The 230,686-nt window shown below is 57.9% G+C and carries 197 protein-coding genes, 3 pseudogenes and 1 other annotated feature (1 of these 201 running past the window's edge); of the genes and pseudogenes, 80 read left to right on the top strand and 120 right to left on the bottom strand.

All coding sequences use genetic code 11. From position 1 onward, the window contains the following. Positions 1–518: 518 nt before the first annotated feature. Positions 519–1,574: a PA0069 family radical SAM protein gene (locus ACY8FN_RS14665; RefSeq protein ID WP_463100413.1), complete on the bottom strand. Its 1,056-nt coding sequence runs from the start codon at positions 1,572–1,574 to the stop codon at positions 519–521. Positions 1,575–1,748: 174 nt separating this feature from the next. On the opposite strand from ACY8FN_RS14665, the gene ACY8FN_RS14660 reads away from it, so the two are divergent. Continuing rightward, positions 1,749–2,345, top strand: a complete 597-nt coding sequence (locus tag ACY8FN_RS14660) for a tetratricopeptide repeat protein (RefSeq protein WP_463100412.1) — start codon at positions 1,749–1,751, stop codon at positions 2,343–2,345. Between the two features lie 98 nt (positions 2,346–2,443). Here the strand turns inward: ACY8FN_RS14660 and ACY8FN_RS14655 are convergent, their stop codons facing one another. From ACY8FN_RS14655 to selD, 3 genes are read right to left on the bottom strand one after another with little or no spacing between them, the layout of a single operon-like run. Then, positions 2,444–3,088, bottom strand: a complete 645-nt coding sequence (locus ACY8FN_RS14655; RefSeq protein WP_463100411.1) for an MBL fold metallo-hydrolase — start codon at positions 3,086–3,088, stop codon at positions 2,444–2,446. 31 nt (positions 3,089–3,119) lie between these two features. Beyond that, complete coding sequence (gene mnmH, locus ACY8FN_RS14650) at positions 3,120–4,235, bottom strand: tRNA 2-selenouridine(34) synthase MnmH (protein ID WP_463100410.1); 1,116 nt, start codon at positions 4,233–4,235, stop codon at positions 3,120–3,122. A gap of 13 nt (positions 4,236–4,248) precedes the next feature. Then, positions 4,249–5,286 carry a selenide, water dikinase SelD gene (gene selD, locus ACY8FN_RS14645; protein ID WP_101347360.1) on the bottom strand — a complete coding sequence of 346 codons (1,038 nt, stop codon included), beginning with the start codon at positions 5,284–5,286 and terminating at the stop codon, positions 4,249–4,251. Positions 5,287–5,681: 395 nt separating this feature from the next. Here selD and ACY8FN_RS14640 point away from each other — a divergent pair, with 395 nt between their 5' ends. Further along, positions 5,682–6,110, top strand: coding sequence for a GNAT family N-acetyltransferase (locus ACY8FN_RS14640; protein WP_463100409.1), 429 nt, complete (start codon positions 5,682–5,684; stop codon positions 6,108–6,110). Between the two features lie 34 nt (positions 6,111–6,144). On the opposite strand, the gene ACY8FN_RS14635 is transcribed toward ACY8FN_RS14640, so the two are convergent. Continuing rightward, positions 6,145–7,329 carry an acyltransferase family protein gene (locus ACY8FN_RS14635; protein WP_463100408.1) on the bottom strand — a complete coding sequence of 395 codons (1,185 nt, stop codon included), beginning with the start codon at positions 7,327–7,329 and terminating at the stop codon, positions 6,145–6,147. Positions 7,330–7,708: 379 nt separating this feature from the next. Further along, a complete protein-coding gene (locus ACY8FN_RS14630) occupies positions 7,709–8,902 on the bottom strand; it encodes a class I SAM-dependent methyltransferase (protein ID WP_042023211.1) in 1,194 nt (397 codons plus the stop codon). Between the two features lie 293 nt (positions 8,903–9,195). On the opposite strand from ACY8FN_RS14630, the gene ACY8FN_RS14625 reads away from it, so the two are divergent. Together ACY8FN_RS14625 and ACY8FN_RS14620 are read left to right on the top strand one after the other, a co-directional pair. After that, positions 9,196–10,761: a flagellin N-terminal helical domain-containing protein gene (locus tag ACY8FN_RS14625; RefSeq protein WP_463100407.1), complete on the top strand. Its 1,566-nt coding sequence runs from the start codon at positions 9,196–9,198 to the stop codon at positions 10,759–10,761. Positions 10,762–11,114: 353 nt separating this feature from the next. Continuing rightward, positions 11,115–11,387, top strand: coding sequence for an acylphosphatase (locus tag ACY8FN_RS14620; RefSeq protein ID WP_303846303.1), 273 nt, complete (start codon positions 11,115–11,117; stop codon positions 11,385–11,387). 125 nt (positions 11,388–11,512) lie between these two features. Here the strand turns inward: ACY8FN_RS14620 and metG are convergent, their stop codons facing one another. After that, positions 11,513–13,543: a methionine--tRNA ligase gene (metG, locus tag ACY8FN_RS14615; RefSeq protein WP_463100406.1), complete on the bottom strand. Its 2,031-nt coding sequence runs from the start codon at positions 13,541–13,543 to the stop codon at positions 11,513–11,515. 187 nt (positions 13,544–13,730) lie between these two features. Here metG and apbC point away from each other — a divergent pair, with 187 nt between their 5' ends. From apbC to cobB, 18 genes are all read left to right on the top strand, one after another. Continuing rightward, positions 13,731–14,813 (top strand): iron-sulfur cluster carrier protein ApbC, encoded by a 1,083-nt coding sequence (gene apbC, locus ACY8FN_RS14610; RefSeq protein ID WP_463100405.1) that lies wholly within the window; start codon positions 13,731–13,733, stop codon positions 14,811–14,813. Between the two features lie 110 nt (positions 14,814–14,923). Then, entirely contained in the window at positions 14,924–15,568 is a 645-nt protein-coding gene (gene udk / locus ACY8FN_RS14605) for a uridine kinase (RefSeq protein WP_005352133.1), read from the top strand. A 63-nt stretch (positions 15,569–15,631) separates the two neighbouring features. Further along, entirely contained in the window at positions 15,632–16,213 is a 582-nt protein-coding gene (dcd, locus tag ACY8FN_RS14600; RefSeq protein WP_101324860.1) for a dCTP deaminase, read from the top strand. A gap of 375 nt (positions 16,214–16,588) precedes the next feature. Further along, the gene (locus tag ACY8FN_RS14595; protein ID WP_139691231.1) at positions 16,589–18,058 is read left to right on the top strand and encodes an inorganic phosphate transporter; all 1,470 of its coding nucleotides are present in this window, start codon (positions 16,589–16,591) and stop codon (positions 18,056–18,058) included. 112 nt (positions 18,059–18,170) lie between these two features. Further along, on the top strand, positions 18,171–19,133 hold the full coding sequence (locus tag ACY8FN_RS14590; RefSeq protein ID WP_463100404.1) for an IS1595 family transposase: 963 nt from the start codon (positions 18,171–18,173) through the stop codon (positions 19,131–19,133). Positions 19,134–19,196: 63 nt separating this feature from the next. After that, positions 19,197–20,252 (top strand): IS110 family RNA-guided transposase, encoded by a 1,056-nt coding sequence (locus ACY8FN_RS14585; protein WP_463100403.1) that lies wholly within the window; start codon positions 19,197–19,199, stop codon positions 20,250–20,252. A gap of 39 nt (positions 20,253–20,291) precedes the next feature. Continuing rightward, a protein-coding gene (locus tag ACY8FN_RS14580; RefSeq protein ID WP_463099321.1) for an IS3 family transposase occupies positions 20,292–21,379 on the top strand; the annotation gives its coding sequence in 2 pieces (ribosomal slippage) (positions 20,292–20,541 and positions 20,541–21,379; 1,089 coding nt in all). 854 nt (positions 21,380–22,233) lie between these two features. Then, the gene (gene thrS, locus ACY8FN_RS14575) at positions 22,234–24,162 is read left to right on the top strand and encodes a threonine--tRNA ligase (RefSeq protein WP_042023223.1); all 1,929 of its coding nucleotides are present in this window, start codon (positions 22,234–22,236) and stop codon (positions 24,160–24,162) included. Between the two features lie 3 nt (positions 24,163–24,165). Next, complete coding sequence (gene infC / locus ACY8FN_RS14570) at positions 24,166–24,714, top strand: translation initiation factor IF-3 (protein WP_042023226.1); 549 nt, start codon at positions 24,166–24,168, stop codon at positions 24,712–24,714. An 84-nt stretch (positions 24,715–24,798) separates the two neighbouring features. Then, positions 24,799–24,996 carry a 50S ribosomal protein L35 gene (gene rpmI, locus ACY8FN_RS14565; protein ID WP_005315535.1) on the top strand — a complete coding sequence of 66 codons (198 nt, stop codon included), beginning with the start codon at positions 24,799–24,801 and terminating at the stop codon, positions 24,994–24,996. A 15-nt stretch (positions 24,997–25,011) separates the two neighbouring features. Further along, the gene (rplT, locus tag ACY8FN_RS14560; protein ID WP_005300683.1) at positions 25,012–25,368 is read left to right on the top strand and encodes a 50S ribosomal protein L20; all 357 of its coding nucleotides are present in this window, start codon (positions 25,012–25,014) and stop codon (positions 25,366–25,368) included. A 321-nt stretch (positions 25,369–25,689) separates the two neighbouring features. Beyond that, a complete protein-coding gene (pheS, locus tag ACY8FN_RS14555; protein ID WP_042023323.1) occupies positions 25,690–26,673 on the top strand; it encodes a phenylalanine--tRNA ligase subunit alpha in 984 nt (327 codons plus the stop codon). Between the two features lie 12 nt (positions 26,674–26,685). Beyond that, positions 26,686–29,085 (top strand): phenylalanine--tRNA ligase subunit beta, encoded by a 2,400-nt coding sequence (pheT, locus tag ACY8FN_RS14550; RefSeq protein ID WP_463100402.1) that lies wholly within the window; start codon positions 26,686–26,688, stop codon positions 29,083–29,085. Between the two features lie 3 nt (positions 29,086–29,088). Continuing rightward, positions 29,089–29,385 (top strand): integration host factor subunit alpha, encoded by a 297-nt coding sequence (gene ihfA / locus ACY8FN_RS14545; protein WP_005300715.1) that lies wholly within the window; start codon positions 29,089–29,091, stop codon positions 29,383–29,385. A gap of 36 nt (positions 29,386–29,421) precedes the next feature. Further along, positions 29,422–33,372 carry an ATP-binding protein gene (locus ACY8FN_RS14540; RefSeq protein ID WP_463100401.1) on the top strand — a complete coding sequence of 1,317 codons (3,951 nt, stop codon included), beginning with the start codon at positions 29,422–29,424 and terminating at the stop codon, positions 33,370–33,372. Continuing rightward, positions 33,359–34,603: a response regulator gene (locus ACY8FN_RS14535; RefSeq protein ID WP_463100400.1), complete on the top strand. Its 1,245-nt coding sequence runs from the start codon at positions 33,359–33,361 to the stop codon at positions 34,601–34,603. The genes ACY8FN_RS14540 and ACY8FN_RS14535 overlap by 14 nt, the downstream gene beginning before the upstream one ends. A gap of 3 nt (positions 34,604–34,606) precedes the next feature. Further along, positions 34,607–35,248: a GNAT family N-acetyltransferase gene (locus ACY8FN_RS14530; RefSeq protein WP_463100399.1), complete on the top strand. Its 642-nt coding sequence runs from the start codon at positions 34,607–34,609 to the stop codon at positions 35,246–35,248. A gap of 60 nt (positions 35,249–35,308) precedes the next feature. Beyond that, the gene (cobB, locus tag ACY8FN_RS14525; RefSeq protein WP_463100398.1) at positions 35,309–36,082 is read left to right on the top strand and encodes a Sir2 family NAD+-dependent deacetylase; all 774 of its coding nucleotides are present in this window, start codon (positions 35,309–35,311) and stop codon (positions 36,080–36,082) included. Positions 36,083–36,154: 72 nt separating this feature from the next. Here cobB and ACY8FN_RS14520 read toward each other — a convergent pair whose 3' ends face one another. From ACY8FN_RS14520 to ACY8FN_RS14490, 7 genes are all read right to left on the bottom strand, one after another. Continuing rightward, positions 36,155–37,168 carry a substrate-binding domain-containing protein gene (locus ACY8FN_RS14520; protein ID WP_463100397.1) on the bottom strand — a complete coding sequence of 338 codons (1,014 nt, stop codon included), beginning with the start codon at positions 37,166–37,168 and terminating at the stop codon, positions 36,155–36,157. After that, positions 37,168–38,100 (bottom strand): ribokinase, encoded by a 933-nt coding sequence (rbsK, locus tag ACY8FN_RS14515; RefSeq protein WP_463100396.1) that lies wholly within the window; start codon positions 38,098–38,100, stop codon positions 37,168–37,170. Before rbsK ends, ACY8FN_RS14520 begins: the two co-directional genes overlap by 1 nt. Positions 38,101–38,208: 108 nt before the next feature. After that, positions 38,209–39,084 (bottom strand): ribose ABC transporter substrate-binding protein RbsB, encoded by an 876-nt coding sequence (gene rbsB, locus ACY8FN_RS14510; protein ID WP_042023335.1) that lies wholly within the window; start codon positions 39,082–39,084, stop codon positions 38,209–38,211. Positions 39,085–39,119: 35 nt separating this feature from the next. Next, positions 39,120–40,088 carry a ribose ABC transporter permease gene (gene rbsC, locus ACY8FN_RS14505; protein ID WP_101317159.1) on the bottom strand — a complete coding sequence of 323 codons (969 nt, stop codon included), beginning with the start codon at positions 40,086–40,088 and terminating at the stop codon, positions 39,120–39,122. Then, on the bottom strand, positions 40,085–41,620 hold the full coding sequence (gene rbsA / locus ACY8FN_RS14500; RefSeq protein ID WP_463100395.1) for a ribose ABC transporter ATP-binding protein RbsA: 1,536 nt from the start codon (positions 41,618–41,620) through the stop codon (positions 40,085–40,087). The genes rbsC and rbsA overlap by 4 nt, the downstream gene beginning before the upstream one ends. Positions 41,621–41,656: 36 nt before the next feature. Continuing rightward, entirely contained in the window at positions 41,657–42,076 is a 420-nt protein-coding gene (gene rbsD, locus ACY8FN_RS14495) for a D-ribose pyranase (RefSeq protein ID WP_463100394.1), read from the bottom strand. A 221-nt stretch (positions 42,077–42,297) separates the two neighbouring features. Next, positions 42,298–42,918, bottom strand: coding sequence for a glutathione S-transferase family protein (locus tag ACY8FN_RS14490; protein ID WP_463100393.1), 621 nt, complete (start codon positions 42,916–42,918; stop codon positions 42,298–42,300). Positions 42,919–43,069: 151 nt separating this feature from the next. On the opposite strand from ACY8FN_RS14490, the pseudogene ACY8FN_RS14485 reads away from it, so the two are divergent. After that, a pseudogene (locus tag ACY8FN_RS14485) lies at positions 43,070–43,207 on the top strand (transcriptional regulator); the annotation flags it as partial. An 80-nt stretch (positions 43,208–43,287) separates the two neighbouring features. Here the strand turns inward: ACY8FN_RS14485 and ACY8FN_RS14480 are convergent. Further along, positions 43,288–43,977: an RES family NAD+ phosphorylase gene (locus tag ACY8FN_RS14480; protein WP_463100392.1), complete on the bottom strand. Its 690-nt coding sequence runs from the start codon at positions 43,975–43,977 to the stop codon at positions 43,288–43,290. Then, complete coding sequence (locus tag ACY8FN_RS14475) at positions 43,977–44,381, bottom strand: MbcA/ParS/Xre antitoxin family protein (RefSeq protein ID WP_463100391.1); 405 nt, start codon at positions 44,379–44,381, stop codon at positions 43,977–43,979. The genes ACY8FN_RS14480 and ACY8FN_RS14475 overlap by 1 nt, the downstream gene beginning before the upstream one ends. A 348-nt stretch (positions 44,382–44,729) precedes the next feature. On the opposite strand from ACY8FN_RS14475, the gene ACY8FN_RS14470 reads away from it, so the two are divergent. Genes ACY8FN_RS14470 through ACY8FN_RS14460 form a run of 3 tightly spaced genes read left to right on the top strand, consistent with a single transcriptional unit; the run spans position 44,730 to position 46,519 of the window. Next, positions 44,730–45,062, top strand: coding sequence for a hypothetical protein (locus ACY8FN_RS14470; RefSeq protein ID WP_463100390.1), 333 nt, complete (start codon positions 44,730–44,732; stop codon positions 45,060–45,062). Positions 45,063–45,078: 16 nt separating this feature from the next. Further along, positions 45,079–45,819 carry a DUF2189 domain-containing protein gene (locus ACY8FN_RS14465; protein WP_463101184.1) on the top strand — a complete coding sequence of 247 codons (741 nt, stop codon included), beginning with the start codon at positions 45,079–45,081 and terminating at the stop codon, positions 45,817–45,819. A 16-nt stretch (positions 45,820–45,835) separates the two neighbouring features. Then, positions 45,836–46,519 (top strand): DUF2987 domain-containing protein, encoded by a 684-nt coding sequence (locus ACY8FN_RS14460; RefSeq protein ID WP_463100389.1) that lies wholly within the window; start codon positions 45,836–45,838, stop codon positions 46,517–46,519. Between the two features lie 97 nt (positions 46,520–46,616). On the opposite strand, the gene ttcA is transcribed toward ACY8FN_RS14460, so the two are convergent. From ttcA to ccoN, 11 genes are all read right to left on the bottom strand, one after another. Next, positions 46,617–47,525, bottom strand: coding sequence for a tRNA 2-thiocytidine(32) synthetase TtcA (gene ttcA, locus ACY8FN_RS14455; RefSeq protein ID WP_101324844.1), 909 nt, complete (start codon positions 47,523–47,525; stop codon positions 46,617–46,619). A gap of 82 nt (positions 47,526–47,607) precedes the next feature. Then, the gene (gene uspE, locus ACY8FN_RS14450; protein WP_101317143.1) at positions 47,608–48,555 is read right to left on the bottom strand and encodes a universal stress protein UspE; all 948 of its coding nucleotides are present in this window, start codon (positions 48,553–48,555) and stop codon (positions 47,608–47,610) included. A gap of 147 nt (positions 48,556–48,702) precedes the next feature. Continuing rightward, on the bottom strand, positions 48,703–49,458 hold the full coding sequence (locus ACY8FN_RS14445) for an FNR family transcription factor (protein WP_042023353.1): 756 nt from the start codon (positions 49,456–49,458) through the stop codon (positions 48,703–48,705). A gap of 68 nt (positions 49,459–49,526) precedes the next feature. Then, positions 49,527–50,213: a sulfite exporter TauE/SafE family protein gene (locus ACY8FN_RS14440; RefSeq protein WP_139691947.1), complete on the bottom strand. Its 687-nt coding sequence runs from the start codon at positions 50,211–50,213 to the stop codon at positions 49,527–49,529. After that, the gene (gene ccoS / locus ACY8FN_RS14435; RefSeq protein ID WP_101324841.1) at positions 50,197–50,385 is read right to left on the bottom strand and encodes a cbb3-type cytochrome oxidase assembly protein CcoS; all 189 of its coding nucleotides are present in this window, start codon (positions 50,383–50,385) and stop codon (positions 50,197–50,199) included. The genes ACY8FN_RS14440 and ccoS overlap by 17 nt, the downstream gene beginning before the upstream one ends. 139 nt (positions 50,386–50,524) lie before the next feature. Further along, on the bottom strand, positions 50,525–52,921 hold the full coding sequence (locus ACY8FN_RS14430; RefSeq protein WP_463100388.1) for a heavy metal translocating P-type ATPase: 2,397 nt from the start codon (positions 52,919–52,921) through the stop codon (positions 50,525–50,527). 86 nt (positions 52,922–53,007) lie between these two features. Next, a complete protein-coding gene (locus ACY8FN_RS14425) occupies positions 53,008–53,496 on the bottom strand; it encodes a FixH family protein (protein WP_101317242.1) in 489 nt (162 codons plus the stop codon). A gap of 152 nt (positions 53,497–53,648) precedes the next feature. After that, positions 53,649–54,632 (bottom strand): cytochrome-c oxidase, cbb3-type subunit III, encoded by a 984-nt coding sequence (gene ccoP, locus ACY8FN_RS14420; RefSeq protein WP_101317136.1) that lies wholly within the window; start codon positions 54,630–54,632, stop codon positions 53,649–53,651. Next, on the bottom strand, positions 54,632–54,811 hold the full coding sequence (locus ACY8FN_RS14415) for a CcoQ/FixQ family Cbb3-type cytochrome c oxidase assembly chaperone (protein WP_068978880.1): 180 nt from the start codon (positions 54,809–54,811) through the stop codon (positions 54,632–54,634). The genes ccoP and ACY8FN_RS14415 overlap by 1 nt, the downstream gene beginning before the upstream one ends. A gap of 10 nt (positions 54,812–54,821) precedes the next feature. Continuing rightward, positions 54,822–55,436, bottom strand: a complete 615-nt coding sequence (gene ccoO, locus ACY8FN_RS14410) for a cytochrome-c oxidase, cbb3-type subunit II (RefSeq protein WP_068978879.1) — start codon at positions 55,434–55,436, stop codon at positions 54,822–54,824. 16 nt (positions 55,437–55,452) lie between these two features. Continuing rightward, positions 55,453–56,877, bottom strand: a complete 1,425-nt coding sequence (gene ccoN, locus ACY8FN_RS14405; protein ID WP_101317134.1) for a cytochrome-c oxidase, cbb3-type subunit I — start codon at positions 56,875–56,877, stop codon at positions 55,453–55,455. Between the two features lie 281 nt (positions 56,878–57,158). Between ccoN and ACY8FN_RS14400 the strand changes: the two genes are divergently transcribed. The 9 genes from ACY8FN_RS14400 (at position 57,159) to ACY8FN_RS14360 (ending at position 70,840) form a co-directional block, all read left to right on the top strand. Then, positions 57,159–57,617 carry a hypothetical protein gene (locus ACY8FN_RS14400; protein WP_101317132.1) on the top strand — a complete coding sequence of 153 codons (459 nt, stop codon included), beginning with the start codon at positions 57,159–57,161 and terminating at the stop codon, positions 57,615–57,617. Positions 57,618–57,718: 101 nt separating this feature from the next. Next, entirely contained in the window at positions 57,719–58,177 is a 459-nt protein-coding gene (locus ACY8FN_RS14395) for a GAF domain-containing protein (protein ID WP_463101183.1), read from the top strand. Positions 58,178–58,279: 102 nt separating this feature from the next. Continuing rightward, positions 58,280–58,924, top strand: coding sequence for an RNA chaperone ProQ (gene proQ, locus ACY8FN_RS14390; RefSeq protein ID WP_068978875.1), 645 nt, complete (start codon positions 58,280–58,282; stop codon positions 58,922–58,924). 8 nt (positions 58,925–58,932) lie between these two features. Next, a complete protein-coding gene (prc, locus tag ACY8FN_RS14385) occupies positions 58,933–60,948 on the top strand; it encodes a carboxy terminal-processing peptidase (RefSeq protein ID WP_463100387.1) in 2,016 nt (671 codons plus the stop codon). A gap of 143 nt (positions 60,949–61,091) precedes the next feature. Next, complete coding sequence (pepN, locus tag ACY8FN_RS14380) at positions 61,092–63,716, top strand: aminopeptidase N (protein ID WP_463100386.1); 2,625 nt, start codon at positions 61,092–61,094, stop codon at positions 63,714–63,716. A gap of 71 nt (positions 63,717–63,787) precedes the next feature. Beyond that, positions 63,788–64,009, top strand: a complete 222-nt coding sequence (locus ACY8FN_RS14375) for a DUF2835 domain-containing protein (RefSeq protein ID WP_042023382.1) — start codon at positions 63,788–63,790, stop codon at positions 64,007–64,009. 278 nt (positions 64,010–64,287) lie between these two features. Next, positions 64,288–69,126 carry an NAD-glutamate dehydrogenase gene (locus ACY8FN_RS14370; protein WP_463100385.1) on the top strand — a complete coding sequence of 1,613 codons (4,839 nt, stop codon included), beginning with the start codon at positions 64,288–64,290 and terminating at the stop codon, positions 69,124–69,126. Positions 69,127–69,203: 77 nt separating this feature from the next. Next, positions 69,204–70,214: a quinone-dependent dihydroorotate dehydrogenase gene (pyrD, locus tag ACY8FN_RS14365; protein WP_042023386.1), complete on the top strand. Its 1,011-nt coding sequence runs from the start codon at positions 69,204–69,206 to the stop codon at positions 70,212–70,214. Positions 70,215–70,303: 89 nt separating this feature from the next. Continuing rightward, entirely contained in the window at positions 70,304–70,840 is a 537-nt protein-coding gene (locus tag ACY8FN_RS14360) for a cell division protein ZapC (RefSeq protein ID WP_463100384.1), read from the top strand. 413 nt (positions 70,841–71,253) lie between these two features. On the opposite strand, the gene ACY8FN_RS14355 is transcribed toward ACY8FN_RS14360, so the two are convergent. The 9 genes from ACY8FN_RS14355 to ACY8FN_RS14315 form a co-directional block, all read right to left on the bottom strand. Next, on the bottom strand, positions 71,254–72,885 hold the full coding sequence (locus ACY8FN_RS14355; protein ID WP_463100383.1) for a methyl-accepting chemotaxis protein: 1,632 nt from the start codon (positions 72,883–72,885) through the stop codon (positions 71,254–71,256). A gap of 85 nt (positions 72,886–72,970) precedes the next feature. Beyond that, positions 72,971–74,197, bottom strand: a complete 1,227-nt coding sequence (locus tag ACY8FN_RS14350; RefSeq protein ID WP_463100382.1) for an EAL domain-containing response regulator — start codon at positions 74,195–74,197, stop codon at positions 72,971–72,973. A gap of 13 nt (positions 74,198–74,210) precedes the next feature. Next, the gene (locus ACY8FN_RS14345; RefSeq protein ID WP_101324834.1) at positions 74,211–75,281 is read right to left on the bottom strand and encodes a protein-glutamate methylesterase/protein-glutamine glutaminase; all 1,071 of its coding nucleotides are present in this window, start codon (positions 75,279–75,281) and stop codon (positions 74,211–74,213) included. Continuing rightward, a complete protein-coding gene (locus tag ACY8FN_RS14340) occupies positions 75,278–76,138 on the bottom strand; it encodes a CheR family methyltransferase (protein WP_463100381.1) in 861 nt (286 codons plus the stop codon). Before ACY8FN_RS14340 ends, ACY8FN_RS14345 begins: the two co-directional genes overlap by 4 nt. Beyond that, on the bottom strand, positions 76,138–76,671 hold the full coding sequence (locus tag ACY8FN_RS14335) for a chemotaxis protein CheW (protein WP_463100380.1): 534 nt from the start codon (positions 76,669–76,671) through the stop codon (positions 76,138–76,140). Before ACY8FN_RS14335 ends, ACY8FN_RS14340 begins: the two co-directional genes overlap by 1 nt. A gap of 10 nt (positions 76,672–76,681) precedes the next feature. After that, positions 76,682–78,364 carry a methyl-accepting chemotaxis protein gene (locus tag ACY8FN_RS14330; RefSeq protein WP_463100379.1) on the bottom strand — a complete coding sequence of 561 codons (1,683 nt, stop codon included), beginning with the start codon at positions 78,362–78,364 and terminating at the stop codon, positions 76,682–76,684. A 43-nt stretch (positions 78,365–78,407) separates the two neighbouring features. Then, positions 78,408–80,570, bottom strand: a complete 2,163-nt coding sequence (locus ACY8FN_RS14325; RefSeq protein ID WP_463100378.1) for a chemotaxis protein CheA — start codon at positions 80,568–80,570, stop codon at positions 78,408–78,410. After that, positions 80,557–80,877 (bottom strand): STAS domain-containing protein, encoded by a 321-nt coding sequence (locus tag ACY8FN_RS14320; RefSeq protein ID WP_101317108.1) that lies wholly within the window; start codon positions 80,875–80,877, stop codon positions 80,557–80,559. The genes ACY8FN_RS14325 and ACY8FN_RS14320 overlap by 14 nt, the downstream gene beginning before the upstream one ends. Before the next feature lie 16 nt (positions 80,878–80,893). Next, positions 80,894–81,262, bottom strand: coding sequence for a response regulator (locus tag ACY8FN_RS14315; RefSeq protein ID WP_438579468.1), 369 nt, complete (start codon positions 81,260–81,262; stop codon positions 80,894–80,896). A gap of 235 nt (positions 81,263–81,497) precedes the next feature. On the opposite strand from ACY8FN_RS14315, the gene rlmKL reads away from it, so the two are divergent. From rlmKL to rmf, 4 genes are all read left to right on the top strand, one after another. After that, positions 81,498–83,675 carry a bifunctional 23S rRNA (guanine(2069)-N(7))-methyltransferase RlmK/23S rRNA (guanine(2445)-N(2))-methyltransferase RlmL gene (rlmKL, locus tag ACY8FN_RS14310; protein WP_101317104.1) on the top strand — a complete coding sequence of 726 codons (2,178 nt, stop codon included), beginning with the start codon at positions 81,498–81,500 and terminating at the stop codon, positions 83,673–83,675. Next, complete coding sequence (locus ACY8FN_RS14305) at positions 83,675–83,905, top strand: glutaredoxin family protein (RefSeq protein WP_463100377.1); 231 nt, start codon at positions 83,675–83,677, stop codon at positions 83,903–83,905. The genes rlmKL and ACY8FN_RS14305 overlap by 1 nt, the downstream gene beginning before the upstream one ends. 75 nt (positions 83,906–83,980) lie before the next feature. After that, positions 83,981–85,891, top strand: coding sequence for an ATP-binding cassette ATPase Uup (gene uup / locus ACY8FN_RS14300; RefSeq protein ID WP_101317100.1), 1,911 nt, complete (start codon positions 83,981–83,983; stop codon positions 85,889–85,891). A gap of 158 nt (positions 85,892–86,049) precedes the next feature. Beyond that, positions 86,050–86,229, top strand: a complete 180-nt coding sequence (gene rmf / locus ACY8FN_RS14295) for a ribosome modulation factor (protein WP_172953972.1) — start codon at positions 86,050–86,052, stop codon at positions 86,227–86,229. An 84-nt stretch (positions 86,230–86,313) separates the two neighbouring features. On the opposite strand, the gene fabA is transcribed toward rmf, so the two are convergent. The 7 genes from fabA to ACY8FN_RS14260 all read right to left on the bottom strand — a co-directional run bounded on the left by fabA (position 86,314) and on the right by ACY8FN_RS14260 (position 92,501). Continuing rightward, positions 86,314–86,874: a 3-hydroxyacyl-[acyl-carrier-protein] dehydratase FabA gene (gene fabA / locus ACY8FN_RS14290; RefSeq protein WP_101317098.1), complete on the bottom strand. Its 561-nt coding sequence runs from the start codon at positions 86,872–86,874 to the stop codon at positions 86,314–86,316. A 73-nt stretch (positions 86,875–86,947) separates the two neighbouring features. Then, entirely contained in the window at positions 86,948–88,927 is a 1,980-nt protein-coding gene (locus ACY8FN_RS14285; protein ID WP_463100376.1) for a Lon protease family protein, read from the bottom strand. A gap of 125 nt (positions 88,928–89,052) precedes the next feature. Beyond that, positions 89,053–89,454, bottom strand: a complete 402-nt coding sequence (locus tag ACY8FN_RS14280; RefSeq protein ID WP_463100375.1) for a DUF2158 domain-containing protein — start codon at positions 89,452–89,454, stop codon at positions 89,053–89,055. Between the two features lie 40 nt (positions 89,455–89,494). Next, on the bottom strand, positions 89,495–89,713 hold the full coding sequence (locus tag ACY8FN_RS14275) for a YodC family protein (RefSeq protein WP_463100374.1): 219 nt from the start codon (positions 89,711–89,713) through the stop codon (positions 89,495–89,497). A 263-nt stretch (positions 89,714–89,976) separates the two neighbouring features. Next, positions 89,977–90,312 carry a hypothetical protein gene (locus ACY8FN_RS14270; protein ID WP_139693233.1) on the bottom strand — a complete coding sequence of 112 codons (336 nt, stop codon included), beginning with the start codon at positions 90,310–90,312 and terminating at the stop codon, positions 89,977–89,979. A 261-nt stretch (positions 90,313–90,573) separates the two neighbouring features. Then, complete coding sequence (locus ACY8FN_RS14265) at positions 90,574–91,821, bottom strand: tyrosine-type recombinase/integrase (RefSeq protein ID WP_463101182.1); 1,248 nt, start codon at positions 91,819–91,821, stop codon at positions 90,574–90,576. Between the two features lie 374 nt (positions 91,822–92,195). Continuing rightward, positions 92,196–92,501, bottom strand: coding sequence for a YebG family protein (locus ACY8FN_RS14260; RefSeq protein WP_042023440.1), 306 nt, complete (start codon positions 92,499–92,501; stop codon positions 92,196–92,198). Positions 92,502–92,668: 167 nt separating this feature from the next. Between ACY8FN_RS14260 and ACY8FN_RS14255 the strand changes: the two genes are divergently transcribed. Continuing rightward, positions 92,669–93,544, top strand: a complete 876-nt coding sequence (locus tag ACY8FN_RS14255; RefSeq protein ID WP_463100373.1) for an esterase/lipase family protein — start codon at positions 92,669–92,671, stop codon at positions 93,542–93,544. Between the two features lie 66 nt (positions 93,545–93,610). Here ACY8FN_RS14255 and ACY8FN_RS14250 read toward each other — a convergent pair whose 3' ends face one another. Next, positions 93,611–95,584, bottom strand: a complete 1,974-nt coding sequence (locus tag ACY8FN_RS14250; protein WP_463100372.1) for an SDR family oxidoreductase — start codon at positions 95,582–95,584, stop codon at positions 93,611–93,613. 251 nt (positions 95,585–95,835) lie between these two features. Between ACY8FN_RS14250 and ACY8FN_RS14245 the strand changes: the two genes are divergently transcribed. The 4 genes from ACY8FN_RS14245 (at position 95,836) to ACY8FN_RS14230 (ending at position 99,144) form a co-directional block, all read left to right on the top strand. Continuing rightward, positions 95,836–96,414: a phasin family protein gene (locus tag ACY8FN_RS14245; protein ID WP_463100371.1), complete on the top strand. Its 579-nt coding sequence runs from the start codon at positions 95,836–95,838 to the stop codon at positions 96,412–96,414. Positions 96,415–96,496: 82 nt separating this feature from the next. Beyond that, positions 96,497–97,684: a patatin-like phospholipase family protein gene (locus tag ACY8FN_RS14240; RefSeq protein WP_463100370.1), complete on the top strand. Its 1,188-nt coding sequence runs from the start codon at positions 96,497–96,499 to the stop codon at positions 97,682–97,684. Position 97,685: 1 nt separating this feature from the next. Next, positions 97,686–98,327, top strand: coding sequence for a TetR/AcrR family transcriptional regulator (locus ACY8FN_RS14235; protein WP_068978597.1), 642 nt, complete (start codon positions 97,686–97,688; stop codon positions 98,325–98,327). A 25-nt stretch (positions 98,328–98,352) separates the two neighbouring features. Continuing rightward, positions 98,353–99,144, top strand: a complete 792-nt coding sequence (locus ACY8FN_RS14230) for a hypothetical protein (RefSeq protein ID WP_463100369.1) — start codon at positions 98,353–98,355, stop codon at positions 99,142–99,144. A gap of 81 nt (positions 99,145–99,225) precedes the next feature. On the opposite strand, the gene ACY8FN_RS14225 is transcribed toward ACY8FN_RS14230, so the two are convergent. Both ACY8FN_RS14225 and ACY8FN_RS14220 read right to left on the bottom strand, forming a co-directional pair. Beyond that, a complete protein-coding gene (locus ACY8FN_RS14225) occupies positions 99,226–100,656 on the bottom strand; it encodes a wax ester/triacylglycerol synthase family O-acyltransferase (protein ID WP_463100368.1) in 1,431 nt (476 codons plus the stop codon). A gap of 250 nt (positions 100,657–100,906) precedes the next feature. After that, the gene (locus ACY8FN_RS14220; protein WP_162515635.1) at positions 100,907–101,242 is read right to left on the bottom strand and encodes a polyhydroxyalkanoic acid system family protein; all 336 of its coding nucleotides are present in this window, start codon (positions 101,240–101,242) and stop codon (positions 100,907–100,909) included. A 263-nt stretch (positions 101,243–101,505) separates the two neighbouring features. Here ACY8FN_RS14220 and ACY8FN_RS14215 point away from each other — a divergent pair, with 263 nt between their 5' ends. Continuing rightward, positions 101,506–102,234: an FFLEELY motif protein gene (locus ACY8FN_RS14215; RefSeq protein WP_463100367.1), complete on the top strand. Its 729-nt coding sequence runs from the start codon at positions 101,506–101,508 to the stop codon at positions 102,232–102,234. Between the two features lie 100 nt (positions 102,235–102,334). Here ACY8FN_RS14215 and ACY8FN_RS14210 read toward each other — a convergent pair whose 3' ends face one another. From ACY8FN_RS14210 to prpB, 3 genes are read right to left on the bottom strand one after another with little or no spacing between them, the layout of a single operon-like run. Continuing rightward, entirely contained in the window at positions 102,335–103,780 is a 1,446-nt protein-coding gene (locus ACY8FN_RS14210; RefSeq protein ID WP_463100366.1) for a bifunctional 2-methylcitrate dehydratase/aconitate hydratase, read from the bottom strand. A 10-nt stretch (positions 103,781–103,790) separates the two neighbouring features. After that, positions 103,791–104,918 (bottom strand): bifunctional 2-methylcitrate synthase/citrate synthase, encoded by a 1,128-nt coding sequence (gene prpC, locus ACY8FN_RS14205; protein WP_463100365.1) that lies wholly within the window; start codon positions 104,916–104,918, stop codon positions 103,791–103,793. Between the two features lie 10 nt (positions 104,919–104,928). After that, positions 104,929–105,816: a methylisocitrate lyase gene (prpB, locus tag ACY8FN_RS14200; RefSeq protein ID WP_463101181.1), complete on the bottom strand. Its 888-nt coding sequence runs from the start codon at positions 105,814–105,816 to the stop codon at positions 104,929–104,931. Positions 105,817–105,963: 147 nt separating this feature from the next. On the opposite strand from prpB, the gene ACY8FN_RS14195 reads away from it, so the two are divergent. From ACY8FN_RS14195 to rsmF, 4 genes are all read left to right on the top strand, one after another. Continuing rightward, positions 105,964–106,590, top strand: coding sequence for a paraquat-inducible protein A (locus ACY8FN_RS14195; protein ID WP_139693257.1), 627 nt, complete (start codon positions 105,964–105,966; stop codon positions 106,588–106,590). Then, positions 106,574–107,176: a paraquat-inducible protein A gene (locus ACY8FN_RS14190; RefSeq protein WP_101317056.1), complete on the top strand. Its 603-nt coding sequence runs from the start codon at positions 106,574–106,576 to the stop codon at positions 107,174–107,176. Before ACY8FN_RS14195 ends, ACY8FN_RS14190 begins: the two co-directional genes overlap by 17 nt. Before the next feature lie 55 nt (positions 107,177–107,231). After that, positions 107,232–109,784 (top strand): PqiB family protein, encoded by a 2,553-nt coding sequence (locus ACY8FN_RS14185; RefSeq protein WP_463100364.1) that lies wholly within the window; start codon positions 107,232–107,234, stop codon positions 109,782–109,784. A gap of 155 nt (positions 109,785–109,939) precedes the next feature. Then, positions 109,940–111,370, top strand: coding sequence for a 16S rRNA (cytosine(1407)-C(5))-methyltransferase RsmF (gene rsmF / locus ACY8FN_RS14180; protein WP_463100363.1), 1,431 nt, complete (start codon positions 109,940–109,942; stop codon positions 111,368–111,370). A gap of 201 nt (positions 111,371–111,571) precedes the next feature. Here rsmF and ACY8FN_RS14175 read toward each other — a convergent pair whose 3' ends face one another. The 15 genes from ACY8FN_RS14175 to yceD all read right to left on the bottom strand — a co-directional run bounded on the left by ACY8FN_RS14175 (position 111,572) and on the right by yceD (position 123,759). Further along, positions 111,572–111,862 carry a RepB family protein gene (locus ACY8FN_RS14175; protein WP_139719833.1) on the bottom strand — a complete coding sequence of 97 codons (291 nt, stop codon included), beginning with the start codon at positions 111,860–111,862 and terminating at the stop codon, positions 111,572–111,574. Between the two features lie 161 nt (positions 111,863–112,023). After that, complete coding sequence (locus ACY8FN_RS14170; protein ID WP_463100362.1) at positions 112,024–112,965, bottom strand: site-specific integrase; 942 nt, start codon at positions 112,963–112,965, stop codon at positions 112,024–112,026. A gap of 372 nt (positions 112,966–113,337) precedes the next feature. Further along, positions 113,338–114,117, bottom strand: coding sequence for a TatD family hydrolase (locus tag ACY8FN_RS14165; protein ID WP_101319990.1), 780 nt, complete (start codon positions 114,115–114,117; stop codon positions 113,338–113,340). 24 nt (positions 114,118–114,141) lie between these two features. Continuing rightward, positions 114,142–115,089, bottom strand: a complete 948-nt coding sequence (holB, locus tag ACY8FN_RS14160; protein WP_463100361.1) for a DNA polymerase III subunit delta' — start codon at positions 115,087–115,089, stop codon at positions 114,142–114,144. Continuing rightward, on the bottom strand, positions 115,074–115,715 hold the full coding sequence (gene tmk, locus ACY8FN_RS14155) for a dTMP kinase (RefSeq protein WP_139727838.1): 642 nt from the start codon (positions 115,713–115,715) through the stop codon (positions 115,074–115,076). Before tmk ends, holB begins: the two co-directional genes overlap by 16 nt. Further along, positions 115,715–116,716 (bottom strand): endolytic transglycosylase MltG, encoded by a 1,002-nt coding sequence (mltG, locus tag ACY8FN_RS14150; protein WP_068978571.1) that lies wholly within the window; start codon positions 116,714–116,716, stop codon positions 115,715–115,717. The genes tmk and mltG overlap by 1 nt, the downstream gene beginning before the upstream one ends. Then, positions 116,706–117,512: an aminodeoxychorismate lyase gene (gene pabC / locus ACY8FN_RS14145; protein WP_463100360.1), complete on the bottom strand. Its 807-nt coding sequence runs from the start codon at positions 117,510–117,512 to the stop codon at positions 116,706–116,708. Before pabC ends, mltG begins: the two co-directional genes overlap by 11 nt. Before the next feature lie 68 nt (positions 117,513–117,580). Beyond that, a complete protein-coding gene (gene fabF / locus ACY8FN_RS14140) occupies positions 117,581–118,822 on the bottom strand; it encodes a beta-ketoacyl-ACP synthase II (protein WP_101347282.1) in 1,242 nt (413 codons plus the stop codon). An 81-nt stretch (positions 118,823–118,903) separates the two neighbouring features. Beyond that, a complete protein-coding gene (acpP, locus tag ACY8FN_RS14135; protein WP_042021919.1) occupies positions 118,904–119,140 on the bottom strand; it encodes an acyl carrier protein in 237 nt (78 codons plus the stop codon). A 157-nt stretch (positions 119,141–119,297) separates the two neighbouring features. After that, entirely contained in the window at positions 119,298–120,032 is a 735-nt protein-coding gene (gene fabG, locus ACY8FN_RS14130) for a 3-oxoacyl-ACP reductase FabG (RefSeq protein WP_042021916.1), read from the bottom strand. Between the two features lie 13 nt (positions 120,033–120,045). Further along, the gene (fabD, locus tag ACY8FN_RS14125) at positions 120,046–120,981 is read right to left on the bottom strand and encodes an ACP S-malonyltransferase (RefSeq protein WP_463101180.1); all 936 of its coding nucleotides are present in this window, start codon (positions 120,979–120,981) and stop codon (positions 120,046–120,048) included. A 73-nt stretch (positions 120,982–121,054) separates the two neighbouring features. After that, the gene (locus ACY8FN_RS14120) at positions 121,055–122,014 is read right to left on the bottom strand and encodes a beta-ketoacyl-ACP synthase III (protein ID WP_042021911.1); all 960 of its coding nucleotides are present in this window, start codon (positions 122,012–122,014) and stop codon (positions 121,055–121,057) included. 7 nt (positions 122,015–122,021) lie between these two features. Beyond that, positions 122,022–123,041 carry a phosphate acyltransferase PlsX gene (gene plsX / locus ACY8FN_RS14115; RefSeq protein ID WP_139727833.1) on the bottom strand — a complete coding sequence of 340 codons (1,020 nt, stop codon included), beginning with the start codon at positions 123,039–123,041 and terminating at the stop codon, positions 122,022–122,024. 9 nt (positions 123,042–123,050) lie between these two features. Next, complete coding sequence (gene rpmF, locus ACY8FN_RS14110) at positions 123,051–123,218, bottom strand: 50S ribosomal protein L32 (protein WP_042021907.1); 168 nt, start codon at positions 123,216–123,218, stop codon at positions 123,051–123,053. Between the two features lie 19 nt (positions 123,219–123,237). Next, positions 123,238–123,759, bottom strand: coding sequence for a 23S rRNA accumulation protein YceD (gene yceD, locus ACY8FN_RS14105; RefSeq protein WP_042021904.1), 522 nt, complete (start codon positions 123,757–123,759; stop codon positions 123,238–123,240). 120 nt (positions 123,760–123,879) lie between these two features. On the opposite strand from yceD, the gene ACY8FN_RS14100 reads away from it, so the two are divergent. The 5 genes from ACY8FN_RS14100 to ACY8FN_RS14080 all read left to right on the top strand — a co-directional run bounded on the left by ACY8FN_RS14100 (position 123,880) and on the right by ACY8FN_RS14080 (position 131,275). Next, on the top strand, positions 123,880–124,461 hold the full coding sequence (locus ACY8FN_RS14100; RefSeq protein ID WP_463100359.1) for a Maf family protein: 582 nt from the start codon (positions 123,880–123,882) through the stop codon (positions 124,459–124,461). Positions 124,462–124,573: 112 nt separating this feature from the next. Further along, positions 124,574–125,458, top strand: a complete 885-nt coding sequence (locus tag ACY8FN_RS14095) for a LysR family transcriptional regulator (protein ID WP_098969394.1) — start codon at positions 124,574–124,576, stop codon at positions 125,456–125,458. 108 nt (positions 125,459–125,566) lie between these two features. Next, the gene (locus tag ACY8FN_RS14090) at positions 125,567–126,718 is read left to right on the top strand and encodes an efflux RND transporter periplasmic adaptor subunit (RefSeq protein ID WP_463100358.1); all 1,152 of its coding nucleotides are present in this window, start codon (positions 125,567–125,569) and stop codon (positions 126,716–126,718) included. After that, positions 126,715–129,789 carry an efflux RND transporter permease subunit gene (locus ACY8FN_RS14085; RefSeq protein ID WP_463100357.1) on the top strand — a complete coding sequence of 1,025 codons (3,075 nt, stop codon included), beginning with the start codon at positions 126,715–126,717 and terminating at the stop codon, positions 129,787–129,789. Before ACY8FN_RS14090 ends, ACY8FN_RS14085 begins: the two co-directional genes overlap by 4 nt. Beyond that, positions 129,782–131,275 (top strand): efflux transporter outer membrane subunit, encoded by a 1,494-nt coding sequence (locus ACY8FN_RS14080; RefSeq protein WP_463100356.1) that lies wholly within the window; start codon positions 129,782–129,784, stop codon positions 131,273–131,275. Before ACY8FN_RS14085 ends, ACY8FN_RS14080 begins: the two co-directional genes overlap by 8 nt. A 62-nt stretch (positions 131,276–131,337) precedes the next feature. Here the strand turns inward: ACY8FN_RS14080 and ACY8FN_RS14075 are convergent, their stop codons facing one another. Beyond that, complete coding sequence (locus tag ACY8FN_RS14075; protein WP_101319971.1) at positions 131,338–131,982, bottom strand: HAD-IA family hydrolase; 645 nt, start codon at positions 131,980–131,982, stop codon at positions 131,338–131,340. Then, positions 131,982–132,926 (bottom strand): 23S rRNA pseudouridine(955/2504/2580) synthase RluC, encoded by a 945-nt coding sequence (gene rluC / locus ACY8FN_RS14070; protein ID WP_206665165.1) that lies wholly within the window; start codon positions 132,924–132,926, stop codon positions 131,982–131,984. Before rluC ends, ACY8FN_RS14075 begins: the two co-directional genes overlap by 1 nt. Positions 132,927–133,340: 414 nt before the next feature. Here rluC and rne point away from each other — a divergent pair, with 414 nt between their 5' ends. Continuing rightward, complete coding sequence (gene rne, locus ACY8FN_RS14065; RefSeq protein WP_463100355.1) at positions 133,341–136,517, top strand: ribonuclease E; 3,177 nt, start codon at positions 133,341–133,343, stop codon at positions 136,515–136,517. A gap of 231 nt (positions 136,518–136,748) precedes the next feature. Here rne and ACY8FN_RS14060 read toward each other — a convergent pair. From ACY8FN_RS14060 to ACY8FN_RS14010, 11 genes and pseudogenes are all read right to left on the bottom strand, one after another. Beyond that, a pseudogene (locus ACY8FN_RS14060) lies at positions 136,749–137,441 on the bottom strand (IS630-like element ISAhy2 family transposase); the annotation flags it as partial. Positions 137,442–137,509: 68 nt separating this feature from the next. Further along, a complete protein-coding gene (istB, locus tag ACY8FN_RS14055; protein WP_099994263.1) occupies positions 137,510–138,280 on the bottom strand; it encodes an IS21-like element ISAeme17 family helper ATPase IstB in 771 nt (256 codons plus the stop codon). Continuing rightward, positions 138,277–139,290, bottom strand: a complete 1,014-nt coding sequence (gene istA, locus ACY8FN_RS14050) for an IS21-like element ISAeme17 family transposase (protein WP_463099388.1) — start codon at positions 139,288–139,290, stop codon at positions 138,277–138,279. Before istA ends, istB begins: the two co-directional genes overlap by 4 nt. 86 nt (positions 139,291–139,376) lie before the next feature. After that, a pseudogene (locus ACY8FN_RS14045) lies at positions 139,377–139,727 on the bottom strand (helix-turn-helix domain-containing protein); the annotation flags it as partial. Positions 139,728–140,086: 359 nt separating this feature from the next. Next, entirely contained in the window at positions 140,087–141,199 is a 1,113-nt protein-coding gene (rnd, locus tag ACY8FN_RS14040; protein ID WP_101319966.1) for a ribonuclease D, read from the bottom strand. A 108-nt stretch (positions 141,200–141,307) separates the two neighbouring features. Further along, positions 141,308–142,984 carry a long-chain-fatty-acid--CoA ligase FadD gene (fadD, locus tag ACY8FN_RS14035; protein ID WP_139719917.1) on the bottom strand — a complete coding sequence of 559 codons (1,677 nt, stop codon included), beginning with the start codon at positions 142,982–142,984 and terminating at the stop codon, positions 141,308–141,310. A 197-nt stretch (positions 142,985–143,181) separates the two neighbouring features. Next, on the bottom strand, positions 143,182–144,045 hold the full coding sequence (locus ACY8FN_RS14030) for an alpha/beta fold hydrolase (protein WP_463101179.1): 864 nt from the start codon (positions 144,043–144,045) through the stop codon (positions 143,182–143,184). A 23-nt stretch (positions 144,046–144,068) separates the two neighbouring features. Further along, positions 144,069–144,584: a Slp family lipoprotein gene (locus ACY8FN_RS14025; RefSeq protein ID WP_463101178.1), complete on the bottom strand. Its 516-nt coding sequence runs from the start codon at positions 144,582–144,584 to the stop codon at positions 144,069–144,071. A gap of 110 nt (positions 144,585–144,694) precedes the next feature. Beyond that, complete coding sequence (gene tsaB / locus ACY8FN_RS14020; RefSeq protein ID WP_463100354.1) at positions 144,695–145,396, bottom strand: tRNA (adenosine(37)-N6)-threonylcarbamoyltransferase complex dimerization subunit type 1 TsaB; 702 nt, start codon at positions 145,394–145,396, stop codon at positions 144,695–144,697. Positions 145,397–145,486: 90 nt separating this feature from the next. Further along, complete coding sequence (locus ACY8FN_RS14015; RefSeq protein WP_463100353.1) at positions 145,487–147,397, bottom strand: ATP-dependent DNA helicase; 1,911 nt, start codon at positions 147,395–147,397, stop codon at positions 145,487–145,489. A 67-nt stretch (positions 147,398–147,464) separates the two neighbouring features. Next, entirely contained in the window at positions 147,465–147,710 is a 246-nt protein-coding gene (locus tag ACY8FN_RS14010; protein WP_463100352.1) for a hypothetical protein, read from the bottom strand. Positions 147,711–147,898: 188 nt separating this feature from the next. After that, positions 147,899–148,027: a sequence feature (His leader region), on the top strand. A gap of 25 nt (positions 148,028–148,052) precedes the next feature. Between ACY8FN_RS14010 and hisG the strand changes: the two genes are divergently transcribed. The 8 genes from hisG to hisIE all read left to right on the top strand — a co-directional run bounded on the left by hisG (position 148,053) and on the right by hisIE (position 155,428). Beyond that, the gene (gene hisG, locus ACY8FN_RS14005; protein WP_101319962.1) at positions 148,053–148,949 is read left to right on the top strand and encodes an ATP phosphoribosyltransferase; all 897 of its coding nucleotides are present in this window, start codon (positions 148,053–148,055) and stop codon (positions 148,947–148,949) included. A 12-nt stretch (positions 148,950–148,961) separates the two neighbouring features. Further along, entirely contained in the window at positions 148,962–150,287 is a 1,326-nt protein-coding gene (hisD, locus tag ACY8FN_RS14000; RefSeq protein ID WP_463100351.1) for a histidinol dehydrogenase, read from the top strand. After that, positions 150,284–151,354: a histidinol-phosphate transaminase gene (gene hisC / locus ACY8FN_RS13995; RefSeq protein ID WP_463100350.1), complete on the top strand. Its 1,071-nt coding sequence runs from the start codon at positions 150,284–150,286 to the stop codon at positions 151,352–151,354. Before hisD ends, hisC begins: the two co-directional genes overlap by 4 nt. Positions 151,355–151,369: 15 nt before the next feature. Continuing rightward, complete coding sequence (hisB, locus tag ACY8FN_RS13990) at positions 151,370–152,509, top strand: bifunctional histidinol-phosphatase/imidazoleglycerol-phosphate dehydratase HisB (protein WP_463100349.1); 1,140 nt, start codon at positions 151,370–151,372, stop codon at positions 152,507–152,509. Continuing rightward, the gene (hisH, locus tag ACY8FN_RS13985) at positions 152,509–153,138 is read left to right on the top strand and encodes an imidazole glycerol phosphate synthase subunit HisH (protein ID WP_463100348.1); all 630 of its coding nucleotides are present in this window, start codon (positions 152,509–152,511) and stop codon (positions 153,136–153,138) included. Before hisB ends, hisH begins: the two co-directional genes overlap by 1 nt. 112 nt (positions 153,139–153,250) lie before the next feature. Continuing rightward, the gene (hisA, locus tag ACY8FN_RS13980) at positions 153,251–154,012 is read left to right on the top strand and encodes a 1-(5-phosphoribosyl)-5-[(5-phosphoribosylamino)methylideneamino]imidazole-4-carboxamide isomerase (RefSeq protein WP_463100347.1); all 762 of its coding nucleotides are present in this window, start codon (positions 153,251–153,253) and stop codon (positions 154,010–154,012) included. Then, positions 154,012–154,785 carry an imidazole glycerol phosphate synthase subunit HisF gene (gene hisF / locus ACY8FN_RS13975; protein ID WP_019446757.1) on the top strand — a complete coding sequence of 258 codons (774 nt, stop codon included), beginning with the start codon at positions 154,012–154,014 and terminating at the stop codon, positions 154,783–154,785. The genes hisA and hisF overlap by 1 nt, the downstream gene beginning before the upstream one ends. Beyond that, positions 154,778–155,428, top strand: coding sequence for a bifunctional phosphoribosyl-AMP cyclohydrolase/phosphoribosyl-ATP diphosphatase HisIE (gene hisIE, locus ACY8FN_RS13970; protein ID WP_463100346.1), 651 nt, complete (start codon positions 154,778–154,780; stop codon positions 155,426–155,428). Before hisF ends, hisIE begins: the two co-directional genes overlap by 8 nt. 235 nt (positions 155,429–155,663) lie before the next feature. Here the strand turns inward: hisIE and ACY8FN_RS13965 are convergent, their stop codons facing one another. From ACY8FN_RS13965 to cmoM, 7 genes are all read right to left on the bottom strand, one after another. Next, on the bottom strand, positions 155,664–156,278 hold the full coding sequence (locus tag ACY8FN_RS13965; RefSeq protein ID WP_083221042.1) for a YagU family protein: 615 nt from the start codon (positions 156,276–156,278) through the stop codon (positions 155,664–155,666). Positions 156,279–156,487: 209 nt separating this feature from the next. Then, positions 156,488–156,631 carry a hypothetical protein gene (locus ACY8FN_RS13960; protein ID WP_463101209.1) on the bottom strand — a complete coding sequence of 48 codons (144 nt, stop codon included), beginning with the start codon at positions 156,629–156,631 and terminating at the stop codon, positions 156,488–156,490. A gap of 176 nt (positions 156,632–156,807) precedes the next feature. Next, a complete protein-coding gene (locus ACY8FN_RS13955) occupies positions 156,808–157,194 on the bottom strand; it encodes a septal ring lytic transglycosylase RlpA family protein (protein ID WP_463100345.1) in 387 nt (128 codons plus the stop codon). A gap of 259 nt (positions 157,195–157,453) precedes the next feature. Then, positions 157,454–161,881, bottom strand: coding sequence for a chromosome partition protein MukB (mukB, locus tag ACY8FN_RS13950; protein ID WP_463100344.1), 4,428 nt, complete (start codon positions 161,879–161,881; stop codon positions 157,454–157,456). A gap of 57 nt (positions 161,882–161,938) precedes the next feature. Beyond that, positions 161,939–162,676, bottom strand: a complete 738-nt coding sequence (gene mukE, locus ACY8FN_RS13945; RefSeq protein ID WP_101319947.1) for a chromosome partition protein MukE — start codon at positions 162,674–162,676, stop codon at positions 161,939–161,941. Beyond that, the gene (mukF, locus tag ACY8FN_RS13940) at positions 162,657–163,991 is read right to left on the bottom strand and encodes a chromosome partition protein MukF (RefSeq protein WP_098969376.1); all 1,335 of its coding nucleotides are present in this window, start codon (positions 163,989–163,991) and stop codon (positions 162,657–162,659) included. The genes mukE and mukF overlap by 20 nt, the downstream gene beginning before the upstream one ends. An 88-nt stretch (positions 163,992–164,079) precedes the next feature. Continuing rightward, positions 164,080–164,856: a tRNA uridine 5-oxyacetic acid(34) methyltransferase CmoM gene (gene cmoM, locus ACY8FN_RS13935; RefSeq protein ID WP_042021857.1), complete on the bottom strand. Its 777-nt coding sequence runs from the start codon at positions 164,854–164,856 to the stop codon at positions 164,080–164,082. 110 nt (positions 164,857–164,966) lie between these two features. On the opposite strand from cmoM, the gene elyC reads away from it, so the two are divergent. The 3 genes from elyC (at position 164,967) to pfkA (ending at position 167,747) form a co-directional block, all read left to right on the top strand. Then, complete coding sequence (elyC, locus tag ACY8FN_RS13930; RefSeq protein WP_463101177.1) at positions 164,967–165,737, top strand: envelope biogenesis factor ElyC; 771 nt, start codon at positions 164,967–164,969, stop codon at positions 165,735–165,737. A gap of 135 nt (positions 165,738–165,872) precedes the next feature. Then, on the top strand, positions 165,873–166,628 hold the full coding sequence (tpiA, locus tag ACY8FN_RS13925; protein WP_463100343.1) for a triose-phosphate isomerase: 756 nt from the start codon (positions 165,873–165,875) through the stop codon (positions 166,626–166,628). Between the two features lie 147 nt (positions 166,629–166,775). Further along, a complete protein-coding gene (pfkA, locus tag ACY8FN_RS13920) occupies positions 166,776–167,747 on the top strand; it encodes a 6-phosphofructokinase (protein ID WP_101319944.1) in 972 nt (323 codons plus the stop codon). Positions 167,748–169,164: 1,417 nt separating this feature from the next. Here pfkA and ACY8FN_RS13915 read toward each other — a convergent pair. Further along, the gene (locus ACY8FN_RS13915; protein WP_082186799.1) at positions 169,165–170,406 is read right to left on the bottom strand and encodes a dicarboxylate/amino acid:cation symporter; all 1,242 of its coding nucleotides are present in this window, start codon (positions 170,404–170,406) and stop codon (positions 169,165–169,167) included. A gap of 270 nt (positions 170,407–170,676) precedes the next feature. Here ACY8FN_RS13915 and ppnP point away from each other — a divergent pair, with 270 nt between their 5' ends. From ppnP to ACY8FN_RS13900, 3 genes are all read left to right on the top strand, one after another. Further along, positions 170,677–170,961 (top strand): pyrimidine/purine nucleoside phosphorylase, encoded by a 285-nt coding sequence (ppnP, locus tag ACY8FN_RS13910; protein ID WP_463100342.1) that lies wholly within the window; start codon positions 170,677–170,679, stop codon positions 170,959–170,961. 154 nt (positions 170,962–171,115) lie between these two features. After that, a complete protein-coding gene (locus ACY8FN_RS13905) occupies positions 171,116–172,501 on the top strand; it encodes an L-serine ammonia-lyase (RefSeq protein WP_101347261.1) in 1,386 nt (461 codons plus the stop codon). Positions 172,502–172,777: 276 nt separating this feature from the next. Next, complete coding sequence (locus ACY8FN_RS13900) at positions 172,778–174,148, top strand: L-serine ammonia-lyase (protein ID WP_101319941.1); 1,371 nt, start codon at positions 172,778–172,780, stop codon at positions 174,146–174,148. Between the two features lie 47 nt (positions 174,149–174,195). On the opposite strand, the gene ACY8FN_RS13895 is transcribed toward ACY8FN_RS13900, so the two are convergent. Further along, positions 174,196–174,372 carry a hypothetical protein gene (locus tag ACY8FN_RS13895; RefSeq protein WP_463100341.1) on the bottom strand — a complete coding sequence of 59 codons (177 nt, stop codon included), beginning with the start codon at positions 174,370–174,372 and terminating at the stop codon, positions 174,196–174,198. Between ACY8FN_RS13895 and ACY8FN_RS13890 the strand changes: the two genes are divergently transcribed. Both ACY8FN_RS13890 and ACY8FN_RS13885 read left to right on the top strand, forming a co-directional pair. Next, positions 174,371–174,874: a M48 family metallopeptidase gene (locus tag ACY8FN_RS13890; RefSeq protein WP_042021847.1), complete on the top strand. Its 504-nt coding sequence runs from the start codon at positions 174,371–174,373 to the stop codon at positions 174,872–174,874. The two genes, ACY8FN_RS13895 and ACY8FN_RS13890, sit on opposite strands and share 2 nt — an antisense overlap. A gap of 26 nt (positions 174,875–174,900) precedes the next feature. Next, the gene (locus ACY8FN_RS13885; RefSeq protein ID WP_463100340.1) at positions 174,901–175,764 is read left to right on the top strand and encodes a DUF2927 domain-containing protein; all 864 of its coding nucleotides are present in this window, start codon (positions 174,901–174,903) and stop codon (positions 175,762–175,764) included. A 21-nt stretch (positions 175,765–175,785) separates the two neighbouring features. Here the strand turns inward: ACY8FN_RS13885 and ACY8FN_RS13880 are convergent, their stop codons facing one another. The 12 genes from ACY8FN_RS13880 to ACY8FN_RS13825 all read right to left on the bottom strand — a co-directional run bounded on the left by ACY8FN_RS13880 (position 175,786) and on the right by ACY8FN_RS13825 (position 188,854). Continuing rightward, on the bottom strand, positions 175,786–176,430 hold the full coding sequence (locus ACY8FN_RS13880) for an ATP-binding cassette domain-containing protein (RefSeq protein ID WP_463100339.1): 645 nt from the start codon (positions 176,428–176,430) through the stop codon (positions 175,786–175,788). A 100-nt stretch (positions 176,431–176,530) separates the two neighbouring features. After that, positions 176,531–177,322 carry an ATP-binding cassette domain-containing protein gene (locus tag ACY8FN_RS13875; RefSeq protein ID WP_463100338.1) on the bottom strand — a complete coding sequence of 264 codons (792 nt, stop codon included), beginning with the start codon at positions 177,320–177,322 and terminating at the stop codon, positions 176,531–176,533. Further along, positions 177,316–178,131 (bottom strand): ABC transporter permease, encoded by an 816-nt coding sequence (locus ACY8FN_RS13870; protein ID WP_463100337.1) that lies wholly within the window; start codon positions 178,129–178,131, stop codon positions 177,316–177,318. The genes ACY8FN_RS13875 and ACY8FN_RS13870 overlap by 7 nt, the downstream gene beginning before the upstream one ends. Then, positions 178,121–179,131 (bottom strand): ABC transporter permease, encoded by a 1,011-nt coding sequence (locus ACY8FN_RS13865; protein ID WP_463100336.1) that lies wholly within the window; start codon positions 179,129–179,131, stop codon positions 178,121–178,123. Before ACY8FN_RS13865 ends, ACY8FN_RS13870 begins: the two co-directional genes overlap by 11 nt. After that, entirely contained in the window at positions 179,116–180,726 is a 1,611-nt protein-coding gene (locus ACY8FN_RS13860; protein WP_463100335.1) for an ABC transporter substrate-binding protein, read from the bottom strand. Before ACY8FN_RS13860 ends, ACY8FN_RS13865 begins: the two co-directional genes overlap by 16 nt. A 129-nt stretch (positions 180,727–180,855) precedes the next feature. After that, a complete protein-coding gene (gene hybE, locus ACY8FN_RS13855) occupies positions 180,856–181,371 on the bottom strand; it encodes a hydrogenase-2 assembly chaperone (RefSeq protein ID WP_463100334.1) in 516 nt (171 codons plus the stop codon). Then, entirely contained in the window at positions 181,353–181,883 is a 531-nt protein-coding gene (locus ACY8FN_RS13850) for a HyaD/HybD family hydrogenase maturation endopeptidase (RefSeq protein WP_463100333.1), read from the bottom strand. The genes hybE and ACY8FN_RS13850 overlap by 19 nt, the downstream gene beginning before the upstream one ends. Further along, positions 181,883–183,586 (bottom strand): hydrogenase 2 large subunit, encoded by a 1,704-nt coding sequence (hybC, locus tag ACY8FN_RS13845; RefSeq protein WP_463100332.1) that lies wholly within the window; start codon positions 183,584–183,586, stop codon positions 181,883–181,885. Before hybC ends, ACY8FN_RS13850 begins: the two co-directional genes overlap by 1 nt. Next, on the bottom strand, positions 183,583–184,770 hold the full coding sequence (gene hybB, locus ACY8FN_RS13840; RefSeq protein ID WP_098969364.1) for a Ni/Fe-hydrogenase cytochrome b subunit: 1,188 nt from the start codon (positions 184,768–184,770) through the stop codon (positions 183,583–183,585). Before hybB ends, hybC begins: the two co-directional genes overlap by 4 nt. After that, positions 184,763–185,812 carry a hydrogenase 2 operon protein HybA gene (gene hybA / locus ACY8FN_RS13835; protein ID WP_463100331.1) on the bottom strand — a complete coding sequence of 350 codons (1,050 nt, stop codon included), beginning with the start codon at positions 185,810–185,812 and terminating at the stop codon, positions 184,763–184,765. The genes hybB and hybA overlap by 8 nt, the downstream gene beginning before the upstream one ends. Before the next feature lie 2 nt (positions 185,813–185,814). Continuing rightward, a complete protein-coding gene (gene hybO, locus ACY8FN_RS13830) occupies positions 185,815–186,948 on the bottom strand; it encodes a hydrogenase 2 small subunit (RefSeq protein ID WP_068978527.1) in 1,134 nt (377 codons plus the stop codon). 919 nt (positions 186,949–187,867) lie between these two features. Continuing rightward, the gene (locus tag ACY8FN_RS13825; RefSeq protein ID WP_463100330.1) at positions 187,868–188,854 is read right to left on the bottom strand and encodes a Wadjet anti-phage system protein JetD domain-containing protein; all 987 of its coding nucleotides are present in this window, start codon (positions 188,852–188,854) and stop codon (positions 187,868–187,870) included. Between the two features lie 222 nt (positions 188,855–189,076). Between ACY8FN_RS13825 and ACY8FN_RS13820 the strand changes: the two genes are divergently transcribed. From ACY8FN_RS13820 to ACY8FN_RS13810, 3 genes are all read left to right on the top strand, one after another. After that, complete coding sequence (locus ACY8FN_RS13820) at positions 189,077–190,318, top strand: lipase family alpha/beta hydrolase (protein ID WP_463100329.1); 1,242 nt, start codon at positions 189,077–189,079, stop codon at positions 190,316–190,318. Between the two features lie 667 nt (positions 190,319–190,985). Next, positions 190,986–191,189, top strand: coding sequence for a hypothetical protein (locus tag ACY8FN_RS13815; protein ID WP_463100328.1), 204 nt, complete (start codon positions 190,986–190,988; stop codon positions 191,187–191,189). Positions 191,190–191,434: 245 nt separating this feature from the next. Then, positions 191,435–192,724 carry a sensor domain-containing diguanylate cyclase gene (locus tag ACY8FN_RS13810; protein ID WP_463100327.1) on the top strand — a complete coding sequence of 430 codons (1,290 nt, stop codon included), beginning with the start codon at positions 191,435–191,437 and terminating at the stop codon, positions 192,722–192,724. A gap of 180 nt (positions 192,725–192,904) precedes the next feature. On the opposite strand, the gene ACY8FN_RS13805 is transcribed toward ACY8FN_RS13810, so the two are convergent. Further along, positions 192,905–193,093 carry a hypothetical protein gene (locus ACY8FN_RS13805; protein ID WP_042021814.1) on the bottom strand — a complete coding sequence of 63 codons (189 nt, stop codon included), beginning with the start codon at positions 193,091–193,093 and terminating at the stop codon, positions 192,905–192,907. A gap of 510 nt (positions 193,094–193,603) precedes the next feature. On the opposite strand from ACY8FN_RS13805, the gene ACY8FN_RS13800 reads away from it, so the two are divergent. Beyond that, entirely contained in the window at positions 193,604–194,143 is a 540-nt protein-coding gene (locus ACY8FN_RS13800) for a glycine zipper 2TM domain-containing protein (protein WP_463100326.1), read from the top strand. A 95-nt stretch (positions 194,144–194,238) separates the two neighbouring features. Here the strand turns inward: ACY8FN_RS13800 and xdhC are convergent, their stop codons facing one another. The 11 genes from xdhC to mocA all read right to left on the bottom strand — a co-directional run bounded on the left by xdhC (position 194,239) and on the right by mocA (position 212,180). Beyond that, positions 194,239–194,724, bottom strand: coding sequence for a xanthine dehydrogenase iron sulfur-binding subunit XdhC (xdhC, locus tag ACY8FN_RS13795; RefSeq protein ID WP_463100325.1), 486 nt, complete (start codon positions 194,722–194,724; stop codon positions 194,239–194,241). Continuing rightward, complete coding sequence (gene xdhB / locus ACY8FN_RS13790) at positions 194,721–195,599, bottom strand: xanthine dehydrogenase FAD-binding subunit XdhB (protein WP_463100324.1); 879 nt, start codon at positions 195,597–195,599, stop codon at positions 194,721–194,723. The genes xdhC and xdhB overlap by 4 nt, the downstream gene beginning before the upstream one ends. Then, positions 195,592–197,910: a xanthine dehydrogenase molybdenum-binding subunit XdhA gene (xdhA, locus tag ACY8FN_RS13785; RefSeq protein ID WP_463100323.1), complete on the bottom strand. Its 2,319-nt coding sequence runs from the start codon at positions 197,908–197,910 to the stop codon at positions 195,592–195,594. The genes xdhB and xdhA overlap by 8 nt, the downstream gene beginning before the upstream one ends. Positions 197,911–198,277: 367 nt before the next feature. Then, on the bottom strand, positions 198,278–199,579 hold the full coding sequence (locus ACY8FN_RS13780; protein ID WP_463101176.1) for an NCS2 family permease: 1,302 nt from the start codon (positions 199,577–199,579) through the stop codon (positions 198,278–198,280). A gap of 395 nt (positions 199,580–199,974) precedes the next feature. Beyond that, positions 199,975–201,291 (bottom strand): guanine deaminase, encoded by a 1,317-nt coding sequence (gene guaD / locus ACY8FN_RS13775; RefSeq protein WP_463100322.1) that lies wholly within the window; start codon positions 201,289–201,291, stop codon positions 199,975–199,977. 52 nt (positions 201,292–201,343) lie between these two features. Continuing rightward, the gene (locus ACY8FN_RS13770) at positions 201,344–202,873 is read right to left on the bottom strand and encodes a nucleobase:cation symporter-2 family protein (RefSeq protein WP_463100321.1); all 1,530 of its coding nucleotides are present in this window, start codon (positions 202,871–202,873) and stop codon (positions 201,344–201,346) included. A 123-nt stretch (positions 202,874–202,996) separates the two neighbouring features. Beyond that, on the bottom strand, positions 202,997–205,876 hold the full coding sequence (locus ACY8FN_RS13765; RefSeq protein ID WP_463100320.1) for a molybdopterin-dependent oxidoreductase Mo/Fe-S-binding subunit: 2,880 nt from the start codon (positions 205,874–205,876) through the stop codon (positions 202,997–202,999). Beyond that, entirely contained in the window at positions 205,873–206,649 is a 777-nt protein-coding gene (ygfM, locus tag ACY8FN_RS13760) for a molybdopterin-dependent oxidoreductase FAD-binding subunit (protein ID WP_463100319.1), read from the bottom strand. Before ygfM ends, ACY8FN_RS13765 begins: the two co-directional genes overlap by 4 nt. 82 nt (positions 206,650–206,731) lie before the next feature. After that, on the bottom strand, positions 206,732–208,060 hold the full coding sequence (gene ssnA, locus ACY8FN_RS13755; RefSeq protein ID WP_463100318.1) for a putative aminohydrolase SsnA: 1,329 nt from the start codon (positions 208,058–208,060) through the stop codon (positions 206,732–206,734). 30 nt (positions 208,061–208,090) lie between these two features. Continuing rightward, positions 208,091–211,213 (bottom strand): putative selenate reductase subunit YgfK, encoded by a 3,123-nt coding sequence (gene ygfK / locus ACY8FN_RS13750; RefSeq protein ID WP_463100317.1) that lies wholly within the window; start codon positions 211,211–211,213, stop codon positions 208,091–208,093. A 319-nt stretch (positions 211,214–211,532) separates the two neighbouring features. Next, on the bottom strand, positions 211,533–212,180 hold the full coding sequence (mocA, locus tag ACY8FN_RS13745; protein ID WP_463101175.1) for a molybdenum cofactor cytidylyltransferase: 648 nt from the start codon (positions 212,178–212,180) through the stop codon (positions 211,533–211,535). 1 nt (position 212,181) lies between these two features. Between mocA and yqeC the strand changes: the two genes are divergently transcribed. Both yqeC and yqeB read left to right on the top strand, forming a co-directional pair. Beyond that, positions 212,182–213,030 carry a selenium cofactor biosynthesis protein YqeC gene (yqeC, locus tag ACY8FN_RS13740; RefSeq protein ID WP_463100316.1) on the top strand — a complete coding sequence of 283 codons (849 nt, stop codon included), beginning with the start codon at positions 212,182–212,184 and terminating at the stop codon, positions 213,028–213,030. A gap of 27 nt (positions 213,031–213,057) precedes the next feature. Continuing rightward, positions 213,058–214,650, top strand: coding sequence for a selenium-dependent molybdenum cofactor biosynthesis protein YqeB (yqeB, locus tag ACY8FN_RS13735; RefSeq protein WP_463100315.1), 1,593 nt, complete (start codon positions 213,058–213,060; stop codon positions 214,648–214,650). A gap of 195 nt (positions 214,651–214,845) precedes the next feature. Here the strand turns inward: yqeB and ACY8FN_RS13730 are convergent, their stop codons facing one another. The 7 genes from ACY8FN_RS13730 to ygeW all read right to left on the bottom strand — a co-directional run bounded on the left by ACY8FN_RS13730 (position 214,846) and on the right by ygeW (position 223,724). After that, on the bottom strand, positions 214,846–215,931 hold the full coding sequence (locus ACY8FN_RS13730; RefSeq protein ID WP_101319888.1) for a calcium/sodium antiporter: 1,086 nt from the start codon (positions 215,929–215,931) through the stop codon (positions 214,846–214,848). Between the two features lie 173 nt (positions 215,932–216,104). Further along, entirely contained in the window at positions 216,105–217,028 is a 924-nt protein-coding gene (locus ACY8FN_RS13725; protein WP_463100314.1) for a DMT family transporter, read from the bottom strand. Positions 217,029–217,240: 212 nt separating this feature from the next. After that, the gene (gene arcC / locus ACY8FN_RS13720) at positions 217,241–218,173 is read right to left on the bottom strand and encodes a carbamate kinase (protein WP_463100313.1); all 933 of its coding nucleotides are present in this window, start codon (positions 218,171–218,173) and stop codon (positions 217,241–217,243) included. A 102-nt stretch (positions 218,174–218,275) separates the two neighbouring features. Further along, the gene (hydA, locus tag ACY8FN_RS13715) at positions 218,276–219,727 is read right to left on the bottom strand and encodes a dihydropyrimidinase (protein ID WP_463100312.1); all 1,452 of its coding nucleotides are present in this window, start codon (positions 219,725–219,727) and stop codon (positions 218,276–218,278) included. 114 nt (positions 219,728–219,841) lie between these two features. Beyond that, positions 219,842–221,059, bottom strand: coding sequence for a YgeY family selenium metabolism-linked hydrolase (locus ACY8FN_RS13710; protein ID WP_139718162.1), 1,218 nt, complete (start codon positions 221,057–221,059; stop codon positions 219,842–219,844). 140 nt (positions 221,060–221,199) lie between these two features. Beyond that, on the bottom strand, positions 221,200–222,399 hold the full coding sequence (dpaL, locus tag ACY8FN_RS13705; RefSeq protein ID WP_463100311.1) for a diaminopropionate ammonia-lyase: 1,200 nt from the start codon (positions 222,397–222,399) through the stop codon (positions 221,200–221,202). A 137-nt stretch (positions 222,400–222,536) separates the two neighbouring features. Further along, on the bottom strand, positions 222,537–223,724 hold the full coding sequence (gene ygeW / locus ACY8FN_RS13700) for a knotted carbamoyltransferase YgeW (RefSeq protein ID WP_058051514.1): 1,188 nt from the start codon (positions 223,722–223,724) through the stop codon (positions 222,537–222,539). A 764-nt stretch (positions 223,725–224,488) separates the two neighbouring features. Here ygeW and fabB point away from each other — a divergent pair. Further along, positions 224,489–225,700, top strand: a complete 1,212-nt coding sequence (fabB, locus tag ACY8FN_RS13695; protein WP_463100310.1) for a beta-ketoacyl-ACP synthase I — start codon at positions 224,489–224,491, stop codon at positions 225,698–225,700. Between the two features lie 750 nt (positions 225,701–226,450). Continuing rightward, positions 226,451–227,107, top strand: a complete 657-nt coding sequence (locus ACY8FN_RS13690) for a hypothetical protein (RefSeq protein ID WP_463100309.1) — start codon at positions 226,451–226,453, stop codon at positions 227,105–227,107. 39 nt (positions 227,108–227,146) lie between these two features. Here ACY8FN_RS13690 and ACY8FN_RS13685 read toward each other — a convergent pair whose 3' ends face one another. After that, a complete protein-coding gene (locus ACY8FN_RS13685) occupies positions 227,147–227,785 on the bottom strand; it encodes an ADP-ribosylglycohydrolase (RefSeq protein ID WP_463100308.1) in 639 nt (212 codons plus the stop codon). Between the two features lie 6 nt (positions 227,786–227,791). Beyond that, positions 227,792–228,082 carry a DUF4258 domain-containing protein gene (locus ACY8FN_RS13680; protein WP_463100307.1) on the bottom strand — a complete coding sequence of 97 codons (291 nt, stop codon included), beginning with the start codon at positions 228,080–228,082 and terminating at the stop codon, positions 227,792–227,794. Positions 228,083–228,182: 100 nt separating this feature from the next. Here ACY8FN_RS13680 and ACY8FN_RS13675 point away from each other — a divergent pair, with 100 nt between their 5' ends. After that, on the top strand, positions 228,183–229,103 hold the full coding sequence (locus ACY8FN_RS13675; RefSeq protein WP_463100306.1) for a WYL domain-containing protein: 921 nt from the start codon (positions 228,183–228,185) through the stop codon (positions 229,101–229,103). Between the two features lie 93 nt (positions 229,104–229,196). Here the strand turns inward: ACY8FN_RS13675 and ACY8FN_RS13670 are convergent, their stop codons facing one another. Further along, positions 229,197–230,686: the 3' portion of a dynamin family protein gene (locus ACY8FN_RS13670; protein WP_463100305.1), read on the bottom strand. It continues 646 nt past the right edge of the window; only the last 1,490 of its 2,136 coding nucleotides appear in the window; the start codon falls outside the window, past its right edge; it ends in the stop codon at positions 229,197–229,199.

Below are 230,686 nucleotides of genomic sequence, written 5' to 3'. Positions count from 1 at the left end.
AGCTTTGGCGGGAACAGGGCGTGCTGCAATTCACAACCTGCGGATTTGTGACCGCTTTCAGGATGATTTAGCCGGATTTGTGAGCTGTTGCTGCTTTTCCCTGCCATGGCCAGTCATCGCTTCACCAGTGATCCTTTGTCATTTCCCTGTCATCCCCAGCCGCTATCCTGCTGGCCGAGTGGTGCGCTGTTGCCATCACCGTCACCGTCAGGAGCTGCATATGACCAGTTGGATCACGTGGGAAATTTGGTGGAGCCGGGTCTGGGGCGAGTCAGAGGTTCCGCAGTATGGGGAAGATGAGCACCAAGTGGCCCATGAACCCTCGCGGCTGCCGGTTGAAATGGTGCAACAGGGGCGGGAGGATCGACGCGGTTAAGCTCTGGCGTTGCTGTTCTCAGGAAACACCATCGTCTCGCGAATGCCTGTCTACTCGGGAAACGCGGCTTCCCGAATGCTATTGCGCGATATGGCAAGGCTGTTGACCGACAAGGGATACCGCTTGCCTCAAGCCGGCGGGGTTAGAAGAGCGACAGCTGCTCCCCGGGGCGGATAAAACCATCCTGCCTGAGCTGAATATGGCGTTTGCCAAGGCCAAGGCGCTTGCTGATAAGGCGAAAGCGCTGGGCCAGCAGATCGGCAAAGTGCCCCTCACCACGCATCCGCGAACCAAAGGCCACACTGTTGAGCCCGCCACCGCGGCTGGCTCGCAACTGATTCAAAATAGTCTCCTTCTGACCGGGATAGTGGGTATCGAGCCAGTCACCAAATAGCGGCGCCAGCTCGTGAGGGAGCCGCAGCAGGATGTAATCGGCGCAGCTGGCACCTGCCTCTGCCGCCGATTTGATGATCTGCTCCAGCTCCGGCTCATTGAGCCGCGGGACCATGGGGGCGGCCAGTACTCCCACCTGTACGCCAGCGCTGGCCAGCTTCTCGATCACTTTCAAGCGGCCTGCGCCCGTGCTGGCGCGGGGTTCCAGCTGTCGCCGCAGGGTTTCGTTCAAGGTCGTCACCGACACCATCACCTGACACAGTCCCTCGCTGGCCAGCTCGCTCAACAGATCGAGGTCGCGCAAGATCATGGCGCTCTTGGTAATGAGGCCGACCGGATGGCGGTGGGCCAGCATTACCTCCAATAGCTGGCGAGTGAGGCGATAGCGCTGCTCTATGGGTTGGTAGGGATCGGTATTGGCGCCAATGACGATGGTCTGTGGCTGATAGGCCGGTTTGGCAAACTCCCTGCGCAGCAGATCGGCAGCATTGCGTTTGGCAAACAGCTTGCTCTCGAAATCGAGGCCGGGGGAGAGCTCCAGATAGGCGTGACTGGGTCTGGCATAGCAGTAGATACAGCCATGTTCGCACCCCTGATAGGGGTTGATGGAGCGACCAAACGGCACATCCGGCGAGCTGTTGTAGCTGATGATGCTGCGCGCGTCGATCTCCCGCACCTCGGTCTGGGGCGCCAAGGTATTGAAGGCTGACTCCCACTCCTCGGATGCCCAACCATCATCGACCGCCTCGACAAGGGGGCCGCTAAAACGGTGATCGATATTGTGGGGGCTGCCTCGTCCTGCCATGGTGCGCACCTGTACTGGTTATACATACAGTTATTTTGCAAGTGCGACGGAGAAATGACAACGATTGACTATCGGTGTGGCGTAAAAAGGGTATGTCACCGGGATCTGTTGCTTGATCGCAGAGCTACATTTCGTTTACATAGACGAAATGAGAACTGGATCACGGAAATCATCATGAGACCCACCACTTCCCGTTGGCTGTTTATCGGTCTGCTTGCCCTGGTTATCTGGCGCTTGATGCCGATCTCCACCGAGCAGGAGCTGGCGTCTGCCAACCGTGCCTGGCGCACCGGTCACTTTGAGGAGGCGACCCGGATCTGGTCACCACTGGCGGCGCAGGGGCAACCACGGGCGCAAGCCTTGATGGGCTGGAGCCATGAAGTGGGGCAGGGGAGCGATCAGGATATTCATCAGGCCATCACTCTCTACCGCCAGTCGGCGCAGGCGGGGGATGCTGTTGGTCAATATCGGCTGGCAGAGCTCTATCTGCGCGGCGTCGGGGTAAAGCGGGATCTGCGAGAAGCCTTTCACTGGATGGAGCAGGCCGCCCGCAACGGTGATGTACCTGCCATGTTGAAAGTCGGTGTGCTTCATCTGATGGGGGCGAGCGGCAGAGTCGATTTGCCTCAGGCGAAACAGTGGCTCTATCAGGCGGCGCAAAAGGGCAACAAGCTGGCGCTGCAGGTGCTGCAAGAGCTGGCGCTGGCCGAGGAGGGGAGCAGTACCTTCGACTTCAACTGGCAGCCACTGCTCGGTGACATGACTTCTTAGCCACCTTTACCGCAGACGCGTGCAATGCGGCATTGAAATGCTGAGAATAAAGGTGTGGAAAATTAAAGGCAGCGGCTGGTGACCGCTGCCTTTTTTGATCACCAGATAGGCTGGGTCAGGTAGGGGTTGCTTGCCTTCTCGCGGCCGAAAGTGGAGCTGGGGCCGTGGCCCGGGATAAAGACGATCTCGTCACCCAGCGGCAGCAGGGTCTCGGTGATCGACTTGATCAGCGTCCCGTGATCGCCACGGGGGAAGTCGGTGCGGCCGATACTGCCGGCAAACAGCACATCGCCAACCCAGGCGAGTTTTTCAGCCTGGGAGAGCAGCACGATATGGCCCGGGGTGTGGCCGGGGCAGAAGTAGACCTCCAGCTCGCACTGGCCAACGTGTACCTTGTCACCCTGTACCAGCCACTGGTCGGGGCTAAAGGCAGGGGTATGGGCGAAGCCGAACATCTGGCTCTGCTGGGGTAGCATGTCGAGCCAGAAGGCATCTTCCTTGTGGGGGCCGGTGATGGTGACGCCGGTTTTCTCCCTAAGCTCAGCCGCCGCACCCACATGATCCAGATGACCGTGGGTCAGCAGGATGTGGGTCAGGGTCAGCCCGCGCTTGGCGATGGCGGCCAGCAGTTTGTCCGCTTCGCCACCCGGGTCGATCAGCGCCGCCTGGTGGGTCTCGTCACACCAGATGAGGGAGCAGTTCTGGGCGAACTGGGTGACCGGGATCACCTCGAATTTCAACATGTGGGGTCCTCTTGTTGGAAAGGCGACGGGGTCAGCCCTGTTGCGCGTTGGCGTGCTGCTCGGCGAAGTAGTCGAGACAGGCTTGCTTGTCACCCCGGAACACGATGCGCTCCTGCTTGTTGCCAAGCTGGTAGAGATACATGGGGTCGTAGTAGCGGGTCAGCAGCAGGGTGATCCAGGCCAGATGCAGCTCGGTGGAGCCGCTGTTGGCCTGCTCGGTGAGGGCGGTCTGCATCAGGGCATCCAGCTCGCGGTGGGCCTGATCGCCGAGGCGACGCTTGAGGCGGGCCAGCGCATCGGTGAGATAGGCGGCAAACAGCGGCCAACCGGCTTCCTGGCCATACATCTCTTGATAGCGCAGCCAGAGATCGTGCACGTAATCCTCGCGGATCTGCTCGGCACGATCACACTGCGGCACATCCACCACCACCAGCGGTGCCTGACTCATTGCCTCATGGAGGGAGATAGGCAGGCAGCAGCGGCCGATCAGCCGGCTCTCGTCTTCCACCACGAAGGCGTGTTCGCCCTGATGGTGGCGCTTGAGCAGCTCGATGGCCATGTTGTTTTCAAAGTTGATGTTGCTGGGCTGGCCACCGGGCAGCTGACCAAACGACGAGCCCCGGTGGTGGGCGTGCCCTTCCAGATCGAGCGCTTGAGCCACATGGTCCAGCATATGGGTCTTGCCGGAGCCGGTCATACCGGTCAACACTGTCCAGTGGCACTCGGCGGAGGCCTTATCCTGGGTCTCGATCAAAAAGCGACGCAGCTCTTTGTAGCCACCGGCGACGCGGGGGCGGGTGATCCCCGCTTCAGCCAGCCACTGTTGTACGGTTTGCGAGCGCAGGCCGCCGCGAAAGCAGTAGAGCAGGGCATCAGGCTGCTGGCGCAACTGCTCCAGCCAGCCTTCGACTCGCTCGGCGCGTACCGCTCCCCCCACCAGCTTGTGACCCAGCGCAATGGCGGCATCCTGCCCTTGCTTCTTGAAGCATGTCCCCACCTGGGCGCGTTCATCGTCGGTCATCAGCGGCAGGCTGGTCGAGCAGGGGAAGGCCCCCTCCTTGAACTCGATGGGGGCGCGCACATCAATTAGGGGCACATCGCCTAAAAAAATCTGGGCGTAGTCAGTGGCCAGCGGCAATTCACTCATTGGGCTATCTCACTCATTGAACAATCTCGATAAAGCGGGTGCCCTCAAGGGGCTTGATCTGGCCGATGGGCGAGAGCGCAAGGCCCGCTTCCCGCGCGATGGCGAGCAGCTCGGCTTCGCTCTCCTTGCCCACGGCGACCAGCAGACCACCGCTGGTTTGCGGATCGCACATGATGTTGCGGGTGCGATCATCCATGGCATCCAGCTTGTGGCCGTAGGAGTCGTGGTTACGCAGGGTACCGCCCGGTACGCAGCCCTCGGAGAGGTAGTAATCTACCTCATCCAGCAGCGGCAGCGCTTTGAAGTCGAGGCGGGCGCTGACTTTGGAGCCTTCACACATCTCCAGCAGGTGACCGGCCAGACCAAAACCGGTGACGTCGGTCATGGCGTGAACCCCCGGTAGCTCGGCAAAACGCTGGCCGATCTTGTTGAGGGTGCACATGGCGTTGGGGGCCAGCTGCTCGTGCTCGGGCTTGAGTTTGCTCTTTTTCTGGGCGGTGGTGAGGATGCCGATGCCGATGGGCTTGGTCAGATAGAGGGTGTCACCCACCTTGGCGGTGTCGTTCTGCTTGATGGCATCCAGAGGCACGATACCGGTGACCGCGAGGCCGAAGATGGGCTCGGGAGCGTCGATGCTGTGGCCACCAGCCAGCGAGATGCCCGCTTCGTGGCACACCTGACGGCCACCGTCGATCACCTGCTGGGCCACTTCGGCGGGCAGGGTATTGATGGGCCAACCGAGAATGGCGATGGCGACGATGGGCTTGCCGCCCATGGCGTAGATGTCGCTGATGGCGTTGGTGGCGGCAATGCGGCCAAAGGTAAAGGGATCGTCGACGATGGGCATGAAGAAGTCGGTGGTGGAAACAATGCCCTGACCGTTGCCGATATCGACCACGGCTGCGTCATCCTTGCTGCTGTTGCCAACCACCAGAGTCGGGTCGTTGAAACCCGGGATCTGGCTCTTGAGAATGGTGTCGAGTACCTTGGGAGAAATTTTGCAGCCGCAGCCAGCGCCGTGGCTGTATTGGGTCAGACGAATGGAAGACATACTTACCCCTTATGCAGAGGCTCTGTGGAGCCGTCTTGGTCAATGGGCGGCCTTGTAGATTGGAAGACAAGAAGCCGCAAATATGGGTGGCCTCGGTGCCAACAGCGGCAGCGATGACTGGCAGTTATGGAAGGCCGCCAGGCCGGACGGGGAACAAGAGGGCGACAAGGTGCGCCAGCGCAGCCCCGCCAAGGACCACAGGACGGCGCATTATGCCACATTTGCCCCTTGGGGTTCGAACAGGAATTCACATAAACAGCAGGGAATTGCCCGCACTTGCGCGTCATCGGTCTGGATCCGCCGCGCACTGATTGATTGCAGTACAGATGCAGCAAAGAGAACGTCAATTGAGAGCAATAGTGCCTGCAACCACTGCGCAATAGGAGGAGATCTTCGTGACCACCACATTTTTGGTTAACCACCCCATTACCACGGCGCAGTTTGCGGCGCTATTGGCGCAGACCTCGCTGGGGGCGAGACGGCCGCTGGACCATCCGGCTACCCTGCAGGGCATGCTGGATAACGCCAATCTGCTGATCACCGCCTGGCAGGGCGAGACCCTGGTCGGGGTGGCTCGCTCGGTGACCGATTTTCATTTTTGTTGCTACTTCTCGGATCTGGCGGTGGCCGAGTCAGTGCAGGGGCAGGGGATTGGCAAAGCACTTATTCGAGAGACATTTTTGCAATTGCAGCCGGGCTGCAAGCTGATCCTGCTGGCTGCGCCGCAGGCGGTGGAGTATTACCCCAAGCTCGGATTTAGCCAGCACCCGAGCGCCTGGGTGATGAGCAGTCAGGATGAACTGGTGCTGGATGAGTTGGCATAAGACCGTCAACTCATCCAGACAGGGTGGGTTTAACTTATCCGGCTTGCTCCAGCGCCGGTTGCCGTGACTTGCCCCAGCGGCGCAGGCGCCGTTGCAGGGGGCGCTCCAGCTGGTTGTAACTTAAAGAAGAGAGTCCGATCAGCACTGCCAGCATCAGCAAGGTGGCCACCACCCCCAACAGCGGGTTGGTCTGGGCATACCACCACTCGGTGAGCCCAGGCGCCAGATAGTGGATCAGTTCGCATCCGGTAAGCAGTACCAGCGCATGCAGCAGGTAGATGGAGTAGGAGAGATCTCCCAGCCAGTTGGTAAAGCGGTTATCCAGCAGGCGCAGCAGCGGGCTCTGGCGCTCTCCTTGCGCGGCTGAAATCCAGATCAACAGCACGTAGGAACCGATCAGCAGCAGGGTCAGTTGTGGCGTCATGGTGAACTGCATCAGCGCGAAGGGCAGCACAAAGGCGATCAGCAGCGGCAGATCATGCTTCATCATGGGCAAGGGTTGCGCGGCCTTGACCCTCGGCAGTAGCCAGAGCCCGAGCACAAATTCACTCACCCCGCGCCCCACCGCCAGCGCCCCGCTGGTGACATCCAGCGTGCCGCGACTGTGCACGATAAAGGCCAGTAACGTCAGCGCCAACAGCGGCGCGAGATGGCTCCAGCGACTGCGGGTCACCGCCAGCGGGATAAGCAGCGGGAACAGCAGGTAGCTTATCCACTCTACGCTCAGGGACCAGGCGGCGAAGTTCCAGGTCAACCCGTGATCGGTCACCACCTGCAGCAGCAGGAAGGCGCTTGGCAGCGCGTCAGCCGGGGTGAAGGGGGAACCAAAGGGGGGCATCCCTTCCCACTCCCACATTTTGAACAAGGGGCCAGCATAGAAGCCCACTCCGTGCTGCACCTTGTAAAGCTCCCAGCCGACCAGCAGCAGCAGGGTCACCAGGTAGAGGGGGTAGACGCGGGTCAGCCGCAGCCAGAGGAAGCGGCCATAGCCGATGGTGCGGGGCCTGTGGCTGAAGGCCTCCCCGTAGACATGGGCCAGCACCACGCCGCTCAAAATAAAGAAGAGATCGACCCAGAGGTAGCCATTCTCGATGAGTTGGGTGTGGCTTGCGATCGGCTCCATCCACTGGGGAAAGAGCAATAATCGGGCATGGAACAGCACCACCATCAGGGCAGCAATGCCCCGCAGCGGCGTTAACAGCGGCAATGATTGATTCATATCGGGATCCCTTGTGATGTTCAGCTTGGCCTGACATCGATTTTTGTTGTTATGCCGCCCATCAATCCTGATGGACGGCGCCCCCGGCTTGGCTGCCGCAGGCGGGATCACACTACAAAAAAGAGAGTCATACGGGTGTGATTTAAATCATAAATGTGCAGGAATTGTGCAAAAAAATTTAAACAGGGCAAAAAGTGGAGAACAGGCAGGGAAAGGGGACGACAAGGAAAGAGGAGGACAGGGAAAGCGGAAAGAGAAGAGTGCAGAGAGGGGTAATAGGGATGGGGGTGAGAGTCAGGCTCAGGCCTATACGTCATTACGCCAAAAAAATCAGGCCCGCAAGGGGCCTGATTGATCACAAGGGGAGGGTGGTTGCCGATCAGCGGGCGCGTACCACCAGACCCTTGAGGTAGAAGCCTTCCGGATAGGCGGTACCTATGGGGTGATCGGACGCCTGGGAGAGCAGCTCCAGGATCTGGGCATCGCGACCGGCATCGAGCGCCGCATCGGCAACGATCTTCTGGAACAGGCTCTGCTCCATCAGGCCGGAGCAGGAGTAGGTCAGCAGCACGCCACCCGGCGCCAACAGCTGGAACGCCAGCATGTTGATGTCCTTGTAACCACGGCAGGCACCCAGCAGTTGGGCCTTGCTCTCGGCAAACTTGGGCGGATCCAGCACGATGACATCGAACTTCTCGCCCTTCTCGCGGTATTCACGCAGCAGCTTGAACACGTCGTGACGGACGAACTGGGTGTTGCTGATATCGAGCCCGTTCAGCTCGGCGTTCTGGCGAGCGATATCCAGCGCATTCTGGGAGAGATCAACGTTGACCACCTCTTTGGCACCACCCTTGAGGGCATAAATGCCAAAACCACCGGTGTAGCTGAAGCAGTTAAGGACACGTTTGCCTTCGGTGTATTTGGAGACCGCCTGACGGTTGTCGCGCTGATCCAGATAGAAGCCGGTTTTGTGGCCGTTGCGAATATCCACCAGGATCTTCACGCCGTCGTTCTCTTCGATCACCACCGGTTCGGTCGGGGCTTCGCCATAGATGACACCAGTGCGCTCTTTCAGCCCCTCTTTTTTACGTACTGCTACGTCGGAGCGCTCATAGATGTTGCACTCGGGGTAGAGGGTACGCAGCGCCTGGGTGATCAGCTCACGCTGGAACTCGGCACCGGCGGAGAGGATCTGGCACACCAGAAAATCGGCATAACGGTCGATGGTCAGACCCGGCAGGCCATCGGACTCGGCGGCGCACAGGCGATAGCCAGTGAGACCCTGACGCTTGATCAGCGGATCGCGAGACTCCTGGGCATATTTGAGGCGACGGATAAAGAAGTCGAGATCAACGGTCTCATTCTTGTCGAAGGTCCAGACTCGGGCACGGATCTGGGAGCTGCTTGACCAGGCACCACGGGCAAGCCACTTGCCATCGTTGGCGTAAATCTCGACGGTATCGCCGTCAACAGGATTACCTTCCACCCGCTCAATCCCCTTGGAGAAGATCCAGGGGTGACGGCGCAGCAGGGATTTTTCGCGACCTTTGACGAGATAGATGAATACGCTCATGGATGTTTGCCGATGGTAGAAAGAAAAGGGGCCACATTCTATGTGCAATAGGGCGGCTAAGCCAGTCTTTGCTGGTATATGACGGCGTGACTCACAGCGCGCCTGGACAACAACCAGGCGTTGGAGCGACAGGGTTTGCTGAATCTTGATGTTGGCGTTTCACGCTGCTTATTTTATATGCATTAGTTGGTTGTGCTTGTTTTGTGGCCAATGTGTGTTTTTGTGTGTGTAAAATATAATCAAATTAGCGTTTTTATCTTTTTTGTGGGGGATTTTCTCTAAAGAGTCATTTGATGATGTCGATAGTGGGGAAGACCATTTTGAATCTTTCCTGTATCGAGCAGCCCATGTCCCTCTCCATCGCCACCAATATTTCTGCCCTCAACGCTTCTCGCCATCTGGGTCAATCATCCAACACGCTGGACTCGGTATATCGGCGACTCTCATCCGGCTTGCGCATCAACAGTGCCGCCGATGATGCGGCCGGTTTGCAGATCAGCAATCGTCTCACCAGTGAAGTGAACGGGACCAACACGGCTATCCGCAATGCCAACGATGGGATCTCGGTGATCAACGTGGCGGATGGTGCGCTCGATGAGTCGGTGAACCTGATGCAGCGGATGCGCACCTTGGCTCTGCAGTCAGGAAGTGGTGCCAACACGGCAGAGGATCGCGTGGCCCTGAATGCTGAATTCAAGCAACTGCAGTTGGAGATGGATCGGATTGCCACAGACACCCGGTTTGCCGGACAGGACCTGCTGGCGGGAAGTTATAAAGGCATCTTTTCGGTCGGCGCCTATGCAGGACAGAATACCGTCATTACCGATCTCAATGCCCAGACCAAAAATCTGGGGGAGATGGAGTGGCGAGCGCGCAGTCCGGCAGGCCGCAAGCCTGGGGCGTATGACATTGCTGATCTCAAACTTTCATCTCAGCCAATCACCCTTAATGGCGTCACCTTTGACAAGGATTATTCCACCCTGGAAGCGTTCGTTGCAGATATTAATGGTACGACTTTTCCCAATAATCAGGGGCCGGTAAAAGCGCAACAACTGCCATTTTCAGTCGCCTCCGCAGTCGATTTAGCCGCATTACCCTCCTATATCGATGTGGCGGGCCACTCTGTGGATTTGACCACGGGCATTGATATGACCGGATGGGATCCGGTCAATCCTACGCCCGAAAACAGCGATTTGATGAGGGAGGTGGTTCGGCGTATCAACAGTACTGCGCAATCGGCAGGTCTGGGTTTTTATGTGAGTGCCTCCAACAACAGCAATCCCGCCAGCAATGAACTGACCATACATAGTGCTCAGGGCAACAGCCTTGCGCTGGCCAATGGCACAACGCACCCTCCGCAGCCTGCACCACCGGCGCCTCCGGTGGTCAGCAATTCTTCTCTGAGCGCTCTGCTGCCCGATGTTACCCCTACGACTTATATCGGTCAGATGGAACTGCGCTCATCCGGTGACAAGTACTCCAATATTGATATGCAGGGAGCGAGCTTGAATGCACTGGGTTTTTATCAAGCAGACAAGAAGAAATATACCGTTGATAACATTGATGTTCTGAGTGACGACAACGCCAGCAGAGCGATCCAAACCCTGGATGCGGGCATGAAACAGCTGGGTGTTCAGCGTTCACAACTTGGTGCTCAGGCTAATGCGCTAGATTCACGGGTGCGCAATCTGGCCAATGCCAATGAGAACCTCAGTGCTGCCCGCTCGCGGATCCGGGATGCCGATATGGCGGTCGAATCGGCCCGCCTGGTCAGTACCCAAATATTGCAGCAAGCGAGTTCATCGATTTTGAGTCAGGCAAACAGTCGACCCAGTGCGGTACTGAGTTTGCTGCAATGAAGTGGGGGCAGTCAGTTGGGGGCTTATTTCCAGTCCTGCATCGCTCAGAGCTGCTATACCCGGGCTCCATTCCCGTAGGCGTTGCTGGCCTGCCACGCCAGGTGTTCTCGACCCGTTGCAACAGCCTGACGCATCTCTCCTGTCTATGATTGGAACCCGCTGAGAAAGGCGATGATACAGAGGGGTCACCAGATCGCAACATGGCATTTTTCACTGAGGGTGAGGTGAATGAGATAGCGGTCAACCTACCGGAATGTAACTTCTTTCATAATGAAGCCGCATCCTGCAGAAGAGAGAGCGTTGCGTTCATTATTATTGCGGGGATTTTTTCTTAAGTGAGAGGTGATTGAGCAATGGGAGAGCAATCGTTTGTCATTCGGGTGTGGGGGCAGGTGCAGGGGGTCGGATTTCGCTATTTCACCCGGGAGCGGGCACTGCAACTGGGTTTGCGGGGTCACGCCTACAACCTGGAGGATGGCTCGGTGGAGATCCTCATCAGCGGCCCCGCGCAAGGGGTACAGATGATGCTGGGTTGGTTGGAGCATGGCCCGCGCACCGCCAGAGTGACCCGTATGGAGTATCAAAAGGCGCTGCCACCCACTGGCCAGGGCTTTCACACCAACTGAGCTGGCGCGATGAGGTGTCGCTAGGCTTGCGGGGGGCGGGAGTGTGGTTCGTGACGAGGGGACTATGCAAAGAGAGGCCAACGGGCCTCTCTTTGCATGTATCGCGGTGAGCGTCGCAGGTGGCGTTACTTAACGCGCATCCCCGGTTGGGCGCCTTCTTGTGGCTCCAGGATCCAGAGATCCTTGCCACCCGGGCCTGCGGCCAGCACCATCCCTTCGGACATGCCAAAACGCATCTTGCGCGGGGCCAGGTTGGCCACCATCACGGTCAGCTTGCCTTCCAGATCTTCCGGGTTGTAGGCGGACTTGATGCCGGCAAACACCTGACGGGTCTCGCCACCGATATCCAGTTGCAGCTTGAGCAGCTTCTCCGCTTCCGGCACTGCTTCTGCCTTGACGATCAGCGCGACGCGCAGGTCAATTTTGGCGAAGTCGTCATAGGCGATGGTTTCGCTGATGGGATCGTCTGCCAGCGGGCCAGTCACTTTCGGTGCCTGCTCTTTGGCCAGATCTTCCTTGGAGGCTTCTACCATGGCTTCTACCTTGGTCGGCTCGATGCGGGAGAACAGCGCCTTGAACGGGGCCAGCTGGTGGTTGGTTAGCGGCTGGGCCACGCCATCCCAGGAGAGGGTTTCACCCAGGAAGGCTTCGGCACGTTCGGCCAACAGCGGCATCACCGGCTTGAGGTAGGCCATCAGCACGCGGAACAGGTTGATACCAACCGAGCAGACTTCCTGCAGCTGGGCATCTGCCCCTTCCTGCTTGGCCAGCACCCAGGGGGCCTTGTCATCCACATAGCGGTTGGCCTTGTCGGCCAGCGCCATGATTTCGCGGATGGCACGGCTGAATTCACGGCTCTCGTACGCCTCGGCAATGGTGGCACGGGCATTGGCGAACTCGGCGTAGAGCTCTGGCTCGGCGCAGGTGGCAGCCAGTTTGCCGTCGAAACGCTTGGCGATAAAGCCGGCGTTGCGGGAGGCGAGGTTGACCAGCTTGTTGACCACGTCGGCGTTGACGCGAGCCACAAAGTCATCGAGGTTCAGGTCCAGATCATCGATGCGGCTGTTGAGCTTGGCGGCGTAGTAGTAACGCAGGCACTCCGGATCCAGGTGGTTCAGATAGGTGGATGCCTTGATAAAGGTGCCCTTGGATTTGGACATCTTGGCACCGTTGACGGTGACATAACCGTGCACGCACACCTTGGTCGGCTTGCGGAAACCCGCACCTTCCAGCATGGCTGGCCAGAACAGGGAGTGGAAGTAGACGATGTCTTTACCGATGAAGTGGTAGAGCTCGGCACTGGAGTCCGCTTTCCAGTAGCTATCAAAATCCAGATCGTCACGCTTGTTGCACAGATTCTTGAATGAACCCATGTAACCGATGGGGGCATCGAGCCAGACATAGAAGTATTTGCCCGGCGCATCCGGGATCTCGAAGCCGAAGTAGGGGGCGTCACGGGTGATGTCCCACTGTTGCAAACCGGTCTCGAACCACTCGCCCAGCTTGTTGGCCATCTCTTCTTGCAGGGCGCCGGAGTTGGTCCAGGCCTTGAGCATGTCTGCAAACTGCGGCAGGTCGAAGAAGAAGTGCTCGGAGTCTTTCATCACCGGAGTCGCGCCGGAGACGGCGGATTTCGGATCGATCAGCTCGGTCGGGCTGTAGGTGGCACCGCAGCTGTCACAGTTGTCGCCATACTGTTCTGGGGACTTGCACTTGGGGCAGGTGCCCTTGACGAAACGGTCCGGCAGGAACATGGATTTTTCCGGATCGAACAGCTGGGTGATGGTGCGGTTTTTGATGAAACCACCGGCTTTCAGACGACCGTAGATCAGCTCCGCCAGCTCGCGGTTCTCATCGCTGTGGGTGGAGTGGTAGTTGTCAAAGCTGATATTGAAACCGGCGAAATCGGTCTGGTGCTCTTTGGATACGGCCGCAATCATCTCTTCCGGGGTGATCCCCAGCTGTTGTGCTTTGAGCATGATCGGGGTGCCGTGGGCATCATCGGCACAGATGAAGTGCACCTGATGACCGCGCATTCGCTGATAACGAACCCAGATATCGGCCTGGATGTGTTCCAGCATGTGGCCAAGGTGGATGGAGCCATTGGCATAGGGAAGGGCGCAGGTTACCAGCATTGTACGAGGATCAGTTGCCATATAGTCGTTCTTGATGTGCTTGTTGGGATGATACAGTGCCGTGCATGTTACCCGAATTGGGGGTAGCCTGCCTAGGGTTGTGGCTGTGCCAACCTTGGCAGAACCTGCCGTTACGATGACAGGCAAGCCACTGATTTGTGTGCGGTAACCGTTCACCTCAAGATAAAGACAAGATAATGAGGAGTTAATGGTGATTGATTCAGTAAAACAGATCCTCGCCGAATTTAAGCCTGCTGGCTGGCACAAGGATCTGGTCGATGCCGGATTCGTTCGTGAGATCCTCCGTCAGGATCAGGGGCTGATCATCCGGCTGGTATTGCCGTTCGCCGCGTTGTCGCTGCTCGATCAGCTCAAAGAGAACTTCGATGCCAGGCTGCGTAGCGCCACCGGGGTTTCCCGTATTGACTGGCAGCTTTCTATCGATGTCGCCAGCATGCCCAGAGCGCAGGGGCTGGCGGCGGTGCAGGGTATTCGCAACATCATCGTGGTCGCTTCCGGCAAGGGGGGGGTGGGCAAATCCACAACGGCGGTCAATCTGGCGTTGGCGCTACAAAAAGAGGGGGCCCGTGTCGCCATCCTCGATGCCGATATTTACGGCCCCTCCATCCCCACCATGATGGGCACCCTCAAGGAGCAGCCGGTCAGTCGGGATGGCAAGTTGATGGAACCTGTGATGGCCTGCGGTCTCAAGAGCAACAGTATCGGTTATCTGGTTTCCGAGCAGGATGCCACAATCTGGCGTGGCCCGATGGCGAGCAAGGCGCTGGCGCAGATCCTCGGCGAAACCCGTTGGGGTGAAGTGGATTATCTGGTGGTGGACATGCCGCCGGGCACTGGCGATATTCAACTCACCATGGCCCAGCAGGTGCCCACCTCGGCGGCCGTCATTGTCACCACCCCGCAAGATGTGGCACTGGCCGATGCCCGCAAGGGGATCGCCATGTTCAACAAGGTCAATGTGCCGGTGCTCGGCATCATCGAGAATATGAGTTACCACGTCTGCAGCGCCTGTGGTCACCATGAGCCGCTGTTCGGTACCGGTGGTGGTCAAAAGATGGCAGAGCAGTACCAAGTGGCGCTGCTTGGCCAGTTGCCGCTGCACATCGATATCCGCCAACACATGGATGATGGCTGCCCAACCGTGTTCGGCGCACCGGAAGGGAGCCTGGCTCAGGCCTATTTGAAGCTGGCGCACAGGGTAGGGGCTGAACTCTTTTTCAGCGCAAAACCGATTGCGACCCCCCTCTATGCCATGGCGCTGGATGAATAATCGGCTATCGGTCACTTGAAAGGGAATTGAGGGTGGGCATTGCCCACCCTTTTTTATATAATGGATCGGTTTAAACCACCCCCACTGCTCTTCTCTTTTAGGTATTCGTCATGTCTGATACTCAACATTCGTGTGTGATCATCGGTATTGCGGGCGCATCTGCGTCAGGCAAAAGTCTTATCGCCCAGACCATTTATGAAGAGCTGGTGGCCGAACTGGGCGCAGGTCAGATTGGTGTGATCACCGAAGATTGCTACTACCGTGATCAGACCCACCTGACCATGGAAGAACGGGTCAAAACCAACTACGACCACCCCAATGCGCTTGATCACGATCTGCTGGTGCAGCACTTGAGCCAGCTGGTCAAAGGTGATGCGGTCGCCATTCCCCAGTACTCCTACACCGAACACACCCGCATGAACGAAGTCACTCCGTTTGCACCGCGTCGGGTGATCATTCTGGAAGGGATCTTGTTGCTGACCGACAGTCGTCTGCGGGATCTGATGGATGCCTCCATCTTTATGGATACCCCGCTCGACATCTGCCTGCTGCGCCGTCTGGTGCGTGACGTGCAAGAGCGTGGCCGTACCATGGACTCCGTGCTCAAGCAGTATCAGAAGACGGTGCGTCCGATGTTCCTGCAGTTTATCGAGCCGTCCAAGCAGTATGCTGATGTGATTGTGCCCCGTGGTGGCAAGAATCGCATCGCCATCGACATGCTCAAGGCGCGCATTCGCCACATGTTGATTGGTTAACACGAAACAAGCCGGGTGATGCCCGGCTTTTTTAAATGAACATTTTGTCAGGAGAGTCGCCCAATGCGTCTGTGTGATACCGATATCGAACGTCATCTTGATGAAGGCAAGATCGTTATTGAGCCAAGACCCGGCGTTGAGCGGATCAGTGGCGTCAGTGTCGATGTGCTGCTGGGTAACGAATTTCGGGTGTTTCGCGATCATACCGCTCCTTATATCGATCTGAGCGGCCCGAGCGGCGAAATGGCCGATGCCATCGAGCGGGTGATGAGTGACGAGATCCACATTCCCGACGGCGAAGCCTTCTATCTTCATCCGGGGCAGTTGGCGCTAGCCGTCACCTATGAGTCGGTTACCCTGCCTGCCGATATCGTCGGCTGGCTCGATGGTCGCTCTTCATTGGCCCGTCTTGGTCTGATGGTGCATGTGACCGCGCACCGGATCGATCCGGGCTGGTCTGGCCGCATCGTGCTGGAGTTCTACAATGGCGGCAGATTGCCGCTGGCGCTGCGCCCCAAGATGAAGATCGGTGCCCTGAACTTTGAAATGCTCTCTGGTGCGGCTGCTCGCCCTTATAACAAGCGGGAAAATGCCAAGTACAAGAGTCAACAGGGCGCGGTTGCCAGTCGTATGAGCGAGGATTGAGCGGGATTATCATTTCTGCATCGTGGAAAAGGAGCACATTGATGCTCCTTTTTTTATTGGGCGTGGTCGTCTCAGACCCGTGCGGGCGATAGTCTGAGTGAATCGTGCGACTTATGATGTGCTGTTTTTCGTATTTTAAGGGAGAGTTTGTCATAAAAACCGAGGAGTTTGTGGCGTAAAAATCGACAAAATAGCTATTTTACCGCACGGTTTATTGGCTTTAATTAATCTCTGGCAAGCCTTGTGGCGACTGGCTGTAGAGTATTTTTAACCTGAGTGCTCTTTTTTTTTATGACTGAAATATTTCAATGATGGCTATGGTGTGGGCCGCCATCTGGCATAATCCGCCGCAACTCATAAACAGGCTTTTTTTATATGTTTGAAATGTTCAGTGATTTGGGTTTGTGGTGGTCAATTGGTTTGGTATTGGCCGTTTTTTTTGTGCTTGCCTATGAATTTATCAATGGCTTTCACGATACCGCCAATGCGGTAGCGACGGTTATCTATACCAAGGCAATGCCAGCACACCTGGCGGTTGTTTCATCGGGGATCTTTAACTTTTTTGGCGTCATGTTAGGTGGGTTGGGCGTTGCTTATGCGATTGTCCATTTGCTGCCTATCGACCTGTTGCTTGGGATGGATTCCACCCAAGGGTTGATCATGGTGTTCTCCCTGCTGTTTTCCGCCATCGTGTGGAATTTGGGTACTTGGTTCTTCGGGATCCCGGCATCCAGTTCACATACCTTGATCGGTTCCATCCTGGGGGTGGGCGGTGCCTATGCCTGGATCACCCATCAACCTGTGACGGAAGGGATCAACGTTGGCAAAGCCATCGATATCATGCTGTCCCTGATCATCTCTCCGACCATAGGTTTTATCGTGGCAGCACTGCTGTTGCTGGCGATGAAGCGGATCTGGACCAGCAACAAGATCCACAAAACACCGGAAGAGCGTCAATTGGTTGATGGCAAAAAGCATCCACCATTCTGGGCGCGACTGACCCTGGTAGCGTCTGCCATGGGCGTTAGCTTTGTGCATGGTTCTAACGATGGCCAGAAAGGCATTGGTCTGGTGATGCTGGTGCTTATCTGTATGGCGCCTTCTTACTTTGCCCTGGACATGAACAGTCGCTCTTATGACCTGGACCGAACCCAGGATGCCAACCAACGGATCATGGAGATCTATCAGCGCAACCAGGCCTCTTTAGGGGAGGTGATCAACTTCTCTGCGCCAGCAACGGCCCAGGAAGAGCTGATGACCCACTGCTCTGCGGATGGTGTATTGCAGGCAATGGCGACACTGGATGCTCGCCTGGGTGCCGTTCGGACTTATCAGGAGCTCAATCTTACCGATCGTCGTGAAGTGCGCCGTTTGCTGCTGTGTATCGATGATACAGCGCGTAAGGTTGCCAAGTTGCCACTGCCAGCCAAAGAGTTGACCGACCTGGCCAAGTGGCGCAAAGACCTGACCGCAACAGCGGAATATGCACCAACCTGGGTTATCGTTTCCATCGCACTGGCGCTGGGTTGCGGCACCATGGTGGGCTGGCGTCGTATCGTTCACACCGTAGGTGAAAAGATCGGTTCAACCGGTATGACCTATAGCCAGGGCATTGCCGCCCAGATCACGGCAGCCGCCTCTATCGGGGTCGCCAGTTTGACCGGTATGCCGGTATCCACTACCCATATTCTCTCCTCAGCGGTAGCGGGTACCATGGTGGCCAATAAATCAGGGCTGCAGAGCCAGACCATCAAAACCATCTTGATGGCCTGGGTGCTGACCTTGCCGTTGACCATGCTGCTCTCTGGTGGCTTGTTTATCATCAGCCACCATCTGTTTAGCTGAGCGTGACCACTGATTTTGCTAAAGGGCCTACGGGCCCTTTTTTTAGGCGCTGTCCCAATTATGTGTTGAAAGGCTAAGCTTGAAGTAGGCCATCACCTTGAGGTCTACCATCATGGATACCCCAGCCTTTCAACACCTGTTGTCTCTCTTTCCACAACTTACCCTGCGCCAACGCCGTGTTGCTCAGCAGGAACTCTCTGCGCCCCACGCCATTACCTCCCTGAACTCCCAGTTACCTGCATGCAGTGGTTGCCCACATTGCCAGGCCGATGCCAATCAGTTGGCTCCCTGGGGATGGAGTCGGGGTTTACGTCGCTACCGTTGCAAACAGTGTCTGCGCACCAGCACCGTGTTGACCAAGACCCCCTTGGCCAGATTACGTAAAGCCCAATGCTGGGAAGACTACGCGCAAGCCCTCATTGAAGGACTCACTGTCCGCCGGGCCGCTCTGCGTTGCGGGGTCAGCAAAAACACTGCCTTCCTCTGGCGCCACCGCTTCTTGCGTGCGATGGCCGCCCATCAAGCCACACGGGAAGAGGGTATCGTTGAGGTCGATGAAACCTTCTTCCTCGAGTCGTTCAAGGGGCAACGTGGATTACCTCGTCTGGCTCGGCGTCGTGGAGGTAAAGGGCGAACCCGGGGAACCGGGCCGGATTACATCCCGGTGATGGTGGTGCAGGACCGTGCTGGCCATCATGCAGATTTTCAGTTGGAAAAGATGAACGCCGAAACAGTCATCGCGGTCTTGAAGCCGCTTGTCTCGCCGGATGCCGTGCTGTGTAGCGATGGCGCGGGCGTGTATGCCAGTTTCAGTAAAGTGCAGGGAGTGACTCATCAAGTAGTGCGCAATCGTCAGGGTGAGCGAGTGGTCGGAGCATTCCACATTCAACATGTAAACGGCTATCACCATCGATTGAAAGAATGGATGGTGCGCTTTCATGGCGTCGCAACTCATTATCTGAGGAATTATCTGGGTTGGCGCAGGATGCTGGAGCGTTACGGGAAGGGAGTGAATATCAAAGCGTGTTTGCATGAGGCGCTGGGGCACCCCATACAACACGTAATTGGGACATAGCCTAATGGGATGGTCTGCTCCATCCACCCCGCTATGCTGTAGCCAGCATCAAGGAGGCTCATCATGACTCAAGCGCAGATTTACATTTACGGGATCGATTTAGGCAAAAATTGGTTTCACCTGGTGGCGATGGATCGCATGGGGCATGTATTGACCAAGCAAAAGCTCACTCGTTCACAACTGAAACAGTTCATCAGTACGACCCCACCCTGTCGGGTCGCCTTCGAGGCATGTCCTGGTTCGCAATACTGGGGGCGCCTGTTTCAACAGGCGGGGTTCGAACCCAAGATTATCCCTGCCCAATTTGTGAAGCCCTACCTCAAATCAAACAAGAATGACTTCAACGATGCTACCGCCATTGCCGAGGCTGGTAGCAGAGGCACTATGCGCTGTGTCCCGTTGAAATCTCATGAGCAACTGGCATTGCAGGCGACTCATCGCGTCCGTCAGCGTTTCATCGTCGAACGTACCGCCACTGTCAATCAGATGCGAGCGTTGCTGCTGGAATATGGGCTCACCGTGCCAGTCGGCAGAAAAGTCTTCGAGCGCTCTCTGCCGACGATCCTTGAAGATGCCGAGAATGGCTTGCCTGACTTTATCCGCGCCCTGGTATTACGCCTGAGAGAACGGTGGCAACAGCTGGATATTCAGATTGATGACATGAGCCTCATGCTCGGACAAGCCTCAAGCGCATCAAGTTTGTGCCAAAAAATCAGTACCGTCCCCGGCATTGGACCGATTGTCTCAACCGCGTTGATTGCCGCGATTGGCAATGGCTCACAATTCAAGAAAGCCCGCGACCTGTCAGCCTGGTTGGGGCTGGTCCCCAGGCAATATTCAACGGGCGGAAAATCTTCGCTCGGCGGGATCAGTAAGCGTGGCAATAGCTATTTAAGGCAAATGGTTATTCAGGGCGCCAAAGCGCTGAAAATTCACATGAAGCGTGACAAATCATCGTTAGGCGAATGGGTCGCTAGGCTGGAGGCCGGCCATCACCATCATGTGGTCCTTATCGCCTTGGCCAACAAGATAATGCGAATTTGCTGGAAAGTACTGACATCCGGCAGGGATTACCAACCCTATCCCGGTAATCCCCCCGAAAACCTGGGGTGCTCATAAGTAGAATTTTCTCGTATCTTGAACGCAGGAGGTTCTAACATGAAAACATCACGCTTTAGCGATGCCCAAATCATCGCCATCCTCAAACAGGCCGAGTCTGGCTCACCCGTCCCTGAACTCTGCCGCGAGCATGGCATCAGTTCCGCGACCTTTTACAAGTGGCGCGCCAAATTCGGTGGCATGGATGCCTCTCTCATGGCTCGCCTCAAAGAGCTGGAGGAGGAAAACCGCCGCCTCAAGAAGATGTATGCCGAGGAGCGCCTCAAAGCCGAGATTATCGCCGAGGCCATAGCAAAAAAGTGGTGACGCCATCTGCCCGCAGGGAGATGGCTATCAAAGCCGTGTCGCTCTTTGCCATTTCTATCCGGCTAGCCTGCAACATCTTCAAGGTCAGCGAAGGCTGTTATCGCTATCAACCCATGCTCGCCGATGAAAACCAGCTTATTGCGGATTGGTTGCTGCGTATCACCAACAGCCAGCGGAACTGGGGCTTTGGCCTCTGCTTCCTCTACCTGCGTAACGTCAAAGGGTTTGCTTGGAACCACAAGCGGGTCTACCGGATCTATCGGGAGCTTGAACTGAACTTGCGCATCAAGCCCAAGAAGCGACTGGTACGTGAAAAGCCACAGGCTCTGGCCGTGCCTGCCCAGCCTAACCACTGCTGGTCGATGGATTTTATGCACGATCAACTGAGCGATGGCCGGTCAGTGCGACTGTTTAATGTGATCGATGATTTTAACCGCGAGGCGCTGTGCATTGAGGTCGATTTTTCATTGCCCGCTTCACGGATCAAGCGCGCACTGGAACAGGTGATTGAGTGGCGTGGCAAACCGGCGATGATCCGGTGCGATAATGGACCAGAATATATCAGCGAAGTGCTCAAGGCGTGGGCGGCGAAACAGGAGATCACCTTGGGGTATATCCAACCAGGCAATCCTCAGCAGAACGCGTACATAGAGCGGTTTAACAGAACGGTACGTTACGATTGGTTGGCTCATCATCTGTTTGGCACGCTGGAGGAGCTCCAAGAGTTTGCAACCCAATGGCTGTGGGTTTATAACCATGAGCGGCCCAATATGGCGCTGGATGGTTATACCCCGAAGCAGCATCTGGCAAAGGCTGCATGACCTCTACTTTTGAATGCCCCTAAAAATGGGGGGATTACCTCCCAACGCAAGCGCAGCCGTTTAACAGATATAACTCATACCCGGTTTTGCGAGCCAAAAACAGATGACAGAAGCGTTCACCCCACGACGTTGCAGCCTGGCTAAAAAAGCAGTCTCTCATGACTGGTAGCTTTATTAGGACGACGACGTGCGGATCCCATCAAGGCCAGAGCCGGAAAACGGCTCACAGACAGGCCGGATACATTGACGCAAACGACTTCTGGAAATCAGTTCAAGCTTGCAGATAAGGAGCAGACCATACATTTTTTATAACTATGCCCCATTACGTGTTGCAGGGCGTATCCCTGAACGCTATGCCAACACGCTAGATATTCGTTTCCCTGCCGTAACACCAGATCATCCTGTGCCAACCCGGACAGTTATGCAGTCGTGGGTCGCCGCGCCATGGGAATGCACCCTCCGTAGTTTCAAGCTACGGTGATGTCCGTTTACCTGCTGGCGATGGTATGCCGCGCTCAACGTGATGATTGCCCACTTTCTTATGGTCACACCCTGCGGGTTACAGGATCTCCATCGCGACAGCCCATGGTATCCGGTGGGGCAGGGGCGCCAAGCCGAGCGAGTGGTTTTAAGATGTACGATGTTTAACAATTTGTTTGATATCGCATGTTTGATACAATCCACGCCGGATCCTGAAACTGACAGCATGACGCACAAACTGATGTGTGTACCGCTCTGTGTACCAACCGTTTGGTTTATGGTGAAACACTAGAGTGAAGAGCTTGATTTTAAAGGAATTATCGCGACTACATGTGGCCTTTGGTACGGGTCACCACTGTATAAGGAAACCTATAATGCCAATCATTACTCTGCCTGACGGCAGCCAACGTCAATTTGCCCACTCTGTTTCCGTGATGGATGTGGCCGCGGACATCGGTCCCGGTCTCGCCAAGGCGTGCATTGCCGGTCGGGTAAACGGTGAACTGGTGGATGCGTGCGAGCTGATCGAAGCCGATGCTGCACTGGCCATCATCACCGCCAAAGACGAAGAAGGTCTGGACATCCTGCGCCACTCCTGTGCCCACTTGCTGGGTCATGCTATCAAGCAACTCTGGCCCCAGACCAAGATGGCCATCGGTCCTGTCATTGACAACGGTTTTTACTACGACGTTGATCTTGACCGCACCCTGACCGATGAAGATCTGGCTGCCCTGGAAGAGCGCATGCTGGCGCTGGTAGCCAAGGATTACGACGTCATCAAGAAAAAAGTCTCCTGGCAGGAAGCACGTGACGTGTTTGATGCCCGTGGTGAGATTTATAAAGTCGAGATCCTGGATCAGAATATTGCCCGTGATGACCAGCCTGGTCTCTATCATCACGAAGAGTACGTGGATATGTGTCGTGGCCCGCACGTGCCTAACATGCGTCACTGCCACCACTTCAAGTTGCAAAAAATGTCTGGCGCCTACTGGCGTGGCGACTCCAACAACAAAATGTTGCAGCGTATTTACGGCACTGCCTGGGCCGACAAGAAGCAGCTCAAGGCTTATCTGCAACGATTGGAAGAAGCATCCAAGCGTGATCACCGCAAGATCGGCAAGCAACTCGACCTGTATCACATGCAGGAAGAGGCGCCCGGCATGGTGTTCTGGCACAACGATGGCTGGACCATCTTCCGTGAGCTGGAAACCTTTATCCGTGGCAAGCTTAAAGAGTATGACTATCAGGAAGTGAAGGGTCCCTTCATGATGGACCGCGTCCTGTGGGAGCGTTCAGGCCACTGGGAGAAGTATGCCCAGGCCATGTTCACCACCCAGTCCGAGAACCGCGAGTACGCCATCAAGCCGATGAACTGTCCGGGTCACGTCCAGATCTTCAACCAGGGTCTGAAGTCCTACCGCGATCTGCCGCTGCGGATGGCCGAGTTTGGCTCTTGCCACCGCAATGAACCGTCCGGTTCGCTGCACGGTTTGATGCGGGTGCGTGGCTTCACTCAGGATGACGCTCACATCTTCTGTACCGAAGAGCAGATCATGGAAGAGGTCTCCGGCTGTATTCGTATGGTCTATGACGTCTACGGCACCTTTGGCTTCGAGAACATCGTGGTCAAGCTCTCCACCCGTCCCGAACAGCGTATCGGTTCAGATGAGGCTTGGGATCGTGCCGAGGCCGCACTGGCCGAAGCACTGGATCTCAATGGTCTGAAATACGATCTGCAGCCGGGCGAGGGCGCCTTCTACGGTCCCAAGATTGAATTTACCCTGCATGATTGCCTTGATCGTGCGTGGCAATGTGGTACCGTACAGCTCGATTTTGCTCTCCCCGGTCGTCTGGGCGCCACTTATGTTGGCGAAAACAACGAGCGCCACGTACCTGTGATGATCCATCGGGCCATTTTGGGTTCTATCGAGCGTTTCATCGGTATTCTGACTGAAGAGTACGCCGGTCTGTTTCCAACCTGGTTGGCGCCGACTCAGGCTGTGGTCATGAATATCACGGATAATCAGGCCGATTATGCGGTGAAAGTAGCCAAATCATTGAATGATGCGGGTATTCGCGCAAAAGCGGACTTGAGAAATGAGAAGATTGGCTTTAAAATCCGCGAGCATACTTTGAAGCGAGTACCTTTCATGCTGGTCTGCGGCGATAAAGAAGTTGAAGCCGGTAAGATTGCAGTACGGACTCGTAAAGGGGCTGACCTGGGCACTTATCCTGTTGAAGAGTTCATCGCTCTGTTGACCCAGGAAGTTCAGACCCGCGGACAAAAGAAAGTGGAGGAATAAGCTATAAAAGGCGGAAAAAAACTGGGCAAGCAACCGCAAGCCCGCGCTCACCGGATCAATGAAGAGATCCGTCTGAAAGAAGTTCGTCTGACTGGTCTGGATGGAGAAGCCATTGGCGTCACCACCATTCAGGAAGCACTGAACTTGGCCGCAGAGGCCGGAGTTGATCTGGTCGAGATCAGTCCAAATGCTGAGCCGCCCGTTTGCCGGATCATGGATTACGGTAAATTCCTCTACGAAAAGAGCAAAACAACCAAAGAACAGAAGAAAAAGCAGAAAGTCGTCCAGGTTAAGGAAATCAAATTCCGTCCTGGTACTGACGAAGGCGACTATCAGGTAAAACTACGCAACCTGGTTCGCTTTCTAGAAGACGGGGACAAGGCTAAGGTCACCCTGCGCTTCCGTGGTCGTGAAATGGCACACCAGGATCTTGGTATCAAGGTTCTGGAACGCGTCAAGAACGATCTGGAAGAGTTGGCCGTAGTCGAGTCGTTCCCGAAAGTCGAAGGCCGTCAAGCTGTGATGGTCCTCGCACCTAAGAAGAAATCTTAAGGCCCACAAGAAATTGACTCACGGGTTCGCCCGTGAGTTGGTTCGCCTTGCGATTTTGTTGTCACTCACAATGCGGAGTATAAAATGCCGAAGATGAAAACCAACCGGGGTGCTGCAAAGCGCTTCAAAAAGACCGGCTCGGGTCGCTTTAAGTGCAAGCATAACCACCTGCGTCACATCCTGACCAAGAAGAGCAGCAAGCGTAAGCGCAAGCTGGGACCTAAGTTCATGGTTTCCGCTGCCGACCACAAACGTGTTGTCGCTTGTCTGCCGTACGCATAAGGGGGGATGTAAAAAATGCCAAGAGTTAAACGTGGTGTGACTGCTCGAGCTCGTCACAAAAAAGTAATGAAAGCCGCCAAAGGTTACTACGGCGCCCGTTCCCGTGTTTACCGCGTAGCGGTACAAGCGGTAACTAAAGCTGGTCAGTATGCCTATCGTGACCGTCGCCAGAAAAAGCGTCAGTTCCGTCAGCTGTGGATTGCGCGTATCAACGCTGCTGCCCGTCAGAATGGTCTGTCTTACAGCCGTCTGATCAACGGTCTGAAGAAAGCGTCTATCGAGATCGATCGTAAGATCCTGTCCGATATCGCTGTTCACGACAAGCTGGCTTTCACCGCCCTGGTTGAAAAAGCTAAAGCAGCTCTGGTTTAATCCGGTTCTGTTATAAAAGTTAAAAGGAGGCTCAGGCCTCCTTTTTTGTTATTTCTGTTTTGCCGTCAACTTCTTCCCCCACATTTTCAATAAACCACAATAGCTGACTCGATACCCATAAATATGCCAACAAACAAAATCAGTTAACCACTATTTCAAGAGGATAGGGTAGGAGTTGAGACTCGCTTGATATAACAAAATGATTTATAGGGAGAAAAGCAGGCCATAACTATGGTCAGTGAAGGGCCTTTTTTTGTATTATTCCCCTCTTGACCTTATTTAGCCTAAAGGCTCCTGTTTCGGAGTGGTGACGAGGAAGACATGCAACAGCTTGAAGAAGTAGTAGGCCAAGCCAAGGCCGATATTGAGGGCGTGAGCGATATCGCTACCCTCGATGAGATCCGGGTCAAATATCTGGGCAAAAAAGGCTTTTTTACCGAGCAAATGAAGGGCTTGGGCGCCCTGTCTGCCGAAGAGCGTCCCGCTGCGGGCGCCGTGATCAACCAGGCCAAACAACAGGTTCAAGATGCCTTGAACGAGTGTCGTGAAGCCCTCGAAGTCGCCGTGCTGAACCAGAAACTGGCCGCCGAGACCATCGACGTTAGCCTGCCGGGCCGCCGTATCGAGAATGGTGGTCTGCATCCGGTGACCCGTACCATTGAACGCATCGAGCGCCTGTTTGGCGAGATGGGCTTCAAGGTTGCCCGTGGTCCCGAGATTGAAGATGGCTTCCACAACTTCGATGCGCTGAATATTCCGGCTCATCACCCGGCGCGTACCGATCACGATACCTTCTACTTCAATCCTGATCTGATGCTGCGTACCCACACCTCCGGTGTGCAGATCCGCACCATGCAGCAGCAACAGCCGCCAATTCGCATCATCGCGCCGGGCCGCGTCTATCGTAACGACTACGACATGACCCACACCCCGATGTTCCATCAGGTTGAAGGTCTGCTGGTTGACGAGCATGCCAGCTTTACTGAGCTGAAGGGCATTCTGCACGACTTCCTGCGCAACTACTTCGAGGAAGATCTCACCATTCGCTTCCGTCCTTCCTACTTCCCGTTCACCGAGCCGAGCGCCGAAGTGGATGTGATGGGCAAGAACGGCAAGTGGCTGGAAGTGCTGGGCTGCGGCATGGTGCACCCGAACGTACTGCGTTCGGTCGGTATCGATCCGGAAAAATACTCCGGCTTTGCCTTCGGCATGGGCGTTGAGCGCCTGACCATGCTGCGTTACGGGGTCAACGACCTGCGTGCCTTCTTCGAAAACGACCTGCGCTTCCTCAAGCAGTTCAAGTAAGGGCGAGAGAACATGAAATTCAGTAAATCCTGGGTGATGGAGTGGGTCCGCACCGAGTTGAGTGACAACGCACTGGCCGAGCAGATCACCATGGCCGGTCTGGAAGTGGACGCCGTAGAAGCGGTCGCTGGCCAGTTCAACAATGTGGTCGTGGGTGAAGTGGTCGAGTGCGCCCAGCATCCGGACGCCGACAAGCTGCGGGTGACCAAGGTCAACGTGGGCGAGGCCGAGCTGCTGGACATCGTCTGCGGCGCGCCGAACTGCCGTCAGGGCCTCAAAGTCTGCGTGGCCAAAGTAGGGGCGACCCTGCCGGGTGATTTCACCATCAAGAAAGCCAAGCTGCGTGGCCAGCCGTCTCACGGCATGCTCTGCTCTTTCAGTGAGCTGGGTATCGAAGTTGAAGCCGATGGCATCATCGAATTGCCGGCCGATGCCCCCATCGGCACCGATATTCGCGACTATCTCAATCTGAACGACGTTTCCATCGACGTGGATCTGACCCCGAACCGTGCCGATTGCCTCGGTATCGCGGGGCTCGCCCGTGAGATTGGCGTGCTCAACAGCGTGGACGTGGTCGAGCCGACCTGGGCACCTGCTGTTGCCACCATTGATGCGACCTTCCCGATCCGGGTTGAAGCAACCGCCGATTGCCCCCGTTATCTGGGGCGCGTTATCAAGGGGCTGAACCTGCAGGCCCAGAGCCCGCTCTGGATGCAAGAGAAGCTGCGCCGTGGTGGTATCCGCTCCATCGACGCCATCGTAGACATCACCAACTACCTGCTGCTGGAATACGGTCAGCCGATGCACGCCTTCGATCTGGCGGCGCTTGAAGGGGAACTGGTGGTACGCCGTGCCCACGCCGACGAGCCGATGACCCTGCTCGACGGTAACGAAGTGAAGCTCAAAGAGACCACTTTGGTCATTGCCGATGCCAAAGGCCCAGCCTGCATGGCCGGTATCTTCGGTGGCAATCGCACCGGTGTATCCGAGACCACCACCGACGTCCTGCTGGAGTGCGCCTTCTTTGCGCCGCTCTCCATCACTGGTCGTGCTCGTGCCTATGGTCTGCACACCGACTCCTCTCACCGCTTCGAGCGCGGGGTTGATCCCGAGCTGCAAGCCAAGGTGATGGATCGTGCCACTCGTCTGCTGCTGGACATTTGTGGCGGAGAGTGCGGCGGCGAAGCGGGTCCGGTCATCGAAGTCAAATCCGATGCCCATCTGCCCAAGGCTGCCCCCATCAAGTTGCGTCGCACCAAGCTCGACAAGGTGATCGGTATCAGCGTGGCTGATGCTCAGGTGGTCGAGATCCTGACCCGCCTTGGCATGCAGGTCACTGTGGATGCTGACGGTTGGACTGCGCTGGCGCCCTCCTGGCGTTTCGATATCGCCATCGAGGAAGACCTCATCGAGGAAGTGGCCCGCATCTACGGCTACAACAACATCCCGAACCTGAAACCGGCCGCTTCTCTGGCGATGGTTGAGCAGGCAGAAGGGCAGGTGACCCTCAAGCGGGTGCGTGATCTGCTGGTTGACCGCGGTTTCCAGGAAGCGATCACCTACAGCTTCGTCGATCCCAAGACCCAGCAAACCCTGTTCCCGCAGAGCGATGCCATCGTGCTGCCGAACCCGATTTCAGTCGAGATGTCCGCCATGCGCGTCTCTCTGTTCCCTGGTCTGGTACAGGCAGTGGTCTACAACCAGAACCGTCAGCAGCCGCGCGTGCGTCTGTTCGAGCAGGGTCTGCGTTTCATCAAGGATGAAAGAGCCGAGAATGGCATCCGTCAGGAGCCGATGCTGGCAGGTATCATCATTGGCAACCAGAGTGACGAGCACTGGGACATTAAAACCCGCGCAGCCGACTTCTTTGATTTGAAAGGGGATCTGGAAGCCGTGCTGGACTTGACCGCCGAAGGGGCCACCTTTACCTTCGAGCGTACCGAGCACAGCGCCCTGCACCCGGGCCAGAGCGCAGCCATCCTGCGTAATGGCGAGGTCATCGGCCACATCGGCGTGATCCACCCGAGCCTCGAGAAGAAGCTGGGCCTTAAGAGCCGCGCGGTGATGTTTGAACTGGAGCTGGACAAGCTGACTCCGGCCAAGGTGCCGATGGCTGCCGAAGTTTCCAAGTTCCCGGCGAACCGTCGTGACATCGCCGTCGTGGTCGACCGTCAGGTTCTGGCAGGTGATGTTCTTGCAGTAATTAAAAAAGTTGGCGGAAATCAGGTAGTTGGAATAAACTTGTTTGACGTATACCAGGGTGCTGGTATGGCAGAGGACAAGAAGAGCCTGGCCATCAGTCTTGTATTGCAAGATACCCAGCGCACCCTGGAGGAGAAAGAGATTGCCGAGACCGTAGACAATGTCGTGCGGGTCCTTGGTGAAGAGTTGAATGCATCCTTGAGGGATTGATCTATGGCGCTTACCAAAGCCGACATTGCAGAGCACCTGTTCACCCAACTCGGGATGAGCAAGCGTGAAGCCAAAGATATGGTGGAAGCCTTCTTTGAGGAAATCCGACAGGCGCTTGAGCGTGGTGAACAAGTCAAGATTTCAGGCTTCGGTAACTTTGACCTTCGTGAGAAGAATCAGCGTCCTGGACGAAATCCCAAGACGGGCGAAGATATTCCGATCAGCGCCCGTCGGGTGGTGACCTTCCGGCCTGGCCAGAAACTGAAGGCCAGGGTAGAAAATGTTGAACCCAACGAGTGATAAAAAGCCAGGCATCTGCCTGGCTTTTGTTTTCAGATGACAAAACTCCCCCTTTTTTTCCTGGGCGTCGTGCTGGCCATGCCGCTGCATGCCATGGTATTGCCCCTCCCGCCTGCTACCCAAGCCTATGTGGACTCCATCACCAAGTTGGAAGTCTGTTATCCGGCGACCCTTCCACCGCCTTACCTGTTAGCGGAGGGGGGCTTGTTCAAAGATCGCTTGGTCAGACTGGCCGACGTATTGCCGGTGCCGCTGACCATTCATGAATTAGCTGACTGGCAAGCGGTGCGAGATGCACTGCTACAAGGGCGTTGCGATATCGTGCCTCATGTCGGCCCCATCTCTGCTGTACTGCCCAACATGCGGGTGAGTCGCGCCATGCTGGAGACCGACTCTGCCATTCTCTATCGTGGCGATCTGCATAACGCGACATTTTTAGCCTCACCCGCCATGGGCTCCACTCGAACGCTCAAGGATCTCTACCCTGATGCGGTGATCAAGCCATTGTCCAAACAGGAGAGTCTTTACTCCGCGCTGGAAAGTGGCAAGGGCAACGCCTATCTGGGGGACTATTTGCAACTGCGCTATATGATGCGTGAGTTCCCGGCGGATGGCTTGCGCTTGCGGCGTTTGCTCGGGAATGAGCGGGTAGTCAGCTATCGGTTGATGATGCGTGGTGGACCCGAGCTGGTTCAATTGATCGATACCGCAATTCGCTATATGCCTGCCGGTAGCCTGTACGCTGATTTGGGTCGCTATCTCGACCAAGGGTCCCTTTATATTGACCAGCTGCGCTTGACTGATATTGAGCAGGCCTGGTTGTCCGGTAGACAACGCACGGTGCGCTTGGTGGTGAACCCTGAGTTAATGCCCTATAGCGGCATCAATGAGCAAGGGGAGACGAAAGGGTGGAGCGCGGACGTGCTGCGCTGGGTCACCCAGGAGACCGGCCTGACATTCAAGCTGGTGCCTGCCGCCAGCAAGGCGGAGGCGATAGATAAGCTGCGTCGAGGTGAGGCGGATATGATGGCAGGGTTGCCCGAATCACCAGCCCTTGCGGATGAATTTACCTTCAGCCGGATGATCTCCATCAACCGCTTTGCTTTGATCAGCAAGCACACAGTGCCAACTGACCATATCAGCCAGCTTAAACGGCAACGTATTCTGGTCCCTGAGTCGCTCTATGATCCCTCCTTGTTGGCTCAGCTGGGCCAGCAGGAGTGGATCCGTACCGATAATTTGGCGCAAGGGCTGGCCGCTTTGCGTCAGGGCAAAGCAGATGCCATGTTGAGCGAGCTGTATCAGTTGCAATACCCGCAGCGTACCAACCTGCTGGAAGGGCTGGATATCGAAGAGCTGGAAGACAAGTTTGGCCTTGGGTTTGCGATGAACAAACAGGAGACCCAGCTGGCCGGGGTGTTAGACCGCAATCTGATGATCCTGACGAGCACCCAAATGGATGAACTCAATCAGCGCTGGCGCCGCCTGCTGGTGGTACAACAGCCCGGGGTGAGTTATGCCGCCTGGTTTGGCTCCATCTTGATGGCGTTGTTGATCAGCATCAGTGTGATTTCGATGATCTGGCGCTCCCGTCAGCAACTGGCCCGGGAGATAGCCCAGCGCCAAGAAGTTGAGAAGGCGCTGGCCATCGAGAGTGAACTGCGTGAAACCATGTTCCAGGCGTTGCCCGTTCCGGTTTTTTTACGCAACAGCCAGGGCAAGGTGATCAAGTCCAACAAACAGGGTCGGCGCTTGGCCATCCGTTATGCGGAGCAGCTGATGTTGCCTCCGGTACAACTTCAGAAGAGTGAAGGGGAGCTGGTGTTGGGCGAACAGATTTTTGCTTATGCCCAGCACCCCTTGCGTTTGGATAAACAAGCGCCAGCGACCGACCTTATCGCGTTATCGGACATCAGTGTGTTGCGTGAGCAAGCTCGTTTCCTGCGTCAGGGTGAACGCCGTCTGCGCGCCTTGACCAATACAGTGCCCGGTGTCGTGCTGCAATTTATGTTTGAGCGGGGGCGGGTAGGGAACATCGAGTTTATCAGCCGGGGTTGCTATGAGTTGCTTGGGTTGGCCAGCCAGCAGATCCGCCGTGAACCGAAACGGGTGCTCACTATGCTGGAGCGTGAAGATCGCCGCCAGGTCCGCCGCGAGATGTTTGCCATGCTGCAGGCCGGTACGCCTTTCTCGTTTACCCTGCGTTACCACCACCCCACCAAAGGCGAACGCTGGTTGCAGCTCTATGGTCGTGGCCGTACCCAGTCACAAGGCTGGCGGATCTATGCGGTGATGCAGGATGTGACGACACGTATCGAGCAGGATCAGGCATTGCAGCACTCCCATGAGCAGGCGCAGCAAGCGGTGCTGGCCAAGGGGCGCTTCATGGCGGCCATCAGCCACGAGATCCGCACCCCGATGAACGCCATTCTTGGCTTGCTGGAGTGGCTGGCCAGTACCCCCTTGTCCCAGGAGCAGGATTCGGCGCTGGCGCGGGTGCGTCAGGCGGGGGACGAGCTGCTCGGCCTGCTCAACGATGTGCTCGATTTTAGCCGCAATGAAAACAGCAAACTCTCCCTCTCGCCCCAACCCACCGATTTCACCGAGCTGTGCGAGCATGTGGCGGCGGTGCACTGGACCAAGGCGCGGGCCAAGGGCTTGCAACTGCGCCTGCAGCTGGACCCGGCCCTGCCGGCCCTGCAGACCCTCGACCCCCATCGGGTGCGCCAAGTGCTGCACAATCTGCTCTCCAATGCCATCAAGTTCAGCCAGCGTGGGGAAGTGGTGCTGTGGGCCGAGCTGGCAGAGTCGACCTTGCGCTTCGGAGTCGATGATCAGGGGCCGGGGATCACCGCCAAGATGCGCCCCACGCTCTTTATGCCGTTCGAGCAGTTTGCCGTTGAAGGGCAACTGCGGGCGCCGGGTACCGGTCTTGGTCTGGCGATCTGCAAGCAGCTGATTGAGCAGATGGGCGGCCTTATTGATGTTGAGGGGCGCGTCGGTGGCGGTAGCCGTTTCTTCTGTGAGTTGCCCCTGCAGCGGGTGCAGCAGGAGCCAGATTGGCAGCCCAAGGTGCGGCAGCTGGCGCTCTCTTTACCTCACGATGAGGCACAAGCGCTGTCGCCCTGGCTCAGCCGAGTGGGGATCGCCATCGTCAGCAATGCTGTTGATACGCTGCAAGCGGAGGTGGACGAGAAGGGGCTCTACTATTGGGCCTGGCAAGGGGAGTCCTGGGTGCCCGGCACCATCATCACCCTCTTGCAGCCACGGCTGACGCCGGGTCAATCGGTCGCAGGCACCCAGCCCGGGCTTGGCATGCGGGTACTGCTGGTTGAAGATCACGATGTCAATCGCGAACTGATCAGCCTGCAGCTGGGGCAGCTCGGTGCCAGCGTCATCACTGCCGCCAACGGGCAGCTGGCGCTGGAGAGGCTGGCGCTGCAGGAGGTGGACTTTGTGCTGACCGATCTGCAGATGCCGGTGATGAACGGGGCCGAGCTGTGCAGAGCGTTGCGACAATCAGCACGCTGGGCCCGCCTGCCGGTCTATGTGATCACCGCAGACCTCAGTGAGCTGGCGGCGAGTGAGCTGCAATCCTGTGGTTGCGATGGCCATCTCGACAAGCCGGTCGCTCTCAAGGAGCTGGCGGCTCTGCTGCGCCATATTGCCAGAGAGGGGGGCAATACTGTCGCTCCGACACCGGTTGCCTCACTGCTGACCGATGAACTGCTGGCTCTTTATCTCAAGGCTACCCGGGATGATCTGGCTGAGCTTGATCGCGCTTTTTTAGCGAAAGACGATGTTGGCGTGAAAGCTGCTTTACATAAATTGAAGGGGGCCGCCAGAATGGTAGGAGCGACTGCCTTGGTGGCGGTCATTGAAGAGTGGCAACAAGTGCCCCATCCGGCGCTGCAAGCCAGATTGAACCGGGCATTGAATGAGTTCAGCCAGCAGTTTTCAAAGAGGGCGCAAGATGATCATCACTGATGAAGAACTACTGGCCCTGCTCGATTCGGAAGAGCATGAGCCGGCAGGATTTTGCCCCATCGTGCTCTATGCCCTCGATCGCCCCTCCCATGAGCTGGCCAGCGCCATGACATTGCCATCTTATGTCACACTGCACCGCACCCAACCGGATGCCTGCTGGCAGTGGCAAGGGCTGTTTGCGGCAGGTGCCATCGCGCTTTACGATCCTGCTGCGCATCAGCAGGCTGACTACCTGCCTCAACTGCAACAGCATGAGGGGATCTATGCCATTGGTGAAGATTGGCAGGGAGGCCTCGTGGCCAGTTACCGTGACTGGTGTAACTGGCTGGCGACGAGCAAGATTTTGCTGCTCGAAGATCATCCGTTCCAAGGGATGCAGTTGCAGCAAACCATCGCCGGATTGGGTCTTTCTTGCCAATGGGTGCAGGATGAAACGGCCTGTCTTGCGGTGCTGGCGGCGGGCGATATCAGCCTGCTGGTGTGCGATCTCAGTCTGGTGGAGCAAGATGCCATCAGTCTGCTGATGAGCCAGCCCCAGTTGCAGGAAGCGGGGTTGCCCATCGTGCTGCTCTCCGCCCATGAGCAGACCCTGATCGACGGTGCCCGCCGCCTGCTCCACGATGCCGGTTTCAATATTCTGGCCGCCCTGGCCAAGCCGCTTGATTGCGATGCACTGCTCAGGTTACTGCGCGGACTCTATCTGGGCCCGTTGCGTCAACAGCGCCTGAGTGGTCAGCGCCGAACTATCCGCCTGTGGCAAGGGGCTGTGCTGGGGCAGCTTGGTCTGCTCTCCAGCCCTGGCTTCCAATATCCGATCTGGCTGGCGGTGACTGGCTTGCCGAGCCGCTGGGAAGCGCTCAAGGAGTGGTTGGCGGAGCAGTCGCGCACCCCGTCCGAACTGACCCTGCTGATCCACCGTCGCGATCACCTGCTGAGCAATGCCGATCGCTTCGCACTGGTGCTGCAAGCCAGTCTGGCGGGCAGCAAGCTGGCGCTGCTGCTCGATAGCAGCCAACACCTGCCCTTCGACCTGCTGGAGCGGCTGCCGTTGCAAACCGTATTACTGGGGCAGGGGATCTTGCCTGAGTTCGATGCCTTGCCGCCAGACTCCTTATTGGGACGTTTTATGACCCGGATCGGAGAGCTGGGGATTACCATCTATCTTGACGATCCCTACAATTTGCTCGATGTCGAACTGTGGCGAGATCGCGGTATTGCGGGGCGCTGGTAACCCATGCCGCGCTACCTCTGCTGGCCGATACACAGGGAGCGCCTGGCCAAGGGGCTCAATGGTTGGCCTCATCCGGTTTCGCGCGCCGCGCTGCCGCTGGCGATGAGCGTCACAGGCGTACCTTGTCTGCTACGGGAGCTGCATGGTGTGGAGCCTGATCGCATGCTGGCAGCCTATGATGCACTCAGTGAAGAGAGCATTTATTTGCGGTTTATGCGCGCCAAACGAACGCCACCACCGGAACAGGTCGCACAGTTTCTTGATTACAATCCCGATCATCAAATCTCATTATTGCTAACCGATCTGGCGGGTCAGCCGTTGGCTCAGGCTCAATCTATCCGCCGCCGTCTGCATCCCGATCGCGCGGAGTTTGCCTGTATCGTGGCGGACCATTTTCAGCATAAGGGGGCAGGCAGACGCATTTTGTTGTCGCTGGCGCTGCTGGCCCGGGCGGATGGGATCCTGGATTGGACGGCAGAAGTGCTGGCCCAGAATCGGCCCATGCTCACCCTGTTAAAGCGGTTGGGCCTGCCACTGACACTGGTCACGGGTCGAGAGATGGTATTTGTCAGGCTCGATTTGTCGGCGCTGGATCCCTGGCTGCCAATGCCGCCAGCCGCGCCGCTTAAGACCAAGGGCGAATAGTGACACTTTTTTCCCTGTGCTAAGGTCACATTTATTGTGCGGGGATAGACGGAGCAGCTTATGGCGCAGTCATATAAACATATCGTGATCCTGACCGGAGCAGGCATCTCTGCCGAATCTGGCATCAAGACCTTCCGAGCCTGTGATGGATTGTGGGAAGAGCACAAGGTCGAGGATGTGGCGACCCCCGAGGGGTATGTCCGGGATCCCGAGCTGGTGCTCGGGTTTTACAACTCTCGTCGCAAACAGCTGCAACAACCCCAGGTTCACCCCAATCCCGCTCACTATGCGCTGGCTCGCCTCGAGCGGCTCCTGCCCGGATCGGTCACCCTGGTGACCCAGAATATCGACAATCTGCACGAGAGTGCTGGCAGCAAAAACCTTATCCATATGCACGGTGAGCTGCTCAGGGCCCGCTGCCCGGAGTCAGGGCAGGTGATCGAGTGGCGCGGCGATCTCCATCAGGACGAGCTCTGCTCCTGCTGTCAGTTCCCCCAGCCGATGCGCCCCCATGTGGTGTGGTTTGGCGAGATGCCGCTGGGGCTGGATCGCATCTACAGCGCGCTGGCGCAGTGTGATCTCTTTATCTCTATCGGCACCTCGGGGGCAGTCTATCCGGCGGCCGGTTTTGTCCATGAGGCTGGCCTCAACGGTGCCCATACCATAGAGCTCAATCTCGAACCGAGCGAGGTGGGCAGCCAGTTTGATGAAAAACGCTATGGCCCTGCCTCCCTGCTGGTCCCCGCCTATGTTGATGAGCTGCTGGAGGCATGCGGCATCCATCAGCCCAAACAGGTGGAGGGGCACAACTGGATGGAGATGCGTGAACGCTAAGCATCAGAGATAGCGGAAAAGCAAAAGGCGACTCGTGGAGTCGCCTTTTTGTTGCCCGGTGTTTGGTAGGGACTACGATTGCGCGGACAGGGGGGCGCAGGATTGTCTGATCACCAGATCCGGATCGACAGTGATCAGGTGGTTCTCTACCTCCTCGCCGTTGATCCGCGCCAGCAGCCGGGTGACGGCCAGGCGTCCCAGCTCCTCCTTGGGCTGATTGATGGTGGTGAGCGGCGGCGAGAGGTATTGCGCCAGCGCCACATTGTCATAGCCGACGATGGAGATGTCCCGCGGTATCACAATGCCAGCCTGATGGGCGGCGCTAATGGCCCCCATCGCCATCATGTCGTTACAGACAAAGAGGGCGGTAGGGCGCGCGGGGAGGGCCAGCAGCCGCTCCATGGCGGCAAAGCCGCTGGCGCAATCAAAGTCCCCCTCCTGGATCCACGCCGGATTGACGGTCAGACCCGACTCCAACAGTGCCTTTTCAAAGCCTGCCTGCCGCTGGTTGGCGGGGGCACGGTTTTGGGGGCCGGTGATGCAGCCGATGGCGCTATGGTCCAACTCAATCAGATGACGGGTAGCCAGATAACCGCCGTGGAAGGAGTTGTCGGCGATGAGATCCACATCCGCGCTGACCAGCCCCCAATCCATCACTACTACCGGCAGGCTCTTGAGCCAGTCGAGCTGGTTGAACACCTCCTGCTGCCCCTCGCTGCACATGATCAGCAAGCCATCGACCCGTTTGCGCAGCATCATTTTCAGGTAGGAGAGGGCGGTCTCGGCCTGCCCCTCGGTGTTGCCCAGCATCAGGTTGTAGCCCTGTTCGAAGCAGTAACGCTCCACCCCGCGCACCACTTCGGCAAAGAAGGGGTTGCTGGAGGTGGTGACCAGCATGCCGATACTGTTGGTCTCTTTCACCTTGAGGCTGCGCGCCACCAGGCTCGGGGCATAGTTGAGCTCACGCATGGCGGTAAAGACCCGCTCGCGGGTTGCCTCACTGACGAAGCGGGTCTCGTTGATGACGTGGGAGATGGTGGTGGTAGAGACCTGGGCCCTCGCCGCCACCTCCTTGATATTGGCCATCAGCGCCCCGCAGCCGCTTGCGCCAGCAAGAAGGCATCCACCTCAGCTTTGCTGGGGATTGAGCTCTGGGCGCCGAATTTGGTGACCGAGAGCGCCGCCGCGCCGTGGGCAAAGCGTACCGCGGCGCGGAACTCGGCACCGGCCAGTTCAGCCGCCAGCAGGGCACCGTTGAAGGTATCCCCCGCAGCTGTGGTGTCTACCGCCTTGACCCGAAAACCCGGGATGAGTTGTTGCTGTTGCCCGTTGCTGCAATAGACCCCTTGGGAGCCCAAGGTGATCATCACCTCCGCTATCCCCATCTGGTGGAAGCGGGCAGCCGCCTCGCGGGCACTGGCTTCGTCGGTGACTTTTACGCCGGTCAACAGCTCCGCTTCGGTCTGGTTGGGGGTGATGAGATCCACCAGCGCCAGCAGGTCGCTTGAGAGCGGGCGAGCCGGGGCGGGGTTGAGCACCACCCGGGTGCCGTGGGCACGGGCCAGACGGGCTGCTTCGAATACGCTTTCGAGCGGCACTTCCAGCTGCAGCAGCAGGGTATGGGCGTCGGCGATCATGGCTTCGTGGCGCTGTACAACGGCAGGGGAGAGCGCCCCGTTGGCTTCGGCAGAGATGCCGATGCTGTTCTCACCCTCATCGCTGACATAGATGATGGCGATGCCGGTGGGCAGGGTGTCGTCGAGTTCGACGGCGCTCACATCGATGCCATCTTGGGCAAAGCCGGTTTTCATCTGGTGGCCGATGGCGTCATCGCCGATACGGGCGATAAAGGAGACAGGGGCGCCAAGGCGCGCGGCGGCGACCGCCTGATTGGCCCCCTTGCCACCGGGGACCACCTGATAGCTGTGACCGGTCAGGGTTTCACCCGGGCGAGGAAAGTGGGGTACGCGCAGCACATGGTCTGCATTGACACTGCCCAGAACGACGAGACGATTCATGTTGATTACTCCTGATGCATCTTGGCTTGAACACTTGCGAGGGTGAATCCAAGCCGGGAGGCACCGCGATAGAGAGGAAAAAGGGGAGGCGAGCCTCCCCAATGTCAATTACTTGCTGACCACTTGCAGCGGCACCGGGATGGATTTCTCCACCGGTTGACCCTTGAGTACCTTGTCGGCAGTTTCAACGCCAATGGCACCGATCAGTGCCGGTTGCTGGGCCACGGTGGCGGCCAGTTTACCTCTGGCTACCGCAGCTTTGCCATCATCAGTGCCGTCAAAGCCGACGATCATCACCTCTTTACCGGCAGCCTGTACCGCGCGGATGGCACCCAGCGCCATTTCGTCGTTCTGGGCAAACACCGCCTGTACGGTCGGGTGGGCCGCCAGCAGGTTTTCCATGACATTCAGACCCTTGGTGCGGTCAAAGTCGGCCGGCTGAGAAGCCAATACCTGCAGCTTGTTGGCAGCCACGGCAAGGGCAAAGCCTTCGCCACGGTCACGGGCGGCGGAAGTACCGGCGATCCCTTCCAGCTGGATCACCTTGGCACCGGTACCCAGCTTCTCGGTGATGAAGTCACCGGCCAGTTTGCCACCGGCCACGTTGTCAGAGGCGATGTGGGCCTTGACCTCACCCTGCGCCGCGCCGCGGTCCAGGGTCAGCACCGGGATGTTGGCTTTGTTGGCCAGACGGATGGCGTTGCCGACCGCTTCGGAGTCGGTGGGGTTGATCAGGATGGCACCGACCTTGCGCACGGTGAGATCTTCCATGTTGGAGAGCTCTTTGGCTGGATCATTCTGGGAATCCAGCACCACCAGCTCGTAACCCAGCTCTTTGGCTTTGGCTTCGGCACCCTCTTTCATGGTGACGAAGAAGGGGTTGTTGAGGGTGGAGACCACCATCGCCAGAGTTTGATCGGCGGCCTGGGCTGTGCCCAGCACGGACATGATGGCGGCAGCGAGCAGGGTATTGAGCTTTTTCATCATTTCATTCCTTGTGTGTGGCTGGTGTTACGTTGTTATCGATTGCTTTTGTTATCGACCATCACGGCGAGCAAAATCACGCTGGCCTTGGCGATCATCTGGTAATAAGAGGATACGTCGAGCAGGTTGAGGGCGTTGTTAAGGAAGCCGATGATCAGTGCCCCGATCAGGGTTCCCATGATGCGGCCCTTGCCCCCCATCAGGCTGGTGCCACCCAGCACCACGGCGGCGATGGCGTCCAGCTCGTAACCCATGCCTGCCGTTGGCTGGGCAGAGGAGAGACGGGAGGTGACGATAAGACCGGCCAGCGCAGAGAGGGCGCCGCACAGACCATACACCGCCAGCTTCACCCGATCCACATTGATACCGGAGAGACGGGTAGCCGACTCGTTGCCGCCGAGGGCGTAGATGTAACGACCGAGGCGAGTGTGGTTGAGCATGAACCAGACCAGCAGGAAGACAATGGCCATCAGCCAGATTGGGACCGGCAGGCCGAGCAGGTAACCGGTACCGAGCCAGGCAAAGTGATCAGCCCCTTCGCTAAAACCGGTGGAGATGGGGCGCCCCTCGGTATAGACCATGGTCACGCCGCGCAGGGCGGTCATGGTGACCAGGGTGGCGATAAATGCCTGCACCTTGCCCTTGGCAATGATGAGGCCGCTGACGCCGCCGAGCAGGGCACCGGCACCCAGGGTGAGAGGCACCACCAGCGCGATGGGCAGCTCCATGGCGACCATAGTCGCCGCCAGCGCGCCGCACAGGGCCAGCACAGAACCGACCGACAGATCGATACCGGCGGTGAGGATAACCAGCGTCATGCCGACCGCCATGATGGCGTTGACCGAGGTCTGGCGCAGGATGTTGAGCAGGTTATCGGCGGTGAAGAAGTTGGGGCTCAGGAAGGAGACCACACCAATCAGCACCAGCAGGGCGACCAGGGATTTGTTCTCGATCCACCAGGCCTTGCTCATGACGCCACGGCGGGAAAGGGTTTGGGTTGTCATTGGGATGCCTCTTGCTCTGCTTGCCACTGTTTACCGACTGCCGCCGCCATCAGCTTCTCCTGATTGGCATCGCGGGTGTTGAACTCTGCGCTGATGCGCCCTTCGTGCATCACCAGGATGCGATCACTCATGCCGAGCACTTCCGGCATCTCGGAGGAGACCAGAATGATGCTCATCCCCTCCTTCTTGAACTGGTTGATCAGCTGATAGATCTCCTTTTTCGCCCCCACGTCGACGCCGCGGGTTGGCTCGTCGAGGATCAACACCTTGGGCCGGGTCAGCAGCCCCTTGGCGATGGCTACCTTCTGCTGGTTGCCGCCGGAGAGCAGCTTGATCAGCTGATCCTGACTCGGGGTCTTGATGTTGAAAAGGCGCACATAGTCGCTCACCGCTTGTCGCTCGGCCTTGCCGTCAATCTTGCCGTGGCTGATGAACTCATCAAGAGCGCACAGGCTCATGTTTTCCCGCACCGACAGCTCCAGCACCAGCCCATCTCCTTTTCGATCTTCGGAGATATAGGCGATGCCGGCGGCCAGCCCATCGGCCGGGCTACGTGGCACCAGCGCGTGGCCGTCAACTTCCACTTCACCGGCGCTGATGGGGCTGGCGCCGTAGATAAGCTTCATCAGCTCGGTACGGCCAGAGCCCATCAGGCCGCTAAAGCCCAGAATTTCCCCCTGACGCAGGGAGAAGTTCACCCCGCGCACGCCGGGACCGGTCAGATCTTTCACTTGCAGGCTGACGGGGCCAAGCTCACGCGCAAGGCGTGGGTACTGCTCCTCCAGCCGCCGACCGACCATCATCTCGATGATCTTGTCTTCGTCCAGATCGCTCACCGCCTTCTCGCCGATCCATTTGCCATCGCGCAGCACGGTAACCCGATCGCAGATCTGAAAGATCTCCTTGAGGCGGTGGGAGATATAGACGATGCCGCAGCCCTGCTGGCGCAGCTCGCGGATAACCACAAACAGCTGCTCGGTCTCGGTGTCGGTCAGCGCATCGGTCGGTTCATCCATGATGATGACGCTGGCATCAAACGACAGTGCCTTGGCGATCTCCACCATCTGCTGTTCGCCGATGGAGAGATCCCCGAGTCGGGTATCCGGCCCATGTTTGACGCCGAGTCGGCCCAGCAGGGTGCTTGCCCGCTCGCGCAACTGTTTGTGGTCGATGTTGCCAAAACGGGTACGGGGTTCGCGACCCAGAAAAATGTTGGCGGCAATCGACAGCTCCGGCAGCAGGTTCAGCTCCTGGTGGATGATGCTGATCCCCTGATCCTGAGAGTCGCGGGGGCCCTTGAAGTGGACCGGCTGGCCACGGTAGCTGACGCTGCCCGCATCGGCCTGATAGATACCGGTCAGCACCTTCATCAGGGTGGATTTGCCAGCGCCATTTTCACCAAGCAGGGCCATCACCTGACCGGGATAGACCCGCAGACCCGCTTCGTCGAGGGCGCGCACACCGGGGAAGGTCTTGACGATCCCGGTTAGCTCCAGAATGGGAGAAAGGGGCGAGGAGGAGGTTGTGCTCATTTTCAGCTTCCTTGAAGAGGCCTTCTTTGAAGAATGTCAGAACGCCACACCGGCGCAGAGGATCAGGTTAGCGTAGGGGGTCACTTCGCCGCTGCGCACGATCGCCTTGCTCTGGCGGGAGCGGGTCTTGAACGCTTCGTGCAGGCAGTATTCGATGGTGATGGGCTTGCCCTGGGCTGCAGCGTGGGCCTCAAGCTGATCGACCAGCGCCTGATGGGCGACGGGGCTGATCTGCTTGATCTCGCTCGCCATGATCACCTTCTCCACCACCAGGTCGGTGAGCAGGGCGGTCAGTACGGTGCCAAGGCCGGGGGTGCCTGCCATCAGCGCCAGATCGATCCGCTCAGGACCTGCCGGAATGGGCAAGCCGGCATCGCAGACGGTGATCTCGTCGGTGTGGCCCATCTGTGCCACCAGAGCACTCAGGGGAGCATTGAGCAGTACGCCTCGTTTCATACAACACCTCATCAGGCCTTGGCCCGTCAATCTGTGAATCGCGGGGCAACCGGTTACGCAACCGGTTGCTTTGTGCTGCAAAGGTAGGCCATTTCCCGAAAAACGGCCACGGCAAAACAGCGGAAATGTGAAAACGATCGCAAAGGCGGGAGAAGAAGTGCAGGGGAGGAAGCAGGAAGGGTGTCAGCAGAGCCTGACACCTCTCTTTATTGATTTTATGGTTAGTTAGCCAGCGCCTTGGCGACCGCTGGACGGGTCAGCATGCGCTGATAATGATCGGCAACCTTGGGGAATTCACTGATCTCGACCCCATCGCTTTTCAGCCAGCCAGCGACCACGAACAGATAGATGTCCGCCACGCTGAACTGCTCGCCGAGTACCCAGGGGCCTGCCAACAAATAGTGCCGCTCAATCTGCTCAAAACCGTCGCGCATATTGCTGGCGACTTTCTGCTGCATGGCGGCAATGGCCTGCTCGTCATCGGCCCAGCGGCTGCCACGGCGACCGTGGGCGTGGGAGACATGAACGGTGGAGGCGAGGAAGCTGTTGACCTCCTGCATGCGCGCCAGCAGGAACGGATTGTCCAGCGGCGCCAGCTTGGCTGCGGGGAAGCGCTGCGCCACATAGAGCAGCAGGGCCGGGGTCTCGGTCAGGGTGCCTTGTTCGGTGGTAAGGGCAGGCACCCGCCCTTTGGGGTTGATGGCAAGATAGGCGGGGTCACGCTGCTCCCCTGCGGCGAGGTTGACGAGACGGGGTTGGAACGGGGCATTCGCTTCCAGCAGGGCAATCTGCACGGCCATGGCACAGGTGCCGGGAGCGAAATAGAGGGTCAGATCGGACATGAATACTCCTGATTGGCTCAGGCCACCCGCGATATCGGCGAAAGCATGCTTCGCCGATACCTCGAGGGGTCATGAAAAAAGAGCGGGGGCAACGCTTGCCCCCCTCAACCAATCTACACCCCTCAGGGGTGATGAAAAAGCGCAGAATTAATCGGCCTTGGCCACCTTGTCGTTCGTTCATACCTTAAGCCCCTCGGCCAAAACCACGAACCAGCTGGTGCTGAGCTTGATGGAGTCGCTGATGACTGAGGGGCAGCAGATGATACCGAAAGGTCTGGGGGCGAAATAGCGCTCCAGCCTCTTCACTTTCCGTCAGATCCTTTCAGGCGCGAAGGGGAGCACCGAAATTATGACCAATAAGACAGAGTCTTATTCCCCATATAGCTTAATTTCCAACACATTGGCGATGGCACTGCCATTCCAATGGTATTCCAGATGCTGGGTTTGGTGGATCTTGGTGACCAGGCGGGGGCGATAGAGCACATGGCAGTTATGACCGCTGTGGCGCACAGAACGGTAGTGGATACCGTCCATCCCCCGGGTTTTCTGCTCTTGGGCGAAAGCTTGGGATTGGCCATAGTTGGTTGCGTGATAAAGCGGGGTGGAGAGAAATTCCGCGCTGGTGATATCGGCCAGATTGGCGTTGAACTCGGTATAGAGCACCCGCATCTGTACTTTTTGAGCGGGTTCTTTGGTGTAGCCGAACATCCGCTCCTGGTGATAGACCGTCTCTTTGATGGCGGTATCGAGCAGTGGGGCACAGTAGTAACCACCGAAATCGCCAGTGGTGAATCGGGCCCCTTCCGGGTTGATATGGGTAAAGGCTGCCATCACATAGCTGCTGCCATTCAGCCCCACTAACCAATCCTCTTTCGGTACCAACGACAGATCACCCGCCGCCTCATTCAACCGATCATTGGTCAGTGACTCGATGGCCCAGACGGCCTCGAGTTCGTCCGCATTGGCCACGTCTTCATAGAGATCGATTATGGGGTAGCGGCTTGGAATGATCCGATAGGCTCGCTCCCCCTTGAGTTCAATCAGTGGCGGCTCTTGCATCAGGCCATTCCCCCGCGCCAGGCATGCAGGCGGGTGGCGACCTCATACAAATCCGCTACGCGGCCAGCGTTCATAATGTCCATCGCGCTGCGCCCGGCAAAGAAGGGGTGGCTGTTGGGTTTGCGCACCCAACCGTAGATGCTGTCGTCGGCACTGAACAGCATCCTCAAACACTTGTGGATGTTGAGGATGTAGCTCATCCGTTCTTGCATGTCCACGGTCAGACGGATCCCACCGTTTGATTCTTTGTATTTGTTCAATGTTGAACGAGATGAGATGCCAAGAAGCTTCAGCTGTTCATCCGTATTGCATTGCCACTTATCCAGGATACGGAATACCACAGGCAGTGCCTTGCTGGGGTCAATGGCGCCATTTTTCAGGGCTTTCTGTGTTGTATTGGCCATATCTCCTCCTTAATGTAATCAGCGCCATACTGCTGTCTGGCGCGTGAAATGTTAACTTGAGTTGAGTGTAGAAGAAATGTGCATGTATGTACACATGTATACATATTTATACAAATGTGAACGTGCTTGGGCGTTAATGTCCTTTCTTTAGATCGCGCCAAAACACTCTGTGGTTAGCCACTATCTGGTGCGGTCCTGGCTGGTACATCGGGTTGATTTGCTCGGTTTGCAGCCTCGGCAGTCATGGGGGCTTGCAGGTACGACTTCCCACCCTTGCTGGCGGCTTGATGCCCAAGCGGGCAGAGGTCAGCCCCATCAGGCGCTTGATCTCGTCGCAGCAGGGGGCTTGTGCCACCGCTGGATGGACCCTGCAAGGTAAGAGACTCACCGTCATTAGGTCTCAAGATCAAGGTCAAGCTTGGTCAGGATCCGCTTGCCATCGAATATTTTGCTGATATTGTTCAGCGCAACAATGACTTGTGGCTTGTTCATCATCCGCCAGTCTCACTACTAGCCAGTGGTCATAGTGTTGAAAGAGGGCCGCATTCTATGGCGCGAGCGCATGAAATCGAAGGCTTTTTCGTCGAGTTTAACCCTGCGTGGTCAGGAAAAACGGCTACGAATAGCGGGCCAAACCGTTATAATGCGCCACCTGATTTGATCGTTTTCGATATTGGATAGTCAATTGAGTAATAAAATGCGTATTGGCGGCTCCCTTGAGCAGTCTCTGAACCAGGGTTATCGCCTTGATGTAAAAGCAGTCATCCAGGAGGGTTGGAAACAGACTCGCAGCAATGGACTCGGTCTGCTGCTGGCCACTGTCGGGGTGACGGCAATCTGGATCCTGTTCAGCAATACGTTGCTGGTGCCCTATCTTGGCGGCGACGATGAGCAGATGAATGTGGCCATGTTACTAAGCCTCCTTATCACCGTTGTCATGGCCCCCATGACCAGCTCCCTCGATATGTTGGGATTGCAGCAAGCGGTCGGGGTTCGGGCACGGGCGAATCAGGTGTTCGACTTTTTCCGTCATTTTGTGCGTCTTGGCATGTTGAGCCTGCTGGGCAGCGCCTTGACCAGCCTGTTCGGGCCCTTGTTCGATCTGGTGGGATTGCCAGCGGTGCTGGCCTTTATTCCCTCGGCCCTGATCGGCATGGGGCTGGTGTTCACCGTACCGCTGGTGTTGGAACGTGGCCTGACGCCACCTCAGGCCATTTTGGTCTCTCTCAAGCTCTTTGTGCGCGGTTGGCCCAGCATAGTGCTGTTTCACAGCGTGATGGCGGTGCTGCTGTTGGTGGCGCTGATCCCCATGGGGTTGGGTCTTATCTGGGTAGCACCGCTCTACTTTAACTGCAAGGGGATCCTCTATCGCGATCTCTGTGGAGTGGGAGTAGAGGTCAATGAGGTGGCAGAAGGCCCCAACCATTTCAATGCATGATGCAAAAGGATCTTGAATGACCCGTTATGGAGTGACCTCGGCCGTGCGCCATACTCTGCTGGCCAGTCTGTTGTTGCCAGTCGTGGCGATGGCCGCGCCGACGCTGGATCTGCAATACAGCACCTTCTACAGCCAGATGAAGACCTTTGCCAAGGGCGAGTTTGGCCATGCCAGGCTGGGCTTTTATCTGACCGATCCGCAAAATGGTCAGCTTTGTGGCCTGGTCTCCGCTCGGGTGTCCACCCAGGACAAGCAGGTGGCCGCCGACGTGACGGTAGACAGCGAGCTGCGGTTGCCATTTGATAATGACTTGAACCTCGACAAAGGCACTGTGGTGGTCACCCTCAAGGAGCCTCATGCGAGCTGCGATCTGGCGGTGCAGGTAATGGCAGATGTGCCCGCCGGGCCAGCGCTGCCATTGGCCGATCTGGCGGCCCGTCAGCAGCAGATGCAGTCGCTGCTCGAGAAGATGGCGGGGATGGTCGGCAAGCACTTCTTGCCGAAGATGGAGGGGGTGCGGATTGCACTGGTTGAACCAAGTGGCACTGCGTATCTCAACGATGGCACTCGTCAGGAGGTGCTTCCCTGGCAGCATGGGCAGCTGCTACTGAGCAACGAGCAGCTGACAGGCTTCGCCGCCGGGCAGCTGATCGTGCAGGGCGAGGTGCTGCGACTGACCCCCTGGCTGCACAAGGGCTGATGACTCTGTCGCGTCAGTGACAGTCACATCAAGAAAGCAAAAAAGGAGCGATAATCGCTCCTTTTTTATTGGGTGGCGTGTGCCATGTGATAGCGGCTTAGCGCACTTCAATCACATCCAGCATGTCCATCTCGTCGATGTCCAGCAGTGGGGCTTTTGGCAGCTCGGGTGGATCAAACGCCTTGTCACCACCATCGATGATGCCGGAGTCACGGTTGATGCTCTTGAAGTCAAACAGCTTGTGATCGAGCAGGTGGCTCGGGATCACGTCCTGAATGGCGGTGAACATGGTTTCGATACGGCCGGGGAAGCGGCGATCCCAATCCTGCATCATCTGCTTGATGGCTTGACGCTGCAGATTCTCCTGGGAGCCGCACAGGTTGCACGGGATGATGGGGAAGGATTTCACCTCGGCATAGCGAATGAGATCTTTCTCTTTGCAGTAGGCAAGCGGTCGGATCACCACGTTCTTACCATCGTCGCTCACCAGCTTGGGCGGCATGGACTTGAGCTTGCCACCGTAGAACATGTTGAGAAACAGGGTCTCGAGGATGTCGTCACGGTGGTGACCGAGGGCAATCTTGGTGCAGCCCAGCTCTAGGGCGGTGCGGTAGAGAATACCGCGGCGCAGCCGTGAGCAGAGTGCGCAGGTGGTTTTGCCTTCCGGAACCTTATCCTTGACGATGGAGTAGGTATCTTCCTCGACAATCTTGTACTCGACGCCGAGTGAGGCGAGGTATTCAGGCAGCACATGCTCGGGGAAACCGGGCTGTTTCTGATCAAGATTGACCGCTATCAGATCAAAATGAATAGGGGCGCTGGCTTTGAGGCTCATCAGTATGTCGAGCATACCGAAGCTGTCCTTGCCGCCGGAGAGGCAGACCATGACCTTGTCGCCCTCTTCAATCATGTTGAAGTCGGCAATGGCCTGACCCACGTTGCGCCGCAGGCGCTTTTGCAGTTTGTTAAAACTGTATTTATCTTTGGCGTTCAGCTCTTCTAGCATGCTCGTAAAACCCGGGACACAAATAAGCGCGTTATTATAGCCATGTCCCGGGGGAGGGCAAGATACCTCGCGTAAAGGCGCGTTACGATTGCGTGCGGCGGCTGTCGATTGGGCAGCTGTAATCGGCCGGTTTGAGGATCAAAATGTCGCACGATAGCCGGTCAATCACATGTTCGGCGGTATTGCCGAGCAAGGCGGCAGAGAGACCGGTTCGCCCGACACACCCCATGATCATCAGGGTCGCCTTGAGATCTTCGGCCATGTCCGGCAGTACCTCTTCAGGCAGCCCCTCTGCTACCCGGGTCCAGAGATGACCGATCCCGAACTTGTCGGCATGGGCGAGCAGCAGGCTTTCGTGGTGTTTGCGGATCGCCTCGTTGTAGGCGTTGGGGTCAAACTCCGGCAGCTCGATGGCCACATTGACCGGCGTTCCCGGGTAGGTATTGACCAGATAGAGGTTGGATCCCAGCAGTTCGGCGATGTCGCTGCCCTCCTGGGTGATCCGTTCGTTGAGCAGTTTCTGATCGAGGTCGTCGCTTGAGCAGTTGATGGCGGCAATGATATTGCCATCCCGCCGCCAGAGCCCATCTTTGACCAGCAGCACAGGGCAGGGGCATTTGCGCAGCAGATGCCAGTCCGTCGGGGTAAAAATAAAGGTTTGCAGGAAGCTGTGATGATGGGTCGCTTTGACCACCAGATCGTGGCGCTGCTCCAGCACTTCCTGGATGATGCATTCGAAAGGGCGATTGTGCCAGATCACTTTCACTTCACAGTCGATCCCCTTTGCCCGATAGGGGGTGAGGATCTCATCCAGCCATTCACGTCGTTGTGAAATGACGCCATGACGCATCTCTTGCCGCTCATCCACCGACAGCATGGCAGTCATTTCATACGAGAAGTCATAGATGGTGAGCAGCAGGGTCAGATGGGCATTTTCGTCCAGCTCGGCGACCTTCACTGCCCGTTCGAGGGCGATTTGACGCTCCTCCTCCGGGTTGATAACCACCAGAATATTTTGATATTTGACCATCTTCTCCTCCTTGGAAAAGTCCAATGACAGCAGAATCTTAGCTTCTATAGCTTAGCGCAGGAGGAGGGGGTCTGGAATGTACCGGATCACATTCAGGGGAAAGGATCCGGCAGATAAAGAGAGGAAAAGAGGGGGAATGTGGCGAAATTAGCCGCAAGCAGGACGGGTCGCACCGGCCATGACACCGAGCGCAACCTGATCGAGTACTGTGATGTATTTGCCTTTGACGCCGATAAGCCCCGATTTTTGGAAACGACCTAGCAGGCGACTGATGGTCTCGACGGTAAGACCCAGATAGTTACCGATGTCGCCGCGGGTCATGGCCAGTCGAAATTCTTTGGCAGAGAAGCCGCGCTCGGAAAAGCGTACCGACAGGTTGTGCAAGAAGGCAGCCAGCCGCTCCTCGGCATTTTTCTTGGAGAGCAGCAGGATCATCTCCTGATCACCCATGATTTCATTGCTCATCAGCCGCATGATCTGCTGACGTAACTTGGGCATCTTGCCGGAGAGATCATCGAGTATTTCAAACGGGATTTCGCACACCATGGCAGTTTCCAGCGCCTGGGCGAAGGAGGGGTGTGCTTGTCGGTGAATGGCATCGAACCCCACCAGATCCCCTGCCAGATGAAACGCGGTGATCTGCTCATCCCCTTGCTCGGTGATGGTATAAGACTTGATGGTCCCGGAACGAATGGCATAGAGGGATTTGAACTCATCGCCGGCCTTGAACAGCTCTTCACCCTTCTGGATCGGCTTTTTACGCTCGATGATGCTATCCAGCTGATCAAGCTCATTCTCGTTCAGGGTAAAGGGGATGCAGAGCTGACTTATGCTGCAATCCTGGCAATGAATTGCACAGCCACCGCTCTGGATACGTCTGCCTGGTTTCTTTTCCGGGATCATAGGCTCATACGAATAATTGATTTATATCAAACAAGTTTACCATCAACTCATCCGTTTTGGATAGGGTTTCAAAAGGAAGCAATGCCAACCCACAGGGTATGCGCCCCGAACAAAATGAGCAGCAGGGCACCGCCAAGGCGCAAACTGCGTAATGTCAGCCAGTATCTGAGGCGATCAGCGAGCCCCCCCAGCGCAAACAAGGTGGGCAGGGTACCGAGGCCAAAAAAGAGCATGGTCAACGCTCCGCCTGCGGCAGAACCTGCTGCCGCACTCCAGGTCAGCATGGAGTAGACCAGCCCGCAGGGAAGCCAGCCCCACACCATGCCAAACGGCAGTGCCTGCAGCGGTGAAGTGAAGGGAAGGAACTTGCCAGCAAGTGGTTTTATATGGGGCCACAGCCTGGCGCCGAGCCGTTCCAGCAGCAAGATCCCCTGCCACCAGCCCGCCAGATAGAGGCCAAGTGCAATCATCAACAATGCTGCCACTAGGCGTAATCCGGCGATGGCGTGTTTGCCCGCGCCAAGTTCGCTGGTGGTCGCCAGCACGCCACCCACCAGCGCGCCAGCCATCACATAACTCAGGATCCGGCCGAGGTTATAGTTGAGCAGATAAGCGAGCCGCCCCCAGAAGTGCTGCTTGTTGGCAGGGATGGCCATGGATAGCGCGGCAGAAACGCCGCCGCACATGCCGATACAGTGGGCCGAGCCTGCCAGACCTACCAGCAGGGCGCCGGCCAGATCAAGGTTGTGAGTCATGGTCAGCAGGCTTTGCGGGTTTGCGGGCGGGTTGCTCTTCGTCAAACAGGATGTTGGAGCCCTGCCGGTCGAGATCTTCAAACTGCTCGGAGCGAATGGCCCAGAAGAACACCACCCCGGCGATGATCACAAACAAAATGGCGATGGGGATCAGGATAAAAATTATGTTCATGGGAGGTACCCTGGTATTCGTCTTTGGCAAGCGTCCCCTATGGTAACCCTGTTTGGGCAGGGGGCCAGCCGCTATCAGTTAGAAATGTGGCCTGCATCGGAGGCAGGCCACATTTGCACCTATTTATCTGACGGTTTGCTTATCGGTTGAGACGCATGGAGTTGGTTACCACTATGAGTGAACTGAGTGACATGCCCGCCGCCGCCAGATAGGGGGGCAGCCAGCCGCAGGCCGCCAGCGGCAACACCAGCAGGTTGTAGCCGATGGACCAGCTGAAGTTCTCGATGATGATCTTGCGGGTACGCATTGCCAGCACTCTGGCGCCGAGCAAGCGGCTCAAGTCATCGGCCAGCAGGATGGCATCGGCGCTGTTTTTTGCCAGATCGGTGCCGCCCGCCATGGCGAACGAGGCGTGGGCTCCGGCCAGCACCGGGGCATCGTTGATGCCATCACCCACCATGATGCTGATATCCCCCTGGGCTTCACGGGCCTTGAGGTAGGCCAGCTTGCCATCGGGTGACACCCCTTTGACCAGCTCGTCGACACCCAGCTCGCGGGCAATATCGTCGGCTTGCAGGGAGCTGTCACCCGTGAGCACTGTGGTTTGCAAACCGGCCGCCTTGAATGCCGCGATCAGCGCCTTGGCATCGGGGCGCAGGGTATCTTCCAGATTGAAGCGCGCCAGCAGGTGTTGCTGGTTGGCCAGATAGATAGCCAGACCGCGCCCACTCTCTTGCGCCGGATCCAGCCCAAGCCAGCGCGCGCTACCGATGCGGTAGCGTACGCCGTCCACCAGCGCCGTGATGCCGTGACCGATGACAGGGCTGATGTCTGTGGTATGGGGCAGCACAGTGACGCTATTGGCGGGCAGCCGGAAGGCACGGGCAATCGGGTGTTCGGATTGCGCTTCCAGCGCTCTGGCGATGGCGAGGCAGTGCGTCTCGTCAACCTCTGCCAAGGTGGTGATGCCAGTCAGGCTGATTTCGCCGGTCGTTAACGTGCCAGTCTTGTCCATCACGATCCGGTTGGCTTTGGTCAGAATATCCAGGACATGGCCCCGGCGCAGCAAAACACCATTACGGGTCAGATTGGCGGTGGCGGAGGTCAGCGCTGTCGGGGTGGCCAGTGACAGGGCACAGGGGCAGGTGGCGACCAGCACGGCGAGGGCTATCCAGAACGCCTGCTCCGGTTGATGAAAGTGCCAGAAGGTCCAGACCGCTGCGGCAATGATCAGCAGTACCAGAATAAAGTGGCGTGACAGCTTATCCGCCATCTGGGCGATGGCCGGTTTGTCGTCAAGGGCATGATCTTGCAGCCGCATGATCTGGGCGATCCGCGACTCTTCGATACGGTGGCTGACCCGGATCTGCAGCGGGGCATCGGTATTGATGGTACCGGCATAGACCTGATCATCGCGCTGTTTGAGCAGAGGCAGCTGCTCGCCGGTCAGCATGGATTCGTTGAGGCTGGCTTGCCCTTCGACAATGATGCCGTCGGCCGGCAAGGTCGCACCGGCCAGCACCCGTACCCGATCGCCGACCTGCAAGGTCTTGGCCGCCACTTCATGCTCCCCTTCATCATCGATGCGGGTCGCCATGATGGGCACCAGCCTCGCCAGGTTGGAGCTCGATTCCGACGCCTTGCGCCGGGCCCGCAACTCGAGAAAACGGCCCAGCAGCAGGAAGAAGACGAACATGGTGATGGAGTCGTAATAGACCTCACCGGTATTGAACACAGTGGCCCACATGGAGGCGATAAAGGCACCGATCAGCGCCAGTGATACCGACACATCCATCGACAGGTGACCCTGTTTCAGGCTACGCCAGGCGTTGATGTAAAATGGCTGGGCCGAGTAGATCATGATGGGGGTGGAGAGCAACAGGCTGATCCACTTGAAGTAGACCATGAACTCCTCTTCGACGCTGATGAAGAGATCCATGTAGAGGGCCACAGCGCACATCATCACCTGCATCGAGCCGAGGCCTGCCAGTGCCAACCGGAACATGTAGCTGCGCACCTCTTTGGCGTAGAGCGCTTCCTGTTGATGGGTCTGAAACGGGTAGGCGCGATAGCCAATCTGGGCAAAGCCCTTGAGGATGTCGCTTAGAGAGAGTTGGGCCGGATCCCATTTGATGCGAGCGCGATGGGTGGTGGTGTTGACGTTGATATAGCGCAGGCCGCTTAACGTCGTGAGGTGGCGCTCGATAAGCCAGGCACAGGCGGCGCAGGTGAGCCCCTCAACCGTCAGCTGGATTTCGCGCATTGTCTGGCTACCAGAGCCGCTGTCGGTGACAAACTCCTGCTGTATCTCGGTCAGATCGTAGTGGCTGAGGGCGGCCAGCTCCTCGGGTACCAGATCTCCCCTGGTGCCGGGGGCGGTGCGGTGATCGTAGTAACTGGCGAGGCCGCACTCCATGATGGTTTCCGCCACCGCCTGACAGCCGGGGCAGCACATGGGACGGACTATCCCCTTTATCTCCAGCGCATAGTGACTATTGGCGGGTACTGGCTCACTGCAATGGAAGCAAGAGGTCATGGTGTATGTCCCTCAACGTGCTTGATCTGGCGATATGTCGGGCTGGCGTGAACCGGCTCGCCACAGCTAAAACAGCCGGTCATGGCTTAACGTCCTTTGGGGTCGAGTTCGACAGGCGCCAGGGTGGGCAGTTGGACAGTCTCTTGCAAGCGCCAATCGTGATCGAAGGCATCGACCCGGATATGCCATTTTCCGACCAGCGGCTTGTCGAAATGGAAGCGATAGGTGCCACTGGCATCGGCGGTGATCAGGTGTTCGCTATCCTGTCCGGCCAGGGTCGGATGGAACAGTGACAGATAGATCGCCTGCCCTGCAGGTATCTCGCCGCTAAGGGGTTTCAAGGTCAGCTCATTGCCATCGACCCGCAACGCGAAGCGGATATTGAGGGCTTCGGAGCGATCAAATTTGCTCAAGTCCTGATTGATCTCTTTCCCTTGTTTGTAATAGTCCTCGGCCACCAGATTGACGCCATCTTTACTGGCAATAATGGCGGTGGCGATGCCTGCGATCACCGCTGTGCTTGGCAGGGCGATGATAAACCAGGGCCAGAATTGGCGATACCATGGCTTGATGATGGGGTGGGTCATGATTGCTACTACCGTGAAACGAATGATTAACGTGGAAGGTGGTGTTTACGCAACACAAGATAACAAAAAGCCTCGAGTAGTCGAGGCTTTTTGCTGTGTAATCACGTGTTTATCACATGTTACATCTTTATGGGCGAACCTTATTTGGCAGACTGCTGATGAGACAGACTGTAAACGTAGGAGGCCAGCAGATGAACCTTGTCCTCACCCAGAATGTCCTTCCAGGCTGGCATCACGCCGTGACGACCGTGGGTAATGGTCTGCACCACCACTTCGCGGGAGCCACCATAGAGCCAGATGTTGTTGGTCAGGTCGGGTGCGCCGAAAGCAGTGCCGCCTTTGGCATCAGCCCCGTGGCAGGCAGCGCAGATGGCAAACCGTGCTTCACCCTTTTTGGCTTCGACCAGATCTACTTTACGCCCGGAGAGGCTCAGCACATAGGAGGCCACTTCCTGCACGCCATCTTTGCCGAGGATGTCACCCCAGGCCGCCATGATCCCCTGACGACCGCCCATGATGGTGGTCTTGATTTGATCGGGTTGGCCGCCCCATTGCCATTCGCTGTCGGTCAGGTTCGGGAAACCGCGACCACCACGGGCATCAGAGCCGTGACACTGGGAACAGTTCTGCAGGAACAGACGCTGACCCACTTTGAGGGCTTCCGGATCCTTGGCGATCTCGGTGATCTCCTTGTAGGTCTTGCCATCGGCCTGATAGGTGAGTTCACGGAACTTGGCACCATAGAGCTCGTCAGCCTTGGCCACTTCGCGGTCATACTCCACCGCACGACCTTCACTCTTGGCTGATTCATTTGCCGCTTTGGACTCTGCCAGCGAACGTACATCCTGGTTGGAGCTCTGCCAGCCCAGCACGCCCTTCCAGTTGCCCAGTCCTGGGAAGGCGACCAGATAAATCAGACCGGTGACGATGAAAAAGAGGAACATATAGGTCCACCATTTGGGCAGTGGGTTATTCAGTTCTTCAATTCCGTCGAAGCTGTGTCCCATGGACTTGCCTTCTTCGACACCCATTTTGTCCTTGAGGCACCATACCAACAGGATCACACAACCCAGAATGGTTCCCAGGGTTATGACGGTTACAAAAATGCTAAACAGAGTGCTCATTATTGCTTCGCTCCTGCGTTCTTGTTATCAGCACCGGGTTGCTCATCATCGGCAAAAACCAGATTGGCAGCCTCGTCGAAAGAGGTCTTGCGGCGTTTGCTATAGGCCCAGACGATGATGCCAATCATGATGGCCATCAACAGCAGGGTATAGAGACCGCGAAATGTGCCGTAGTCCATCATCGCCTCCTTATTTCAGGGCATGACCCAGTGATTGCAGATAAGCCACCAGTGCATCCAGCTCGGTCTTGCCCTTGACGGCATCAGTAGCACCCTGGATGTCGGCATCGCTATAAGGCACGCCGAAGTGATCGCGAAACAGCGCCAGTTTCTTGCCCGTCAACTCACCGGTCAGCACTGTGGTATCAAGCCAGGGATAACCGGGCATATTGGACTCTGGCACCACATCGCGCGGATTAATCAAGTGAGCGCGATGCCAGTCATCAGAGTAACGTCCTCCCACCCGGGCCAGGTCCGGACCAGTACGCTTGGAGCCCCACAGGAAGGGGTGCTCCCAGACGCTTTCACCGGCCACCGAGTAGTGACCGTAACGTTCGGTTTCAGCGCGGAACGGACGGATCATCTGGCTGTGGCAGTTGGTGCAGCCTTCGCGAATGAATACATCGCGTCCTTCCATCTGCAGGGCGGTATAGGGCTTGAGGCCCTCCACCGGTTCTGTGGTCTGTTTTTGGAAGAACAGCGGGGTAATTTCAACCAGGCCTCCCAGACTGATGGCGAAAATGATGCCGACCACCAGCAATGGGACGTTCTTTTCAAAGATCTCGTGACGGTTATTGTTGCTCATGCTTGGACCTCTGCATTCAGGCTGGCTGGGCCACAGGTTCCAGGGAACCTTTGGGGGCGGTGATAGTGCGATAAGCGTTGTAGGCCATCAGCAACATGCCGGTGACGAAGAAGCAGCCACCCAGGAAGCGCACAAAGTAGAAGGGGTAGGATGCCTCAAGGGCCTCAACGAAGCTGTAGGTCAAGGTGCCATCCTCGTTGACCGCACGCCACATCAGCCCCTGCATTACACCGGAAATCCACATGGCAACGATGTAGAGCACGGTGCCCACGGTCGCCAACCAGAAGTGCACGTTGATCAGGCGAACGCTATACATACGCCCCTGCTCAAACAGGTTCGGGATCAGATGATAAACCGCACCGATAGAGACCATGGCAACCCAACCCAGCGCACCGGAGTGCACGTGACCCACGGTCCAGTCGGTGTAGTGGGAGAGGGCGTTGACGGTTTTGATCGCCATCATCGGGCCTTCGAAGGTCGACATGCCGTAAAACGACAGTGACACGATCAGGAAGCGCAGGATGGGGTCATAACGTAGTTTGTGCCAGGCACCGGAGAGGGTCATGATGCCGTTGATCATGCCGCCCCAGGAGGGCACAAACAGGATCAGGGACATCACCATGCCCAGAGACTGAGCCCAGTCAGGCAGCGCGGTATAGTGCAAGTGGTGTGGACCGGCCCAGATATAGAGGGAGATCAGCGCCCAGAAGTGCACGATGGAGAGGCGATAGGAGTAAACCGGACGGCCCGCCTGCTTGGGCACGAAGTAGTACATCATGCCAAGGAAGCCGGCAGTCAGCAAAAAGCCCACCGCGTTATGGCCGTACCACCACTGCACCATGGCATCCATTGCGCCGGAGTACATGGAGTAGGACTTGGTCATGCTGAGGGGAACAGACATGCTGTTGACGATATGCAGCACGGCCACCGTGATGATAAAGGCGCCAAAGAACCAGTTCGCCACATAGATGTGGGAGGTGGTACGTGTCATCAGGGTACCGAAGAACACAATGGCATAGGCAACCCAGACCAGGGTAATGGCGATATCAATCGGCCACTCCAGCTCGGCATACTCCTTGCCACCAGTCATGCCTAGCGGCAGGGTAATGGCGGCAGAAATGATGATCGCCTGCCAGCCCCAGAACACGAAGGAGGCGAGACGGCCACCGAACAGCCTGGTTTGACAGGTGCGTTGCACCACATAAAAGGAGGTCGCCATCAGTGCGCTGACGCCGAAAGCAAAAATTACTGCGTTGGTGTGGAGGGGCCGCAAGCGACTGTAAGTCAGCCAGGGAGTCTCGAAGTTGAGGGCAGGCCAGATCAACTGGGCTGCGATCAGTACGCCAACCGACATGCCGACAATTCCCCAGACAATCGTCATGACGGTAAACTGGCGAACAACGGTGTAGTTGTACTCAGGGTGGTTTGTTGTATGGCTCATCGTTATATTCCGCTTCCGATGCTGCTGTTGTTTGGTTTTGTATCCGGACAACCGGACTGGCTTCATTGAACTACCGCCCACGCTTGTTAACACCTGTTAACGAAAGGAAAAGCAAAAGATAGTTAAATGAAAACTTCATGGGAATGATACTGAACTGACAGGTAAAATAACAGTATAAACAGTGATATATTTGGCTTCGCCCAGCCCCGTTTTTAGGGCTATTTACCTTGTCACAGATCACAAAAACACTATTTTTATTACACCTTATCAGGGCTGTTTGAATGAAAGAGAAATTGAGTGCACGTAAAGTATTCCACCTCTCACTGGTGCTGGCGCTACTGTTGGCGCTTGTGGCCTATCGCACCTGGTTTTCGGTTGATAACAGTGCAACGGTTGATCAGATAAAAGATCAGATTTGTGATCTTTCCCACAGCAGTTGCAGCGAATTGATTGGCGGCAAGTCGTTGACCGCGGCGATTAGTGAGTTACCGGTACGTGCAGAGCAGGACTTTGTCGTGCGCCTGACTGGTGGTGATCCGGCCATCAAGCCGGTAAAAGCCTGGCTCGAAGGCAGAGATATGTTTATGGGGACCATTCCGGTGAATTTTGAACAAATAGCCGGGGGATGGCAGGGCACCACCCTGGTGGGGAGTTGCACCTCTCCCATGATGGTGTGGCTACTCAATATTGAATGGAGCAATGGGCAACGTCAGCAATTAATGCTGTCAGTGGCGCGGTAATAACGCCGCCGTGGCGGATGGTTACCGTGAAAAAATATTTGAAATTTTCCTGTCAGGCGTTACCTTGCCTGCAAGCCACAGGGAGTGAAATCGATTTAATCATGATTGAAAAAACACAGTTTTACCGCACCTTCAACCGGCAAGCCAAGGCGCTGCTTGAGGGAGAAACCGATCTGATTGCCAATCTGGCCAACCTGTCAGCGCTGCTTGGACAGGAACTGACCGATATCAACTGGGTCGGTTTTTATCTGTTGCAAGGGGACACCCTGGTGTTGGGACCATTTCAGGGCAAACCGGCCTGCGTGCGCATTCCGGTCGGTCGTGGTGTATGTGGTACGGCCGTCGCAGAGGGCAAGACCCAGCTCGTGGACGATGTGCATCAGTTTGATGGACATATTGCCTGCGACGGGGCCAGTAATGCTGAAATTGTGATTCCGGTGCATCGCCATGGCGAGATCATCGGGGTGCTTGATATCGACAGTCCGATTTTTAACCGTTTCGACCAGCAAGACCGGATTGGACTCGAAGAAACAGTACAAATTTTGGAAAGCATGCTTTAAGTCATTGCTAGATGGTTCGCAAAAGGCCCCAAGCTCTCTATAATGGGGCCTTTGTTGTGCTCGGGTTATGCCCGTGCGTTTATATGAAAGCCAAGGTTATACATGGAAAACACTGAGAAGCTGAAGAACAGTAAAGAGATCGTTGCCTACCTGGTCGAGAAATTTCCGGCCTGCTTCGTTGCTGAAGGAGAGGCCAAGCCGCTCAAGATTGGCATCTTCCAGGATTTGGCCGAGCGTCTTGCTGACGATGCCAGAGTCTCCAAGACCATGCTGCGTTCTGCACTGCGTCAATACACCTCCAGCTGGCGCTATCTGCACGGCCTCAAAGCTGGCCAGGCTCGTGTAGACCTGGACGGTAACCCGGGCGAAGTGCTGACCGAAGAGCACATCGAGCATGCCAAGCAAGCGCTCAAAGAAAGTAAAGAGCGTGTGTTTGCCAGCCGTCGCACCAACACCAAAGAGAAAGAGAAGGACGAAAAGGCCAAAAAGCCCCGCCGTCCTGCTGCGCGTAAAGCTGAAAAAGCTGACGTAGCTGCCAAGCCGAAGGTTGAAGCCAAAGCGCCGGTAGCAGAAGCGCCGCTGGTTAAAGTGGACGCCGCTACGCTGAAAGTTGGGCAGGATGTACGAGTCGTCATGGGCAGGTTCCCGGTTCCGGCAACTATCAAGGAAGTGACCAAGGATGATGTGCAGGTCCAACTGCAGACTGGCATGATGGTGCGGGTCAAATCAGAGCACTTGGTTCTCTAAGGAGACAAATGTTGAAGCATGGCGTAATTCGTTTTTCCCTCGTTGCCTGTAGCCTGGCGCTTGCCGGGCTTGCACAGGCCATCGAGCCGGTGCTCAAGGAGAGTGATTTGCCTGTGTTGGCTCAAGAGAGCCAACATGCTACGGCCAGCAAGCGAATTGCCAATCTGTTTACCCGCTCGCACTACAAACAGTTCAAGCTGGATGATGCCTTTTCCTCCGTTGTTTTTGACAAATATCTGGAGAATCTGGACTACAGCCGCAATCTGTTTTTGGCCTCTGACATCAGCCGTTTTGACAAATACCGTAATGGTTTTGACACCGACCTCGAAAGAGGCCGTCTGGCACCTGCCTACGAGATGTTCAACCTGAGTCAGCAACGGCGTTATGAGCGGTTCGAATACGCCCTCAAACTGCTTGATACTCCTTTTGATTTTACCCAGACCGACAACTATCAGTTTGATCGGGAAGGGGCGGCTTGGCCCAAGGATGAAGGCGCACTCAATGAGTTGTGGCGCCAACGGGTCAAGTTCGATGCCCTGAGCCTCAAGCTCAGTGGCAAGGAGTGGCCCGAGATCAAGGAGCTGCTTGGCAAGCGTTACAACAACGCCATCAAGCGGATGTCCCAGACCGAGAGCGAGGATGTGTTCCAGCTCTTCATGAACTCCTTCGCGCGCGCCATCGAACCGCATACCAGTTATCTCTCTCCCCGTAATGCCGATCGTTTCAACACCGAGATGAACCTCTCGTTGGAAGGCATTGGCGCCGTATTGCAGGCCGAAGATGACTTTACCGTCATCCGTTCTCTGGTGCCCGGTGGTCCGGCTGCCAAATCAACCCATCTCAAGGCCGATGACAAGATCACCGGTGTTGGTCAGGAAGATGGCAAGATTGTCGATGTGATTGGCTGGCGTCTTGATGACGTGGTCGAGCTCATCAAAGGGCCAAAAGGGAGCAAGGTGAAGCTGGAGATCCAGCGTGGCAAAGGTGCTGCACTCAAAACCGAGCAGGTCGAGCTGATCCGCGACAAGGTGCGCCTTGAAGATCGTGCCGCCAAGTCAAAGGTAGTCACTGCCGAAGGCAAGAAGATCGGTGTCATCGAGATCCCCAGTTTCTACGTCAATCTCCACGACGACGTGATCAAGGAGCTCTCCAGCCTGAACAAGCAGAAGATCGATGGTCTGATCATCGATCTGCGCGGTAATGGCGGTGGTGCACTGACCGAAGCCTCTGCCTTGAGCGGGCTGTTCTTCGCCAGCGGTCCTGTGGTGCAAATTCGTGATCACATGGGCCGTATCACGGTCAATGGCGATGATGATGGCAACATCTATTACGGCGGCCCCATGTCGGTGATGATCGACCGGTACAGCGCCTCGGCGTCCGAGATCTTTGCTGCTGCCATGCAAGACTATGGCCGCGCCCTGATCCTGGGTGAAAACTCGTTCGGCAAGGGCACGGTGCAACAGCATCGCAGCCTCGCCAAGGTCTATGACTTCTACGAGCAGCCGCTGGGTCACGTGCAGTACACCATCGCCAAGTTCTACCGGATCAACGGTGGCAGTACCCAGAACAAGGGCGTTGCGCCGGATATCAGCTTCCCGACGCCGGTTGCACCGGAAGAGACGGGTGAAAGCCGCGAGTTCAATGCGTTGCCGTGGGACAAGATTGCCTCCGCCAACTACCAGACGCTCGGTAACTTCACCAGTCAGCTGCCCAAACTGCAGTCGGCTCATGAGGCCCGGATCGCCAAGGATCCCGAGTTTGCTTATGTGATGCAGGACATCGCCGACTACAAGGAGGAGAAAGACAAGAAGTCGGTCTCCCTCAACGAGGCGGAGCGTGTTGCAGAGCAGGCGAAACAGGATGAGAAAGCACTCAAGCGCACCAACGAGCGTCTGGCTCGTCTTGGCAAGCCAGCGGTGAAGAGTCTGGATGAACTGCCCGCTGATTTTGAAGCGCCCGATGAGTATCTCATCGAAGCTGCCAATATCACGGCGGATCTGGTCAAGACCAGCAAGCGCAGCTGAGCAAGCTAGCATAATGAACAAGGGCGACTACGGTCGCCCTTTCTTTTTGTCTGGCGTATCTGACGTAATGCAAATTGTTTGACCCCGCCAGTTGGTTGTGACAGCCTCTTTCTCGCCTTTAACAAGCGTGGAAGCAGACAATAATGACCGATCACTCCCAGGCCATGACGGCCAAATATCGCCAGGATTATCAGGCGCCGCTCTACTGGATCGACACCCTTGACCTCGATTTCCAACTGCAGGAGCCGCTGACCCAGGTGACCGCCATCACCCGTATTCGCCGCAACGGTGAGCACAATGCGCCGCTGGTTCTCGATGGTGAGCAGCTGACCCTGAAAAGCGTTGCCATTGATGGCATTCCCTGTGACCACTACGAGCAAGGCGAGAGCAGCCTGACCCTGTTCAACCTGCCTGCCGAATGTGTGCTGACCATAGTCACCCTGCTGGATCCGGCTGCCAACACCGCGCTGGAAGGGCTTTACAAGTCTGGCGATGCCTACTGCACCCAGTGTGAAGCGGAAGGGTTTCGCCGCATCACCTATTATCTGGACCGCCCCGACATTCTGGCGCGCTACAGCACCCGCATTACCGCCGACAAAGCCCAGTTCCCCTTCCTGCTCTCCAACGGCAACAAGGTTGATAGCGGTGAGCTCGATGGCGGCCGCCACTTCGTGCAGTGGCAGGATCCCTTCCCCAAACCGAGCTACCTGTTTGCGCTGGTGGCCGGTGATTTCGATGTGGAGCGCAGCCACTACACCACCAAAAGCGGCCGCAAGGTGGCCCTCGAGATCTTCGTCGACAAGGGCAACCTCGATCGCGCCGGTTTCGCCATGGAGAGCCTCATCAACTCCATGCGCTGGGACGAGCAGCGTTTCGGCCTCGAGTATGATCTCGACATCTACATGATCGTCGCGGTCGATTTCTTCAACATGGGCGCCATGGAGAACAAGGGGCTCAACATCTTTAACTCCAAGTTCGTGCTGGCCAATCCGGCCACTGCCACCGATGGCGACTACCACGGTATCGAACGGGTGATCGGTCACGAATATTTCCACAACTGGACCGGCAACCGTGTCACCTGTCGCGACTGGTTCCAGCTCAGCCTGAAAGAGGGGCTGACGGTATTCCGGGATCAGGAGTTCTCCTCCGATCTGGGTTCCCGTGGCGTCAACCGCATCAACAACGTGCGCACCGTGCGCGGCCCGCAGTTTGCCGAAGATGCCGGCCCCATGGCGCACCCGATCCGTCCGGATGTGGTGATCGAGATGAACAACTTCTACACCCTGACCGTCTACGAGAAGGGGTCGGAAGTGATCCGCATGATGCATACCCTGCTGGGGGAAGATGCCTTCCAGGCCGGCATGCGTCTCTACTTCGAGCGTCACGATGGCTCGGCCGCCACCTGCGATGATTTCGTGCAGGCGATGGAGGATGCCTCCGGTGTGGATCTCGGTCGTTTCCGCCGCTGGTACAGCCAGTCCGGCACGCCAGAGCTGACCGTCACCGACCAGTACGATGCCGCCAGCGGTATCTATCGCCTCCATGTGAGCCAGCACACCCCGCCGACCCAGGATCAGCCGCAAAAGCTGCCGCTGCACATCCCCCTCGATATCGAGCTTTATGACGAGCAGGGTGCCGTCATTGCGCTGCAATTTCAGGGCAAGGCCATCGGCAACGTGCTCGACGTGCTGGAAGCGGAGCAGACCTTCGAGTTCGATCAGGTGCCGGTCAAGCCGGTTCCCTCCCTGCTTCGCGACTTCTCCGCGCCGGTCAAGCTGCACTATGACTACAGCGATGAAGCGCTCGCCTTCCTGATGCGCTATGCCCGCAACGAGTTTGCCCGCTGGGATGCCGCCCAGATGCTGATCAACAAGGCGGTCATCGAAGGGGTGGCGCGGGTACAGCACGGGCAGGGGGTTGAGCTCTCCCAAACCCTGCTGGCTGCCTTTGTCGCCATTTTTGACGATAGCGAGCTGGATTTGGCCCTCAAGGCGGAGCTGCTGGCGCTGCCCGGTGAGGCAACCCTGGCCGAGCTGTTCGAGGTGGCCGATATCGATGCCATCCATCAGGTGCGCGACGCGATCCACACCCGTCTTGCCGAGGCTTTCGGCACGCGGCTGGCGGCTACCTATCAGAGCCTGCGTCTGAGCGGTTATCAGGTGGTGCACGCCGACATGGCCAAGCGGGCCCTCAAAGGGGTGGTGCTCGGCTATCTGGCGGCGCTGGACTCTCAGCATGCCGACGCGCTGGTGCGCGAGCAGTATGCAACTGCCGACAACATGACCGACACCCTGGCGGCGTTGCAGGTGGCCAACGGCTATCTGCTGCCATGTCGCGCTGCACTGCTGGCGGATTTCGAGGGCAAGTGGGCCAAGGATGGATTGGTGCTGGACAACTGGCTGCGGCTGATTGGCAGCAAGCCCGCCGCCGATGTGCTCGGCGAAGTGAAACAGGCGATGAGTCACCCCACCTTCAGCATTCGCAACCCGAATCGGCTGCGGGCGCTGATCGGCAGCTTCGCCATGAGCAATCAGGTGCAGTTCCATGCGGTGGATGGCAGCGGTTACCGCTTCCTGACCGATCTGCTGATCGAGCTCAACGAGGTCAATCCGCAGGTGGCATCCCGCCTCATCACCCCGCTTATCCAGTTCAAGCGACTGGATGAGGCGCGCAAGGCCCTGATCCGCGCCGAGCTGACCCGTCTGGCCAACCTTGAGGGGCTGGCACGGGATCTGTTCGAGAAGGTAAGCAAGGCGTTGCAGCAGTAAGTACCGACGGGGCAGGGGCGTTGAACGCGTCTGCCCCTATTATGTGATTTGCCGGGTGATCAGGAGCAAGCGTGAAGCAGTTTACTTTTCGGCTCTCATTGAGCAGCGATGAGGTGATGCTGATGTATCAGGGCCATGCCAAACGGCTGGTGGTGCGCAGCGAACAGGGGTTGACCCTGGAACTTGGCATAGAAAAAATACGGCCCTTTGTCGCCATCAATGGTGTGCATGGCTACTTTCGGTTGAAAACCCAGGATGATTACCGCTTTATCAGTCTCGAACGCATAAATTAACAAAAATCGAACAGATTACCGACTGTTTATCTGCTTTGCGTCACTATCTATCCGGTAAACTGGCACAAAGGTAGTGGGAATTTCTGTATTTTTGGTTATTTGCAAAATTTCTCACAGTTTAAGCCGTGATCTGTACCTTGTTTTTAACATCTCGTTAGCACCTATCCTCGCCTTCCCTTATCCAAGCCATTACACTTCGCAACAACTCTGCACCAGCGGGTAACCAGGGTGGTTACCTCTGCGTCGGTGGTTAATGTCGTCCGATAAGGAATATAAAAATGGCATTGAAAGACGCCCCTACCTCAGTTCTGCTCGAAAACGTTCTCAGCCTGATCCATCAGAAGTTGCCCAAAAACAGTGCCTCTCTGGTCGAGCGCTTTGTTGCCAAGTTTTACGGCAACATGGCGAGCTCCGATCTGCACGATCGCAATGACAGCGATCTCTACGGCGCGGCCCTGAGCCTGTGGAATGCCCTCAATCAGCGTACCGGCACCGACCCCTATATCCGGGTCTACAATCCCGAGCTGACCCGTCACGGCTGGCAATCGCCCCATACCATCGTCGAGGTGATCCTGCAGGACTCCCCCTTCCTTGTGGACTCTATCCGCATGGCGCTCAAGCGGCTCAATATCACTGCCCACATGATGCTGCACCAACCGCTGCACCTCATTCGTGGCGAGGATGGCAAGATTGGCGCCATTCTGGAGCTCGGCAACACCGACGGGCAGACCTCGGTCGAAACCGCTTTCCTTATCGAGATCGACCACCTCACCAGCGAGGAGCAGATGGCCGCGCTGGCTGCCGAGCTCAACTCGGTGGCCGGTGAAGTGGCGCTGGCGGTCGGCGACTGGCAGCCGATGCTGGCCAAACTCAATGAGATCATCGACGAGCTGCCCAAGCGCAAGAGCCCGGTCAGCAAGGAGGAGGTCGCCTCCTGCGTCGCCTTCTTGAAATGGGTGGCTGCCCACAACTTCACCCTGATGGGCTATCGCCGCTACGACGTCAAGGCGGTGGAGGGGGATCACGAGATCCTGCCGCAGGCCAGCTCCAGCCTCGGTCTGATGAAGAACTCCATCAAGGAGGTGGGCCAGCGCCTTGGCAACATGCCTGCCAGCGCCCGTCATGCCGCCCTGAGCTCTGACTTGCTGATCCTCACCAAATCCAACAGCAAGTCCCGGGTACACCGTCCGGCTTATGTGGATTACATCGGCATCAAGCGCTTTGACGAGCATGGCAAGGTGGTGGGGGAAGATCGCTTCATCGGCCTCTACGCCTCTTCCATCTACAACACCAGCGCGACCCAGATCCCGCTCATCAGCCATCGCCTCGAGCGCATCATGGCCGCCTCCGGTCACGAAAAGGGCTCCCACGCCTACAAGGCGCTGCTCAACGTGCTGGAAACCTATCCCCGCGACGAGCTGATCCAGGCTCGCGAAGATGAGCTGCTGGCCACCGGTCTCGGGGTGCTGGAGATGCAGGAGCGGGACATGCTGCGGCTGTTCGTGCGCCGGGATGTCTACGGTCGCTTCTTCTCCTGCATGGTCTATGTCACCAAGGAGCGCTACAACACCGCACTACGGATCAAGACCCAGCAAATTTTGCAAAAGTATTTTGGCAGCGACATCGATGTGGAGTTCAACGTCTACTTCACCGAGGGCGTGCTGGCGCGGACCCACTACATAGTGCGGGTCAACAACAACAACGTGGATGTGGATGTGAACGAAGTACAGAACAACCTGATTGAAGCGGCCCGCAGCTGGGACGACCGACTCGACTCCGTGCTGCTCTCCCACTATGGCGAGGCCCGTGGCAACGAGCTGCGCCGCCGTTTCAGCACCGCCTTCCCCCGCGCCTACAAGGAAGATGTGCTGCCGGGCTCTGCCGTGGCCGACATTATGGCGCTCGATAACCTGAGCGAAGCCGAGCCGCTGGGCATGTTGTTCTACCGCGCGCAGGAGGAGGAGAACGACCGTCGGGTACGGCTCAAACTGTTCCATCGCACCGAGCCCATTCACCTCTCCGACGTGCTGCCGATGCTGGAGAACATGGGGCTGCGGGTGATCGGTGAAACCCCGTATCAGGTTCGCACCCCGAGTGGCGATCTGTTCTGGATCCTCGACTTCTCCATGCTGCTGCGTGGTGAGCAGCCCTTTGATCTGGCCCAGAGCCAGCAGCGCTTCCAGCAGGCGTTTGCCGCTATCTGGAACAAGCAGCTGGAAGATGACGGCTTCAACCGGCTGGTGCTGGGGGCGGGTCTCACCGGTCGTCAGGTCTCGGTGCTGCGCGCCTACGCCAAATATATGCGCCAGACCGGCGTCTCCTTCAGCCAGTCCTATATCGAGGAGACCCTGACCCGTTATCCCGAGATCGCCCAGCAGCTGTTTACCCTGTTCGAGCAGCGCCTCGACCCCGCTGGCAAACAGGACGCCCAGGCAGAAGCCAAGCTGCACGAGGAGCTTGCCGCCAAGCTGGATCAGGTGGCCAACCTTGATGACGATCGGATCATTCGCCGCTATGTGGAGATGATCGACGCCACCCTGCGCACCAACTACTACCAGCGCGACAAAGCGGGCCACATCAAGCCCTACATCTCCTTCAAGTTGGCCCCCTCCAGCATCACCGACATGCCGCTGCCGCTGCCCAAATTCGAGATCTTCGTCTACTCGCCACGAGTGGAAGGGGTGCACCTGCGCTGGGGCAAGGTGGCCCGTGGCGGCCTGCGCTGGTCTGATCGCAAGGAGGACTTCCGCACCGAGGTGCTGGGGCTGGTGAAAGCCCAGCAGGTCAAGAACACAGTTATAGTGCCGGTGGGGGCCAAGGGTGGTTTCTACTGCAAACAGATGCCGGTGGGGGCAACCCGCGCCGTCATTCAGGAGGAGGGCAAGGCCTGCTATCGCCTGTTTATTCGCGGCCTGCTCGATGTGACCGACAACATCATCGGCGGCGAAGTGATCCCGCCAAAATCCGTGGTACGCCACGACGAGGATGACTACTACCTGGTGGTCGCCGCCGACAAGGGCACGGCGACTTTTTCCGACATCGCCAACGAGATCAGCCTCGAATACGGCCACTGGCTCGGCGATGCGTTTGCCTCCGGCGGCTCGGTCGGTTACGACCACAAGAAGATGGGGATCACCGCCCGCGGCGCCTGGGAGTCGGTCAAGCGCCATTTTCGCGAGATCGGCGTCAACTGCCAGACCACCGACTTCACCTCTGTCGGGATTGGCGACATGGCGGGGGATGTGTTCGGCAACGGTATGCTGCTCTCTGAACACACTCAGCTGGTGGGCGCCTTCAACCACATGCACATCTTCATCGACCCGACCCCGAATGCGGCCAGGAGTTTTGTCGAGCGCCAGCGTCTGTTCGATCTGCCGGGCTCCAGCTGGGATGACTACAACCGCGAGCTGATATCACACGGGGGCGGGATCTTCCTGCGCTCCGCCAAGTCCATCAAGCTCAGCCCCGAGATCCAGACCCTGCTTGGCAGCGACAAGGCCAGCATGGCGCCGAACGAGCTGATCAAGGCGCTGCTCTGCCTCAACGTCGATCTGCTGTGGAATGGCGGCATCGGCACCTATGTGAAGAGCGCTCGGGAGAGCGATGCCGAAGTCGGGGATCGCAGTAACGACGCGCTGCGGGTCAATGGTCGTGATCTGCGGGCCCGCATCGTCGGCGAGGGGGGCAACCTTGGCTTTACCCAGCTCGGACGGGTGGAGTTCGCCAGCCAGGGCGGTCGCATCAACACCGATTTTACCGACAACGTGGGCGGGGTGGATTGCTCCGACAACGAGGTGAACATCAAGATCCTGCTCAACCAATTGGTGGCTGCCGGGGATCTGACCCTCAAGCAGCGTAACCAGATGCTCTATGAGATGACTGACGACGTGGCGCAGATCGTGATCACCAACGCCTACCGCCAGTCCCAGTCCATCTCGGTCACCAGCTTCCGTGGCACCGAGCAGCTCAAAGAGCAACAGCGCTTTATTCAGGGGCTGGAGCGGGAAGGCAAGCTGGACCGTGCGCTGGAGTTCCTGCCCTCTGATGAGGAGCTCTCCGAGCGGATGGCGGCAGGGCAGGGGCTGACCCGACCCGAACTGGCGGTGCTGGTGGCCTACGGCAAGATGGTACTGAAAGAGCAGCTCAACTGCCCGGAAGTGACCGACGAGCCCTTCCTCGCCAACATGCTGGTTACCAGCTTCCCGGCCAAGGTGCAGCAGCAGTTTGGTGCCCAACTGGCCGATCACCCATTGCGCTCCGAGATCATCGCCACCCGGGTGGCCAACATGCTGGTCAACGACATGGGGCTCAACTTTGCCAGCCGGATGAAGGACGAGACCGGTGCCTCGGTGGCGGAAGTGGCCTGCTGCTTCGCCATGGCCCGCGAAGTGTTTGGCATGAACCAGCTGTGGCGCGATATCGAAGGGTGCGACAACCTGGTGGGGGCAGAGACTCAGCTCGAGCTGATGTTCTACAGCCGCCGCATCGTGCGCCGTGCCACCCGCTGGTTCCTGCGCGCCCGCAATCGCAGCTGGAGCATCAGCGAAAACATCGCCTTCTTCCGCCCGGCGTTCGAGACCTTAGGGAAGCACCTCTACGAGGTGATGGATGAGAGCGAAGTGGCAGAACATCGTCAGGCTGTTGCCAAATGGATGGAGAAACAGGTGCCTGAGGCCATTGCCCGTCAGGTCGCTCATATGAGCAGTCTCTTCTCCTGCCTGGATCTGGCGCAGATTGCCGCAGAGCACCAGACCGATATCCTGCTTGCCGCCAATGTCTACTATCGCCTCGGGGCCAAACTGGATCTGCACTGGTTCCTCGACCAGATCAACCATCAGCCGGTCGGCAACCACTGGCAGGCGATGGCGCGGGCCTCCTTCCGCGAAGATCTGGACTGGCAGCAACGCAGTCTCACTTCTGTGGTACTGGAAGGGTGCAAAGATCAGGGAGAATGCGCTACCATACTGGCCGACTGGATTTCGGAGCATGAGCAACTCTTGTCCCGTTGGACCCATATGTTGGCCGACTTCAAGACCACCAGTACCCACGAGTTCGCCAAGTTCTCGGTGGCCTTGCGAGAGTTGAACCTGCTCCAGTTGAATTGCCGGGCACTTTAATTGCCAGATTAAGGCATGATACCGGCATTACACCCAAAGCCCCGGCCAGTTGCCGGGGCTTTCTTTAAGGAGCAAAGATGTTGTACCCCATCGCCAGGCATTTCCTGTTCAAGCTCAATCCGGAGCAGGCTCACGATCTCTCCATGAAATATTTGCCCCGTCTTCTCGGTACGCCACTCGATTGTTTCTTCCGCCAGAATTTACCCAAACGCCCCGTCACTGTCATGGGGCTTTCTTTTGCCAATCCGCTGGGGTTGGCGGCGGGTCTGGATAAAGATGGTGAGTGCATAGATGCGCTGGGCGCCATGGGATTTGGCTTTATCGAGGTAGGTACTGTCACCCCCAAACCCCAGAGCGGCAATGACAAGCCTCGGCTGTTCCGGGTTATTCCGGCAGAGGGGATCATCAACCGGATGGGATTCAACAACAAGGGGGTGGATCATCTGGTGGCCAAGGTGAAAGAGGCCAAATATCAGGGGGTGATCGGCATTAATATCGGCAAGAACAAAGATACCCCCATCGAGCAGGGCAAGGATGATTACCTGATCTGCATGGACAAGGTTTATGATCACGCCGGTTATATTGCCGTCAATATCTCTTCCCCCAACACCCCCGGTTTGCGTTCGCTGCAATATGGCGAGGCGCTGGATGAATTGCTGGCGGCCCTCAAGGTGCGTCAGCAAGAGCTGGCCGCCCAATATAAAAAGTATGTGCCGCTGGCGGTTAAAATTGCCCCGGATTTGAGCCTTGAAGAAATAGATCAGGTTGCCGCTTCGCTGGTGCGCAATGGCATCGATGGTGTGATCGCTACCAATACCACCCTCGAGCGCGAGATGATTTATGACATGCCCCACGCCGGTGAAGCGGGTGGCCTGAGTGGTCGTCCACTGCAACACAAGAGCACCGAGGTGATCCGTCATCTGGCCAAGGCGCTAAATGGTGCGCTGCCAATTATCGGGGTAGGTGGTATTGATAGTGCCATGGCTGCCCGTGAAAAATTGGCCGCAGGTGCCAGTCTGGTGCAAATTTATAGCGGTTTTATTTTTAAAGGACCGGGTCTGGTCAAAGAGATCGTGACCAATATATAAGAAATAGGGTGGAGCCCTTTATTTGATGTTGCTGATTTTATCGACATGGAATAAAGTCGATAGACGAAATATCAAGCAAGGGCTCCAACATGTTTATCCAACCGACCGATAGCTGGCAATGGCACTATGATGCCCAGAGTGACCGTCTGATGTTGGACCTGTCTGATAACATGTTATTTGCGACCGAGTATAAAGGGCGGCAATTGGTGCCCAGCTCCTTTGCTACCCAGCCTTTTTGTGTCGATGATGCCGCCCTCTATTATCAGTTGATGGATAAAGCAGCCGAACTTGATTGGACTATTCCCCATCAGGTGCAAATGGTGCTCAATGCCATCGCTGTCAGTCGCTTTTATAAACCCCTGATGCCGCAAAGCTGGTTTTTTAGTGAACAGCATCCGCTGGTGATCCCGCAAAACGGTGATCTGGTCTGGATGAATACCCCACAGGGTAACGGGGAATTTATGATTATTGAGGTAGGGGAGCAGGCCAGCGTCTGTTTGAACCTCACTGCCGATCTGGTATTGACCACCAGTAAAACCTTGCCCCGTTTTGGGGTGATCAAGGTGATGAATAACCGGATGAAACCGCGTATTACCGTGACCGAGCAATATCGTCAGGTCAGTTAAGTCGGTGTGCTGTTAACCCGCTTGCGGTTATGGTGGGCGATGCTCTTGCCTTAACGCTGTTTTGTTTGCCATTTGCTTTATTCGGTTTGCTAGAGCCCCCTGCATCTTCTGTAGATTCTCCCTCTGTCGGTCATTTCTCGCCGCTTTCCCAACAGATCAGCGTGCCTTCCTCTTCACTTCCTTTTCATTAATGCAGCAAAAAAAAGTGGCGGGATATTATTCCCGCCACAACCTCTGTCACTCACAATTTTCAGACTGGAGAGCACTGAAACCAGAGTAATAAAACCAGAGTACTGAAACTGTTACTTGAACCAATGCGACTTGAATAAACGGAACCTGAACCAATGGAACCTGAATCGATGAGGCTGCTTGAACAGACCACAAACCCGTCGGTTTGTGGTCTGTCTGCTTGCTTATACTTTGAAGAAGCGGATCCCCTGATCCAGCTGTTGAATGATGTCGGTGAGCTGGGATGCATCGTGGTTGACGCTCTCGGCCGCTGCCACGTTCTCCACTGACATCTGGGTGATCTCTTCGACGGATTGGGCAATCAGCTGGCTGGCCGCTGCCTGTTCATGGAGCATGGAGCTGATCTCCTGAATAAGGCCAACCACCTTGCGTGAGCTCTGATCGACCTGAGCCATGGTGTTGCTGGAGTGATCCGTGGTCTCCCGCACGGTATCCATGCTGTCGGCGCAGGTATTCATCCCTTTCACCGCGCCGGTCGCCCCTTGCTGGATCGACTGCAGCATCTCGTTGATCTCCTGGGTTGCTTGCGTGGTACGGCCGGCCAGGGTGCGCACCTCATCCGCCACCACTGCAAAGCCACGCCCCATGTCACCGGCGCGGGCTGCTTCAATGGCGGCGTTCAGCGCCAGTAGGTTGGTCTGGTCGGCAACCCCCTGGATCATCACCGAGATCTGGCTGATCCGGGTGATGTCATCAAACAGCCCCTGAACTTGCTTGGCGGAGTCATTGACCGCTGCGGTTACCCGCACCACCTCTTGAGAGGCCCGCTTGACCTGCACTTCCCCGGCATGGGCAATCTCGCCAGACTCCATGACCACGGTATTGGCCTGATTGGCGAAGGAGGAGAGCTGGGAGACCGAGGTGGTCAACTCTTCCACCGAGGCGGCGGTATTGGCGGTAGCCAGCGACTGCTGCTGGGAGCTGGTGTTGACTTGCTGCGCGGCGGCGACCAGCTGAGAGGAGCTGGCAGTGAGCCCTTCGGCGGCATGCTGCATGGTCGAGACGATATCGCGCAGACTGCGGCGCGCGTTGATCATCGAGTGCTGCATCTGGGTCAGTTCATCATTGCCTTCCGCGTTGTCTTTCGCGGTGAGATAACCGGCGGCCAGCTGTTTGATCTCTTCCATGATGCTGGCCAGTGGCTGGTTGATGCTGTTGCTCAGCAGCCAACCCAGCAGCAGGGACAAGATGACAGAGAGGGTGAGAATGGTGTAGGTCGTGGCAGTGAGATCAGCGACGACCACATCGCTGTCGTTATAGGCTTTGGTGCCCAGTTGTTCATTGAATTCCACCAGCTTGCTGAGCTGGTCGTCGAGCACTTTGAAATTGGTAGCGGCTTCGCCTTTCATCAATTTGACGGCGGTGTCGTTATCGTTGGCATAGCTGGCGGCCATGGCCTTTTTGGCACTCTCTTTGTAGATAGGCCATGCCCGATCCGCTTGCGCCAGTGTGGCTTTCTCGGTATCGGTCAGCTCGGTGGCGCGATATTTATTGAGCAACGTCTGCATTTGTTGCTCGTAGTCATCCATTTCACGGGCAATGTTGTCCATCCCGGCCTGGGTTGGTTCGATAACATAATCAAACAGTGAGCGGTTATGGTAGATCGCCTGCATATTGGCGTTGGCGAGATCCTTGATGGGGGTGAGGTTGTTGATATACATCTCATTCAACATGTCGTTTATAACGCTGGTATTTTGTTTGCCATATAACCCCACCCCGATCAGGATAAGGTTCACCAGTAAAAATGAGATTATCAATCGCACTTTAATGGAAAACTGACGGATTAGATTGTTCATAGATAGCCTCATGCTAATGGTGAGCGTTCCTTGCAGTGATAAAGCGACTGCTTTTGTACTATTTCCCCTTGGTCAGGGGACAAATTCAATATGGTCTGGCCGGTTTGGTTGATCTGGCTTGCCATTCGGCAAACCAGTTTTCAATTTGGTCCAGCGGCAGAGGGCGGCTGATGTAATATCCCTGTGCCAGTTCACAGCCCAGTATGGCCAGCTGTTGCCAGTCCTCTTCGCTTTCAACCCCTTCGGCCACTGTCTTAAGCCCCAGTTTTTGGCTCATCACGATCGCGGAGGTCAATATAGCCAACTTCTTGGGGCTGGTATGGGCATCGTGGACAAACTCTTTATCAATCTTGATCTCGGTAAAGGGGCAGCGAGATAACTGCTTCATGGAGGAATAGCCAGTCCCATAATCGTCCATGGCGACGCCAAATCCACGTAATCTCAGTCGTGCCAGCGTGCCTAACGACATGGCAAGGTTTGACATAACCGTGGTTTCGGTTACTTCGATAATAATGGCGTTGCAGGGCAGTTGATGCGCCTGAACAATATTGACCATGTTCTCGACCAATTTATCGGTGGTCAGCAGAGTGACCGGCATATTAATGGAACAGCTGATGGGAGCAGGCAGGGTAGTTAATCTATTCAATGCCTCGCAGGTGGCATGTAAAAAGGCGTAGAAAAAGTCCAGCGCCAGCGGCCCCTGTTCCAGATGATGGACAAAACAGAGCGGCGGCAGCACCCCGTGTTCCGGGTGACGCCAGCGAACCAGCGCTTCAAAACCGTAGAGACTGGAGTCCACCATGGCGATCTTGGGCTGCAGAAAGGGGACCAACTGGCCACTATCCAGCGCCTGCTGTACATCCTCCACGGTAAAGCTGAGTTGCATCCAGTTGTTGCTTTTGCGGTGTTTCAAGGGATCGCAATGCTGGAGCATGCCGTACAAATCACTTTTCCTCAGTGGCTTGGCCAACACCCCGATCACTTCCAGCGTGCCGGCATCGGCGATGGAGTGGATCACGTCCAGTACATCCCGATCGACGGCGCTCATGACCGCGATAAACATCTGGTAGTTGGTCTTTTTTTCCAGCTGGTTGATGAGTTCCACCCCGTCCATGCCGGGCATATTGAGGTCGGTGAGTAGCAGATCCACATGATCGATCTGTTGCAGTTTGTTGAGGGCATCCTGGCCATCGTTGGCAACATGGATCTGGCCAAAGCCCAGCTCCTGCAGCAGGCAGGTCACTTCGTATTGCTGGGTGCGTGAGTCATCGACCACCAGGGCACAGCGGCCCTGCCATTGCGCTAATAACATAGCTAATCCCCTGTTAATCCGGACGCGCGAGCGTCTGTGTTATCTGCGAAAGTGACATCACTTCATCGACCCCGCCGTGGGCTATCGCCTCTTTGGGCATGCCAAATACCACACAACTGGCTTCATCCTGGGCAATGGTGCGGGCGCCGGTGTCGTGCAGCTCCCGCAAACCACGGGCACCATCGTCACCCATGCCGGTCATGATGACCCCGAGCGCATTGTGACCCGCACTGACCGCCACCGAGCGAAACAGCACATCCACCGACGGGCAGTGGCGGGAGACCGGTGGTCCCTCTTTCACTTCGGCCAGATACTGGGCGCCGCTGCGCTGGATCAGCAGATGCTTGCCGCCCGGGGCAATCAGCGCGACCCCTGGCAGCAGGCGATCGCCGGTCACTGCCTCTTTCACTTCCAACTGGGAGATACCATTGAGCCGATCGGCAAAGGAGGCGGTAAATTTGGCGGGCATGTGCTGGACGATGGCGAGCCCCGGGCAACTGGTGGGCAATCGGGTCAGCAGATATTCCAGCGCCTGGGTGCCTCCGGTCGAGGTACCCACCGCAATGATCCGTTCGGTGGTTTTGAATTTGATCCGCTCGGGCGGGGGAGAGAGCATGGCATCGGCGCTGCGTTTGGGGGCGGGCACGAAGCCTGCGGGCTGGTGGGCCGGGAGCAGGTTACGTAATTTGGCATTGGCCGCGCCCCGGATCTCCTGGATCAGCTCATTGGCCGATTGCTGCAGAAAGCTTTTAATGCCGACAGCCGGTTTGGTGATGATGGAGATGGCGCCTGCCGAGAGGGCATCCAGGGTGACGGCGGCCCCCGCTTCGGTCAGGGAGGAGCAGATGATGACTGGGGTCGGGCGTTCGGTCATGATCTTCTTGAGAAAAGTGAGGCCATCCATCCTGGGCATCTCGATGTCGAGAATGATTAAATCTGGCCAGCATTTCTTCATCTGCTGCATCGCAAAAATGGGGTCAAACGCAGCGCCAATCACCTCGATATCGGGGGCTTTGTCCAGCATCTGGGTGAGCACCTCTCGCACCAGGGCCGAGTCGTCCACGATCAATACCCGTATCGTCATACATTATCCTTGGCCAGGGCATCCTGGCAGCGATAACGAGAAGGGGCTTCCTGTTCCAACGGCAGATCTTGCTGGCGGATGATCTCCGAGTGGCCAACCAGCAGATAGCCACCGGGCCTGAGCAGGTCGCACAACTGTGACAGCACGCGCGCCTTGGTCGCTTCATTGAAATAGATCAGTACGTTTCGCAAAAAGATCACGTCAAAATCCCGCTCAACAAAGTCGCTACAGCTGAGCAGGTTGAGGTTAGAGAAGGAGACTTTTTTGGCCAATTCCGGTCTGACCCGGATCTTGCCTGTGTATTCGTCATGGCCACGTTGAAAATAGCGCAGCCACAAATGGGGGGGGACGTGCCGGGCCCGTTCCGCGGTATAGATGGCGCGCTGGGCAATGGGGATCACCCGGGTATTGATGTCGGTCCCGTAGATCCGCCAACGTTCGTTAATGCCCAGCTGTTCCGCCAGTACCATGGCGGCAGAGTAAGCCTCTTCGCCGGTGGAGCAGGCGGCAGACCAGATGCGCAGCGGCTGGTGGCGATTGGCCCGCAGCTGCTGCGAATAGTGTTTCAGCCAGCTGAAGTGCTGCGCTTCGCGAAAAAAATAGGTTTCGTTAGTCGAGAGCAGATTGATCGCAATTTGCCGCTCATTGGCCTCCGCGGGCTGATTGATCCGCTCCCAGTAGCTGTAGTAGCTGCTGATGTTGAGTGTACGCAATCGTTTGGCCAGCCGCGATTGCACCAGCGCGCGCTTGCCGGGCGCAAGGTCGATGCCGGCGGTAGCCAGAATAAAGCGCCGGAACAGATCGAACTCCTTTTGGCTAAGCACCAGCCCTTGTTCCGGTGTGACGAGTGATGCCACTAGCATCCCCCTTGCTCGAGATTGAACAGCTGGCTGGTGGACGCCTCCGCCATGGCGCTGAGTTCGGCAATGGAGAGGGCTTTTTGCATATCGAGCAAAATGGCGAACTGCTGGGCGATGGTCACCACCCCCTGAATGAAATCCCCCCGGATATGGGCGCCAAAGGTCGGGGCGGGCTCTATGGTGTCGGTGGCGATCTCCAGCACTTCACACACGGCATCGAGCAGCATGCCGATCTCCTGATCTTCGCCGCTGCAGTTTGACAGGGAGAGGATCGCCACACAGGTGGTCGGTTTAAGCTCGGTCTGGGCCCGTCCGAAGCGGATGGAGAGGTCGATAACGGGCACCACGGCGCCCCGTAGATTGATGATCCCCCTGACGAAGCGCGGCATCATGGGCACCGGGGTCATCCCCTCGAACTCGATGATTTCACGGATGCAGCTGATATCGACCCCATATAACTCCCCCCCCAGCATGAAGGTCACGCAGTGGAAGTGGGAGGTGGTGGTCTCAGGAGCAAGTTTGGTGCGCATATGCCAGCTCCTAGTAGTTGGTGAACTTGCCATCATCCACGGCTTGTTCCAGATCATCGTCGTGGTGCAAGTGTGGATGCTGGCTGAGGGCGCTCTTTTTCGGGCTCACGGGTTTGGCCACATAGTGTGAACCGTGGAACGGCTGTGGCTGACGACTGTTGCCTCCCCTCAGGGTGAACTGCTGCATCAGCTCCTGCAGTTGCAGGGCGGTGGAGCTCAGCTCTTCCGAGGTGGAGCTCAGCTCCTCGGCGGAGGCGGCAGAGGCCTGCATGCCATCGCTGATCTGGGTCACCGCGATATTGATTTGCGAAACGCTGGCCCGCTGCTCGCGAGAGGCGGAGGCGATCTCTTGCACCAGGGTGGCGGTCTGATCGATGCCGGGCAGCATCTCCCGCAGCAGGGTGCCCGCCTGTTCGGCCACGCTGACCGAACGGCTCGCCAGCTCGCCAATCTCCTTGGCGGCATTTTGCGAGCGTTCAGCCAGTTTTCTGACCTCGGCCGCCACGGTGGCAAACCCTTTGCCGTGTTCACCGGCCCGCGCCGCTTCGATGGCGGCATTGATGGCCAGCAGGTCGGTTTTATTGGCAATGTCGTTGATCACCGTGATGCGAGAGGCGATCTCTTTCATGGCATGTACCATCTCACCGACCGCCTTGCCACTGTCGGTGGCACTGCTGGCGGCCTTGGTGGAGATATTTTCGGTCACCTTGGCGTTGTCGGCGTTCTGGCTCACGGTGGCGGCCATCTCTTCAACCGAAGCGCTGGTCTGCTCGACGCTGGATGCCAGCTCCGAGGCAGTTTGGGAGAGGGAGTTGGCGGTGGCGGCAACCTGCTCGGAGGCCGAACCGATGGCCTCCGACATGGCGCCCACTTCGTTGAGGGTATCAGAGAGGCGATGGGCCATGCTCTTGATGGCAAACAGCAGGCTGGAGGTGTCATCGGCCCGCAACTTGACCGGGGTGGAGAGATCGCCATTGGCAACCCGGGAGACAACCTGCACGGTATAGGAGGGATCGCCCCCCAGCTGGCGCAAGATACTGCGAGTCACCAGCAGGGCGAGCAGCAGGCAGATGATAAATGCCGTCACCGATATCACCAGAAGGAGCTGCAGATTCTCCTGATAGATATCCTGGCTCTCGTCCAGCGAGTTCTTTGCCAGGGTGGTGTTGACCTCAACCAGCTCGGTGAGTATTTCATCTGCTAAATCGAAGGCAGGGCGCCCCTTATCGCTCATCATGCGGTAGGATTTGCGGTCTGCTTCGGCATCAATTCCCTGAGTCTGGGCCACTCTGAGGATGTCATTTTGATATCCCTTGTACACAGCCCATGCCTGATCGAAGCGGGAGAGCAGGTCAATTTCCCGCTGGGTGAGGTAGGTTTTGCGGTATTTGGCCAGCGAATCCCACATCTCCTTTTCAAACTTGTCCATGTTGACCAAGGACTGATCTTTCAAATCAGGATCGACTTCACCGATATAGCGATAAAGGGCGCGGTTTTGATACACGGCATACAGATTGCCGGTGGCAATGTCCTTGATCGGTAGCAGCTGGTTGGCATGCATATTGACAACCAGTTGTGACATGGTTTTGGTGGAGCTGTAGCTGGTCACGGTCAACGCCACCAGCAGCACCATCAGGATGGAGAACGAAAACACCAGTTTTGTTCTGACTTGCAAGTTGTGGAACCAGTCCATGGTTTTGACTCCGTTAATCCGGTTGATAACAGTATGGTGCGCATCAACTCCTGATGCTGAACACCGCATCCGCTTGTTGATGAAGCAAATGTTGCTCTCTGCGCCGTGCCAGCTCGATCAGCTGTGGCACATCGAGAATAAGGGCGGGCTGACCGTTGCCCAGAATGGTGGAGCCGCTGACATAGCGCAGGGATTTGAACAGTTCCCCCAGCGGTTTGATCACCGCCTGTACTTCGCCGATCAGCCGATCGACCACTATGCCCGCCCGGTTGTCGGCATAATCGACCATCACCACAAAAGCGGGCTCGTTGGCCGGGGGGAGGGCAAACAGTTCGCGCAACACGATGAAGGGGACCCACTCGCCGCGAATATTGATCTGGCGTGACGGGGTATCGAGCGCCTCCGGCGGCAGGTCGATGCACTCGATCATCATGTCGAGGGGGATCACCAGTGAGGAGTGATCCACCTCGATGCGAAAACCGTCGATGATGGCAAGGGTCAGCGGCAACCTCAGCCGGAAGGTGGTGCCCACCCCCAGAAGACTTTCGATGGTGGCTTCTCCGCGCAGCGACTCCAGATTGCGTTTGACCACATCCAGCCCGACCCCGCGACCGGAGAGATCGCTGACATCGGCGGCCGTGGAGAAGCCCGGCTGAAACAGAAACTGGAATATCTCCTGTTCCCCCAATACCTTGCCCTCTTGTGTCATGCCGAGCGACAGCGCCTTGGCCTGGATCTTCTCCCGATCGATGCCGCGGCCATCGTCGCTCACTTCAACCACTACGGCACCTGCGTCGTGGTAGGCATTGAGGGTGATCACGCCAGATTCAGGTTTACCCGCCTGCAGGCGCTGCTGTTCATTCTCGATACCATGGTCGACGGCGTTGCGTACCAGATGCATCAGGGGATCGGTCAGCTTCTCGACCATGGATTTGTCGATGTCGGTATCGGCGTTGTTGATGTGCAGGCTGATGTTTTTACCGGTCTGTTGGGACAGTTCATGAACCAGACGGGGAAAGCGGTTGAAGATCTCGTTGATAGGCACCATCCGCAGCGTGAGGGCATCATCACGGATCCCCTCGACCAGGGTGTTGACGGTGGCGACCGACTCGACCAGCTCGGCATCCCCCCGCATTTTTGCCTGCAAGGTGGTGGCCGAGGTGGCGATCACCAGCTCGCCCACCCGGTTGATCAGTCGATCCAGTTTGGCGGCTTCAATGCGGATGTAGTGCCCTTCACCCCGCAGCGGTGCGGCTTTGAGCGGAATGGGCAGTGGATTGTCGGCGTCGCTCTGCTGTGTGACGGGGGCGGGCTGTTCACGCTGATCAAATGAGGCAGCGGGCCCATCGTCGTATGCCCCGCGTTCAATGGCATCGGCCTCTGTCTGGGTCAGCACATTGGCCGCTTCCCAGCGAGCCAGTTGCGCCGCCAGCGGCTCATTGCGCCACTGGGCCAGCCGTGCGCCCTGTTTGGCAAATTCGGCCAGATCCTGATGAGGGGTTAGCAGGCAGATAATGCTGGCGTGAGCGACAAAATCGAAGGTGCTGCGAATGCGCTCGGGGGACTGCGCGCTGCGCAGCGTGATCTCGTAGCCCAGAAAACACTCTGTTGGATCAAGCAGTTGTAGCGGTGGCCACTCATGCCAGACCGGCTCGATATAGATTATCTCCCCCAGATTGGCGAGATAGCGGATAAACGCCAGCAGATCGAAACCATCCTGATAGAGGGCCGGATAGAAGCGCAGCGACAGGTGCCACCCTCGCATATCTTGCTCGGCGGCAACGAGCTGGACGGGCAGTGAGACCGGTGGATTGGGCAGGCTCTGATGGCCCTGCAGTTGGGAGAGCAGCGCCAGGATCTGCTGGGTTTCGGTTTGCGGTAACTCGGGGTTGTGCTCGGCCCCTTGCAGCAGATCGCGCAGCTGATCGTTACAGGCCAGCAGCAGATTGATCAGATGCTCATCGAGCTGCAGCTCGCCGCTGCGCAGCCGCGTCAGCATGTTCTCCATGGCATGGGCAAAGCGAACCAGCATGGTGAGCCCCAGCATGCTGGCCGATCCCTTGATGGTATGGGCGGTGCGAAACATCAGATTGTAGGTATCCGGGTTCGCGGGGTAGGTCTCTCTGTCCAGCAGGGCGTGCTCCAGATTGTCGCACTGCTCATAGGCCTCTTCAAAAAAGAGGGCGCGCGCTTTATTGATGTCCATCTTGGGCCCTCACCAAGGTCAGCATGGGCAACAAGCCGAGCTGACTCAATGCCTGTTGTGCCACGCTCTCTTCACCTGTGCAGATCCGCAGACTCTTGTTCTGCTGGTTGGCTTCTTGCTGCAAGAGCGCCAGCAGCTGGGCGCCACAACCATCCAGCGCCTCCAGCTGGCTGACATCCAGCACGGCGATGGCAAAGTTGAGCAGGCTGAAAAGATCGTCTTGCAGCTCGCCGAGGGTCATGATGGTGAGCTCCCCGGTGAGCGTGGCGGTCGGGGGCGCATGCAGAATATCAAGCTCGAAACTCATCTCCGTTGCTCCCGTTTCATGGTTGCATCACCTTGTAGACATCATCGATCAGCTTGAGGGGTTCAAACGGCTTGGTCAGCCAGATACGCGCCCCGGCGTCAAACCCCTCCTGCCGGATCTCTGGCGAGTTCTCGGTAGTCAGCATGATGAACGGCAGATAGCGGGTCGCTGGCTGTTTTTTGACTTGCCGGAGCAGGGTCATGCCATCCATGCCTGGCATGTTGAGATCCGAAATAATCAGGTGTACGCGCTGGCGTTCAAGCTGGCCAAGGGCCGCATGGCCATCATCAGCCTCAATCACCGCAAAGCCCGCGCTTTGCAATGTCATGGTGATGGTGGCTCTGATGCTGGCAGAATCGTCCACAACGAGGATGGTTTTAGTCATGTGCATGCTCATTCATACGCCAAAAGGGTATCTGGATGACAGTTCACTAACCCCCTAATTGTTGTCCAATAACTTGATGTATGTAGATTTTTTAAAAATGAAGTCACAGGATGGCAAACCCAGGGAGGGGAGGAGGGGAGCGGGTATTTCATTCGGTGGGCGGGCGGGTTCAATTCCGCGGCTGTCGTCGTTTCTACCCTAGTTTTGCATGCTCAGCGCGGCCATATAGGGTATAATGCGGCACTATTTTTATGGGTTCCCCGTGAGCGTGATGAAAGAATTTTTTGCAACCTGCCCCAAGGGGCTGGAAAACCTGTTGGCCGATGAGCTGACCACCCTGGGCGCAGAGCAGGTCCGTGAGACCGTGGCTGGCGTTCACTTCAAAGGCGAACTGGCGATTGGCTACAAGGCCTGCCTGTGGAGCCGTTTTGCCTCCCGCATCGTGCTGGTGCTGTCCGAATTCCAGATGAACGACGATCTGGATCTCTATCTGGGCGCTCACACCATCCCTTGGGAAGAGCATTTCCCCGGCACATCCACCATTGCAGTGGACTTTACCGGCACCAACCCCGCCATTCGCAATACCCAATATGGTGCGCTGAAGATCAAGGATGCCATCGTTGACCGCTTTACCAAGCGTGGTCATGTGCGTCCGGACGTTGACAAAAAATCGCCGGATATTCGCATCATGGCGCACCTGGGCAAAGGCAAGGCCAATATCACGCTGGACTTGTCAGGCCCGGCGCTGCACCAGCGTTTCTATCGTCAGGGCACCGGCGAGGCACCGCTCAAAGAGAACCTGGCCTGCGCCATGATAGCCCGTAGCGGCTGGGCCGGTGAGCCGATGATGGACCCCATGTGCGGTTCCGGTACTCTGCTGATTGAAGCGGCCTTTATCGCCGCCGACATGGCGCCGGCTCTGCGCCGTGAGCGCTTCGGTTTTGATCGCTGGCTGCAGCACGATAGCGAGCTGTGGCAGAGTCTGATGATGGAAGCGCAAGTGCGCGCCAAACGTGGCATGCAGCGTTGCGAGACCAAGTTGTTTGGTTGTGATACCGACGCCCGGGTGTTGATGAAAGCCCGTGACAACGCCAAGGCGGCCGGTGTGGCACACTTGATTACCTTCAAGCAGGCCGAAGTCAGTGCGCTGGATAACCCCTTGCCGATGGCGAGTGCTGAAGGGGAGGCTCGTCAGGTCGGTATGCTGATCTCCAACCCGCCTTATGGCGAGCGTCTGGGCGAGTTCCCGGCGCTGCTGGAAGTGCATCAGGCCCTCGGCGATGCCCTGCGTCGCAGTTTCCAGGGCTGGCGTGTCTCTATCCTGTCGGCTTCACCGGAGCTGTTGAGCTGTCTGCGCCTGCGTGCCGACAAGCAATATCGCCTGTTCAACGGCGCCCTTGAGTGTCAGCTGCGTAACTATCAGATCGCGCTCGACTCCGTCGCCTCGCAAAAAGAGGTCGCTCAGGACTTTGCTAACCGCCTGCGCAAGAATCTGAAGACCCTCGAGAAGTGGGCCGCCAAGGAAGGTATCGACTGCTACCGCCTCTATGATGCCGACCTGCCGGAATATAACGCCGCCATCGACCGCTATCAGGATTATCTGGTGGTGCAAGAGTATGCTGCGCCCAAGGACATCCCCGCCCAGAAGACCCGTCAGCGTCTGCTCGACATGGTTCAGGCCGCCATCAAGGTGACCGGTATGGACGGCGAGAAGGTGATCCTGAAAGTGCGCGAGCGTCAGGAAGGCAAACAGCAGTATCAGAAGCTCTCCGAAGAGCAACACCGGATGGAAGTGCAGGAGTACGGCGCCCGTCTGTGGGTCAACCTCTACGACTATCTGGATACCGGCCTGTTCCTCGACCACCGTCAGACTCGCCGTATGCTGGGTCAGATGGCCAAGGGCAAGCGCTTCCTGAACCTGTTCGCCTATACCGGCAGTGCCACTGTGCACGCAGGGCTTGGTGGGGCCAGCGAGACCACCACCATCGACATGTCGCACACCTACCTGAACTGGGCACAAGACAACATGCGTCTCAACTCGCTGGTGGGCCGTCAGCACAAGTTTGTCCAGGCTGACTGCCTGAAGTGGTTGTCGGAAGCCGATGAGCAGTACGACCTCATCTTTATCGATCCGCCGACTTTCTCCAACTCCAAGCGGATGGATGAGAGCTTTGACGTACAGCGCGATCACCTGCTGCTGATGCAGCACCTGAAGCGCCTGCTGGCGGCCGATGGCACCCTGGTGTTCTCCAACAACAAGCGCCACTTCAAGATGGATCTGGCTGGCCTCGAAGCCGCAGGTCTCAAGGCCCAGAACATTACCCAGAAGACCCGGCCGAAAGATTTCGAACGTAACCAGCATATCCATAACTGCTGGATCATCACCCATGCACCGGCGCAAGCTGAGTCGTAATGCTGACTCTGTTTCACACCGACGGTTGTCACCTGTGTGAACAGGCCTGGGCGCTGGTGGAGCAGGCAGGCCTTGCCGCCGCCACCCGCCAGAGCGACATCATGGATGATGAGCAGTGGCTCGCGGCCTATCGGGTGCGCATTCCGGTACTGCGTGACGAGGCGGGCCGCGAACTCGGCTGGCCTTTTACGCTGGTGGAGTTGATGGCCTGGGCTGCGCATCGGGGTTGATGTTGAATTGACGATAAAACGGGGGCAGACCTTAAGTCTGCTGCCCGTTTTTTTCATATGAAATAAGGAATAAACATGGCTCTTTTAACATTGCACGGCGCATGTCTGTCGTTCAGTGATTTCCCGCTGCTCGACAATGCCGAGCTCAGCATTGAGCGCGGCGAGCGTCTCTGTCTGGTTGGCCGCAACGGGGCAGGTAAATCCACGCTGATGAAGGTGATCGCGGGCGAATTGCCGCTCGATGACGGTCGCATGGTGCAGCAGCAAGATCTCAAAGTGACCCGCCTTGAGCAGGATCCGCCCGCATCGAGCGAGCTGACCGTATTTGACTACACCGCCGAAGGGTTGGCGGGTGTCGGTGAACTGCTCAAGCAGTATCACCATATCTCCATGGAGCTGGCGCACGACCCCAGCGATGCCAACATCCGCATCATGAGCGAGTTGCAAGAGCAGCTCGATTATCAGAACGGTTGGCAGTTCGAGACCCGGATCAGCCAGGTGCTGACCCTGCTCAATCTCGATCCCGACGCGACCCTGGACAGCCTCTCCGGTGGCTGGCTGCGCAAAGTGGCGCTGGCTAGGGCACTGGCCTGTGACCCCGATCTGTTGCTGCTCGATGAGCCGACCAACCACCTGGACATTGAAGCCATCAATTGGCTGGAAGAGTTCCTGAAAGATTTTCGTGGCGCCATCGTCTTCATCTCCCACGACCGGGAATTTATCCACAAGCTGGCGACCAGGATCATCGATCTGGACCGCGGCGAGATCACCTCCTGGCCTGGCAATTACGATCAGTATCTGCTGGGCAAAGAGGAGTGGCTGCGGGTCGAGGAGCTGAAAAACGCCGAGTTCGATCGCAAGCTGGCGCAAGAAGAGGTGTGGGTGCGTCAGGGCATCAAGGCGCGCCGTACCCGTAACGAAGGTCGGGTGCGCGCCCTTGAGGCGATGCGAATGGAGCGTTCCCAGCGTCGTGAGCTGCAGGGCAAGGCCAAACTGCAGATGGACGATGTGAATCGTTCCGGCAAGCTGGTGTTTGAAACCGAAGGTCTGGGGCTGGACTTTGGCGCTCGCACCCTGTTCCAGGGGCTGGATCTGCAAGTGCTGCGCGGCGACAAGATCGCGCTGGTTGGCCCGAACGGTTGTGGTAAATCCACCCTGATCAAGCTCTTGCTGGGTCAGCTTGAGCCAAGCCGTGGCTTGGTCAAGGGCGGTACCAAACTGGATGTGGCTTATTTTGACCAGTATCGTGATCAGCTCGATCCTGAGCAGACAGTGATGGAAAACGTGGGGGAGGGCAAGCAGGAGGTAATGGTGCGTGGTCGCTCCCGTCATATCCTCGGCTACCTGCAGGACTTCCTGTTCGAGCCCAAGCGGGCCCGTACTCCGGTCAAGGCGCTCTCTGGCGGCGAGAAGAACCGTCTGTTGCTGGCCAAGCTGTTCCTCAAGCCCAGCAACCTGCTGATCCTCGATGAACCGACCAACGATCTGGACGTAGAAACCCTGGAGCTGCTGGAGGAGTTGCTCGCCGACTACCCCGGCACCTTGCTGCTGGTCAGTCACGATCGTCGCTTTATCGACAATACCGTGACCGGTTGCTGGCTGTTTGAAGGGGATGGCCGCATCAGCGATTACGTCGGTGGTTATGCCGATATGATGGCCACCCGCGAGCTGCAGAGCTCACAACAGCAGCTCAAGAGCACCCAGAGCAAGGCTGCTGAGTCCGTGGTAGCGGTTAGCGAAGCGCCGAAGAAGAGCAAGAAGCTCTCTTACAAACTGCAGCTTGAACTCGACGGCTTACCTGCTCGTCTTGAACAGTTGGAAGGGGAGCTGGAGGCGCTGCAAAGCGAGATCAACCAGCCCAGTTTCTTCTCCTTGCCAAGCGATCAAACCCAGCAAAAACTGGATGCCTGTAGTGCGGCTGAAGCCGCGCTGGAACAGGCTTTTGCCCGCTGGGAAGAGCTGGAAGGACTCAAAAATCAGGATTAAGTTCCCTGTCATTAAAACTTAATCCAGTTCAGTGTCTTGTGTCACATAGCCCTGTCAGGGTGAATGTTTTTGTTTGACCGGACCTGCTCGCTGGGGTAAAGATAAAGGCGACCGATGAACAATTGGTCGCTTTTTTTGTTCCACGAAGAGGGTCGTAGATGATGAAGAGACAGAAACGGGACCGTCTGGATAGAGCTCGTGCTCGTGGTTATCAGGCTGGCGTTGTCGGCAAACAGAAAGAAGCGTGTCCGTATCAATGTCTGGATGCCCGTGGGCATTGGCTTGGTGGTTGGCGTGATGCCATGGAAGGGCGGGGCTCTGGCCTCTTCATGAAGTAATCGATACTTCATCACATATTACAAAAGGAAAGGGGCCATCGAGGCCCCTTTGCGTTATTGCGGTTTTACCACTGAGGATAGCGATCAGAATGCGGTGGTATCTTTAAACAGACCAACTTTCAGGTCAGTTGCGCTGTAGATCGGGCGGCCATCCACTTCGACGACGCCATCAGCGATACCCATCACCAATTTACGGTTGATGACGCGCTTGAAGGTGATCTTGTAGGTCACTTTCTTGGCGGTCGGCAGGATCTGGCCTGTAAATTTCACTTCACCCACCCCCAGAGCACGACCCTTGCCAGGACCGCCTTTCCAGCCAAGGAAGAAGCCGACCAGCTGCCACATGGCATCCAGACCAAGGCAACCAGGCATCACGGGATCACCCGGGAAGTGGCAATCGAAGAACCAGAGATCAGGTGTAATGTCGAGTTCAGCCAGGATCTCGCCCTTGCCATGCTCGCCGCCGTTGTCATTGATCTTGACGATGCGATCCATCATCAACATGTTGGGAGCCGGTAACTGGCTATTGCCCTCACCAAACAGCTCACCACGGCTACAAGCCAGCAGCTCTTCACGGGTAAAAGAGAACTTGCCCTGTTCGCACAGAGAAAGGGGAGCTGCCATGGTGGTATTGTCTACGGTCACGCTGAATTTCCTTCAAATGAGTAAAGCTGCGCCAATTTAGCTTACAGCTGTTCGCTAAACAACTCCGATCTCTTTATGAGCGACCAAACAGACGGCCCAACAGGGCGCTCAAGAGGCCGCCTTTTCGGCCGCTGCCATTCAATTCATCCAGCCGATCCTGGATCCGGCCAAACAGCGTATCTGGCATATCCGGCTCGCCAGCCACACAGCCGGTGAGCAATTCGATCGCCTCTTCCACGTGGTAAACCGGGTGGATATGGAACTGGCCTGCCGCCACAGCTGCAATCACCTCGTCAGAGAGGTTTAGCTGCTGAGCGTTGGTGCCGGGCAAAATAATCCCTTGTTTCCCCGTTATGCCGTGGATCTGGCATACCCGGAAGAAGCCCTCAATTTTTTCATTGACGCCACCAACGGCCTCGACATTACCAAACTGATCGATAGCACCGGTCACGGCGAACTGTTGATAAATCGGCTGGCGGGCGAGGGCAGAGAGCAGGGCGCATAGGCCGGTCAGTGATGCACTGTCGCCATCAATTTCATGATACGACTGCTCGAATACCAGATTGGCAGAGAGCGGGGTAGGGGTTTCAGCCCCAAACATATTGGAGAGATAACCTTGAATGATCATCATCGCCTTGGCATGAATGTGGCCTGCGAGTTCCGCTTTTCGCTCGATGTCGATCACATCGCCATCACCCAGATGCACGGTTGCGGTGAGACGTACCGGCTCACCGAAATCATAGGGGTGGCCAGAGACCTGAATGACGGAAAGGCCGTTGATCTGGCCAATCTCTTCACCATCGGTCTGCAGCAAGATCTGGCCGTCAATGACCCCCTGATCGGACTGTTCAACCAGATAGTTGAGACGGTAATCCTGCTCTTCCAAGGCACCCCGAATGTGGTCATCGGTGACGACATCTGACTCCAGTTCGCGGGCCAGACTATCCGACATCCGCATGATGGCGGCCAGTTGTACTTCGGAGAGTGACAACCACTCCTGATGATCGCACAGCCTGCTGGCATGGCGGCAGAGCGCGGCGAGGGCGGCAGGAGTAAAGTCCAGCAGGTTCCAGCGCAGGCGTAACCCGGCCAGATATTGCAAAAATTCCTGCAGATCTTCCTCGATATTGACCTCGGAAACCAGGTCGGCGCGCAGGAAGATACGCTCTGACATATCGCGATCCAGCATCTGGAACTCTGCTACCTCAAGGCGATCACCCACCAGGATCAGCTTGAGCTTGATCGGCGTCGCTTCAGGGGTAAAGAAGGGGGTCAGGGTTTTCCCTTCCTGATAGGCGTTCCAGTCCAGCTCGCCTTTTTGCATGGCATTCTTCAGCTTGAACCAGAGGTGGGGCTGATCAAGCAGCTCATCCAGTTGCAAAATGAGATAGCCACCATTGGCTTCGCGCAGCAAGCCGGGCTCCAGCAGGTGCTGGTTGGCATACACAGAGCCTTGCTCGGTCTGGTAATTGATGGAGCCAAACAGGGTATCCCAGTTCAGGTCTCGCCCATAAACCACCGGTGCTTCTTGCTGCTCGTGATGGATCAGCAGATTAATCAGCACCGGGTGTTGAAATTCCAGACCCTGGGCTACGTGAGCGGCCAGATCAGACAGAAAATCATCGATCTTCGGATCATTGTTTTGCTTGCGCATGATGCGGGTGACCAGACGTTCCGCATCAAGATGGAGGCTCATCAGCTTAAGCAGTTCGCCAACCATTTCGCAGAACTCGATACCGGTGCCGGGTTGCAGCCGTAGCCAGATAGGCTTGAAGGGATTGTTCAGATTCTCGGTGTAGCAGAGATCAAACAAATCGGCATCTTTGCCATTGGAGTCGGCAATAAGGGTCTGACAGACGCCTTCATAGTCGGCACCCGGAAAACCGTTGAGCAGCATTACCGGACAGTCACCATCAAAACTGGCCAAGCGTTTGACCGCGGAGATGGCTCTGGGTTGCAATGCGGCAAAGGGGATAGGTTCAAGCTCACTGAGCATGGAGAACTGTTCAATCGCGAAAGCGGGTTTTAATTGTTCTGATGTTAATTCAGCCACTTAAGACATCCGGTCGAAGATAGGATCAATTGTTGCCATTATACACAGTTCAATTAGTGGTAACAGGAAACAAGATATCTCATTTAACATAATATGCATTATGCGCAGTCATGCTTGTGGTAGAGCTAAGAGGCCTCAGTCCTTTGATTATCCCCAGCGACAAGAGCAGCCAAGCGAAAAGCCCCTGAAAGCGGCATGATCTCTCGCAGTTCCATATCAAACCAAAGACACTCGGCGTTAAAATCGCGTATCGTCTGAATGGTCATCAACGGGCCACCACTGCGCAGTGAGACCACATCACCCACCTTAAAATCACCAACCCGTGGCTCAAAATCCTCAACCGGAACATGAAGTGAAGAAAGCACATGTAATGGCAACTTCTTCTCATAGCGTAGCGGGCTCTTGTCGTAATCAAACCAGACACATGTGACTTGATCCTTCGAAGAAATTTCGCTCACCGTCATGCTAGAGCTACCACTTTTAAGCCAAACTAGCTGACCAGGATAAAAATGAAATCCATCACTCATGTGAGCATCCCCGTTATGCCGATAACTAGCTTTATCGGCGTTAAATGGTGTTCAGGTTCAAAATTTCCTGAAGCATTCGGGCATTTTCATCTAGAACTTCACAAGAAGTTACAGAGTCATTAGAGAATGCCATTTCTTGCAACTCTTGCCCGTCAAACCAGCAACATGTCAGATAGCCACAGTGAAGCGATCCAATGACAGTCATTGATGGCCCATTACCACCTTTCAGCTGAACTTGGTCACCCATCTTAAAAAACATAATCACCCCCTTGGTTGAGCGCTTTTGCTTCACATGAGTATTGAATGTTGTAGCTTGCAAACCAAGCCCTTACTGATAAAAAGCCTCTTTTGTAAGAGATAACACCCCTCCCCCGTGGATGGGTTGTCTGGGAATTCCCCCCGTATTACCACCCCGGGTGGCTGGCCCTGAAAAAACGATTTGTATCGGCGTTGAAGGTACAACCACGAAATGAAAGACCTGTATCTTGCGATGCAGGTCTTTGTTGAATGTGATCAATGCAATCAGGCTGCCAACCAGCGCTTACGTTTGGGCATGGGGGTCGGGTGGTGCAATGGTCGGGACTGAGTACAGATCTCGATGATCAGTTTTTTCAGTTCACTCATATCGCTACCCTTGAGCGTCAATGACCAGAATGCCCTCGCCTGGCTGTAGTGCATGCCATTGGTATAAAGCAGGGTGTCATTTTCAAAGCGAAGCTGATTGTAGGGCGCTTCCATTTGCAATCCGGTTTCGGGAAACCAGATATTCAAGGTGCCCGAGGGGATCAGGGTAAATTGCGCTATCAGATCGGTTTGTCCGACCAGCTTGTAGGTTTTTTTGATGATATCTAGCGGCATAGGTTTTCTCGATTTTTCAGCAAGCTATTTAATTGTTTGTTTTCTCTGCTGCGGGATGGATGTTTATCCTGCTGATGGCAATGCACTCGTTCCTTACCGCCTCGTTATTCCCTGAACCGCTTGCCATCCCAGAGAAGTACAAAATAACAGCGCTCGCTTGAATGAGACCTTAATGAATCGCTTGTTGTTTTAAAAACAGACAGCAAACAACAGGATGAAGACTCACAACTTTACATGGCTCAATGTTGTTATCTCTCACTGCTATCCCAGCCGGTCGAGCGGTTTTTGTTGGGCACTCTCATGCCGTTCGCTGTTACTGGTGTGCAGATATTTAGAGGTGGTGTCGATGCTGTCATGTCCGGCATCGGCTTGTACGTGTGAGAGTGGCCGCCCATGCAGATTGATATCGTGGGTGATCCCGGTATGGCGAATGGCGTGGGGAGAGAGTTGCCGCATTTCAGCCCCATCCTGGGTAAATCCATCCCGCTCCGCCAGATCTGCACCCTTGCCAATGATCATCATGATCAGGTCTCGTAACTGACGAATGCCCAGATTGGCATTGAGTTCGCCCTGTTCACGGCCATGGGCTGCCGCTTTGTGGCGAACGAACAGTGGTGTCTGTTCATCCGGTGTCGGCAAAGGGGCAAGGCCGAGGAAGCAACGATAGCGTTCAAGCGCCGCCAGCAGCGCTTGGGAGACCGCCACGGTACGCCGCTTTCCCCCTTTGCTTTGTGGAATGAAGTAGCCCCAGACGCCGGTTTTGCGATCCCGGCGAAACTGCCCCATTACCGGAGTGAAACCTGGCCTGGCCGCGACCTCCGAGATCCGTAGATAACAGGCATACATCAGGATGGTGAGAAAGCGGCTGCGTTCGTGCTGCTCGGGATGTTCGCGGGCCAGGGTGTCGGCCGCCTGGAGCACGTAGGACCACTGTAACTCGCTGAAGCATTGAACTTGATCATCGGCCTCTTGCTGTTGTGGCCGCTTGACTCGCTGTAGCAACAAGGCGGGGTTTCTGTCCATGTACTCCTCCTGGATCAGGAACTGGAAGAAGGCGGACAAAATGGCGAGTTTGGTCTTCATGGCCTGTTCACTGAGGCGATAGGGCAAGGTTCGCCCCAGTTCCCGTTTGCCCAGAAACGGGCGCCACTGCGCATTGGGTAACCGCTCCCCCCACTCCTTGTCGAGGACGAACTGCGCCACGTTGCGATAGGCGATCAGCGATTCTGGCGGGGACTGACAGTAGTCGAGATAGCGCATCATGATACGGCGGGTCAGATCCTTGGGGTTGATGGCAGCCTCGCAAAAGCACCAGTGCAAAAAGGTGGTCAGCTCACTGCGATAGGTTTTGTAGTTGTTTTCACTGTTGCGCTGTTCCAGCAGCCAATCGACCGCCAGTTCGTAAACCAGTCCGGCATCGGGCACGTCGTTGAGGCTGAGGTTTGCAAGGTACTGATTGACTTGCGGGTTGCCAGCTTCCAGATAGATCAGGCTATCAAATAGCGGCATGGCTGGCGGCAAGGATAAAGCGTGTTGAGTCATGGTGTTGCTTGTTGGTGATGATGTGAATTGGTGTGGGTCCGTGAGCCGAGACCCGAGAAAAGGGCCTAAGCCGTGATGCATGGACGCGGTTTCTGTTGATGTTTTCACGGTCGCTTGCTGTTGCTGATTGTGGTCTCAGCGAGCGGGTTGGCCGACTATCTCGCAGTTGTTTGCTCGTTGGCTCGGCTGAGATGGCTAGTCACTGCGCACTATTCAGTTATGCATTGCATATGCACCGTTGTTAAAAATTTCTCGGGGTAAATAGCCGTAAAAATGATTTTAAATGCAATAAAGTTGAATGGCTTGAGCTATTCATCCCGAGAAGTAGCAGGCCTGTGCAATCAGGCTACCTGTTTGAGCGGTTTTTCTTTGCGCTTTGCTGCCGGCGTCTGCTCCTCTTCTGGGCTGGCTGCTTGCACCTTACCGCCGCGCAGCAGGGTTTGCAGCACGTCACGTTGTTCCGCCAGATAGAACGCCAGACTTTCTTGCTGCTCTGGTGCCAGTTCAATCGGGGCACCGGCGAGCAGGGTCATCAGTTCATCGGCGGTATCCAGCAGCTTGTCGTAGGCATCGGCCTCTTTTTTGCTGGCAAAGGTCATCTTCTCTACTCCCCCACGAACAACCACATATTTGATCTCGACAGCCATGATGGCCTCCTCTTGGTAATGGTGAATAGAGTATATGTATGGATATACAGTATTGCAAATCCACGCATCGGACATGGCCTGTGGATACCATGGATAAACGCGGGTTAGCTCAAGATATCGGAAAGTGCCATTTGACATCCACGTCTGACTGGTCGGATCATTGCCCCATGACTATCGTACGACACCTGTTTATTTTACTGATGGTGGAGGTGCTGCTTCTGGGGAGCATCGCCCATCTTGTTATTGGCCTCTCTTGGCCGCTCACCCTGTTAATGGTGGTGTTCGCCCTGCTGGCGTTGCGCTGTCTGGTGGTGCTGGGCAGCTGGCTGTTTACCCGCTTCTACCCCTCCCCGGCCATCGGCACTTGGGCGAGAGTGAAGATGATGGCGCAAGAGATGCTCGCCTACCTCTACACCTTTACCTGGTTACTCCCTTTTGAACCGCTGTTGATGGCATCTGATCGGTTGCCAGCCTGTCAGCGGCCGGTGTTGCTGGTGCACGGTTATGGCTGCAGCAGGGGGATCTGGCGCACTCAGCGTGCCAGGCTTGAAGCGGCTGGCCATGTGGTGGCCACCATTACCCTGATGCCACCGTTTGGTCATATCGATGAGATGGTGCCGCTGCTGGCCACCCGGATCGACGATGTGTTGGCGCAAACCGGGGCTGACAAATTGGTGCTGGTCGGTCACAGCATGGGCGGGCTGGTCTGTCGCGACTATCTTGCGGTTCATGGCGGTGACAAGGTCGCGCGCCTTATTACCTTGGCGACCCCCCATCAGGGAAGCCAGCTTGCCGCACTTGGGCTGGGAGCCAATGCCCGCGAAATGGAGCCGGGCTCTGGCTGGCTGCAGCGTTTTGCCTCGGTGCCTCTTTGCGTACCCGGCATCTCGGTGCGCACCAGTCATGACAATGTGGTGATGCCCCAAGAGCGGCAACGGCTGGCAGGTATGGAAGATCTTGAGTTACCTGCCATTGGCCATCTCTCGCTGCTCTATTCGCGCCGTACCACCGACCTGTTGTTACGGCTGCTGGCTCGCCCCTGAGAGCCAGATATAAAAAAGGGGGCCTGATGATTCAGGCCCCCTTTTTGTGGATGAATGGCTAATCGGTTAGAAATGGATCCCCTTGATCAAGGTAGATACGGCAATCTTATCGGCGGCCGCTTTGGATTTATCCCCATCTTTCGGGTCGGAAAACGTGCGAAAACTGGTGTTCATGATCACCTGGGCAACACGCGGTGCCAGCGCATGGATCACCTGACCGAATACCCCAAGGCGCGTCGCCAATCGCACATGCTTGTTGATGATGGTATCGCACACCAGATCGGCGGCCTCCTCCGGTGTCATCATCGGTACTTGGTCATATTCTTTGGTGGGCGCGACCATCGGCGTTTTCACCAGTGGCATATTGATGATGGAAAAACTCACCCCTCTGTCGGCAAACTCTGACGCGGCGGTGCGCACCCAGGCATCGAGTGCAGACTTGGAGGCCACATAGGCAGAGAAGCGTGGCGCATTGGTCAACACCCCGATGGAGGAGATGTTGATGATGTGGCCTTTTTTCTTCTCAATCATGGTGGGCAGCACGCCCATGATCACCTTGAGCGCGCCGAAGTAGTTGAGCTGCATGGTGCGCTCCAGATCGTGGAAACGCTCGAAAGAGTCTTCAATGGAGCGGCGAATGGAGCGACCGGCATTGTTGATCAGAATATCGACCCCACCGTGATCCTCGACAATTTGCCTGGTAATCGCCTCCCCCTCGGCCAGATCGGCAAGATCCCCCTGATAGACCTCGATGGTGAGGCCCAACTCGGCAAACTCGGCGCGGGTTTCGGCAATTTTTTGCTCATCGCGGGCAATGGTGACCACAGTCGCCCCCGCCCCTGCCAGCTTACGTGCAGTGGCGCGACCAATCCCCGAGGTGGCACCAGTGACTAATACCACCTTGCCTTCGACCCGCCCGCGCAGGGAGCGGTCGATAAATAGCTCGGGATCGAGATGACGCTCCCAGTAATCCCACAACCGCCAGGCATAGCTGTGCAGTGGGGGGACCTCAATACCAGAGCCTTTCAATACCCGCTGGGTTTCGCGACTATCGAAACGGGTGGGATAGCTGATGAGGCGGAACATATCTTTGGGCAGCCCCAGATCGGCAATCGCGGCATCGCGGATCCGGCGTATCGGTGCCATGGTCATCAGCATGGCGCTCAGATGACGGGGGATGAAGTTAAACAAAGAGGCATTAATGCGAATGGCGGGTTCCGGCGCGTGGGCCGCACGGGCAAAGGTGCTCAGCATGTCGCCGACCCGCATCGGGTTGGGATCCGTCAGGTGGAATGTCTTGCGCTCCTCCCCTTGCTGGTGGGCGATGTAGACCATGGCGTCTACCACGAAGTTGACCGGTACGATATTGATGCGGCCCCCCTCCACCCCTATGGCAGGCATCCAGGGCGGTAACAGACGGCGCAACTTCTGGATGGTTTTAAAGAAGTAATAGGGGCCGTCTATCTTGTCCATCTCGCCAGTATTGGAGTCGCCGACCACGATGCCGGGGCGGTAGATCCGCCAGGGAATGGTGCATTCATTGCGCACAATGCCTTCTGATTCGTGTTTGGTCTGGAAATAGGGCAGGTCGAGGTGCTCGGCCTCCTCGAACATGTCTTCCCGAAACAGGCCGTCGAACAGTCCTGCTGCGGCGATGGAGCTGCAGTGGTGGAAGTGCCCGGCGCCCAAGCGATCGGCAAGTTGTGCCGCCTGGCGGGTTCCCTCGACGTTGACCTGCTGCTGGATCCCCTCTTTGGCATTGAGATCATAAATGGCAGCCAGATGGAAAAAGTGATCGATATGGCCACTGAGCTGCGCCAGCTGCTCGGTCGATATGCCCAACAGCGGTAGCGTGATGTCACCAAATACCGGGATGGCTCGTTGTTCATCGACTTGCCAGAAGGCAAACAGGTCAGTCAGTTTTTCTTGATGGGATGAACGCATCAAAAAATAGACTTTGTTGTCGAGCGACGCATCCAGTAATTTTTTAATCAATCTGTGGCCTATAAAACCACTACCACCTGTAATGAAATAGTTCATGTCATCGTTCCGCTACTGATTTGGCTATTACTTATCGTTAGATATATCACGATTCATATGGAAATCTGCAATTCAATAACCAGTTCGTGAGCTATCCCTAAGTTCAGTTAATTTACTGTTTCGTTATTAGGTAGAACCCTCTATTTTTTGTCCCTAGACTGAAATTGAAAACTCAGTAATGCCACAACCGGACTGTACGTTGTCGTTGTCGCCATTACGGTTAACCATCGTTATTCAAGGAGAAGATCATCATGGCTAAAAAACTCAAAGCACTGGCAAGTTCGGTGACCGACAACCAACTCACCTCCACCATCAAGGAGTCCACCCAGCAGATCTGGTTGGCTGGCTTGGGCGCCTATGCCAAAGCGCAGGAAGAGGGTGGCAAAATTTTTGAAGCGCTGGTGCAAGAAGGGGAAGCCTTGCAGGCCAAAACCCGTCAGAGCGCTGACGAGAAAATTGCCGCAGTGACCGACAAAACCGCCGGGACCTGGGGTCGCCTCGAGCAGGTATTCGAAGAGCGCGTAGCGCGTGCGGTTGCCAGTCTTGGCATCCCGACCCGCAAAGATATCGACAAGCTTTCCAAGCGCATGGCGGAATTGACCGATGTGGTACAGCAGTTGCTGGATGCCGAAGACGATGCGGCCCCTGCCGCGGCCACCGAAGCAAAACCGGCCGCAGCCAAGAAACCTGCCGTCAGAAAGGCACCGGTAAAGAAGGCACCGGTCGCCCAGGCTAAAGAGGCAGTGGTCGAACAGGCAGCGGATCTGCTCTCTGCCGCCGAGGATGCCGTCAAAGAGGTGAAGGCGAAAGCGGAAAGCGTTCTCCCCTGATCTCTGATCCTGCCAGATGGTGATTGATACCGGCCCATGCCCTTAGCTGGGCCGGTTTTTCCATTTATAGCGAGGTGGCACTATGAGTACGATCGCAATTGCCCTGGCCGGAGGCGGCCCGCTGGGCGGCATCTACGAGATAGGTGCCTGTGCCGCCCTCTCAGACAGCATCAAGGGGTTGCGTCTTGAACATGCTGACATCTACGTGGGGGTCAGTTCGGGGGCCGTGGTGGCGTCGGCACTGGCCAATGGCATTTCAGCCGACAAGCTGGTGCGGATCCTGCTCAGCGATGACTCCGGTGAGATATTCGATCCTGCCACCTTACTGCGACCTGCTTTTGGCGAATATGCCGACCGGCTGAGCACCATACCGCCGCTGGCCTGGCAGAGCCTTGGCCATTACCTCTCTGCCCCCTGGAAGCATCGGCTGTTCGAGTCGCTGCAGGGGCTCTCCAAGGCGATCCCGACCGGGTTGTTTGACAACCGTGGGGTGGATCGGATCCTGACCCAGTTTTTTTCTCGTCCGGGCCGCAGCAATGATTTTCGCCAGCTCGCTGGCCGTCTGTTCGTCGTCGCCACTGAGCTCAATACCGGCCATGCGGTGGCCTTTGGCAGCCCGGGGCTGGATGATGTGCCCATTTCGGCGGCGGTACAGGCTTCGGCTGCCCTGCCTGGCCTCTTTCCCCCCTCATTGATCAACGGTCGCTACTATGTGGACGGGGCGCTGATCAAGACCCTGCACGCTTCGGTCGCACTGCAGGAGGGGGCAGATCTGGTCTTTTGCATCAATCCGCTGGTGCCTTTTGATGCCAGCATGCTCCCCGGAGATCCTACCAATCTGGTCGACAGCGGGCTGCCGGTGGTGCTGGCCCAGACCTTTCGCGCCATGATTCACTCCCGCATGCATGTGGGAATGGATCGTTACCGTCATGAATACCCCGATGCCGATGCACTGCTATTTGAACCCTCGGGTGCCGATAGCGAGATGTTTTTTACCAATGTGTTCAGTTATCGGGATCGCCGCCGTCTCTGTGAGCACGCATTCCAGCGCACGCGCAGTGACCTCTGGGAGCGACGCGAGGTACTGGCACCCGTGCTGGCCAAGCATGGCCTGGAGCTCAATCTGGCGGCACTGGAAGATAAAGAACGGACCTTGCTGACCCCCAGTAGCAGTTCGGTCGCCGCGCTGGACAAGTCACTGGAACAGCTGCAACACTGGCTTGCCAAGCGTTATCGCCACGGCGTGCGTCGTTCATTAGTCAAGGAGTAGCATGGATCGCAAGCCCAAACGCCGTACCCGGGAGCGGATCCTGACCACTGCCCTCGCCTGCTTCAACCGACAAGGGGAACCAACCGTCACTACCTCGGCCATTGCCGCCGAGATGGAGATAAGCCAGGGCAATCTCTATTACCACTTTCATAACAAGGAGGAGATCGTCAATGCGCTGTTCGCTGAGTTCGAACAGCAGATGGCTCGCCTGCTGGATGCAGTCAGTACCCCCACCGATGAAGCGGAAGATATCTGGCTCTTCCTGCACCTGATGTTTGAAGCCATCTGGCAGTACCGTTTCTTCTATTACGATATCTCGACTCTGATGAATGGCTACCATCTGGTGGAGCAGCGCTTTTCCGCTCTGCTGCGCCGCAAGGAGCACACGGCTGCGGCCATCTGCCAGCATTTGCAAACGGCCGGGCTGATGGACGGGTCGGCACAACAGATGCGTTCACTGGCGGCCAATGTGGCGCTGGTGGGCACATTCTGGATCTCTTACCAGCGGGCACTGCACCCCAAGGCGGACGCCGATATCGCCCTCGGCGTCTTTCAGGTGATGCAGCTGGTCGCACCCTTTCTGCGGGCCGATGCCCGCGCTCATCTGGGCGCCCTCGCCCATCACTATACCGATAAGGTTTGATTCACATGCTACAGGGAGAACCAGCATGACCACTTCACAACTCGAATTTGTCCCCTTCCCCTACGCGGATGCGGCTTATGACTATGCCGGCCAAAAGCTGGCGGATCACTGGGAGCGCCTCCATCAGGGGGATGCCGAACCCTGGCCTGAGGATGAACAGGTACAGGATGCCTGGCGTGCCTATCACGCCGGGGATTTTGCCCAAGCGGTGGCGCTGGGAGAAGCGGCTGGTGACGAAGGGCTCAACGTGGCGAACAAGGCGCTGGTGATCCATGCCAGTTACCTGCTGGATGACAAGTATGCCAAGCGCGCCGCCTTCGAGCGGGCAGCCAGCCATGCCGAGCAGCTGCAAAAGCGCCAGCCCGACAATGCCAACGCCTGGTATTTTCACGCCCTGGCACTCGGTCGCTACAGTCAGGTGATCTCTATCACCAAAGCGCTGTCACAAGGGATTGGCGACAAGATCAAGAGCAGTCTGGAAAAGGCGCTGGAGCTGGAGCCGGACCATGCCGAAGCCCATATCGCCTTCGGTGCCTGGCACGCCGAGATAGTCGACAAACTGGGGGCCATGATTGGTGGCATTACTTATGGCGCCAAAAAAGAGGAGTCAGAGCGCCACTTCAAGGTCGCGCTGGCGTTGATCCCCGATTCTGCCATTGCGCGTATGGAGTACGCCAATGCCCAGGTGATGCTGCATGGCAAGAGTCGCCTGAAAGCCGCTGAGGCGCTCTATGCCGAAGCGGCCGAGTGCCAGCCGGTGGATGCGATGGAGCGCCTCGATGTGGCTGCCGCGTGTGATGAGCTTGAGGATGAGTGATCCCTTGCTTTGCCGCTAAAGAGTGAGGCCAACCTGCAGGTTGGCCTCTTTCGTTATGGCAGGAAATGAATCTGCGGTGGGTCAACCCAGTAACGCATCGAGCTCGCGCGGGTCACAGTGCAGTGCTGGCTCCATCAACGCCAGTAACAGTAGTTGTTCAAACTCTATCGCAAAACGCGCCACCACCTGGTCGGGGTCTGGCACCAGCTTTTTGTCGGTGATCAGACCCAACTGTACGGTATGGTCGTAAGAGAGTATCGAGACCCCCACACCGATATCCCCCGCTTGTGGCACCCAGAATAGCGGTTGGCGCAATCGCGCACCGGCCAGATAGAGTGTCTGCTGCGGGCCGGGCACATTGGTGATCACCGAACTGGCTTTGGCCGAGAGCAGCTCGACGGCTTGTTGTTGTACCGCCTTTGGCGCCATCCCCAGCACCTGCAGCAGATTGAGCACTACGATAGGCTGTAGTGAGGTGCGCAGTGCCAACATGCGGTCACGCACGGCATAGAGGCGTTGCAACGGATGTTCAATATCGAGCGGCAGATCCAGTGCCACCAGCCCGAACCGGTTGCCAAGGGCGCCATCATCGTCGGGTGCCCGCATATTGACTGGCACCAGCGCACGGATCTCTACCTGGTCCGCGTCATCCCCCTTCTCCTGCAAGTAGTGGCGAAACGCACCGGCGGTGGCGGCGATCAACAGATCGTTGACCGAGCAACCCAGCACCTTGCCCACGGCTTTGATGTCTGGCAACGCAATCTGTTCCGACCAGGCCACCCGCTTGGTGCTGGCGGTTTTGCCCCGCAAGCGGCATGGGGAGTCATCGTTGAGGGTGGCAATGTGGCACAGCTCGCTGGCGACATCTCGTCCGATCTTGAGGTAGTCCATGGCCTTGGTGGGATGGGTAACCACATCGACATATCTGGACCAGAGGTTGCCGGTCAACTTGAGACCGGCCCGCACTAACCTGCTGCCCCCGTGTGGCATCTCATCCTCTTCTTGCGCAAACTCATCCCGCTGCGCTGATGGTTGGGGGCGTGGCGAACCTTGCGGAGTGTTATCCATCATGGTCAGAATGGCCCGCACCAGCGAGAAACCGTCGCCCATGGCATGGTGGATCCGCACCACCAGCGCCTGCCCGCCGAGGGAGGTGTCGGTAAGATGCATGTCCCACAAGGGGCGCTGGTGGTTAAGGGGGGTGGAGGCGAGATCGGCCACCAGCTTTTCCAGTTCAAGCTTGCCCGCTTTGCCCGGCAGGATCACCCGTTTGAGATGTTGGTCGAGATCGAAATCGGGGTCATGGCGCCAGTAGTAGGATCCCCCTTCGAGAATGGCACGTTGCTGAAAGCGAGGCTGTACCGACATGGTATGGCGCAATCCGTCCCGCAGGCGCGGCTCATCCAGTTGGCCTTCGAACATCAAGACGCCAATAATCTGCATCAGATTATTAGGTCTGTCCATGCGTAACCAAGCAGTGTCAACGCAGGAGATAAATTCACTTAGTGGCATGGTTGTTTCCCTACAACATGAATTTAGCGAGGCGGCCAATCACAGATGCCACTCATATTCGGTGAGGGCCTTCAGGGAGTGAACATAACAGCAGCAACGACCGACTCGAAATATGAAAATAGAATGACCGATAATAAAATACCCCGTTCATCAATCGCCTATTTAATAACCACACAAGGCAAGCAAACGGATATATTACCAGGCTGACTTGCCTGCAGATCCGGCTATTTCAGGTGTACCCCTGATGGTTTTACGCACGATTAGGGCAAGGTAGCCGGTTGCTGACATAATCGAGGATCTCTTGCTCCAGCACGCTACGCACCGGTAGCAGCATCAAGCCGAGATGTACTTCAAGTCGCAAGGTGTTCTCGTCCAGCATCAGGGAACCATGAACCCCTGAGCCACGAAACCGCAATTCGGTCTCCTCTTCATCTGCCCATTCACAATCGAGCTGGTAGCTTTCGCTCATATCCTGAGCGATGGCTTCTGCGGCAAGGCGTGCGGCGGCAAGACCCAGAGGATGTTGACGGTTGACCTGAATGGTGGAGAGTCCGCTGTTACCAGCGAGTGAGTCATATAGAAACATGGTGAATACTCTGGGCCATAAGATATTTATTGATATTAAACACATGTTCAGCACAAGTGAAAGGGGTGTTCCTATAAATGGGACTCACTTAACAGAGTCGAGGGCAATCGAACTGGCGAGTAGGCCACAGCATTTATTCCGGCTTCTCATGGGGTTACACTTGTCCCTAAGCAGGTAACAAAAGTCGTTTATTTTTCATCTGGTTGTATACATATGCCCCAATCATCTTGCCATTCCATGGGCCACAGGCCAGAGAGCATTACATGACCCATCAAGACCACGTCCACGATGATGCAACGACCCTGGGACGGCTCTATCGCCAGCTCAAGCGGGTTGCCGCCTTGCGCGAACAGATGCGAACCCATCCTGAAGATCAACAGGATCGGGACCGGTTGCGCCAGTGGCAGGCCGACAGGTTGGGACGTACCCATAGTGATCTGCTGGAGAGTGACCGCTATGGCCCCGCCGCCGCGTTTTTCCTGACCGATCTCTATGGCCCCGGCGATTGTGCCCGTCGCGATGCAGACGTGATGCGGGTGATGCCGACTGCCGAGCGATTGTTGCCGGAGTCCGGTCTCAAGGTGCTGGCGCAGGCGATCGAACTTGATGCCCTCTCCGAGGAGCTGGATTATCTGATGGTGGTGGCATTGCGCCGCATTGGTGGTATCAATCCTATCAGTGCCGAACACTACGTCATTGCCTATCGTGCCGTGGGCGAGATGGCCCGTCGCGAACAGCAGATCACCCTGGTGAATGAACTTGGCATGACGCTGGACCGGTTGGCCAGAAAGCCACTGCTTGGCACAACCTTGAAGTTGGTCTCGGGCCCGGCTCATTTGGCTGGGCTTGGTGAGCTGTTCTCCTTTGTCGAGCGGGGTTATCGGGTCTGCCATCAGATGGGGCGTGCCAACGAGTTTCTCGAGACCATCGCCAGTCGCGAGACGGCGATCATGACGGCGCTCTTTAGCGGCGATAGCAGCGTGCTGGGGTAACCTTGTGGCGAGGGATAAACTGCCAGAATGACAAAGCGGGCCGATGGGCCCGCTGTTCGTTTATCACTGTTTGCCGATATGTTGGTCAATATGAGTTCGGTCAGATCACCAGCAGATCCATAAAGGCATGCACCGGGGTGGCGGCAAGGCGCGGCCCGTCCTGACAGAGGGCGAGGATATTGCTGACCCGTTTGGCCGGGAAGCGGGTCGCCAGATTGTGCTGGAATTTTTCCACCAACAGCGGGATCCCCTCCTCCCGCCGGCGACGATGGCCGACCGGATACTCCACCTCTATCTTGGCGGTGTGAGTGCCGTCCTTGAAGAAGATCTGGATGGCGTTGGCAATGGAGCGCTTGTCCGCCTCCAGATATTCACGGCTGTAGCGTTTCTCCTCCTGCACCACCATCTTGCCACGCAGCCCGTCGATGCGCGGATCGGCCGCCACGTCGTCCTCGTAATCCTCAGCGATAAGGCGACCAAAAATAAGTGGCACCGCCACCATGTACTGCAGGCAGTGATCTCTGTCGGCGGGGTTGTTGAGGGCGCCGACCTTGCTGATGATGCGAATGGCCGACTCATGGGTGGTGAGCTCGATGCGGTCGATCTCGTCCAGCCGCCCCTTCAGCTGACCGTGCAGCTTCATGGCGCACTCCACCGCGGTCTGGGCGTGGAACTCGGCGGGATAGGCGATCTTGAACAGCACGTTCTCCATCACATAGCTGCCGTACCCCTGATGCAGGGCGAACTGGTTGCCCTTGAACAGGACGTCGTAGAAACCCCATTTGGGCGCGCTCAGCACGCCGGGATACCCCATCTCGCCGCTCATGGTGATAAGGGCTAGGCGCACTGCGCGAGAGGTGGCATCCCCCGCCGCCCAGCTCTTGCGGGAACCCGCATTGGGGGCATGGCGGTAGGTACGCAGGCTCTGGCCATCGACCCAGGCTTGGGAGACGGCATCGATCACCTGATCGCGGGTTCCCCCCAGCATATGAGTCACCACGGCGGTGCTGGCGACCTTGACCAGCACCACGTGATCGAGACCGACCCGGTTGAAGGAGTTCTCCAGCGCCAGCACTCCCTGAATTTCATGCGCCTTGACCATGGCCGTCAGCACATCGGCCATGGTCAGAGGTGCCTTGCCCTCGGCCACGCGAGTACGCGACAGCCAGTCTGCGGTGGCCAGAATGCCACCCAGGTTGTCGGAAGGGTGGCCCCATTCGGCCGCCAGCCAGGTGTCGTTGTAATCTAGCCAGCGGATGATGGCGCCGATATCCCAGGCCGCCTTGACCGGATCGAGACAGAGCTGGGTACCGGGCACCCGGGCACCAAAGGGCACGACGGTGCCGGGGACTATGGGGCCCAAGTGCTTGGTGCACTCGGGGAAGCGCAGGGCCAGCAGGCCACAGCCCAGGGTATCCATCAGGCAGTAGCGGGCGGTGTCGAGGGCCGCCTCGCTGGTGATGGGGTGGTTGCAGACATAATCGGCAATATCGACCAGCACCTGATCGGGCTCGGGTCTGTGGTTGACGTCGACGTTGGCGGACATCGTGATTTCCTTATCGTTGTTGTAGGGAGACAAAATGACGGGGGGCCGGGCCGATATAATCGGCGCTCGGGCGGATGATCCGGTTGTGCTCGCGCTGCTCCATCACGTGGGCGCACCAGCCGGTAACCCGCGAGCAGACGAAGATAGGGGTGAACAGTTTGGTCGGGATCCCCATGTAGTGATAGGCGCTGGCATGGAAGAAGTCGGCGTTGGGAAAGAGCTCTTTCTCTTCCCACATCACCTTCTCCGCCTCGCAGGAGACGCGATAGAGCCGATCATCCCCCACCGCTTCGGCGAGTTTGGCCGACCACTCCTTGATGATGACGTTGCGCGGATCTGAAGTGCGGTAGATGGCGTGGCCAAAGCCCATCACTTTATCCTTGGCCACCAGTCTCGCCAGCAATTCGCGCCTTGCCTGCGCTTCATCCTGCCAGGGCTCGATCATCGCCATGGCCGCCTCGTTGGCGCCGCCGTGCAGCGGGCCGCGCAGGGTGCCGATGGCGGCGGTGATACAGGAGAACATGTCGGAGAGGGTCGAGGCGCAGACCCGTGCCGCAAAGGTGGAGGCATTGAACTCATGCTCGGCGTAGAGGATGAGGGAGACGTGCATCACCCGACGCTCCAGCTCGCTCGGCGCCTTCTGGTGCAGCAGCGCCAGAAAGTGGCCACCGATACACTCCTCATCGGTATCGAGGGCGATGCGAACTCCCTCGTGACTGAACTTGTACCAGTAGATCAAGATCCCCGGGAAGGCGGCTAGCAGCCGATCCGCCACTTCGTGTTCATGCTCGAAACCATCTTCCGGCTCCAGATCGCCGAGCATGGAGCAGCCGGTGCGCAGCACATCCATGGGATGGGCATTGGCGGGGATACGCTCCAATACCTCCAGCAGTGGCAGGGGCAAGGCGCGCAGGCGACGTAGTTCGCGCTTGTAGGCGTCAAGCTGCTGCTCACCGGGCAACTCCCCTTTGAGCAGCAGATAGGCGACCTCCTCGAACTGGGCGCTATCGGCCAGCTCCTTGATGTCGTAGCCGCGATAGGTGAGACCGGTGCCACTCTTACCCACGGTGCAGATGCTGGTCTCCCCCGCACTCTGCCCGCGCAGACCTGCTCCGCCCAACGGTTTTTGTTGTCCCATACGCTGCCTCCTAATCCCTGGATGTGAACAGACGATCCAGTGTCTGCTCGTAGTGGTGATAGCCGAGAAAGTCGTAGAGCGACTCCCGGGTCTGCATGGTCGCCACGACGGCGCGCTGATGGCCATCCTGGCGAATGTGTTGATAGACGTTGAGGGCTGCCTGATTGGCGGCGCGGTTGGCGCTTAGCGGGTAAAGCACCATGTCGACCCCGTGGGCGGCGAGCTGCTCCTTGTCAAACAGCTCGGTTTTGCCAAATTCGGTCATATTAGCGAGGATCGGCACCCCGGCCGCCTGCTTGAACTGGTCGTACTGGGCAAGCTCGGTCACCGCCTCGGCGAAGATCATGTCAGCACCGGCAGCCACATAGGCGGCGGTACGTTCAAGGGCAGAACCTAGCCCCTCCACCGCCAGCGCATCGGTACGCGCCATGATGACGAAGTGCTGATCCTGACGGGCATCCACCGCTGCTTTGATGCGATCGCACATCTCCTCCAGCGTGACCACAGCCTTGTTGGGGCGATGACCGCAACGCTTCTGGGCCACCTGATCTTCCATATGAACGGCAGCAACACCTGCCCGCTCGAACGCGCGAATGGTGCGGGCAATATTGAATGCCCCGCCCCAACCGGTATCGATATCGACCAGTAGCGGCACTCGGGTGGCCGCGGTGATCCGCTCGGCATCGATCAGCACGTCGTTGAGGGAGGTCATGCCAAGATCCGGCAAGCCGTAGGAGGCGTTGGCCACCCCGGCGCCGGAGAGGTAGAGGGCTTGAAAACCACTGCGCTCGGCCATTAGCGCCATATAGGCATTGATGGTACCGACGATCTGCAGGGGAGCTTCATTGGCAAGGGCGGTGCGAAAGCGCAGGCCTGCCGAGGGGGACAAACTGGACATCATGACTCCTTTCACCTGTCTAGTCTGGCTATCTAATATCACGTTTACGTTAACGTCAATCATACTTTCGTCCCATTCAGGGTGCAGGCAAGACAGCGAAACGGTTTTAGGGTAAATTTCACCGATTCTTTCAACAGGTTGAATTGCATGATGGAGCCCAGTTCCGTGATTGTCTGTCCGGCGTGCGACTTGCTGATCCAGCGCAAGGCTCTGCCGCTGCGTCGCCATGCCCACTGTCCACGCTGTCACCAGCATCTCTATGGCCGCTATGCCTTTCGTCCCTCCCAGTTGATGGCATTGACCATCACCGGCGTGCTGTTGCTGCCTTCCGCTTTTTTTGAACCACTGATCTATTTGCGATTAGGCGGGGTGAACTCCGATGCTGATCTGCTGCGCGGGATCCTGGTGCTGTTTGGCGAGGGCGAGTGGTGGGTGGCCGGTCTGGTGCTCTGGTGCGCCGTGCTGGCACCCGTCGGGCTGCTGGCCGGTATCTTTGCACTGGCATCGGGGCTGGCCAAACGCTGGCAGATCCTGGCGCCGACCTTGAAGCTGGTTGAAGTGTTTCGCCACTGGGCCATGCTGGAGGTCTATATCGTGAGCTTGCTGGTCGCCCTGTTCAAACTGATCGATATCGCTGATGTCCAGCTTGGTGGCGGATTGCTGAGTCTGGGTATTTTGATGTTGCTCAATATGACCCTGCTGATCCTGTTTGACCCGGCGCCCTACTGGGCACGGATCCCCCTCAAGGAGGCAGCAGATGACCAGCGCCCGTGAGATGGGGCTGTGCCGCTGCCACGACTGCGGCTTGCTGGTTCGTTATCAAACCGGGGCGCGCTGCCCCCGTTGCAACAGCAAGCTGCAGGTGCGCATTCCCCGCTCCCTCGCCTGGTCGTGGGGCTTGCTGGCGCTAGCCACCTTTATGCTGCTACCGGCCAACCTGCTGCCCATTACCCACTTCTACAACAAGGGGTTGCTGCAGTCAGATACCATTTTCAGCGGTATCATGATGCTCTATCGCAGCAAGATGAGCGGGATTGCCACCATAGTCCTCACCGCCAGTATACTGGTGCCGGTGGGCAAAATAGTGGGGCTGGGCTGGATCTGCTGGCAGTTGCAGCGGGCCAAGCCGGTGCGACGCAAGCGCCAGCTTTTGATGTATCGGGTGATCGACTTTATCGGCCGCTGGTCGATGCTGGACTTGTTTGTGATTTCACTGATGGTGGCGCTGGTCGATCGCGGCGTCATGCTGAGTGTCCGGGCTGGCCCCGGTGCCACTGCCTTTGCCGGTGTGGTGGTGCTGACCATGATGTCAGCCCGCATGCTCGATCCCCGTTTACTGTGGGATAAGGCAGCCCGTTGATGAGTTCTCTGTTTCTGTATTATGTGCTGTTTAATCCAGCCAATAAGGAGTCGGTATGATCGGGGCTGAACCCGTCATTGAAAAGCGCCGCTGGTTATCGCCAGTCTGGTTGCTCCCCCTGATAGCCCTGCTGCTGGCGGGGGGCTTTCTCTATCAGCAGGTGTTGAGTCGTGGCCAACTTATTCAGGTCAACTTCGCCCAGGGTAACGGTATTTTACCGGGCAAAACCCAGATCCGTTATCAGGGGGTGGCCATCGGTGTCGTACAAGAGATGGATCTTGCTGAAGATGGCCGCAAGATTGCGGTGATGGCCAAGATAGACAGCCGGGCCCGGCCACTGATCCGCAAAGGGTCAGCCTTCTGGCTGGTGAGCCCCAAAGCATCGCTGACCGAGATCTCCGGACTCGATACCCTGGTCTCCGGTAACTACATCAATCTGCAACCCGGGCGTGACAACAATCCGTTGGAGGAGACCTTCGATGCACTGGAGGGGCCTCCCCCCGGCTATCAGGCTCAGGGGCGGATGCTGCACCTGACCGCTGACTCGTTGGGCTCGGTGGGGATCGGCGCCAAGCTCTACTTCCGTGGCATCGAAGTGGGCAGTGTCATCAATACCCGCCTTGGCCAGGACAACCAGAATGTCATTCTGGATTTGGTGATCGAGCCTCGTTTTGAACATCTGATCAAAGCCGATACCCGCTTCTGGAACATCAGTGGCTTCAAGGGCTCGTTTAGTCTGGCCGGGGTGAACGTGGAAGCGGGTAGCCTCACCTCCATCCTGAGCGGCGGCATCGCCTTCGACTCGCCCAAAGCCTCGCCAGAGCCAGAGAAGGGGCAAATGTTTACCCTCTACAAAGGGCTGGCGGAAGCTGCCCGTGGTGAGCGCATCGACATAGTGGCCGGTGATCTGCCCATCAAGGAGGGGATGCCCATCCTCTATGAAGGGATCGAGATTGGCCGCATTGACCCCATTGCTCTGACCGACAAGGGGCGCGTGGTGACGGCGCTGATCAATCCGGAGCAGGCTTATCGCATTACCGACAAGAGCCAGCTGGTGTGGGAGAGCGTCTCCCTCTCCCCGACCGGCGTGCAGCATGCGGATCGCCTGCTCTCCGGCCCCGCTATTCGCCTTGACTATGTGGCGGGCAAACCGGCGCGCAAGATGACGCTGACCGATCGCGCTCCCCAGACTGGCACCAAGGTGACGCTGCAGGCCGAGGATCTGGCTGGGCTGAATCAGGATGCGCCGGTCTGGTACAAGGGATTAGAGGTGGGCCGGATCAGCCAGCTCACCCTGGATGCGCGCGGTAATGCCAGTGTCGAACTGGTGATGACGCCGAACTATGGCCATCTGCTCAACCGTGCCCGCTTCTATCGTGCGGCACCGCTGCAGATCGATGCCGATCTGAGTGGCATCAAAGTGGAAACCAGCCCAGCCAGTGCCTGGCTCGGTGGCGGGATCAAGCTGGTACAAGTCAGTAGTGGCGAGCGGATCAATCGGCTCTACCCGAATCAGGAGCTGGCACTGCTGGGGACCCGTGATGCCAAGCCCCAGCGCTGGTTGCTCAAAGCAGATCAGGCCGATGGTATCGGCATTGGCTCCCCCGTGCTTTATCTGGGATTGGAAGCGGGCAAGGTCAAACAGCTGCGCGCCGCGAAAGAAGGGGTCGAGATTGAGCTGGAAATTGACGGTGTGTACGCTCCCCTCCTCGCCCGGCAGCCGCAATTTTGGAAGAAAGCAGCCATCGACACCCGAGTAGGGGTTGACGGCGTCAAGGTCAAAGTCGGTAATCTGGCCACCTTGCTGCGCGGTGCCATCGAATTCGACCGGCTGGGTACCGGCCGTAGCAGCCATCAGCTGTTTGACAATAAAGAGCAGGCCAGAGCCAAAGTTCGCCCCCTCTCTCTGGTGGCTGAGAGCAACCCGGGCCTCGGAGTTGGCAGCCCGATCCGTTATCGGGGGGTCGATATCGGCAAAATCGATCAGATCGAGCTGGAGCCCTCCTTGGGTCAAGTGATCTTCAAGGCAGAGCTGGATGGCCACTACGCCGAGCGTTTTTTACAATCCGGTGCCCGCTTCACCTTGGTGCAAGCCAAGCTGGGGCTGGGTGGTGTGGCCCATCTCGACACCCTGATCAAAGGGGCCTTTGTCGAAGCCCAACCCGGCAAGGGGGCAGGCAAAGATCGCTTCCCCTTGAGCCAGAGTGGTCCGGTTGGCTTGGCCCTGACCCTCAAGAGCCCTTCGGTCAACGGCCTGAGCGTCGGTAGCCCACTGCTGTTTCGCAAACTGGTGGTGGGCAATGTCACCAAGGTGGCGTTGGCACGGGATGGCAGCGAGGTGCTGATTGAGGTGAGCGTGGAGCAGGAGTATGCCCATTTGGTGCGAGCCAACTCACGCTTCTGGAACGTCTCCGGAGTGAAGGCGGATATCGGCCTGACCGGTGGCACCATCGAAGTGGAGACGGTGCAGAGCCTGCTGGCGGGCGGCATCGCCTTCAATACCCCGGAGCAGGAGATGGGCCCAACCGTCAAGACCGGCCACAGCTATCCGCTCAACAGCAAAGCAGAGAAAGCGTGGCTGGAGTGGAGCCCGCGCATCCTGCCCTGATCTTCTTCCTCAATCACCGTTGATTGCCACAAACGCCCGGCCTGCATGCCGGGCGTTTTATTTCATCTGGTCTATTTAGCCAGGGTCACCATTAAGAGAATGGCTTGGCCTGTGGTAGGATATCGACCCTCTTTTTCGGTCAACGAGACGGCGCCGTGCACGACAACACCTACCTTCCCGATCACTTTTTACACCACATTGCGGCCATTATGCCGGCTCATCTGTCTATGGATGATTTTGTGGCCAGTTGTCGGCGACCGCTGCGGCGCAGCATTCGGGTCAATACCCTCAAGATCACTGTGTGTGACTTTTTGGCACAAATGCAGCCACAGGGTTGGCAGTGTGATCCCGTGCCCTGGTGTGACACCGGTTTTTGGCTGACCCGCAGCGATGAAACGGTTCCCCTCGGCAACACCGCTGAGCATCTGAGCGGGCTTTTCTATATCCAGGAAGCGAGCTCCATGCTGCCGGTGACCGCGCTCTTTGCCAGCGACAAGATCAAAGTGGACGGCATGTTGCTGGATGCGGCGGCAGCCCCCGGCTCCAAGACCACCCAGATCGCCGCGCTGATGAATAATCAGGGAATGCTGGTTGCCAACGAGTTTTCCAGCAGCAGGTTGAAAGTGCTCAGTGCCAATATCCAGCGCTGCGGTGTGACCAATGTCGGCATGACTCACTTTGATGCCAAGGTGTTTGGCCAGTGGTTGCCGGAAACCTTCGACGCCATCCTGCTCGATGCCCCCTGCTCCGGCGAAGGGACGGTACGTAAAGATGAAGATGCCCTGCGCAACTGGAGCATCGAGAGCATCGACGAGATTGCGGCGGTACAGCAAGGGCTGCTGGAGAGCGCCTTTCATGCCTTGAAACCGGGCGGTGTGCTGGTCTACTCCACCTGCACCTTGAGTGAGCAGGAGAATCAGGCGGTCTGCCAATCCCTGCTGGACAAGTTTGGCGATGCCCTGATGTTTGACTCACTGGCGGACCTGTTCCCCCATGCAGAGCAGGCCTGTACAGCGGAAGGATACCTACACGTTTGGCCCCAGATCTTCGACAGTGAGGGCTTTTTCGTCGCCAGATTACGCAAGCAGCACTCGGTGCCCAATACCATGTTCAAGCCGGGCAAGCTGGGAAAATTCCCCTTCTCTCCGCTACCGGCCAAAGAGGCTGACCCCATGTTGCAAGAGATTGCAGCCAACTTCGGGGTGGTGCCGCAGGGACAGCTGTTTGGTCGCAATGACGAGATCTGGCTCTTTCCCCATCTGTTTGCACAGGTCCAGGGTAAGCTGCGTTTCGATCGCATCGGGATCAAGCTGGCTGAGACTTTCAAGAAGGGTTATCGACTCACCCATCAATGGGCACTGGCTTATGGTGATACAGCCAGTCAAGGATTTGTCGAACTCGACAGCGCCAATGCCCGTGAATTTATGATGGGACGAGATGTCTGGCCTGAGCAGGCAGCTGGCACAGGTGAGGTGATCGTCCGTTACCAGGGACATACCCTGGGCATGGGGAAATGGGTGGGCAGCCGGGTCAAGAATGCCCTCCCCCGAGAACTGGTGCGAGACAACAATCTCTTTGGTGCGTAAGCAGCGGAACGAGTCTGGAATGACCACACTCAGGTTGAACCTCTCTTCGGATCTTGAAAAGCCTTGAGCCTTGTCTAAGCTTAAGGCAATCCGGACACCAGTTAGCGCACGGCTCTGCAAGGAGCCAATTCCCCTATGCCAGGTACAAGGAATTCGTACCTGGCTCTTTTTATCTCTTATCGTCCCGCCAACGCTTCATCGTTAGGCTTCTACGACAGTCTCTTCCACCAGATTGGCTACTGTGTTTTCAAGCTCTGAGCCCCTGCCCAACTCATGTTGATAGAACAGATCGATCGCCTGTTCGATAAGCGATGCCTGACTGTCTTCGAGGTGAAGACCGAGATCAGCCAATCGCTCGGCGTGGCGATTGCTGATCCAGCATTGCAATCGGGTATGAGTCTCCTGTTTACGCTTTACATGCTGACGCTGCCGCTCGGCATTATTTTGTGGCACTGCCTCTTCGGCGTCACTCACTGCTATTTCATGGCTCATATGACCTTGCAATGCTCCATTATCAGATTTGTTATCTCTTACTTAATGCGTTTATCCATTGGCAGATTGCCCTTCCCTCTTGAACGCTAGGCAGCGTGGCAAATATATCATCAGATCAACGAGATATCATTTAACATAAAAAATGCGGTAACGCAGTCATGTCAAAGCAAGCCATCGAGCGCATGATCGGAGAATTTATGGGCATCATCGAAGTACTCCTGCAGAGTCCGCATATCCTTGTGGCGAGTGACTTCAATGATCTTGTTCATCGGTTTGCCGGCAGTGACTGCCGAGGTGATAAATCCGCGCCGCAGGCTGTGGCCGCTGACGTAGAGATCATCGATGGCCTGACCGGTGCGCCGCTTGATCATCAGGTTTATCCCTTGTGGCCCCAGGGGATCTGGCATGAGTTGCCCCCAGCGGTTCATCCGCCGAAACAGGTGCCCCTCGCTGATCCGGCTTTTGCGCAGCCAGTGTTGCAGTGCTGACACCGGGCAATGATGCTTACCCGGGATCAGCGCAATTTCGGTTTCATGGAGTTGATGCTTGCTCGGTTTGAGGCGAAGGCGGATCCCCTGCCCCACAAAATCGAGATCACTCACCTCGATACGGGCCGCTTCCGAGCGGCGCAGGGCTCCACTGAACATCAACAGCAGCAGGGTATGATCGCGGAGGCCCGCCAGATCACTGGTGTCGATGCCATCCAATACCCGAGTTAATGGTTGCAGCGTTAATGCACCTGTCTTGCGCTTACGGTTATCCCCCAGTCGCACTATACCGCGCATCATCTCCTTGATTTCGGGATGCTCGGTCGGCATTGGGTTAATGCCTTTTTGTTTGAAGGCATAGCGGATCCCCGCCAGCCGTCTCACCAGGGTTGCCGGTTTTCGAGGCTCGCCATTACGCAGCTCCCCCTTCCCCTCCTCTTTATCGAGCCATACCCAGTCTGCCAATACCCCATCTGCCTGATCCGCCAGAAAGTTCATGATGTCGTGATGGCTGGTTTGCAGCGGATCCAACCCGTGCAATTGGCACCAAAAGACAAAAATACGGGTATCAGCCTGATAAGCATTGAGGGTTGAATCGGCTTTTGAACTGCGCAAAAAGCGACGAGCCCGACTATTTAGCTGGGCATCGAAGACGGTTTGCAGTGATTGATGAGCCGGATTGGATAAGCTTGGATATACCACGGAACACTATGATTCATATGAAGTTTAAGAGGATCTTACAGGATCCTCCTCATACATCAAGTATCGATAATGAATATTATCGATACTTGATGTGACTTGATTTAATACCCTTAACCCCCGTAGCACCTATTGAACATAGGGGTGTTAATCGCCGCTATTTAGCATGAACTTAGAATATGCGAACACACTGTAAGTGAGAGATAACAAGGTGTGGTGTTGATATTGACGGGGGTAATCTGCTTGAGATTTGAAATATAAAAAACCCCGAACCACGGGGCTTTGTGATTATTTCTTAGCCAGTTTAAACAGTTCAAAGAAATTACGGCTGGTCGCCTCGGCTAATTCACTCAGTGGTATATGGCGCAGGTCGGCAATAAATTGGGCAACGTCTCGCACAAAGGCAGGTTCGTTCTCCCTCCCCCGATGGGGAACCGGCGCAAGATAGGGTGCATCGGTTTCAACCAGCAATCGGTCGAGAGGCAGAGCCTTGACCACTTCTTGCAGTGCAGATGCATTTTTAAAGGTGGCGATCCCCGAGATGGAGATATAAAAACCCATCGCCATCGCTGCTTGCGCCATCTCGAGGGATTCGGTGAAACAGTGCAGCACGCCGCCAACCTGATCCGCCCCCTCTTCGCGCATGATCTGCAAGGTATCTTGCTGGGCATCACGAGTGTGAATGATCAGCGGCTTGTTCAGCGCACGGGCAACCCGGATATGTTCGCGGAAAGAGGCTTGCTGCACCTCTTTGTTCTCCGGCGAGTAAAAGTAGTCGAGCCCGGTCTCACCGATGGCGATCACTCGTTCGTCCGCCGCCTGGGTCAGCAACAAGGCAGCATCCACACCGGGTTCCTGATTAAGCGGGTGCACCCCGCAAGAGGCAAACACCTGGGGATACGGGGCGATCGCCTCGAGCATGGTCGGGAACTGTGCCTGAGTCACACTGACACAGAGGAAATATCCCACATCCAGTTTCGCGGCCTTGGCCAGCACATCGGCCATATTGGTCTGCTTGCTGCCATAGCTCAGGCGATCGAGATGACAGTGGGAGTCAACGAGTAACATATAAAACCTTTATTCTTGTCGGAACTATAACCAGCGACTGAGCCAGTTCATCAGATGGATGGTGGGGTTGGAGAGCTGTCCCGGCTGGCAAGCCGCCTTGAGGGCAACCAATTGCTGCTCCGCTTCCAGCAGTTTTTCACTGGAGTGCTGCTCTGCCAGTCGTTGACTCAAGATCGCCAGATCCGGCATCGCCAACTGGTGATGACCGCATCCCGCCTGGGTTTTCAACGCGTCGCATAAAAACAGCTGCAGCCAGTGCAACCTGACCTGGGTCTCTTGCCCCAACTGGTTGCAAACTGCGGTTGCTTTGATGGGGCTTTGCCGCAGAGCGATGAAACTTTCCAGCAGTTCGCGGCGAGTTCCGTCCTGTTGCTGCTCGATATAGTCGAGTACCCGCAACGGGGCGCCCTGACAGATCCGCACCTGAGCCAAGGTGACCTGATGACCCTGCTCAGCTAACCAGCGTACCGTCTCCCCTTCCGCCGGTAACTGGCACACATGTTTGTGACAGCGACTGAGAATGGTGGGGAGCAGCCGGGAAACTTGAGAGGCAATCAGCAGCAGCAGGCTGTCGCCGGCCGGCTCTTCCAGGGTTTTCAGCAGGGCGTTGGCTGCCGATTCGGTCATCCGCTCTGCATCTGGAATGATCACCACCTTGCCTCGGCCGAGCTGGGCAGAGCCCTGCAGCCGGGTGCAGATCTCGCGAATGGCCTCGACCCCGATGGTTTTGCTGTCACGGGCTACGACGCCGAGATCCGGATGGTTACCCTTATCAAACAGCTGGCAAGAGTGGCAATGACCGCACGGTTCTCCGCGATCCGGTTGCTGGCAAAGGTGCAAACGCGCCAGCCGCTCGGCCAACTGTTCCTTGCCAAGACCGGGATCGCCGAGCAGCAGCCAAGCGTGACCGAGCCGACCGGACTGAGCCGTCTGGCTTAAACGGTGCCAATCCGGGATCAGCCAGGGATACATAGCTGCTCGTTCGACAAATAGTGGTCCAATGCACTCTCGATGGCGGCTTTAACCTGATCCGGCGTTTGCGCCGCATCGATCACCACAATGGAATCATCCTTGGCGGCCAGTTCGAGATAGCGCGCTCGGGTGCGCTCGAAGAAGCTGAGCTGTTCCAGCTCGATGCGATCCAGCTCGCCCCGATGGCGGGCGCGCTGCAAGCCAAGGGCGGGATCGATATCGAGATAGAGGGTGAAATCCGGCTTGAAGTTACCGAGTACAGCCTGCTTGATGGCACCAATCAGGTTGGCATTGATCCCGCGGCCGCCGCCCTGATAAGCCTGGGAGGAGAGATCGTGGCGATCCCCCACTACCCAGATACCGTCCGCGAGGGCTGGCTTGATACGAGTCTCCACCAGTTGTACCCGGGAGGCATACATCAGTAGCAATTCAGCTTCGATGGTGAGGCGCTCATCGTGCACCTCTTTGACGATGGCGCGCATCCGCTCCGCCAGCGGGGTACCACCCGGCTCGCGGGTGCATTCGATCTTGTCGATACCATGGCGCTGCAGATAGTCAGTGACATAACGCACGGCCGAGCTCTTCCCTGCCCCTTCCAATCCTTCGATCACAATAAATTTAGACATTAAGGTTTCTTCAATATGAATTCGCGAACCGCCCGATTGTGTTCATCGAGGGTCTTGGAGAAATAGTGGGCACCGCCACCCTTGGCGACAAAATAGAGATAGTCGCTCGCCAGCGGGTTGAGCGCTGCTTCAATAGAGGCCTTACCCGGCATGGCGATAGGCGTGGGCGGCAAACCATCGATAACATAAGTGTTGTAGGGGTTCTTGTCGGTCAGATCGCTGCGGCGGATATTGCCATCGTAGCGATCCTTCACCCCGTAAATAACGGTGGGATCAGTCTGTAACTTCATCCCCAAACGCAGGCGATTGACAAATACAGCGGCAATTTGTGCTCGCTCGTCAGGCTGGCCGGTCTCTTTTTCGATGATGGAGGCCATGATCAGCGCCTCATACGGCGTCTTGTAGGGTAAGTTGGCCTGGCGTTTCTCCCAGCTCTGCTGCAAGAAGGTCTCCATATCCTGATGGGCCCGGCGCAATAGCGATAGATCGCTGGCATGGGTGGTATAGGCGTAGGTTTCCGGCAGGAACCACCCTTCCAGCTTGCCATTCTCGATGCCGAGCTCCTGCGCCAGATCGGCTTCTGATTGCTCGACCGTCAACCGCTCAAGATACGGCGCGCTGGAGAGCTGCTTCTGCCAATCCTCGAAACGGGAACCTTCAACGAAGGTAAGGCTGAAGTGAAACTCTTTACCTGAGGCAAACAGGGAGAGGGTATCCTTGAGGGGAGCCCCTTCCTTGATCTCATAGGTGCCAGATTTGATGGCCACCAGTTCGGGATGACCGCGCAGCCAGAGCCGCACCGCCCATGGGCTGGTTTCCCCCTCCCCCAACTCGGTGATCAAGCGGGCGGCATGGGCACCTTTCTCCACCGTAAAGAGCCGGGTCGGCCCTTTGTTGGTGAGTGTCTCCACCTGTTGCCATTTGTAGTGCACATAGCCCCCGGAGACAGCAACTGTCAGTGCCGCCCCCGCAAGCAGGGTGTAAAGCCGATTAAACTTCAATGACCAAACGCTCCTGTAAACGGCGACTCAATACCGCGGCGGGATAATAAATATCCTTGATGCCGTTGACCGGCACTACCCCCATCAGGGTATTAGTGAGCCATACCTCTTCTGCCTGCCATAGTGACTCCAGCGGAGCCTCCACCACACGCAACTCAATACTCATCTGTTTCAGCATCGCCATCAGCTGGCGGCGCATGATGCCATCGACACCACCCCGGGCCAGATCCGGTGTAAATACCGTCTTGCCCCGACGCCAAAACAGATTGGCACTGACCCCTTCAGTCAGAAAACCGCGACTGTTGAGCACTATCCCTTCGACTGCACCACGGCTGACAAGTTCGCTTTTCAGCAATACCTGCTCCAGACGATTCAAGGTTTTAAGCCCGGCCAGCATGGGAGCATCACCGATCCGCTGGCGGCACACCACCATCTCGATACCCTCCTGTTGCCACTTGCCATAGTGGGTGGGAAATGGCGCCAGGCTGATAATGCGGGTGGTGTGCTGACAGCCACTGCCATCATAGCCTCTGCCACCCTCGCCGCGGGTCAGGATCACCTTGGCCACACATTGTGGCTGGTTGGCCACCATCTCTTCAACCTCTTGGGTCAACAGATCCCAGTCAGGCTCAACCAATCCCAGCCGGTTGTTGGCCTGCTGCAACCGAGCCAGATGGGCAGGCCAGTGCAACACGCGACCATCCCTGACCGCCATGGTGGTGAAATGACCGTCACCATAGGACAGCCCCCTATCATGGGCCGAGATGGTATCAAGCTTCATTCCATTGATAAGCAAAGGGATCCCTCCGATAAAAAAGGCCCGATACCGGCAGTATCGGGCCTGTGTCTTTGCCCTGCGGCAAATTATACGCGTTTGAAGATCAGTGAGCCATTGGTGCCGCCAAAACCAAACGAGTTGGAAAGGGCGTACTCGAAGCTGCCTGGCTTGGCCACGTGGGGCACCAGATCCAGATCGCACTCTTCATCCGGGTTGTCCAGGTTGATGGTGGGCGGCGCCACCTGATCACGCAGGGCCAACACAGTGATGATCGCCTCGATGGCACCGGCGGCACCCAGCAGGTGACCGGTCATGGATTTGGTTGAGCTGATCATCAGAGATTTGGCGTGCTCGCCAAACACTGACTTCATGCCACGCAGCTCGGCCACATCACCCAGCGGGGTGGAGGTGCCGTGAGCATTGATGTAACCAATCTGCTCGGGGGCAATGCCGGCATCCTTGATGGCATTTTTCATGGCGCGCGCGCCACCGTTGCCATCAGCGGGAGGTGCTGTCATGTGATAAGCGTCACCGCTCATGCCAAAACCGACCAGCTCGGCATAAATCTTGGCACCGCGGGCCTTGGCGTGTTCGTACTCTTCCAGTACCAGTACACCGGCGCCATCACCCAATACGAAACCGTCGCGATCCTTGTCCCACGGACGGCTCGCTTTTTGCGGCTCATCATTGCGATTAGAGAGCGCCTTGGCGGCGGCAAAACCGCCCATCCCCATCGGAGTGGAGGCTTTTTCGGCGCCACCGGCTACCATCACGTCCGCATCACCGTAGGCGATCATCCGGCCCGCCATGCCAATGGCATGGGTACCCGTGGTACAGGCGGTGGTCACGGCAATGTTCGGCCCTTGCAGACCTTTCATGATGGAGAGATGACCAGACACCATATTGATGATGGTGGATGGTATGAAGAAGGGGCTCAGCTTGCGCGGACCACTGTTGATCAGGCTGCTGTGGTTCTGTTCAATCAGACCCAAACCACCGATACCTGAGCCAATTGCCACGCCAATACGTTCGGCATTCTCTTCATTGATAGTCAGGCCGGAATCATCCAGCGCCTGCATACCAGCAGCAATACCGTATTGAATAAAGAGATCCATCTTGCGAGCGTCTTTACGGTTGATGCCGTATTGCTCGGGATCGAAATCTTTGACCATGCCTGCGAAGCGGGTCGCAAACTCGCTGGCATCAAAGTGGTCGATCAGGGAAATGCCGCTCTGCCCGTTGAGCAGTGCTTGCCAGCTGGATTCGGCAGTGTTACCCACCGGGGAAAGCATCCCCAAGCCGGTCACCACGACTCTGCGTTTTGACACTGAGGTAGTCTCCGAGAGGTTTTTGAAAGGAAGCAGATATAAAAGAAGCGGCCCTTGGGCCGCTTCTTTCAGAACAGGAAATTAATCCTGGTTAGCGGTGATGTAGTCGATAGCCGCTTGAACAGTGGTGATCTTCTCGGCTTCTTCATCAGGAATTTCGGTATCGAATTCTTCTTCCAGCGCCATTACCAGTTCAACGGTATCCAAAGAGTCAGCGCCCAGGTCGTCGACGAAAGAGGCGGCGTTCTTAACGTCGTCTGCTTTAACACCCAGTTGTTCGATGATGATTTTCTTTACGCGTTCTTCGATGTTGCTCATGACCTGAATTTTCCTTTAAAAATACGCTATTGCGTCTGGTTGGGGTAGTTTATTCAATTGACGTGAGTTTGCAAGTAGCTTGCCGCTGGTCAAACCACGATATTCGCCAAACTTCGGCGTATTATCGCAAATTTGAACAGATCTCACGACAAATTGATTACACCATGTACATCCCGCCATTAACATGGAGGGTTTCGCCGGTGATATAAGCTGCTTCATCAGAAGCCAAGAATACCACAGCAGCGGCAATTTCTTTTGGATCACCCAAACGGGCGGCAGGCACCTGGCTCATGATGCCACTGCGTTGATCATCATTGAGTGCGCGGGTCATGTCGGTTTCGATGAAACCTGGCGCGACCGCGTTCACAGTGATACCACGGGATGCCACTTCCCGCGCCAACGCTTTGGTAAAGCCAACCAGACCGGCCTTGGCGGCCGCATAGTTGACTTGACCCGCATTACCCATGGTTCCCACCACGGAGCCAATGCTGATGATGCGACCATGACGTTTTTTCATCATGGCACGCAAAACCGGTTTGCTCAGACGGTAGAGAGAGGTCAGATTGGTATCGATGATCTCGTTCCACTCATCATCTTTCATCCGCATCAACAGGTTGTCACGGGTGATCCCCGCATTGTTGATCAGAATGTCGATATCGCCAAAACGCGCCTTGATGGCGGCAAAGACGGCTTCGATGGATTCCTGGCTGGTCACGTTCAGTGCCATACCGCAGCCATTATCGCCCAAATAGGCGCTGATCGCCTCGGCACCGCTCTCGCTGGTTGCAGTACCGACCACTTTTGCGCCACGGGCCACAAAGGTTTCGGCAATCGCACGGCCGATACCACGACTGGCACCGGTCACCAACACAACCTTATCGGTAAAACTCATCACTTGCTCCTGTTTACTTGGACTGGGCCAGCGCCTGCTCGAAAGAGGCCGCATCGTTGGCATGGATACCTTCCACACGCTTGTCGATGCGCTTAGCCAACCCGCTCAATACTTTACCCGGCCCCATCTCAATCGCGAGAGTGACACCGTCATTGGCCATCTGCTCGACAGTCTCGGTCCAACGAACCGGGCTGAACAGCTGACGCACCAGGGCTTGCTTGATGGCGGCCGGATCCTGTTCACAGGATACGTCGACATTATTGATGACTGCGATGGTTGGAACCTTGATCTCGATCCCGTCCAGCGCTGCTGCCAGTTTTTCTGCGGCAGGTTTCATCAGCGCGCAGTGAGACGGTACGGAGACCGGCAGCGGCAGTGCACGCTTTGCGCCTGACTCTTTCATCAGCACGTTGGCACGCTCAACCGCTTCTTTGTGACCAGCGATAACTACCTGGCCCGGGGAGTTGAAGTTGACCGGAGAGACTACCTGCCCTTGCGCCGCTTTTTCACAGTTGGCGGCGATGGATTCGTTGTCCAGACCGATGATGGCGGCCATGGCGCCAGTGCCTTCCGGTACCGCTTCTTGCATGGCCAGACCACGCAGCTCGACCAGTTTGACGGCATCGGAAAAATCGAGGGCACCGCTGCAAACCAGCGCTGAGTACTCACCTAAGCTGTGACCAGCCATCACCGCAGGGGTTGCCCCACCCTGCTGTTGCCACAAACGCCACAGGGCGACAGAGGCAGTCAGCAGCGCAGGCTGGGTGCGCCAGGTTTTGTTCAGATCTTCAAGTGGACCATCCATCACCAGAGCAAGCAGGTCATAACCCAGCACCTGGCTCGCCTCGGCGAAGGTCTCCTTGATCACGGCATGTTGTTCGGCCAGCTCGGCCAACATGCCAACGGACTGGGAACCTTGTCCCGGGAAGGCAATGGCAAAATGGGTCATCATTGATTCCTGTTAGAAAAGATGAAAATGAAATCTGAAACGGGATGAGACGAATGCCGCATCCCAACGAGGATCAGAGGCGAACCAGCGCCGAACCCCAGGCGAAACCGCCGCCAAACGCTTCCAGCAACACCAGCTGACCGGGTTTGATCCGGCCATCTCTGATCCCCTCATCAAAGGCGATCGGCACCGACGCCGCTGAGGTATTGCCATGTTTGTCGAGGGTGAGCACCACTTTGTCGAGGCTCATACCAAGCTTCTTGGCTGTCGCGTTGATGATGCGGAAGTTGGCCTGGTGCGGCACCAGCCAGTCCAGCTCGCTTGGTGCAATACCGGCAGCCGCCAGGGTTTCGGTCACGATCTCGCTCAGGCGGGTGACCGCTACCTTGAATACGTCGTTGCCCTTCATATACATGTAGGCTTCGAGCTCGGCACCCGGCATACCACGGCGAGGATGTGGCAACTTGAGCAAGTCACCATAACGGCCATCAGCATGCAGATGGGTAGAGAGAATACCGGGGGTCTCGCTGGCGCCAATCACCACCGCACCCGCCCCATCACCGAAAATAATGATGGTGCCACGATCTTGAGGATCGCACATGCGGGAGAGCACATCGGCCCCCACAACCAGCACATTACGCGCCGCACCGGACTTGACAAACTGATCGGCAATGGAGAGCGCATAAGTGAAACCGGCGCAGGCGGCCGCCACGTCAAAGGCAGGAATACCTGGTACGCCGAGCAATCCCTGCAGCTCGCAGGCTGCGGCCGGGAAGGCATTTTCCGCACTGGTGGTCGCCAGCACTATCATGTCGAGATCGGCTGCGGTCAGACCTGCCGCATCCAGGGCGCGCAGAGCAGCCTGATGAGCCAAGGTGGCCACTGTTTCGTCAGCACCGGCAATGCGGCGCTCATGGATCCCGGTTCGTTCTACGATCCACTCATCACTGGTCTCGACCATCTGCTCAAGATCGGCGTTGGTACGCACTGAACTCGGCAAGTAGCTGCCAGTACCCAGAATTTTGCTATGCATAGAGTTCTTATAGATCCCTGTCAGAGAAGACAGCTTCAAGGCGATCTGCTATTTGCAGTGGAAGTTGATGTTTGGCCTCTTGTGCGGCCAGCAGGATCGCATTACACAAGGCACGCCGTTCAGCACGCCCATGACTTTTTACCACAATGCCGCGCAATCCTAACAGACTTGCCCCGTTATACTGGTCGGGGTTCAGGTAAGAAAAGCGTCGTTTGAACATAAATTCGGCGATACGGCCAAGAAAACTGCGTTTCTTGCGGGGATATCCGGCCAGTTCAGCCATCATCCGTACCACACCTTCTGCCGTCTTGAGCGCGACATTACCAACAAAACCATCGCAGACAATCACGTCACACTCACCACTGAAGATACGATCACCTTCGATGAAGCCAACATAATTGAGTGCACTGCACTGTCGCAGCAGCTCGGCACTGTGCCGCACCAGATCATTGCCCTTGATCTCCTCCTCGCCAATATTAAGCAAGGCGACCCGAGGCGCCGATATGCCTTCTACCTTTTCAGCCACAACGGAGCCCATTACCGCAAATTGCAGCAGCGTATCGGCATCACAACTTACGTTGGCACCGAGATCCAGCATCATGGTGCGCTGGCCGCTCAAGGTCGGCAATGCCTTGATGAGCGCCGGTCTGTCGACCCCCGGCAACGACTTGAGCACGCATTTGGCCATGGCCATCAAGGCACCGGTATTACCGGCACTGACACAAGCATCGGCCTCACCGGCTTTCACCAGATTGAGCACAACGCGCATGGAGGAGTCTTTAAGGGTACGCAGTGCCACGATCGGCTTGTCGCCCATGCCGACCACTTGGGATGCATGTACGAAACGAACGCGGGGATGATTGAGCAAGCCATGTTGCTGCAACAAAGAAGAGGTCTGGTGCTGGTCGCCGACCAAGATCAGTTTTAGCTGGGGCAAAAGAGACAGTGCCTGCACGGCGGCAGGCACTGTTTCAGAGGGGCCAATATCTCCCCCCATGATGTCTAGCGCGACAGTTTGCGTAGACAAAGGCAATCCTTAAGCGATTACCTTTTTACCGCGATAGAAACCATCGGCAGTCACGTGGTGACGACGATGAATTTCACCACTGGTCTGATCAACAGTCAGTGCAGCGGAGGTCAGTGCATCGTGGGAACGACGCATGCCACGCTTGGAACGGGTTTTACGGTTCTGTTGTACGGCCATTGTAGGCTAACTCCTAAATTCACTTACGTTTAAGCGCTTCAAGAACTGCAAAGGGATTCGGCCGCTCATCAGCAGGTTCGATTTCACCCCAACTCATCTCCATATTCCCTCTCGGGCAAGCATCCATCGGATGCATTGCGACTTGAGGTAACGTGAGGATTAATTCATCCTCGAGGATTTGGTGAAGATCTATCTCGCCGTTTTCATCCAACTCAATGGGCTCATAAGCTTCCGGCAGTTCTTCCTCGTTTGTTTTTTCAAACAGCGGAGTGTAGATATATTCAGCTTCACAAAGGTATTCAAACGTTTCACCACAACGTTGGCAAACCAGGTCAACCTTGGCATGGGCAGTGCCTTTCATAACGGTCAACTTCTGGACATCTTTACCAAATTGCAGTGATACATCGATATCACTCTGCAAGCCAGCGGTTGACTCTTCCAGCCTGGGCATCTGCGACTTTTCCACTATCCCGACATAATCGAGCAGTTTCAAGGCACTACGGACTGGATCAACCTTAACGGGCAACTTCACCTTTTGCATAGGGCGCGAATATTATAGGTCCAACAATGGATAGTCAAAGGAAAAAGTCCTTACCGCCGATGATTTTAACGTCACAAGTCCCTAGAATGCCGGTACTTGCTTTCATCGGTGCCTGATATTATGCCACAGAATCTGACCCTCGCCTCAACTTCTCGTTACCGTAAAGCCTTGCTGGAGAAGCTCGGCCTGCCCTTTGATTGTGCCGCACCGGATGTGGATGAGCGCCCACTGGCAGAAGAATCGGCCCAAGCGTTAGTGGCCAGACTGGCCCGCGCCAAGGCAGAAGCCATCGCCGATGGTCGTGATCACGGCCTGATCATTGGTTCTGATCAGGTGTGTGTCTGTGATGGCCGGATCCTCGGCAAACCGGGCACTATCGACAATGCGGTCGCGCAGTTAATGGCGGCACAGGGTCGCAGCGTGACCTTCTATACCGGTTTGTGTGTGCTGGATGCCGCGACCGGGCAGGCCCATCAACTGGTGGAGCCCTTTACCGTTCATTTTCGCAATCTCGATGAAGCCGCCATTCGCCGCTATGTCGAGGCTGAATTGCCCCTCGATTGTGCCGGCAGCTTTAAATGCGAAGGCATGGGGATCGTGCTGTTCAAGGGGCTGGAGGGACGCGACCCCAACGCCTTGATCGGTCTGCCACTGATCGGCCTGATCGAGTTACTGGATCGCCACGGCATCGCCCTGCCCTGATCTCTCATTGCACAAAGAAAGATAACCACGACCAGCGGCAGGATCGCCGCCTCGTCTGGCAAGCACAGTCCGTGATCTTGCTGTTTCACTCTTATCCATCGGGAACCAGATAGTGCGTATAGATGATTTGAGGCTGTTTCTCTCAGTGGTTGAACTGGGCAATTTTGCCGCCGTGGCACACTCCCTTGATGTGCCACGAGCCCAGGTCAGTCGGCGTATTGGCGATCTGGAGCAGGCCCTTGGCTGCAAGCTGTTTACGCGCACCACCCGCAAACTGGCCCTGACGCCAGCCGGCACTGATTACTTTATGCAGTTGCAGGAGATTATTCCCCGGCTCGAAACCCTGAACCAAAGTATCAAGAATCAGAGCTCGGCCCCCACCGGCTCGGTTAAACTGGGGTTGATCGGGGATGCCGATATTCTGGCTCACGATCTGCTGCTTAATTTTCTCAGCCAGTACCCCCTCATTACGCTGGAAACCCACGTCAGTAATCTGGGTTATCACGACATCATGAACTACGGGCTCGATGCCTGTGTCCATATTGGCAAAATGCAAGATAGCTCGTTTATCGCCAGACCCCTGACCACGGTGTCACGCAAGCTTTATGCCAGTCCGGGCTATCTGGCCGAGCACGGCATGCCGCAGCAACTTGAGGATCTTCAGCAACACGCACTGTTGATCCACCGACTGGCCAGCGGTGAACTGGAAGATTGCTGGAACTTCAACACGGGCCCACTCAAAGTGAGTAGCAGACTCATCTCCAACAGCAGCCACTATATTCGCTACGCCGTGCTCAAGGGCGCCGGTATCAGCCTGCTGCCCGAATTGAGCGTCAAGGCGCAGGTCACCAGTGGTGAACTGCTGGAGATCCTGCCTGCCCACAAGGTCTATCTCGATGATGCCTGGCTGGTCTATCCCAGTCGCAAGGGAATGACCCATGCCGCCCGCCTGCTGATCGATAGTTTGCTGGCGGAGTCGGCGCTACTACTAGATTGATTGTCACGTATTTCGAGACATTGAAGCACAGCTAGACGGGATTATTAACGCTTCATGATTCAATTAAACTGGCGCCATATGATAACGCCTGTTTAAAGGAATCCTCCCATGACACTTTCCCATCCCGGTAAAACACTGCTTAGCAGCACACTCCTGCTGCTGTTAAGCGGCTGTGGCGCCGACGCCACCACGCCACCTTCCCAGCAACCAGCACAACTGCGCGCCGTCCAGGTGATGACCCTGGCTGACCCCGTTGCCACCCGAGCGCACAAATTCAGCGGGGTGCTGAAATCAGCCCACACCACTGACCTCTCGTTTCGCGTTCACGGCATGTTACAGGAGCTGGTGGCGACCGAGGGCACACGGGTTCGCAAAGGGGAGCTACTCGCGCGGCTCGACCCGCACGATTTTCAGGTCTCAGTAAGCCAGGGAGAGGCCCAGTTAGCCGAAGCAACCGCCGCCCATCAGCTTGCACGTATCGAGCTTGCTCGGATCAAGCGTGCTTGCGCCGATAACGCCATCGCCGATGTCAACCTCGATCGGGCTATCAGCGGCGAAGCCCGGGCGCACGCAGCGGTCAAGCTGGCCACTCAGGGGCTGCAAAAAGCCCGTGATGCGCTGGCATATAGCGAACTGCGCGCTCCCTTTGACGGGGTAATTGGCAAGCGACATATCGACAATCATGAGTTCGTGCTGCCCGGTATCAAGGTGCTCACCTTGCATCAGCCAGATCAGCTCAATGTGGTGATCGATGTACCGGAACGCCAGGTCAGCAGGATAAAAACCGGTCAGCCGGGTCATCTTGCCTGGGGTCAGCGCCAGCAAGATCTCGCCGTCACTGTGACCGATATCGCCTCCATCCCCTCCCCGCTCAAACGCACCTATGAGGTCACCCTCTCCCTGCCTCGGGATCAGGTCAATCTGGTAGCGGGCAAGTCGGTTAATGTCACCCTCGAACTGCCGCAGCAAGCTGAAACCCCGCTCTTCTGCCTGCCCGCGATGGCGGTCAACAGTCAGGATCGCCAGTGGCATGTCTGGCGGGTGGCGCAAGACCACGTAACCCGTATCCCGGTATCACTCCATGATCAGCAGCAAAATACCCTGTGTGTCAGTGGTGAACTGACGGCAGGTGATCAACTGGTGGTCGCTGGCAGCGCCTTCGTCAGCGAGGGCGAGCAGGTCGCCATTATTGCCAATCACTCGCTGGAACAGGTGGCTATCATGGCAAACCAATCACTGGAAAAGGTCGACAAATCATGAATCTCTCGACCTTTGTGCTACGCCAGAAGACCTTCGTGATCTTCTTCACCCTGCTCTGCACCCTCGTCGGGTTGGTCTCCTACTTCCAACTTGGCAAGCTGGAAGACCCCGCCTTCACCGTCAAAAGTGCGGTGATTGTCACCCTCTATCCCGGTGCCGATGCCGGTGAGGTGGAGCGGCTGGTCACCGATCAGGTCGAAACCAAATTGCAGGAGATGGCGCCGCTATGGAAGCTGCGCTCCCTCTCCCGCCCCGGCAGTTCGATGATTTTTGTCGATCTGCAGGAGCAGGTTAACTCTGCCGAGCTCCCCCAGCAGTGGGACTTGCTGCGCCGCAAGGTGGAGGACGTCAAGCTGTCCCTGCCACCCCAGGCCCAGCTCACCATAGTGCAGGATGAATTTTCCGAAGTGTATGGCATGCTCTTCTCCCTTTATGGCGATAACGTCGCCATGGCCGATCTCAAGGATCATGCCCGCGAACTGCAACGCCGGCTCAAGGCCGTCGAGGGGGTGAAGAAAGTTCAGTTGCACGGCATTCGGGAGCAGGTGATCAACATCGATCTCGATGATGAACGGTTGGCACAAGCCAACCTGACCACCCTGCAGCTGATCGATCAGCTAACCAGTCAAAACATGCCATTGCACAGTGGGGATTTCCCCCTTGGCATCGAGCAACTGCGTGTTGAGCAGGGCGGTGCGTTCAACAGCGTGGAGGATATCCAGAACCTCAGCATCAAGACCGGTATCAATGGTCTCGAAAGCGCCACTGTGAAGCTCGGGGATATCGCCAACATCTATCTGGACTACCAGGATCCCGCCATGACCCTGAGCCGCTTCAATGGCCAGCAAGCGATCACCCTGGCGGTAAGTCCGGTCAACGGCATCAACGTGGTCAGCATTGGTGACACCCTCAAACAGGAGCTGGCACAGTTCGAAGCCACCCTGCCGGATGGCGTGCATATCGGCGTCATCGCCTATCAGCCAGAGGAAGTGGCCAAGTCGGTCAATAACTTCATCCTCAACCTGGCCGAGAGCGTGATCATCGTTGTAGTTGTATTGCTGATCTTCATGGGGTGGCGCAGTGCTGCGATCGTCGGTGCCAGCCTGTTGTTGACCATCCTGTTTACCCTGATCTACCTCAATCTGACCCAGGTCGACCTGCAGCGGGTATCGCTCGGCTCGTTTATTCTGGCGCTGGGCATGCTGGTGGACAATGCCATCGTCATCGTCGATCTCTTTGAGTCCAAATTGCGCCAGGGGATTGCTCGCCATCAGGCGGTGAGCGACAGCATCCGCGAAATGGCGCTGCCGCTGTTGGCTGCCACCCTGATCGCCGCACTGGGAACCGCACCGGTACTGTTCTCCCAGACTGATGCCGCCGAGTTTGCCCTCTCCATCGTCCAGGTGCTGTGCAGCTCCCTGCTGCTCTCATGGCTCATCGCCATGACGGTCACCCCGCTGCTCTGCTGGTATTTCATTCCAACGCCGAGCCAAACCGACGAGACGGCACGGGTCTCACCCATGGCCCAGCTCTACCAAAAAGCCGTGTTCTGGTCGGTTGACCATCCGGTCAAACTGCTGCTCGGGGTTGCCCCTGTGCTGCTGCTGACCCTGGCCGCCATTCCGCTGCTGCAGGTCAACTTCATGCCCTCCTCGGATCGCCCCATGCTGTTTCTCGACTACTGGCTGCCCAACGGGGGACGGATTGCGCAAACCTCCGCCGACATGCACAAAATTGAGCAGTGGCTGCTGCGTCAGCCCCAGGTGATCAGTATCTCCAGCCACGTTGGCGAGAGTGCCCCGCGCTTCTCGGTCACCGTAGAGCCTGAGCCTTTTGACAACAGCTATGGCCAGATCCTGATCAATACCCGCAGTTATGACGATATCGCTTCCCTGACGGCGGCAGGAGATGCCTGGCTGCAGGCCGAGTTCCCTTATGCCGAGCCCAGATTCCGTCCGCTCAAGCTGGCCACCAAAGACAAATTTGCCATTGAAGCCCGCTTCGTCGGACCGGATCCTCAAGAGCTGCACCGGCTGGCCAATCAGGCCAAGCAGTTGCTGGCGGCTAACCCCCACCTCATCTACATCCGCGATAACTGGCGGCAGGAGAGCAAGGTGCTGGTGCCCCTCATCAACCAGGATGCGGCAAGAATGGCCGGCGTCAATCGCACTGATATTGCCAACGCCATTTCCCGGGCAACCGATGGTAGCCTGATTGGCCTGATGCGCCGCGATGATGATCTGATCCCCATCAAACTGCGCAGCAGCAACGCCTCGCTGGAGCACTTTGACAATATTCCGGTGCGATCCCTGCTCGGTAGCCACAGCGTCCCGATGGGACAGGTTGTCGATGGTATCGAATTCAAAGGAGAAGAGAGCATGCGCTGGCGCTACAACCGTCAACCGGCCATCACAGTGCAGGCTGACGTGCGCGGCGATACCCCTTCCAATGTGCGCAAGGCCGTGGCCAGTGAGCTGGAAGCCATTGCCCTGCCCCCCGGCTACACCATGGAGTGGGGCGGCGAATACTATGACGAGAAGCGGTCGGTCGATGATCTGATGACCCAGACCCCCAAGGCGATGATCTTGATGACCATCATCCTGGTCGCCATGTTCAGTGCCTACCGCCAGCCGTTCATCATTTTGGTGACCCTGCCATTGGCCTCCATCGGCGTTGTCTGGAGTCTGTTGTTGCTGGACAAACCGTTCGGCTTTATGGCGATTGTCGGCCTGATCTGTCTGAGTGGCATGATCATCAAAAACGGCATAGTGCTGATCGACCAGATCGAGCTGGAACGCAAGCATGGCAGAGCGCTGGCAGAGGCGGTGAAAGTCGCGACCCTCAACCGCACCATGGCCATCTCGATGGCGGCCCTCACCACGGTACTCGGTATGATACCGCTGCTGACCGACCGGCTGTTTGATCAGATGGCGGCCACCATAGTGGGCGGGCTCTCGGCCGCCTCATTCCTCTCCCTTTTCGTGATGCCAGCCCTCTATCAACTGCTCTATCGCGGCGACAAGCAGGCAGCCATCACCCCTTCGATCAGCAAGGAGCAGTGCCATGATTGACTATCGACTCACCATGGTGGCCGCCGCCCTGCTGCTGTGCGGTTGCAGCATGACCCCAGACTATGAGGTGCCGCTGGTGGCAGTGGGAAATGTCTATCTCAATAGCCAGGGAACAGCGGGGATCAGCGCGGTCAAGCCCGTGGCTGGGGTCCACTGGTGGCAGCAGTTCAATGATCCGCAGCTCGACCAGCTGATCGTGGCCACCCAGCAACAGAACATCCCCATCAGGATGGCCAAGGAGCGGATCAACGCTGCGCAATCCTATCAGGCGGCGGTGTCCTCCCTGAAAGTGCCTACCGTCTCCCTTAATGCCGGTTATCTGGATATGCGGCTGAGCGAGAATGGGCCGCTGAGCGGCCCTGCCGTCACCGAATATGCGCTGCCGCCGCAACTGGGGGGCAGTAGCATCAGCCTGATCGATCGCGACAGCCATACCCATCTGGCCAGCGCATCCATCGGCTGGGAGGCAGACCTGTTTGGCCGCATCGATGCCATGAGCCAAGCCGCCAGCATCCGGGTTGAGCAGGCCGAGCTGCTGCAGCGCAACCTCACCACCCTGATGACCGCCGAGGTGATCAACAACTACTTGCAGTACCGCGCCGCTGAAGAGCGCATGGCCATCACCCGCCAGACCATCACCGAACAGCAACAGGTGCTGGATCTGGTGCTCTCCCTCCAGCGCCACGGCTATGGATCTGAGCTGGATATAGCCAATGCCCGCGCCGCCCAGGCCACCACAGAAGCCATGCTGCCGATGCTCGACAGTGCCCGCGCCGTCCATCTTGGTCGGCTGGCCATTTTACTGGGGGAGACCACCACCCAGACCCGCACCCGGCTCGGTGACGGCGTCTTGCCACAGATGAAGGGGTTGATCCCGGTGGGCCTGCCATCGGATCTGCTGACCAGACGATGGGATATCGCCCTGGCCGAGCGGGAGATGGCCGCGCGCAACCAGCAACTGGGTGCAGCCATCGCCAACCAGTATCCGAAACTGATGTTGACCGGTACCCCCGGGGTATCGGCCCACAATCTGGACGATCTGCTCTCCTCGGGTTCCGTGGGTTGGTCCCTGGGTGCTGGCATAAGCTGGAACCTGTTCGACGGCGGGCGAGGTGCTGCCATGGTGGATCTGCAAGAAGCGGCATTTAGGGAGTCCGCCCTCGCCTATCAGCAGGTCGTCAATGGCGCCTTCAACGAGGTAGATACGGTGCTCAATGCCTATGCAAACAGCCAGGAGTATTACCGCTTGATCAACCAAGCCGACGAGCAGGCGCGCCTGGCGGTCAACAAAGCAACCAGCCTCTATCGGGCCGGGCTCGAAAACCATCTGAGCGTGCTCAATGCCCAGCGCGTAAGCAACAACCTGCAGGATGCCAAAGTACAGGCCAGGCTCAATACCGCCACCACAGTGGTGATGTTGCACAAGGCGCTGGGTGGCGAATGGACAGTGCCACAAACCCCCGCGCATGAGGGAGCGGCAGGATAAGCAAGATAAAAAAAGAGCCCGGCCAATTGGCCGGGCTCTTTTTATCGATGGGATTCAGGCATTCACAATAACTGTTGCAGCGCTGCCATGGTATCCACTACTGCCGATGGCCGGTGACGACTGAGGGCATCACGGTTATCAACTCCCCAGCTGACGCCAATCCGCGGCATGGCAATCGCCTCGGCCATCGCCATATCATGCACCGAGTCACCGATCATCACCGCCTGCCGGGGCAATAGCCCCAACTCGGCCAGGATCTGCTCAAGCATCAAGGGATCAGGCTTGGAGCGCGCCTCATCGGCCCCCCGGCTGGTGATGAACAAGGGGCGCAACCCAGTCTCGTCCAATACCCGGTCAAGGCCACGACGTGATTTTCCGGTGGCGACTGCCAACAGCAGCCCCTGGGCGTGCCAGCCACGCAACAACGCCTCTGCCCCAACAAATAAAGGGCTGGGAGTCACATCGTGCAGATAGTGATGGCGATAGCGATCGGTCAGCCCGGTGATCTGACGCTCATCATCGCCACAGCCAAACAGGCTGGACATGGCCAAATCAAGACTCAAACCGATAATTTGCCGGATCTGGGCTGGGGCTGGCACCGCCAGTTCGCAATCGCTGGCAGCCCCTTGTACACAGGCAACAATCCGGCCCACCGAATCCATCAGGGTACCGTCCCAATCGAAAATGGCGAGCCGGATATCTTGCATTAGCGAGCCAGTTTTTCCAGGAAGCCGTCAAGCTCAGGAGCAAGAGGAGCCTCCATCTGCATCTCGCGACCATCGGCAGGATGAATAAAGCTCAGCTTCCAGGCATGCAAAAACAGTCTTTTCAGCCCTTGGCTGCGCATTTTCTCGTCAAACGCCGCTTCGCCATACTTATCGTCGCAAGCGATCGGGTGACCGGCATGCAGGGTGTGAACGCGGATCTGGTGGGTGCGGCCGGTGATCGGGCTACATTCGACCAGGGTCGCTTCGGCGAATTGGCGCACGATGCGGAACCGGGTTTCAGACGGCTTGCCATCAGCACTGACCCGCACCACCCGTTCACCGGATTGCAGATCGTTTTTGCGCAGCGGTGCATTGACCACTTTGACGTGAGCCTGCCACTTGCCACGAACCAGCGCCAGATACTGCTTGCGCATGGTCTTGACTCGCAGTTGTTCATGCAGGCTACGCAAGGCGCTGCGCTTTTTGGCAACCAGCAGCACGCCGGAGGTATCGCGGTCGAGACGGTGTACCAGCTCGAGGAAGCGGGCGTCCGGACGCAAAGCACGAAGTCCCTCGATAACGCCAAAGCTGAGACCACTGCCACCGTGTACGGCCATGCCAGAGGGCTTGTTCAGTACGATCATGGCCTCGTCTTCGAACAGGATCTGGCTCTCCAGACGCTGGATAACCCCCAGATTAGCCGACGGCAGTTCATTTTTTTCGGCAACGCGGACAGGGGGTACCCTTATCACGTCACCCGCGCAGAGTTTGTACTCCGGTTTGATGCGCTTTTTGTTTACCCGCACTTCGCCTTTGCGAAGGATGCGATAGATCAGGCTCTTGGGGACGCCCTTTAGCTGAGTCTTGAGAAAATTGTCGATGCGCTGCCCGTCATGCTCAGCTTCGATGGTGAGCAGCTGCACTTGTTGTTGTATCTGTGTCATGGCGCGGATTTTAACACTGCCAAGGCCCCTTGGCTGCATGGTTTGTTGAAAAATGGCGCCTTGCTATAAAAGAGGTTTAAATGGGATAATAAACAAGGTTTTGTCATTGTGTTCAAGCCTTGTACTAAGTGGCCAAATAGTATGCCACCCAATCCCGAAACACCGTGTATACAAGAACATGACGGTTCCCGGGTGCGAGGTACAACGCATGGAGAACACAAACATTACCGTTTATTTGTCTCCACTGCGGCACCCTTAACTCGTCACCTCTCGAGAAGTGACGACCAGAGCGCCCTTAGTTTGCGCCTCATGCATACCCCAGCCGGGAGGTTGCCCAAGTATGCTGAAGACCCGAGGCCGGCGCCGGCAGGACCCAAGTGGAGGAAATCAAAATGACACAATAATGAGAACTCAATGAAAAGAATGCTAATCAACGCAACTCAAGAAGAGGAGTTGCGCGTAGCGCTGGTTGACGGACAACAGCTTTACGATTTGGATATTGAAAGTCCGGGACACGAGCAAAAGAAAGCGAATATTTACAAAGGTAAAATCACCCGCGTAGAGCCCAGCCTTGAAGCTGCTTTTGTCGACTACGGCGCAGAACGACACGGTTTTCTGCCGTTGAAAGAGATCGCCCGCAACTATTTCCCCTCCGGTTACTCCTATCAGGGTCGTCCCAACATCAAAGAAGTGGTCCGCGAAGGCCAGGAAGTGATCGTTCAGATTGATAAAGAAGAGCGTGGCACCAAGGGTGCAGCCCTCACTACCTTTATCAGCCTGGCTGGTAGCTATCTGGTACTGATGCCGAACAACCCCCGTGCCGGTGGTATCTCCCGCCGCATTGAGGGTGATGAGAGAACGGAACTGAAAGAAGCCCTGAACGGACTGACCGTGCCGGAAGGCATGGGTCTGATAGTGCGTACTGCCGGTGTTGGTAAGTCTCCGGAAGAGCTGGAATGGGATCTGAATGTTCTGCTCAACCACTGGGACTCCATCCACAAGGCATCACAAGAGCGCACTGCGCCTGTGCTTATCCACCAGGAAAGCAACGTGATCGTGCGTGCCATTCGCGATTATCTGCGTCGCGATGTGGGTGAAATCCTGATCGATGACCCGGTAATTTTTGAACGTGCCCGTGCTCACATCGAGCTGGTTCGTCCCGATTTCCTCAATCGGGTGAAGTTGTACAAGGGTGAAGTTGCCCTGTTCAACCACTTCCAGATTGAGAGCCAAATCGAGTCGGCCTTCCAGCGCGAAGTGCGCCTGCCCTCTGGCGGCAGCATCGTCATCGATCCGACCGAAGCACTGACCTCCATCGATATCAACTCCTCCCGCGCCACCAAGGGCGGCGATATCGAAGAGACTGCGCTGCAAACCAACCTGGAAGCGGCCGACGAAATTGCCCGTCAATTGCGTCTGCGCGACCTGGGTGGCCTGATCGTCATCGACTTCATCGACATGACCCCGGTTCGCAACCAACGCGAAGTGGAAAACCGTCTGCGTGAAGCTGTGCATCAGGATCGCGCCCGCATTCAGCTGGGACGTATTTCCCGCTTCGGTCTGCTCGAAATGTCGCGTCAACGTCTGCGCCCCTCTCTCAACGAGTCCAGCAGCCACATCTGCCCTCGTTGCCAGGGTCAAGGTGTCATTCGTGACAACGAATCCCTCGCATTGTCCATCCTGCGTCTCATCGAAGAAGAGGCCATGAAAGACAATACCGAGCAGGTACACGGTCAAGTGCCGGTCGATGTTGCAGCCTATCTGCTCAACGAGAAGCGCGCCGCCATCGCCAGCCTGGAACAACGCAATGATGTCCGTGTTTACATCATTCCGAACCAGCATCTGGAAACGCCGCACTACGAAGTCACCCGCATTCGTCAAAACGAGATTGCGGAAGCGGCCAGCTATGAACTGAAAACCGAAGTGGCCAAGCCGACCTACCAGCCGAAACAGGCCCAGGTGATAGAACGTGAACAGCCACTGTTGCAAGGTTTTGCCCAACCGGTACAACCTGCTCCTGTAGCCGCTCCGGCCCCCGTTGCAGCAGCCACTGCCGCAGCAGCCCAAGCCGGTTTCTTTGGCAAACTGATCAAGGGTATTGCAGGTCTGTTCAGCAATGATGCCGCCCCTGCCGCAGTGAAAGCGCCTGCCGAACAACCGGTTGAGCGGGAAGTTCGCAAGGATGACGGTCATCGTCACCAGCGTGATGACGCCCGTGGCCGTGGTCAGCGTCCTCGTCGTGACGACAATCGCAATAACCGCAACAATGCGGAAGCTGGCGAGAAACGTGAAAACGGTAACCGTGAAGGTGCTGAAAACCGCAATCGCCGTCCTCGTAAAGAGCGTGAACCCCGTCAGGAACGCGAACCACGCGCTGAAGCTCGTAATGAGCAGCGCATGGAGCGTGAACCCCGTGCTGACGTGCAACCGCGCGTTGAACGTGAGCCTCGCGAACCTCGTCAAGAGCGCGAGCCCCGTGCACCACGTCCGGCCCGTGAGCCCCGCGCTCCTCGTGAGCAGCGTGCTGAAGTCGTTGTTGAAGCAGTAGAAGCCATTGACACTGTGGAAGCCGCGATCGAACCGCGTCAGGAAAAAGAGCAGAAAGTGGCTGAGCGCCGCGAACGTCGTCAACTGCGTAAGCAGATCCGTGTCGATGTCGTTGCTACCGATGCCCCTGCCCTGCCGGTTGACGAGGCGCCAGCTGAAGTGAACGAGGCAACCGTGGGTAATGAGCAGGAAGAGCAGACCGAAGGTCAACGCCGCTCCCGTCGTACCCCGCGTAGTCAGCGCATTGAAGGTCAGCGTCGCAAGCGTATCAACGAAGATACCCGTAGCCAGCGTGATGAAGAGCAGCAAGCAGATGTCACTCTGACAGCCGCGGCCCAGGCCGATGCTGCGCAGGTTAAAGTGGAAGAGCCTGCTGTGCCTGTCGTCACTATTCCTAGCGCAGACGCCATTGCTGCGGCACTGCAGGCATCTTCAGCCTTGACTGAACATGTGGTTGTAGAAGCTGTTGCCGATGACATCCGTGATCAGGTCGTCGCAACCGAGGTTCACACTGCCGTGGCTGACGTTACTCCAACAGCACCGACTGCCGCACCTGCGCAGATTGTTGCTGATGTGGTAGTCGCTCCTGTTGTTGCCGAGATGACACCTGTCATTGAAGTCGCGCCGGTTGCCGAAGTCGTTGCAGTGGCTGACGTGGTGATTGCACCTGCTCCGGTGGTAGAAACTGCCTCAGTAGCTGCAGTTGCCGTTGAAGCTGCGCCAACTACCGAAGTAACAGCACCTGTGGTCATTGCTGAAGTAGCCGTGATCGAGCCCGTCGTTGTGGCCGCTGTTGAGCCTGTTGCCAAGGAAGCGGTTGCCGCCCCTGTGGCCAAGCAGGTCAACAAAGGTGCCGGTTTGCTGGCTCGTGCTCGCAAAGCCTCTGCACCTATGGCCACCCCTGCCGAGGTGCCTGTCGTGCAGGTTAACAGTGAGCCAGTGAGCCATCCGCCACTCGTTCGCAGTGAAGTGGCCAGTTCTGGCCGTCACGGTGGCAGCACTGCTGCTGTTAACGTGGCAACCAGCCCTGCTGGTCGACCATAACAGACCAGGGTTACCTGATTTGCCAAAAGCCACACCATCCGGTGTGGCTTTTTTTATTGCCTATCACACGCTCATCTTGGCGCTCTCTTTTAGTACCACCCTGCTAGTCCTGACGGCCCTTTTAGCCTTTGCTCAACCGGTTTGATCAAAGCGCAAAGATCTTTCGATAGAGAACTCGATGCTTAACTTTATGTGTTGTGTTCAACATCTAAATAACTGATCCTAATAGTGCTACACCTTCGCTGTGCCATAGCCATTCCCGGGGAAAGGAGACACGGTATCCATGAAGTGTTTCACTCGAGCCAGCAGGTTGGCCATCCCTCTGCATTGATGATTGCGCGTGATGGTTTCATGTAACTTGTGCCACAGCCGTTCGATGTGATTGACCCAAGGGCTGTAAACAGGCTGGAATACCAGGCAGAACTTGGGGTTCTTCTTCAACCATCGCTCGGTCTGTTTGCTTTTGTGAATGATGTAGTTATCGAGGATCAGCGTGATGGTTTTGGCTCGTCGGTAGTGGTGGCGCAGCTTTTCCAGCATGGCGATAAACAGCGATGAGTTTTTCTTTATCCCGCTGACGTAAAGCACTCTTCCGTTGCCTGCATGGAGAACGCCTGCCAGGTAATGCTTGGCATTCTGCCCTGGTGTGACAACACGCTTTTGCTGCGCTTTAAACATCCAGTCGGCCCCTAATTTTGGATTGAGGTCTATATCGACTTCATCCTCATAAAACACCGGATTATCGGCATCACAACGGGCCAGCGCGGCGTCGATATTCGCCATTTTCTCCTGATAGGCCGGGTCTTTTATCCGCAAGGTCGGCACGGGCCTGCGCCAGACAATCCCCATACGAGGTAACCATCGACGAAGTGTGGAGGCGGCCACATTGAGCCCTGTTAACCGATTGATTTTGATAGCTGTCAACGCCGACCGAAAACTGATCCACTCTGGCTAATTTCGCCGATTGAAAAGTGATCCACCCGGACATGGGGTTAATTGGTTTTGGGTGTGGCCCCCGCTTTGCGTTTCTCTTTCAAACGATAGCTTTCACCGCTGATCTGAACGATGTGTGCATGATGTAACAGTCTATCGAGCATAGCTGCCGTCAGTGTCTGATCATCGGCAAAGGTGCTGGCCCACTGGCTAAAGGGCAGATTGCTCGTCAAGATCAGGCTCCCTTTCTCATAACGTTTGGCGATCACATTGAAAAACAGGTTTGCTTCCTCACGCCCAAACGGCAAGTAGCCTATCTCATCGATCACCAGTAAACGCGGCCCCATCACGACACGGCTGAAGTAGGCATTAAGCCGCTCCTGTCGTTGAGCTGCTTGAAGCTGCAACATCAGGTCTGCTGCGCTGATAAATCTGGTCTTGATGCCAGCCATCAGAGCCCGATAGGCCAGTGCGATGGCAAGATGCGTCTTGCCCACTCCGCTTGGGCCCAGCAGCACTATGTTTTCGCTCCGCTCGATAAAGGCCAGACTGGCCAACTCCTGCAACTGGCTGCGAGGTGCGCCACTGGCAAAGCCGAAGTCGTACTGCTCCAGCGTTTTGACCACGGGTAAAGTGGCCAGTTTGAGCAAGGTCTGGCGGGTGCGCTCGGTCCTCAAGGTCTGCTCTGCGTGCAGCAACCACTCCAGATAATCGGCGAAGCTCGCCTCCTCGTTGGCCGCCTTCTGAGCTAGTGCTGACCACTGGGCAGCAATCCCTTCCAAGCGCAGCGCCTGACTCAGGGCCATCAGGCGTTCATGCTGCAAGTTCATACGTTCACCTCCAGCAGGTCTTGGTATACCGATAGCGGATGCTGCAAGCTCTCCAGCGGCATGGGGCGCGCAGTGGCCGTGGTGCCGGGACTAACGGGTAGCGTCTGTGGCAGGGGTAGAAAATGAGGCAGCTCTTGTTGCAATCGGATAGCCGGGACTTCACCGGTAGTACCATGGCTACGCTGGTTGGCGATGTCTTCCAACCAGGGGCCGATATGGGCATTGGCGGTTGACACATCTAGCGCCAGTCCTGCCTGCTTGAGGGTGGCTGCCAGTGGTGTGACAAAACTGCGTTTGAGGTAGCCGTTGAAGCGCTCGACCTTGCCTTTGGTCTGGGCCCGGTAGGGACGGCAGACGCGGGGGCGAAAACCGAACTCTTCGGCCAAGGCGAGCAGGGCCGGGTGCCAACGATGGTCACCTTCACCGTAAGCATCCCGTTCGCGGATGATGGTGCTGGCATTATCAAATAGCACCTCCTGCGGGACCCCACCGAAGAAATGACAAGCCTCACGCAGTCCGGTCAACCAGGCATCATTACGTTCGTGATCGAAGAAACGGACATAGCTGGCGCGGCTAAATCCCAGGGTAGCAACAAAGGCCTTTAGAGGCCGATTGCCGCGGCGGATAATGGTGAAATCGACCTGCATCTGTTTACCGGGGGCCGTTTCAAAACGGACGATGGTGCCAGAGGCGTCATGGCGCAGAGGCGATAACCAGGTCTTGAGCTGGGAGAGCCCGCCAGTGTAACCATGCTCTCGCAGTTCCCTGAGCAGAACCGTCGCCGGGATCCAGTGTGGCTTCGCTGCCTGGATACGCGCTTGCAGATAGGGTTTAAAAGGATCGAGCTTGGTTGGTCGGGCTGCTCGGCTGGGATAGATTGGCAGGCCCGGGTTGCGCAGATACTTGCGAACCGTGTTACGGGACACCCGCAATTGCTGGGCGATAGCCCGGATGCTCATGCCCTGACGGGCCAACACTCTGATTTCCACTGATAACTCCTGGGTCAACATGGGCGTGGCTCAAAAGCCACGATCTTGGCCCAGGTGGGTCAACTTTACTCCGGCGTTAGTGGGTCATTTTTACATCGGCGGTGACAGATAGCCAATAGTTCGGTACACCAGCGGCTGCGCTGATAACCAAAATCTTGCGGAGAAAACTGCATGAGCAGCACCAGTAAGGTGACAATCTTGGCGACAGGTAAGACTGGGGCACGGCCAGCCGGTAAGGCTTCTAGCGCATCTATGCCTTCATCTCGATACCACCGAAGCCAACGGCCGATGGTCGAGCGCGCAGCGCCGGTAAGGTGATGAACCTCGGTGACCGTACGTCCTTCATGTAACAGCAAGATGGCCATCAAGCGACGAGCATGTCCTTTATCACGCGTGGCATGGATGATTTTGTGAATGCGGCGGCGTTGTGACCGTGGCAGGGGTGGTAGGATAGGCATCAACTCAGTCCTTTGGGTGTGGCTTGTTTTGTTTGGCGACTAATGAGATCGCACAAACTGGACTGAGTTCCCTTCCTCCGGTGATCTACTATTCGGAACAGCTATTTAGTTTGTTGGCATATAAACAGGTGGCGAATGGTGAGCCAGCATCTGCGCCCAATTCACCCACTACAATAAGTGGTTTCCCTATGGGTGCTATATCGCGATATGGGCGTGCTTGCCGATATCGAGTTAACCCCTCTCTTCTGCGGATTTAAAAAAGAAACAGCCCAGCAAACTTAGCTTGCTGGGCTGTTGATCTGGCTGACCATGATCTGAATACGAACCCCGGTAACAGGGTCAAATTGCCTCATCGGCGCTTATTGTGCCAGCAGGTGACCTACCAGCTCATGACGCCACCCTTGCAGCAGCATCGGCTTGTCGCTGCGAGCCCGCTCTTCGTCGTTCATCCGCCAGCTCCAGGTGAAGTACTGGTGAATGATCTTCTTGCTGGCAATCAGCTCGGGCGGAATGTTGCTGGCCTTGGCCTTCTCTTCCACCATGGCCTTGATGCGCTTGAGCTCGGCCTTGTACTGGGGGAAGTCCACCAGCCGGCGGATCGGCTCGGGCCAGCTGTCAGGATCGCTCTGCTGGGCGCGGGCGACGATATCGAGCATCCGCTTGCCGTGGATCTTGATCTCGATGGGGGCCAGCCCCAACTCGTTGAGATCCCGCATGGAGGTCGGACGACGCTCCGCCACCTTGAACAGGTGCAGCTCTTTGACCACGAAGTTGAGAGCCAGATCACGGCGTACCGCCTCTTGCTGGCGCCAGGTGGCCAACTCGCGCAGGATGGCAAGCTCGCGGCGCCCCAGCTGCCAGGCGTTGACGATTTCAAGATAAGCCTGACGGGGATCGCTACCCTGGGTCTTGCGGGCGGAGTGGTTCTGGCACTCCTGCTCGAACCAGGCAAACTTGCCGCTTTCGCGCAGCTTGGCCATCACCTTCTCGTAGAGCGGCATCAGGTAGAACACATCTGCCGCCGCATATTCCAGCTGACGTTCGGTGAGCGGACGGGCCAACCAGTCGGTACGCGCCTGATCTTTTTCCAGCTCGACCCCGAGAAATTCGTTAACCAGCGCACCAAAACCGACCGACACGCCGTAACCGAGAAATGCGGTAGCCAACTGGGTATCGTGCATCTGGTTGGGCAGGTGGCCCGCCTGATGCTGAATCAGCTCCAGATCTTCGCCAGAGGCGTGCAGGATGGCGATCTGCCCTTCCCTGCCCAGTCGCTGCCAGAGATCGGAGAGATCCAGCGTCAGCGGATCCAGCAGCGCCAGATGCTCGCCGTCATAGATCTGGAACAGGCCAAGCTGGGGATAGTAAGTGCGGGTGCGAACGAATTCAGTATCGATAGCCAGGGGAACGTCGGCCAGAGAAGCGAGATAGTGCTCAAGTTCGGCTTGCTGAGTGATAAGTTGATATTGCATCTGTGCCTGCGCGGTTGATCAGGGCCAAAAAGAAAAAACCGTGGGATGACCCACGGTTTTGCATAACGACAGTACTGGTTTGCAGAGGGTTCTGCAGCCGCAGTCCGGTTATTGCTTGGCAATCTCCTCGTCGCGCAGTACGCGGCGCAGGATCTTGCCCACATTGGTCTTGGGAAGTTCGTCGCGAAATTCTACCAGTTTCGGCACCTTATAGGCAGTCAGATGTTTGCGGCAGTGGGCAATAATCTCGTCTTCCTGCAATGTTGCATCTTTCTTGACCACAAAGATCTTCACCAGCTCGCCAGAAACCGGGTGCGGCACGCCGACGGCGGCCACTTCCAGCACTTTCGGGTGCAACGCCACCACATCTTCAATCTCGTTCGGATAGACGTTGAAACCGGAGACCAGGATCATGTCCTTCTTGCGGTCAACGATCTTGAAGAAGCCCTGCTCGTCGCACACGGCGATATCACCGGTACAGAGCCAGCCATCCTGCATCACTTCGGCGGTCGCCTCGGGGCGCTGCCAGTAGCCGGTCATCACCTGCGGGCCGCGAACCTGCATCTCGCCGGGAGTGCCGAGGGCGTGGATCACCTGACCGTTGTCATCCACCAGACGGATCTCGGTGGAGCAGACCGGCAAACCGATAGAGCCGTTATAGTCGGTCAGATCGTAGGGGCAAACGCTCACCAGTGGCGAGCACTCGGTCAGGCCGTAGCCTTCCAGCAACGGGGTATGGGTCAGCGTCTTCCACTTTTCGGCTACCGCACGTTGCACCGCCATGCCACCGCCGATGGTCAGCTTGAGCTTGTCAAAGGAGATGCCTTGAAACTCTTCGTTGTTGACCAGCGCATTGAACAGGGTGTTGACACCGGTAATGCAGGTGAAGGGGTACTTCTTGATCTCTTTGACAAAGCCCGGGATGTCGCGCGGGTTGCTGATCAGCAAGTTGTAGCCGCCGACTCGCATAAAGAGCAGGCAGTTCACGGTAAGGGCAAAGACGTGATAGAGCGGCAGCGCCGTTACCACGAACTCCTTGCCGCGCTCCAGCATGGGGCCATAGACGCCGAGGCACTGCTCGACGTTGGCAATCATGTTGCGATGGGTCAGCATGGCCCCTTTGGAGAGGCCGGTGGTGCCACCGGTGTACTGCAGGAAGGCGAGATCGTCGTTGGTGATCTCTGGCTTGATGTACTGCAGGAAACGCCCCTTGGTGAGCGCCTGACGCATGGTGGTGGCGTGGGGCAGATTGTATTTCGGCACCAGCTTCTTGACATACTTGACCACGAAGTTGACCAGGGTGCCCTTGGCCAGCCCCAGGTTGTCCCCCATCCGGGTCAGGATGACATGCTTGATCGGGGTGTCATAAACCACTTTTTCCAGGGTATGGGCAAAGTTGGAGACGATAACGATGGCCTTGGCGCCAGAGTCTTTGAGCTGATGCTCCAGCTCGCGCGGGGTATAGAGCGGGTTGACGTTGACCACTATCATGCCGGCGCGCAGGATGCCGAACACAGCGATGGGATATTGCAGCAGGTTCGGCATCATCACCGCCACCCGATCACCCTTCTCCAGCTTCAGCTCGTTTTGCAGATAGGCAGCAAAGGCGCGGGACTGCTCTTCCAGTCGGCGGTAGGTGATGGTCTGTCCCATGTTGACGAAGGCTGGCTGGTCGGCAAACTGGGTCACCGAGGATTCGAACATCTCGACCAGGGAGCTGTATTGGTCTGGATTAATCTCGGCGGGAACCCCTTTTGGATAACGCTTCAGCCAGACTTTTTCCACGGACTTCTCCTGCATAACTAGCACCTGTGCACTCACTGTGTTGCCTCCGTCCCTGTTCACATCCATTTAAATCGGTCGTTTTAAGCTGATACTCTAATGCGCCCATACTTACACAGCGCAACATTGATTAACAGCGAATTAACAATGAAAAAATGTGAGGGGGATGACAAACTTGGAATTATTGAAAGCCGGTGATTCTACCGAACTTGACAAAACTTTACGATACAAACGGCCGTATCAGCCGAATTTTCCATATGAAAATGGTGGTTTCCACCCAATATGACCCGCTCGATCTGCTGGAAGGCATCCTGACGGACTTGCCATTGGCTTTCCAGCGCAGCAAAGCCCTGTTCCCCCTGGATCAACAGCACCGGACAACAAATAGCCGCCATCAGTGCTCGGGCCTGCCCTTCGCTCATTCTTAGGGGCGAAAGATCCCGCAAACGGGGATCGCTGCGCCAGTGCCAGCGCCCTGCCCGCTTTTCAAGCTGTCGTTCACAGATCAGGCGCGCCGCCTGCGGCGTGATATCCGCCACTTTGCAGCGGGCGGCCACTGCTTCATCGATGGAGGCAAAGCCGTTGGCACTGCGCTCCCGGGTGCGACTGCGGTTTAAAATCGCTCGTCGCAGCTGGGCAGGCACCTCCTCATCGGGCTGGCTGAGCGGGCCCAACCCCTCCAGCATGATCAGCCGATCCACCTGCTCGGGAAATACTCCGGCATAGGCCGAGGCGATCAGCGCCCCGAGGGAGTGGCCGAGCAGAGTGAAACGCGACCAGCCTGCCGCCTGCACGATCTGGTAGAGATCGTCCAACCAGTCGACAAAGACATAGGGGGTAGCTTTGTGATCGGAGTGACCGTGACCCGGCAGATCGACACAGATGAGATGAAAATCACCGAGATACGGCGCCAGCGGCAAGAAGCTGGCACTGTTATCGAGCCAGCCATGCAGGGCAATCAGCAGGGGTTTGCCCGGCTGATCCTGATCTGCGGGCTGATTTTCAAGCAGGGCCACCTGCCGCCCGTCTGCCAGGGTGAGCAGACGCTCGTGCAGAGTGTTCATCATGGGGTTGATCATGGCCAGCCTTAGCGACGCAACGGCCGTCTCGGCCAGAAGGGATCATAGAAGGGGTCGTAGAAGTAGGGGGCCATATAGCGCACCTCCACCTCTTTGACTGGCGGCCACAGCTTGCTGGAGGTGGCATCAATCACCGAGAAGCGATACTTGTGCTGGCCAATCTGACCATCCACCGGCTGGCCTATGGTGCCGAGCACCGTCAGGCTGCGCCCCTTGGCATAGAGGGTCGGATCGACAAACCCCTTCATAACAGCGAAAAATCGACCCGGGCTCTGCTCGGTCTGCTCCGGTACGCCATTGGCTTTGAGCGGCAGATAGACCATTTCGATGACGCTCTTTTCCGCTAAATTGTGCACCGCCGAGATAACGCCGCTCCAGCGGGCCGGTTTGCCCTCCATCCCGCCAAGGGCAGGTTGATAGGCCACCAACTGGTTTTCTGGCTCATAGGCCAACTCCTTGGGGACCGAGCTGCAGGCCCCGAGCAGCAGGGCCAGCGCCCCTACTATCATCCCGCGTGTCATCATGTCGCTCCTGATATTACGCATCATGTCACTCTCCTGTTGCCAGCATGGCCCGTCGGGCCATCCGCTGGTGTTGCAGCTGATGAGCGGCAAGAGCGACATGCCTCTTGCCCTTATTCGCGACCCGGTAGTTTTTTCCAGGTCACCTTGTCACGTAAATAGACCGGCGTAGCCTGCTCCACCGGCACCGCCTCCCCCGCCAGCCAGGCGGCGCGGGCCAGCGGCAGCATGTCTTCTGCTGCCGGGAAACGCACCTGACTCACCGCCAGCTCATCGGCAAGAGCACTCAAGGTCTCGCCATAGGTTTCAAAACCGGTGCCGACGCAGGTCACAGGGCCCGCCTGCTTGCCACGGGCGTCAACCAGTGCCGCGGGATCGCTCACCACCTCGTCACCCACCAGTTGCATGCGACCATCGATCAGCTCATAGCGGCCAAAATAGACCTCGTTCATCCGTGCATCGATGGCGGTCAGCACCTGTTCAGCGCCATCCAGTCGATAGGCACCTTGCGCCATAGCGGCCAGGGTCGAGATGCCAATCAACGGCACACCCACCCCGAACGCCAGCCCCTGCGCCACGCTGATGCCGATCCGCACGCCGGTAAAGGAGCCCGGGCCACGGCCAAACGCGATGGCATCAAGGTCACTCAAGGTTATCCCTGCATCCTCTAACACAGCCTGAACCATCGGCAGAATTTTTCGGGTGTGATCCCGTGGCGCCTCCTCCCAGCGAGAAAACAGCGTGTCACCCACCAACAAGGCGGCGGAGCAGGCTTCGGTGGCGGTATCTACGGCCAGGATCTTCAACTCGTTCATGCTTTCCAATCTCTATAAAATCAGTCAATTACATAACCGGCAAGCGAGATATGCTCACCCGTTGTTCAAATCTGTTATCGGGCGGCAAACTTATTCACCGCGATCGAAAAAGCTCCCCAGCGTCCCCAACTCCCGGGTACGAGGGATGGCGGGCAGGCTCTTGATAAAGGTGGCGCCGTAAGGTTTGTTGACCATTCGTGGATCACAGATCACCAGCACCCCGTGATCACTGCGATCACGAATAAGCCGCCCCACCCCCTGTTTGAGGGCAATCACCGCCTTGGGCAGTTGTAACTCGGCGAAGGGATCGCCGCCCTTGAGCTTGCAATCATCGACCCGCGCCTTGAGCAGCGGATCATCGGGGCTGGCAAACGGCAGCTTGTCGATGATAACACACGACAACGCCGCCCCTCGCACGTCGATCCCCTCCCAGAAGCTGCTGGTCGCCACCAGCACGGCGCGGCCATTTTCGACAAACTCCTTGAGCAGCCGCTGCTTGTTGTCCTCTCCTTGCAGCAGCACGGTGCGGCCAATCTCCCGGCGCAGCACCTCGGCCACCTGACGCATCACCTGATGACTGGTACAGAGAAAGAAACAGCCACCCGGCGTCTTGTTGATGAGCGGGATCATCAGATTAGCCAACTGCTCGCCGCGACCAAAGGCGTTGGGCTCCGGCAGATAGCGGGGCACACAGAGCCGCGCCTGCTCGGCATAGTCGAACGGACTGTCGAGGATCAGCTCGGCGCTGCCCGCCAGCCCCAGCTCGGCTTTAAAATGATCGAAACGCATATCCACCGTCAGGGTGGCGGAGGTAAAGACCCAGGCCACCTCCGGTTTTTGCACCTCGGCACTGAATCGCTCGGCCACCGAGAGCGGCGTCAAATTGAGGGAAAAATGCAGCCGTGAGCAGTCATACCAGTAGGAGAAGCCAGTCTGGTTGACCGCCAGCACTTCTCCAAGGCGGGTGCGCAGCTCGCAGATCCGCTCGAAGGCGTGATCCAGCTGCTCACCACGGCCGAGCGCCAGCTTGAGCACCTCGTAGCAGAGCCCGATGGCATCGTTAAGACGGGCCAACGCCTGCCCCCAAAGCGATTGGCGCAGCATGTCGCGGGTATTGCCGCGACCGCCATCCACCCCGAAGGCCAGACGCAGATCCTGACTGGCGATGGAGAGCCGGTCCGCCGCCTTGCCGAGCTGGGCCATGTCGTGGGCCTCGGCCCGATAGGCCAGCTGGATATCCTGCGCCAGATCCTGAATGGTGCGACTGCCCACCGACTTGCCGAAGTAGTTGGTGGCGATCTCCGCCAGCTGGTGCGCCTCGTCAAAGACATAGACTTGCGCTTGGGGCACCAACTCACCAAATCCGGTGTCTTTCACCGCCATATCGGCGAAAAAGAGGTGATGATTGATCACCACCACCTGGGCATCCATGGCGCGGCGCCGGGCCACCACCAGATGGCAGTCGTCGTAATAGGGGCAGTCGCGACCGAGACAATTGTCGTTGGTGCTGGTGACGTGGGCGAGGATCTCGGCGTTCTCCTGCAATCCCGGAATATCCCCCACATCGCCGTTATCGGTAGCGGTGGACCAGGATTTGACCTTCACCAGATCGTTGAGGATTTCAGGCTTTTGCAGATGGGATTCGCTCAAGAGCCGGTTCATCCGCTCGATGCAGAGATAGTTGCTGCGCCCCTTGAGCAGGGCCACTGGCGGGGTGTAGGAGAGCGCACCTGTGATGGTCGGTAGATCCCGATAGAAGAGCTGCTCCTGCAAGTTCTTGGAGCCGGTGCTGATCACTACCCGCTTGCCGGACTCCAGCGCAGGGACCAGATAGGCGTAGGTCTTGCCGGTACCGGTCCCCGCCTCCACCAGCAGACGGCCACCACTTTTGATGGCGCGCGCGACCGCTTCGGCCATCTCCAGTTGGGGAGCGCGGGCTTTGAAACCGTCGATATGGCTGGCCAGAGGGCCATCTGGCTTGAACAGGGTCTGGATGGTCAAAAGGGCGTCCCGCAGCAAAAGCGGTCATTATGCCAAAAGCACGGCAAAAGCGGGACAGATAATCTGCTTAGACGAACAGATCGATCTGGTGCTCGGGATCCGGTTTGTGATCGTCCTCTTCCACCTTGGGCTGATCACGCTTGGTGGGGGTGTTATACGCCTGCTGGCGCTGCTGGGAGTCACTGTTGTCAGTGCTGGTCTTGCGCAGCTGATGCTTTTTGCTGATCTGATTCACTTCCCGCTTGATCTCTTCGCTGCCGGGCGCGGCGGGAGCCCGGGGCAAAATGGGGAACAACAGGTCCTGGCTGGGCATGATGGCGACTCCGTGCAGGGGTTATTGTCTAGTTATCGACCAGAAAACCGTTTTCTCCACTTTAATCGATCAAATCACAATTTCGGGTTGCATTTTCTGTCAAGGCAGGTAGTTTAAATCAGGCGTCAATTACGACATCTTATTTTGTAAAGGATTGATTACATGAAGTTCACCACCCTGAAGACTCATCACCACCATCATCATCCCGACTAGTCTTTCAGGAGGTTGACTGCTGGAAGACACTTAACTGGTGACTTCCAAAAGGACCGCAAGATTCATAAACCCTCGGAAGCACACACTTCCGAGGGTTTTTTCGTTTTTGACTAGAAGGAAATAGAGCAAATGGAAACACAACGTCTGCGTATCGCCATGCAAAAGTCCGGTCGTCTGAGCCAGGATTCCCAAGCCCTGTTCAAGAGCTGCGGCCTCAAGATCAACCTGCGCGAGCAGCGCCTTATCGCCCATGTCGAGAACATGCCCATCGATATCCTGCGGGTGCGCGATGACGATATCCCGGGTCTGGTGATGGAAGGGGTGGTCGACCTTGGCATCATCGGCGAGAACGTGCTGGAAGAGGCACAGCTTATTCGCGCGTCCCAAGGATTGCCTGCACAGGTCAAAACCCTCAAGCAGCTCGATTTCGGCGGCTGCCGCCTCTCGCTGGCAGTGCCGGAAGATGTGGCCTACACAGGGCCACAAAGTCTGGCAGGCAAGCGCATCGCTACCTCCTACCCCGGGCTGCTCAAGCGCTTCTTTGATGAAAAGGGTCTTGGCTTCAAGAGCGTGATGCTGGGCGGCTCGGTTGAAGTGGCACCCCGTGCGGGCCTGGCTGATGCCATCTGCGATCTGGTCTCCACCGGCGCGACCCTGGAAGCCAATGGCCTCAAAGAGGTAGAGGTGATCTACCGCTCCAAGGCGGTGCTGGTTCAGGCTCCCAACCCCTTGTCCGATGCCAAACAAAAACTCATCGACAAACTGCTGCCCCGCATTCAGGGGATGCAGCAGGCGCGCGAGAGCAAGTACATCATGCTGCACGCCCCCAAAGACAAGCTCGATGCCATCACTGATCTGCTGCCGGGAGCCGAGCGCCCCACCATCATGCAGCTGGCCGGTGACACCAATCAGGTGGCGTTGCACGTCGTCTCCAGCGAGACCCTGTTCTGGGAGACCATGGAGCAGCTCAAGGCCCTCGGCGCCAGCTCCATTCTGGTGCTGCCCATCGAAAAAATGATGGAATAAGGAAGGGACATCATGCAGACCCTGATCTGGAAGACCCTCTCTCCTGCCCAGCAGACCGACGTACTGACCCGCCCCGCCCTCAATGACGAGGCCGATATCGGCGCCGTGGTCAAAGAGATCATCGCAGCAGTGCGCAGCCGGGGCGATGAGGCCCTGCGCGAGCTGAGCCTGCGCTTCGAGCGCGCGCCCCGTGAGCAGTTGCGCGTCAGCGAAGCCGAGATTGAGGCCGCCTGCGCGCGGCTGGATGACGACATAAAAAGCGCCATCGAAGCAGCCATTGCCAACATTCGCACCTTCCACGCCGCGCAAGCGCAGCCTGTGGTGCGAGTGGAAACCCAGCCCGGCGTGGTGTGCGAGCTGCGCACACAGCCCATCAGCCGGGTTGGCCTCTATGTACCGGGGGGCAGCGCGCCGCTCCCCTCCACCGTGATGATGCTGGCCATTCCGGCTGCTATCGCCGGTTGCCGTGAAGTGGTGCTCTGCACCCCGTCCCCCGCCAGCGACGAGATCCTGTTTGCAGCCCGCGCCTGCGGCGTCGAGAAGGTGTTCGCCATCGGCGGTGCGCAGGCTATCGCCGCCATGGCTTACGGCACGCAAACGATCCCCAAGGTGGACAAGATCTTTGGCCCGGGCAACGCCTTTGTTACCGAAGCCAAGGGGCAAGTCTCTACGGATTGGCGTGGCGCCGCCATCGATATGCCCGCTGGCCCCTCCGAGGTGCTGGTGATTGCCGACGAGAGCGCCAACCCTGCCTTCGTGGCGGCAGACCTGCTCTCTCAGGCCGAGCACGGCCCCGACAGTCAGGTAGTGCTGGTGACCACCTCACCCCTGCTGGCCGATGCCATCGCAGGGGAAATCAAAAGCCAGTTGGCCAAGCTGAGCCGCCGCGATATCGCCGCGCAGGCGCTCGGCAGCAGTCTGGTGATCCTCTGTGACGATCTGACAGAAGCCTGCGCCATCTCCAACGCCTATGCGCCGGAGCACCTGATTGTGCAGACCCGAGCACCCCGCGATCTGCTGGATAAACTCGAGAACGCCGGTTCCATCTTCCTCGGGGCATGGACCCCCGAGTCGGTCGGCGATTACGCCAGCGGCACCAACCACACATTGCCCACCTATGGCTATGCCCGTACCTGCTCCAGCCTTGGCCTCGCCGATTATCAGCGCCGCTACACGGTGCAGGAGTTGAGCGCCGAAGGCATTCAGGGGCTCGGCCCCATCGTCCAGCGCATCGCCCAGGCCGAGGGGCTCGATGGCCACAAAAATGCCGTCACCCTCAGATTGAACGCCCTGGCCGCCGCGCCCCAACAAACAGCACAGCAGAAGGATTTGTCATGAGCATTGCCAATCTGGCGCGCCGCGTGGTGCGGGCCCTTACCCCTTATCAATCCGCTCGCCGCATCGGCGGCAAGGGCCACGTCTGGCTCAACGCCAACGAAGCGCCGCAGGCCTATCCCTTCACCATCGAGGGGAGCCGTCTCAATCGTTACCCCGAGTGCCAGCCGGCCGAGGTAGTGAACGGCTATGCAGCTTACGCCGGGGTCAACCCCGATCAGGTGCTGGTCAGTCGCGGCGCCGACGAGGCCATCGAGCTGCTAATCCGCACCTTCTGCGAAGCGGGTGAAGATCAGATCCTCATCTGCCCGCCCACTTACGGCATGTACGCCATCAGCGCCGAGACCTGCGGCGTCGGCATCGTCGAGCAGCCGCTGACCGCCAGCCGCCAGCCTGACTGGCCCGCTATCGCCGATCGCCTCGGCGACGTGAAGCTGGTGTTCCTCTGCTCCCCCAACAACCCCACCGGGGATCTGGTGGGTCGCGATGGCCTGATTGCCCTGCTGGAGAAGGCGCGGGATCGCGCCATCGTGGTGGTGGACGAGGCCTATATCGAATTCTGCCCCGAGGCGTCCGTGGTGGACCTGCTGGCCCGCTTCCCCAATCTGGTGGTGACCCGCACCCTCTCCAAAGCCTTTGCGCTGGCGGGGATCCGCTGCGGCTTTACCTTAGGCCATCCCGAGGTGATCGCCATGCTGGCCAAGGTGATCGCCCCCTATCCCATCCCCGAGCCCATCGCCCAGATCGCGGCGCAGGCCCTCTCCCCCATGGGACTGGAACTGATGCAGGAGCGAGTGATGGAGCTCAACAAGCAAAAAGCCGCCTTCAAGGCAGAGCTGGCCAAGCTTGCCTGCGTCAAAGCGGTGTTCGAGGACAAAGGCAACTTCGTGCTGGTGCGCTTTGTGGATGGCGCCGCCGTCTTTGCCGCCATGAAGGCCGCTGGCATCATCTTGCGCGATTTCTCCAGCAAACCCGGCCTTGATAACAGCATTCGCGTCACCATTGGCTATCAGGGCGAGATGGATGCCGTGCTGGCGGTATTGCGTGATCTGCCCTCTCCCACTTTGTAAGACAAGGATGTAGCGATGAAGACCCCGTTTTTGTTTATCGACCGCGACGGCACTTTGATAGAAGAGCCGGTGACCGACAAGCAGGTGGATAGCCTCGCCAAGCTGCGCTTCGAGCCCATGGTCATTCCGGTGCTGCGCGAGTTGCAGGCCGCCGGTTACGTGCTGGTGATGGTGACCAATCAGGATGGGCTGGGCACCGCCAGCCTGCCGCTGGAGAACTTCCAGCCACCCCACGACCTGATGATGCACCTGTTTGAATCGCAAGGGGTGAAGTGGGAGCAGGTGCTGATCTGCCCGCACTTCCCCACCGACGGCTGCAGCTGCCGCAAGCCCCACCTCGGGCTGGTGAAGGAGTATCTCGCCTCCGGTCGCATCGACTTTGCCAACTCCTTCGTGATTGGCGATCGCCAGACCGATCTGCAACTTGCCGAGAACATGGGCATTGGCGGTATCCGCTACCACCCGCAGGATCACGACTGGCTCGCTATCCGTGATCAGCTGCTCACTGTTCTCAGTCCAAATAAGGGCCGCGTAGCCTCGGTGGAGCGCAACACCAAAGAGACCCACATTCAGGTAGCAGTGGATCTCGACCCTTCTGCCACCAACAAGAGCAGCGGCAACCAGATCGCCACCGGCATCGGCTTCTTTGATCACATGCTGGATCAGATTGCCACCCACGCCGGTTTCCAGCTCAAGCTGAACGTCAGCGGCGATCTGCATATCGACGATCACCACACTGTGGAAGACGTCGGACTGGCGCTGGGTCAAGCGCTGCGTCAGGCCCTTGGCAACAAGCGCGGCATCGGCCGATTCGGCTTCGTACTGGCGATGGATGAGGTGCAGGCAGTGATCGATGCGCGTCCGCTGACCGAGCAGGAGGTAAGCACAGCGCTGGATCTCAGCGGTCGCCCCTACTTCGTGTTTGACTGCCCGAGCGGTTTTGGCCGCGACAACGTGGGCGAGATGGCCACCGAGATGGTGCCCCACTTCTTCCGCTCCCTCTCCGATGCCATGGCCATCACCTTGCAGATGAAGGTGGGCAGCGGCAACACCCACCATCAGGTGGAGGCGCTGTTCAAAGGCTTTGGCCGCGCCCTGCGTCAGGCCATTCGGGTGGAAGGGAGCGAGCTTCCCTCCAGCAAGGGAGTGCTGTGATGGAGGTGAGCAAGCAAAAGCTGGTCATCATCGATACCGGCTGCGCCAATCTGGCCTCGGTCAGAATGGCGTTCGAGCGCCTCGGCGTGCAGCCGCTGGTCTCCAGCCAAGCGGCTGATATCGAGCAAGCGGACAAGCTGATCCTGCCCGGTGTCGGCACTGCGGTGGCCGCCATGAAGAACCTCAACGAACGGGGGCTGGTGCCCCTTATTCGCGCCGCCAAGCAGCCGCTGCTGGGCTTTTGCCTCGGCATGCAGATGCTGGCGGAGTCCTCCGAAGAGAGCATGGGCACGCAGGGTTCGCCAGATACGCTTATCGACTGCCTTGGCATAGTGCCGGGCAAGATCCGGCTGATGGAGGTCGGTAATCTGCGCCTGCCCCATATGGGCTGGAACCAGATTGAGCATGACGAGACCCATCCTCTGCTCAAAGGGATCCCGAGCGGCAGCTACTTCTACTTCGTTCACTCCTATGCGCTGGAAGTGACCGACGCGACGCTGGCGACCTGCGACTACGGCAAGCCTTTTACCGCGATTGTCGCCCGTGACAACTTCTTTGGCGCCCAATTCCACCCGGAGCGCTCAGGCGCAGCCGGTGCCCGTTTGCTGCAAAATTTTCTGGAGCTATGAATGATCATTCCCGCAATTGACCTTATCAATGGTCATGAGGCTTGCTCGCCTCTATCAGGGCGATGATGAGATACAGGCAATAACCCATTCAACGACTTGGAGTTTGAACAAGATGATTATTCCTGCAATCGATCTCATCAACGGTCAGGTAGTTCGTCTCTATCAGGGGGACTACGAGCAGAAGACCGAATACAGCAGCAGCCCGCAGGCCCGCTTCGACGAATATGTCTCCCAGGGGGCGGTGCAGCTCCATCTGGTGGATCTGGACGGTGCCAAGGATGCCAAGGCGCGCCAGCTGCCCCTGCTGACCCAACTGCTGTCGGCCACCGAAGCGCCGGTGCAGGTGGGCGGAGGCGTGCGCACCGAACAGGATGTGGCCGATCTGCTGGCCGCCGGTGCCAGCCGGGTGGTGATCGGCTCCACAGCCGTCAAATCCCCGGATCTGGTAGCGAGCTGGATGGAGAAATATGGCCCCGAGCAGATAGTGCTGGCGCTGGACGTCAATATCGATGAGCAGGGCAATCGCCATATCGCGGTGGCAGGCTGGCAGGAGAACAGCGGCGTGACCATCGAAGCGCTGATCGAGCGCTTCCTCCCCGCCGGTCTCAAGCACGTGCTCTGCACCGACATCAGCCGTGACGGCACCCTGGCTGGCACCAACGTCGCGCTCTATCGGGATCTCTGCGCCCGCTACCCGAGCGTCGCCTTTCAGGCCTCAGGCGGCATTGGCGGCATCGCGGATATCGAGGCGCTCAAGGGCTCCGGCGTCAAGGGGATCATCCTTGGCCGCGCCCTGCTGGAGGGCAAGTTCTCGGTGGGTGACGCCATCGCCTGCTGGCAAATGCCCGCAGCCGATACCACAGGAGGCAACTGATGCTGGCAAGACGCATTATCCCCTGCCTCGACGTGAAAGATGGCGTGGTAGTCAAAGGGGTGCAGTTTCGCAACCACGAGGTGATGGGCGGCATTGTCGAGCTGGCGCGCCGCTACGCCGAAGAGGGGGCAGACGAGCTGGTGTTCTATGACATCACCGCCTCCAGCGATGCGCGGGTGGTGGACAAGAGCTGGGTGAGCCGGGTAGCGGAGGTGATAGATATCCCCTTCTGCGTCGCCGGTGGCATCAAGAGCGTGGAGGATGCCCGCCAGATCCTCGAATTTGGCGCCGACAAGGTCTCCATCAACTCTCCGGCGCTGGCCGACCCGACCCTCATCAGCCGACTGGCCGAGCGCTTTGGCGTGCAGTGCGTGGTGGTGGGCATTGACTCCTACTTCGACGCCGAAACGGGCCACTATCAGGTCAAACAGTTTACCGGTGACGAGAGTCGCACCCGCACCACCGCCTGGCACACCCTCGACTGGGTGCAGGAGGTGCAAAAGCGCGGCGCGGGCGAAATCGTGCTGAACGTGATGAATCAGGACGGCATGCGTCAGGGTTATGATCTCGACCAGCTCAAGCTGGTGCGCAGCGTCTGCAAGGTGCCGCTGATTGCCTCCGGCGGCGCCGGTGCCATGGCACACTTTCGCGATGCCTTTACCCTCGCCGATGTGGACGGGGCGCTGGCCGCTTCTGTGTTCCACAAGGGCCTTATCCCCATTCCCGAATTAAAACGCTGGCTGAAAACCGAAGGAGTCGCCATCCGTGAATAACTTCTCTGATAACACACAAACAACCGCCAGCGCGCGCCCCCTTGCCGAGCAGCTCGACTGGGCCAAGTGCGATGGAATGATCCCCGCCATCGTCCAGCACGCCGCCAGTGGCGAGGTGCTGATGCAGGGCTTTATGACCCGCGAAGCGCTGGAAAAGACCCAGACCACAGGTCAGGTCACCTTCTTTAGCCGTAGCAAACAGCGGCTCTGGACCAAGGGTGAAAGCTCGGGCAATGTGCTCAACCTCGTCGCCATCAGCACCGACTGCGATCAGGATTCCCTGCTGATTGCCGCCAACCCCGTCGGCCCCACCTGCCACAAGGGCACTCCCTCCTGCTTCCATGGTCACCCGCTGCCGCCGCTCGGTTTTCTGGCAGAGCTGGAACAGATCCTGGCCGCCCGCAAAGGGGCCGATCCGGCCACCAGCTACACCGCCAGCCTCTACGGCAAAGGCACCAAGCGCATCGCCCAGAAGGTAGGTGAAGAGGGCGTAGAAGTGGCGCTGGCCGCCATGGCCAAGGATCGGGAGGAGCTGATTAACGAATCCGCCGATCTGCTCTACCACCTGACCGTGCTGTTGCAAAACGAAGGGCTGGGATTACAGGATGTGGTACAGCGGCTTTATGAGCGGCACAATAAATAAACTGAGAGTAAAGCCGGGATTTCCCGGCTTTATGTAAAGAATATCCCATTCGACTGGCTACAACCGAACGTTCTTGTGGCTTCAGGCATCACTTGAAATGAGCTTGCTGGATGAGATACGCAACAAGATCATGATAGCTGCCTGATAAAACATAGGTTTCGAAATTTAGAATCGCTTTCTTGAAATCAAAGCGGCCTTCTCCCGAAAGCCGCAATGAATCAATCTTTAACTATGCTCAGCGCGCTGAGTGTAGTGGGATTTCAGGATCTGGTTCGTGGGTGATCCTGTTTCGCAAGTCGCGACGAATAATTTCAATCGACCAGAACCAAACCAGATGTCCGACGATCTCGGATACATGTTCGTACCAAGGTAACGCTGCCAGCGGTGGGGTCAAACCCATCAACGGGAATGAAATCATATGCACAAATAGTTGAGCCAGAGCCCCAGCCAACAAACCTTGCATTAATTTAATTTTTGGAAAACGCTCTGCAACTACACAATACCCGACAGCAAAAACAATCGAGAAAATAATATGTGTTACACCAACCCAGTTAAAGGCATGACCTGCGAAGGTGTAGACTGCAGCATTGGGATCTGCGATACCCAACCAGTCACGTAGAAAAACATATGGTGGATTCAGGAAGTTTCGAGAACAATCAATCTGATCTGCGGCACGAATCAATGATTCGTTGGAGCAGGCTGCGTTGAATATATCACTTGGGCTGCGTGGTGGGAGTGGATGCTCAGCACCCCATTTAACAAACGCGGATACAATACCTGCTATAACACCAATGAATGCAGCCAACCCATAGCGTCTACGGGAAACGGGTGTTTGTTCAAAAATACTCATTTAGTTTCCTATTAAATACAATTTAGATATAACATAAAAAATAGTATCACCGAATACAGATGTCGGCAAAAATTAATTTTTAAAATTTAGTGTAGATGGATTCGACTCCATGGTATATACCATAATTTACACCATTATTATGTTATATGTTTTTGTTTATCTTTTACATAATCCACTCATTAAAGCTACAAAGAGGAATACACTGCAACCTAAGGCAAAAACTTGATATTTTTGTGCGCTTTTAGCCCCATGAGGTTAAGCACATAGTTGCGCTGCTTGCCTTCGGCGGCGAGGTAGTTGGTAAGAAATTCAGCATAGCGGGCGCGATCCAGCCGATCGGCACTCAATTCCATTTAAACGGTGCCACTGTCATCTCGCATCCTCTTTGCTATATTGCTGCAGGTAATAACAGCAGTGGGTTGTCAATTGTGTACTAAAAGTATCTTTCCATATCCCTTCACCTCACGCAAAGGGGAAATCTGAATACGCTCTTGAACATCAATATCGTTTTAATGGCCCTTGCAAGCAGTCACAGTACCTCAACCTTTACCTTGATAATCCCTTCGCGAATATTGCCGATGGTGCTAAAGGCAGATTTGGAGAGATCAATAATTCGCCCGTTTTTAAAAGCGCCGCGGTCATTGACCTTGACCACCACACTCTTGCCGTTGGCGAGGTTGGTGACCCGCACCATTGAGCCAAAGGGCAATTCCATATGGGCGGCGCTATTGAGGTTGTTGCGATAGAGCTCGCCGCTGGCGGTCTTTTTGCCGTGATAGCGGTCGGCATAATAGCTGGCATAGCCGGTCTCGCTATAGCCGCGCCAGCTGCCGCCGTGGCTCTGGTCATAACGGCTGCTACAGGCCGCCAGCAACAGGCAAAGAGATAACAGCAGCCCTTTCTGAATATGTTGCACCTTTCCCTCTCCTCTCTTCTTATTTCTGCTCTGCTCTATTTTTTGTTCTTCTATGTGGTCCGTGACGCTGGCTGCCAGTTCGCTCGCAAGCTCTCTCGCCTTGCCATCGGTCCAACGCACTCGCCATGTTACTCGCCTTGCTGCCAGGCAACAGCGACCGCGCGGCTACTTTGCCATATCTTTCATGCAAAAAGGGAGGCAAATGCCTCCCTTTCATCTATTTACCCGTCATCCCATGTCAGGATGGGCCAGACATTGATCAGGCAATCAGCTTGTCGTCGCTAAAGCCAAAGCCACGCAGACCCACCACATGCACGTGCTCGTGCTTGCCCTGCACTTTACGGATGAGCTTGTAAGTGGTGCCCTTCTCGGGGCTGATGTTCTCGGGCGCGGCGATCAGCAGCTGCATATCCTGCCGCTCGCACAGCTCGAACAGGGTGGCGATGGATTTGCCATCCAGACGAGCCGCTTCGTCGAGGAACAACAGACGGCAGGGGGCGATATCCTTGCCGCGCAGACGGCGGGACTCCTCCTCCCAGCTGATCAGCACCATCAAGAGGATGGCCTGACCGGTACCGATCGCCTCCCCGGTGGAGAGCGCACCGCTCTCGGCACGCAGCCAGCCATCGGCCCCGCGCTGCACCTCGATCTCCAGCTCCAGATAGTTGCGATAGTCGAGCAGCACGTCGCCCATCACCTGATAGCTGCGATCCCCCTGCTCTACTTGCGGGTTCAGGCGCTGGAACAGCTTGGCCATCGCCTCGGAGAAGCTGAGCTCCTTGTCGGCGAACAGATCGTTGTGCATGGCACTCTGATCGGCCAGCGCCGTCAGCAGACGGGTGTGGGCCTCGCGGATATTGACGTTGAGGCGCACCCCGCGCACCAGACCGAAGGCGATGTTCTGCAAGCCCTGGTTGAGCACCCGGATGCGGTTCTGCTCGCGGCGGATGATGTTGGTGATCTTGGCCGCCACCTCGTGGGAGGAGAGCGACAGATGGGTTTCCCGCTGCTTGAGCTCGTCAGCCAGACGGGCCAGCTCGATCTCCATCTCCTCGATGGCCTCAACCGGATCATCGGAGCGGATGATGTCGTTGCGGATGCGATCTTTGAGGTAACGGTAGACCTGCACATAGAAGGCGACCTTCTGCTCGGTGCTGCGGTTGCCCTCGGAGAGACGCAGCGCATCGCGCAGGGCCTCGTCGTGAGCCACCGCCACCCGCAGGGCGCCGAGTGCCTTGTCCGACATGGAGCGCAGCTCGTCGCTGTCGAGGTAAGCCAGCTCGCGCTTATTTAAACGCTTCTCGACGTCGGTCTCCCGCGCCAGCCGCACCACCCGCGACCAGCTCGCCTTGTGACCCACCAGGGATTTACGGGCGCTGAAGTAATCCTTGCCTTCGAGCGTGAGACGACCACCCAAAGATTCAATCTCACGCTTGGTCACCTGCAACTGAGCCTCGGCGCTGGTGCGACGGGAACGGGTGCGGATCAGCAGCTCTTCGATCTCTTTCTTGTGGGCGCGTGCCTTATCTTCCATATCGTCAGAGAGCGTCAGGCCCATGGCCCCTAGCTCCTGCTCGAATTCGGTCAGGGTCTGGCGCTTGGCCGAGGCGCTGGAATCGAGCGCGGTGCGCAGTTGCAGTGCCTCGGTATGACGCTGGGCAATCTGCTTGTGCTGCTCGCCAGCGGTGCGGGCCGCCAGCTCGGCAGCTTTAAGCTTCTCTTTGAGTCGCTCGCTCATCTCGGAGGCCTTGCCCAGCAGGTCTTGCGCATCCTGATAGGCAAAATGCGGCAGGCGGGCCACCAGCTGATCAAGGGCATAGCAGCGGCGCTTCTGCTCGGCCAGCAGCTCGCTCACCTCATCATAGGCAGCCTGAAGGGCAGCGAGATCTTGCGGATCCTGACGCAGTACCTGCACCACTGTCTCGAGCTTCTCCAGCGCCTTACCATGCTTGGCGATAAAGGCTTCGGCCTGTTTCAGGGCTTCCACGTCGGCGTGGGCCGCTTCGAGGCGGGCTGCCAGATCGGCTTCGGCAAACAGGTGAGCAAAGGGCAACATCCCCTGCACCAGCTGGATATGGCGGGCCAGCTGAGCGGTGGCCGCTTTGGCCTCGGCCAGCTGCTTGTCGCACTCGGTAATAGCCCCCTGCAATCCCCGCAGTTCGGCCTGTTTGGCCTGCACTTCGGCTTCGGGATCGGGGCGGAAGGCGATATCCAGATGCTGGCCGATAAAGTCGCGGAAGTGGCCGTAGAGACGGTGGTACTTCTGCTGCTCGAAGGCGGCTTTGGCGTAACCCTCGATCAGGCTCTCGCGCTCAAGATCAAGCTGCTCGATGCGTTTTTCCCGGGCGGCGCGGCCAAACAGCGGCAGCTCGGGGTAGCGGGAGAAGCGCACCTGACGCTTGCTGGTGCGCACCAGCACGGCGTCCCCCAGCTCGTCCGCTTCCACCAGATCCTCGTCAAAGGAGTCGGGGTTGCCCTGGATCAGGTAGATATCTTCCGGGCAATCTTCCAGCTTTTTCAGCCGCTCGATGGCGCCCTCAAGGTCGAGCACCACCAGAGCGCTGCGAGCCGGGCCGTAGAGCGCGGAGTAGTAAGGGGCATCGTCGATGGAGATGTCGTCATAGACATCGGAGAGCAACACGCCCCCCACCTGCTCGGCAATGCGGGCAAGGCGAGGATCCGCCTCGCCAGCACCCAGCTGCAGGTTGCGAATTTGCAGCTCCAGCGCCTGTTTCTGCGCCGCGATGCGGTTGCTCTCCTGCTCGAACTCGCGCTCCTTGTCGAGCACGCTCTGCATGCCGGACGACAGCTCCTCGGCGGTGGCGAGCGGCAATCCGCTCTGCTCGCGCAACTGCTCGAGTTTTTCAAAGGATTTAAGCCAGCGCGGGGCCAGCTTGGTGAGATCGCTAATATCGCGGCCGAGCTGGGCGCCCTGATGCTCCAGACTGGCGCGGCGCTGGTTCACTTCCGCCTGCTGCTCACTCAGCTCTTCCTGACGGGTGCGCTGGGCTTCGAGGAAGATCTCCAGCTCGTCCTGGCTGGCGATCAGCTGGCCGGAAGCCTGCTGCAGTTCGTCACGCAAGCGGAACAACGCCTTTTGGCTTTCGCTCTCTTTCTCGAGGCGAGCCAGCGCGGCGCGCAGCCCCTGCCCCTGGGCAATACGGGCCTTGTCTTCGATGTGACGCTTGAGCAGCGCCTGCGCGGTAGGCCAGGCGGCCTCACGCACTGTCTCGGGGGCGATGCTCAAAAGCAGCGCCAGCGCCGCTTCGTGTTCGGCCACCGCCGCCTTGGCCAACGCCAGCTGTTGCTCGGCCCCCAGCACCCGGCTGGTGAGGCTCTGCTCGGCGCTGCGGAACTGATGCAAAGTGTCGCTCGCCTGTTCGGCAGTCAGCCCCGGCAGTTCGCACTGCTCGCGGGCATTTTCCAGCGCCTGCACCGCCTGACGGTACTGGATGGCGCGGGTCTGCTGAATATCGAGCGCCTGCTGGTAGTCGGCCAGCTGGGTCTTGAGGCTGTCTACCTCGGCCTGCGCCAGCTCCTTGCGCTCTTCCACCTCCAGCAGCTGACTGTGGATCTCTTCCACGATCGCTTGCTGTTGCTCCAGCTTGTCGACCAGCTCCGCCAGATCGGCGCGATACATCTCGATCTTCTTTTGCAGCGCTACCGCAGCCAACACTTTGGCCAAGTGATCGGCGGCTGACTCAGCCTCGGCAGTGAGCAATTTTTCACGATTGGTAAGCTGCTCCACCTCGTCGGCCAGATAGATGGCGCGCTGGCGCTCTTCGGCCAAGATGCGGCGTTTCTCCGCCAACTCCTGACGCGCCTTGAGGGCCAGCTCGGAGAGACGGCTCTTTTCGGCGGCGTTGCGCACATAGTCCGCCGCCACATAGTGGGTGGTCTCGGTGATCAGGTTCTTGAACAGATCCCGCTGACCCTGGGTCTCTTTAATGGCTTCCAGAGTGCGGCGGTTTTCATAGATGGCCGCCTCCATGTCCTGAAACGCCTTGCGCACCCCGGAGTTCTCCGGCAGCAGGTATTCCCGCAAGGAACGGCTGATGGACGAGGAGATACCGCCATAGAGAGAGGCTTCGATCAGGCGATAGAACTTGCCGCGATCCTTCTGATCACGCAGTTTTTTCGGGGTGATGCCGAACTCGAACATGAAGTTGTGGTAGTCGGTCACCGTATTGAACTTGGCGACCTTCATGGCCCCCAGCTCGGCGGCGGCCCCTTTCAGATCGGAAAACGCCCGTACCCGCCCCTTGCCGTCATCGAGTTTTTCCAGCAGCAGATCGGTGGGTTGCAGCTGCTCGGGCACATCCACCAGCGCGAACGGGGTGATGTTGACCTTGTTGTCGCGGTTGGCCACCTGCTCGAGGTGGACGCCGACCCAGATCCGCTGTTCGCGGCTGTTCATCACTTCCAACAGGGAGTAGCAGTGGCCGCGCTGCAGCTTGCCGTAGAGCCCCTTGTCACGGGAGGCGCTGCTGGAGCCCGCTTCCGTGGTGTTACGAAAATGGAGCAGCGACTGGTCGGGAATAAGCGCGGCAATAAAGGCTGCCATGGTGGTGGACTTGCCCGCGCCGTTGCCGCCAGAGAGGGTGGTGACCAGTTGATCGAGATCGAAGGTGCGGGCGAAGAAGCCGTTCCAGTTGACCATGGTCAGGGATTTGAATTTTCCTCTCACGCCACACTCTCCATCACACTCTCAATCACACCAAGGGGCTTCATCAGTACCGGTAAATTAACGCTGCAGGTCATCTTCTACCTCCAGTTCAAGCTGTTCTTCATCTAGATCCGCTTCGATATCGTCAAACAGCGAATCGCTGCTCGGCATCTCGTCGTCGTGGAAGATGGCTTCCCCTTCCTGGATCATCCGCAGCTGCACGGCGCGCGGATCTTCGTCAGAGCGCACGTCGGCGGCAAAGCGGAACACAGATTCGTTGACCCGGAATTTGTCGCTGTTGCCAAGGGCGGTGATCATGCCAAGGCGACGCAGGCGACGCATGGAGGTGCGGATCTTCTCCAAGAGCTTCTTCTTGTCGAGATCGGTACCGCCAGAGCGGCTGTTGACCATCCGCAGCAGCTGCTTCTCGTCCGCGAGGCTCAGCACCTCTTCTTGCAGCTCGCCCATGGCGAACACCCCTTCCGAGGCGAGGCGATCCGGACTCAGGTAGAGGTAGCAGAGCACCTTGCCCACCAGCATATCGAGCTCAGACAAAACAGTGGTGCCGATGTCGGCGCTGGGGCGCGGACGCAGGTAGAAGAAGCCTTCCGGCGCCTTGATCAGTTCAACCTGATAGCGGCCGTAGAAGATCTCCAGCTCGTTGTGGTACTCCACCAGCGCCGAATGCGGTTCGAACTCGTCGGCAGTGATATGACGGCCGGAGCGCAAGGCGGTGTCGATGCGCGGAAACAAGGGGTTGGCAATCGCCTCTGCGAGCCGCAGCGGCAAGGGAAACTCAGTATTGATCAATGACATAGGCCTGAACCTTGGATCCAGCTTGGTTAATGGGTTTCCATGCGGGTTGGCGGTGCAGATCGCGCTCGCCGCTGGCATGGCCCAGGCGCACGGCCTGGTCGATCAGAAGACGCGCCACATCGAAATGGGCGTGAGCCGGGTAATCCAGCAGGTATTCGCGCAAGACATCGGCCAAATCCAGCTGCTGACCCTGCTCGGGATAGCGGGCCAGATAGCGCTCGATGCGCTCCGCCAGCTCCTGGTTAATATCCACCATCTCCATGTACTCCATCTCGAGGGGCACCTCGCCGGTCACCTCCTCGTCGTGAATGGCGATGGTTTCATCCCGCAGCTCCAGCAGACGGGGCTCCTCGGCGATACGCAGCAGCCAGTTATGCTGCTCGAAATTGCGGATGGAGTCGCGCAGCCGCTGGCTGAAGGCGCGGTTCTTGTCCATGTCGATGGCGTTGCGGATGAATTTGTGGACGTGGCGGTCATAGCGGGACCACAGCTCGATACACTGCTGGCCCCAGCTGGTGATCACATCCAAGCGCCCCTGCAGGGCGTGAGTCAGCTCCTCGACGTGGAACAGATCGTCGCGCCCTTGCGCCGCTTCCTGAATGTTGAGCAGCCCCGCCTGCAGGCGGTGGCCGGCGGCGTCCAGGGTATCTTGCAGCTCGCGCAGGGTCTGGCCGGTCTCGTGCAGCAGTTTTTCGCAGCTGTGAATGGCATCGACCCAGTTCTGGGTCAGCAGGGCCGCGATCTCGCTCTTGACCTGATTTTGCTGCTCATCCATGGCGCGCTGGGTCAGATCGATGCGCCCCAGGGTCTCTTCCAGCGAGAAGGTAAGCCGTGGCAGCACCTCGGCATCCCACTGCTCGCGGGTGTTGGTTTCAAGCGCCGCCTTGCGGGCGGTGTCGAGCTCGGCCGCCAAGTGCTCGAGCAAAATGGAGAGCTTGATGGAATCAACCGGACGCTGATCGAGAAAGAAGTCAACGATGCCGACCCCAAGGCGCGACAGGCGATAGAGGCTCTCCCCCGCCACCATGTCGGTGTTGAAGCGCGACAGCATCTGCTGGCGAATAAGGTCGTTGATGGCATTGTTGGCGCGACCGGTGAGGGTCTCGTCCATCTGGCCAAAGGCGTTGCTGACGTAGCCAAAGGCATCGTGCAGCGCCGCTTCCGACAAGTCCGACTCATCTTCGGACAGTGTCTTGATTGCAATCAGAAAGGCCAGCCGGTCGGTAGGCAGGCTCAGCGCCAACCCCTCCTGCCTGACCCACCCCACTATCTCCGGCAAAGAACGCTCGGGCAGGGTACGGGATGTACTCATCATGACGTTGTCATCTCGTTGTTGTAATTGAGCGCACAAACTTGCGCGCGGCTACATCCGGTAGCATCAAAAAATCACGTTATTCCGGGCATCAGCTGGCCGGTTTTTGCGCCATCACATGGATATAGCGCCCCAGTCCGACAAACGGCTCCTGACGGCAATATTGCTGCTCCATGGCCAGCAGATCGTCGAACTTCTCACTCTGATCCTGCCGGTTGCGCATATAGTCGTGGATCACCCGCACCCCGGTCTTGCCGATGATCTTGAGCCCCCCTCGCCCGATCCAGTCATAGACCTGCTCCGGCAACTGGGGATTGGTGGGGGTCAACGGCAGTTGACGCTTCTTGCGCAGGCCGAGCCGCACATAGTCAAAATTGCCCACCACCAGACTCTGAAACAGCAAGCCATGGCGGTTGTAAAAAAGCAGCGACAGTATGCCCCCTGCCTTGACGAAAGGGAACAGACCTAGCAGGGTCTGGCGCGGCTCGGCGAGCCACTCCAGCACCGCATGGCAGAGCACCAGATCAAAGGTGCCGGTCACATGGGCCTTGAGATCCTGAATGGGGCAATGGATGAGACGAATTCTGTCTTGCAGCCCCTTTTCGGCGATCTGGCTGCGAGCCAGCTCAAGCATGTCGGCAGAGAGATCGCACAGCTCCACCTGATGGCCCATGGCCGCCAGCTTCTGGGCAAAATAGCCAAAACCGCCCCCCGCATCGAGGATGCGCAGCGGTCGATTGCCAAGCCGGGCCAGGCAGGCTTCGATGTCACTCCAGACGATGGTGGTGCGAATGCGCCCCTTGGTGGAGTCATAAATGTTACGGGCGAACTTGTCGGTGCGGCCGTCAAAACTTTGATCTTGCTTCAAAAACACTCAACTTTAGCCGCTGCATTGGGCATGACGAAAAAGAAGGGTATTCTGTCACATCCCGAATTTGCTGAAAACTCAAGGAAGTGTGACTCGTGTTTGAGCTCAACCTGTTTGTGGTCAAAAAATGGCTAGGCCAACTGCTGATGCCACTCCCCTTCTCTCTCTCCCTGCTACTGCTCGCCCTGCTGCTGCTCTGGTTCACCCGTTTCCAAAAAACCGGCAAGCTGCTGGCCACCTTATCACTGCTGATTGTCACCGTGATGGGGATGCGACCGGTGAGCTATGAACTGGCCAGAGGGCTGGAGCAGACCTTCCCACCGTTCGAGGTGAGCCAGCATCCCAAGATCGAGGCGATCGTGGTGCTTGGCAACGGCCATGTCAGCGATCCGGCGGTGCCCGAGCGCTCCTGGCAGAACAATATCGCCCTGGCCCGCACCCTCGAAGGGGTACGCCTCGCCCTGGCCTATCCGCAAGCCGAGCTGATTTTCTCCGGCTATGTATCGGGGGATCCTCTCTCCAACGCCGAGGTCAACGCCCGGATGGCGATGAGCCTCGGCATCCCCCGCGCGCGAATGACGTTGTTTGAAAACAACAAAGACACCCATGACGAAGCGGTCAGCATCAGTGCCCATCTCAAGGGCAAAGAGGTGGCACTGGTGAGTTCGGCCACTCACCTGCCCCGCGCCATGGCGCTTTATCAGAGCCAAGGACTCAATGCCGTGCCAGCCCCCACCGACTACACCGCCAAGCAGAGCCAGGAAGCACAGCCGCTCTACAGCTATTTACCCAAAGGGCGTTATCTGATGTATTCCGAGGCTGCCATCCACGAATGGATTGGGGTATGGTGGGCCCGCTTGCGGGGGCAGGTTAACGAATGAGCGATCAAGCGTTTCATTCCTGATTTGGATCAGGAAAGCGAAAAAAAATTACGTCATTTGCCGCCGGGTCAGCTATCTTGGGCTCGGTTCAATTCATATAATGTCGCGCAATCAAATGCCTAGGAGATATACAAGATGAGACAGCACCTGGTAATGGGTAACTGGAAACTGAACGGCACCAAAGCTTCTGTTGAAGCTCTGATCAAAGGACTGACCCCGGCTGCTGCCGCTCATCCTTCTGTGCAAGTCGCCGTCTGCCCGCCGGTTATCTTTTTGGGTCTGGTTGAGCAGCTGACCGCTGACAGCAAAATTGCTTACGGTGCCCAGAATGCTGACCTTCACGAGTCTGGCGCCTTCACCGGCGAAAACGCCCCCTCCATGCTGAAAGCGTTCGGTTGCACCTACTCCCTGGTTGGCCACAGCGAGCGTCGTACCCTGCACGCAGAGACCGACGACGTGGTTGCTGCCAAGTACGAAGCGATCCAGAAAGGTGGCCTGGTGCCAGTTCTGTGCATCGGTGAAACTCTGGAGCAGTTCGAAGCCGGTGTGACCAAGAAAGTGGTTGAGACCCAGCTGAAAGCCGTTATCGACCGTTGCGGCATCGCCTCTTTCAGCAACGCCGTTGTTGCATATGAGCCGGTATGGGCCATCGGTACTGGCAAGACTGCCACTCCGGAGATCGCTCAGTCCGTTCACGCTCACATCCGTCAGTATCTGGCCGGTTTTGACGCTGCTATCGCTGCTAAAGTACAGGTTCTGTACGGCGGTTCCGTCACTGGCGCCACTGCTGCCGACCTGTTCGGTCAGCCGGACATCGACGGTGGCCTGGTCGGTGGCGCGTCCCTGAAAGTGGACGACTTCTCCCAGATCATCGCGGGCGCAGCCCAGTAATCCTCGATTACTAATAAGAGAGGGGCTCGTCCCCTCTCTATATCGCTTTTCCTATGGTCACCCCGCATTCCATAGGAAAGCCGATATAGTAAAAGTGGCTTGTCTATTTCAACATTCGTATTTGACAACTCAGATCCAGAGGCACTCATGACCAAACAAATCAAACGTATTGGTGTTTTGACCAGTGGTGGCGACGCACCGGGTATGAACGCAGCTATTCGCGCCGTGGTTCGCGCCGGTTTGCATCATGGCCTGGAAGTTTACGGTATTTATGATGGCTACCTCGGCCTGCACCAGGATCGCATCGTCAAGCTGGAGCGCCACAGCGTCTCCGACGTGGTAAACCGTGGTGGTACTTTCCTCGGTTCTGCCCGTTTCCCTGCCTTTAAAGATCCGGCGGTACGTGCCGAAGCTATCCAGAACCTGAAAAAGCATGGCATCGATGCGCTGGTGGTAATTGGCGGTGACGGCTCCTACATGGGTGCCAAAAAGCTGACCGAAGAGGGTTTCCCCTGCATCGGCCTGCCGGGCACCATCGACAACGACATCGCCGGTACCGACTTCACCATCGGCTTTGATACTGCACTGAACGTGGTTGTTGACGCCATCGACCGTCTGCGCGACACCTGCAGCTCCCACCACCGCATCTCAGTGGTCGAGATCATGGGCCGCCACTGTGGCGATCTGGCCATGTCTGCTGCCGTTGCTGGCGGTGCCGAGTATGTGATCGTGCCGGAAGTGGCTTTTGACAAAGAGAAGCTGCTGCAACAGATCAAGGAAGGCGAAGCCAAAGGCAAGCGTCACGCCATCATCACCATCTGTGAGCACGTCACCGACGTCAATGTACTGGCCAAAGACATTGAAGCGCTGACCGGTCGTGAAACCCGCGCCACCATTTTGGGCCATATCCAGCGTGGCGGAGCCCCGAGCGCCCGTGACCGTATCATGTCCAGCCGTATGGGTGCCTTCGCTGTTGAGCAACTGCTGGCTGGCGAGGGTGGCCGCTGCGTCGGTATTCAAGGTAACGTCATGGTGCATCACGACATCATCGACTGCATCGAGAATCTGAAACGTCCGTTCAATCAGGAACTCTACGATCTCTCTACCACCCTGTTCTAAGCGGCTGCCGTTTAGATAGCTTGGTAATGCAAAAAACCCTCCGCTGGAGGGTTTTTTCTATTTGAAGCAACCAGCCATGGCGCCAGCATGGCTGCTCATCCATCGGCCAGAGCGGCTAACATCCTCTCTTGGTAACGTGCCGCCATCATCCTGCTCCTATGCCGCAACCATGCGCACGGCAAGCGCTGTCATCCTCCCCTGCATTATCTCGGCGCTCCCCCTTGGCCCTATCAGGGAATATGGGCATGCCGCTGCTGTTACAACAGGCAGATCCACCGCAACTATCCCATTCATCCAACCCATATCAAGGACGACGGGCTCTGGCGGCCCCTCTTGATGGTTGACGATCACACAGATCTCTCAATGCCCGATAGCTGACTGTCCACCACCTATCGTCCCTATGTCAGCGGGATTGCAGTGACTTGGCGGCTCAACCAGAGGCATGTCGTGCAAGCAGCCCCCGATTTGCGGTCATCATTACCAGTGGTTACTTTTTTTGGCGGGGTTATCTTCGCCAGAAATGGTCAACAGCATGATTGCGACAGTTTTCATCACCCATCCAGGGCCATAATAGCCATGTTAATTTACCTAAAACAAAGATGGAGCCACATAACCCCCACCTAAAGCATTCACTCTAAAAACATAAAACATTGATTTGTAATGAATTTAATCAAACCAATTGATTAAAAGATCACCGCACAGCCAAATGGTCGATAAAAACAGCGCAAGATGACAAAAATAGACCGTTCGCCTACAGCAACCACCAAAACACCCATTTAAACAATAATGCGCTTGTTTTGAGGGCTGATTATGGTATCTTGACTGCATCAACTAACAATCTGGGTAGAAGAAAATGAAAGAATTTGTTGTTACTGCCGTCTTTACGGTGTTTTTTACCCTGGTTGCTGTCTCTCTGCCCTCACTGTCACAGTTCTGAGCCGGATAGAGAGACATCAATCCGGAACATCCCTGTCAGGCATGCCTGTTTCATCGCCACTAACTGGCGTTTTTCAACAGCACTGCCGCGATAGCCAACATAGATATGATTTCTGTACGTTGACGCTGTTTCTTTCGCCACAAGGGTGTAACCAGGATGGTTTAACCACACTCTGTTTGACTTGATGAAAGACAACCAGCAGCAGATCATATCCGAGGGGAGCCAAGCTCCCCTTTTTGTTGCCTGCCATTTAGCAACCCTCCAGCCGCCGCTACAGGCTGACCGTCTCTACCCTCGACATTGTTCCCCTGCCAGTGCTCACCATTCACTCCAGCGCAAGCAGCCCCTTGCTCACGCTTTCCCCCTGATACCTGTCCGGCAGATATAAAAAAGCCCCCACCATAATGGCAGGGGCTCGCGTCACACAGTTTCAGTTCAGGGCTGTTTATCTCAGCGCTGTTTTAGTTCAACTCAAAGCTGTTATGCCTTGTTCCAACGCTGTGGGTCATATTCCGGGCTAAAGCGGTCAACAATGACAGCACAAGCCGCATCACCGGTGATATTGAGGGAGGTGCGGATCATGTCGAACAGACGATCCAGCGCAAACAGCAGCGGCAACCCTTCGATGGGGATCCCGGCTGCCAGCAGCACGGCAACTACCAGGAAGCTTGGGCCCGGCACACCGGCCTGACCGATCGCCCCCAGGGTGGAGGTCACTATGATGGCAGCCCAGGCACCAACACTCAGGTCGATGTTGTAGACCTGCGCAAAGAAGATGGCGACCAGACCGTAATAGATGGCGTTGCCGCTCATGTTGATGGTGGCCCCCAGCGGCAGCACAAAGGAGGCAGTCGCGTTGGTCACTTTCAGATCATGCTCGCAGGTCTCCATGTTGACCGGCAGGGTCGCCATGGAAGAGGCGGTGGAGAAGGCCACGATCTGCGGCTTCTTCATGGCGGAGAGGTACTTCATCACCGGCGTATTGGAAAACGCCATCACCAGCAGCGGATAGACCACAAAGCCGAAGATCAGGATGGCAGCCACATAAACCACGAACAGCTTGAGCACCAGCGTCAACACGTCGAAGCCATAGGTACCGATGGCTTCGGCCATCAGACCAAACACCCCGAGCGGCGCAATGATCATCACTTTGTTGATCATCCAGACGAAGGCATCCACCAGGGTATTGAGCCCATCGACCAGCGGCTTGGCGCGCTCGCGCGGCTGTTTGGCCAGCGCAATGCCGAGGAACATGCAGAACACCAGGATCTGCAGGATGTTCGCCTCGTTGAGCGACTGGAACACGTTGGTGGGGATCATGCCAAGCAGGGTGGCAACCGCATCCGGCAGCGCCCCTTTATCGGCGTAGTCACCGCTAAACATGGCGGAGGCTGAACCGAAATCGACCCCGACCCCGGGTTTGAAGATCTGTCCCATCACCAGCGCCAGCAGCACAGCCAGAGCTGATGTGCCGAGGAAGAAGGCCAGGGTGGCAGCGCCGATCTTGCCAGCAGCCGGGCTAGCACCCAGATTGGCTGCACCCGAGAGGATGGCAACCGCCACCAGCGGGATCACCAGCATCTTGATCAGCTGGATAAACAGGGTACCGAGCGGTGCAAACACAGTGGCTTGTTCACCCATGAGGGCCCCGACTACTGCGCCCAATACCATGGCCACCACAACCTGGAAGCCGATGTTTTTAATGAGTCCTTTAGTTAACACAATACGTTCCTTTATGTAGCAGAATTCACACTTTCCCAGTGCAATTAACCAAATAGGGGAATGAGCATCGGCTCATTCCCCTATTTGGTCGTGTTATCTCACATTTAATAGCTGTTTTAAATCAGCAAGTCGTTAACCTTAACTATTAATAAGTTTGCTAAAAAGTAAAGATTCAACGCGGCCACTGTGATTTTTAGCCCATCCCCCCATGACAATTGGCAAAAGATTGTGCTAGCTTGGCTGCACAAACGTACACACAGGGATGTAAAGATGCTGAAAGTTAACGAATATTTTGACGGAAATGTAAAATCCATCGGTTTCGAACAAAAAGGCGAAAAATCTACCGTTGGGGTGATGAACGTCGGTGACTACCAGTTCAACACCGCCGCCCCCGAGCGGATGACAGTGATCAAAGGCGCACTCACCATTCAGCTGGCGGATGAAGATCAGTGGCACACCTATCACCAGGGTGAATCCTTCCTGGTCGCGGGCCACTCCTCCTTCAAGCTGGAAGTGAAAACCCCTACCGCCTATCTGTGCGAATTTCTCGACTGATCCCGCCGGTTGAAGGGGCCAGTCCCCTTCAACCCGGATGAACACGCCGTCACCACTTTATCTGTGCCCATGTCACAGCACTGCATCTCCCCCCTTTCTATCTACGGCAAAAATCCTAGAATAAACAGACATAAACCATCACCGGATTGATGTCATGATCAGCGTGTTTGACCTGTTTTCCATCGGCATTGGCCCCTCCTCTTCCCACACCGTCGGTCCTATGCGGGCCTCTTATGCCTTCGTCCAGCTGCTCCGCCAGCAAGGTCATCTGCCACACACTGCGCGGGTCGAAGTGGAGTGCTACGGCTCGTTGGGCCAGACCGGAAAAGGGCATGCGACCGGCAAGGCGATCATTCTGGGGCTGGCCGGTTTTGAACCGGAATCGGTCGATATCGATGCTATTCCGGATCTGCTGGCCAAGGTGGATAAAGAGCAGCGCCTGCTACTGGCCGGTGAACAGCCGAGCCACTTCCCCCGCAGCGGAGCCATCATCTTCAACCGCCGCAAGACGCTGGCGGCCCACACCAACGGCATGACCCTGCGCGCCTTTGCCGCCGACAACGTCCTGCTGTTTAGCCAGACCTACTACTCCATCGGGGGCGGTTTCATCATTGAAGAGAGCCACTTCGCCACCGCCAAAGAAGAGGCCATCAAAACGGATGCCGAGCACCCGGTCCCCTACCCGTTTGATAGCGGGGCCGAACTGCTCGCCCACTGCCAGGAGAGCGGCCTCTCTATCTCTGGCCTGATCCTGGCTAACGAACGGGTGTTTCGCAGTGATGAACAGATAAAAACGGGGCTGCGCAAGATCTGGCAGGCGATGCAAGGCTGTGTCGAGCGGGGCTGCAAGAGCGAAGGGGTACTGCCGGGCGGCCTCAAAGTGCTACGCCGCGCGCCGGGGTTGTTCCGTCAGCTCAGCTGCGAAACCAACTTCAACAAGGATCCGCTGATGGTGATGGAGTGGGTCGATCTGTTTGCCCTCGCGGTCAATGAAGAGAACGCGGCCGGTGGCCGGGTGGTCACAGCCCCCACCAATGGTGCTGCTGGCATTATTCCTGCGGTACTGCACTACTACGATCGTTTCGTCCACAAGGTGGATGACGAGATGCTGGTACGCTACTTCCTCACCGCGGCCGCCATCGGCATCTTATATAAGAAGAACGCCTCGCTATCGGGGGCGGAAGTGGGCTGTCAGGGTGAGGTCGGGGTCGCCTGCTCCATGGCTGCCGGGGCACTGACTGAGTTGTTTGGTGGCAGCCCGGCCATGGTCGAGAACGCCGCAGAGATCGGTATGGAGCACAATCTTGGCCTCACCTGCGATCCCATCGGCGGGCTGGTGCAGGTGCCCTGCATTGAGCGTAACGCCATGGGGGCGGTCAAGGCGATCAATGCCGCCCGCCTTGCCCTGCGTGGCACTGGCGAGCACAAGGTATCGCTGGATAAGGTGATCAAAACCATGTGGGAGACCGGCAACGACATGAAGACCAAATACAAGGAGACCGCCCGCGGTGGCCTGGCAGTTAACATTACTGAATGTTAAAAAACAGAAACTGACTCCATTTGGTTCCTAAATGCCCGGCATCGCCGGGTATTTTTATGGGCAAACGCTTAACAAAATGGATAAGCAACAAAATTAATTTTATAATCCAGCCTCAGATTCAACAAAAATAGATCTATTTCAACTTTTTTTAGGTCTTGAGCCGTTACACTACGGTTATCTGGTTCAGTGACCGCGTTCTACCAAGAGCGCTCCATGGATCTCCCAAATTTCTGTGAGTGGGCATGCCGCCCCCTTCTACCCTGAGGTAATTGTGACATGATCAGCGTTTTTGATATCTTCAAAATCGGTGTAGGCCCCTCTTCTTCCCACACGGTTGGCCCGATGAAAGCGGCCAAGCAGTTTGTTGACGAGCTGCGCGCAGGCGGCAAAATCCGCGAGATCACCCGCATCAAAGTGGATGTTTACGGCTCCCTCTCCTGGACCGGTAAAGGCCACCACACCGACACCGCTATCATCATGGGTCTGGCAGGCAACTTGCCGGAAAACGTCGATATCGATGCGATCCCCGAGTTTATCTCTCGCGTCGAGCAGACCGAGCGTCTGCCGATCGGTCTGCACTGCCACACCGTCAGCTTTCCGCGCAATGCCATGGTGTTCCATGACGAAGCCCTGCCGCTGCACGAAAATGGCATGAAGCTGACCGCGTTCATTGAAGATGAAGCGGTTTACAGCAAGACCTATTACTCCATCGGCGGTGGTTTCATCGTTGATGAAGAGAACTTTGGCAAAGCAGACAGCGGCGACATGTCGGTCCGTTATCCGTTCAAGAGCGCAGCCGAACTGATTGCCCACAGCAGCCAGACCGGTCTCTCCATCTCCGCCCTGATGCTGGAGAACGAGAAGTGCTTCAATACCCCGGAAGAGATCTACAAGAAGTTCGGCAAGATCTGGAACACCATGCGTGAAGGGATCGAGCGCGGCTGCCGCACCGAAGGTGTACTGGCCGGCCCGCTGCGGGTTCCCCGCCGTGCTGCCCCGCTGTTCCGTCAGCTCAGCACCAACGAGAATCTCTCCAACGATCCGATGAACATCATTGACTGGGTCAACATGTTCGCGCTGGCCGTGAGTGAAGAGAACGCGGCCGGTGGCCGTGTGGTGACTGCACCGACCAACGGTGCCGCAGGTATCATCCCGGCCGTGCTGGCCTACTACGACAAGTTCATCCAGCCGGTTGGCCGCGACGAGTACACCCGTTTCTATCTGGCTGCCGGTGCCGTCGGTATTCTCTACAAGATGAACGCTTCCATCTCCGGTGCCGAAGTGGGTTGCCAGGGTGAAGTGGGCGTATCCTGCTCCATGGCCGCAGCTGGTCTGACCGAGCTGATGGGCGGTAGCCCGGAGCACGTCTGTGAAGCCGCCGAGATCGGCATGGAGCATAACCTGGGTCTGACTTGTGATCCGGTTGCCGGTCAGGTACAGGTACCTTGCATCGAGCGTAACGCCATTGCCGCCATGAAGGCGGTCAACGCCTCCCGCATGGCCCTGCGTCGTACCTCCAAGCCGCGTGTATCACTGGACAAGGTCATCGAGACCATGTACATCACCGGCAAGGACATGGACTCCAAGTACCGTGAAACGTCCCGTGGTGGTCTGGCCATCAAGGTGATGCAGGTTGCTTGCGAATAAGGGTTCACCCTCTTGTTCAAAGGGGGATCGCAGATGATGGCTGGCAGTTAAGGCGCCATTGACCGATCCCCCACAATGAAAAATCCGAAACCTGTTGCAGGGTTTCGGATTTTTTTCTGCCTGTCGAACAGGGTCAGGAAGCGAGCCACCGGCGGCCAGCAGTAGGCAAGCGGGCCTGCGATCACTACAATGGCGCTCTTTTGGATGTAACGAGTAATAGACATGGCGGAACTGACCTATCTGGGTGGCTATCCAGATCCCCTCAAAGCCCAGGTACAACAACTGATCAGCGCAGGCAAGCTGGGGGATATGCTGGCCAAACGCTATCCCGATAGCCATCAAGTCCAGAGTGACAAGGCGCTGCTGGCCTATACCATGGAGCTGAAGAACCGCTACCTCAAAAGTTCGGCGCCGTTATCCAAGGTGGTCTTCGATGGCAAGATCAATGTCATCAAGGATGCCCTCGGCCTGCACACCTATATCAGCCGGATCCAGGGCAACAAGCTCAAGGCCAAGAACGAGATCCGCATCGCCGCCCTGTTCAAGGAGGCGCCACCGCCCTTTCTGAAGATGATCGTGGTACACGAGCTGGCCCACATCAAAGAGAAGGATCACAACAAGAGCTTCTATCAGCTCTGCCAGCACATGGAGCCGGACTATCATCAACTGGAGTTTGATCTCAGACTCTGGCTCACCTGGCGCGATATCGACAAGGCCAGCCGCTAGGCTGACAACCGTTTCAAGGAGGAAACATGTCATTTACCGCCATCCCCTTTAGCGCCACGCGCTTTATTACCACTGTGGTCATTGCCAATTTGAGCAGCGCTGCCCGCCTCCGCCGCGGGTCACGCGGGCTACTGGCCTTGCTGCTTCTGCTCGCGGGCCACAGCGCCCAGGCCAATGAGCGCTGGCAGAGCGATAGCTATCTTATCGAGAGCTTTATGGCCATCGCCATGGAGCGGGAGTATGGCGAAGCCAAGCAGACCCGCTTCGCCCGCTGGCAGCAGCCAATCCGGTTGCAGCTCATCAACGAGTCGGGGGACAAGCCGCTGCAGGCGGAGGTGGTCAAGGTGCAGGCGGCCCATCTGGCCCGCATCACCGGTCACCCCATCAGCATGGTGACCGCAAAGCCCAATCTGACCCTGATCATGACCGACTACAGCAAGATGAAGAGCTGGGCCAACCGCACCATGGGCAACGACCCGTCGGTCAACATCGCCCTCAAGGAGGGACTCTGCCTTGCCAACTTCGCCACCAACCCGCAGCACGAGATCAGCCGTGCCACCATCATCATTCCGGTGGACTACAGCCGAGCCAAGGGGCGTTTTCTCGACTGCGTGGTGGAGGAGTTCACCCAGGTGATGGGGCTGCCCAACGACTCGGACAAGGTGTTCCCCTCCATCTTCAATGACAACAGCATCGACAGTTTTTTGACCGGGCTGGACTATGTGCTGCTCAAGATGGCCTATCACCCGGCCCTCAAGCCGGGGATGAGCAGTGACGAGATCCGCGCAGCGCTGCCCACTGCGCTGGCGGATCTGCGCGCCAAGGGGGAGATCCGCCAAGCCAATCGCCGGGTGCAGCAGCAGAGTTTGAAAAGCTGGGCGGGGCTGTGAATACCTCCCCTGCCGGTGCTATCAGGCAGCAGTGGCGGCCATCACCTCAGCCACTGGTTCGCAGTGGGGCTCGAAGCGTAGCACCCGATGGCAGATCTGGCGCAGCAGCGCCTGTTGGTGGCTAAAAATCAGGATGCCAAGCCCGCGCTGTTCGCACTCGCGCATCAACTCCCGCCAAATATGGCGCTGAATTTGCGGATCCAGCTGGGCGGTCACCTCATCTGCAATAAGCAGACGAGTGCGGGGATCGAGGGCGCGCAGCAGCGCAATGCGGGCCAACTCGCCGCCGGAGAGCTGGCCCGGCTTGCGACTTAGCCATTCGGGCTTGACCATAAAGCGGGCCAGCATGGCGTCATCGGGGCGCCACACATCCCACAACGCCTGGCCGGTAGTGCGATAGGGATTGAAAGTGAGTTCCGGGTGCTGGGGCACCAGCTGGATGGGGTTATAGCCTTTAACCTGTTCAGGCACCGGTTGCCCATCCAACCGCATTTCCCCACTTCCCCGAACCGGTTGCCAACCGGCCAATACCCGCCCCAATGTGGTCTTGCCATAACCGCTCGGGGCGGAGATGCCGAGCCGCTCGCCCGCTTTGACCGTCAGGACAAGCCCCTGCCAGAGGGGGCGTTCCCCTTGGGCGATGGTGAGATCTCGTACTTCAAACATCAGGAAACCTCCGGCACAGAGAAGAGTGTGTTGAACTCCAGCAATGCCTGCCACTGAACAGTCGCAACCAGAAAGACGATCCATTCCTGCGACTCAATCATCAGGAGATCTCCGACGTAGCAGGAAAGAGCGCGTTGAACTCCGGCAGCGCCTGCCAGTGGGCACGGAGCATCTCGCTCCCCTGCCCCTGGCGCAGATGGTGGCTGCTCAAGGTGTCGCTCACCTGGCCCTGATGCAGCGCCACGATGCGATCGGCAAAGCGGGCCGCCAGCGCCAGATCGTGGGTGACCCAGAGTATACCGCTGCCCTGATTGGCCAATTCACGCAACTGGCCGAGCAGCAGGCAGGCAAGCCCTTCGTCGAGCCAGGCGGTGATCTCGTCCGCCAGAATGTAGCGGGCGCCACCAAGCGCCGCAGTGCAGGCCAGAATGCGCTTGGCCATGCCGCCGGAGAGCTGGCGCGGATAGTTGTCCAGGGTGGCTGCGGGCAGCTGGTAGCGCAGCAGTTGCTCGCCGAGCCGCTCGCGAGAACCGTTCTGACCACACAGACGCGCCGCGCGCCCCAGCTGGCGCTCCACCGTCAGCAACGGATTGAGGGCGCTCACCCCTTGCGGCACATAACAGAGGGTGTGGCCGCGCAGACGGGCCCGGCTGGCATCGCACAGGGGCGTGCCATCAAGGGAGATGGCGCCGCGCATCCGCAGGTTGTCCGGCAGCAAGGTCAGGGCGCTTTGCAGCAGCAGGCTCTTGCCCTCACCGCTGCCCCCCACCAGCGCCACTATCTCCCCCGGTGCCAGTTGCAGGCTGATATCGGTCAGCAAAGGCTGCCAACTGCGCCGTCCCAGCCACGAGTAGTGGGCCGCCTCTATGGTCACATGGTCAAAACTCAGCATGATTCACTCCTGTGCCACAGCAGCTGCTGCAGGGCGCGGGTAGCCTGATCAAACAGTAAAACCAACGTCAGCAGCATCACCCCGGGGAAAAGAGCCAGCCACCAGCCGCCACCGGCCAGATAACGCAAGGCATCGGCCAGCAACAGGCCAAGGGAAGCCTCATGGGCCGCCAGCCCAAAGCCGAGAAAGCTCAAGGCCGCGCTGTGCAGCACCGCATGGGGAAACATCAACAAGGTGCCGATAAACCACTGGGGCAACAGCCCCGGCAGCAGGTGGGTGCGCCAGCGGCGCAGCGCCCCCATCCCCTGACAGCGGGCCAGCACCACATAGTCGCTGCAGGCGATCCGCCGCGCTTCAGCGCAGAGAATGAGCGCCAGCTTGGGCCAGTGGGTCAGCGCCACCGCCAGGATCACTCCGCGCATGCCGCCCCCCACGGTAAAGCAGATCAGGATCAGCAGCAGCATATGGGGCAGCGCCAGCATGGCATCGATCAGCAGCCGCACCGCCACATCGCATCTGGGATGAATGAGCGAGACGCTTGCCGCCACCATGGCCAGCAGCCCGCTGCACAGCGCCGTGCTGATCCCCAGCTCCAGACTGGTGAGGGTGCTCTGAAAAGCTCGCAGCCAGAGATCCCGCCCCATCTGATCGGTGCCAAACCAGTGGACCAGCGAGGGGGGCTGCTGGCGCGCCAGCAGATCCATCGGCACATCCTGATGAGAGAGGGTCCAGCCGTAGGCGGCCAGCAGCGCCAATCCGATCAGGGCCACGGCTAGGCGCACTATGGAGGGAAGCGGATTAAACAGCATGCTCACCCTCCCAACCCAGATTGATGCGCGCCAGCAGCAAACTGGCCACTGTGTTGCCAATAAAGACCAGCAGGGTGCAGAAGAGCACTATGCCCATCAGCAAGGGGATATCCCCCCGCAGCCCCGCATCCACGGTGGCTTGCCCGAGCCCCGGATAAGAGAAAACTTTCTCCGCCAACAGCGACCCGCCAATCAGCTCCCCCAGCGATGCAAACTGCAGGCAGATCGCTGGGGTCAGGGCATGGCGCAGCACGTGAAAACGCAGCATGGGCCAGCCGCCATCCCCCTGGGCGCGGGCGTAGCGGATAAAGTCACTCTCCAGCACCTCGGCCACCCGTCCCCGGGTATGCAGGGCAATGTTGCCCACCCCGAGTAGCGCCAGGGTGGTGACCGGCAGCAGCAGATGACGCAATCGCATCAGCCAGTCCACCTCATCGGCTGAGAGCCCCGGCGTCCAGGCGCAGCAGACCGGCAACAGCGGCCAGTGCACCGCAAACAGCGCGAGCAGCAAGAGGCCAACCCAGAAGGTGGGCAAGGAAGCGAGCAGATAGGCAAAGCGGCAGATAAAGCGATCGGGCCAGCGGTTGAGATAGCGACCGGCGCAGAGACCCAGCAGGATGCCGAAAAAACCGGAGAGCAACCAGGCGCCCGCCAGCAGCAGGAAGGAGGCGACAAAACGCTGGCCGATCACCTGAGCCACAGGCGCGTTGTAGAGCATGGAGTAACCGAAATCCCCCTGCAGCACTTGGGTAAACCAGTGCCAGTAGCGCAGCCAAAGCGGCTGATCCAGCCCCCAGCGGGCGGCAATGCGGGCGTACTGCTCGGGCGGTACATGGAGCAGATCGTTGCCGATATAGGCCTTGATGGGATCAATGGGGGAGTAGCTCAGCAGCACAAAGGTGGCGACAGAGACCAGACACAACAGCCCTGCCAGACGCAGCAGGGCTTTTACCAAGATGTAACCGGAAGCGCTAACGGGCGAACTTAACGGCACGTCCACCGCCAATCCTGCAGGTTGTTGAGCAGGGACCAGCTACCGTGAATTTCCGGCGCCCCCTTGCCAAGATCGATACAGCTGTTGGCGAGATAAGTGTGCTGCACATTGAGCAGCCAGGCCCAGGCGGCATCCCCCTGCACTCCGGCGCCACTCTTGCCATCCCACTCCACCTGCTGCCAGAACGGCACCGCCGCCTGCCAGTTGGGGGCATCCAGCGCCTGCTTGAGGTGGCCATCCACCACCGGATTGCTGTAGTAGCCCGGGTTGTAGAACTCCACCCCGCCGGAACCACTCTGGTAGTGGTGATAGAGCTCCATGGGATCCAGACTCCCCCACCCCATCAGCACCGGATTGGCGTGCATCTCCCGCTCCACCTGCTCCCAACTGCCGGATTTGAGGCTCACTTCGAGACCGATGGGTTTGAGCATGGCCCTCACCGCTTCCGCCAGATCCCGGCGGGTGCTGTCGCCACTGGTGTACCAGAGGGTAACGGCGGCGCGTAGATCGCCCTTGTGGCGAATGCCATCGTTGCCCATCTTCCAGCCAGCCTCATCGAGCAGGGCGTTGGCATGGGCGGAATCGCCATCCTTAAAGGCGGTGGCTTTATTTAGCCAGGGCAACCCTTCCACCGCGCTATAGGCGGGGATGGCGTGCCCTTCCAGCAGCTGATCGGCCAGCAGCTTGCGGTCGATGGCATAGTTGATGGCGCGGCGCACCGCCACATCGGCGGTCACGTCGTTGCCGATGGGATAACCCTTGGCATCCTTGCCACCCGCAGGCGGAATGGGGAAGACGATGCCACGGTTCTCCACGCTCGGCCGTACCCACAGTTTGAGGGAGGCCGGCACAGTGGGCGCCAGCGACGGGGGAATGCGCACCAGATCGAGCTGGCTGCTCTGGGCGGCGGCATAGGCGCTCTCTTCATCGATAAAGACAAACACCAGCCGTTTGAAATCATTGTTGCCACCGGCGTAATAGGGGTTCGCCTCCACCACCAGTTGCTGACCGGGCAGGAAGCTCACCAGCCGGTAAGGGCCGGCGCCGACAGGCTTTTGAGCGTACGCTTTTGCGTCGTAATCGCGAGCCGAGACAATCCCCAACGATCCCAGCACGTTGACGAAGGTGCTCTGGGGAGCACTCAGGGTGATGGCAACCTCGGTAGGCGATAGCACGTTGGCCGAGACAAAGTTGCCCATGTCGATCTTGCCGCCGCCCTTGGCCGCGCTGTTGTAGGTAAAGGCCACATCCTCGGCGGTGAGCGGTGCGCCATTGGAGAATTTCAGATCGGGCTTGAGAGTAATAAGCCACCCCTTGCCATCCTTGCTCGGGGTCACCGATTGGGTAAGTACATTCTGCCAGCTGAGATCGGCGTTTTGTTTGAGCAACGGGCTGTGCAGCAGCAGATAGCTACCGTGACTCCAGCCCAGCAGAGGGTCAAACCCTTCGGTGGGCTCGGCGCCGATAGCAAGCTTGAGTTCGGCAGGCACAGGTTGGGCGGCGGCCAGCGCGACGTGAGAGCCGGTGCCCAGCAGCAGGGTCAACAGGGTGGCAGCACTGGGGCCGACGTAATGGCGAAGGGGATTGCGAGAAACAGCCATGGGGATCCTTTTTATTGTTCCACTCACTCTTTATCTCTGAAAGAAGAGGTTGAATGCGTGCTGGTAAATGCGAGTGAGGGGCCAAAGTGGCCCCCTATTCTAAACTTGATTTCGCGTGAAACCTAGCGACTATGCCGGTTGGCCGCGCCGGGCACCGAATAGCCGTCTGCGGCCCAGATCCACGCCGCCAGCCCCTTGCTGCACCGGCAAGGAGTGCAGCATCTTGAGGGTGCTGCTCACCAGTGAGCGCCCCTCCCCGGCCCCAAGATGGGGATCGAGCGGCGACATCAGGGAGCAGGCCAGCAACTGACCACTTTCGGGCAATTCACCCACCATAAAGGTCATGTTGCCGCAGGGGAGCTGCAGGGCGAGTCGATCGCTGTTGCTGCGCACCGGCCAAAGCTGCTCCGGCCCCGGCAGCACCACCACGCTCAGCATCCAGGGGGTGAGCACACAGCCGAGCCACTGACCTTCAAACAGCACGCACTCGGCCACTATGGGCATGGCAGCGTGATAGAAGGGCAACGCCTGCATCTCTTCGCGAGCGATCCGCTCGTACTGGGCCACCAGCAAAGGCGCGGGATTGCTGGCAAAGCCAGCAAACTCCTGCACGGCATCAACCTCGCTTAAATGGGACTGCGCCATAGCCCCTCCTGCTCTTGTTTTGCCCGCTCGGCGGCGGAGAGTGTAACGGCAGGGGCGCCAACGCTGGCCAGCAGGGTCAAAATCCGATCCTTGGCCTCCCCCATCGCCGCCGCTACCACAGGGGTGAGGCCGATGCGCGGTTCGAGGGATTCAGGCTCTATGCCAATCAGGGTGAGCCGCTTGGGCGACTCCCCCGTCATGTGCAGCGCCGAGAGCACATCCGCCAGCCCCAGCTGGTGCGGGGAGATCTTGCGGCCAAACAGGGTCGGGATCTCCTCATCCTTCAGGGTCACCACTGTGCCCGGCGGATTACCGCTGCGCACCGCATCCGCCAGAATGATGTGGTCGCGACTGGCCATCGCTTCGAGCAGCTCCATACCGGCGGTGCCGCCGTCCAGCAGTTCGATGCCGGGGGCGAAACGGTATTCGCGCCCCAGCGCCTCGACGATGCGCACACCTACCGCCTCGTCGCTCAGCAGCAGGTTGCCCACTCCCAGGATCAAGGTGTTCATCACAGCACCTTCACCTGAGTCACTTCGCCATTTTGGGTATCCACCACGTGGACCGCGCAGGACATGCAGGGGTCGAACGAGTGGATGGTGCGTACCACCTCCAGCGGTTTGGCCGGATCCGCCACCGGTGTGCCCACCAGCGCCTGCTCGTAGGGGCCGGGCTCGTCATTGAAGTTGCGCGGACCCGAGTTCCAGGTCGACGGCACCACCGCCTGATAGTTGGCGATCTTGCCCTCCTTGATGACGATCCAGTGGGAGAGCATGCCGCGCGGCGCCTCTTCAAAGCCCACCCCGCGAAACTCCTTGTCCGCCGGGATCTCGGCCTTGATGTAGGCGGTGAAATCCCCCTTGCCGATGTTGTCGATCAGCGCCTGCCACTGCTGCGCCAGGGTATCTTTCAGCACGCAGCAACGCACCGCGCGGCCGATGATACGGCCCATGGTGGAGTGCAGCTGTTCGGTCTTGATGGCCGAGCCGGTGAGCGCTTTATAAATGCCGTTCAACTGGTCGAAGTGAGTGACCGTTTCCGGGTGTTTGGCGGCCAGTTTCACCAAGAGATCTGCGAGCGGCCCTACTTCCACCACCTTGCCGTAGAAGGTGGGGGATTTGACCCAGGAGTATTTGCCATCATCCTGCCAGCCGGTGTAGTTGGGCTCGGTTTTGCCCTCCCATGGCTTGAGGGGCTCGTCATCCTTGTACCAGGCGTGCTTGTTGCTCTCGGCGATGCCATCCATCAGCCAGGCATCCTGATGGCTCTCGATGGGGCGATAACCCGCCAGATTGCCATTCTCGATATAGCCGCCCGGCATCAGGAAGCTGCCGCCGTCGGCGTCGGTGGGGAGCTCGGGCACGCTCAGGTAGTGCTTGGCCCCCTGCCCCAGACTCAGCCACTCGGGGTAGTGAGCGGCGATGATGGCGGCATCCACCTTGTAGACCTGCTCGATAAACTCGCCGAGCCGGTCGATAAAGCTCTTCACATAGAGCAGCCGCTCCAGGTTGAGCACGCTCGGTGCATCCAGATTGATCGGGTTGGCAACCCCGCCCACCGCCAGGTTTTGAATGTGTGGGGTCTTGCCACCCAAAATGGCGACGATGCGGTTGGCATCGCGCTGGCACTCCAGTGCCTGCAGGTAGTGAGCCACGGCGATCAGGTTCACCTCCGGGCTCAGCTTCATCTCCTTGTGACCCCAGTAGCCGTTGGCAAAGATGCCGAGCTGGCCACTGGCCACCAGGGCGCGGATCTTGTCTTGCACCTTGGTCAACTCTTCGGCGCTGTTGAGGGACCAGGTAGAGACCCCCTTGAGGATATCCGCCGCTTTTTGTGGATTGGCCTGCAGCGCTGCCGTGATGTCCACCCAGTCCAGCGCGGAGAGCTGGTAGAAGTGGACGATGTGATCGTGGATGTTGTGGGCCGCGATGATGAGGTTGCGGATGAACTGGGCATTGACCGGCACCTTGGCACCGATGGCGTTCTCTACCGCCCGCACCGAGGCGATGGCGTGAATGGAGGTACATACCCCGCAGATCCGCTGCACTATCATCCAGGCATCCCGTGGGTCTTGCCCTTTGACAATCTCCTCCATCCCGCGCCACATGGTGCCGGACGACCAGGCTTTGGTCACGACGCCGCCTTCGATTTCGCAGTCGATACGCAGGTGCCCCTCAATGCGGGTGATGGGGTCTATGGTGATTCGTTGGCTCATACGTTGACTTTCCCTCGGGCCTGATAATCTTGGTGAACACGTTCAAGTGATGGCAGTACCGGCAACAGCCGGATTAACAGCAAATAGGCACACACCTCGATGGCGACGAAGCCAACGGAGATCAGCACCTCCTCCGCGGAGGGGAAGTAGTGGTAGCCATTGCCGGGGTTAAAGGCGAGCAGGGAGTAATCCAGTCGCCAGAGGGCTGCGCCCAGCAGCATGCTGAGGGCCCCCAGAAACAACATGCGCGAATCGCGGCGGCTCTTGTCCCAGTGGAACACCAGCAGCGGGAAGATCATCAGCGCAATCTCGCTCCAGAACATGATGGAGAAGCGGTTGAACTCGGAGAGATAGGCCGACTTGTCATTGATGACGATCTCGGCAAAGCGCAGCGCCACAAACAGGATCAGGAAGATATCGATCACCTGGGTCAGTTTGTAGAAGAGCGACTTCTCGTTGGGGCCACGCCCCGCCAGTCCCGCTTGCACCAAAGAGCCCTCAAACACCACGATGGAAAAGCCCATTATGAAGGCGGTCAGAAGCGAGAAGACCGGCAGCAACTCGTAGCTTTGCCAGAGCGGATGGATCTTCTCCCCCGCCACTATCATCAGGGAGCCCATGGAGGATTGGTGCATGGTTGGCAACAGTGCCCCCAGCGCCAGCACGAAGAACATGATCTTGTTGAGGCGAATAAGTGACGCCTTCCAGCCAAACTTCTCCAACAATACCGGCGCGAACTCCAGCGCCATCACCCCGATATAGATGGTCATGCAGACCGCCGTCTCGAACAGCACCGAGGAGGTGTTGAAGTGACCGGGCAGGTAGAAGTACGGCAGGTTCCAGTAACGCCCCACGTCGATGGTGATGGAGAGACCACCCAGCGAGTAGCCGAACAGGCTAGCCAGCAGGGCCGGTCGCACCAGCGGGTGATACTCGCCGCGGTTGAACACATAGACAGCCCAGGCCAGCGCCCAGCCGCCACAGGCGAAACCGGTGCCGATCAAGAGATCGAACGAGATCCACAGCCCCCAGGGATAACCGCCGTTCAAGTCAGTGACCGAGCCCAGCCCGAAGACGAGACGTTTCAAGATCAACATGCCGCACAGCACGGCAAAAGGGGCCAGCACCAGCACCGGCCAGCTGACCAACTTGCCGCCGAGGGGATGAGCCTTATGGTTACTCATGATCCTTGCCTCCCTTTGTTACACCCTGATCCTTGCTCTGCGCACTCCCCTGATCATGGTCATCGTCATGATGGTGATCGTGACCGTTCTTCTTGGTATTGCGGCGGATCAGCACCGAGAGGCCGGTCAGCACCACCATGGGCAACACCATCCCCTTGTAGAGGGTGTGCTGGATATGCTCGGAGCGGGCACCGGAGGAGAGCTCCGGCAGATCGGGCATGTCGAGCTTGGTGTAGGGCACCCCGGCCAGCACCAGCACCTGAGTGCCGCCCCCCTCCTTCTCGCCATAGACGTAAGGCTGGTAGTTGGGCACTTCGTGCAAGTAAGGGTCGTTGGCGGAGAGTGCCTGGCGCGGATAGGCGTATTCGCTGCCCGGGCTCGCCAGCAGGCGGCGCTTGGCCTCGGCCATCAGCTCCTCACGGGTACCGAAAATCACGGCGCCGGTGGGGCACACCTCGACACAGCCGGGCAACTTGCCCTGATCAATCCGCTCAAGCCCTTTCTGATTGCAGAGCTCGCACTTGTGGATCGCCCCCAGCGGGTTATCGTAGTCATATTTGGGCACATCGAACGGGCAGCCCACCATGCAGTAGCGACAACCGGTGCAGACGCTTGGGTCGTAATGAACGATACCGGTCTTGGGATCTTTGGTAAGGGCCTGCACCGGGCAGACCGAGACGCAGTTGGGATCGACGCAGTGCATGCACTGCTTCTTGATGTAGGCATAGCCATCCACCAGCTGATCCTTGTGCTCACCCGTACCGCTCTTCCACACCTGAATGATGTTGTTGGTGTAGGGGGTCAGCTTGTCGTTGGTGGACCAGGTCTGTGCTCCCTCCGGATTGGACGGGTTGCCATTCAAACGCTGACACTCCGCCACACAGGCTTGACAGCCGACGCAGAGGGTGGAGTCATACAACATGCCGAGCGACCCGGGAATGGGCGGTTTGTTCTTGGCCGCCGCCATGGCACTGCCGGGCACGGCAGCCCCTGCCGCCAGCGCGCTGGCGGAGGCAAATTTGAGGAAATTGCGTCTGTTCACGGTTACTCCTCCCGTGATGGGTGCTGCCCGGCTTCGTGGCGCTTCTGCTGGCGACCGAGTTCACGCACCGTCATCAGACTCACCCCCACCAGCACCCCGAGGGCGCCACCGATCAGGCCAGTCGCGGTGGGCGAGGTATAGCCCCCCTCCTGGATCTTCACATCGGGTTTATCCACCCGCGGGGTCGGGTTCTCTACCTTGGCGAGCTGGAAGATCCCCTTGCTGAAACCGACCCCCTGCTCGTTACAGCCGTAGCAAGGGTGACCGATGCCGACCGGCCAGATGCCGCCGCCCACATCGCAGAACTCCAGGGTCGAACAGTTACCGTAGGTCTCCGGCCCCTTGCAGCCCAGATGGTAGAGACACCAGCCCTGACGGTGGCCCTCATCGCCAAACTCCTTGGCAAAACGGCCTGCATCGAAGTGCGGACGACGCTCGCAGTTCTCATGGATCAGCCGCTCATAGGCAAACAGCGGGCGCTTCTTGCTATCCAGCGCCGGCAGCTTGCCGTAGGTGATGTAGTAGGCAACCGTGGTGAGGAAGTTGTGGGGATTGGGCGGGCAACCCGGGATATTGATGATCGGGGTGCCGATATTGCCGAGGGCCTCTTCCAAACTGACGGCGCCGGTCGGGTTGCTACCGCTGGCAGGCACGCCGCCCCAAGCGGAGCAGGAGCCGATAGCGATAACGGCAGCCGCATCGACGGCCGCACGGCGAATATGGTCGACGATGGGCTCACCGGCCACCATGCAGTAGACGCCGCCATCCTTGAGCGGAATGGAGCCATCCACCACCAGCAGATATTTGCCTTTATAGCGCTTGATGGCGTTGTGCTTGTTCTCTTCCGCCTGATGACCAAAAGCCGCCGAGAGCACCTCGTGGTACTCCAGCGAAATGGTATTGAGGATCAGGTTCTCGATGGTGGGGTGCGTGGCGCGCAGCAGCGACTCGGTACAACCGGTGCACTCCTGCGCCCCAATCCAGATCACCGGCGGCCGCTCGGGGCTGGTGAGCGCGGTGGCCATCTTGGCGACGGCATTCTGACTTAATCCCAGGGTTGCGGCCATCCCGGCACACAATTTCATAAAATCACGGCGATTAATCCCATGAGCCGATAAAAAATTATCCTCGACCATTCTTCTTATTCCCGTAGTGAGCACTTGTTTGGTAAATGCTTAATAGCGGAAATGCTAAGGACTCACCCACCCTGCAGTATTGATCTCTATCAATTTCGACCGGCTTACCCCTATTTTCGAGGCGAGCCACATCACAAATAAAATTATTTACCCCTAAAGAGATACTCGCCGAGCCATAAATTTAATGAATTTAATGAATTTAATTGGATGCCAAATAATTAATCGCACAACGGGACAATCTTTGCCAGATAGTTAAATTAATATGGGCGGTGACTTGGTTTTTTCTTGATTTCACAAGCCGGATACGCCGTCATAAATGTCCTACTGGATATATCTTCATGCACCCATTAGCATATTTTTGTCGTCCACTTTTGTCGCCCCCTTTGCTGGCCCCAATCTGACTGGATGCCTGGCCCCCTTGCCTGATGCGCCTTCACCGGCAGCGCGGATCAGGCTTGCGTCAGGCCATTGTGTACACTTGCAGGCACCCACCACGCTAACAATGGAAAAACAGCCCCTACAACCGCCCTGCTTATCCAATGGGAAAAATTTTCTCAAATGGCGAAATTTACGCACAAAAATGAATGGTGATTCACATTTGATGGTGCTGCCAAAAACGCCAGCACCGCATCATTAACATATTGGCAATGTCGTTATTGTTGATGATTTGTTCGTTAATATACAAGTTACATTGTTAAACAGCGCAATATTTACCTTAACGTCACCTCACGTAATTAACCAACACGTAAATGGACATAAACACACCACGATAATGATAAAAGCTCTTATTCAATGGCCATGCTGGAATATTTATACCTCCCTCATCATGGCAAGATGATAATAGTAGCCACCCGAAGATTCACTCTGACATGACCATAGCATCACTACTATTCTGCAGATGAGTGACGCTCTGATGAGTTCAACTCGACCTTGCCAATGGCCAGCACCGCCAAGCTGACGCGGTAATCAATACCTCCTGCTCGAGCCACCGGGCCTGACGCCTCAGCGCATCCAGCCAGGGGAGCGCTTCCGTTCCCCCTTCATCCTCAGTCAACGGCAGCGCACGCCAGGGGATCTTGCCACTGCCAGCGGTGAAGGATCCCACAGGCCGGGCGTAATGACCCAGATAGGGCTGCAGCTCGCAAGGTAGCCAGAGCAGCGCGGGGCGATCAAGGTCGCGCGCCAGCTCGATGGCGATATCAATACCACGTTGATCGAGATCGCCAAAGTGAGCCCACTGCACCCCCTGCGGCAATAGCGGGATAAACCGTTTGGCAAGGGTGGTATTGCGCCCGGGGGCAAACAGCAGCAGTTGCCCGGGCTGGAGCGGGTAGTCAACAAAGGCGCCCTTGTTCTCCACCGTGATGACCTGATGCCCTTGCCACCAGATGGCCGCCAGAGTGGCCAGCGCCCGCTCAGGCAAGGCCAGCTCACCCAGTAACGTTATCACCGCCGTCATATCCTGCGGTTGACCGTGCTGATCGACCAAGGAGAGCGGATCCAGCGTGCGCAGGCGGATCACCTCATCCTGCGTCAAGGTCATGTTCGCACACTGTGGGTTGGCGTTATCCCCGACGCGCGGATGCTTGCTATCCCCGTGCCAGAGCGCATGAAAGCTGGCCTGATTGAGCCGTGACGGCAACGCTATCCCCAAGCTTTGCAACTGCTCACCCTTGTCCGGTTCGGGGGGCGGTAGCTGCGCCAACTGTCCGATCAGATAAACGCGTCCCACCTCGGTCAGCACATAACGGGCACTGCGACCAACCGGCCTTACCCCGCCCACCGCCTGCAGCAGAGCCTGCAACTCGTGGCCATGCTTGCTATTGAACGAACAACCCTTCCCGTTCTGGCTATCGAGCAGCCGGGCACACAGCTCCTGTACCCGGACTTCATCAAACAGCGACATCCTCACCTCCCCACATGGCTTCATATGACGAAGTAGAGGTGATTTTCCCTGTCATTACCGTGACCGGCTTCGCAAGCGGTTCTCATCAGCCCCACCATGCCCGGCCCGATACTGGTAAACCCGCCACAAACGGCGCAAGCTCACAGAGATGCACATCACATGGCCACCATCTGGCAGGGGTACTGGCCGATACCTTCATTTGGACTTTTAAAAGGGCTGCCCATGACCCAGTCGACAGACAAACCACAACCCTCCTCGTGGCATGTTTCGGATCTTCGCGAACTGGCGCAGTTACTCACCCTGGCCCTGCCCGCCGCAGTACAGATGACCGAAGCTGTGCATCAAGCGATATTGAGCGGCATGGGGTTTAAGGGGCGGGACAAAGGGAAGACAGCGGGGATCACCGGGCTGGTTTACAAGGGGGTGCATGGAGCGGCCAACACTTTGAGCTATGGCATTAATGGGCTGCTGACGCACCTGCCGCCGACCCCGCCGTTGCACCATATTCCCGAGACCCCCAAACGCGCCGCCCTGATCGCCACCCTCAACGGGATAATGGGGGACAAGCTGGTCGAGAGCGACAACGCCCTCGCCACCCCCATGACCCTGCGCTATCAAGGCAAGCCTCTTGATTGGCAGGCTATGCCCGCAGATCTTCCTCCCGAAGGACGGGTACTGTTGATGGTGCATGGCCTGTGCATGAATGATCTGCAGTGGCAAACCCGCGATCAGGACCAGCCCGTCAATCATGGGGAACAGCTGGCGAATACCCTGGGTTATGTGCCGCTCTATCTGCGCTACAACTCGGGGCTGCCCATTGCCCAAAATGGCCAACAGCTGGCCCTGTTGCTGGAACAGTTGACCAGCCACTGGCCGGGGCAACTCAAGGAGATCAGCGTACTGGGCTACAGCATGGGGGGGCTGGTTGCCCGCAGCGCTTGTCATTATGCCAGCCACGGCGATCTCGCCTGGCCCGCACACCTGCGCAACCTGCTCTTTATCGGCACTCCCCACCATGGGGCGCCGCTGGAACATGCAGGCCATTGGCTAGAGCAACTGTTGCCCGCTACAGCCTACACAGACCCCTTTGTCAGGCTGGCAAGGGTGCGCAGCATCGGGATCAAGGATCTGCGCCACGGCAAGGTGATCGAGCCGCTCGCAGCGCCCGACCACCCCACGCACTTGCGGGATCCGCGCACGCCACTACCCCTGCCTGCCGGGGTGAACTGCTTTGCCATCGCGGCCACCACCGCCGCCAAACGCAGTCTGCTGGCAGACAGATTGATTGGCGATGGGCTGGTTCCCTTGCGTAGCGCCCTCGGCCAGCACAACGAGGCTCGCCACCAACTGGCCTTCCCCCCTTCTCATACCATGATTGCCTATCGCACCAGCCATATGGCCCTGCTCGCCAGCCCGCAAGTGGGCCAACAACTGCTACAGTGGCTTACCCCCCATAAGGCATAAGGATCGGCCTACCAACAAGGGGGCGGCGACACTGCTTATTCGTCCGCCATGGGACGACGGTCATGGCATCGTGAATGTGGCAACCGGTGGACGCAACACCGAAAAGTACCATGCCTGCCTGCAGGTCTGCCCACCGCTGTGTCACTGAGGTGGATGAATTTTCGACGACCTGGTATATCGTCGCCACCAGCGAAAACTGTCTATTAATACAACAGAGTGCTGGCCCAGAGCGGGCGCCTGTGGCAGGCTGGGTTGTCGAAGGACAGACCACCATGACACCTTATGTGTCCCCATAGCAAAGGAGCGCCACCGATGGCCAAAGTGAACAAAAAAGAGATCAAGAAGAAGATCGCCGCACGTCTTGAGAAAATTGCCAAACATGAAGGCAAGATCAAGAAACTGAAAAAGGCCCTGAAATAGCGGCTTGAACATACCTCAATAAGAAAAACCGCCAGCTTGAAGTGAGCCCGATATGTTGGCCACCTTAAGCTGGCGGTTTTGCACATCAGCGGCCTGGGTTAACCAGGTTGCGGCTACCACCCAACACCCCGGTTCAACCCGATTTTCCTGCTTTTTGATCTAACGGCGCCATTCGGGCGCCGCGTATGGCCTTGCCAGCAGCTACCTTCAACAGAGTGTTTGATATGAGCCAGCAGTGGAGCGCCATATGTACTCTTACACCCTCACCTTCAAAGAAGATGTCGATCGCCTGACCACCCCGGAGCAGGATATCACCCTGCAGAGCCCCGCCATGACGGGCGACTTTATTATCCTCTCCGACGGTAGCCGTCATCAGGTGATGTTCGTCACCCATCGCTCCCACTACAGCAGCCTCTATCTTGATAAAGGGGTCAGAATACCGCAGGGGTAACCACATAGATCCGGTCGGCCTCGTCAATAATGACCGCTCCCTCGGCGCCACAGGTACTGGCTGCCTTCACAAAGGGCTCGTATAAATTCCGCCATGTCACCCACAACAGGCGTTTTGTGATATGGCGCTGATCCTGCGGGAATAATCGGGAATGATCTCGGGATCCGTGCTTAATTTAAAGCAGTTGATACCCATTGTATCGGTATACAACGCTTGCATTGTAATGACCAAGGATGGCCAACCCCATGAAGGATGCCCCCTTATCCACCCGATTAGAATATGAGCTGGATCACCTCAAATCGATCTTCAACGAGATCGGTGCCTATCTCTTCACCAAAGATCTGGATGGCCGCTACGTCTATGCCAATCAGGCCGTGCTGGATCTCTTTGGTTGCACCCTGGCCGAGCTGCAGGGCCAAGATGACAGTGCTTTTTTTGACCTCGACCACTCGGATACCCTGCAACGTCATGATCGTCAGGTACTGGCACAGCAGATCGAGATCTGTCAGGAGGAGATCAACTACCTCAAGGAGACCGGTGAGAAACGCATCTACTGGAGCGTCAAAAAGCCCATGTATGGCAGGGATGGCGCACTGATTGGCCTGTGCGGTATCTCTACCGATATCACCGAAAAGAAGCGGATCGAGGCCCATCTGGCAGAGCAGCATCAATTGCTGGAAATCATCCTCGCCAACGTGGATGCCCATATCTATATGAAAGACAGCCAGCACCGCTTTCTTTATGTCAATCAGAAGGTCGCCGAACTGCTTGGCTTGCCTGCCGAGCAGATCATCAACCGGCGTGATGACGAGGTGATCCCTGCGGCCAGCGCCTGCCAGCTGTGGCAGCTGGACAACCGGGTTTTCGAAACCGGCGAGCTGCAAGCCGGGGAAGAGTTATTGACCAATGTTGAGGGCAATCAGCACTACTACTGGTCCGTCAAGGTGCCCTTTTTACTGGCCGATGGCACCCCGACCCTGATCGGTATATCCTCCGATATCACCGAGCTGCATCAACTGAAGGAACAACTGCATCAGCAGTCGGTGCAAGATGACCTCACCGGTCTCTATAATCGCCGTTTCTTCTTTGAGGTATGCGAAAAGAACCTGAGTTTGAATGCCCGCCACCACCTCAAATCGGTACTGATGGTACTGGACGTGGATCAGTTCAAGTGCATCAACGATCGCTATGGTCACCCGCTGGGAGATCGAGCGTTGACCCACCTTGGCAAGGTCATGCAATCGGTACTGCGCAGCGAAGATGTGCTAGCCCGCATCGGCGGCGACGAGTTTGCCATTTGGCTGCCCAACACCAGGTTGTCGGCGGCCTCAGCGATGGCCGAACGGCTGTGCCAACAGGTGATGCAAAGCCCGTTAGCCCTGCACGATGGCGATGAACTCATCATCACCATCAGCGCCGGGCTGGTGGAAAATAGTGAGGGCGAATTGATGGAAAGCCTCTACGCCCGCGCCGACCAGATGCTCTATCAAGCCAAACAGGCTGGCCGCAATTGCGTGGTGTGCGCACCAAGCTAAGTGCGCGTTTATCTTATCCCGTCGATTAACCCCCATCACTGAGCCATGGAGCCCTGCGTTACCAATGGATGCGAGTAGTGCAAGTGATGATGGTCTGATTGGCCAGCTGAGGCTGTGATACATATGTGATACATCAGTGGCAACACCCCGTGCCTGGCGCGGGTTGTTCTCTTTTTAGCCTTAGTGGCGCACCCGGCTCTGCTGGCGGAAGCAGTAGAGTTTGAGGCTGATGTCGGCGATATCGGCGGGTAACTCCTCCCCCTGTTCGGCAAGAGGCTGGTAGAGCGATGAGAGCAGACGTTCGGCCTGCTGCACCGTGATGATGTCGGCCTGGATGGCCGGGGTGATCCAGCTCGGTAACATTGACATATCTCCCCCTTATTGATCAGGTGACCTCGGGTGAACACATCCATTTCAGGTCTCACGGGGCTGTCACACTTCCTCTGCCCCTGCCGACCCGTTCACCCTCTGCCTGTCATCCGATCAAAGCAAAATGCTTGCCGTGATCTCTTATCGGCCAACATCCAATGGGGCTATAGCGATTTATCAACCACTTGCGGGTCATATCGGAGGGCAGATCACCACCACCACCCCTTGACCGCCCTCCGTCAACACCTTGCCACTCTTGCTTTTCCCCCGCGTCTTTCATTGCAGAATGCGACTCACAGCTTGCTTATTTCAGGATCAGGAGCAGCCAGGTGTCAGAATCTGGTCACTTTTACATCATTGTCGCCAAAGTCAGACACTTTTTCAGGGTGGCTATTTTTTGACCTTGTCAGCGACTGTCGCAGACCCGCGCAGCTGACCTTGTCCAACCAACCGGTTATGACAAGATGACGCCAAGCTCGATGAGCACCCTATACACGGCAGGAGAACAACATGAACACGTCCATGATGGCAGGTATCGGTATTGGCATCGCCTCGGCCCTGGCGCTCTCGGCAGCGGCCAGCGGCTCCCTCTTCACCCCAGAGCCCACTTTTGCCGAGGTGATCGCCAGCAAGCCGATCACCGAGACCATCAAGACCCCGAAGCAGGAGTGCCGCAACGTCACTGTGACCCACCGCAAGCCGGTACAGGATGAGCACAAGATCCTGGGTTCAGTGGTCGGTGCCGCGCTGGGAGGTGTGGTTGGCCACCAGTTTGGCGGTGGCAGCGGCAAAAAAGTGGCGACCGCTGCCGGAGCTGTGGCGGGGGGATATGCCGGTAATCAGGTGCAGGGCAATATGCAGGCTAGCGACACCTATACCACCACCGAGCAGCGCTGCAAAACCGTGCAACAGAGCAGCGTCAACACCATAGGTTATGACGTGACCTATCGCCTCGCCGGTCAGGAGGGGGTGATCCGCATGAAGCAAGCCCCCGGTGCCACCATCCCGGTCAAGGAGGGCAAACTGGTGATCGAGCCACAAAAAGGCTAACCACCCGTTAAAGAGAGAAGGCCCGTCTCTTGCGAGGCGGGCCTTCTTTTATCGCGATTTACTCTGCTCCCTTCAACGAAGCGCCACTCAGGCCGTCACCCCTTGCAGCATTTTTTCACCGCCCGCACCACGTTCTGATAACCGGTGCAACGGCATAGGTTGCCCGAAAGGCCGCGGCGGATCTCCGCATCGGTCAGCGGACGGCGCTCGGTCTTGTCGAGCAGAGCCGCACTCGCCATCACCAGCCCAGGGGTGCAAAAACCACACTGCACCGCCCCCTCGTCAATAAAGGCCTGCTGCACGTCAGAAAGCTCATTACCTTTGCGCTCCCCCTCCACGGTGCGAATGGACTTGCCATCGGCCCACACCGCCAGATAGAGGCAGCTGTCGATGGCGATGCCATCCACCCGCACGGTACAGGCGCCGCATTCGCCGACGCTGCACCCCTCTTTCACGCTGATCAGCCCCTGCCCGCGCAGGAAGTAGAGCAGTGACATGGTGGGCGACACCGCGTAGGAGTATGGCTTGCCGTTGATCTCGCACTGGATCGCCACGGCGGGACAGGTTTGCGGTTGCATCATAAAATTTTGCCTCCGGCACGTTCGACAGCGCAGGCGACCACCCGCTGCGCCAAGGTTTTGATAAGGTGCAGGCGAAAGGCTTTCTCTGCCCGCCAGGAGGAGCGCGGTGCCACATCGGCCACCACCGCCTCGGCAATGGCCGCCAGCGTCGCCCGGGTTAGCGGTTGCCCCTCGGCAGCCGCCTCTGCATGCGGCGTTCGGATCGGGGTCGGAGCCGCTACCCCGTAGGCCAGACGCAGGCGCTTGAAGTGGCCATTTTCAATCTGGCAGTAGGCGGCGCAGCCGATGGTGGCGATATCCATGGCACCGCGCATGGCGTACTTGAAGTAGTGGGAGCCCACATGAGGATGGGGATCCGGGGCAAAGTGAAAGGCCACCAGGATCTCTGCCGGTTGCAGCGCCACCTTGCCGGGGCCGGTGTGAAAACCGGCGATGGGGATACGGCGCGTGCCGTCAGGTCCGGCGATCTCCAACTCTGCCTCCAGCGCCACTGTGGGCGCTGCCGCGTCGGCACTGGTGGCGCCGTTGCAGATGTTGCCGCCATAGGTGGCGACGTTGCGGATCTGCGGACCGGCTATGGTGGCAGCGGCCTCGGCCAGCATCGGCAGGCGGCGCTGCACCAGCTCGTTTTCGATGATCTCGGTAAAGGTGGTGCCAGAGCCGATGCGGATCGATCCATCAGCCAGCTCGCTCACCCCTTTGAGCTCGGGCAAGTCGTGAATATCGACGATATGGCGATAGGCTGGGTTGAGGTGATGAAGCTGGATCATCACATCGGTGCCACCGGCCAGCAAGCGCGCCTCGGGGTCGGCTTGGCGCAGGGCGAGCGCCTCGGCCACACTGTGCGCCTTGTAGTAACGGGCAATATCAAACATGGTGTTGCTCCTCCCGTGATCCCTCGGCAATCAAACCCGCCGCGACAAACTCCCGAAACAGGGTCTTGGGGGTGATGGGCAGCTCATTGATGGCCACCCCGGTCGCCATGCGAATGGCGTTACGGATGGCGGGCCCCGGGGAGATGATGGGCGGCTCGCCCAGTGATTTGTGGCCATAGACCGACTGGGGCTCGTAGGTCTGCACGAAGTCGCATTCGAGCTCCGGCAAATCCAGCATGGTGGGGAACTTGTAGTCGAGCAGGTTGGGGTTGCGCACCACGCCAGTCTTGGCGTCGATGATCATCTCCTCAAACAGCGACCAGCCGATCCCCATCCCCATGCCGCCATGCACCTGCCCCTCTGCCAACTGTGGATTGAGGATCTTGCCGGCATCGTGCAGGTTGATGATGCGATTGATGGTCACCTTGCAGAGATCAATATCGACGCTGAGATCGACAAAGGTACAGCCGAAACTGGGCGGGTTGGTGGTGGTCTTGTGAGAAACTTCGGCGGTGATCTGGCCGCCGATGGTGAGGTGATAATAGGCGTTGACCGACACCTCGGCGACGCTGATCAGCACCTTGTCCGGCGCACCGGCCAGCACCACGTAGCCGTCGATCAGGGCCAGCGACCCCACATCCTGATGGCAAAGCTGGGCCGCCAGCGACAGAATGCGGGCCCGCAGTTGCAGCGCCGCCTGATGGATGGCAGGGGCCGCTACATAACTCTGGCGCGAGGCAAATGAGCCCGGATCGTAGGCGGTGATGTCGGTATCCTGGGTCGAGATGACCCGGATCTGCTCAAACGGAATGCCCAGAGTCTGGGCCGCCATCTGGGCAAAGACGGTATCCGACCCCTGCCCTATCTCGGTGGCGCCGATCTGCAGATTGACGGTGCCATCCTGATTGAGCAGCATGCGGGCGCCGGCAATTTCGACCCCCACCGGATAGGTGTTGGAGCCGTAGCTGAAACAGGCCACCCCGATGCCGCGCCGCACCCGGCTCGCCGGATCCTGCCCCAAACACTCGGCCTTGAGCCGATCCCACTCAAACATCTCGCGACCACGCAACAGACACTCGGGCAATCCGGCACTGTAGATGGTCTTCTGGTTGACCTGATTGACATCCCCTTCCCGCGCCACGTTGGCGATACGCACATCGAGCGGGTCGAGTCCCAATTCGGCGCAGGCGTCATCCAGCATGCTCTCGAGGGCAAAAATCACCTGGGGCGCGCCGTAGCCGCGCATGGCACCGGCGGTGGGCAGGTTGCTGTAGAAGGTCGTGGCGTCATAACCAAAGGCGCTGCGCGGATAGAGGTAGCTGATCTTGTTGCCACCGGCGCTGGCGATGGAGTGACCGTGCGAGGCATACCCGCCGGTGTTGGAGAGCACATCGAGCTGATAGCCCTTGAGGGTGCCGTCGCGGTTGAGGCCAATCTTGCCGTCGATGGCAAAGCCGTGGCGGGTGCGGGAGGCAAAGAAGCACTCTTCCCGGCTCAAGGTCACCTTGACCGGCACGCCGCCCAGCTTATAGCTCAAAAACGCGGCCATCGGCTCTTCCAGCACATCCTGCTTGTTGCCAAAACCGCCGCCCATATAGGGCTTGATCACCCGCACGCTGGACCAGGGCAGGCCGAGGGATTTGGCCACCCGGCTGCGCACTATCTGGGGGATCTGGGTGCTGCTGACCACTATGATGTGGTCCGGCTGATCCATGTAGGCGTAGCAGGTCACCGTCTCCAGATGGCAGTGCTGCACCACCGGCGTCCGGTAGTGCCCCTGAAACTGCAGATCGGCGGCGGCAATGGCCTGCTCAGGATCATTGGCGCGAAGCTGGCTCTGGCGCAGCAGGTTGCCGCTCGGGTGGATGGGATAAGCCCCCTCCGCGAGGGCGCTCCCGGCATCCGTCATCACCGGCAACGGCTCGTAGGTCACCTTGACCAGCGAGGCCGCTTTTTCCGCCACCAGCGGATCGCGCGCCACCACTATGGCGACCCCATCGCCGAAGTGGCGCACATGGTCGGTGAGCAGACGGCGGTCTTTCACATCCCGTTTGGTCTCATCGAGGGACCAGGCGTGACCGGCGGTACGAAAACAGGTGGTGGGCACATCTTCATGGGTAAACACGGCCTCGACCCCGTGCAGGGCCAGCGCCTCGGTGGCATCGATGGCGAGCACCTTGCCGTGGGCGATGGAGCTTCGCACATACTTGGCGTGGCGCATCCCGAGCATGATGTTGTCATCGGTATAGCGGGCGCTGCCGGTCACCTTGGCCTCGGCATCCACCCGCTTGAGCGGTAATCCTATGGACATATGCAAGTCCTTTTTCGAAGGGAAAAATCTGGAACCGGCATAAAAAACAGCAAGATATGCGCCTGTTTCCCGCCATCGTCAGAACAATAGGGAGAAGTGTGAAGGGGATCCCGTCTCGCCCCCCGTTACTGGTCTGCAGTGGCGAACAGTTGGTAAACAGCGGCAAATTTGCGGTGAAAAAAACGGCAGCACGGGGACAGCAAGGGCCAGACCCTATCAATCTGGTAGGGGGATTTATCAAAATGGTATCGCAATGGTACCACTCCACTGCAGAAGCGGCTTAGGCGTGATAGCCAATGCGGGCGGGCTGAGCGCCGCAGGCATAAAAATGGGGCCGCCAGCGTGGCCCCAAGCGGGGGGGTTATCCCTAAATAGCCCAGCCCCCAGCATAAAAGAGCACCAGCATCAGGGCGATGATGACGGTGCCTATATTGAGCTTGTGCCACTCCTTCGAGCAGATGCGACCGATCACCAGCGAACTGAAGCCCAGCATGATGCCGGTGACGATATTGCAGGTGAGCACGATAAAGACGGCGCACATCAGACCGGACATGGCGCCGACAAAGTCATCGAAATCGAGCTTGGTGACATTACTCAGCATCAACAGCCCCACATACATCAGGGCCGGCGCGGTGGCATAGGCCGGCACCAGATAGGAGAGCGGCGAGAGGAACAGCATCAACAGGAACAGGCCGCCGACCACGGTGGCAGTCAGGCCGGTTTTTCCCCCCGCCGCCGTGCCCGCTGCCGATTCGATATAGACGGCAGCCGGCGCCGCCCCCACCAGACTGGAGAAGATGCTGCTGACCGAGTCGGCACTGAGCGCCTTGCCGCTGTTGATGATGTGGCCATCTTTATCCAGCAGGTTGGCCTGCCCCGCCACCGCCCGGATGGTGCCGGTGGCATCAAACACCGCCGTCATCACCAGCGCCAGCACGCTGGGCAGTACCAGCGGCGAGAGGGCCCCCATGATATCCAGACTGAAGATCAGGGACTTGCCCTGCTCATCCGAGAGGCTCGGCAGGGCGAACAGCCCCTGATATTTCACCGCCGGATCGAAGATGAGGCCAAAGATGGAGATGGCGATGATCACCAACAGGATCCCCCCCGGTACTTTCAGCTTCTCCAGCCCGAAGATCACCGCCAGGCCGATCAGGGACATGATGACCGGCATGGAGGTAAAGGCCCCCAGCGCCACCGGCAGCCCCTCCAGCGGGTTCTTGATCACCAGCCCCACTCCGTTGGCGGCGATGAGCAGCAGGAAGAGACCGATACCGATGCCGGTGCCGTGGGCAATCCCCATCGGCAGGTTGTCGAGGATCCAGCTACGCACCCCGGTCACCGAGATGGCGGTAAAGATCACCCCCATCAGGAACACGGCACCCAGCGCCACCGGAATGGGGATCTGCTGCCCCAGCACCAGACTGAAGGCGGTAAAGGCGGTGAGCGAAATAGCGCAGCCGATGGCCATCGGCAACTTGGCCCAGAGCCCCATCAAGAGCGAACCGAACCCCGCCACCAGACAGGTGGCGACAAACACCGCGCCGGGGGGAAAGCCCGCCTTGCCGAGCATGCTCGGCACCACGATCACCGAGTAGACCATGGCAAGGAAGGTGGTGAGCCCCGCCAGTACCTCCTGCCTGATATTGCTGCCCCGCTCGCTGATCATAAAGTAGCGATCAAGAGCCGTGAGCTGCTGTTGCTTTGGTGCGCTGCTGCCGGCGTCATCATTGGCCAGCTGTTCCACGCTGTTTGTCCTGCTGTTTGCTTGGGTCATACCCAACTCCTTCACTCGCGCCTGAATGTTCCATGACGAAATGGCGACAGGATCTGCGGGTCTGCCGAGCGCCAGTCTGATGAGAAACAGGCGATGGCGGCAGAGGATGCGACAGACAGACCAGGGCTGGCAGCCTTGACTCAAACGTTTGCCTTTCTGGTCAAAAAACCGGGCCATTTCACGTTCTATGCGGGGAGATCCCCTGTCGTGCGGCAAGACTGGCGCCCCGTGGGGTACGCCAGCCGCCGTATTCGTTGGGGCTGCGCCGAGGCAGCCCCCTCTATTCCCTACCCCCGTTCGTGTACCAGTTGGCCATCCACATAGGTGCGGTAGATGGATCTGTCATCCCCCAGGGTCAGCAACACAAAGAGCTTGTCCCGCAGGGTGGTGGAGTTGTCATAACGCAGCTGCTGCAGCGGGGTGGCGACCGGGTCGAGCACCACGAAATCCGCCTCCTTGCCCACCGCAAAACTGCCGATCTTCTCATCCAGCCCCAGCGCATGGGCGCCGCCCAGAGTGGCCAGATAGAAAGCCTGATAGGCCGAGAGCCGCTCCCCTTGCAACTGCATCACCTTGTAGGCCTCGTTGAGGGTCTGCAGCATGTTGAAGGTGGTGCCCGCGCCGATGTCGGTGCCCATCCCCACCTTTATCTGCTTGCGCCACGCCTTGTGCAGCTTGAACAACCCACTGCCGAGATAAAGGTTGGAGGTGGGGCAAAAGGCGATGGTGGATCCAGTCTCTTTCAGGCAATCCCACTCCTGCTCTTCCAGATGGACGCAGTGGGCAAAGACGCAGTTGTGGCCGGTGAGCCCATGCTGGTGATAGACATCGAGATAGCCCTGATGCGCCGGGAACAGGGATTTCACCCAGGCGATCTCCTCCTTGTTCTCGCACAAATGGGTGTGCAGATAGGTGGTGGGAAACTCTTCGCGCAGTCGCCGCGCCATCGTCAGCTGCTCGGGTGTCGAGGTGGGTGCAAAACGTGGTGTGATGGCATAGAGCAGGCGACCATTGCCGTGCCAGCGCTCGATAAGCTGCTTGCTCTGCTCATAACTGCTCTGCGCAGTATCCAGCAGATAGTCGGGGGCGTTGCGATCCATCATCACCTTACCGGCGATCATCCGCATATTGATGCGGCTCGCCGCCTCGAACAGGGCATCCACCGACTCGGGATGAACGGTGCCGAACACCAGCGCCGTGGTGGTGCCGTTGCGCAGCAGCTGCTTGATAAAGAAGGTAGACATCTCGCGGGCATATTCGAGATCGTTGTAGCGCCGCTCGGCCGGGAAGGTGTGACTGTTAAGCCACTCCAGCAGCTGCTCGCCGTAGGCCCCCACCATTTCGCTCTGGGGATAGTGAATGTGGGTATCGACAAAGCCCGGCACTATCATCTTGCCGCGATAATCCCGCACCCGCACTTCGGCCGGAATACGCTCCCGGCCCTCCTCCCACTGACCGAACCAGTCGATGCAGCCGTTGCGAATGATCAGCAGGCCATCCTCGACCAGACGGGCATTGGCCTCAATCTCTTCGGGCTGATCCACCACCCGGGTGATATCGAAGAAACTGCCGCGCACCGCTTTGACAGAGTTGTCGTTTTTCATAACCGTTTCCCTGTTTTTCTTGTTCTGTTGACGTTTTTTGCCGGTTTAACCGTCAGATCCGTTCCACTTGTGGCGCCACCGCTCGCCCGGGCACTTCGTCTGATGAACCATCTGGCTCACCCTTGCTGGCCGATGGCTGGCCCGCACTGCGGGCGGTAAAGATCACATCCGGCTTGTCGCTCAGCTGGATCACCTCCACTGCATCGGCATCCTTGGCGGCCGCCTTGCGCTTGCGACTTTGCGGCAACACCAGATTCATGATGATGGCGGTGATCCCCCCGGCGCAGATGGGGTTTTCAACCAAGACATAGAGAGCATCTGGCAGCACCCTGAACACACTCGGGTCATAGGAGACACCAAGCCCCAACCCGAGCGAGGTAGCCACAATCAGCGTCTCCCGCCGATCCATGCCGTGGGTCATGATGATCCGGCACCCCGCGATGGCGATCATGGAGAACATCAGGGTCATGGCCCCGCCGAGGACGGGGGATGGAATGGTGGTAAAGAAGCGACCCACCACCGGGAAGATGCCCATGATCACCAGGATCATGGCGATAAATTTGCCCACATGACGGGAGGCGACCCCGGTCATCTGGATCACCCCGTTATTTTGGGAGAAGGTGGTGAGCGGCAGGGAACCCAGCGCCGAGGCAATCACCGATACCAAGCCATCGGCCAGCACCCCACCGGAGAGGCGGCGAGTGTACTCCTCCCCCTCCACCGGACGATGAGAGACCATGGCGGTGGCGGTCAGCGCCCCGACCGCTTCCAACACACTCAGCAGATAGATGGTGCCCGCCACCAGAAAGGCACCGAAATCAAAGGAGAAACCATATTTGAACAACATGGGAACGGTGATCAGGGGCAACCCCTGCAAGACAGAAAAGTCCACCATCCCCAGCATCATGGAGACCAGATAGCCCACCAGCAAGCCGATGGCGATCCCCCCCATGCGCAGCAGGGGGCTCTTGCAGCAGTTAAAACCGATGACCACCGCCAACACCAGCAAACCGACACCGAGATTTTCATAGTTACCGAAGGTACCGCTGCTCTTGGCCGCCATACCGCCAGCAAAGTCGATGATGCCAACCTTGATGAGACACAGACCGATCATCAGCACCACGATACCGCTCACTGTGGGGGTGATGACCCGGGTCAGATAGGGCAGCACGAACGATGCCCCCATTACCAGAAAGGCTCCGACGAAGGAGATCCCCATCAACGAGGAGATGATCTGGGCTTCGTCGATCCCCTCCTTCCCCATGGCGGTCCCGATCGAGATCATCACGGTGACGAACGAGAAGTTGACCGACTGGATGGAAAGGAGGCCCGAGCCAATGGGCCCGTAACGATGAACTTGCAACCAGGTGCCGATGCCGGAGGCGATCATCGACATCGAGACCAGATAGGTGGTGATCTCTTGGGAAAGATTAAGGGCGGCCCCAACGATCAGGGCCGGAGCAACCATAGGAACCAGTATGGCCAGCAGATGGGTCACCGCCCCGACCAGCGACTGGCCAAAGGGGGGCTTATCTTCCAAGGCGTAGATAAGGTCAGAGTCCTTGCGCGATTTCTTAGACATCCTTCATTACTCCCGGCGTATCGAAAACGATCCAATAACCCCGGAGCATCACACCCCACAGTGACCCGGGTTGATCCGGCAGGGGGAACTTGCTCCCCCTGCCGGTCTCTGCCTCTGTTGTGACTACAGCTTGCCCAACTCGCGCAGGATCTGTTCCGGCGTGAAGTGCCACTTGCGCAGCCAGACACCGCAGGCGTCGTGGATGGCGGTGGCGATGGCGGGCGCTGCCCCGTTCACCCCGATCTCCGAGATGGACTTGGCGCCGTAAGGGCCGACCTTGTCATCACTCGGCACCAGGAAGGCCCGGAAGTCGCGGGGAATATCGCCAATCTTGGGCGCACCATAGCTCTTGAGATCCCGGGTGAGCGGGATGCCCTTGCTGTCGTAGCAGATCTCCTCGGTCATGGTGTGGCCGATGGCCCGCATGGTCGCCCCGTAGATCTGGCCGAGGGCCAGTTCCGGATTGATGGGGGTGCCGCAGTCGAGCAGGGCGTAGAACTTGTCGAGGCGGATCTGGCCGGTTCTGACGTTGACCGCCACCTCGGCGAAGTTGGCGCCATACGGGAAGGCGAGCTCAGAGGTGATGTAGCTGGCGGTGCCCACCAGAATGCCAAAACCGGTGCCGGTCTCCGACTTGTGGGCGATCTTGGCAAGAGAGACCTCCCCCAGCTTGCCGCGCACAATGCCCGGGTGAACCAGCTCTACATCCGCCACCGGCTCGCCCAACATGGCGGCGCCGTGGAACAGGATCTTCGCCTTGAGGTTCTCGGCCGCCATCTTGGCCGCATTGCCGGAGAAGCAGGTACCGGACGAGGCGTAGGCCCCCTTGTCGAACAGGGCGTGGTCGGTGTCACCAGAGATCACATGCACATCGCTGAGCGGGCAACCGAGCACTTCGGCGGTCAGCTTGGCGACCACGGTATCGAGGCCGGTGCCGATATCGGCGCCACCGGAGTGGACGATAAAGGTGCCGTCCGATTCCAGCTTGACCATGCAGTTGGCCTGATCGATATCGGGGATCCCCGATTTTTGCATGATGATGGCGACGCCACGACCGATGCGCCAATCCCCGTCGGCAGGTTTGGGGCTGTCCCAGGCGATCAGCTCGCGACCCTGCTTGAGGATGGGTTCGAGGGCACAGCTGGCGGCGTGGGGCACAGAAGTCGGCATCTTGCCCTCGCCGATGGCACCCAGCACCTTGAGGATGTCCCCTTCGCGCACCCGGTTGTGCTCCACCATGTCGAGCTGATCGATGCCCAGTTTTTCGGCCAGTTCGGCGATAGCCATGGTCAGGGCAAAGTTGCCCTTGGGCGCGCCGTAACCCTGATAGGCGCCAGTTGGACAGATGTTGCTGTAGTAGGTGTTGACGGTAAAGCGCACGTTGTCGCACGGATAGAGCGGCAGGGAGAGCGCCGGGCCGTTGCTTGGCACCGTCAATGAGTGGTTGCCGTAAGGGCCGGTGTTGGCGCGAAAATCCATCTCGATGGCGGTGATGGTGCCATCTTTTTTGGCCCCCACTTTCACCTTCACCTTGGCCACATGGCGGGAGGTGTTGCTGATGAACTCCTCTTCACGGGTGTAGCGGAAGGTGACCGGACGGCCGGTGACCCTGGTCGCCCAGGCGCACACCTCTTCCAGCAGGATATCTTGCTTGGAGCCAAAGCCGCCCCCTACCCGCTCCTTGATCACATGCACCTGATGTTGCTTGAGGCCGACGATGCGTGCCACCTGACGGCGCACGTGCCACGGCACCTGGGTGGAGGCGTGAATGACCAGACGATCCCCATCCATGTAGGTAAAGCAGATGTGCGGCTCGGTCGGGCACTGCTGGGCCTGAGTCGATTCGTAGGTGCGCTCGACAATCTCGTCCGCCTCGGCAAAGCCTTTTGCCACGTCACCGATCTGACCATGGACGCTGGCGGCGATGTTCTCGTGCGGGCGGGAGCCGATGGGGAAGTTGATGATCATGTGCTCGTCGCCGCGGCGCACCGAGCAGGCGTTCTGCTGCTCCAGATCCGCTGGCGCACCAGCCATGTAGATGATGGGCTCGTCATGCACCAGCGGTGCATTGGGGGCCATCGCCTCGTCGATGTTCATGACCGCAGGCAGCACCTGATACTCGACCTCGATGAGTTTGAGGGCCGCCAGCGCCACCGCTTCGCTCTCGGCCACCACGGCGGCCACCCGGTCACCGACGTGGCGCACCTTGCGGCTGAACATGCGGCGATCGAGCGGTGACGGCTCGGGGGCGCTCTGGCCACCCGGGGTGTAAAACACATCCGGGCAGTTGAGATAAGTAATGACGTGCACCACACCCGGCAGCACTTCGGCGCGGCTCACATCGAGTTTGGTGATCACCGCATGGGGATGGGGGCTGCGCAGCATCTTGATGATCAGCGCATCCTCGGTAACCCTGTCCTCCACGTAGCAGGGCTTGGCCTGCACCATCTTGGCGGCGTCCACTTTCGGGCAGCTCTTGCCGATATGGCGCAGATCGTCACGAAACTCGGGGGCGATCTGGCACAGATAATCCGGGTTCTTCATCCGCGAACAGGCAAGATCTATGGCCTGATAGAACTGCTGGTAGCCACCGTCCCGATGAAACAGGCCCGAGAGGGCATCGTCAATTTGATCACGGGTGGGCTCGGGGTGACGATCAAGCAGGTCGGTGACAATCAGCGCGGCGGCCGGATCGTTGTAACCGGACTGCACCACCCCCACATCCACCATGGCCTGCTGCACCAGACTGAGCTGGTTCCAGCTACCCAGCGACTCGGCGGTGCGCACCTGCGCCCCCTCCAGCTGGGCGGCGATCAGCAGGGAGGCGTTGATCACCTTGCCGTTGAAAAGAATGGCGTCGGAACCGGCAAAACCGAAGCCGTCGTCGCTGTTGCGCACCGAGTGCATCCGGCACTGGTTGAACAGCACCCGCTGGGCATTGTCACCGGCCTTGCAGATGACGGTACGCAGGGCACCGTTCAGGGTAAAGTTGAGTTCCATCATGCTTGCACCTCCTGCTGCTGGCAGTCCACCAGCAGATCCGCCACGACCACGCCGCTGATATACCGCTTGTAACTTATGCTGCCCGCCAGATCCTCACGGGGCGAAATCAGCTCGCTCACGGCGGCCTCCAGCGCGGCATCGTGCAGATCGCGGCGCTCCAGATCCCGCAAACGCATCGGCTGCGGGGTGACACCAGCGACGGCAACCCGCATCTCGCCAATGCTGTCGAGGGCCACCGCGGCGGTCATCACCGCCAAGCCATCGGCGTTGCGGCTGATGCGGCGAGTGACGCAGCGCAGTTCAGGCTCCGGCAGCACAACGCCCAGCACCAGGGCATTGCGCTGACCCGTCAGATAGGCGTCGATGGGTTGCAGCAGGTTGTTCTCCAGCACCACTACCGCTTCGAGTACCAGCAGCACCGGCAGCAAGGGGGAGTCCTGCTGCTGGCAGGCAAGTTCGCCGCCGAGGGTGGCCTGATTGCGCAGATGGCGGGAGTAGACAAATCCCAGCGCCTCGCACAGGGCGGCCGGGGTGCGGGGATCATCCTTGAGGGTCTGCAGGGTGACGGTGGCGCCGATATGAAGCTGGCCCTGCTGCTGTTCAATCTGGTTCAGTCCCAGCTGCTCCAGCGAAATGGCCACCTTCTTGTCGGTGCGGGTCGGGGCGGCGTTAAGCTTGCTGCCGCCCCCCATGTAGACGGCGTCGTTGCCGAAGCTGGCCTTGAGTTCCAAAGCCTGACCCAGTTGCTCGGGTCGGAAGAATTGCTCAATCATGTGTCGTCCTTACTCTTGCTGCCCGCCGCCGGCGGTGAATCCACTGGGCGGGCAATCCGGTCCAAAACTGTGGAAGGTGGCCTTAGGCCAGCTGATCCATCCGTTGCCACAAGCGGCTAGCCACCTTGCTGGCCTGCTGATAAATGGGCGCGACATCGAACGGGAACTCGCGATCCTGATAGACCATGCGCCCCTCCACCATCACGCTGTTGACGCTGGCAGATCCCATACCGAAGGCGAGGTGGCCGCCGAGGTTGCGCGGCGCCAGCGGAGTCGGTGAGTCGTAGTCGCAGATGGTGAGGTCGGCCTTGTAGCCCGGCTCCAGGCGGCCAAACTTGGCGCCGAAGTTGCGCTCCAGCAGGGTGTTGCCGTTCCACAGGAAGCGGGCAAAGCTGTCGGGCCACAGCGCCCCACCGGCATCCTTGTGCTTGAAGTAGGCGAACTTGAGCTCTTCGAGCATGTCGGAGCCGATGCCGTCGGTGCCGAGCGCCAGATTGCGATACTCAGGCAGGTGCATGTTGTAGCCCACGTGGTTGTTCATGTTGGAGCGGGCGTTGTGCACCAGGAAGGCATCGCGGCTGTTGAGCAGCTCGATGTCGGCCGGGCTCAGGTAGATGCCGTGGGCCACCAAGGATTTGCTGTCGATAAGGCCAAACTCGTCGAGCCGGGCGATGGGCTCCTTGCCATGGTGGTGGTGGCCGTGAGCCATGTCGTAGCGGTCTTCCGCCACATGGATATGCAGACCGCGACCGGTGACCTGCACCGCTTCGCGCAGCATGGTCAGCCCCTCGTCGGGCACAGTGAAGGGGGCGTGGGCACCGATGTGCGCTTCCACCAGATAGGGTTCGCTCCCCTTGGCCTTGGCGGCATCGATCTGTTGGGCGAACAGGATGTTCTCCTCCACCCCTGCCTGCAGCTCGGCCAGACCGCCGTTGCGATCCGTGGTCTCGAAGCAGGTCATGCCGCGCAGACCCGCCTCCATAAACCCTTTACGCAACACGTTCAGGGAGCCCTTGATGAAGTTGGGCGAAGCGTGGTGGTCGATCACCGCGCTGCAACCGCTCTTGATCGCCTCCAGCGAGCAGATGAGGCCGCTGTAGTAGAGGGATTCCTCATCAAGGGCTCGGTCTAGCCGCCACCAGAGGTTTTTCAGGGTGGAGATAAAGTCCGGACAGGGGGCGATGTTGGCCATGATCCCCCGCGACAAGCCGGAGTAGAAGTGGTTGTGGGCACAGACGATGCCCGGCATCACCAGCTTGCCCCCCATCTCCCGATAGTTGGCATCCGGGTAGATAGCCCGCAGATTGGGCCCCACCGCTTTAATAAGCGTCCCTTCGATGGCGATATCCACCCCTTCCAGTACCCGGGTCGGCTCCAGCTGGACGGCGGTGACGTTTTTCAGAATAAACATGGTGTGCTCCTTCGCTTATTCGTTGTTCGCTCAGGCCTCGACGGCCCCCAGCAGGTAGTGGTGATGGGCGTGGACATGGCTGATGATCCGGCACATGTCGCCAAGGGCCGCAGGCGCATCCTTGATCCGGCTCTGGGCGTCTATGGTCAGGCGATAGATCTCGCCATCCTGACGCACCTGCAGCTCACCACACCCTTCGCCGGTTTGGGCCAGATAGAAACCGGGGTTGCGGCTGTTGTCGAAGTCCTGCGGCAGGCTGAAGATGGTGACCTTGTCCTGATAGGGCTTGCCCTGCCACGGGCAGAACTGGGCGCAGTTGCCGCACTCGTTGCAGTAGGCGTCCAGGTGCAATGTCTGGAACTGATCCTTGAAGCCCGGTACCGCGATGGCGACGTTGGCCCGGTTGGGGCAGACATCCACGCACTTGCTGCAGAGGTAGTTGCACTCAAGGCAACGGTGCGCCTCTTGCGCCACGAAGGCCTCCCGCTCGTTCTTGTCGACCATGGTGACGGCGATGCTCCCCTTGCGGCGGTAGATCTCGTCCTTGCCCGACGGCTGGATTGATACTTCGGCATGGCTACCGGCGATATGCTCGCGAGAGAGCACCAGATCCGCGGCGCGGCGGGCACCACCGATGGCACCGACGATGGAGGACGGGCCACTCTGCACGTCTCCAATGAGGAAGACGTTGCGACGGCTGGTTTCGCCGCTCTGGCTATCTACCTCGGGCCAGCCATCGCTGCCCAGGGGAATGCCCATGGCTTTCAATATTTCGCAATCAGGCTGCTCGCCGATGGCGGTGATCAGGGCATCCATCTGCATCACTTCGGTCTGCTCGGTGGGCACCGGACGGCGGCGGCCCTGCTCGTCAGGATCCCCCAGTGCCATCATCCGCACGACAAGCTTGCCATCTTTGTCAAAGCGCTCCGGATTGGTGAGGAAGCAAAAACGCACCCCATCCTCCACCGCTTCCAGATACTCCTCACGGTAAGCAGGCATCTCTTTTTCGCTGCGACGGTAGATCACAGTCACATCGCTGACACCGGGTACCTTGAGGGCGGCGCGGGCGCAGTCCATGGCGGTGTTGCCTGCCCCAATCACCGCCACATGGCGGCCGAGCGGCAACGGTTTGCCCTGATTGAAGCTGCGCAGGAAGTTAAAGGATTTGTAGACCCGATCATGACCCCCTTCGAGGCGCATGCCGCCATTCTTGTCGGCACCGATACCGACGAAGACATAGGTAAAGCCCTGGGCGTGCAGCTTGTCGACGGTGAGCGCCGGATCGCAGCCAAACTCGAACTTGACCCCGTGGGCGGCGACAAAGTCGATATCGTGCTGAATAAGCTTCGCCGGAATACGGAACTCGGGGATGATGTGTTTAACCACGCCACCGGCATCGGCTTCACGCTCGAACACGGTGACCGGATGACCGGCACGGGCCAGGAAGTAACCGGCGGAGAGACCGGCCGGGCCTGCGCCAATCACCGCAACCGGGTGCTTGTCACCGCTGCCTGCCGGTTTGTGCCAGCGGGCCTTGTACCCTTCCCAGCCGCGCTCCAGCGCGACCTTCTTGAGCTCGCGGATATTGAGCGGGCTGTCGTAATCGAGACGGGTGCAGTTGTACTGGCACTGGTGATCGCAGATATGACCGGTGATGGCGGGCAAGGCGTTGCGCTGATAAATCAGCTCAAGGGCAGCCACATACTCCCCCTCGCCCATCAGGCGAATGTACTCGGGAATATCCTGATGCACGGCGCAGGCGGTAACGCACGGCGCCACATAGCAATCGGTCAGCGGCAGGCCGCCACCCACTTCGATACGATCGTCAGACTTCCACTCCTTCTGGGTGTAATCCATGGTGAGGGCCTTGGCGGCAAGCGCCTCCAGCTTGGCCACATCCACCTGACTCATGCCCCAGCTGTCCGACGCATCTATCTCTTTGAGGCACTCAATCTGGCGCAGGTAGCCGCCCGGTTTCAGCAGGTCGGTGGCCATGGTAATGGGACGAATGCCGGTCTCGAAGATATCGCTGATGTTGAACTTGCTGGCACCGCCCGAGTAGGAGATGGGCAGCTTGCCATCGAAGGCGCGGGAGAGCACAGCCGCCACGTTGATGGAGAGCGGGAACAGCGCACGGCCAGACATGTACATCTCATCGCCGGGCAGTGCCCCCTTGCGGTTAATGGTGCCCAGGGTGTTGGTCAGCTTGACCCCGAAGGTGAGTCCCTTCTCGGCCCCCAGCGCCATCAGGCGGGCCAACATGGCCTTGGCCTGATCCAGCTTGAGGTCGTGATCGAACGACGCTTCGCTCAGACCGATGTAATCAAAGCCGCAGGTGTCGAGGATCTCGCGCACCCGCGGGTAGCCCAGCAGGGTCGGGTTGAGTTTGACGAAGGTGTTGAGCCCCTTCTCTTCCAGCATGTAGCGGCAGATGGCCTCGATCTCGTTGGGCGGGCAGCCGTGCATGGTGGAGAGGGTGAGGCCGTGCACCATATCGGCTGGAATGCGATCCGCCAGCTGTTGCAGTCGATCGCGGCGCCCCCCCAGTCCCAGCTCGGCGATGAACTGCGGGTCGGCCACCAGTTCCCGCAGCACTTGCTGATACTCGGCAAATTTCGGGCTGGTGCTGGCATCCTTCAGGCTGTGGATGAACTGCTGCATCGGCGGCTGCTTGATGCCATCGAGGTTGTAACCCACGCTCATGTTGAAAATGAAGGACTTGGCCTCCCCCTCAAGGCGCGGGTCGAACACCTCCTCCAGCAGATAGAGGGCAAACCAGGCTTTCAGGTACTCGTCAAACGCCTTGGGCAGGGTGAACTCGGTGGACCACTCGGTGTTGAAGCACTCATCCTCGGCATCGATGCAGGGCTTTGCCAGTTCGAGACGGTCCAGGATCTGCACCGTCTTGAGCTCGATAAAGCGCCCGCCGGTCAGCCAGGAGGTGACGATATTCTGGGCCAGCTGGGTATGGGGGCCAGCCGCCGGACCTATGGGGGTTTCGCAGGTTTCACCGAACACCTTGATCTTGCGCTCATCCTGCTTGCGATAAAATTGCGTGGCGGGAATACCGAAAATACTCTGACTCTCTTTATATTCCGCGAAAATACGGGTCAGAAGGTTCTTGAACGGAACGGGTCGCATAATATCGCCCATGGCAATCTCCTTGCAGCTGTTCTGCCCATTGGCAGCATGAATAAATGGGGTATCCCGCACGGGCTTTACCCCTTGAAAAGGAGAGGAGCAACTATCAGGCCACACCAGTTACAAACCTATTTTTTAGGGTAAAAGCGTGAGACAGCTCCAATTAATGAGGGGGATTTGTGACGCCACCATTATGGATGTTGCGAGTAGTTATCAATCACTCTGAAATTTACTTGATGAGTGGATTAAAAAGAGCTCACCCTATCAACTCAAACGCGAGAAATATCACTTTGATACGCCATTTATCTCCCCGTTATCTTTTTAAAACAGGTTATTTCGCGCGCTCGCGCTCATTTTCCAGCGTGCCGCCCAGCAGCGCCTGATAGCGCTCAGGGGTATCCACATCAAACAGGATGGCGGGGCTGTCGACCGGCACCAGACGGTGGGGATGCCCTTGCAACCAGCGCCGTACCGACGGCTGCACCGGGGCGGCGGCCAGCTCGCGGGCAAGGGATTTGGGCAGCAACACCGGGTGGCCCGCCTCCCCCTGCCAGGTGGGAAAGATCGCCTCCTGGCCCCGTTCCAGCCAGAGCTGTTGATAGACCTCGCGCGGGATACAGGGGAGATCCCCGTGGCTGATAAAGAGGTAGTCAGCGTCACTGGCGGCCAGGGCGCAGCGGATGGAGCTGCCCAGCCCCTGCTGATAGTCGGGGTTGTGGACGACAACAATATCCGGCCGCTCAAGGTAGCGCGCTTCAAGCTCGTTGCCACGATGGCCCACCACCAGAATAACCCGCTGACAAAAGGCCAGGGCATTTTTGAGACTTGCATCAAGCATTGTCCCCTGGCAATAAGGTAGCATCATTTTCCAGGTACCCATTCGGGAAGATAAACCCGCCGCCGTTATTATACAGTCACACTGAACTTGTTCCTGGCAACGTTGTTTTCCACTCCCTTCGATATTTATTTTGGTCGTCATCATGTCGCTACCACACGCTGTTTCTGTCGCATTTCCAGATATAGAACTGCTATTAAACCCGCTCACCAAAAATATTGATAGCCATACCACCTTAATTAGCCTTTGCGGCGCCGGTGGCAAAACCAGCACCCTGTTCTGGCTGGCGGAATATTTTTATAAACAGGGTAAGAGGGTGCTAATTACCACCACCACCCGGATGTTTCTGCCTGCCCCGTCACACTATCGGGAATTGATCCTGGAAACGGATCCCGTCCGCCAGCTGACCCGCAGTCAACAACTGTCCGATGAACCGACCCTGGTCGCCCTGTTCAGCCATATCGATCAGGCCAGCGGCAAGGTGGCGGGCCCCACGCCCCAGCAGATTGATCTCATCAAGGGGCAGCAGCGCTTCGATCTCATCCTGGTCGAGGCGGATGGTGCCAATCACAAGTTATTGAAAGTGCCCGCCTTGCACGAACCTTGCATTCCCCAGAGCAGTGATTGGGTGATCGCCCTGACGGGTGGCGCCATGGTGGGGGCCAAGGCCGACCCGCAGCAGATCCACCGCTGGGCCGAGCTTCAGGCCCTGTGCGGGATAGAGGCCGGTGACCCCCTCGACTGGGCACTGTTTCACCAGCTGCTCGCCCACCCGCAGGGGGTGTTCAAGGGCACCCCGGCCAGGGCGCGCCGGATCTGGTTTATCAATGGCGATTATCAAAATGAGGCGTCATGGCAACCGCACTTGATAAAGCTGCTGGCTCGGCACCCCGAGCTCCACGCCATCTGGCAGGGGGCGGTTCGCGAGCCACAACCCATTCGCCACGCACTCGGCTACTTCGCCCAGGATGAGGCACAGCCGCCTCGCCCATGATGGTTTAAGGATAAGAAGAGGTACCTTATGAATCTTTTTTCACACGCAGCCCGACTGGAACAAGCTAACACCCCGTTCGCCATTGCCCAGATCATCGAGAGCCGTGGCTCTACGCCCCGCCATCAAGCCCAGATGCTGGTGATGGCCGATGGCCAGATCCTCGGCACCATAGGCGGCGGCATGATAGAGCGGCTGGTGATCGAAGAGGCAGTGGCGGCCATTGGTGAGCGCAAGCCCCGCATCTTCCACGGGCGGATGGCCCGCAACGGCGAACATGCGGTGGGGTCGGATTGCGGCGGCGCCATGTCGGTCTATATCGATGTCTATGGCCTGCGCCCCCGTCTGGTACTGATCGGCGCAGGTCACGTCAACCGGGCGCTGGCCCATGCCGCCGCGCCGCTGGGTTTTGATATCCATGTGGGCGACTGTTTTGAAGGGAGCCTCAATCCCGACCACTTCCCCGCCGGCACCCATCTCAAGCAGGCCGATACCATCAGCGCGGTGATCGAGGCGCTGGCCATCGAGCCCGCCAACTTCGTCATCATCGCCACCAACCATCAGGACAAGGAGGCGCTGGAGCGGCTGATCAACCGTCCCCTCGCCTATCTGGGGCTGCTCGCCAGCAAGCGCAAGGTGCAGACCTTCACCCAGGCCCTGCGCCAGCAAGGGATAAGCCAGACCCAACTGCAGCGCTTGCACGCCCCCATCGGCTACAACATCGGCGCCGAGACCCCCGAGGAGATCGCCATCAGCATCCTCGCCGAGCTGCTGCAGGTGAAAAACGGCAAATCGGGTGGGCTGATGCAGGATGACGTGCGCCTCAAGCGGGATCAACTGGTGGTGATGCGTGGCTCCGGCGATATCGCCACCGGCGTCGCGCTGCGGCTGCACAATGCCGGCTTCAAGGTGGTGATGCTGGATCTCGACAAGCCCACGGTGATCCGCCGCACCGTCGCCTTCGCCCAGGGGATGTTTGACGGCGAAACCAGCGTCGAAGGGGTACGCGCCAAGCGGGTCGAGTGCGTCGAGCAGGCGTTCGAGCAGCTGGATCGGGGCATAATCCCACTGCTGGTTGACCCCGAGTGTGCGTTTTTAAGCGAACTCAAACCGCGCTATCTGGTGGATGCCATCCTCGCCAAGCAGAACCTCGGCACCCACAAGGAGATGGCCCCCATCACGGTGGCCCTTGGCCCGGGTTTTGAGGCGGGGCGCGACTGCGATGCGGTGATCGAGACCAACCGTGGTCACCATCTGGGGCGGGTCATCTATCAGGGCCCCGCCCAGCCCAACACCGGCATTCCCGGGGTCATTGAGGGGCACTCCGCCCGCCGGGTGGTGCGCGCCCCCGCCCCCGGAATGATGAAAAGCCTGATCAAGCTCGGCGAGCTGGTGCAGGAAGGAGATGTAATTGCCCATGTGGGTGATGCCCCCATTATCGCGCCGCTCTCGGGCATGGTGCGGGGGCTGCTCAGCGATGGCATCGAGGTGCCGGTTGGCTTCAAGATTGGCGATATCGACCCCCGCGGCGAGCGCGCCGATGCGACTACTGTCTCTGACAAGGCCCGCGCTATTGGCGGCGCGGTGCTCGAAGCCATGATGCATTTGGCCAAGCGCAGATAAGGGCCGACTCACAACCTGTCGGCAAGGCCCGCGTTATCTACTGGCGGCGCCGTGCTGGAAGCCATGATGCACTTGGCCAAGCGCAGATAAGGAATGAGCAACGCGTCGCTGACTCGCAACCCGCCACACAAAGGAAAGCCCCACCGTCAAGGTGGGGCTTTTTTGGTCGGTCGCGTTACTGCGCTCAAACATGTATCACGGCGTGACCCGCTGCAAACGCCAGGCACGAAACGCCAGCACCGCCAGGGTAATCGCCGTCAGGGGTAACACGAAGCCGATAAGCGCCGCACTGAACTGACTTTGCAGCGGACTGGATGTGGCGTGGAGGATAAGCCAGGTGGTGTAGCCGATGTAAAAGGCCAGAAACAGCGCCCCTTCCCAGCGGGCGATGGTGTAACCGGTAAAGAAGATGGGCAGGCAGGCGATCGCCACCGCAATCATCACCGGAATATCGAACTGCAGAGCGGTGGCCGACACCTCAAGTCCCCCCGGCGTCACCATGGAGGTAAGCCCCAGTACGCAGAGAATATTGAAAATATTGCTGCCTACCACGTTGCCCACCGCGATATCCCGCTCACCGCGCAGGGCGGCGACGATGGAGGTCACCACTTCCGGCAGCGAGGTACCGGCAGCCACTATGGTGAGGCCAATCACCAGGTCGCTGACCCCGAAGTAGTGGGCAATCTCTACCGCGCTGCCGACCAGCAGCCGGGAGCCCAGGATCAACAGCCCCAATCCTGCCACGATAAAGCACAGGTTACGGGGCAAGCTTGCCGGGGTCACCGGCTCTTTTTGGCCAAACTCCTGCTCATACTCGGCCTGCACGGCCTTGGTTTCACGGCGGCTCTGGACAAACAGAAAGACGGTGTAAGCAACGATACCGGCAAACAGCAAGGCACCTTCGAAGAAAGAGATACGGCCATCCCAACCAAACATCAGTACCAGCACTGAAATGGCGATCATCAAGGGCACATCGAAACGCACCAACTGCTGGGAGACCACCAACGGTACGATCAAGGCCGAGACGCCGAGAATAAACAGCACGTTGAAGATATTGCTGCCAACCACGTTACCCACCGCGATACCCGCCTGTCCCTCGAGGCCAGACTGAATGCTCACCGCCAGTTCAGGGGCACTGGTCCCAAAAGCTACTATGGTCAATCCCACCACCAGCGGGGAGATACCCATCATGGTGGCGAGGCGCGATGCGCCCCGCACCAGAGATTCAGCCCCCACCACCAGACACACCAGGCCTATGGCCAACCACATCAGCGTCATCATACGGTTTCATCCTTGCCGTTAAGTTCGTTGAAATAATCACATTGAATCATATACCTGCGCGCCAACGCAGCTATGTAGCGCCATTGTAACGAGAGGCGGGTCTGCTGTCGCGGGCTCTTTCAAGAGCACCTTGAACCACGCCAGATTAGCCCCAGCGCCGGATCGCTGACCGCTCAACCGTGCTTGATGCGGGTCTCCCCCGCCACCGACACCACGGAGCGTTTGCCCTTGCGGCTGATCACCAACAGCGCCAGCACGATAAGGGCGATGCCGCTCCCCTCCACCGGCCCCGGGTTTTCCCCCAGCAGCCACCAGGAGAGCAGCACGCCGGTCACCGGCACCGCCAGGGTGCTGAGGCTGGCTACCCCTGCCGGCAATTTTTTCAGCACAAACAGCCAGAGACTCCAGGCGATGGCGGTGGCAAAAATGGCGCTATAGGCCAGCGCCCCCATCACGTAGGGCTGCCAATCGATGGGCCGCTCCGGCACCAGCGCCGCCACCAGCGTCATCACGATAGTGGCGTAGATCATCTGCCAGGTGGTGAGGGACATCAGATCCACTCCGGGATGGCGGGCATACATCCGCTTGGCGATGATAGCGCTGATCCCCCAGCAGATGCCGGAGGCAATCCCCAGCAGCGCGCTCTTGAGGGATTCAAGGTGCAGCAACCAGGGCTGGATCACCAACAGCAGCCCACAGGCCGCCACCCCGACCGCCAGATAGTGCAGCTTGCGCAACCGCTCCCCGAGAAACAGCGCCGCGAGGATCACCACCCAGAACGGCATGGTGTAACTCAAAATGGCCACCTTGCCCGCCCCGCCGCTGATCAGCGCCCACTGGGCCAACCCCACCATGCCGCAGGTCTGGAACAGGGCGATGGCCAGGGTATAGCGAAACGGGGTGGGTTTGAGATAACGGCGCCCACGCAGGGCCTGCACCAGCAACAACACCAGGGAACCGCACAGACAGCGCAGGGCGGTGAACTCGAAGGCCCCCGCATAGAGCATCACCTGCTTCATCACGATCCAGCTGTAACTCCAGATGGCGGTGAGCAGGATTAACCCCACCAGCGCCGCCATATTGATCTTTGTACTCATTTCGTACCACGCATTGCTCTGCCCTTCGTCTTTTTCTGCTGGTGGGTCAATCCCTTATCGGGGTGGCCATCTTACCCCTGTGCTGGCGGGCTGCCCACGATCTACGTGGCAAATAGCCTGCGAGCAAATCGACCTCAGCCACGGCAGCGCCCGTGCCAAAAACAGCAGGGGGCCAAGGCCCCCTGTCTATCAAGCTGCCACCTCGCAGCACGCTACAGGCTGATCAGGGTGCCGGTCTTGCCAGCGATCCCCTCGGCAGCCTTCTCCAGCAAGGTGATCAGGGATTTGCGCCCCGGCAGGGAGGTGGCGAACGAGAGCGCCGCCTCCACCTTGGGCAGCATAGAGCCTTTGGCAAACTGCCCCTGAGCGATAAAGCTGTTGGCATCGGCCACGCTCAGCTGATCGAGCCACTGCACATCAGGCTTGCCGAAGTTGATGGCCACTTTCTCTACCGCGGTGAGGATGATCAGCATGTCGGCGTCGATCAGTTCCGCCAGCTTGGCACTGGCCCAATCCTTGTCGATCACCGCGCTGGCGCCGCGCAGGTGGTTGCCTTCGCGCAGCACCGGAATACCGCCGCCCCCGACGGTGATCACCACCTGACCGGCGGCCAGCATGGCGGTAACTGTCTCTTTTTCGATGATGTTAATGGGCTTGGGGGATGCCACCACCCGGCGATAACCACGACCGGCGTCCTCCTTGAGGTGCTCACCCTGCGCCATCAGTACCTCGGCCTCCTCCTTGCTGAAGAAACCGCCGATGGGTTTGCTCGGATCGAGGAAGGCGGGGTCGTTCTTATCCACCTCAACTTGCGTCACCAGAGTAGCGACCGGCTTGTGGATGCCGCGCGCAAGCAGCGCTTCGCGCAGGGCGTTTTGCAGGTCATAACCGATGTAGCCCTGACTCAGGGCCACGCAGACCGACATCGGCAGATGGGGGGACTTGGGCTCGTGGCGGGCCGCCACCTCGAACGCCTGCTGGATCATCCCCACCTGCGGTCCGTTGCCGTGGGTGACCACCACTTCGTGCCCCTGGGCGATCAGGTCGGCGATGGTGTGAGCCGTGCTCTGCACCGCCTTCATCTGCTCGGGCAGGTTGTTACCCAGAGCGTTGCCCCCCAGGGCCAGTACGATACGCTGTTTCATCTTGTGCTCTCCGATGATAAGGGTTGGCCGGCGCCATACCGGCTCGATTGTTCTGTCTATTGCTGCGCTGATGTTTGCTTTTTACCGCAGCAAACGCCTGCCCTAGCGGGTTGCCAACTGTGTGGCGCAAGGGGATGGCGCACTGACCGCTTTGCCCAGCAGCGGATCAACCAGCTGCGGATCAAAAGGTGCCCGCGCCAAAAAGCGGCCGTGACCCCGTTGTCCGGTAAACTCGCCATCGCGGGCCACGATCTCGCCGCGACTGAGGGTCATCCTGATCTGGCCGGGGCAGCGCATCCCCTCGTAGGGGCTGTAGTCGCCGTTGTCGTGCAGCGCGGCGTGGCGGATCTGGGTCTCGCCACGGGGATCCATCAGCACCAGATCGGCGTCGGCCCCCGGTTGCAGGTTGCCCTTGCGCGGCCAGAGGCCAAACAGGCGCGCCGAATTGGCGCTGGTGAGCGCCACAAAGCGCGATGGCGAGATGCGCCCGCCGAGTACCCCGTGGGCAAACAGCAGCAACATCCGGTTCTCGACCCCGGGCAAGCCGTTGGGGCAGCGGCTGAAATCGCCGCCCGAGAGGGTCATGCGCTGGGCGTGGGAGAAGTTGCAGTGATCGGTCGCCACCGTATCGATATCGCCAGCAGCGATGCCGACCCACAGCTTGTCCTGCTCGCGGCGTGAGCGCAGCGGCGGGCTCAACAGGAAGTCGACCCCGTCTTCGCGGTAATAGCAGCTGTCATCGAGCAGCAGATATTGCGGGCAGGTCTCCACCCAGACCGGCTGACCCTGACGGCGCGCCAGTTTCAGATACTCCAGCCCCAAGCCGTTGGAGAGGTGAACGATATAGAGCGGCGCATTGCCCGCCAGCCCCGCCAGATTGATCATCCGGGCGATAGCCTCCGCCTCGCACTCCAGCGGGCGACTTTGCGGGTGATACCAGGGTTCATGGTGGCCCGCGGCCAGCAGGGCCGCACGGCGCGCCGTGATGGCGGCATCGTTCTCGGGGTGGACGGTGGCGAGCGCCCCCACCTCTTTGAGGCGGGCCAGGGCGCGCAGCACGTCATGATCCCCCAGCTTGTACTGGTAGGTGAGGTAGAGCTTGAAGCTGCTGATCCCCTCCTCCTGCACCATGGCGGCCATTTCGTGGAGGATGGCGTCATCCACATGCTGGATCACGCCATGAAAGCTGTAGTCGATCACCGCCTTATCGGCGGCGTAATCGTGATAGCGGGCCAGCTGGTGATGCAGATTGCACCCCGCCGGGCCAAATCCCATGTGATCGACGATGGTGGTGGTGCCACCACAGGCGGCGGCACGGGTACCGCTGAAAAAGTCATCGCAACTGCGGGCGATGCCCACATCGATGTTGAAGTGGGTGTGGACGTCGATGCCACCCGGCATCACATAACAGCCGCTGGCATCGATCACGTCGGTCTCGCCATCGGGCTGGATAGCGGTGGCCCGCGCGCGGATCACCCCGTTATCGATCAGCAGATCCTGACGATATTCACCCTGTGCATCGACCAGCACACCGTTTTTGATCAGCCGTTTCATCCCCACCACCTCGAACATCACTTCAAACAGCAAAGCCCCGCCTCAATGGAGACGGGGCACTTGCCACACTTGCAACAGCTGGGCGGCGATAGCGCTCACCGCCCTGCAGCCCCCTTACTTGTCCAGCTCGGCCAGATAGAGCATGGGGATCACGGCGTACATGGCGGCGCACTTGACCAGATGCTCTTTCCAGGTCTTCTCGTTTGGCGCGTGGGCTTCCGGCTCTTTACCCGGGCCAAAGCCGATGACCGGAATGCCGTGGCGACCCATGATGGAGACCCCGTTGGTCGAGAAGGTCCACTTGTCCACCACCGGCTCCTTACGGAACAGCTGGGTATAGGCCTTGGAGAGGGTCCGGACTGTGATGTGATCCTCTTCCACCTTCCAGGTCGGGAAGTAGCACTCGGTCGGGTAGACCAGACCGGTATAGGCCGGACGGTCGTACTGGTACATGGAGACCTCGGCACCGGCGGCTTGCACCGCAGGCAGGGCGCGGATCTCGTCCAGCGCACCTTGCCAGCTCTCGCCCCAGGTCAGACGGCGGTCGATGGAGACAGCACAGCTGTCCGCTACGGCGCAGCGGCTTGGCGAAGTGAAGAAGATCTCGGAGACAGTCAGGGTGCCCTTGCCGAGGAAGTCATCGTTGCCAAGGTTGTGGCTCAGCGCCTGCAACTCGCCGAGGATCGGGCCCATTTTGAAGATGGCGTTGTCACCGCGCTCCGGCGCGGAGCCGTGGCAGCTGACACCCTGCACCTCGACGCGGATCTCCATGCGGCCACGCTGGCCACGGTAGATCTGGCAATCGGTCGGCTCGGTACTGACCACAAACTCGGGGCGGATCTTGCTCTGCTCGATGATGTACTGCCAGCACAGACCGTCGCAATCCTCCTCCTGCACGGTACCGGTCACCAGCAGGGTGTATTTATCTTCCAGCCCCAGATCCTTGATGATCTTGCCGGCATAGACCATGGAGGCCATGCCCCCTTCCTGATCGGAGGCGCCACGGCCGCCGATGATCTCGTGATCTTCCATCCCCTCATAGGGGTCGAAGGTCCAGTTGGCGCGGTTGCCGACCCCGACGGTATCGATGTGGGCATCCATGGCGATAAGATGCGGGCCGTGGCCGATATAGCCCAGCACGTTGCCCATGGGGTCGATCTCGACCTTGTCGAAGCCAACCTTCTCCATCTCCTGCTTGATACGCAGCACAACGCGCTCCTCGTCGCAGCTTTCACTCGGGATGGCGATCATATCGCGCAAGAACTGACTCATCTCGGCCTTGTACTGGTAGGCCTTCTCCAACACCATTTCAAACGGAATTTGCTTGCTCATTGTGATTCTCCATAACAACTGAGAGTGCGCGGCCTGTTCATCGGCAGCGCCCTGTGCCCGTTACCGCGCCCCGTTGGCGAGGCGCAATCTGTTCTTCAATTCGTGTATCTGCTCTTGCAGGGAGTGACTCGCAGCCGGGGTTAGTCGCAGGCTGGATGTTTGCCTTCCCACACCACTTCGCGGTAGTGCTTCACGTCGGTATCCCCTTCGGTGTTGATGATCAGTACCACCGAGTTGCTATCCAGCCCGAGACGCGCCATCAGCGCCGCGCGATCCGGGTGGTGACGCACCGCTGCCAGCACGCCGGTACCGACCGAGCCGGATTCGCCGGAGATGATGCGCGGATCATTGCCAAGGGGGTTGCCCAGCACCCGCATGCCCAGCGCCGACACCTTGTCGTGACAGGAGATGAACTGGGTGGTGCAGCTTCTGAGCAGCGGCCAGCCGAGGGGATTGGGTTCGCCACAGGCGAGACCGGCCATGATGGTGCGCATATCGCCCCCCACGTTGACCATCTCCCCCGCCACACCGGAGCGGTAGATGCAGTCGGCCTGATCCGGCTCGATAACTATGCTGTGCAGGTTTTTCGCCCCGAAGCAGTCCACCAGATAGCCGAGCACCCCGCCCGCCAGCGCGCCAACACCGGCCTGCAGCAGCACGTGGGTGGGCTGCTTGATGCCCATATCCTGCATCTGCTCGACCGCTTCGTCGGCCAGGGTGGAGTAGCCCTGCATGATCCAGGTCGGGATCTTGGTGTAACCCTCCCAGGCGGTGTCCTGAACGATATGCCAGCCGCGCTCTTCGGCCATCTTCATGGTCAGGCGCACGGTGTCGTCGTAGTTCATGTCGGTGACGATGCACTCGGCACCCAAATTCAGGATGTGATCCACCCGCTCCTGCGCCGAGCCCTTGGGCATGTAGACCACCGCATGCTGGCCCACCTGTTTGGCGGCCCAGGCGACGCCGCGACCGTGGTTGCCATCTGTGGTGGTGGCGAAGGTCATCGGCTCCTTGATGGTGCGTTTGATCAGATCGAAGGAGAAATCCTCGACGGCTACCCCGTATTTTTCACAGAGCAGGTTGGCGATGGCATAGACGCCACCCAGCATCTTGAAGGCATTGAGGCCAAAGCGCTTTGACTCGTCCTTGACCAATATATTTTTCACCCCGATATAGGCGGCCAGATCGATAAGATCGCACAATGGGGTCGGCTCATAACCGGCCAGTTTTTTATGAAAGGCACGAGCCTTTTGTGCTTCGGCGCGAGAAAACAGCGGTGATGGCTCGGCGGTAAAAAAGCGGTTATCGGCAATATCCATCTTCAGCGAAAATTGGGACATGCTTACCTCACTAGGCGTTACCTGACAAAGAGCTGCCTCGCCGGGAGATCCGTTATTCAGATACCACGGGGAGAAAACTCGAAATAATGGATTCGACAGCGTGGGCAGGATGAATACTCACCCTGCCCTGCCGTTATTTATTTCACCCGCTTTTGCGCCTCTTTAATCAGATTCTCCAGAGTTTCTGCCGGGGCGGAGAATTTACGGGCCATGATCATGGCGGCGATAATATAGGGCTTCCAGCTCGCCTCTTTGTAGGTGGCGATACGGTATTTCTCGAACACCCCTTCGGTCACTTCGCCCTCTTTGCAGGAGACACCGGAAATATCGGCTGGCAGGCAGTGCATATAGAGCGCTTCGCCCCCCTTGGTGAGCTTCATCATCTCCTCGGTGCAGTGCCAATCCTTGTGCTTGGCGTTCTGCTCCAGACAATGTTTCTCCAGATCTTTCAGGCCGGCGTGGTCATTGGCGCGCAGCAGCTCGGTGCGCTGCTCCATCACCTTGTAGGGAGCCCAGGACTTCGGATAGACGATATCGGCGTCCTTGAACGCCTCTTCCATGGAGGTAACCTGACGGAAGCTGCCGCCGGAGGCCTTGGCGTTCTCCTTGGCCACTTCGATCACGTCCGGGATCAGGTCATACCCTTCCGGATGGGCCAGGGTCACGTCCATGCCAAAACGGGTCATCAGACCTATGATGCCTTGCGGTACGGAGAGCGGCTTGCCGTAGCTGGGTGAATAGGCCCAGGTCATGGCAATCTTCTTGCCCTTGAGGCTCTCCAGGCTGCCGAAGTGCTCCTGCAACCAGGCGAGATCAGCCATGGACTGGGTCGGGTGATCAATGTCGCACTGCAGGTTGACCAGCGCTGGACGCTGAGGCAGCACACCTTTTTCGAACCCTTCGTCCAGTGCCGCGCCCACTTCGCGCATATAGGCGTTACCGGCACCGAGGAACATGTCGTCACGGATCCCGATGGCATCGGCGCAGAAGGAGATCATGTTGGCCGTTTCACGGACGGTCTCGCCGTGGGCGATCTGGGATTTACCCTCATCCAGATCCTGCTGGGCCAGACCGAGCAGGTTGAGGGCGGAGGCGTAAGAGAAGCGGGTTCGGGTGGAGTTATCGCGGAAAACCGAGATACCGAGCCCGCTATTAAACAGTTTGGTAGAGATATTTTCGGCGCGCAGGGTCTTGAGGGATTCGGCCAGTTTCAATACCAGCTCCAGCTCCTGAGGGGTTTGCTCCCAGGTCAGCAGAAAATCTTTTTCATGCAGGTTGGATTTGAGTGCTCTGATCTCTTTGATTAATTCGTTAACTGCTTTCATCGTTCGCCCCAATCATTGGATGAGATATGGATAGCTCCCCTTTCACTCACGATGTCACCAGCATCCCGGTTGTGGGTGAGCTCATCGGTTAGCGTCGATGTAAGGCAATCAATAACCGTGCCAAACCAATAAAATGCAGGCAGATATTAATAAATGGCGAAAGTATGTGATGCCAACCACAAAAACAGCGGCTATTTCAGCGGTTTATTCCATAAAACGCCGAATACCTCTGGCCAACTCATCCCCTCCAGATAATCATAAAAAAATTGCCTATCCCGATGGGGGTGAGAATTATCATTCGGCCCATTCTACAGGGGTTGAAATGATATAATCTGGCTGACCATTATCATTATGAGAATTCAACAGAGCGCGTTGATATCTGCGCTATATATCCCGAGCCCCGGAGACCAGGGGCAACGCCGTCCTGCCGCAACCCTTCATCTTCAGCACATCGGCGCTCATCACGATGGGGCGAGGCACGACGCAATAGCGCAGCTCCCCGTGTTTGCCTGGGGGGTTGCAGCGGTTGTTCACTGCCATAGGCTCGCCGCTACACCAGGCTGCCGGGTTGATTGAGATCACCAAGCGTTCACTGTGCCACAACAGAGGGATGAGCTCTCCCGTTACTGACACCTGATAGGCAGCGTGATAAGCTCTCGCACTCACCATAAGCACACCTTCTCTACCTACTAAGTGAAAGCAGACCAGTTCGGCAGCTGAAAGCGGGTAGACTTGGTGCCAGTTTTTCCAGACGAGATGAATTAATGAGAAGAGCAGTGATCACCGGTATCGGCGTCATCTCCAGTATCGGCAACAACAAGGAAGAAGTGCTGGCCTCCCTGAAAGCAGGTAAATCCGGCATCACCTATTCCGAGCAGTTCGAGCAGCACAGCCTGCGCAGCCGTGTCTGGGGTAACATCAAACTCGAGCCGTCTGAACTGATCGACCGTAAAGTCATGCGTTTCATGGGTGACGCTGCGGCCTACGCCTACCTCTCCATGCAGCAGGCCATTGAAGATGCCGGTCTGCCGGAAGATCAGGTCTCCAACGAGCGTACCGGCCTGGTGGTTGGTTCTGGTGGTGCCTCCGGCAAAAACACCTCCGAATCTTGCGATATCGCTCGCGAGAAAGGGGTCAAGCGTGTGGGCCCGTACATGGTGCCGCGCACCATGTCTTCCACCACCTCTGCCTGCCTGGCGACCCCGTTCCAGATCAAGGGTGTCAACTACTCCATCAGCTCTGCCTGCGCCACCTCTGCTCACTGCATCGGTCACGCCATGGAGCTGATCCAGCTTGGCAAACAGGATGTGGTGTTCGCTGGCGGCGGTGAAGAGCTGGACTGGTCCTCTACCATCCAGTTTGACGCCATGGGCGCCCTCTCCACCAAGTACAACGACACCCCGGAAAAAGCCTCCCGTACCTATGATGCGAACCGCGATGGTTTTGTTATCTCCGGTGGCGGTGGCATTCTGGTGGTTGAAGAGCTGGAACATGCGCTGGCCCGTGGTGCTCACATCTATGCCGAACTGACCGGCTACGGTGCCACCTCCGATGGCTACGACATGGTCGCCCCGAGCGGTGAAGGCGCGGTGCGTTGCATGAAGATGGCGATGCAAGGTGTTGGCCAGGTTGATTACATCAACACCCACGGCACCTCCACTCCGGTGGGTGATACCAAAGAGCTGGAAGCTATCCAGACACTGTTTGGCACCAAGGGTCCCAAGATCTCCGCCACCAAGGCGATGACCGGCCATGCGCTGGGCGCCGCTGGCGTGCATGAGGCTGTCTACTCCCTGCTGATGATGGAACACGGCTTTATTGCCCCCAGCATCAACATCGAGACCCTGGACGAGAAGGCTGAAGGTCTGCCCATCGTACGCGAGTACGAAGAGGCCGAGCTCAATACCATCATGTCCAACAGCTTTGGCTTTGGCGGTACCAACGCCTCTCTGGTGTTCAGCAAGTTCAAAGGCTGATATCCGGGCGATATAAAAAGCGCCTCCGGGCGTAATCACCATCAGCTTGGGATCTTTTGATTGGTCCTCCAGATCTGAAAAAATCCGAAACCACGTGAGTTGGTTTCGGATTTTTTATTTGCCTCTATTCGTATTACCCCAACATCTCCTCACTCCATCATCCCCCACTTATCCCTCTCTACCGCCCTATAACCCCGGATATCCCCATCCCGTTTTTCAACCAGAGAGCGCAGTAATCTCTGATGGCCTACGTCAATATGAGCCTTTCAACACATCATTGGGACATAGCCATCAAGAACCTTATTTGACCTAATCCCGTTCTGAAAGAACCGGGATTTTCGATGCAACATGCAGAAAACAGCTTCACTCAACAAGCCGTCACTGTGGTAAATTGGACCAAAATGGAACTTGTTGAGGATCCTATGCCTATTCCCCCGCCCCCTTCTACCTTTCACTGCCCCAAATGTGGCTGGCACAAGACGGTCGCCCCCAAGAGTGACGTCATGGTAGGGGGCTACAACTGGTTTGAGGTCTGTCCCGAGTGCAATCATGGGTCACTGGAAAGAACCCCAGCCACTATGGTTGAGCGAGCAATGGCAAAGCTCAGGGATGTGGTGGGGAAGTGACCATCATAAGCAGATGGCCACTCAAGCTGATTCACCACATGCAAAATTAGCCAGAAGCCATGGCGTAAGCTGATTGCGTAGCCGCAGATGCCAGCTATTCATCCGATAGAAAAGGAGATCGTCGTTGAATTTTGAACAGTTGAAAACCCGTCACCGCACCCTGCGTGAGCACTCCCCCGCCAACCTCAACCTGCGGGTGCATCGTGCATTAAGCTGGCTGCAGCGCGCTGAAATGGCCGAAGATGAAGATGGCCGCTTTATCTTTCTCTGGATTGCGTTCAATGCGGCCTATGCCACTGAAATCGATGACGATCGTCGCCTCTCGGAACAGGAGACCTTCAAAGGCTTTCTGGAGAAACTGTGCGACCTGGATGCGCACAAAAAGATCGAGCAGCTGGTCTGGCAGGAGTTCTCGGGCAGTATCCGCATACTGCTGGACACCCCGTTTGTGCTGCAAAGCTTCTGGGATTATCACAGCGGCAAGATCAGCGAAGCCCAGTGGAAGGAGCGGCTGGCACAGGGTAAGAAGATGGCGACCCTGGCGCTTGCCAGCGGCAACACACCGCAGTTGCTGGGTGTGGTCTTTAACCGCCTCTATACCTTGCGCAACCAGCTGATCCATGGCGGTGCAACCTGGAACAGTTCGGTCAATCGCAAACAACTGAAGGATTGTGCCAACCTGCTCGGTAAACTGGTGCCGGTGATCATCGAGTTGATGATGGCTCACCCCGATACCCTGTGGGGGGATGCCTGTTATCCGGTGGTAGAGATGGCTGGGTAACCAGAAACACGATGGCGGGGACGTGAGTGCCCCGCCTCTTCAATCCGTCCAATCTGACAGATAGAAAGCCCCGGCCAGCAGACCATAGACCAACCGCACTCGCTCATCCCGGCCCAGCAGGACGCCGAGCAATACTTCGCCGCTGGCCAGGGAGTCCCCATGCCAGAAGCACCAGATGGCCGCTTCTACCACATCCAGCCAGCTGGCATGGCCCAGCTGATTGCGTGACTTGCGTCGCCAGCTGCCGCGCACCACGGCGCCGCTATTCGGTGATCTGGCCGCCAGCCCCCGCTGCTCCATCACACTTGGCGTGAGTCCATCCAACCTGGCCTGACGACTGCCCCGCCCTCCTCGCAACAATTTATCGAGTAGCAGCGCCAGCAAGCGAAACGCATCCTGATCTTCAAAACAGGCCTCTACCCCCAGCAAATCGGCAGCACCGGCCATCAGTAGCTCACGTCCCTGATAGATGGGCAGTAACGTGCGATCCAGCCGATGTTGCTCGACATGGATGGCTAATGCCGTCATAACCGCCAGCGGTGACGTTTCACCCTCTTGGTGAGACGCTCCTTTGCTAAGCAAATATGTCAGCTCGGTGACTCGCTCGGCTGACAACAGGCAACAGATCCCCTTGATCAGGGGCATGGCCGCCTGACCCGATAACAGAGTTGAGTTCATAGCGCCTCAGTGACGATCGCGTTTGAAGTGAGTGGTTTTATGACCGACGGTGACAATCTCTCCGTCTTGCAGTACCAGATAGTGACGGCGCAGACGCTGGCAGTATTCCGCTGGCAATCCGCACTCGGCTTGCAGCATGACCAACCCTTTGCGATCGAGATAAACCAGTTCACGCCCCTGGTGATAAGCAGAGCGCCCGATGCTCAAAAGCAGCTCCACCAGCTCGGAAGCAATGCCACGCTGCTGCATCCGGCACGCGGCATGATTGCTGTATGCACCGTCCAACTTACCGTTCATGACATGCTCCTTTGGCGCTCATTTCGATGGCCTCATTATATGTAGCCTGTATACTCATGCCGATACTGGTTACATACACATGTCGCATTTTGGAGCACATATGACACCCAAAGAGCTAACCTGGGATCAAACCCTGCGTTTTCGTCTGCTGGAAATCGTGTTGCAGTGGGAGGGACGGCTGACCACCAATCATTTGATGACCGCCTTCAATATCGGCCGCCAACAGGCGTCACGGGATATCAACCACTACCTGACTCACTACGCCCCAGAGGGGCTGGTCTATGACAAAAGCCTGAAGGGATACAAACCCACCGAGCAATTTGAGCCGCGCTTTAGTGAAGGCAAGGTAGACGAGTACCTGATGCTGCTGCATCGGGAAAAACAGCACCTGCGCCAACATGAAGCCGGACTCCTGATGCCTTTGATGGATCTACGCTATGGCCATATCGAAATCCTGGATGTGCCCAACCGCCATATCGACCCCAGGATTGTGCGGGGCCTGGTGCAAGCTGCTCGTGGCCAACTGCGGGTCGATGTCGATTACGTATCACTCAGTTCAGAAGAGCAGAGTGGCCGCAACATCGTGCCCCACACCCTGGTCTATGACGGGATCCGCTGGCACGTACGCGCCTACTGCGAGAAGAAAGGGGAGTATCTGGATTTCGTGATGAGTCGTTTTCGCGGCGAACCGGATCTGCTGGATGCCTCCCCTCACGGCCGGGATCAGGACCTAGAGTGGAACACCCAAGTCACCGCAGTAGTCGTTCCCAATCCTAGTCTTAGTCAAGGGCAGCAAGCCATCATCGCCAACGACTACGGCATGCCAGATGACAAACTGTTGCTGAGCCAGCGCATCCCTTTGATGCACTATGCGCTGGAGCGGATGCAAGTGAGCTATAACGGCGAACACCAACAACATCCCCTACTCTACCCGCTGGTGCTGGCCAACCGGGAGGAGCTAATTGAGCAAGGATGTACCTTCAAGCTCAAGAGTGCGGATTTGCAAGTGCTGCCGCGCTAGTGGCGCTCCCTGCACTCAGCACATCTGGGAAAGACAATTATACAAGAAGGGCTCCCGCCATGACGGAAGCCTTTTCCAATCAAAGTCCCAAAATTACATAGTGCCAAGACGAGTCAGCAATTGATCATAATTGGCCAATTCCTGCTCTTTATGCTGCAAACCCTGACGAACCTGTTCCAATTCATTTTGAATATCTTGAGTCAGCTCATTCTGGATGCTTGTCTGCAAGTGCTCCAGCTGCACGATCACATCGGTTACCCCTCTTTTCAAGCGCGTTTCCAGCAGTGCGAAAACATTCGAGAGGGCTTGATCCAGATAGCTTCGTAGCCTGTTCATCTCCCCCTGATCTTTCAGCTCACCACTGAAGGGGATAATGGTGGTGGCATCTCCCAGTGATAATTCAAGGGTGGGCAGAGCCAACCTATTGATCGCCCCCTCCAACGTCCCCTTGAACAGAGCTGGGTTGAAATGGTCATTGCCCGTATCCAGATGCTTTATCAGTGCCTTGCGCAAACTGTTTTTCAACTCAAGCGGCGAGATAAGTCGGTTTATATGGTTACGCATCTGTTCGGCGCACTGGTGGCCATAGTCACGAACCTGCTCAATAGCATCAGATGCACTGAGATAGTCATAACTGACGGTGCGAGTGTAATACTCCCTTCTGGTATCACCCCATGTCCAAGGCTTATACCATGTGGAGTCACCGACCGTTCGGTAGCGCTCCTCCTCATGCGTAGCGGTCCGAGTTTGCAGGCGGCTGAAACGTCCACGGTCCGCATCAAGCTGCGTCAACATTGCTCGGCTATCCTGCTGCGCTTTGGTTTTCACTCCCTCAATCAGAGTTCGCAGCTCATTGGCAATTGCCGAAAGTCGCTTATCACAGCCCTGTTGCTGCTTGGCCAAAGATTGCAGATCCTGAGTTCTCAGCAGCGTGATGCGCTGCTGCACCCGCTCGGCCAAACCATCGCGCCACTGGCTGAGGCGCTCCGCGGTTTCTTGCTCAAATCCAGCGCGCTGCTGCTCGAGAAGCGGCAGACGATCCTTACGGGCCTGTTGGTAAGCCCCCGTTAACGCATCAAAGTTGGCGATCTGCTGCCACTGCGGCTGGTTAATCGGCTCGCCCCAGCACTCTTCAGCCATATCTTGCAACTGGCTATAAGTGTGGTGCATGCTGCGCCCCCAACTCGTCTCTGGCCAGTGGGCAAAGCCGTAAGCAAAGGTACTGGAAAAAATCGGATCAGCCAGTTGTGCCAGCACCTCAGCCAAGCGGGTTTGGCCCCGCTCGCGGCGCAGCTTCACCAGTTCTGCGACCTTCTCGCTGGCTCCTCGCTGCAGACGGCGACGAATATTGCTTTCGGTCTCGGCCAGAGAGCTGCGATCATAACCATCATCCAGAATGGCGGAATCAAATTGACCCGCCACCAGCACCAGTCGCTTCACCCCCTTGTTTGGCAATTGCTCGCTGAGCAAGCGCACATCCGACTCGTCAAGAAACTGGCTACAACGGGAGAGAAAGAAGACCACGTCGCAGTTAGCCATATAGTCGCGAGTTTTTTGGGAACGGCTCTGCACCGGATCATTCA

The sequence above is a fragment of the Aeromonas sp. 160P genome (assembly GCF_055193095.1).
This window is presented reverse-complemented; position numbering and strand designations above follow the sequence as displayed.

Coding starts and splice junctions, on each gene's coding strand:
- ACY8FN_RS14665 (WP_463100413.1), bottom strand. CDS start 1,574: ATGGCAGGACGAGGCAGCCCCCACAATATCGATCACCGTTTTAGCGGC.
- ACY8FN_RS14660 (WP_463100412.1), top strand. CDS start 1,749: ATGAGACCCACCACTTCCCGTTGGCTGTTTATCGGTCTGCTTGCCCTG.
- ACY8FN_RS14655 (WP_463100411.1), bottom strand. CDS start 3,088: ATGTTGAAATTCGAGGTGATCCCGGTCACCCAGTTCGCCCAGAACTGC.
- mnmH (WP_463100410.1), bottom strand. CDS start 4,235: ATGAGTGAATTGCCGCTGGCCACTGACTACGCCCAGATTTTTTTAGGC.
- selD (WP_101347360.1), bottom strand. CDS start 5,286: ATGTCTTCCATTCGTCTGACCCAATACAGCCACGGCGCTGGCTGCGGC.
- ACY8FN_RS14635 (WP_463100408.1), bottom strand. CDS start 7,329: ATGAATCAATCATTGCCGCTGTTAACGCCGCTGCGGGGCATTGCTGCC.
- ACY8FN_RS14630 (WP_042023211.1), bottom strand. CDS start 8,902: ATGAGCGTATTCATCTATCTCGTCAAAGGTCGCGAAAAATCCCTGCTG.
- ACY8FN_RS14625 (WP_463100407.1), top strand. CDS start 9,196: ATGATGTCGATAGTGGGGAAGACCATTTTGAATCTTTCCTGTATCGAG.
- ACY8FN_RS14620 (WP_303846303.1), top strand. CDS start 11,115: ATGGGAGAGCAATCGTTTGTCATTCGGGTGTGGGGGCAGGTGCAGGGG.
- metG (WP_463100406.1), bottom strand. CDS start 13,543: ATGGCAACTGATCCTCGTACAATGCTGGTAACCTGCGCCCTTCCCTAT.
- apbC (WP_463100405.1), top strand. CDS start 13,731: ATGGTGATTGATTCAGTAAAACAGATCCTCGCCGAATTTAAGCCTGCT.
- udk (WP_005352133.1), top strand. CDS start 14,924: ATGTCTGATACTCAACATTCGTGTGTGATCATCGGTATTGCGGGCGCA.
- dcd (WP_101324860.1), top strand. CDS start 15,632: ATGCGTCTGTGTGATACCGATATCGAACGTCATCTTGATGAAGGCAAG.
- ACY8FN_RS14595 (WP_139691231.1), top strand. CDS start 16,589: ATGTTTGAAATGTTCAGTGATTTGGGTTTGTGGTGGTCAATTGGTTTG.
- ACY8FN_RS14590 (WP_463100404.1), top strand. CDS start 18,171: ATGGATACCCCAGCCTTTCAACACCTGTTGTCTCTCTTTCCACAACTT.
- ACY8FN_RS14585 (WP_463100403.1), top strand. CDS start 19,197: ATGACTCAAGCGCAGATTTACATTTACGGGATCGATTTAGGCAAAAAT.
- thrS (WP_042023223.1), top strand. CDS start 22,234: ATGCCAATCATTACTCTGCCTGACGGCAGCCAACGTCAATTTGCCCAC.
- rpmI (WP_005315535.1), top strand. CDS start 24,799: ATGCCGAAGATGAAAACCAACCGGGGTGCTGCAAAGCGCTTCAAAAAG.
- rplT (WP_005300683.1), top strand. CDS start 25,012: ATGCCAAGAGTTAAACGTGGTGTGACTGCTCGAGCTCGTCACAAAAAA.
- pheS (WP_042023323.1), top strand. CDS start 25,690: ATGCAACAGCTTGAAGAAGTAGTAGGCCAAGCCAAGGCCGATATTGAG.
- pheT (WP_463100402.1), top strand. CDS start 26,686: ATGAAATTCAGTAAATCCTGGGTGATGGAGTGGGTCCGCACCGAGTTG.
- ihfA (WP_005300715.1), top strand. CDS start 29,089: ATGGCGCTTACCAAAGCCGACATTGCAGAGCACCTGTTCACCCAACTC.
- ACY8FN_RS14540 (WP_463100401.1), top strand. CDS start 29,422: ATGACAAAACTCCCCCTTTTTTTCCTGGGCGTCGTGCTGGCCATGCCG.
- ACY8FN_RS14535 (WP_463100400.1), top strand. CDS start 33,359: ATGATCATCACTGATGAAGAACTACTGGCCCTGCTCGATTCGGAAGAG.
- ACY8FN_RS14530 (WP_463100399.1), top strand. CDS start 34,607: ATGCCGCGCTACCTCTGCTGGCCGATACACAGGGAGCGCCTGGCCAAG.
- cobB (WP_463100398.1), top strand. CDS start 35,309: ATGGCGCAGTCATATAAACATATCGTGATCCTGACCGGAGCAGGCATC.
- ACY8FN_RS14520 (WP_463100397.1), bottom strand. CDS start 37,168: ATGGCCAATATCAAGGAGGTGGCGGCGAGGGCCCAGGTCTCTACCACC.
- rbsK (WP_463100396.1), bottom strand. CDS start 38,100: ATGAATCGTCTCGTCGTTCTGGGCAGTGTCAATGCAGACCATGTGCTG.
- rbsB (WP_042023335.1), bottom strand. CDS start 39,084: ATGAAAAAGCTCAATACCCTGCTCGCTGCCGCCATCATGTCCGTGCTG.
- rbsC (WP_101317159.1), bottom strand. CDS start 40,088: ATGACAACCCAAACCCTTTCCCGCCGTGGCGTCATGAGCAAGGCCTGG.
- rbsA (WP_463100395.1), bottom strand. CDS start 41,620: ATGAGCACAACCTCCTCCTCGCCCCTTTCTCCCATTCTGGAGCTAACC.
- rbsD (WP_463100394.1), bottom strand. CDS start 42,076: ATGAAACGAGGCGTACTGCTCAATGCTCCCCTGAGTGCTCTGGTGGCA.
- ACY8FN_RS14490 (WP_463100393.1), bottom strand. CDS start 42,918: ATGTCCGATCTGACCCTCTATTTCGCTCCCGGCACCTGTGCCATGGCC.
- ACY8FN_RS14480 (WP_463100392.1), bottom strand. CDS start 43,977: ATGCAAGAGCCGCCACTGATTGAACTCAAGGGGGAGCGAGCCTATCGG.
- ACY8FN_RS14475 (WP_463100391.1), bottom strand. CDS start 44,381: ATGGCCAATACAACACAGAAAGCCCTGAAAAATGGCGCCATTGACCCC.
- ACY8FN_RS14465 (WP_463101184.1), top strand. CDS start 45,079: ATGCGTATTGGCGGCTCCCTTGAGCAGTCTCTGAACCAGGGTTATCGC.
- ACY8FN_RS14460 (WP_463100389.1), top strand. CDS start 45,836: ATGACCCGTTATGGAGTGACCTCGGCCGTGCGCCATACTCTGCTGGCC.
- ttcA (WP_101324844.1), bottom strand. CDS start 47,525: ATGCTAGAAGAGCTGAACGCCAAAGATAAATACAGTTTTAACAAACTG.
- uspE (WP_101317143.1), bottom strand. CDS start 48,555: ATGGTCAAATATCAAAATATTCTGGTGGTTATCAACCCGGAGGAGGAG.
- ACY8FN_RS14445 (WP_042023353.1), bottom strand. CDS start 49,458: ATGATCCCGGAAAAGAAACCAGGCAGACGTATCCAGAGCGGTGGCTGT.
- ACY8FN_RS14440 (WP_139691947.1), bottom strand. CDS start 50,213: ATGACTCACAACCTTGATCTGGCCGGCGCCCTGCTGGTAGGTCTGGCA.
- ccoS (WP_101324841.1), bottom strand. CDS start 50,385: ATGAACATAATTTTTATCCTGATCCCCATCGCCATTTTGTTTGTGATC.
- ACY8FN_RS14430 (WP_463100388.1), bottom strand. CDS start 52,921: ATGACCTCTTGCTTCCATTGCAGTGAGCCAGTACCCGCCAATAGTCAC.
- ccoP (WP_101317136.1), bottom strand. CDS start 54,632: ATGAGCACTCTGTTTAGCATTTTTGTAACCGTCATAACCCTGGGAACC.
- ACY8FN_RS14415 (WP_068978880.1), bottom strand. CDS start 54,811: ATGGACTACGGCACATTTCGCGGTCTCTATACCCTGCTGTTGATGGCC.
- ccoO (WP_068978879.1), bottom strand. CDS start 55,436: ATGAGCAACAATAACCGTCACGAGATCTTTGAAAAGAACGTCCCATTG.
- ccoN (WP_101317134.1), bottom strand. CDS start 56,877: ATGAGCCATACAACAAACCACCCTGAGTACAACTACACCGTTGTTCGC.
- ACY8FN_RS14400 (WP_101317132.1), top strand. CDS start 57,159: ATGAAAGAGAAATTGAGTGCACGTAAAGTATTCCACCTCTCACTGGTG.
- ACY8FN_RS14395 (WP_463101183.1), top strand. CDS start 57,719: ATGATTGAAAAAACACAGTTTTACCGCACCTTCAACCGGCAAGCCAAG.
- proQ (WP_068978875.1), top strand. CDS start 58,280: ATGGAAAACACTGAGAAGCTGAAGAACAGTAAAGAGATCGTTGCCTAC.
- prc (WP_463100387.1), top strand. CDS start 58,933: ATGTTGAAGCATGGCGTAATTCGTTTTTCCCTCGTTGCCTGTAGCCTG.
- pepN (WP_463100386.1), top strand. CDS start 61,092: ATGACCGATCACTCCCAGGCCATGACGGCCAAATATCGCCAGGATTAT.
- ACY8FN_RS14370 (WP_463100385.1), top strand. CDS start 64,288: ATGGCATTGAAAGACGCCCCTACCTCAGTTCTGCTCGAAAACGTTCTC.
- pyrD (WP_042023386.1), top strand. CDS start 69,204: ATGTTGTACCCCATCGCCAGGCATTTCCTGTTCAAGCTCAATCCGGAG.
- ACY8FN_RS14360 (WP_463100384.1), top strand. CDS start 70,304: ATGTTTATCCAACCGACCGATAGCTGGCAATGGCACTATGATGCCCAG.
- ACY8FN_RS14355 (WP_463100383.1), bottom strand. CDS start 72,885: ATGAACAATCTAATCCGTCAGTTTTCCATTAAAGTGCGATTGATAATC.
- ACY8FN_RS14350 (WP_463100382.1), bottom strand. CDS start 74,197: ATGTTATTAGCGCAATGGCAGGGCCGCTGTGCCCTGGTGGTCGATGAC.
- ACY8FN_RS14345 (WP_101324834.1), bottom strand. CDS start 75,281: ATGACGATACGGGTATTGATCGTGGACGACTCGGCCCTGGTGCGAGAG.
- ACY8FN_RS14335 (WP_463100380.1), bottom strand. CDS start 76,671: ATGCGCACCAAACTTGCTCCTGAGACCACCACCTCCCACTTCCACTGC.
- ACY8FN_RS14330 (WP_463100379.1), bottom strand. CDS start 78,364: ATGGACTGGTTCCACAACTTGCAAGTCAGAACAAAACTGGTGTTTTCG.
- ACY8FN_RS14325 (WP_463100378.1), bottom strand. CDS start 80,570: ATGGACATCAATAAAGCGCGCGCCCTCTTTTTTGAAGAGGCCTATGAG.
- ACY8FN_RS14320 (WP_101317108.1), bottom strand. CDS start 80,877: ATGAGTTTCGAGCTTGATATTCTGCATGCGCCCCCGACCGCCACGCTC.
- ACY8FN_RS14315 (WP_438579468.1), bottom strand. CDS start 81,262: ATGACTAAAACCATCCTCGTTGTGGACGATTCTGCCAGCATCAGAGCC.
- rlmKL (WP_101317104.1), top strand. CDS start 81,498: ATGCGGCACTATTTTTATGGGTTCCCCGTGAGCGTGATGAAAGAATTT.
- ACY8FN_RS14305 (WP_463100377.1), top strand. CDS start 83,675: ATGCTGACTCTGTTTCACACCGACGGTTGTCACCTGTGTGAACAGGCC.
- uup (WP_101317100.1), top strand. CDS start 83,981: ATGGCTCTTTTAACATTGCACGGCGCATGTCTGTCGTTCAGTGATTTC.
- rmf (WP_172953972.1), top strand. CDS start 86,050: ATGATGAAGAGACAGAAACGGGACCGTCTGGATAGAGCTCGTGCTCGT.
- ACY8FN_RS14280 (WP_463100375.1), bottom strand. CDS start 89,454: ATGAGTGATGGATTTCATTTTTATCCTGGTCAGCTAGTTTGGCTTAAA.
- ACY8FN_RS14275 (WP_463100374.1), bottom strand. CDS start 89,713: ATGTTTTTTAAGATGGGTGACCAAGTTCAGCTGAAAGGTGGTAATGGG.
- ACY8FN_RS14270 (WP_139693233.1), bottom strand. CDS start 90,312: ATGCCGCTAGATATCATCAAAAAAACCTACAAGCTGGTCGGACAAACC.
- ACY8FN_RS14265 (WP_463101182.1), bottom strand. CDS start 91,821: ATGCCGCTATTTGATAGCCTGATCTATCTGGAAGCTGGCAACCCGCAA.
- ACY8FN_RS14260 (WP_042023440.1), bottom strand. CDS start 92,501: ATGGCTGTCGAGATCAAATATGTGGTTGTTCGTGGGGGAGTAGAGAAG.
- ACY8FN_RS14255 (WP_463100373.1), top strand. CDS start 92,669: ATGACTATCGTACGACACCTGTTTATTTTACTGATGGTGGAGGTGCTG.
- ACY8FN_RS14250 (WP_463100372.1), bottom strand. CDS start 95,584: ATGAACTATTTCATTACAGGTGGTAGTGGTTTTATAGGCCACAGATTG.
- ACY8FN_RS14245 (WP_463100371.1), top strand. CDS start 95,836: ATGGCTAAAAAACTCAAAGCACTGGCAAGTTCGGTGACCGACAACCAA.
- ACY8FN_RS14240 (WP_463100370.1), top strand. CDS start 96,497: ATGAGTACGATCGCAATTGCCCTGGCCGGAGGCGGCCCGCTGGGCGGC.
- ACY8FN_RS14235 (WP_068978597.1), top strand. CDS start 97,686: ATGGATCGCAAGCCCAAACGCCGTACCCGGGAGCGGATCCTGACCACT.
- ACY8FN_RS14230 (WP_463100369.1), top strand. CDS start 98,353: ATGACCACTTCACAACTCGAATTTGTCCCCTTCCCCTACGCGGATGCG.
- ACY8FN_RS14225 (WP_463100368.1), bottom strand. CDS start 100,656: ATGCCACTAAGTGAATTTATCTCCTGCGTTGACACTGCTTGGTTACGC.
- ACY8FN_RS14220 (WP_162515635.1), bottom strand. CDS start 101,242: ATGTTTCTATATGACTCACTCGCTGGTAACAGCGGACTCTCCACCATT.
- ACY8FN_RS14215 (WP_463100367.1), top strand. CDS start 101,506: ATGACCCATCAAGACCACGTCCACGATGATGCAACGACCCTGGGACGG.
- ACY8FN_RS14210 (WP_463100366.1), bottom strand. CDS start 103,780: ATGTCCGCCAACGTCGACGTCAACCACAGACCCGAGCCCGATCAGGTG.
- prpC (WP_463100365.1), bottom strand. CDS start 104,918: ATGGGACAACAAAAACCGTTGGGCGGAGCAGGTCTGCGCGGGCAGAGT.
- prpB (WP_463101181.1), bottom strand. CDS start 105,816: ATGTCCAGTTTGTCCCCCTCGGCAGGCCTGCGCTTTCGCACCGCCCTT.
- ACY8FN_RS14195 (WP_139693257.1), top strand. CDS start 105,964: ATGATGGAGCCCAGTTCCGTGATTGTCTGTCCGGCGTGCGACTTGCTG.
- ACY8FN_RS14190 (WP_101317056.1), top strand. CDS start 106,574: ATGACCAGCGCCCGTGAGATGGGGCTGTGCCGCTGCCACGACTGCGGC.
- ACY8FN_RS14185 (WP_463100364.1), top strand. CDS start 107,232: ATGATCGGGGCTGAACCCGTCATTGAAAAGCGCCGCTGGTTATCGCCA.
- ACY8FN_RS14175 (WP_139719833.1), bottom strand. CDS start 111,862: ATGAGCCATGAAATAGCAGTGAGTGACGCCGAAGAGGCAGTGCCACAA.
- ACY8FN_RS14165 (WP_101319990.1), bottom strand. CDS start 114,117: ATGTTACTCGTTGACTCCCACTGTCATCTCGATCGCCTGAGCTATGGC.
- holB (WP_463100361.1), bottom strand. CDS start 115,089: ATGTATCCCTGGCTGATCCCGGATTGGCACCGTTTAAGCCAGACGGCT.
- tmk (WP_139727838.1), bottom strand. CDS start 115,715: ATGTCTAAATTTATTGTGATCGAAGGATTGGAAGGGGCAGGGAAGAGC.
- acpP (WP_042021919.1), bottom strand. CDS start 119,140: ATGAGCAACATCGAAGAACGCGTAAAGAAAATCATCATCGAACAACTG.
- fabG (WP_042021916.1), bottom strand. CDS start 120,032: ATGAGTTTTACCGATAAGGTTGTGTTGGTGACCGGTGCCAGTCGTGGT.
- fabD (WP_463101180.1), bottom strand. CDS start 120,981: ATGACCCATTTTGCCATTGCCTTCCCGGGACAAGGTTCCCAGTCCGTT.
- ACY8FN_RS14120 (WP_042021911.1), bottom strand. CDS start 122,014: ATGCATAGCAAAATTCTGGGTACTGGCAGCTACTTGCCGAGTTCAGTG.
- rpmF (WP_042021907.1), bottom strand. CDS start 123,218: ATGGCCGTACAACAGAACCGTAAAACCCGTTCCAAGCGTGGCATGCGT.
- yceD (WP_042021904.1), bottom strand. CDS start 123,759: ATGCAAAAGGTGAAGTTGCCCGTTAAGGTTGATCCAGTCCGTAGTGCC.
- ACY8FN_RS14100 (WP_463100359.1), top strand. CDS start 123,880: ATGCCACAGAATCTGACCCTCGCCTCAACTTCTCGTTACCGTAAAGCC.
- ACY8FN_RS14090 (WP_463100358.1), top strand. CDS start 125,567: ATGACACTTTCCCATCCCGGTAAAACACTGCTTAGCAGCACACTCCTG.
- ACY8FN_RS14085 (WP_463100357.1), top strand. CDS start 126,715: ATGAATCTCTCGACCTTTGTGCTACGCCAGAAGACCTTCGTGATCTTC.
- ACY8FN_RS14080 (WP_463100356.1), top strand. CDS start 129,782: ATGATTGACTATCGACTCACCATGGTGGCCGCCGCCCTGCTGCTGTGC.
- ACY8FN_RS14075 (WP_101319971.1), bottom strand. CDS start 131,982: ATGCAAGATATCCGGCTCGCCATTTTCGATTGGGACGGTACCCTGATG.
- rluC (WP_206665165.1), bottom strand. CDS start 132,926: ATGACACAGATACAACAACAAGTGCAGCTGCTCACCATCGAAGCTGAG.
- rne (WP_463100355.1), top strand. CDS start 133,341: ATGAAAAGAATGCTAATCAACGCAACTCAAGAAGAGGAGTTGCGCGTA.
- istB (WP_099994263.1), bottom strand. CDS start 138,280: ATGAACTTGCAGCATGAACGCCTGATGGCCCTGAGTCAGGCGCTGCGC.
- istA (WP_463099388.1), bottom strand. CDS start 139,290: ATGTTGACCCAGGAGTTATCAGTGGAAATCAGAGTGTTGGCCCGTCAG.
- rnd (WP_101319966.1), bottom strand. CDS start 141,199: ATGCAATATCAACTTATCACTCAGCAAGCCGAACTTGAGCACTATCTC.
- ACY8FN_RS14030 (WP_463101179.1), bottom strand. CDS start 144,045: ATGAACACTCTGCACGAGCGTCTGCTCACCCTGGCAGACGGGCGGCAG.
- ACY8FN_RS14025 (WP_463101178.1), bottom strand. CDS start 144,584: ATGATGACACGCGGGATGATAGTAGGGGCGCTGGCCCTGCTGCTCGGG.
- tsaB (WP_463100354.1), bottom strand. CDS start 145,396: ATGAACGAGTTGAAGATCCTGGCCGTAGATACCGCCACCGAAGCCTGC.
- ACY8FN_RS14010 (WP_463100352.1), bottom strand. CDS start 147,710: ATGCCCAGCCAGGACCTGTTGTTCCCCATTTTGCCCCGGGCTCCCGCC.
- hisG (WP_101319962.1), top strand. CDS start 148,053: ATGGAAACACAACGTCTGCGTATCGCCATGCAAAAGTCCGGTCGTCTG.
- hisD (WP_463100351.1), top strand. CDS start 148,962: ATGCAGACCCTGATCTGGAAGACCCTCTCTCCTGCCCAGCAGACCGAC.
- hisC (WP_463100350.1), top strand. CDS start 150,284: ATGAGCATTGCCAATCTGGCGCGCCGCGTGGTGCGGGCCCTTACCCCT.
- hisB (WP_463100349.1), top strand. CDS start 151,370: ATGAAGACCCCGTTTTTGTTTATCGACCGCGACGGCACTTTGATAGAA.
- hisH (WP_463100348.1), top strand. CDS start 152,509: ATGGAGGTGAGCAAGCAAAAGCTGGTCATCATCGATACCGGCTGCGCC.
- hisA (WP_463100347.1), top strand. CDS start 153,251: ATGATTATTCCTGCAATCGATCTCATCAACGGTCAGGTAGTTCGTCTC.
- hisF (WP_019446757.1), top strand. CDS start 154,012: ATGCTGGCAAGACGCATTATCCCCTGCCTCGACGTGAAAGATGGCGTG.
- ACY8FN_RS13965 (WP_083221042.1), bottom strand. CDS start 156,278: ATGAGTATTTTTGAACAAACACCCGTTTCCCGTAGACGCTATGGGTTG.
- ACY8FN_RS13960 (WP_463101209.1), bottom strand. CDS start 156,631: ATGGAATTGAGTGCCGATCGGCTGGATCGCGCCCGCTATGCTGAATTT.
- mukE (WP_101319947.1), bottom strand. CDS start 162,676: ATGTCATTGATCAATACTGAGTTTCCCTTGCCGCTGCGGCTCGCAGAG.
- mukF (WP_098969376.1), bottom strand. CDS start 163,991: ATGATGAGTACATCCCGTACCCTGCCCGAGCGTTCTTTGCCGGAGATA.
- tpiA (WP_463100343.1), top strand. CDS start 165,873: ATGAGACAGCACCTGGTAATGGGTAACTGGAAACTGAACGGCACCAAA.
- pfkA (WP_101319944.1), top strand. CDS start 166,776: ATGACCAAACAAATCAAACGTATTGGTGTTTTGACCAGTGGTGGCGAC.
- ppnP (WP_463100342.1), top strand. CDS start 170,677: ATGCTGAAAGTTAACGAATATTTTGACGGAAATGTAAAATCCATCGGT.
- ACY8FN_RS13905 (WP_101347261.1), top strand. CDS start 171,116: ATGATCAGCGTGTTTGACCTGTTTTCCATCGGCATTGGCCCCTCCTCT.
- ACY8FN_RS13900 (WP_101319941.1), top strand. CDS start 172,778: ATGATCAGCGTTTTTGATATCTTCAAAATCGGTGTAGGCCCCTCTTCT.
- ACY8FN_RS13890 (WP_042021847.1), top strand. CDS start 174,371: ATGGCGGAACTGACCTATCTGGGTGGCTATCCAGATCCCCTCAAAGCC.
- ACY8FN_RS13895 (WP_463100341.1), bottom strand. CDS start 174,372: ATGTCTATTACTCGTTACATCCAAAAGAGCGCCATTGTAGTGATCGCA.
- ACY8FN_RS13885 (WP_463100340.1), top strand. CDS start 174,901: ATGTCATTTACCGCCATCCCCTTTAGCGCCACGCGCTTTATTACCACT.
- ACY8FN_RS13880 (WP_463100339.1), bottom strand. CDS start 176,430: ATGTTTGAAGTACGAGATCTCACCATCGCCCAAGGGGAACGCCCCCTC.
- ACY8FN_RS13875 (WP_463100338.1), bottom strand. CDS start 177,322: ATGCTGAGTTTTGACCATGTGACCATAGAGGCGGCCCACTACTCGTGG.
- ACY8FN_RS13870 (WP_463100337.1), bottom strand. CDS start 178,131: ATGCTGTTTAATCCGCTTCCCTCCATAGTGCGCCTAGCCGTGGCCCTG.
- ACY8FN_RS13860 (WP_463100335.1), bottom strand. CDS start 180,726: ATGGCTGTTTCTCGCAATCCCCTTCGCCATTACGTCGGCCCCAGTGCT.
- hybE (WP_463100334.1), bottom strand. CDS start 181,371: ATGGCGCAGTCCCATTTAAGCGAGGTTGATGCCGTGCAGGAGTTTGCT.
- ACY8FN_RS13850 (WP_463100333.1), bottom strand. CDS start 181,883: ATGAACACCTTGATCCTGGGAGTGGGCAACCTGCTGCTGAGCGACGAG.
- hybC (WP_463100332.1), bottom strand. CDS start 183,586: ATGAGCCAACGAATCACCATAGACCCCATCACCCGCATTGAGGGGCAC.
- hybB (WP_098969364.1), bottom strand. CDS start 184,770: ATGAGTAACCATAAGGCTCATCCCCTCGGCGGCAAGTTGGTCAGCTGG.
- hybO (WP_068978527.1), bottom strand. CDS start 186,948: ATGGTCGAGGATAATTTTTTATCGGCTCATGGGATTAATCGCCGTGAT.
- ACY8FN_RS13825 (WP_463100330.1), bottom strand. CDS start 188,854: ATGTCGCTGTTTGATGAAGTCCGGGTACAGGAGCTGTGTGCCCGGCTG.
- ACY8FN_RS13820 (WP_463100329.1), top strand. CDS start 189,077: ATGACCCAGTCGACAGACAAACCACAACCCTCCTCGTGGCATGTTTCG.
- ACY8FN_RS13815 (WP_463100328.1), top strand. CDS start 190,986: ATGTACTCTTACACCCTCACCTTCAAAGAAGATGTCGATCGCCTGACC.
- ACY8FN_RS13810 (WP_463100327.1), top strand. CDS start 191,435: ATGAAGGATGCCCCCTTATCCACCCGATTAGAATATGAGCTGGATCAC.
- ACY8FN_RS13805 (WP_042021814.1), bottom strand. CDS start 193,093: ATGTCAATGTTACCGAGCTGGATCACCCCGGCCATCCAGGCCGACATC.
- ACY8FN_RS13800 (WP_463100326.1), top strand. CDS start 193,604: ATGAACACGTCCATGATGGCAGGTATCGGTATTGGCATCGCCTCGGCC.
- xdhC (WP_463100325.1), bottom strand. CDS start 194,724: ATGATGCAACCGCAAACCTGTCCCGCCGTGGCGATCCAGTGCGAGATC.
- xdhB (WP_463100324.1), bottom strand. CDS start 195,599: ATGTTTGATATTGCCCGTTACTACAAGGCGCACAGTGTGGCCGAGGCG.
- xdhA (WP_463100323.1), bottom strand. CDS start 197,910: ATGTCCATAGGATTACCGCTCAAGCGGGTGGATGCCGAGGCCAAGGTG.
- ACY8FN_RS13780 (WP_463101176.1), bottom strand. CDS start 199,579: ATGATCAGCGAGCGGGGCAGCAATATCAGGCAGGAGGTACTGGCGGGG.
- guaD (WP_463100322.1), bottom strand. CDS start 201,291: ATGAAAAACGACAACTCTGTCAAAGCGGTGCGCGGCAGTTTCTTCGAT.
- ACY8FN_RS13770 (WP_463100321.1), bottom strand. CDS start 202,873: ATGTCTAAGAAATCGCGCAAGGACTCTGACCTTATCTACGCCTTGGAA.
- ACY8FN_RS13765 (WP_463100320.1), bottom strand. CDS start 205,876: ATGATGGAACTCAACTTTACCCTGAACGGTGCCCTGCGTACCGTCATC.
- ygfM (WP_463100319.1), bottom strand. CDS start 206,649: ATGATTGAGCAATTCTTCCGACCCGAGCAACTGGGTCAGGCTTTGGAA.
- ssnA (WP_463100318.1), bottom strand. CDS start 208,060: ATGTTTATTCTGAAAAACGTCACCGCCGTCCAGCTGGAGCCGACCCGG.
- ygfK (WP_463100317.1), bottom strand. CDS start 211,213: ATGGGCGATATTATGCGACCCGTTCCGTTCAAGAACCTTCTGACCCGT.
- mocA (WP_463101175.1), bottom strand. CDS start 212,180: ATGACGACCAAAATAAATATCGAAGGGAGTGGAAAACAACGTTGCCAG.
- yqeC (WP_463100316.1), top strand. CDS start 212,182: ATGTCGCTACCACACGCTGTTTCTGTCGCATTTCCAGATATAGAACTG.
- yqeB (WP_463100315.1), top strand. CDS start 213,058: ATGAATCTTTTTTCACACGCAGCCCGACTGGAACAAGCTAACACCCCG.
- ACY8FN_RS13730 (WP_101319888.1), bottom strand. CDS start 215,931: ATGATGACGCTGATGTGGTTGGCCATAGGCCTGGTGTGTCTGGTGGTG.
- ACY8FN_RS13725 (WP_463100314.1), bottom strand. CDS start 217,028: ATGAGTACAAAGATCAATATGGCGGCGCTGGTGGGGTTAATCCTGCTC.
- arcC (WP_463100313.1), bottom strand. CDS start 218,173: ATGAAACAGCGTATCGTACTGGCCCTGGGGGGCAACGCTCTGGGTAAC.
- hydA (WP_463100312.1), bottom strand. CDS start 219,727: ATGAAACGGCTGATCAAAAACGGTGTGCTGGTCGATGCACAGGGTGAA.
- ACY8FN_RS13710 (WP_139718162.1), bottom strand. CDS start 221,059: ATGAGCAAGCAAATTCCGTTTGAAATGGTGTTGGAGAAGGCCTACCAG.
- dpaL (WP_463100311.1), bottom strand. CDS start 222,399: ATGTCCCAATTTTCGCTGAAGATGGATATTGCCGATAACCGCTTTTTT.
- ygeW (WP_058051514.1), bottom strand. CDS start 223,724: ATGAAAGCAGTTAACGAATTAATCAAAGAGATCAGAGCACTCAAATCC.
- fabB (WP_463100310.1), top strand. CDS start 224,489: ATGAGAAGAGCAGTGATCACCGGTATCGGCGTCATCTCCAGTATCGGC.
- ACY8FN_RS13685 (WP_463100308.1), bottom strand. CDS start 227,785: ATGAACTCAACTCTGTTATCGGGTCAGGCGGCCATGCCCCTGATCAAG.
- ACY8FN_RS13680 (WP_463100307.1), bottom strand. CDS start 228,082: ATGAACGGTAAGTTGGACGGTGCATACAGCAATCATGCCGCGTGCCGG.
- ACY8FN_RS13675 (WP_463100306.1), top strand. CDS start 228,183: ATGACACCCAAAGAGCTAACCTGGGATCAAACCCTGCGTTTTCGTCTG.